This window comes from Spirillospora sp. NPDC049024 (genome assembly GCF_040649235.1).
Lineage (GTDB): Bacteria > Actinomycetota > Actinomycetes > Streptosporangiales > Streptosporangiaceae > Spirillospora.
Genome location: NZ_JBEZFD010000018.1, coordinates 1 through 208,350 on the forward strand (window position 1 = coordinate 1; position 208,350 = coordinate 208,350).

A 208,350-nucleotide genomic window follows, 5' to 3' on the forward strand; every position below is an offset into this window, starting at 1 on the left:
ACACCCGGTCCCATCCCGAACCCGGAAGTTAAGCCCTTCAGCGCCGATGGTACTGCATGGGAGACCGTGTGGGAGAGTAGGACGCCGCCGGACACTTATTAGGAAAGGCCCCGCCGATCACGGCGGGGCCTTTCTCATTTCCGAGCGTTCTGCTTCCACTGCGGCAGGAAGCCGGCTTCGTCCCCACCCTCAGATTGGTGGCATAGGGTCGGTGCATGCCGTCGCTTTCGCCGCGTCTCGCCGAGATCGTGGACGCTCTGCCGCTCGCGCCCGGGATGCGGGTCCTGGAGATCGGGTGCGGGCCGGGGGCGGCCGCGCGTGCCGTCGCCGCCCGGCTCGACGGCGGGCACATCGTCGCGATCGACCGGTCGGCCAAGGCGGTCGCGCAGGCGGAGGCGGCCTCGGCCGAGGAGATCGCGGCGGGACGGATGAGCGTCCGCCGCGCCGCCATCGAGGACTTCACGCTCGACGCGGGTGAGGCGCCCTTCGACCTCGTCTTCGCCGTCCGGGTGGGCGCGCTCGACGGCCGCCATCCGGAGGCCGGCCGGCACGCTCTGCGGCGCATCGCCGCGGTGCTGGCTCCCGGCGGCCGGCTCTTCATCGACGGAGGCGACCCCCTGCGGGAGATCACCCTCTGATCGCCGGGCTGGGCGCGGTCAGCGGCCGAGCGCCCGGTCGAGCGTGGCGGCCCACTGGTGGAGCAGGCGGGTGCGGCGGGCCGAGTCGTCGGTGAGGAGATCCGCCAGGCCGAGGCCGCGGACCAGGTCGAGGGTCGCCTGGACCGTCTCCCGGACGCCGGGGACCGACTCGTCCGCGCCGAGGGCTTCGACGGTGAGGCGGTGCGCCTCCCGTCCGACCCGCGCCTCCAGGGGAACGACCTGGGCGCGCAGCTGCTCGTCGGAACTGGCCGCGACCCATAGCTGGAGCGCGGCGCGGAAGAGCGGGGAGGTGTACATCTCGCCGAGGAGCGCGACGACGTCGAGCGTGGAAGGCCGCCGGTCGGCGAGCACGTCCAGGCGCTCGCGCATCTGCGCGATCCGCACGTCCGAGCCGTACTCGACCGCCGCCGTCACCAGCTCCTCGCGAGTGCGGAAGTGGTGCTGGGCGGCGCCCCGGGAGACCCCCGCGCGCTCGGCGACGACCGCCACCGTCGTGCCCGCCCAGCCCACGGAGGCGAGGCAGTCGACGGCGGCCTCCAGGAGGCGCCGCCGGGTGGCGCGGCTGCGGTCCTGCTGCGGTTCGCGGGGGAGTGCCTGGGCGGTCATGGAGTCCTCGGGTCGGTGGGCCCTCCAGTGAACCAAACGATCAGGCGAAGAAACAATCATGCGCGATTGATTTTTTAGTGGCGGGCTGGCAGGGTTCAGCCCATGAGCCAACCGTTGCGGGTCGGTAACGCCTCGGGCTTCTACGGCGACCGCTTCTCCGCGGTGCGGGAGATGCTGGAGGGCGGGCCGCTGGACGTCCTCACCGGCGACTACCTCGCCGAGCTGACGATGCTGATCCTCGGGCGCGGGAAGATGAAGGACCCGGACGCCGGATACGCCTCGACGTTCCTGCGGCAGATGGAGGAGTCCCTCGGGCTCGCGGCGGAGCGCGGCACGACGATCGTCACGAACGCCGGCGGGCTCAACCCGCGGGGGCTCGCGGACCGGCTGCGCGAGCTGGCCTCCCGGCTGGGCATCGACGTGCGGATCGCCCATGTGGAGGGCGACGACCTGCTGCCGCGGGCCAAGGAGCTCGGACTGGCGGACGCCCGCTACGGGCAGCCGCTCACCGCCAACGCCTACCTGGGCGCCTGGGGGATCGTCGAGTGCCTCAAGGCCGGCGCGGACGTGGTGGTGACCGGACGCGTCACCGACGCGTCCCTGGTCGTGGGCCCGGCCGCGGCCCGCTTCGGCTGGGCGCGGGACGACTGGGACGCGCTCGCGGGCGCGACGGTCGCCGGGCACGTGCTGGAGTGCGGCGCGCAGGCGACCGGCGGCAACTACGCCTTCTTCCAAGAAATCTACAATGTAAAGGCGCCGGGCTTCCCGATCGCCGAGATCCACCCCGACGGCTCCAGCGTGATCACCAAGCACGACGGGACGGGCGGCGCAGTGACGGTCGAGACCGTCACGGCCCAGCTCCTGTACGAGATCGGCGGGCCCTCCTACGCGGGCCCGGACGTGACGACGCGGTTCGACTCGATCGCGCTGGCGCAGGACGGGCCCGACCGCGTGCGCATCAGCGGCGTCCAGGGCGTCCCGCCGCCGCCGTCCACCAAGGTGTGCCTGAACCACCTGGGCGGCCACCGCAACGAGATGACCTTCGTCCTCACCGGCCTGGACGTCGACGCCAAGGCCGAGCTCGCGAAGTCCCAGCTGGAGGACGCCTTCGCGGAGGCGCGGCCGGCCCGCGTCGAATGGACGCTCATCGGCGCCCCCGCGCCGGACCCGGCCACGCAGGGGGAGGCCACCGCCCTGCTCCGCTGCGCGGTCCTGGACCCGGATCCGGAGAGGGTCGGCCGCGCGTTCAGCGGCGCCGTCGTGGAACTCGCGCTCGCCGGCTACCCGGGCTTCACGATGACCTCCCCGCCCGGCAAGGGCGCCCCCTACGGCGTCTACACCCCCGCGTACGTCCCGAACGACGCGGTCGAACACGTCGCGGTGACGCACGAGGGCGACCGCGTCGCCGTCCCCGCCGCACCCGTCGTGCGCGAACTCGAGGCCCCCGCCGAGCCGCCGCCCCTCGGCGACGTCCCGCCGGGCGACACCGTTCGCGCACCGCTCGGCCGTGTCGCCGGGGCGCGGAGCGGGGACAAGGGCGGTGACGCCAACATCGGCGTGTGGGCCCGTACCGACGCGCAGTGGCGCTGGCTGGAGCCGTTCCTGACCACCGAACGGTTCCGTGCGCTGCTGCCGGAGACCCGGGAGCACGCCGTCCACCGGCACGTGCTGCCCAACCTCCGCGCGGTGAACTTCGTCGTCGAGGGGCTGCTGCAGGAGGGCGTGTCCGCCTCGACCCGGTTCGACCCGCAGGGCAAGGCCCTGGGGGAGTGGCTGCGGTCCCGCCTCGTCGACATCCCGGAGGCAGTCCTGTGACCTTCAAGAGCACCCTGGACGCGCGGAGCCCGGAGTACCGGGCGCGCCGCGCGGCCATGCTGGAGAAGCTGGCGGCCCTCGACGCCGAGCACGCCAAGGCACTGGAAGGCGGCGGCGAGAAGTACGTCGCCCGCCACCGCAAGCGGGGCAAGCTGCTGGCGCGCGAGCGCATCGAGCTGCTCCTCGACCCCGACTCGCCGTTCCTCGAACTGAGCCCCCTGGCCGCGTGGGGCAGCGATTTCCCGGTGGGGGCGAGCGTCGTCACCGGCATCGGCGTCGTCGAGGGCGTCGAGTGCATGATCGTGGCGAACGACCCGACGGTGCGGGGCGGGTCCAGCAACCCGTGGACGGTGAAGAAGAGCTTCCGGGCGTCCGACATCGCGCTGGAGAACCGGCTGCCCGTCATCAACCTGGTCGAGTCGGGCGGTGCGGACCTGCCGACCCAGAAGGAGATCTTCATCCCGGGCGGCCGCATGTTCCGCGACCTCACCCGGCTCTCGGCCGCGGGGATCCCCACGATCGCGCTCGTGTTCGGCAACTCCACGGCGGGCGGCGCCTACATCCCGGGCATGTGCGACTACGTCGTCATGGTCAAGGAGCGCGCGAAGGTGTTCCTCGGCGGCCCGCCGCTGGTGAAGATGGCGACCGGCGAGGAGGCCGACGACGAGGAGCTCGGCGGCGCCGAGATGCACGCCCGCACCTCCGGCCTCGCCGACTACATGGCGGCGGACGAGGCGGACGCGCTGCGCCTCGGGCGCCAGATCGTCCGGAACCTCAACCACCGCAAGCTCGGCCCCGCGCCGGGCCCGGTCGAGGAGCCGTTGTACGACGCCGAGGAGCTCGCCGGGATCGTCCCGGAGGACCTGAAGGTCCCCTTCGACCCGCGCGAGGTCATCGCGCGCGTCGCCGACGGGTCGCGGTTCGAGGAGTTCAAGCCGCTGTACGGGACGAGCCTGGTCACCGGCTGGACGCGCGTCCACGGCTACCCGATCGGGGTCCTCGCCAACGCGCAGGGCGTCCTGTTCGGGGACGAGGCGCAGAAGGCGGCGCAGTTCATCCAGCTCGCGAACCAGAGCGACACCCCGCTGCTGTTCCTGCACAACACGACCGGCTACATGGTCGGCAAGGAGTACGAGCAGGCCGGGATCATCAAGCACGGCGCCCTGATGATCAACGCGGTGGCCAACAGCAGGGTCCCGCACATCACGATCGTGATGGGCGCCTCGTACGGGGCGGGGAACTACGGCATGTGCGGCCGCGCGTACGACCCGAGGTTCCTGTTCGCCTGGCCGAGCGCCAAGTCGGCGGTGATGGGCCCGCAGCAGCTCGCGGGCGTCCTGTCGATCGTGGCGCGGCAGGCGGCGCAGGCGCGCGGGCAGGCCTACGACGAGGACCAGGACCGCGCGATGCGGGAGATGGTCGAGGCGCAGATCGAGGCCGAGTCGCTGCCGTTCTTCCTGTCCGGGCGGCTCTACGACGACGGGGTGATCGACCCGCGCGACACCCGGACCGTCCTCGGCCTGTGCCTGTCCGTCGTCCACAACGCGCCCGTGCGCGGAGCCGAGGGCTTCGGCGTCTTCCGGATGTGAGTGTCGAACAATGATCAACAGAGTGCTGGTCGCCAACCGCGGCGAGATCGCCCGCCGCGTCCTGCGCGCCTGCCGGGACCTCGGCATCGGGACGGTCGCCGTCCACTCCGACCCCGACGCCGGCGCGCCGCACGTCCGGGAGGCCGACGCGGCCGGGCGGCTGCCCGGGGCGTCCCCGGCGGAGACGTACCTGTCGGCGGAGCGGCTCCTCGACGTGGCGGGGCGCGCCGGGGCCGACGCCGTCCACCCGGGCTACGGCTTCCTGTCGGAGAACGCGGACTTCGCGCGGGCGGTCGTCGACGCCGGCCTGGTCTGGATCGGCCCGCCGCCCGAGGCGATCACCGCGATGGGGTCCAAGATCGAGGCCAAGAAGCTGATGGCCGCGGCGGACGTCCCCGTGCTGCCCGAGCTCGACCCCGCGCAGGTCGCCGAGTCGGACCTCCCGCTGCTGGTGAAGGCGTCCGCGGGCGGCGGCGGACGCGGCATGCGCGTCGTCCGCGCACTGGCGGAGCTGCCGGACGCCGTCGCCGGGGCGCGGCGCGAGGCCGAGTCGGCGTTCGGCGACCCGACCGTGTTCTGCGAGCCGCTGCTGGTGAACGCCCGCCACATCGAGGTGCAGGTCCTCGCCGACGCGCACGGGACCGTCTGGACGCTCGGCGAGCGCGAGTGCTCGGTCCAGCGCCGCCACCAGAAGATCATCGAGGAGGCGCCGTCCCCGGCGGTCGGGCCCGAGCTGCGCGCGCGGCTGTGCGAGGCCGCGGCGAACGCGGCCCGCGCCATCGGGTACGTCGGCGCCGGCACGGTCGAGTTCATGCTCGCGCGCGACGGCCGCTTCTACTTCCTGGAGGTCAACACCCGGCTCCAGGTCGAGCACCCGGTCACCGAATGCGTGTACGGGGTGGACCTCGTGCGGCTCCAGATCGAGGTCGCCGAGGGCGCCCGCCTGCCGGAGGCGCCGCCGGAACCGCGCGGCCACGCCATCGAGGTCCGCCTGTACGCCGAGGACCCCGCGCGGGACTGGCGGCCCGCCAGCGGCACGCTGCACACCTTCGAGGTGCCGGGCGTGGACGCCGAGTTCGCCGTGCCGGCGGGGCACGGGCTGCGGCTCGACAGCGGCGTGGAGAGCGGGTCCGAGGTCGGCGTCCACTACGACCCGATGCTCGCCAAGGTCATCGCGTGGGCGCCGTCCCGGGCCGCCGCCGCGCGCAGGCTGGCGGCCGCGCTGCGCGGCGCCCGCATCCACGGCCTGACCACCAACCGCGACCTGCTCGTCCGGGTCCTAGGGGAGCCGGCGTTCCTGGACGGCGACACCGACACCGGCTACCTCGACCGCATCGGCCTCGACACCCTGGCCGCGCCGCTCGCGGACGAGGCGGCGGTCCGCGTCAGCGCGCTGGCCGCGGCGCTCGCGCAGGCCGCCGCGAACCGTGCGGGCGCCTCCGTGCTCGGCGGGCTGCCGTCCGGCTGGCGCAACGTGCGGTCCCAGCCGCAGCGCAGGACGTTCGAGGGGCCCGGCGGCCCGGTGGACGTCGACTACCGGCTGGACAGGAACGGCCTGGCCTCCGAGCTGTGCCCCGGCACGTCGCTGGTGGCCGCGGCGCCGGAGCGCGTCGTCCTCGACCACGGCGGCCTCCGCGAGACCTTCACCGTCACCACCGCCGGGGACGCGGTGCACGTCGACTCCCGCCTCGGCCCGGTGACGCTCGCCGCCGTCCCGCGCTTCGCCGACCCGAGCGGCCAGATCGCCCCGGGCTCCCTGCTGGCCCCCATGCCCGGCACCGTCGTCCGCGTCGAGACCGAGCAGGGCGCGACCGTCGCCGAAGGGCAGACCCTGGTCGTCCTGGAGGCGATGAAGATGGAGCACCGCATCGCCGCGCCGTCCGCCGGGACGGTCGCCGAACTGAACGTCGCCGCGGGACGGCAGGTCGAGTCCGGCGCCGTGCTCGCCGTCATCGAAGGGACCCCCGAATGAGCTTCGTCGAGACCGAGGAGCGGAAGGCGCTGCGCGCGGCCGTCGCCGAACTGGGCGCCAAGTACGGCTCCTCCTACTACGTGGAGAAGGCCAAGGCCGGGCGGAAGACCGACGAGCTGTGGGCCGAGGCCGGGCGGCTCGGCTACCTCGGGGTCAACGTGCCGGAGGAGTACGGCGGCGGAGGGGGCGGCATCGGCGACCTCGCCGCCGTGTGCGAGGAGCTGGCCGCGGCGGGCTGCCCGCTGCTGCTGATGGTCGTGTCCCCGGCGATCTGCGCGACGATCATCGCCAGGTCCGGCACGGACGGCCAGAAGGCGCACTGGCTGCCGCGCTTCGCCGACGGCTCGGTGAAGATGGCGTTCGCGATCACCGAGCCGGACGCCGGCTCCAACTCGCACCGCATCACCACCACGGCGCGCCGCGACGGCGACGGATGGGTGCTGAACGGGCAGAAGACGTTCATCTCCGGCGTGGACGAGTCGGACGCGGTGCTGTTCGTCTCCCGCACGCAGGACCAGAAGGGCAACCTGCGGCCGTCGCTGTTCATCGTCCCGACCGGCACGCCCGGCTTCACCTTCACGCCCATCGACATGGAGATCGTGTCGCCGGAGAAGCAGTTCATCTGCCACCTCGACGACGTCCGGCTGCCCTACGACGCGCTCGTCGGAGACGAGGACGGCGGCCTGCTGCAGCTGTTCGCCGGCCTCAACCCCGAACGCATCATGGCCGCGGCGATGGGCGCCGGGATCGGGCGGCTCGCCCTCGGCAAGGCGACGGACTACGCGAAGACGCGGCAGGTGTTCAGGACGCCGATCGGCGCGCACCAGGGCCTCGCGCACCCGCTCGCCGCCGCCAAGATCGAGCTGGAGCTGGCCCGGCTGATGGGGCAGAAGGCCGCCTGGCTGTACGACGAGGGCGACGACATGGGCGCGGGCGAGGCGGCGAACATGGCCAAGTACGCCACCGCCGAAGCCGCGATCCACTGCGTCGACCAGGCCATCCAGACCCACGGCGGAAACGGCCTCACCACCGAGTACGGCGTCGGGATGCTGGCGGGGGTCGTCCGGCTCATGCGCATCGCTCCGGTCAGCCGCGAGATGATCCTCAACTTCGTCGCGCAGCACTCCCTGGGGCTCCCCAAGTCCTACTGACATTGCGGTGGCGGCGCCGGGAGCGGGCGGCCTAGACTCCTGGCGTTCCCCGCGCTTGATCAAACAGAAGACCGCCACCCGAGGGACTCACGTGTACGGTCCGCCGCCCGTTCCGCCGCCCGCCGCCGAGCCCGTGCCGCCCGCCCCGCCACCGGCGCCGCCCTCCGCCGCGGCCCCCCGCGGCCGCCGCCTGGCGGCCTGGGGCATCGACACCGGACTCCTCATCGGCGCCGCGGTCCTCCTCGGCATGATGACGTGGGGACGGCTGAACGGGCTGCTCGGCGACGGGCTCTGGGGCGACGTGCTGTCGTCGGCGGGCGGGCTCCTGCTGACGGGCGGCGACGTCCAGCAGGCCGCCGAGGACTTCGGCATGGGCCTCTGGAACACGGTCGTCAGCGCCATCGAGCAGGCGCTGCTGCTGCTCATCCTGATCGAGTTCCTCCACCAGTTCGCGGGGCAGGCCTTCGCGGGCCGGACCCTCGGCAAGGCCGTCCTCGACCTGCGCGTGGAGCACGCCGGGTCCGCCGGGTCCGTCAAGTCGGCCAAGTCCAGGGCGCTGCGCCGCTCGCTGGCGACGACGGCGGGCGGCACCGGCCTGTACTGCGCCGCGTGGATCCTCCTTCTGCACGGCCTCTTCTTCCTCTCCCTCGTGCTGTGGCTGGCGGCCGTCGCGGTCTTCCTGGCCAACAGCGCGCCGACGCTCCTCGGCGCCCGGCGCCGCGGCCTCGCCGACCTGCTGGCGGGGACGGTCCTGGTCCGCGCGGACGGCTACCGGCGCGCCGCCGCGGCCGCGCGGCAGGGCGCCGTCATCGCCTGGGACGGCACGCAGGCGGCGGGCCAGGTCGCGGGCCAGGCCGTGCGGGAGAACGCGGCCCGCCTCGCCCAGGCCGAAGCGATGCAGCGCGCGCTGCAGTCGGAGCGCGCCCGGCAGGTGCAGGACCTGGGCCGGCGCTCCGCCGCCCGCGTGCAGGGCGCGATGCAGGGCGAAAGGGCGCAGCAGGTGGGCGACGCGGGCAAGCGCGTCGGCGGCCGGCTCAGGAGCGCCTACCAGGAGCGCCGGGCGGCCCGGCGCCAGGCGCTGCCCCCGCAGCCGGAGCAGCCCGCCCTTCCGCCGCCCGCACCGTCCTACGACCCCTACGCCCAGCCCGACCCCTACGCCCAGCCCGGCCGGTTCGCCCAGTCCGCCCCGTACGAGCCTCCGGCGCAGCAGTATCCGCCGCCGCAGCAGTACATGCCCCCGCCTCCGCAGTACCCCTCCGAGCACTGAGGCGACGCCCAGGCCAGGAGGCCGGCGGGTCCGGGGCCGCCGGCGCCCCGCTGTGCGGCGCTTCCTGGACGCCCCAAGTCCCACTGAATCCCCCAACCGGCGCCTTTGCTCACTGTTAGTAGTCGTTACGTTACGGAACGAGAGGGGGCGGGAAGGATCGCGACGCAAGCACCGGATACCGGAGCGAAAGGGATGATCATGAAGAGGATTCTTGCGGTTGTGGTTCTCGCCTCCGGGGCGACCCTGGCCGGGATCGCCGGCCTGAGCGCCACGGCGTCGGCCTCCACCGGCCCGGACGCCATCGCGTCGGCCACGTCGTACGCCCAGGTGATGGGGGGCCATGGCGACCACCATGGCCACCACCACGGCCACCACCACGACTGCGACGAGAACACCAACACCAATATCAACATCAACATCAACGGCTGACGCGCGACGGCCTTGCCGGCCGGCGGTCCGTCCGGCGGGCGGCGGCCATCTGGCGGAGACCGCGGGGTCTCCGCCAGAGCGTCATCCGGCCAGCGCGTCCAGCTGCGCCTCCAGCGGCACGGGGGCGTCGAGCCGGTTGTCCACGGCCGTATGGGGCACCGGAGGCGGCGTCCCGGGCAGCATCCGGGCGACGAACGCGTCGAACGCCGCCAGCTTGCCGGTGTCGCGGGGCGACCCCCGCTCCTCCAGGCGCCGCCGGAGGGTCGCGGCGTCCGTCCTGATCCAGACCAGGTGCACCGGCGGTCCGCCCAGGGACGCGACCCACTCCGTCCAGCGCGCCGCGTCCCGGATCTGACCGGTGAACGGGCCGCTCAGCAGCACCGGGCAGCCGTGCGACCGGATCTCCCGCGCCGTGGCGGTCATCCCGGCGTACTCGTGCGGCTTGACGTGCGCGTCGTACCAGGCGCCCTCGCGCTCGCCGGGATCGCGGCCGGACGCCGCGAGCGTCGCCGCCACGAACGGCCCGAACATCGTGTCCTTGTCCAGCAGCGCCGGTACGGGCCGCAGCCTTCGCAGCAGCAGGTCCGAGACCGTGGTCTTCCCGGAGCCGGGCGGCCCCGCCACCACCCAGACCGGGGCGGACGTCACGTCGACAGGCGCATGCGTCGTGTGGCCAGCCGCTCGATGCGCGCCTCGTCGACCTCGTGGCCGAGCCCCGGCTGCGTGAGCGGGACCCCGACGACGCCGCCGGACGAACGCACCGGCGGCGTCACGAACACCGGCCCTCCGGCCGGGTCGGACACGTCGCTGGGCAGCGTGCACCCCGGCAGCGCCGCGAGCGCGACCGCGGCCGCCTGCCCGATGCCGAACGCGCCGCAGCCGCTGCACCACACGTCCCAGCCCGCCGCGTACGCGAGGTCGTGGGCGCTGCGGGCCGCGGTGAGCCCGCCGAGCCGGTCGAGCCGCAGGTGCAGGGCCCGGCCCGCCTCCAGCGCCAGGGCCGCGTCCAAAGTCTCCAGGTCTCCCACGTCCGGGGCCACGGCGCTGCCGACCCGCAACTGGAGCCGGGCGTGCGCGGCCAGGTCGCCCGCAGGGAACGGGCGCTCGATCGCCGCCAGGCCGTAGGCGTCCAGCGCCTCCAGGACGGCCAGGTGCTCGGGCGACTCGGTGTAGGCGTGGCCGGCGTCCGCGACGAGCGCCAGCGCCGGGTACGCCTGCCGGACGGCGCGGACGGGCTCGATGTCCCACCCGGGCCTGATGTCCAGCGTGACCCGGGTGTGGCCCGCTCCAACGGCCTTGTTGACGCGCGCGGTGACCGTGTCGAGCGCCGGCTCGGGGGAGATCCGCGCGCCCGTCACGATGGAGGTGCGGGTGCCGCCGAGCGCGTGCGCGAGCGGCAGGCCCCGCATCCGGCACCACAGGTCCCAGCAGGCCGTGTCGACGGCCGCCGCGGCCTCGCGCGCGCCGAGGTCGGCGGCGGCGGACACGTCCTCGGGACGGTCCCAGTCGAGCCCGATGAGGGCCGGCCCCATCCGCGTCTCGATGTCCGCCCACGCCGCGCCGGAGTCCGCGTCCCCGGCCGGGACGGCCATCTCGCCCCAGCCGACGGCGCCGCCGCCGGAGAGGCGGACGAGGACGCTCTCCGGCCGCCGCCCGCGCGGCATCCGCACGCGGAAGGCGTCGCAGCCGTGGATCCGAGGCACCGCACCAGTCCTTCGAAGTAGGGGTTCTTCCTCAATGATCCCCCCTCCCCGGACCAGGAAGGACAAACCACGCGGGTCAGGACCGCCGCCGTGGCGGCGCGGGCAGCGGGCCGGTCCGGCCGGTCAGGGGCAGCTGCTCTCCAGCGACACCGGCTTGGAGCTCGGCTTGGGCGACTCGCCGCCGTCCGGCTCGTCCGGCGACGCGCTGGGCGAGGCGGACGGCGAGCCGCTCGGCTTGGCGCCGACCTGCCGGGGGTCGCTGTTGACGGCGTCGGCCGCCAGCTCGCGGATCTTGTGGAAGTCCGGGTTGCCGGAGAAGATCAGCGGCGGGACGAACTGCAGGCTCCTGATCTGCGCGCCGTTCTTGACCCGGTTCGACAGCTTCATCAGCGCGGGCAGCAGCTCCTGCGGGATGTCGGTCGACAGCGTCCGCTTGGCCGCCGCGGCGAGCTTGTCGAAGCTGGTGAGCACCGTCTGCGGGTCGGCCTGCTCGGCGATCGCCCGCATCAGGCACTTCTGCCGGCTCATCCGGACGTAGTCGCTGCTGTTGGTGCGGGACCGCCCGTACCAGAGGGCCTCCTTGCCCTTCAGCGTCCGGTACCCGGGCTGCAGGACGCCGCCCTGCAGCCCGTACGGGATCGGCTCGGTGATCTTGAGCTTGACGCCGCCCATGGCGTCGACGATGTCGGCGAAGCCGAACATGTCGACGAGGATGTAGTAGTCGACGCGCAGGCCGAGGATGCCGGCCACGGTGGCCTTCAGCAGTTCGGGGCCGCGGCGGTTCTTGGCGACGCCGGGCACCACGTCGGGGTGGTTCTCGGCGTACTCGTAGACCTCGTTCAGCAGGCCCGGGTTCTGCGGGCCGTCGCCGGTGAAGCCGTAGGGGAACCGGTCGCGGGCCGGGCCGGGCGGCATCGGGAACTTCTCCAGGTTGCGCGGCAGGCTCAGCAGCACCGTGTCGCCCGTCTTGGTGTCGACGCTGGCGAGCGTCACGCTGTCGGTGCGCACGCCGGTGCGGTCGGCGGCGGAGTCGCCCCCGAGCAGCAGGATGTTGACGCGGGACTGCCCGTTGAAGGGGTCCTCGGTGTCGACGGGCTTGCCGTTCTCGCTGCCGGTGCGGAAGATGCTGGTCAGCGCGTCCCGGTACACGTAGGTGCTGTGCGCCGACCACGCCACCGGCACCGCGACGGCGAAGCACATCACCGCGACGGCCGCCGCGCCGAGCGTGCGGGCGCCCGCGGCGAGCCGCGCCGGGCGCAGCAGCAGGTAGGAGCGGACGACGACGAGGACCCAGACCAGGCCGAGCGCGACGATCGCGGCGGAGGCCCGCTGCAGCACCGCGGGCTGGACGGCGTAGTGGACCAGGTCGGAGCGGTACACGGTGGCGGCGCCCGCCAGCGCGGCGAGCATCGCCGCGTACAGGGCGAGCAGCAGCCCGCCGGCGATCCGGCGTCCCGTGACGAAGTGCGCGACACCCCAGACCAGGGCGGACGCGAGCGTCAGCGCCAGCGCGCGGGGAAGGCCCCCGGCTCCGCCGGAGGTACCCTCATCGTCCCTGTCCGGGGCACGCCCACTCGGCGACCGACCCATGTACGCTCCGATTCCCACCCACGGTGAATTAAGCCTCGGCTCACATTATTGACGCGTCGAACCGGGCAAAGGTTGCGTAAGAGTCGATCGCATGCGAGCGGATGTGGCCTTTGTTGCAGATCGACAGGATAGTGAATCCGCCGCCCTCCGGGGGGCCGGACGGATGATCAACGTGCGGCCGATGATCTCCGGGCGGGCGGCGGTCGCCGAGCGGGCAGGGCGCCACCGCGTGGGCGGCCGTCAGCGGCGGGACGATCACCAGCAGGCACAGGACCGACACCGTGGTGCCGCCCGCGAGCCGCCACAGCGGCGTCAGCCCGTCCGGGAGCAGGACGGCGTAGGAGTGGACGATCAGCCCCGCCCACAGCGCCGCGACGGCCACGCAGCCGGCCGTCAGCGCCATCAGCCACCCGGGCCGCGCCGCCGCCTGCGAGAGCAGCGGCCGGCCGTGCCCGGCGGCGACGGCCGCCGCCGTCAGCGCCACCGCCTGGAACGCCAGCAGCGCCGCCCCGGACCGGACGCGCCCGGCCCGCAGGTGCGCGATGCCCGGCAGCGCCGGGGACACCGCGGCGATCAGCAGCGCCTCGGCCAGCTCCCGCAGCGCCTCCTCCCGCGCCCGGCGCTCGCGCGCCGCGGGGCGCGGCGGGTCCTCCGGCAGCGGCCGCGCCCCGGCCCCGATCGGCCCGCCGTCGAACATGCTGCGCCCCCTCCAGGGACGGAGACCCCCACTCCGTTCCTGACGTAAGAGCGTGCAGGTCGGAGGCCTGAGCGGGGTGCGAAGGCGGCGGCGTGTCGCGAAATGCGGGGCCGCCCGGCGGCCCGGAGGAGGCGCCCTTTACCAGCTGCTGGACAGCGGCTTGCCCTCGGCGTAGCCGGACGGGCTCTGGATCCCGATCGTGGCGCGCTCGTGGAACTCCTCCAGGGTCCGGGCGCCCGCGTAGGTGCACGAGCTGCGCAGTCCCGCCACGATCGAGTCGATCAGGTCCTCCACGCCGGGCCGCTGCGGGTCCAGGAACATCCGGGAGGTGGAGATGCCCTCCTCGAACAGCGCCTTGCGGGCCCGGTCGAAGGGGGAGTCCTCGGCGGTGCGCAGCCGCACCGCACGGGCGGACGCCATCCCGAAGCTCTCCTTGTAGAGCCGCCCGTCCGCGGCCCGCTGCAGGTCGCCCGGCGACTCGTAGGTGCCGGCGAACCACGATCCGACCATCACGTTCGCCGCGCCCGCCGCGAGCGCCAGCGCGACGTCGCGCGGGTGCCGGACGCCGCCGTCCGCCCACACGTGGCGGCCGAGCCGGCGCGCCTCCGCGGCGCACTCCAGAACGGCGGAGAACTGAGGGCGGCCGACGCCGGTCATCATCCGGGTCGTGCACATCGCACCGGGGCCCACCCCGACCTTGACGATGTCGGCGCCCGCCTCGATCAGCTCGCGGGTGCCCTCGGCGGTCACCACGTTCCCCGCGGCGACCGGGACGGCGGGGTCCAGCGCCCGGACCGCGCCGAGCGCACTGATCATCTTGTCTTGGTGGCCGTGCGCGGTGTCGACGACGATCAGGTCGGCGCCGGCCTCCAGCAGCGCCGCGGCCTTGCCGGCCACGTCGCCGTTCACGCCCACCGCCGCCGCGACGCGCAGTCGGCCCCCGGCGTCCACGGCCGGCCGGTAGAGCGTGGCGCGCAGCGCGCCGGTGCGGGTGAGGACGCCGGCGAGGCGGCCGTCGGCGTCCACCACGGGGGCGAGGCGGTGGCCGCGCTCGTGCAGCCGGTTGAACGCCTCCCGCGGGTCGACGCCGGCGGGCAGCGTGACCAGGTCGCGGGACATGATGTCGCGGAGCTGGGCGAACCGGTCCACGCCCATGCAGTCGGCCTCGGTGACGACGCCCACCGGACGGTCGTCCTCGACGACGATCACGGCGTTGTGGGCGCGCTTCGGCAGCAGCGCCAGCGCGTCGCCGGCCGTGCTGGAGGGGTCCAGCCGGATCGCGGTGTCCACGACCAGGTCCCGCTTCTTCACCCAGGAGATGACCTCGGCGACCACCTCGACGGGGATGTCCTGCGGGAGCACCGCCATGCCGCCGCGCCGGGCGACGGTCTCGGCCATCCTGCGGCCGGACACGGCCGTCATGTTGGCCACCACGAGCGGGACGGTCGTCCCGCTGCCGTCCGAGGTGGACAGGTCGACGTCCAGGCGCGACCCGACCGAGGACCGGCGGGGGACCATGAAGACGTCGTTGTAGGTGAGGTCGTGAGCGGAACGCTCACCGTTCAGCAGGTGCACGGCTGTACTACACACCAATCGCGTTCGCAGTGGCTGGGCCACCGTACATTGTCAGCCATACCCGGCGATGCTCCCGCCAGGAACGTCCGGGCCGGGCGCCGCGGAGCGCCCGGGATGTCGCGGGCAATGCCGTGACCAGGGGTGATGACACTGTGTCCCCCGGGGGCGTCGAGTGTCGTCTCCGGCCCCTCTCCCGCCCTCTTCCAGGCATAACGGAAAGTGGGTCCGTGCGCCTGCTCGAAAACGGTGCAACGTGAGGCTTGGCTCTCTGTAAAGTTACCTCTTGACGTAACTGCGCCCCCGATGCACTTTTCTTACATGTGCCTCGCGCGGACGGCCGATCCGCCGTTGGGGGTGGGTCAGCAGAACACCGGGAGAAGCGCATGCAGGTCACGCACGTGGACCCGGTCGGCCATGCCCGCCCGCGCCGCGGGCCGCCCCGGCCGGGCGGCGAGCACCGGAGCGGGGACGGCCGTCCGGCGCGCCCGCCGCCCCCGTCTCCGCCGCGCCGTGCGCGGTGCGGTCCCGGCAGCGTTGCGCTTTTGAACCGGTTTGTGCGGCATCCGAAACGTCGCCGCCCGGAACCGCTCACCGACGCTTTGACGGCCGCCGGGGCGGGCGAACACGAGCAAGATCAATATTTGACGTCATACCGTCCTGAAATGGAATGATCTTGCAGTTGCTGGCGAAACGATTCATCACATGTCGAGGAGGAGAGCCGTGCTGGATGCGGTCGACGCCGTGCTCGTCCGCGAGCTCCAGCGGGATGGCCGGGCGACGTTCCAGGCGCTGGCCGATCGCGTCGGGCTTTCCCGCACGGCGGTGCGGGCACGGGTGCAGCACCTTCTCGAAACGCAGGTCGTCCGCGTCGTCGGCATCGTGCACGCCGCCGTCGTCGGTGCGGAGGCGATCGGGCACGTGTCGGTCACCGTGGACGGGTCGGCGAGGGAGGTGGCCGAGAGCGTCGCCGAGCGCACCGCCGTCAGCTTCACCGCGCTGACCGCGGGCCCGTACGACCTGGTCGCGCAGGTGCGCACCCGCGACGACGCCGCGCTCGCCGCCGAGGTGGACCACATCAGGTCCGTCGCCGGCGTGCGCGCGGCCGAGGTGTTCCGGTCGGTGGCCACCGTGCGCGACACGCACGCGGTGGTGCGCGAGCTCGGCGAGGTCACCCTCGACGACATCGACTGGCGGCTGCTGCACGAGCTGCAGCGCGACGGGCGCGCGCCCTACACCCGGCTCGCGCACGTGATCGGCCTCTCGCAGGCCGCCACCCGGGCCCGGGTGGTCAGGCTCATGCGCACGGGCGTCATCCAGGTGACCGGGCTGGCCGACCCGCTGGCGCTCGGAGCCGCCGAGCTCGGCGGGTTCGGGCTGGTGGTGACGGGCGGGCTGCGCAAGATCGCCGAGGCGGTCGCCGCCCAGGACGGCGTCCGCTACCTGGCGACCGGCTTCGGCCGCTACGACATCGTCGGGCAGGTCGAAGCGGCCTCCCGGGCCGAGCTGGTGGCCGTGTTCGACGCCATCCGGTCGGTGTCCGGGGTGACGGTGCGGGAGTCCTGGCACCACCTCGACGTGGTGAAGGAGTCCTACGCCGTCCAGCTGCCCGAGCAGCCCCTCAACGGGGCGGTCTGACCGGAACCGGCGCCTCGGCCACGGCGCGACCGTGGCCGGGGCAGCGTCCCGCTCCCGCTAGTCGCGGCTGAGCGCGACCTCCTCCAGGTCCAGCTCCCACATGACGCTGGCCAGCACCTCGTCGTCGATGCGGCGCTCGTCCCGCATCCGGACGAAGACCCGGCGCTCGGCCATCAGCATCTCGCGCCGCAGCCGCCGGTACGTGGCCGTCGGCACCTCCTCGCCCTCCGGCCCCGTCCCGCCCCCGAGCCGCTCCCAGGCGCGCAGCTGCCGGTGCTCGGCGAGCCGGCGGAGCCGCTCCACCACCGACGGGTCGAGCCGCTCCTCGGCGTCCAGCTCCTCCAGGCGCTCCAGGGCGGCCTGCGCGGCCGCGTGCTGGGCGCCCGCGAGGGCGACGGTGTCGGCGTAGCGCTCCCGGTCCCCGCCGATCCGGAGCGCGCGGATCAGCGCCGGGAACGTCAGCCCCTGCACCAGCAGCGTCCCGAGGACGGTCGTGAACGTCAGGAAGAGGATCAGATCGCGTCCGGGGAACGGCCTGCCGCCCGAGATCAGGAACGGGACGGCGAACGCGGCGGCGAGCGAGACCACCCCCCGCATCCCCGCCCACGAGATCACGACCAGGCCGCGCCAGCCCAGGTTCGGCAGCTCCCGCTCCCGCCGCGACAGCAGCCGCGGGAGCTGCGAGGCGGGGAACACCCACGCGAACCGGGCCGCGACCGTGACGGCGAACACCGCGATCGCCCACCAGGCCAGCTGCTGCCAGCTCCGCCCGGACAGCGCGTTGACGACCGGCGGGAGCTGGAGGCCGATCAGCAGGAAGACCACCGACTCCAGGACGAAGACCATGACCTTCCAGAACGAGTGCCCGATCAGCCTGGTCACCGCCGCGGACTGGGTCTCCCGGTTGCCGAGGTACAGCCCGCTGACCACCACGGCGATCACCCCGGAGGCGTGCACGCTCTCGGCGAGGAGGTAGCCGGCGAACGGCGCCACCAGCGCGACGCCGTTCTCCACCAGCGGGTCGTTCAGCCGGGTCCGCAGCCAGTGCAGCGGCGGACCGAGCAGCAGCCCGACCGCCGCGCCCACGACGGCGGCGAACAGGAAGCGCCCGACGCCCTCCGCGAGCGTGAACCCGGCGCCCGTCGCCGCGATCAGCGCCACCCGGAACGCGGTCAGCGCCGTCGCGTCGTTGAACAGGCTCTCGCCCACCAGGACGGTCACCGTCCGCCGGGGCAGGCCGAGGCGCTGCGCGATGCTCACCGCCGCGACCGCGTCCGGCGGCGCCACGATCGCGCCGAGCACGAACGCCGCCGCCAGCGGCAGGTCGGGGACGAGCAGCGACGCCGCGTACCCCACGGCGAACGTGGTGAACAGCACGAGGCCGACCGACAGCAGGCCGATGGACCAGACGTTCTCGCGCATGTTCGTGAACGAGCTGTTCCAGGCCGCCGAGAACAGCAGCGGCGGCAGGAACACGAACAGGACGAACTCCGGGTCGAGTTCGAACTCCGGAACGCCCGGGACGAAGGAGAGGCCGAGTCCGGCGATCACCAGGACCAGCGGTGCCGAGAGCCCGATCCGCCGGGCCCCCGCGGCCACCATCAGGGCGCTGACCGGTACGGCCAGCAGCCAGAGCGCGTGCGTCGTATCCACCCGCCGAATCATGGCATGTCCGGGCCGGTCCGGCGCCGGGCGGCGGGCTCCGGCCGGAGGGGCGGGGGGAGCGCTCGGGGGAGCGGTCAGCGGGCGGGGTGGTCGCGGGGCGCCTCCTTGGCGAAGGCGAGGAAGTCGCGGGCGGCGGGAGGCAGCCGGCGGTGCGCGTGCACGAGCCCGATCATGCGGGTGAGCGGCGGCATGAACGACCGGACCGTCACCCCTTCGGTGTCGTCGATCTGGTTCCGGTACCAGAGTAAGGAGCCCCGTCCGGCGCGGACCCAGCCGAGCCAGGCGCCGCGCTCGTCCGACTCCACCGCGGCGACCGGCCGCGCGCCGATCCGCCGCAGCATCGTGTCGATCTCGGCCCGGCGGGCTCCGCCGCGGGCGGGCAGCACGAGCCGCATGCCGTCCAGCGCGGCCGGCGGCACCGGTTCGCGGACCTTCAGCGCGGGCGGGGAGATCAGCACCACCTCGCGCTGCTCGAACGGGTGCGCGGTCATGTCGCCGGGGACGGGCAGGTCGGTCAGCGCCAGGTCGGCGCGGCCCGTCCGCAGCGCCGCCGCGATCTGGTCGCGGTCCGCGCAGCGGACCACCCGGACCCGCACGGCCGGCTGGTTCCGGGCGAAGCGCGGGATGAGGCCCCCGGTCAGCTCCGGCTCCAGCGACGCGGTGACCGCGATCCGCAGCTCCGCGCCGCGCCCGTCGGCCCGGTTGACCGCCAGCCCCTCGATCGCGTCGACGGCGCCCAGCGCGACCCTGGCCTGCCGGACGACCTGCTCGCCGGCGGGGGTGAGGACGACGCCCCGGCCGGACCGCGCGAACAGCTCCAGGCCGAGCTCGCGCTCCAGCTCGCGGACGGCCCGCGACAGCGCGGGCTGGGCCACGTAGAGGGCTTGGGCCGCCGACGTCATCGTGCCGTGGTCGGCGGTCGCCACGACATAGCGCAGCTGCCGCAGATTCATGCACCGACCGTATGCCAACGAACCGCTCCGGTCCTGGACATAGCCGGATCCGGACCGGGAATCAGCGGACCGGTGCGGCGGTCAGGTCCTGGTCTCGGGGGCCGCCCCGCCGGCGCGCTCGGCCGGGACGGTCTCCGGCTCGGGCTGCAGCTGCGGCGCGCCGACCCCGCACTGGCGCGGGCATTCCGGCTCGACCGGTTCGCCGGACGGCGTCCGCAGCGCGTCACTGCCGACCGTGAGGAAGGACAGCACCGCTCCGGCCGCCAGGAGCGCGGCGCACGTGATCATCGCCAGGCGGAACCCGTGCGAGAAGGTGACCGGGTTGGTGTAGGCGTCGCCCGTCAGCCCCGTCAGCGGCGGGATCGCCGCCACCGCGAGCAGCCCGGCGGCCCGCGCCACGGCGTTGTTGACGCCGCTGGCCACGCCCGCGTGGCGGACGTCGGCGGTGGCGAGGACGGTGGCGGTGAGCGGCGCGACCACCGCCGCGAGGCCCAGCCCGAACACCACCACGGCCGGCAGGACGTCCCGGACGTAGGAGGCGCCCGCGCCGATCCGGCCCACCAGGAGCATCCCGAGGGCCGCCACCAGCAGCCCCGCGGTCATCGGCAGCCGCGGGCCGATCTTCTGCGCGAGGGCGCCCGCGCGCGCGGACAGCAGCAGCATCAGCACCGTGACCGGCAGCAGCGCCGTCCCGGCCGCGATGGGCGAGAACCCGCCGACGACCTGGAGGTTCAGCACGAACAGGAAGAACAACACGCCCATCCCGCCGTACATGATGAACGTGACGACGTTGACGGCCGAGAACTGCCGCGAGGCGAACACGTCCAGCGGCAGCATCGGCTGGGGCGCCTCCCGGCGCGCCCGCCCGGCCGGCAGCCGCCGCCCGCCGCGCAGCCGTTCGACCAGCACGAACGCGACGGCCGCGGCCAGCCCCGCGATCGCGGCGGTGGCGATCACGGGCGGAGGCGCGCCCCCGCCCGGCGCCTCGGTCAGCGCGTACGTCGTCCCCGCCAGGGCCCCCGCCGCCAAGGCCGCGCCGAGCACGTCGAAGCGCCCGCGGGCCTCCGGGTCGACGCTCTCCGGGACGTGCCGGACCGCGACCAGCACCACGACCGCGGCGAGCGGCACGTTCAGCAGGAACACCCACCGCCATCCCGCCGCCTCGACCAGCCAGCCGCCCACGAACGGGCCGACCGCGCCCGCGACGCCGGCGAGGCCCGACCAGGCGCCGACCGCGCGCGGGCGGTCGTCGGCCGTGAACGACGCCTGGATGATCGCCAGCGACCCGGGGGTGAGCAGCGCCCCGCCCACGCCCTGCAGCGCCCGCGCCACGATCAGCGTCCCGATGTCCGGCGCCGCGCCGCACAGCACCGAGGCGACCGCGAACCACACCACGCCGACGAGGAAGACCCGGCGGCGCCCGAACCGGTCCCCGAGGGAGCCGCCGAGCAGGATGAACCCCGCGAGCGTGAGCGTGTAGGCGTTCACCGTCCACTGCAGGCCGGCCATGTCGGCGTTCAGGTCGCGGGCCAGCCTCGGCAGCGCCACGTTCACGACGGTGGCGTCGAGCATCGCCACGCTCGACCCGAGCACCGTCGCCAGCAGGATCCAGCGTCCGGGGCCGGTGCCCAGCCGGACGTCGGGCATCAGACGATCAGTTCGTCGACGAAGCACCACCGCCAGTCCTCGCCCGGCTCGAACGACCGGACGATGGGGTGCCCCTCCTTCTCGAAGTGCGCGGTGGCGTGCCGCCTGGGGGAGGAGTCGCAGCATCCGACGTGCCCGCAGCTCAGGCAGAGCCGGAGGTGGACCCAGCGTGTGCCCTCCCGGAGGCAGTCCTCGCACCCCTGCGGGGTGTTCGGGGAGGGGTCCTCCGCCGCGAGGGACTGCACGTGCTCACATGTGGCCATACCTGAATCGTGCCACGCCCGCGGTCACCGCATCACCAGTGGTCGGGGCTGAACGGCTCGTCCTCGGGACGCGCCGACCGCGACAGCAGCCTCAGGTCCGACTCGACCATCATGGTCACCAGCCCCTCGAAGGTCACCTCGGGCTCCCAGCCGAGCTGCTCGCGGGCCTTCTTCGGGTCGGCGCACAGCAGGTCGACCTCGGCCGGGCGCGTGTACCTGGCGTCCAGGACGACGTGGTCCTCCCAGTTCAGGCCCGCGGTGCGGAACGCGAACTCCACCAGCTCCCGCACCGACTGGGTATGGCCCGTCCCGATGACGTAGTCCTCGGGGGAGTCCTGGGCCAGCATCATGCGCATCGCGCGGGCGTAGTCGCCCGCGTAGCCCCAGTCGCGCCGGGCGTCGAGGTTGCCGAGGCGCAGCTCGGTGGCCAGCCCCAGCTTGATGCGGGCGGCGCCCAGCGACACCTTCCGCGTCACGAACTCGGCGCCCCGGCGCGGCGACTCGTGGTTGAACAGGATCCCGCTCACCGCGAACATCCCGTAGGACTCGCGGTAGTTCTGCGTGATGTAGTGCCCGTAGCTTTTCGCCACCCCGTACGGGCTGCGCGGGTGGAACGGGGTCTTCTCGTTCTGCGGCGTCTCGCGGACCATGCCGAACATCTCCGAGGACGACGCCTGGTAGAAGCGGATCTGCTCGCCGCCCGGCGTACGGGAGGTGCTGATCCCCGACACCACCCGGATCGCCTCCAGCATGCGGAGCACACCCATCCCGGTGACCTCGGCGGTCAGCTCGGCCTGCTGCCACGACATCGGCACGTAGGAGATCGCGCCGAGGTTGTAGACCTCGTCGGGCTGCACCCGCTCCACCGCCGAGATCAGGCTGCCCTGATCCAGCAGGTCCCCGGTGGTGATCTGCACGTCGCCGATGTGCTTGCGCAGCCGCGACACATGGGGGTTCGCCTGCCCCCGCACCAGGCCCCAGACCTCGTATCCCAGCTCAAGCAGATGCTCGGCCAGATACGAGCCGTCCTGTCCGGTGATGCCGGTGATGAGTGCTCGCCTGGACAGCGGATCCTCCATGGCTGAAATAGGTCCGACGCGGGCCCACCACGGGTGCAAACCCGCAACGAGCGTGACTTATGAGGTTACCGACCAGGCCGTGTCCATGACGAGGGAGGGCACGGTTTGAACCGAATTCCCTTCTGGTTCGCCCGCCGGGCCGCCGGTGTGCCACCGTGAGATCCATCATGAGGTCACCGGACGCACCGCCGCTGCGGCTGAACGGGCGCGACATCGGCCCCCACGCGATCATGGCCGTGGTGAACCGCACACCCGACTCGTTCTTCGACCGGGGCGCCACCTACGGTTTCGACGCTGCCCTCGCCGCCGTCGGCCGGGCCGTGGAGGCCGGCGCCGACATCGTCGACATCGGCGGCGTGAAGGCCGGCCCCGGCCAGGAGGTCGGCGTCGACGAGGAGCTGCGCCGCGTCGTCGGCCTGGTCGCGGCCGTCCGCGAGCGGTACCCCCGCGTCGTGATCAGCGTGGACACCTGGCGCGCCGAGGTCGGCGAGGAGGTGGCGCGGGCCGGCGCCGACCTGCTGAACGACACCTGGGGCGGGCCCGACCCCCGGCTCGCCGAGGTCGCCGCCGCGCACGGCATCGGGCTCGTCTGCTCCCACGCCGGCGCGCTCGCGCCCCGCACCCGCCCCCACCGGATCGGCTATGACGACGTCGTGGCGGACGTCATCGGGCACGTGACCGCCGAGGCCGAGCGCGCCGCGTCCCTCGGGGTGCGCCGCGACGCGATCCTCATCGACCCCGCCCACGACTTCGGCAAGAACACCCGCCAGTCACTGGAGATCACCCGCCGGCTCGGCGAGCTGAGCGCCACCGGCTGGCCGGTCCTGGTCGCGGTGTCCAACAAGGACTTCATCGGCGAGACGCTCGGCCGCCCCGTCGACAAGCGCGGCGTCGGCACCATGGCCGTCCTCGCGGTCTCCGCCCTCCTCGGCGCCCGCGTCTTCCGCGTCCACGACGTCCCCGCCGCCCGCCGCGCCCTGACCCAGGTCGCCCACCTCGCCGGCTGAGATCAACTCGGAGCGGCTTCGCGTTGGCGGGCTCGGTAGGCGGCCACGTGCATGCGGTTGCCGCAGGTGCGGCTGTCGCAGTAGCGGCGGCAGCGGTTGCGGGACAGGTCGACCAGGACCCGTGAGCAGTCCGGCGCCTCGCAGGTGCGGAGCCGGTCGAGCTCGCCGGCCGCCACCACGTAGGCCAGCGCCATGCCGCAGTCGGCGGCCAGGTGCTCGCCGAGGGGCGCGCCCGGCGCGAAGAAGTGCACGTGCCAGTCGTAGCCGTCGTGGTCGGTCAGGTGCGGGGTGGTGCGGACCTCGCCGACGATCTCGTTGATCCGCTGCACGGCGGACGGGACGTCCCCGGCGCGGAACACCGAGTGGAAGCGGGTGCGCAGCTCCAGCACGCGGTCGAGGTCGGCCGCGGTGAGCTCGCCCACGTCGCTGAACGCGTTGCGGTCCACGAACTCGCGCAGGCCGGGCAGCCCGCCGAGCTCCTCCGCGCCGGAGGCCGCCGCGCTCGTGTTGATGAGGTCGACGACGACGGCGAGCGCGTGCTCGGTGTCATGAGTGAAGATCACGATGACTCCAGTCTCGGGGGACCCGGGCGGTCGGGTGCCCGGCGGCGTCGCCGGGGCCGGAACGCGGCCCGTGGCCCCCACCATATGACGGAGACCGCGCACGTCGACGCCCACCCCGCCAGGACGCGCTGGCGTCCACGGGGCCCGTATCCAGGCGGAACGTTCCAACCGCGGCGGGCCGCCGCGACTACCCGGCGGCATTCCGGCAAGGAGCATGGCCGTGGAGGAGGACCGGCTGTTCATCGTCTTCTTGGCCGTCGCCGTCGTCGTGCTGCTCGCCCGCGGGCTGGCCGGCCGGCTGCGCGTGCCGGACGCGATCGTGCTCGTCCTGCTCGGCATGGCGGCCGGGTTCGTGCCGGCCCTGCCCGCGGTGGTCGTCCCGCCCGAGGTGGTGCTGCTCGGGTTCCTCCCGCCGCTGCTCTACCACGCGGCGTTCTTCACCGCCCCGCGCGAGGCCCGCGCCGACGCCGTGCCCATCGTCACCCTGGCGTTCGGCCTGACCACCGTCACGACGGTCGCGGTGGCCGCGACGCTGCACGCCCTGCTGCCGGACGTCGGCTGGGCCGCCGCGCTGGCGTTCGGCGCGGCCGTGTCGCCCACCGACCCGGTGGCGGCGACGGCGGTGATGCAGCGGCTCGGCGCGCCGCCCCGGATGGTCACGATCCTGGAGGGCGAGAGCCTGATCAACGACGGCGCCGCGCTGACGATCTTCGGCCTGGCGGTCGAGGCGCTCGGCACCGGTTTCACCGTCGCGCACGGCGCGGCCCGGGTGGCCCAGATCGTGCTCGGCGGCGTGGCCTACGGCCTGGTCGTCGGCATCGTCGTCCGCCGGATCCGGCGATGGATCAGCGACCCCGTCAGCCAGATCATCGTGTCCCTCATCACGCCCTACGTGGCGTTCATCCCCGCGGACCGCCTCGGCGCCTCCGGCGTGCTCGCGACCGTCGTCGCGGGGTTCTCCATCGGCACCCGCGGGGAGGGGTTCCTGCAGCCCGCCTCGCGGCTGGCCGGCTCGACGTTCTGGCGGATCCTCACGTTCTTGCTGGAGTCGGCGCTGTTCGTCCTGCTCGGCCTGGAGATCCGGGAGATCGTGCGCGAGCCGGGCGGCCGGACCTGGGGGACGGTGGCGGCGGTCGCGCTCGCGGTGTCGGTCGTGGCGATCGGCGCCCGGCTGCTGTGGCAGCTCGGCAACGCGCCGCTCGCCCGGCTCGTGCCCGGCGGCCGGCGCAGCCAGGCCGGCATCGGCATGCGGCAGCGGCTCGTCATCGGCCTCGCCGGCATGCGCGGCGCGATCTCGATGGCCATCGCGCTGTCGCTGCCCATCGGACTCGGGGCCGAGCGCGGGCTGCTGGTCCTGCTCGCCGCGCTCGTGGTGCTGGTCACACTGGTCGGGCAGGCGCCGCTTCTCCCGGTACTGCTGCGCCGCCTCGGGCTGGTCGAGCCGGAGCGGCGGCGGGCCGAGTCGATGCTCGCCCGCAAGGCGGGCCTCCAGGCGGCCCTGGCCCGGCTGGACGAGCTCGTCCAGGAGCAGGAGGTCGACGACCGGACGGCCGAGGCGTTCCGGCAGATGCTGGAACTGCGGCTCGAACGCGTGCGGTACTTCCTGGACCGGGAGGGCGGCGAGGAGCGGCGCCCGCCGGACAGTCGCCGCGTCCGCACCGAACTCGTCAGGGCGCAGCGCGCGAGGCTCCAGGCGCTCTACCGCAAGGGCAGGATCGGCGGCGAGACGCTCCGCGAGATCGGGCGGGAGCTCGACTTCGAGGACCCCTTGGCCGCGGACAAGCCGCCCTCCTGACCTGGCTCCCGCCGGTGTCAGCGCTCGTAGTGCGGGTCGGCGACGACCGGGTAGTAGGCGTCGGTGTGCTGGATGCGCATCGTGACCGCCGAGCCCTCCAGCGTGTAGTCGGCCTTCACCTGGCGGAACATCGAGTCGCTCGCCCACGGGTTGTAGAGCCGGCCCACCGTGGCGCCGTACCGCAGGTGCACGACGTCGTAGCCGCCGGACGGCATCGACTCCAGCGCGAGCCCGTCGGCCAGGGAGACGGCGAACCGGAACTCCGTGGGCGCGTCGGGGCCGTGGATCACCGTGAGCAGCCGCACGCCGCCCGCCGTCGTCTGCGCGACGATGTCGGTGTCGACGTCCACGCCGACGAACACCCGCAGGCTCGGGCGCAGCACCTGGGCGACCGTGTCGGCCGCCGCGACGTCGATGCCGAGGTGGATGCGCTGCCCGTCCCTGGTCGGGACCCACACCCCGTCACGGGCGCGCTGCCCCCAGGCGACGTCGGGATTCTCCATCTCCTGGGGCTCGTTCTTGCCCCGCGCGACCAGAATCCTGGAAGCGGCGCTCATCGCCGCGGCAGCCCCGTCCCGTGCATGCCTCATGGCGGGCCCCCTCGCCTTCTTCCATAACCGCGTGACTTCGCGCTCGTCCTGGGTTTACCACGGGCGGGAGCTGACAGGACTCCTGATGGCCTGTTGCTGGTCGATTCGCGACGTTCGCCCCGTGCGTCGTTGGACCTTACACCACGCTTATACGCGCCGGTCGGGCCGGACGCACATCCTTTGACCGGCTGGTTCCGGCCCCGTGACGGTGCGCTCTCGGAGGCTCACGCAGGGGGTCCGCGGACCGTCCCGTCACCGGGCGGCCCGCGGACCCCTGTCCCCCCTCAGGCGAGAGCCGGCGCCCCCGCCGGGACGCCCGCGGAGAGGTCGTCGAGCACCTCGCTGAGCCGGTCCAGAGCGCTCGCGATCCACGGCAGGGAGGCCGGGGAGGGCGAGGCCAGGGCGGCCAGGCGCTGCTCGTCGTCCTCCCCGTAAAGAAGGCTTGGTGCGACCCGCATGCGCAGCGCCGTCGGGGCGTCCCCGAAGGAGCTGCCCGGCAGGACGCCCACTCCGTAGCGCTCCAGGAGGAGGTGGGTGAGCTCGGCGCCCGTGCGGATGCCGTGGTCGGCCTCCAGCGCGTCGCGCATCGGGCCGAAGTCGGGGTAGACGTAGAAGGCCGCTTCCGGACGCGTGACCCGCGCTCCGGCCGCGGCGAACCGGTCGGCCACCGCGCCGGTGACCGCGGCGTGCAGGCGCCTGCTGCGGTCGACGTGCTCGACCAGTTCGGGAGGCTCGGCGAACGCGAACGCGGCGGCGTGCTGCATGGGGGCCGGGGCGCTGGACCAGATCTCGCTGGCCACCCCGAGCAGGCTGTCGCGCAGCGCCCGGCCGAACGGCCCGTCCGGCAGCCGCGCCACCCCGATCCGCCAGCCGCCGGCCGCCAGGCTCTTGCTCAGCGCCGTCGTCACGACGGTCCGCTCGGGCGCGTACCGCGCAGGGCTCGGCACCGCCGCACCAGGCGCGTGCACGAGGTCGCGGTAGATCTCGTCGGAGATGACGACCAGGTCCTGCTCGCGCGCGACCGCGCACAGCCGCCGGACGGTGGCCTCGGACGCGATGGTCCCCGTCGGGTTGTCCGGCAGCGTCACCACGACGGCGCGCACGTCGCGGCCCCGGGCGCGGGCCCGCACCACCGCGTCGGCCAGCAGGGCGGGGCTCGGGACGCCGCCCTCGCCCGGCGGGGTCGCGACGCGGATCGGGTCCAGGCCCGCCAGCGACGCCTGCGCCGCGTAGCTCACCCAGCTCGGGGCGGCCACGACGACGTCGCCGCCCAGCGCGGTCAGCAGGGCGAACAGCAGCGGCTTGCTGCCGGGGCCCGCGACGACCGCGCCCGGATCGGTGGGCAGCCCGTGCCGGGCCCAGTACCCGGCCGCGGCGGCGCGCAGCGCGGCGGTCCCGGCGACCGGCCCGTAGCCGCCCCGGCCGGCGGCCGCGCCGAGCTCGCGGGTCAGGGCGGGATGTATCGGGATCCCGGCCTCCCCGAAACCGAGGGGGAGCACGCGTTCGCCCCGTCTGCGCTTGCGGGCTATGGCCTCGTTGACCGCGAGCGTCGCCGAGAGAGGGACCGGGCGCGGCTCGAACGACAGCGGCCGGACGGCTGCGGACTGGTTATGGGCAGGCATGAAGGCTCCAAAAGGGCATGGCTGTTCCACGGTGGGTGACCGTGGAATCCCCGTCTGTGCGACCCGGCCGGGTTCGACTAACTCTTGCCCGCATTTAGCATCATTACAAGCGAGTCTCACCGATGGTGACCGTAAGATGGGCTGATGCTCGAACTGCGCCGCTTGCGGTTGCTCGCCGAATTCGCCCGCCGCGGCAGCATCGCGGCCACCGCCGCGGCCCTCGGGTACACGCCCTCGGCGGTGTCCCAGCAGCTGGCGGCCCTCGAGCGGGAGGCCCGCGTGCCGCTGCTGGACCGCACGGCCCGCAGCGCGGAGCTGACCGACGCCGGGCGCCGGCTCGCCGAGCGCGCCGAGGAGATCCTCGCCCTCGTGGAGACGGCCGAGGCCGAGCTGTCCGCCCAGGCCGGCGCGCCCACGGGACGGGTCGTGGTCACCGCGTTCCCGACCGCGGCCGTCGCGTTCGCCCCCGCGCTGGCGCACAGCCTCGGCGACCATCCCGGCCTCACGTTCGTGCTGCGGCAGACCGCGCCCGGCGCCGGGATCCGCCAGGTGCAGAACGGGGAGGTCGACATCGCCCTCATCGACGACTGGACGGGCAAGGTCCCCGACCAGTCGCCCGCCGCGCTGGAGTTCTTCCACCTGCGCCGCGACCCCCTCGTCCTGGTCGTCCCGGACACCCACCCCATGTCCCGGCCGGACCGGCCGGTCGACCTGCAGCAGCTGCGGGAGGAGCCCTGGATGGCGGCGCCGCCGGGGGAGCCGTCGCGGCAGGCCGTCGAGCGGCTCCTCGACACCGTCGGCGGCGCCCGGCCCGTACCGTGGGAGTTCGAAGGCCTCCACACGATCCTGAGCCTCGTGGCCCGCGGTATCGGCATCACCGCGGTGCCGGCGCTGGCGCTCGCGGCGGGCGACCAGGGCGTGGCGGTCCGGCGCATCCCCGAGTGCACGCTGGCCCGCGAGGTCTACGCCGTGACCCGCACCGCCAGCGTGCGCAGGCCCTCGGTGGCGGTCACGCTGCGGGCGATCTACGCGGCCGCCAGGGACGTGCAGCCGACCGCGCCCGAGTCCTGAGAAGCCTTTGGCGATACCCGTAAGAAATCCCTCGTGACGTCTCCGGAAACTCGGAAATAAGCCGGGTGGGACCTGGTCCGACGTGGCCGGATCCGGCCGTGATTCGCACCACAGGGGCCCCGGAGCCGAACTAAGGAGGAAGGGAAGCAAGGTACGAATCCGTTGAAACAGGACGGACGTGCCCGGATCTTCACGTACGGTGGGGCGAATCGTGAGCACATCCGAGTCCATGTACACCGACCGGGGAGCACAACGCTCGATGGAAGGACCGGCGACCATGACCGCGGAACCGCCAGGGCTGGTGCGGGCGCCCAAGCCGCAGGACGGCCAGGGGCACGCGGGCGGCCACCACATCTTCGAACTGCCGCGGGTGACCGCGCTGCTGATGCACGCGCTCCCGCGCTTCATCGAGGGCGTCATCGCCCCTGTCGCGGTCTTCTACGCCGCGCTCATGCTCCTCGGCCTCAACGGCGCGCTCATCGCCGCCGTCGCCTGGGTGTACGGAGGGATCGTCTACCGGTACGTGCGCGGGCACCCGGTGTCGGGGATGCTGATGCTCGCCGCGGTCGGCGTGACCGTGCGCGCGGGCCTCGCCGCCGCCACGCACAGTGCGGTCATCTACTTCCTCCAGCCGACCCTCGGCACGCTCGCGGTCAGCATGGCCTTCCTCGCCTCGGTGCCGCTCCGGCGGCCGCTCGCGATGAAACTCGCCAAGGACATGGCGCCGATCCCCGACGCCTTCTACAAGCACGAGCGGGTCCACCGGTTCTTCCTGCGCATCTCGCTGCTGTGGTCGGGCGTGCTGCTCACGAACGCGGCCGTCAGCCTCTGGATGCTCTTCAACGAGTCGATCGGCATGTACCTGTGGATCCGCACCGGCATCGTCGCGGGACTGGGCGCGATCGGCATCGCGGTCTCCGTCTGGGGCTTCAAGCGGCTGGTCCGCCGCCTCAACGGCGAGCCCCCGCCGGCGCCCCTCGCGATCGCCCCCGCGGTCGGCGCCTGACCGGTCCCCGCTCCCGGCTTGACCGGGCCCTAGGCCCCCGCACCCCCGCTTGACCCTCCTTCGACCCCCGCCGAACCCATCTGGCCAGCGAAACTTCGCTGATGTCCGAACCTGTGCCTGATTCAGGGCGTCTCCATCCTTAGATAGATTTCACCTGCACGGGGTGAACGCATGGGGTTGGGGGAGCCAGTGGTGGCAAAGGGTCGGTTTGGGCCTGTGGTCGCGGTCGGGACGGGAGCGGTGGCGCTGCTCGTGACCGGCTGCTCGATCGGCGGCGAGGGCAAGCTCGCCTCGGGCGGGTCGGACTCGACCGTGACGATCACGCCGGCGAACGGCACCGCCCAGGTCAAGCCGGACGGGACGATCGAGGTCAAGGCCTCCGGCGCGAAGCTGCGGAACGTCACCGTCCAGGGCGGGGGCGCCGCCATATCCGGCGGCTACGGGGACGGCCGCAAGACGTGGCGGTCCACCCGCACCCTGACGCCCGGGACCTCCTACACCGTCACGGCGCAGGCCGGCGAGGGCGGCAAGGCCCGGACGGCCACCAGCACGTTCACGACGCTGAAGCCCGCCGAGACCCTGTCGATCGCGGACGTCACCCCGAACGTCGGCGGGGAGAAGGTCGGCGTCGGCATGCCGATCTTCGTGCGGTTCGACCGGCCGGTCGCCGACAAGGCCGCCGTGGAGCGGACACTGCACGTCACGGCGGAGAAGCCCGTGGAGGGCGCGTGGCGGTGGGTCGGGTCCGACCAGGTCATCTACCGGACGAAGACGTACTGGCAGCCGCACCAGACGGTCCGCTTCCGCGCCGACCTGGCGGGGGTGAACGCGGGCGGCGGCGTCTACGGGGCGAAGGACGCCAAGGCGACCATCAGCATCGGCGCCGCGCAGATCACGACCGGCGACATCGGCGACCACCACATGACGGTGACGCGGGACGGCAAGAAGCTGCGCACCATCCCGTTCAGCGCCGGCAACGGAGAGACCCGGGAGTTCACCACCACCAGCGGCGTCCACCTGCTGATGGAGAAGGGCAACCCGGTCACGATGACGTCTCCCGGGCGCCAGGAGGGCGACCCCGGCTATTACAAGACGGTCGTCAACTACGCGGTCCGCTTCTCCAACAGCGGCGAGTACGTGCACTCGGCTCCCTGGTCGGTCGGCTCGCAGGGCTCGGCGAACGTCAGCCACGGCTGCCTGAACGTCAGCCCGGCCAACGCGAAGTGGTTCTACGACACCATGCAGCGCGGCGACGTCATCGACCTGACCGGAACCGACCGCGAGGTCGAGTGGGACAACGGCTGGAGCGTCTGGCAGCTGTCGTTCGACAAGTGGCGGCAGGGCAGCGCCCTGCGCTGAGACGGCCGCCGAGGCCAGGAGGGACCGGCGACCCCGCCTCCGTTGCAACGCTTTGATCTCGGGGGCCTGCAAAAACCCTGAGACATGGCATGATCGCCGAATTTTGTCGCTAATGTCGCTGTGGTAGACGGCGGGGTTCTGGAGGTCAGCGGTGCAGCGGAGGTTTTCCGCAGGGGTTCGGGCGGGTGCGGGAATGGCTGGGGCCGTGCTCCTCCTCACGACGGCCTGCAGCGGCGGCGGAGAGAAGGACTCCGGCGTCACCGTCGGAGAGAAGGGCGACGCGAGCGTCCCCCAGGTGACGATCAACCCGGGCAACGGCAACACCAAGGCCAAGCCGGAGGACGGAGTCGTCGTCACCGCAGCGGGCGGGACGCTGGAGCAGGTGACGGTCACGCTCAAGGGCAAGCCGGTCGACGGCGCGATGGCCGCCGACAAGACCAGCTGGAAGTCGCGCACGCTGCGTCCGGGCGCCAAGTACCAGGTCGTGGCGGTGGCCAAGAGCCCCAAGGGCAAGACGGCGACCGTCAACGCCGCGTTCGCCACGCAGAAGGCGGCGAACGAGCTGAGCATCGTCGACGTCACCCCGAGCAAGAACGAGAAGGTCGGCATCGGCATGCCGATCCAGGTCGTCTTCAACCGGCCGGTCGCCGACAAGAAGGCCGTCGAGAAGGCCCTGGAGGTCAAGTCGACGACGCCCGCCACCGGCGCCTGGTACTGGATGAACGACACCACGGTGATCTTCCGGACGAAGAACGGCACCTGGTGGGCGCCCAACCAGAAGGTGGTGCTGACCGCCAAGCTGGCCGGCGTGAGGTCGGGCAAGAAGACCTACGGCGTGTCGGACTTCGCCCGCCCGTTCCGCATCGGCGACTCGCACCTCGTCACCGTCAGCACCAAGACGCACAAGCTCGTGGTCAAGAAGAACGGCAAGAAGATCCGCAGCTGGGGGATCAGCGCCGGCCGCGGCGGCCGGGTCGTCAACGGCGTCGACACCTACCTCACCACCAGCGGCATCCACCTGACCATGGGCAAGGAGAATCCGGCGATCATGACGTCGGAGTGGATGGGCGTCGACCCGAAGGACAAGAAGAACGGCGGCTACAAGGAGGTCATCCCGCACGCGGTGCGGATCTCCAACAGCGGCGAGTACATCCACTCGATGGCCGCCACCACGTGGGCGCAGGGCCGCCAGAACGTCAGCCACGGCTGCGTCAACTCCCCGCCCTCCGACGCCCGCTGGTACTACCAGTGGTCCTACCGCGGCGACCCGGTGATCATCACCGGCAGCAAGCGGAGGCTCGAGCCGCTCAACGGCTGGAGCTACTACCAGATGTCCTGGGACCGGTGGGTGAAGGGCAGCGCCCTCAACCGAACCGTGACCACCGGATGACCATGACCGTGCCCCGCCCCGGGAACGGGCCGGGCACGGTCATCGGAGATCGGGGGCACGGTGGAGGAGTCGGCCCGCCCGCTGCGGCTGCGGCGCCGCGTCCGGCGCAGGGCGCAGCGCGGTCTGCGCCGCGCGGCGCTCTGGACGCTGCGGCCCCTGCTGAGGCGGCGGCGCGTCCCGCCGCCCGGTGACCGGCTCCGCGTGCGCGTCCTGCTGCAGAACGCGCACGGGACGGGCGGGACGATCCGCACGGTGCTGAACCTGTGCGGCCACCTGGCCCGCGACCACGACGTCGAGATCGTCAGCGTGCTGAAGCGGAGCAGGAGGCCGTTCTTCCCCGTCCCCGCCGGTGCGACGCTCACCTACGCCGACGACGGCTTCGCGCCCAAGGGGCGGGCGGCCCGCGTCCTGGCCAGGCTCCCGAGCCTGCTGACACCGGCGGACGAGGCGTCGTTCCGCCACATGAGCCTCTGGACGGACGTGTGCCTGCTGCGGTGCGCGCTGCCGCCGGCGGCGCCGCCCGACGTGCTCATCGGGACCAGGCCGTCCCTCAACCTGCTGGCGGCCGAGCTGGCGCCGGCCGGGACCGCGACGATCGGCCAGGACCACATGCACCTCGGTGCCTACCAGCCCGCCCTCCGGCGCCAGATCCTGCGCTCCTACCGGCGGCTGACCGTCGTCTCCACGCTCACCGAGGCGGCGTGCGCCGAGTACGAGGCCGCGCTCGCGGGGTCCGGCGTGCGCGTCGTGTGCATCCCCAACGCCGCGCCCGCCCTGCCGGACCGGCCGTCCCGGCGGGTCGGCAAGGTCGTCCTCGCCGCCGGGCGGCTCGTCCACACCAAGGGCTTCGACCTGCTCATCCGCGCCTACGCGCCGATCGCCGCCGACCATCCGGACTGGACCCTGCGCGTCTTCGGAGGCGGGCCGCGCCGCGACCGGCTCCAGGCGCTGATCGACGAGCTCGGCCTCGGCGGCAGGGTCGAGTTGCACCCCCGCACCCGCCACCTGTACGCGGAGATGGAGCGGGCGTCGGTCTACGCGCTGTCGTCGCGCCGCGAGGGCATGCCCATGGTCGTCATCGAGGCCATGGGCATGGGCCTGGCGGTCGTGGCGTTCGACTGCCCGGTCGGCCCCGCCGAGATGATCGGCCACGGGCGCGACGGGCTGCTCGTCCCCGCCGGGGACGTGGACGCCATGACCGGGGCGCTCCGCCGGGTGATCGCGGACCGCGGACTGCGGGACCGGCTGGGCGAGGCGGCCCTGCGCTCGGTGCGGTCCCACCACCTGGACCGCATCGGCCCCCGCTGGTCGCTCCTGATCTCCGAGCTCGTGCCGGCCGCCCCGGCTCCGGAGCGGCCCCGGCGGCCCGGAGGTCAGACGCCCCTGAGCAGTCCGCGGACGTAGGCGGCCTGGCCGGCGTGCTGGAGGTCGTCGGAGATCACGCTGACCAGCCGCACCGCCAGCGTGACCGGCGGATCCCACGCCCGGTCGACGATCCGGGGCAGGTCGGCGTCGGTCAGCCCGGCCACGTACTGGACGGTGCTGTCGTGCACGGCGTCGTGGTATCCCGTCAGCAGGTCCGCCGAGTCCACCCGGACGGCGGCCACCTCGTCCGGGCCGTGGCCGTACCCGGTGTCGGACGCGTCGAACGGCAGCCCGAACCGGTCGGCCCAGCCGTCGCGCGTCCAGACCTGGGCGGTGCCGGCGACCCCGGCGACATGGTCGTCCTGGATGCGGGTGAGATGCCAGACGAGCCACGCGATCGAGTTGGCGCCCTCGGCGGGGCGCTCGGCGAGCCGCGGCCCGCCGAGGCCCTCGACCGCCCCGTGGACGGCCTCCTGGATCCGGTCGAACGCGTCGGTGAGCAGTTCAGCACTGGTCATTGGTCCGACGCTACCTTGATCGGGCCGGGGTTTCAGGTCCGCGGGCCCCGCCGTCCGGACGCGTCGCCGGCTCCGGTGCCCGGACCGGCGTTCGCGCAGTTGGCGGGGGGCCGAATGGGTAGACGACCGGCATGAGCACTCGCGCGCCCGACCGGCGGCCGCCCGACCGCGGATTCGGGGCCGAACTCCGCGACGCGGTGACGCTGCGCGGCGTCGCCCTGGTCACCGGCGTCCTGCTGCTGCAGTTCGGGTTCATCCTGTCCTACGTCGGCGCGTTCCATTCGCCGACGCCGCACCGCATCCCCGTCGCGGTGGTCGCGCCGCCCGCGGTGGCGGGACAGGTCGTCGAGCAGGTGAACGCGCTGAGGGGCACGCCGCTGAAGGCCCGCACGGCGGCCGGGGCGGAGCAGGCCCGCCGAGAGATCCTGCGCCGCGAGGTCGACGCCGCGATCATCGTGGAGCCGCGGGGAGGCACCGACACGCTGCTCGTCGCGTCCGCCGCCGGACCGGCGCTCGCCGGCACGGCCGCCGACGTCGCGAACCGGTTCGAGACCGTCCGGCACCGGCAGGTGAGGGTCGTCGACATCCGGCCGCCCGACCCCGAGGACGGCCGCGGCCTGTCGTCGTTCTACCTGGTCATCGGCTGGGTCGTGGGCGGGTACCTGGCGGCGGCGATCCTCGGCTTCGCGGGCGGCGCCCGGCCGGCGAACGGGCGCCGCACCGTCATCCGGCTGGGGGCGCTCGCCCTGTACGCCGCCGTGTCGGGGCTCGGCGGCGCGGTCATCGCCGGTCCCGTCCTCGGCGCGCTGCCCGGCCACTTCTTCCAGGTGTGGGGCATCGGGGCGCTCGTGGTCTTCGCCGCGGCGGCCTCCACCGCCGCGTTGCAGACGCTGTTCGGGCTGCTCGGGATCGGCCTGGCGATCCTGCTGTTCGTCGTGTTCGGCAACCCCAGCGCGGGCGGCGCCTACCCGGTCGCGCTGCTGCCGCCGTTCTGGCGCGTCATCGGCGGCTGGCTGCCGACGGGCGCGGCGACGACGGCCGTCCGCAACACCGTCTACTTCGCCGGCAACGCCACGGCGTACCCGCTGTGGGTACTGGCCGGGTGGGCGCTCGGCGGGACGGCCGTCGCCCTGGCCGTGTCCGCGCTGCGGCCGGCGGCGGCCCCCGCCCAGGGGACCGCCTCAGCCCGGAGCGGATGAGGCGATCCCTCCGGCGGGGGCCGCGAGCGGCGGTCCGTCCACCCGGCCGGGCAGGCGGACGGTCACGACGAGGCCGCCCTCCGGGCGCGGCGCCGCGGTCACCGTGCCGCCGTGGGCCGTGGCGGTCGCTCGGACGATCGACAGCCCGAGCCCCGAGCCCCGGTCGGAGCGCACCCGGTCGTTGCCGAGCCGCCGGAACGGCTCGAAGATCGTCTCGACCTCGTAGGCGGGGACGACGGGACCGGTGTTGGCGACGGTGAGCTCCGCCCAGCCGTCCCGGCCCCGCGTGGCGACGTGCAGCTCGCCGCCGTCGCGGTTGTGCCGGATCGCGTTCTCGACCAGGTTCTGCACGAGCCGCTCCACCAGCACCGGGTCGCCCGAGGTGGGGGCCGGGCCGAGCAGGCGGTCGGCGGTCACCCCGCGGGCCCGCGCCTCGGGGGCGGCCTGCCGCAGGACGTGCCCGGCGACGTCGGCGAGGTCGAGCGGCCCGGCGTCGACCACGACGTTCTCCGTCCCGGCGAGGGTGAGCAGCCCGTCGATGAGCCGCTCGTGCCTGCCGTTGACGACCAGCAGCGACTCGCCGAGCCGCTTGACGTCGTCGGTGGCGTCCGGGCGGCGCACCGCCACGTCGACCAGCGTCCGGTTGATGGCGAGGGGGGTGCGCAGCTCGTGCGAGGCGTTCGCGACGAACCGGCGCTGCCCGTCGAAGGCCCGCGCCAGCCGGCCGAGCATGGTGTCGAAGGTGTCGGCCAGCTCCTTGACGTCGTCGCGCGGCCCCTCGTAGGCGATCCGCTCGGTGAGGTCGTGGCTGCGCGCCACCCGCCGCGCGGTCTCGGTGATCGCGTGCACGGGCCGCAGCGCCCGGTCGGCGAGCAGCCAGCCGAAGCCGAGCCCGGCCGCGCCCACCAGCCCGAGCGCGATCCCGCCCTGGGTGAGCAGCGCGTTGAGCGTCTCGCGCTGGTAGTCCTCGCGCCCCTTGATCAGCGCGCCCTGGACCTTCTGCACGGTGAGCTGCGAGGCCTCACCGGGCGGCGGTGCCGCGGCGGCCACTCCGGGGACCACCTCCTTGGGCGCCGCGCTGAAGACGCGGTCCGCCGCGGGTTCGCCCTGCCTCTGCAGGTTGTTCTGCACGAGGAGGTAGGTCAGCCCGAGCAGCACGATGCCCGCGCCGAGGAAGAGGCCCGTGTAGAGGATCGTCAGCCGCAGTCGGATCGTCGGCCGCAGCCGGTCCGTGAACGCTGCGGCACGCGTGGCTCTCATGGAATCCGGTACCCCACTCCCGGGACGGTCTCGATGACCGGGGGATCGCCGAGCTTGCGGCGCAGCTTCATCAGCGTCACCCGGACGGTGTTGGTGAACGGGTCGGTGTGCTCGTCCCAGACCTTCTCCAGCAGGCGCTCGGCGGACACGATCGTCCCGTCCGCGCGCAGCAGTTCGGCCAGCAGCCCGAACTCCTTGCGCGCCAGGTGCACGTACCGGCCGTCGCGGTACACCTCCTGGCGGGACGGGTCGAGCCGGATCCCGGCGCGCTCCAGCGCCGGCGGCGCCGCCGGGCGGGCCCGCCGGCCGAGCGCCAGGATCCGCGCCACCAGCTCCTCGAACGCGAACGGCTTGGTGAGGTAGTCGTCGGCGCCGAGGCGCAGCCCGTCGACGCGGGCCGGGACGGTGACGGCGGCGGTGAGCATCAGCACCCGGACGAGCGCGCCGGACTCCACCACCGCGCGGCACACGTCGTCGCCGTGCACGACCGGCAGGTCCCGGTCCAGGACGAGCACGTCGTATTCGTGCACGCCGAGCCGTTCGAGCGCGGCGTCCCCGTCGTAGACCACGTCCACGGCGAGGGCCTCCGCCCGGAGCCCCTCGGCGATCGAGTCGGCGAGCATCCGCTCGTCCTCGGCGACCAGTACCCGCACGTCTGCCGTCCCCTGCCGTCGACCGGCGCGCCCTCCGGCGCGTCCTGCCGCCCAAGTCTCGGGAAGGGGGCGTAACGCGGGCATAACGCGATCCGGTTACGCCGGGGTTACCGGCCCGGGGATGGACTTGCGGTCGCCGCCGGCGCTCCGCCCGGCGGAGTCGACAAGGAGACCGACCGATGCGACGACAGACGCTCGCGGTGCTGGCGCTGGTCCCGGCCCTCGCCCTCGGCGGGCAGGGCTGCGGGGTCCTGGGCAAGGACGCGAAGGCGACGGGCACCGCCAAGAAGGCCAGCGACCTGGAGAAGATGCGGAAGTTCGCCCAGTGCATGCGCGACAACGGGGTGGACATGCAGGACCCGACCGACGACGGCCGGGTGGAGATCCACGCGTCCGCCGAGCCCGGCGCGCCCGGCCCGGGCGGCCCGGGCAAGGCGCCGAAGACGAACGGCAAGGCCGAAGCGGCGCAGAAGAAGTGCGCACACCTCATGCCGAACGGAGGCAAGCCGCCGAAGGCCAGTCCCGAGGACCTCGCCAAGATGCGCGCGTTCGCCAAGTGCATGCGGGACAACGGCATCAGCAAGTTCCCCGATCCCGAACCCGATGGCGGCATCAAGATCCAGGCAGGCGGGGGCACCGGGCTCGACCCCCGCAGCCAGACGTTCAAGAAGGCGCAGAAGGCGTGCTCGAAGTACTCGCCGGACGGCGGCAAGGGCCCCTCCACGACCGTTGGCAGGGGCTAGTGGCCAGGACGCGCACCATCGCGCTCGGCGCGGCCGGGGTGGTCGTGGCGGGCGGCGCCGGGCTCGCCACGGTCGGGCTCGCCACGGTCGGCCTCGGCGGCGGCGAACCCGCCGCCGACCGCGGCGCGCCACCGCCCGCGACGGCGGCGATCGAGCGGACGACGCTGGTCGAGACCCAGAACGTGGACGGGACGCTCGGCTACGGCGGCGCCCGCACCATCGCGGGCACGGGGCACGGCACCCTCACCTGGCTGGCCGGGGCGGGCTCGGTCGTCTCCAGGGGCAGGTCGGTGTACCGGGTCGACAACAAGCCGGTCCCGCTGCTGTACGGGAAGCTGCCGCTGTACCGCACGCTCGCCGACGGGGCGGAAGGCGCCGACGTCCTGCAGTTCGAGCGGAACCTGCGAGCACTCGGCTACACCGGCTTCACCGTCGACAAGGCCTTCGACGGCTCCACCGCCGCGGCCGTGAAGCGCTGGCAGGACGACCTCGGTGTGACCGAGACCGGCCGGGTCGAGCCGGGCGCCGCCGTCGTCGCGCCGGGGCGGATCAGAGTCGACGAGCGCAAGGCGAGCGTCGGCGACCGCGTCGGCGGCCCCGTCCTCACCTACACCGGGACGAGCCGCGTCGTGACCGTCGACCTGGACGTGGAGTACCGGCGGCTCGCGAAGAAGGGCGGCGCGGTGGAGATCGAGCTGCCGTCCGGGGACACGGTCAAGGGGACGATCACCTCGGTCGGGAAGGTCGCCACGCAGGCGCAGGACGACCGGCCGGCGACCGTCGAGGTGCGGATCGCGGTCGCGGGCGGGAAGGAGATCGGGTCCTACGACAAGGCGCCCGTAGCGGTGCATCTCACCGCCAACCGCCACGCCGACGTCCTCGCCGTGCCGATCGCGGCGCTGCTCGCGCAGGGGGACGGCGGCTACGCGGTCCAGGTCGTGGAGGGCGGGCGGGTCCGGACGGTGCCGGTCGAGACCGGCGCCTTCACCGACGGCAAGGTGGAGATCTCCGGATCGGGCCTGTCCGAGGGGATGAAGGTCGGAGTGCCCTCGTGAGCCCGGTCGTCGAACTGCGCGAGGTCACCAAGACCTATCCGGGCGGCGTCACGGCGCTGGACGCGGTGTCGCTGACCGTCGAGGAGCGCGAGCTGGTCGCGATCGTCGGGCCGTCCGGGTCGGGGAAGTCGACGATGCTGCACCTGCTCGGCACGCTCGACCGGCCGAGCGCGGGCACCGTCCTGGTCGAGGGGACGGACGTGTCGCGGCTGCCGGACCGGCGGCTGTCGGCGCTGCGCGCCCGGCGGATCGGCTTCGTGTTCCAGCAGTTCCATCTCGCCGCGGGCGTGAGCGCGCTCGACAACGTCGCGGACGGGCTCCTGTACGGGGGCGTGCCGCTGCCGCAGCGGCGCCGCAGGGCCCGCCGCGCCCTGGAGCGCGTCGGGCTCGGGCACCGGCTCGACCACCGGCCGCACCAGCTGTCCGGCGGCGAGAAGCAGCGGGTCGCGATCGCCCGCGCCGTGGTGGGGGAGCCCGCGATGCTGCTGGCGGACGAGCCGACCGGCGCGCTGGACTCCGCTTCCGGCGCGGGCGTCCTGGACCTGCTGCGGGAGCTGTCCGACGCCGGCACGACGGTCGTGCTCATCACGCACGACCGGGACATCGCCGCCCTGCTCCCGCGGCAGGTGCGGATGCGCGACGGCAGGATCGTCCACGACGACGCACGGGTGGAGGCGGCACGGTGAAGGGCGGCTCGGTGAAGGGCGGCACGGTGAAGACGACTCCCCGCGGGGACGGGCCGGTGCGGCTCGGGCCGCGCGACGTGCTGCGCGTCGGCGCCGCCGGCCTGCGATCCCGGCCGATGCGGGTGTTCCTGTCGGCCCTCGGCATCGCGATCGGCATCGCCGCGATGGTCGGCGTGGTCGGCATCTCGACCTCCAGCCGCGCCCAGCTCGAGGCCACCCTCGACCGGCTCGGCACCAACCTGCTCACCGTGGCGCCCGGCCGGGACTTCTTCGGCGAGGACTCGAAGCTGCCGAAGGAGTCGGTCGGCATGGTGGGCCGGATGCCGGACGTGGAGTCGGCGTCCGCGACGGCGAAGCTGGCGGACACCCACGTCTACCGCAACGACCGCATCCCGGAGGGGGAGAGCGGCGGGATCAGCGTCCTGGCGGCCCGTCTCGACCTGCCGAAGACCGTCGGCCTGACGGTCTCGGCCGGCACGTGGCTCAACGCGGGCACGGCCAAGTACCCGGCGGTGGTGCTCGGCGCGGAGACGGCCGGCCGGCTCGGGGTGTCGACGCCGAACGTCCAGGTGTGGCTCGGCTCCCAGTGGTTCACGGTGGTCGGCATCCTGGAACCGAACCAGCTGGCGCCGGAGCTGGACTCGGCCGCGCTGGTCGGCTGGGAGTCGGCGGCGGCGCACCTCGGCTTCGACGGCCACCCGACCACCGTCTACACCCGGGCCCGCAAGGACGCGGTGGTGAAGGTGCGGAACCTGCTGGCGGCGACCGCGAACCCGCAGGCGCCGACCGAGGTGCAGGTGAGCCGTCCCTCGGACGCGCTGACCGCGCAGGACGCCGCGGACAGGACGTTCACCGGGCTGCTCCTCGGGCTCGGCGGCGTCGCGCTGCTGGTCGGCGGCGTCGGCGTCGCCAACACGATGGTGATCTCGGTTCTGGAGCGGCGCGCCGAGATCGGGCTGCGCCGCTCGCTCGGCGCGACCCGCGGCCAGATCAGGCTTCAGTTCCTCACCGAGTCGCAGCTGCTCGCCGCACTCGGCGGCGTAGGCGGCGTGGCCATGGGCGTGGTGGTCACCGCGGTCTTCGCGGTGACGCAGGGCTGGCCGACGGTCGTCCCGGTGTGGGCGATGGCCGGCGGCATCGTCGCCACCCTCCTCATAGGCGGCGCCGCGGGCCTCTACCCGGCCCTACGCGCAGCCCGCCTGGCCCCCACCGAGGCCCTGGCAACCCCGTAACCACCAAGGCAGGAAGCCCAGCCCCCAAGGCAGGAGCCCCGGCCACCAAAGCAGATAGCTCAGCCATCAAGGAAGGGAGCCCAGCCCCCAAGGCAGAAACCCAGCTCTCACGGGAGAAGGCTCGGCCCCCACAGAAGGAGGCTCGGTCCCACGGAAGGAAGCTGAGCCACGGCCGCGGGTCGGGCGGCCGGAAGGCGCTCTAAGCGCCTGGAGGTCGCCCGACCCGCCGAGCCGGGCGACCGCAGCGCCACGACGAAAACCCGCACGGGCACAACAAACCCGAACCGTGGCGTGAGGATCGCCCGGCTCGTAACGGGGGTTCCAGGGGGTCGCCCCCCTGGGCAAGCACAGCGTGAGGATCGCCCGGCTCGCAACGGGGGTTCCAGGGGGTCGCCCCCCTGGGAGAATCAGCGCACGCCGTACAGGTGCTCCAGGGCGAGCTGGTCGAGGAGTTCGAAGGCGGTGCGGCGGGCGCCGAGGGCGTCGGCGTCGGCGGTGGCGTCGCGGACCGAGCGCCAGTCCTCGCCGTCGGCCAGGGTGGGCTGGGCGAGCTCCTCCAGCTTGGCCTGGCGCAGCGCGTCCTGGACGTCGGGGTCGGCGCGGAAGGCGCGGGCCTTCTCGCGCAGGATCAGCCAGTTGCGCATGCACGCGGCCGCCGACTCCCACACGCCCTCGTCGTCCTCGGTGCGCGGCGGCTTGAAGTCGAAGTGGACCGGGCCGTCGTAGTCGCTGCGGTCGATGAGGTCGACGACCCAGAACGCGCCGCGCGCGTTGCCGGCGCCGAAGCGCAGGTCCTGGTCGTAGCGGGGGCCGTGCTGCCCGTTCAGGTCGATGTGGAACAGCTTGCCCTGCCACAGCGCCTGCGCGAGGCCGTGCGCGTAGTTCAGCCCGGCCATCTCCTCGTGCCCGACCTCGGGGTTCAGCCCGACGGTGTCGGGGCGCTCCAGGGTCTGGATGAACGCGAGCGCGTGGCCGATGGTGGGCAGCAGGATGTCGCCGCGCGGCTCGTTCGGCTTCGGCTCGATCGCGAAGCGCAGGTCGTAGCCCTGGTCGGCGACGTAGGCGCCGAGGACGTCGAACGCCTCCTTGTAGCGGTCCAGCGCCGCCTGGACGTCCTTGGCGGCCCCGGACTCGGCCCCCTCCCGCCCGCCCCAGCACACGTAGGTGCGGGCGCCGAGCTCGGCGGCCAGGTCCAGGTTGTCCATGACCTTGCGCAGCGCGAACCGGCGGACCTCGCGGTCGTTGGCGGTGAACGCGCCGTCCTTGAAGACCGGGTGGCCGAACAGGTTCGTGGTGGCGGTGGTGACCACGAGGCCCGTCTCGTCGAGGGCCTTCCTGAACGCGTCGATCGCGCCCTGCCGCTCGGCGGGCGTGGCGTCGAAGTCGAACACGTCGTTGTCGTGGAAGTTGACGCCGTAGGCGCCGATCTCGGCGAGCTTGCGGACGGCGCGGTCGGCGGGCATCGGCGGGCGGGTGCCGGGGCCGAACACGTCGACGCCCTGCCAGCCGACCGTCCAGACGCCGAACGAGAAGCGGTCCTCGGGGGTGGGGGTGTAGTCGCTCACGGGTTCCTCCTCAGATCTCCGGGGCGGCGTCGCGCAGCGCGGCGTAGCGTGCGCGGACCCCGGCATCGGTGCGGTCGGCGGTGTACTCGGTCGCGGGCGGCGCCGGCCAGGCGGGCGGTTCCGGCGTCCCGGCCAGCGCCCAGGCCGCCTGGCGGGCGGCGCCGAGCGCGACGTACTCGGCGGGCTCGGGGACCGTGACCGGCATCCCGAAGATCGCCGGGGCGAGGGTCCGGACGGCGGCGGCGCGGGCGCCGCCGCCGATCAGCAGGACGCGGCGCGGCCGGGCGCCGTGCGCGGCGAGATGGTCGACGGCGTCGGCGAGCGAGCACAGCAGCGCCTCCACGGCGGCCCGGGCGAGGTTCTCCCGCGTCGCGTTGGAGGTGGTGAGCCCCGCGAGCACGCCGGTGGCGTCCGGGCGGTCCGGGGTGCGCTCGCCGTCGAGGTAGGGGAGCAGCGTCAGGCCGCCCGCGCCCGGCTCGGCGGCGAGGGCCAGCGCGGACAGCTCGTCCAGCGCGGCCCCGGTCAGCGCGGCGGCGGCCGAGAGGATCCGCGCGGCGTTCAGCGTGCAGACGAGCGGAAGGAACCGGCCGGTCGCGTCGGCGAACCCCGCGACGAGCCCGGCCGGGTCGGCCGCGGGTTCGCCGGCGACCGCGAACGCCGTGCCGGACGTGCCGATCGAGACCACCACGTCGCCCGGTTCGAGGCCGAGGCCGAGCGCGGCGCCCATGTTGTCGCCGGTGCCGGGGCCGAGCACCGCGCCCCAGGGGGTCTCGCCGACGCGCTCGCCGGGCGCGGCGACGCGGGGCGTCGCGGCGTCGCGGCCGAGCGCGGCGCGCAGCAGGTCCGGCAGGTAGGCGCCGGTCGCGAGGGACCAGTAGCCGGTGCCGGACGCGTCGCCCCGGTCGGTCACCGGCTCGGACGCGCCGAGCCGCAGCGTCAGCCAGTCGTGCGGGAGCATGACCTGCTCGGTGCGGCGCGCGTGGTCCGGCTCGTGCTCGGCCATCCAGCGCAGCTTGGTCACGGTGAACGACGCGAGCGGCACGCTGCCGGTCCGCTCCGCCCAGGCCTTCGCGCCGCCGAACTCCTCGACGAGGGCGCGGGCCTGCGGCGCCGAGCGGGTGTCGTTCCACAGCAGCGCGGGCCGGACGACCTCGCCCGCGCCGTCGAGCGCGACCATGCCGTGCTGCTGCGCGGCGACGGCGACCGCGTCGGCGCGTTCGAGCAGCTCCCGGACCTGTGACAGCGCGCTCCACCAGTGGTCGGGGTGGCACTCGGTGCCGTCCGGATGGGGGGCGGAGGCGGTCGCGACCACGGCGCCGTCCTCGGCGCGGCACAGCACGGCCTTCGTCGACTGCGTCGAGGAGTCGACGCCCGCGACCAGGCTCTCGGGCATCGTCCCGCCTTTCGTAAAGAGCTTGGACTAATTAACCTAGCAGAGGGTCTCGGCCCTGCCTATACACGCGATTCATTTAGGGTTTGCCCATGACGAAGTCCGGCAACGCCCCCGTCCGGCACGCGACGATGCGCGAGCGGAACCTCGCCGTCGTCCTGGAGCACGTCGCCCGCCACCAGCCCGTGACGCGGGCGCGCCTGGCCGAGCTGACCGGCTTCACCAAGACGACGGTGTCCAACCTCGTCTCCCTGCTGGAGGGCGCGGGCCTCGTGCGGGACGGCGCGCCGGTGCACGAGGGGGAGCGCGGACGCCCCGGCGTGGGCGTGTCCGTCCACGGCGACGGCGCCGCCGGACTCGGCCTGGAGGTCAACGTCGACTACCTCTCCGCCTGCGTCCTCGACCTCGCCAAGCAGGTCCGCTACCGGCACGTCGTCAGCTCCGACAACCGCGGGCGCGAGCCCGGCGCCGTCCTCGCCGCGCTGTCCGCGCTCGCGGGCGAGGCGGTCGCCGCCGCCGCGGGGCAGGGCCTGACCGTCGCCGGCGCCGCGGTCGCCCTGCCCGGCCTGCTCGACCGCGAGAACGGGGTGGTGCGGCACGCCCCGAACCTCGGCTGGACGGACGTCCCCGTCACCGGCGTCCCGGGCCTGGCGACCGCGCTGCCCGCCGAGTACGACAACGAGGCCAACCTGGCGGCCCTCGGCGAGCTGTGGTTCGGCGGCGGTGCCCGGTTCGGCGACTTCGTGCACGTCTCGGGGGAGATCGGGATCGGCGCCGGGATCGTCGTGGACGGGCGGGTGTTCCGCGGCGCGCACGGCTTCGCCGGCGAGCTCGGGCATCTGGTGGCCGACCCGTCCGGTCCCGCCTGCTCCTGCGGCGGGCGCGGCTGCCTGGAGCAGGTCGCCGGGCAGGAGGCGATGCTGCGCGCGGCGGGCCTGCCGGCGACGCGGCCCGCGGCCGGGCCGGAGGGGTCGGTCGGCCGGCTGGTCGACCGCCTCGACGCGGGCGACGCGGCGGCGCTGGAGGCGGTGGCCCGGGCGGGGCGCGCGCTCGGCGGAGCCCTGGCCTCGGTCGTCAACCTGATCGACCCGGACACCGTCGTGCTCGGCGGGGTCTTCTCCCCGCTCGCCGCCTGGATCCGGCCCCCGCTGGAGGGCGTCCTCGCGGCGGGGCCGGGCTCGCTGCGGCGCGGCGCGCCGCCGGTCGAGGTCTCCGGCCTGGCCGAGGGCGCCGCGGTCCTCGGCGCCGCGGGCCTCGTCGTGCAGCGCGTGATCGCCGACCCCGCGCTGCTCCTCTAGAGCGGGCGGTACTCGAACCAGTCGAAGTCGGCGCGGCCGCCGCCCGCCCGGCCGTTGGACGTGGCGTAGAGGCCGATGTAGGCGCCGGTGAAGCCGCCCGCGACCTGGCTGCTGAGGATGTCGCCGTCCACCGGGCCGCCGAGCGGCGTCCACTCGCCCGGAGCGATGCCGTAGAACGCCTGGTACCAGCGTCCGTGCGCCTCGAAGCCCAGCCGGACGGCTCCTCGCACGGCGGGTCCCTCGGCGAGCACGGTCTCGACCCCTCGCTCGCGCTTGACCAGGCGAAGCCCCTGTTCCGTCGACACCAGCAGGACGTGGAAGTCGTTGTTCTGGACGAGGGCGAGCCCGGCCCACTCCTCGTCGGCGGGCACGAAGTCGAGCGAGGTGAAGGCGGCGAAGTCGGGGTGCTGCTGGCGCCGCCCGACGAACGACGGGTTGGCCACGTCCGCGAGGGTCTCCGGACGTGCGCGCAGCCGCAGATGCCCGGGGCGCTCGGTCAGGCTCCACCAGCGTTCGCGCGGCGTCCGCAGCATGTTCCAGGCCGCGCCGAGCTCGGGCCCGTCGAAGTGGTCGCATGCCGGGGCGGCGGGCCACGGGTGCGGCGGCAGCGACGGGACCGGGTGGCTCGGCTCGATCCGCCCGCCGGTCACCGGCCAGCCGTCCTCCCAGGTGACCGGGGTCAGGAAGGTCTCCCGGCCGAGGACGCACCGGTCGAGGTGGTGCGGGCGCATCGCGAGCAGGACCATCCACCATTCGCCGTCCGGCGTGTCCACGAGGTCGGCGTGCCCCGCCCCGACGACCGGATGCCCGGTGCCGAGGTTGCGGTGGGTCAGCACCGGATTGCGCGGGTTCCCCTCGTAGGGGCCGGTGACGGCGTCGGCGCGGGCGACCATCACCGCGTGGTCGAGCGCGGTGCCGCCCTCGGCCGTGAGCAGGACGTACCGGCCGCCGATCTTGTAGAGGTGGGAGCCCTCGGACCAGATCGCCCCCTTCACCGCACCGTCCCAGATGACGTGCTCCTCGCCGGTCAGCGCGAGGGCCGACGGGTCGAACTCGCGCAGCCAGATCTCGGTGTGCCCCTCGTACCGCCCCGTCGGCCGGGTGCCGGTGCACCACGCGCGGCCGTCGTCGTCGAAGAACAGGGACGGGTCGATGCCGTCGCCGTCCAGCCGGTGCGCCTCCGACCACGGACCGGCCGGGTCGGAGGCGGTCATCACGAAGTGCCCGGACCACCGCGTCCCGTCCACGAGCGTGCAGACCAGGTAGAAGGTCCCGTCGTGGTGGCGCAGGGTCGGCGCGTACAGCCCGCCGGACGCCGGGACGCCGTCCAGCGGCAGTTGGCCGGCCCGGTCGAGCGCGTGCCCCGCCTGGCGCCAGTGCACGAGGTCGCGGCTGTGGAACACCGGGAGTCCGGGGAACCACTCGAACGTCGAGGTCACGAGGTAGAAGTCGTCGCCCACGCGGCAGACCGTCGGGTCGGGGTGGCAGCCCGGCAGTACGGGGTTGCGGAACGCGGTCACAGCGGCGTCACCTCCACCGGGACGGTGAGGACCCGGTCGGGGCCGAGTTCGCGGACGGGCCCGTCGAGCGTGAACGAGCCGCGCAGCGGCAGGTCGGCGCTCGACCGGCCCACGGCGACCTCGATGACGCCGGGCTCGACGATGCGCCGCAGGCCGGCGCCGGTGAAGGAGGTCCGGTCGGCGTGCACCCGGAACTCGACCCGCGCCGCCTCTCCCGGCTCCAGCCGCACCCTGGCCCATCCGGCGAGCCAGCGCGCGGGCCGCACCACCGACGCGACCGGGTCGGACAGGTACAGCTGCGCGACCTCCGTCCCGGCCCGCTCCCCGGTGTTCCGGACGACCGCGCTGACCGTCACCGTCCCGTCGGTCGCCGCCCGCTCGTCCGCGCGCAGGTCCTCGTACTCGAACGACGTCCAGGTCAGCCCGTGGCCGAACGGGTAGAGCGGGAGGGGGTCGACCACGCTCCAGTCGTGCCCGCCGTCCATCAGCGACCGCAGGTAGGTGACCGGCGGGCCGGACGCGCGGCGCGGCACGCTGATCGGCATCCGCCCCGACGGCTCGACCCGGCCCGACAGGACCCCCGCGACGGCCCCGCCGCCCTCCTCGCCGGGGAAGAACGCCTGCACGACGGCGGCGGCCCGGTCGGCCAGGGACTCGATCGCGTACGGGCGCCCGGTCAGCATCACCAGGACCGTCGGCGTGCCGGTGTCCAGGACCGCCGCGGCCAGTTCGGCCTGCCGTCCGGGCAGCGCGAGCGTCTCGGCGTCGCAGCCCTCGCCGGACGTGCCGCGGCCGAAGAGCCCGGCCCGGTCGCCGAGGGCGAGGACGCACACCTCGGCGTCGCGCGCCGCCGCCACGGCCGCCTCGATGTCGGCGTCGGTGACGAACACGTCGCCCGAGGCGGCGACCCGCACGTCGGGCAGATCGGCGCGCAGGGCGTCCGCCAGCGTGGGGATCGGCACGCCGAGCGGCAGCTCCGGGTGCTCGCGGCCCACGTGGCTCGGGAACGTGTAGCAGCCCAGCATCGCGAACGGGTCGTCCGCGAGCGGCCCCGCCAGCACCACCCCGGAGCCGGAGCGCAGCGGCAGCACGCCGTCGTTCGCCAGCAGGACGACCGACTCCTCGGCCAGCCGCCGTGCCAGGTCCCTGTGCCCGGGGGGATCGAAGTCCGGGTCCGCGCCGTCGCCTTCGCCGGCGGGCCCGTCCAGCAGGCCGAGTTCGGCCTTGAGCGTCAGGACGCGGCCGGCCGCGCGGTCGAGCAGCTCCTCGGGCAGGGCGCCCCGCCGGATCGTCTCGATCAGCGGCTCGCCGTAGCAGCGGACGGTCGGCAGCTCCATGTCGATCCCGGCGCGCAGCGCGAGCGCGGCGGCCTCGCCGCGCGACCCCGCCACCCGGTGCCGGCTCTGCAGGAACGAGATGCCGAAGTAGTCGGCGACGACGACGCCCGTGAAGCCGAGCTCCTCGCGCAGCAGGCCGGTCATCAGGCGCTCGTCGGCCGCGGCGGGCATCCCGTCCACGTCGGTGTAGGAGTGCATGACCGAGCGGGCGCCGCCGTCGCGCAGCGCCATCACGAAAGGCTCCAGCACGACGTCGGTGAACTCGCGCGGGCCGATCGGCGTCGGCGCCATGTTCCGGCCGGCGCGGGACGCGGAGTACCCGGCGAAGTGCTTGAGCGTGGTGACGATGCCGGACCGTTCCAGGGCGCTCACGTAGGCCGTGCCGAGGACGCCGACGAGGTACGGGTCCTCGCCGATGCACTCCTCCGTCCGCCCCCAGCGGGCGTCGCGGACGACGTCCAGCACGGGCGCGAGGCCCTGGTGGACGCCGGCCGCCCGCATGCTCGCCCCGATCGCGGCGGCCATCTCGCCGACCAGCTCGGGGTCGAAGGTGGCGCCCCACGCGGGCGGGCTGGGGAACACCGTGGCGCCCCACGTCATGAAGCCGTTGAGGCATTCCTCGTGCGCGATCGCCCGGATGCCGAACCGGTTGCCCGCGGCGACGCGGGCCTGGAGCTCGCGGAGCCGGGCGGCGCCCTCGGCCGCCTCGACCGGCCCGGTGCCGAACACGCGGGTGAGCTGGCCGAGGCCGCGGTCGAGGATCTCCTCCAGGGGCGGGGCGTCCTCGTGGGAGTCGTCCTCCATCGGCGCCACGGGCTCGCCCGGTTCGGCGGGCATCGCCCAGAAGCCGGCGAGCTGGCCCGCCTTCTCCTCGGGAGTCATCCGGGCCAGCAGGTCGGCGACCCGCTCGGCGACCGGCAGGCCGCGGTCCTGCCAGGGGCCGCGGGTCGTGCTCGGGGCGGGGGCGGCTTCGGTCATCGTTCCTCCGGGTGGGACGACCAGGCGGGGAGGCAGGGGTGATGCGGTGGAGGCGCGGACGCGCAGGTCGGTGGCCGGCTTCACGCGGGCGGGCGGCGGCGCGGTGGAGGCGCGGACGCGCAGGTCGGTGGCCAGCTCCACGCGGGGGGCGAGCGGCGGCCGCCCGTCCAGGAGCTGGAGCAGGGTGCGGGCCGCGACGCGGCCCATCTCCTCCAGCGGCTGCCGGACCGTCGTCAGCGGCGGCGACAGCCACTCGCAGGTCGGCAGGTCGTCGAAGCCGACGACGCTGAGGTCCTCGGGGATGGACAGCCCGGCGAGCCGGGCCGCCTGGTAGGCGCCCATGGCCTGCTCGTCGCTGCCCGCGAAGACCGCGGTGGGCCGCCGGGGCAGCGCCAGCAGCTCGCGGGTGCGGGCGTAGCCGCCGCGGTGGTGGAAGTCGCCGTACCGGACGAGGTCCTTGTCGACCTCGATCCCGGCGCGCTCGAGCGCGGTCCGGTAGCCGTCCACGCGGGCCTTCGTGCAGAGGATGCCGGCCGGTCCGCCGATCATCGCGATGCGGCGGTGGCCGAGCCCGATGAGGTGCTCGGTGGCGGCGAGCCCGCCCGCCCAGTTGGTCGCCCCGACGCTGGCGATCCCGGTGTCCGGGATGTTCACCGGGTCCACCAGGACGAGGCCGACTCCGGCCCGCTCCAGCTGCTGGAGCTGGCGCGGGGTCATCCGGGACGTCACCAGGATGACCCCGTCGCTGTGGTGCAGCGCGGGCAGGTTCTGCCAGCTCGGGGGGCGGGCGTCGTCCGCGCGCACCAGCGAGACGACCACGCCGGCGCCGTGCTCGGCGCACTCGGCCTCCACCCCGCGCAGGATCTCCACCGCCCACGGGCTGTCCAGGCCGGCCAGGACCAGGTCGATCAGGCCGGACCTGCGGGCGCGCCGGGTGCCGCCGGGGCCCGGGTAGTTGTGGCGGCGCAGCAGCGCCTCCACGCGCTCGCGGGTGGCGGCGGCGACGTCGGTGCGGCCGTTCAGGACCTTGGAGACCGTGGCGGGGGAGACGCCCGCCTCGGACGCGATCAGTGCCAGCGTCGGCCGGGACGGCCGGTCCGGCATCTCGTCGGTGGTGCGCACGGGCACGCTTCACTCCTCCCCGGGGAAACGATTGCGAACAGTATCGCAATGTTTCGAACTCTCATAGCCCCCGTACCGAACCTTCCACCGGTTTCATTCCGGTCTTTCGCCGCGGAAGTCTTGACCCTGGAGAGCCGCTTTCTTAGAGTTCCACGGCAACGGCGAGCTTCGAAGCATTTCGAAAAGTTTCGAACGAGCGTCCTCGCCCCACCCGCTCCAGGCCGAGCCCACCCCCGATCCAGGAGGCCACCCATGGGCATTCCACCGCTGTCGCGCCGTTCCTTCCTCACCGCGGTCTCCGCGGGCGCCGTGCTGGCCACGGCCGCGCCCATGCTCGCCGCCTGCGGCGACGGCGACTCCGGGTCGGGAGGCGGCAAGGTGACCGTCGAGTGGATGGACATCGCGACCACCGAGCCGTCCAAGTCGCTCTATCCGCAGATCGCCAAGGCCTACGAGGCCGCGCACCCGAACGTCAAGATCAAGCTCACCAACCTGGAGAACGAGGCCTACAAGTCGAAGATGACGGCGCTCGTCGCCTCCGGGAAGCTGCCGGACGTCTACGTGACCTGGGGCGGCGGCGTGCTCAAGCAGCAGATCGACGCGGGGCTGGTCAAGAGCCTCGACAAGGACGGGTCGAGCCTGCTGGGCACCATCACCCCGGTCTCGCAGAAGCCGTACCAGTTCGACGGCAAGACCTACGCCGTCCCGTACGACATGGGCATGGTGGGCTTCTGGTACAACAAGCGGCACTTCGAGAAGGCCGGGATCAAGGAGCCCCCGAAGACCTGGGCGGAGTTCCTGGACGCCGTCCGCAAGCTCAAGGGCGCCGGGGTCACCCCCATCGCGCTGGCCGGCAAGGACAAGTGGCCCGGCCACTACTACTGGGCCTACCTGGCGATGCGCGTCGGCGGGATGGCCGCCATGGAGCAGGCCGCCAAGAGCAACGACTTCAACGCGCCGGCGTTCGTGCAGGCCGGGCAGCACCTCAAGGAACTGGTCGACCTGCAGCCCTTCCAGAGCGGATTCCAGAACGCCGGCTACGACACGCCAGGAGGCCAGGCCGCCACCATGGGCTCCGGCAAGGCCGGCATGGAGCTGATGGGGCAGTGGGCGCCCGCGGTGCAGAAGGACGCCTCGGGCAAGGGCATCGGCGACGACCTCGGCTGGTTCCCCTTCCCGACCGTCGACGGGGGACAGGGCTCGGTCACCGACGTGTTCGGCGGCGGCAACGGGCACGCGCTCAGCAAGAACGCCCCCAAGGAGGCGCTGGACTTCCTGGCGTTCCTCATGAACAACGAGAACGAGCGCAAGCTCGTCTCCTCCGGCGCCTTCATGCCGGTCGTCAAGGGCGCCGAGAGCGCGCTCGGCGACGAGAACCGCAAGCAGGTCGCCCAGGCGCTGAACGGCTCCAGCGGGTTCCAGCTCTACCTGGACCAGGCCTTCCCGCCCGCCGTCGGGCAGCAGGTCAACGACAGCGTCGCGGCCCTCGTCGGCGGCAAGAAGACGCCCGACGAGGTGGCGCAGCAGGTGACGAAGGCGGCCAAGAGCCAATGACGTTGTCCGCCACGACCGACGACCGGCCGCGGTTCGCCGCGCGGGCCCCGCGCAAGCGGGCCCGCGGGGCGCCGGCCGGGCGGCTGCGCGGCTGGATGTCCGCCACCTGGTTCCTCCTGCCGGCGCTGCTGCTGTTCTTCTTCTTCGTGCTGATCCCGATCTTCGTCGCGTTCTACACGAGCTTCTTCACCTGGGGCGGCTTCGGCCGGCCCGAGGACTTCGCCGGCCTCGGCAACTACCGGAAGCTGGCCGGCGACCCCGTCTTCCGCGGCGACCTGTGGCGCGGCCTGTTCCTGGTCGTCCTGTCGATCGTCGTCCAGCTGCCCATCGCGCTCGGCACCGCCGTCCTGCTGAACCAGCGGATGCGCGGCCGCGCGGTCTACCGGGCGGTCTTCTTCGCGCCCTACATCCTGTCCGAGGTGATCGCGGGCGTCCTGTTCGGCATCATCTTCCTCCCGGACACCGGTCTCGCCGACACGCTCGTCGGCGGCCTGCCGCTCGTCGGGGGCCTCGCGGGCACGTGGTTCTCCGACCCGGGCACCGCACTGCCCACCCTGTTCGCCGTCATGACCTGGAAGTACTTCGGCTTCCACATGATGATCTACCTCGCCGGGCTGCAGGGCATCCCCCGCGAGGTGCTGGAGGCCGCCTCGATCGACGGGGCCGGCCCGTGGCGGCGGTTCCGCAGCGTCACGCTGCCGCTTCTCGCGCCGACGCTGCGGATCAGCGTGTTCCTGTCCGTCATCGGCTCGATCCAGCTGTTCGACCTCGTGTGGGTCACCACGACCGGCGGGCCGACGAATTCCACGGAGACGATGGCCGTCACCATGTTCCAGTTCGGTTTCAAGCGGTACCAGATGGGCTACGCGAGCGCGATCAGCGTGGCCATGTTCCTCATCAGCATGGTCTTCTCCCTGCTCTACCAGCGCTACGCGCTGCGCCGCGACCTGCAGGGCGCCGTCACCTCCGCGGGAGGCCGCCGATGAGGGCGGGCATCGCGCGGAGCGCTTCCCGGCACACCCTGGTGTGGGTGCTCGGCTCCTTCATCGTCGTCCCGCTGCTGTACGCGGTCGTCTCCGGCTTCAAGACCACGGGCGACCTCACCACGGACCCGATCGGGCTGCCCTCGCCGTGGCGGGTGTCGAACTACACCGGCATCCTGTCGTCCGGCGACTTCTGGCGGCAGATCGCCAACAGCGTGATGATCGCCGTGGCCACCACGCTGCTCACCGTCGCGGCGGCGGCGCTGGCGGCGTTCGCGTTCGCCCGCTACGCCTTCCGGGGCCGGGAGTTCTTCTTCACGCTGTTCGCGGCGGGGCTGATGTTCCCGCCCGCCGTGGCGGTGCTCCCGCTGTTCGTCCTGCTGCGCTCGTTCGGCCTGCTGGACAACCCGCTCGGCATCATCCTGCCGCAGGCCGCGTTCGCGCTGCCCATCACGATCATCATCCTGCGCTCGTTCTTCCGGACAATCCCGGCGGAGCTGGAGGAGGCCGCCATCATGGACGGCTGCACCCGCTTCGGGTTCTTCTGGCGCATCCTGCTGCCGATGGCGAGGCCCGCCCTCGGCACCGTGTCGGTCCTCGCCATCGTGACGAGCTGGAACAACTTCTTCCTCCCGCTCCTGGTGCTGGCCGATCCGAAGTGGCAGACGATCCCGGTCGGCATCCAGCAGTTCCAGGGCCAGTACTCGACCAACTACGCGCTCGTCATCGCCTACATCGTGCTCGCGATGGTGCCCGCCATCGCCTTCTACGCCGTGGCCGAGCGCCAGCTGATCGGAGGGCTCACCGCGGGCGCGACGAAGGGCTGAACCCCCGCGGGCGCGCCCGCGGCGCACCCGGCCGGGTCCCGTCCCGGCGGCCGATGAAAGCCTGAAAGGCCCGTTCACGGGCCTTGCGGCGCGGAGTTAGCTTCCGCTGGAAAGCACTCTCTCCTCGGCCCGGTGACGGGAGGAACATGGGCAAGCGACGACGAAGGGCACTGGCCGCGGGGGCGGTGCTCGGCCCCGCGATGATCGCCGGTGCGCTGCTGACGGCCGCTCCGGCGTCCGCGCACGGCGCGATGATGGTGCCCGGCAGCCGCACCTACCTGTGCTGGAAGGACGGCCTGAGCCCGACCGGGCAGATCGTCCCGCACAACCCGGCCTGCGCGGCGGCGGTCGCGCAGAGCGGACCCAACTCGCTCTACAACTGGTTCGCCGTGCTGCGCTCGGACGGGGCCGGCCGCACCCGCGGCTTCATCCCGGACGGGAAGCTGTGCAGCGGCGGCGCGGTCGTCTACGACTTCAGCGGCTACGACCTCGCCCGCGACGACTGGCCGGTCACGCACCTGACCTCGGGGGGCGAGATCGAGTTCCGGTACAACAAGTGGGCGGCCCACCCGGGAACGTTCCGCACCTACGTCACGAAGGACAGCTGGAGCCCGACCCGGCCCCTCAGCTGGGACGACCTGGAGGACCAGCCGTTCTACAGCGTCACCGACCCGCCGAGCGTCGGCTCGCCCGGCAACGAGGACGCCTACTACCACTGGAACGCCAGGCTGCCGTCCGGCAAGAGCGGCCGCCACATCCTCTACACCGTGTGGCAGCGCTCGGACAGCAACGAGACGTTCTACGGCTGCTCCGACGTGGTCTTCGACGGCGGCAACGGCGAGGTGACCGGCGTCGGCGAGGACGGCGGCGGCCCGACCGACCCGCCCACGGACCCGCCCACCGACCCGCCGGGCGACCCCGGCAAGGTCTGCAAGGCCGGCTACCGCTCCACCGGCGGCTGGAACGGCGGCTACCAGGGAGAGATCACGGTCACCAACACCGGCACGCTCCCGCTCGCCGGCTGGACGGCCCACTTCACCTTCGCCAACGGCGAGACGGTCGACAGCCTGTGGAACGGAAGCTTCACGCAGTCCGGCCCCGACGTCACGGTCAAGAACGCGGCCTACAACGGCTCTCTCGCCGTGGGCGCGTCGACCACGTTCGGGTTCACGGTGAAGGCGCCGACCTCGCCGACCGCACTGGAACCGCACTGCATGACCTCCTGAGGCCCGAGCGGAACGTGGCCCGCGGCGCCGGACAGGGGGCGCCGCGGGCCGCTTCCATTCATGGGACACCCAGAGAGGGGAGCCGCCCTCCCGGACAAGGAGAGGCCCCGTGACAGGAGCGTGTCACGGGGCCGTTTCCCTTTTTGGCGGTTACTGGACGGGCGGGTTGGCGTTCTTGAGCAGCTCCTGGAACTGGGCGGAGAACCAGTGCCCGGACAGCGGGGCGTCAGGCAGCGCGCCGCTCATGTTGTTGTTGTTGCGCGGGTTGCCGGTGTACGTGGGGTCGCACATCCGGTCGAAGCCCTTGCCCTCGTCGTTCGGGATCTCCTGGCTGGCGCCGTCCGACTCGCCCGGGGGCTTCATCCACACGAAGGCGTCGATGCCGGCGGCCGGGGCCGCCTTGGGGCGCTCGCCGAGTCCCGCGCCGGCCTGGTTGCACCAGTTGCCGAGGTGGATGCGCCGGTCGGTCCGGCTGCCGTCCACGTAGGCGTCCACGCTGGTCTTCGGGCCGGGGCCGGTCGGGCGGTTCGCGCCGCCCCAGCCGTTGCGGCTCGTGTCGATGAGCATCCCGATGCCCGAGTCGAAGCCGTCCTTGATGAGCTCCTGCCGGAACGCCTGCGCGTAGGACAGCTCGTCGACGTAGCGGTTCCAGTCGACCCACTTGGACTGCCGGACGGACGTGCCGTTCACGGTGTCGTCGATGGTGAAGTACGGCTCCTGGAGGGGGCCGTAGTTGGCGGTGTTGGTGATGAACCCGGCGACGTTGCTCTTCGAGCCGGACGCCTGCGCGACGGTGGCGAGCAGCTGGGCGGTCGGGCCGAAGTTGTCGTCCCAGCCGATCCAGCCGTGGTGGCCGATGTCGAGGTAGTTGTAGACGTTGGAGATGGCGCCGAGCTTCTGCAGCGCGTAGGCGACGCCCTTCTCGTAGTTGCCGTTGGCCTTCATCACGTTGCAGTCCTCGGTGGCGGTCGGCCGGCTGCCCGCGTTGGTGATCAGGTTCGGCAGCGAGTCGATCTCCACGACCGTGACGATCCGCAGGCCGGCGTACTTGGCGTCGCCGAGGATCTGCGCGATCGGGTCGATGAACTGCGACTTGTACTTGTCGAGGTCGTCCGGTCCGAGCTCGCCGTTGGACGCCAGCGCGGAGCAGTCGCGTCCGGGCAGGTCGTAGATGACGAGCTGGATCACCCCGGCGCCCTGGTCGAGGGCCTTGTCGAGATGGGCGCGCAGGCCCATGGCGCCGCCCGTGCCCTCGATCGCGGCGATCCGGTCCAGCCACACGCCGGTCGGCTGGTTCGCGACCGCGCTGCCGCCGGGCTCGGCCGCGGCCTTGGACGACCAGTCGGGGTTCACGTAGGCCTTCACCCCGGCGTAAGGGTTCTCGACGCGGTCGCCCGGCGGCGGGTCGGTGGGCGGGTCGGTGGGCGGGTCCGTCGGGCCCGTCGACCCGTCGCAGACGGTCCCGTTCAGCTTGAACTGCGCGGGCGCCTGGTTGCTGCCGGAGTACGTGCCCTGGAAGCCGGGGTTGACGGACGCGTTGGTCGCCAGCGTCTGGGCCCAGCTCGGGTTCTTCACGGTGACGTGCTTGCCGGACTGCGTGAACGTCCCGTTCCAGCCCGAGGTCACCTGCTGGTTGCCGGCGAAGTCCCACTCCAGCGTCCAGCCGCTGGTGATCGGGTCGCCGAGGTTGGTGACCGTCACGGAGGCGGTGAACCCGCTGCCCCAGTCGTTGGTGGTGTATTCGACCTTGCAGCCGGCGGCCGCGCTGGCCTGGGCCTGGGCCAGCGCGACCGTGCCTGAGGCGAGCAGGACGGCCGCCGAGGCGGCCGCCAGGCCGCGTCTGGCGCCGCGGCCGCTGCGCGCGGAGGGGTGTTTCATTCGGATTCCTCCATCTGGTGGGGGTGGGGTTCTGCCAGTGGGGTCAGGGAGCGGACCGCAGGTGGTCGCGCAGTCCGGCGCCGTACGCGGTCGGGGTGCCGTCGTAGGAGCTGATCAGCGAGGGGCCGCTGGAGCAGTCCCAGGTGTTCCACGTCCAGCCGAGGTAGGAGGCTCCGTGCGCGTCCAGCCAGGCCATCAGCGTGTCGACGTAGGAGTGGCCGCAGGTGTTCTCGCCGATCTCGCCCGCGACGAGCGGGACCTGGGCGGCGACGGGGGCGATCTGCTGGTCCCAGCAGGACGCGTCCTTGCAGTAGTTGAAGTTGTAGGAGTGCCAGGCGGCCGCCAGGTTCCCGGTGGGATCGGACGGCTTCTGGGCGAGCCACTGGCCGAGGTCGTTGGAGTAGCTGCTGCCCGCGGCCATGACGACGTTCTGCGCGCCGGTGGAGCGGACGGCGTCGAGGAGGTCCTGCATCCCGGCCGCCTCGTAGGTCAGGCCCGTGCAGGCCGGGCCGCCGTCGCGCCAGCACTTCCACGACTGGGCGTAGTCCATGGTCTGGAGGTTGTTCGGATAGGGCTCGTTGAACAGGTCGAAAACGACGGCCGTGTCGCCCTTGTACGCGGTCGCGAGCCGCTTCCAGAATTCCGGCGCGTACTGGGCGTCCGGCATCGGCTTCTGGCATTCCGCGGCCGCGGTCTGGCAATGGCTGTCATAGCCGGTCCACGACCCGCGGCTCCAGTGCAGTTCGAGGATGGGCGTGATGCCGTTCTCCTCGAGCAGCGCGACGTAATTCCCGACGGCGTTCTGGTAGGCGGTGCCGCGATAGGCGGGATCGACGTTGTCCAGGCCGAGCCAGCAGTCGGAGTTGAGCGGCACCCGGACGGCGTTGACATTCCAGGTCTTCATCGCGGCGACGGAGGAGGCGTCCATCGGGCCGTCCCAGATCCCGTTGCCCTGGACGCAGGCGAACTCGCCGCCGGACCGGTTCACCCCGCGAAGGCGCACCGTGTTCCCTCCGGCGTCGACGAACCTGTTCCCGGAGACCTTCAGCTTGGGGGCGGGCCCGCCCGGTGGGGGAGTGGTGGGAGGCTCGGTGGTCGGCTCGCCGCCGCCGTCGCAGGCCGTTCCGTTGACCGCGAAGTCGGTCGGCGCGGCGTTCGTGCCGCTGTAGGTGAACTGCGCGCCGGCCTGGACGGACGCACCCGTCGCGATGGTCGCGTTCCAGCTCTCGTTGGCGACCGTGACGGATCCGCCCGACTGCGTCCACCGGCCGTTCCAGCCGTTCGTGAGGCGCTGGTTCCCGGTGTAGGAGTACGTCAGCGTCCAGCCGTCCACCGCCGGTCCCCGGTTGGTGATCGTGACGGCGGCGGTGAAGCCGGTGCCCCAGTCGTCGACGGTGTAGCCGACCTCGCAGGCGACGGCGGCGCGGGCCGGTGCCGCGCCGAGCGCCGACCCGGCGCCCGCGACGAGCGAGCCCGCCGCGCAGAGCGCGCCGGCCAGCGCGGCCGCCGCGGCGGTGCGGGGGGAAAGCGATCTCATGGGATCTCCGCCTTCACGTCGGACGTCGTACCTTGGGAGCGCTCCCACTCCTTGGACTGCGGTGAACGTAGAACGCCTCGGACGCGGCGGGGAAGCCTTGTTCCATTCCTTTCACGAAGTTTCACGGTGCTTTGCGTGCGCGGTGAAGGGCGGGTGCGGGCGGCCCGTAATCCGTTCTTCACTCGCCTCTTGACACGATCGGCATCCGATCGGATTCTTGGGAGCGCTCCCACTACTCCCCGACCCGGTCCACCCCCTTGAAAGGCCGGGAACCCCCGAAGGGAGTGCCATCAGCGTGACCGTCATCCACCCCCCGCACGACCCCGCCCTCCCCGACCGCCCGCCGACCCTCGCCCACGTCGCGCAGCTCGCCGGGGTGTCGCCGGCCACGGCGTCCCGCGTGCTGAACGGCTCGGCACGGGTCAGCAAGGCGGCCCGCCTCCAGGTCGAGGAGGCGGTCGAGCGGCTCGGCTACGTCCGGCGCCGGAGCGGCTCTCCCGACCGGGAGTCCTCCGGCACCATCGCCGCCGTCGTCTGCGAGGACGGCTGCCGCGTCCTCGGCGACCCGTTCTTCGCACGCCTGCTGTGGGGCGTGCGCCGCGAGCTCGGGGGCCGCGCCCCGCTCGTCGTCCTCATGGCCGGGCGGGCGGAGGAGTGGCGGGCGACCACCGGCTACCTGCGCGGCGGCCGGGCCGAGGGCGTGCTCCTCGTCGGCGCCCGCCGCGACCAGGTCGCCCCGCTCGTGCAGGCCGCCGCCGGCGCTCCCGTGGTGCTCGCCGGCCGCCCCCTCGACGAGGTGGCGCTGCCGTACGTCGACGTGGACAACCGGGGCGGCGCGCACGCCGCCGTCCGGCACCTGCTCGCCTCGGGCCGCCGCCGGATCGGCACCATCGCCGGGCCCGCCGACATGGGCGCCGCCGTCGACCGGCTCGCCGGCTACCGCCTCGCGGCGCGCGAGGCCGGGATGGGCGTCAACGGGCTGGTCTGCCAGGGCGACTTCGGCCGGCTGTCCGGCGAGCGGGCGATGCGCCGCTTGCTGGAACGCCGGCCGGACGTCGACGCGGTGCTCGCCGCGTCCGACCAGATGGCGGTCGGCGCGCTCAGTGCGCTGCGCCGGGCGGGCCGCCGCGTCCCCGACGACGTCGCGCTCGTCGGGTTTGACGACGCTCCGGTCGCCCAGCAGGTCCGCCCCCGGCTGACGACCGTCCGGCAGCCGGCCGAGGACCTCGGCGCCCGCCTGGCACGCGAGCTGCGCGCCTGCACCGGCGGCAGGCCGAACACCGAGCGCGGCGTCGTGCTGCGCACCAAGTTGATCATCAGGGAGTCCGGCTGACGGCTCCGGGCTGACGCCGCACCGTCCTCCACGCCACCGCCGCCTCCGCGCTCCGCCGGTGGTGCGGCACGCCATGCCCGGGCACCGGGCGCGACAGGAAGGAACACCAGGTGAGAAGACGTCAACGATGGCGCGCGTTCACGGCCGTGGGCGCGACGCTGGCGCTGCTTTGCGGCGGCCTGGGCGTCATGGCCCCGGCGCACGCCGCCGCCGCATCGTGCAAGGTGGTCTACAAGAAGAACGACTGGGGCAACGGGTTCACGGCCAGCATCGACATCACCAACCAGGGCGACGCTATAGACGGCTGGAAGCTGACGTACTCCTACTCGGGGAACCAGAAGCTCTCGAACGGCTGGTCGGCGAAGTGGTCGCAGTCGGGCCAGCAGGTCACCGTCGAGAACGAGAGCTGGAACCGGACGCTCGCGTCCGGCGCCTCGCTGAACGTCGGCGCGCAGTTCACCTACAGCGGGACGAACACCGACCCCACCGCGTTCAGCCTCAACGGCACCCCGTGCAACCAGAGCTCGTCCGCCCCGACGGTGGCGCTGACGAGTCCGTCCGCCGGCGCGACGTACTCGGTGGGCGCCGCGGTGCCGATCGCCGCCACCGCGGCGGCCGGGTCGGGCGCGACCGTCTCCAAGGTCGAGTTCTTCGACCAGGACGGGTCGCTCGGCGCGGCCGACACCACCGCGCCGTACGGCCTGACCTGGACCCCGACCGCGGCCGGCTCCTACTCGATCTACGCCAAGGTGACCGACAGCAACGGCGGGACGGCCGAGTCCGCGCCGGTGGGCGTCACGGTGACCGCCGCGGCGAGCGTCGTGGCGAGCCCCACCGCGCTGACCGTCGCGCAGGGCGCGAAGGCCACCTACGCGGTGAAGCTGTCCGAAGCCCCCTCCGGCACGGTCACCGTGACGACGACCCGGACGGCGGGCAACTCCGGCCTGTCGGTGACCGGCGGCGGGACGCTGACCTTCACGCCGCAGAACTGGTCCACCGCCCAGAACGTGACGATCAGCGCCGACGCCTCCGGGACGGGCCAGGCGACGTTCACCTCCGCCGCCTCCGGCTACACGGCGGCCAAGGTCACCGCGACCGAGGTGGCGACCTCCGGCGACGTCTACACCCAGCGGTTCCTCGACCAGTACAACAAGATCAAGGACCCGGCGAACGGCTACTTCAGCCCCGAGGGCATCCCGTACCACTCGGTCGAGACGTTCATGGTCGAGGCCCCCGACCACGGGCACGAGACGACGTCCGAGGCGTACAGCTACCTCATCTGGCTGGAGGCCATGTACGGCAAGGTCACGCAGAACTGGGCCCCCTTCAACGCCTCCTGGGCGCTGATGGAGAAGTACATGATCCCGACGCACGCGGACCAGCCGACGAACTCCTTCTACAACGCCTCCAAGCCCGCCACCTACGCCTCCGAGCACCCCGAGGTGAGCGACTACCCGTCGCAGATCGACGGGAGCGTCCCGGTCGGGCAGGACCCGATCGCGAGCGAGCTGAAGTCCGCCTACGGCACCGACGACATCTACGGGATGCACTGGCTGCAGGACGTGGACAACGTCTACGGGTACGGCAACACGCCCGGCGGCGGCTGCGAGAACGGCCCGAGCGCGGACGGCCCCTCCTACATCAACACCTACCAGCGCGGAGCACAGGAGTCGGTGTTCGAGACCGTCCCGCAGCCGACGTGCGACAAGTTCGCGTTCGGCGGCACCAACGGCTACCTCGACCTGTTCATCAAGGACTCCTCCTACGCCAAGCAGTGGAAGTTCACCGACGCGCCGGACGCCGACGCGCGCGCCATCCAGGCCGCGTACTGGGCGAACGCCTGGGCCAAGGAGCAGGGCAACTCCGGTGACGTCTCGGCCACCGTGGCCAAGGCCGGAAAGATGGGCGACTACCTGCGGTACTCGTTCTTCGACAAGTACTTCAAGAAGATCGGCGACTGCCATTCGCCCACGTCCTGCCCCGCCGGGTCGGGCAAGGACAGCGAGCACTACCTGCTGTCCTGGTACTACGCCTGGGGCGGCGCCACGGACACGAACGCCGGATGGTCGTGGCGCATCGGCGACGGCGCCTCGCACTTCGGCTACCAGAACCCCCTGGCCGCCTACGCCCTGGTGAACGACGCCGCGCTCGCGCCCAAGGGCGCGACGGCCAAGGCCGACTGGGACAAGAGCCTCACCCGGCAGCTCCAGCTCTACAAGTGGCTGCAGTCCGCCGAGGGCGCGATCGCCGGCGGCGTCACCAACAGCTGGGAGGGCAGCTACAGCACGCCCCCGACCGGCCTGACCGAGTTCTTCGGCATGGCCTACGACTGGCAGCCCGTCTACCACGACCCGCCGAGCAACCAGTGGTTCGGCTTCCAGGCGTGGTCGATGGAGCGCGTGGCCGAGTACTACCAGGTCACCGGCGACGCGTCCGCCAAGGCGATCCTCGACAAGTGGGTCTCCTGGGCGCTGTCGCAGACGACGGTCGACCCGTCCACGGGCGGCATCAAGATCCCGTCCACCCTCAAGTGGACGGGGCAGCCCGACGCGAACTGGTCGTCGGCCACCGGGATGCCGGCCGCGAACACCGGCCTGCACGTCTCGGTGCAGGACTACACCGACGACGTCGGCGTGGCCGCCGCGTACGCCAAGACCCTGGCGTACTACGCGGCCAAGTCCGGTGACGCCGACGCCAAGCAGACCGCCAAGGACCTGCTCGACGCCATCTGGAAGCACACCGACGCGAAGGGCGTCTCCGTCCAGGAGAGCAAGTCCGACTACAAGCGCATCGCCGACCCGGTCTACATCCCCTCCGGCTGGAGCGGCACGATGCCGAACGGCGACCCGATCAACTCCAGCTCGACGTTCATGTCCATCCGCTCCTTCTACAAGAGCGACCCCGACTACGCGCGCGTGTGGGCGTACGCCAGCGGCCAGAGTTCCACGGTGCCGGTGTTCACCTACCACCGCTTCTGGGCCCAGGCGGACATAGCCCTGGCCATGGCCGACTACGGCCGCCTCTTCAACGAGTGACACCCATCGCACGAGGGCCCGTCGCGACGCTTGCCGCGACGGGCCCTCTGCCCGTCCAAAGGGCCCCGCCACCAGGAGCGACGGCGGGATCTCCCGCCCACCCCGTCTCGCGTGCCGGCGGGCGGTCATGCGAACATATGTTCGTGTCCGGTGGTGCGACGATCCTGCATGCCGACCTGGACGCGTTCTACGCGTCGGTCGAGCAGCGCGACGACCCCGCGCTGCGGGGGCGGCCGGTGATCGTCGGAACGGGCGTGGTGCTGGCGGCGAGCTACGAGGCCAAGGCCTGCGGCGTGCGGACGGCGATGAGCGGCGGCCAGGCGCGCCGGCTGTGCCCGCGGGCCGTCGTCGTCCCGCCGCGCATGAGCGCCTACAGCGCGGCGAGCAAGGCGGTCTTCGCGGTGTTCCGGGCCACGACGCCGCTGGTGGAGGGCCTGTCGATCGACGAGGCGTTCCTCGACGCCGACGGGCTGCGCCGCCCGGCGGTGGACGTCGCGGTCCGGCTGCGGCGGGAGATCGCCGAGGAGGTCGGCCTGCCGATCACGGTGGGGGTCGCGCGCACCAAGTTCCTCGCCAAGGTCGCCAGCGGCGTCGCCAAGCCCGACGGGCTGCTGGTGGTGCCGCCGGACGGCGAGCTGGAGTTCCTGCGCCCGCTACCGGTGCGGCGGCTGTGGGGCGTCGGGCCCGCGACCGCCGCCAAGCTCGCCGGGTTCGGCGTGCGGACGGTCGGGGACGTGGCCGACATGCCGGAGTCCACGCTGGCCTCGATGCTCGGCCCGGGAGCGGGCCGCCACCTGTACGCGCTGGCGCACAACCGCGACCCCCGCCCGGTGCGGACGGGCGTGCGGCGCCGGTCGATCGGGGCGCAGCGGGCGCTCGGGCGGCGCCGGCGCACGGCGGCGGAGCTGGACGTGCTGCTCGTCGGGCTCGTCGACCGGCTCGGCGGACGGCTGCGCAAGGCCCGCCGCGTCTGCCGGACGGTCACCCTCCGGCTGCGCTTCGGCGACTTCGCCCGGGTCACGCGCTCGCACACGCTGGCCCAGGCGACCGCCGAGACGCCCATGGTCCTGGCGGCGGCGCGGGGCCTGCTCGCCGCCGCCATGCCGATGATCGAGGACCGCGGCCTGACGCTGATCGGCCTCTCGCTCGGCAACCTGCACGACGACCGCGCCGTCCAGCTCGCACTGCCGTTCGACCAGGCGAGGGCGGTGGACGAGGCGGTCGACGGCGTCCGGGACCGGTTCGGCTCGTCCGCCATCACCCGCGGCGTGCTGCTCGGCCGCGACCAGGGCGTCGCTGTGCCGCTGCCGCCCGACTGAACGAACGTGAAGTTCTTTCCGGTCTTGGCCGTCGGGGACAATGATGAGCCGACACGAGGAACCCGGACGACCCGCGCGCCCGCGGCGGGGCGGACGGGCGGGTCGCGGCGACCGGGCCGGCGGGCGCGTCCGGGAGCGCGGGCCGAGGACGAGGAGGACCGGGTTGGCTGCCGCGAAGAAGCAGGACCGGACCAGGGAGAGCAAGGTCGAGTTCTGCTACGGGCTGCTGCGGTCGCGCATCCTCGAAGGCACCTACGTTCCCGGATACCGGCTGGTCATCAACCAGCTCGCCCAGGAGGCCGGGGTCAGCACGATCCCGCTGCGCGAGGCGCTCCGCCGGCTCCAGTCCGACGGGCTGGTGGAGGTGGTGCGCAACGTCGGCGCCCGCGTCGCGGTCTTCGACGCCGAGCAGGTCGAGCACACGCTGCAGGTCCTCGCCCGGCTGGAGGGCTACGCCACGGCGATCTCCGCGCCGCGCATGACGGCCGGGCACGTCGCCGCCTCCCGCGAGATCAACGACAGGATGGCCGAGGCGCTGGAGCAGTTCGACCCGGCCGCGTTCACCGCGCTCAACCGCGAGTTCCACTTCTCGATCTACGAGCACTGCCCGGACCCGCACCTGCGCTCCCTGCTGGAGGCCGAGTGGACGCGGCTGGACCATATGCGCCGCTCGTCCTTCGGTTACCTCCCCGGCCGCGCCCGCCGCTCCGTCGTCGAGCACGGCCACCTCCTGGACCTCATCGCCGGAGGCGGCGACCCGGCCGAGACCGAGCGCGTCGCCCGCGCCCACAGGAACGCCGCCGTCGCCCTCCAAGGCGCGCACTCCGTGCCGCACGAGTGACCGGGGGCCGGCGCGCGCCGCGCGGCCGTGCCGGGTCCGGGAAAGCACGGACCGGCGCCCCGTGGGTTCGCGGTGGCAGGATGCGGACCGAGGCACCAGCATGGAAAGGATGGTCGTGGTGATTTCCGCGCCACGCAGGCGCAGGTCGCCGCCGTGGTTCGGGACGGAGACGAGGCGCGCGCTCGTCGCCGGTGCGGCGGTCGCGGGGCTGGCGCTCCTCGCGGGCTGGCCCTACTGGCGGGACCATCCGGCGGCCGCCGCGATCACGCTGGTGAGCTGCGCCGCCATCGCCGTGGTGGGCGTGCTGCTCGCGACCGGGCCGCGCACCCGCCGCACCGGGCTGCTGTTCGCGGCCGCGTCGGTGTTCTGGGCGGTCAACTGGGCCGCGAGCTGGGACGCGACCCTCGGGCCAATAATGTCGCCCTACGCGCAGGCCGACTTCTACCTCGCGCTCGCCGTCGGCGTCCTGCTCTACCCGGGCGGGCGGCTGGAGTACCTGGCCGACCGGATCTGGACGACCATGGCGTGCGTGATCCTGTGGGGCTGCCCCACGGCGATGTGGGTCACGTCCGAGCCGGAATGGGCCGCGTTCCGGGGCGAGTCGGTCTGGTGGCCCGCCCTCTACCCCGACCTGGAGACCTTCGAGACCGTGCTGCGGGTCTCCGCCGCGCTGTACCTCTTCCTCGCCCTCGCGTTCCTCGTCGTCCTCGCGCTGCGGCTGCCGCGGATGGGGCGGATGCGGCGCCTGCTCGCACTGCCCGTCACCGTCGCGATCGGGTTCGTCGGCGTCTCGGCGGCGCTCACCCAGAAGCCCACCATGGAGCCGTCGATCCCGCTGGACGACCTGCTGCACGTCTACGTGGTCCAGGGCGCGATCGTCGTCCTGGTCCCCCTGACCCTGCTGGCCTCGGGGCTGCGGCTGCGCATCGCCGAGCTGGCCGTCGCGGGGCGGATGCTCCGGCTGACCGCCCCGGTGTCGGTCGAACGGGTCCGCGACGCGCTGCGCGACGTCCTGCACGACCCGACGCTGGAGCTGTGGTTCTGGGCGCCGACGGAGCAGACCTACGTCGACACCGCGGGGCGTCCCGTCGACCTGGACCCGGAGGCCGACGGCGCGGAGCGCGTGGAGGACGGCGGTCCGGCGGGTGACGGCGGGCGCTGGCGGCACCGGGTGCGGGGCGCCGCCGGGGAGCCGCTCGCGGTCGTCGAGCTCGGCGGCGCGCTCCGCGACCACGGCTCGCTCGTGGAGGCCGCGCTCGTCGCGGGCGGCCGGGCACTGGAGACCGCGCGGCTGCAAGCCGGCGTGCAGGCGGGCCTGGAGCAGGTCAGGGCCGCCTACCGGCGCCTCGTCCGGGCCGAGGCCGCCGAGCGCGAACGCCTCGCCCGCGACCTGCACGACGGCGCGCAGCAGCGGCTGCTGGCGCTCGGCGCGATGCTCGGCACACTGGAGGCCGTCACCGGCGACCCGGCGGTGAAGGAGCACGCCCGCACGTGCCGCGCCGAGCTGAAGCAGGCCCTCGCCGAGCTGCGCACGCTCGCGCGCGAGGTGCAGCCGGCGCTGCTCGTCCAGGACGGCCTCGGCCCGGCGCTGGAGGTCGTCGCCGAGCGGCTCGGCACCCGGGTGGCGCTCGACGTCACGCCGCGGCGGTTCTCCCGCGAGGTCGAGTCCACGCTTTACACCGCGCTTTGCGAGACCCTGTCGTACGCTGTCGACCTCGCCCGTGCGACCCGGATCCTCGTGCGGGTCGGCGAGGAGGACGGACGCGTCGTCGCCGAGGTCGGACTCGACGGCGCCGGCTCCGCCGATCCCGCCGCCGCACTGGCCGGTCCGTCCGGCCGGATCAGGGCCCTGCGCGGTGAGGTGGAAGTCGGCGGCGGCCCCCGCGCGGGCATGACGGTAAGGATGGACCTCCCATGCGAGTAGCCGTGGCGGAGGACAGCGGGATCTTCCGGCAGGCCCTGGTCACCCTGCTCACCACGGTCGGGATCGAGGTCGTGGCGTCCGCCGGGTCCGGCGAGGAGCTGCTGGCCCGCGTCGCCGACGACCCGCCCGACGCCGCGATCCTCGACCTGCACATGCCGCCGACCTTCACCAACGAGGGCGTCGTCGCGGCGCGCCGGCTGCTGGAGCGCCACCCCGGCCTCGGGGTCCTCGTCCTGTCCGCCTTCAACGAGACCCCGCAGGCGATGGAGCTGTTCCGCGGCAGGCCGCGCGGCGTCGGGTACCTGCTGAAGGACCACGTCACGGACGTGGAGAACCTGCGCTCGGCGCTGGAGCGCGTCGTCGGCGGCGAGGTCGTCATCGACCCCGACGTGGTGACCAGGCTGGTCGAGGCGCGGCACCGCGAGCAGGAGCTGGCCCGGCTGTCTGGGCGCGAGCGGGAGGTCCTGGCGCTGATGGCGGAGGGGCACTCCAACGCCGGCATCGGCAGGCGGCTGCACTTGTCCGCCCGCACCGTCGAGGACCACGTGCGGGCCATCTTCGGCAAGCTCAAGATCACCTCGCCCGGCGGGCCGCCCGGCCCCCAGGACAGCAACAAGCGGGTGCTCGCCGTCCTGACCTGGCTGCGCGCCGCCGAGACCCGCTGACCGGTACCGGACACACCCGGCCCGCGTCACTCGCGTGCGCCCGCGTCCCGCGCATCGATCGAATAACGGACCCTCGCGTTTACGCGGCGGCGGTGGGGAAACTGTCCGTGCGAGTCCGGTCGCGTCAGGTGACCCCGGTGGTGGCCCCCGCACGCCACCGCGAGACGCCGCGGGCCCGTGCACGGGTCCTCGACGCGGCCGTCACGCCACGTGCCCATGCTCCCGGTGCCGCCCCGCGCGCACATCCGGGAAAACCCCCGTCCCGGACGGTGGTTTCCCGGGACGACACGGAAGGATCGCGGTGAGGCCCGTCCCCCGGTGGCCGCCGTGGCTCGGCGCGCGGGTCCGCCGCGCCCTCGCCGCGGGCGGGGCGGTCGCGGTCGCGGCGCTGGCCTGCGGCTGGCCGCACTGGCGCGCCCAGCCCGCCGCCGCCGCGGTCACCCTCCTGTGCTGCGGCGGGTTCGCCGTCGCGGGCGGGCTGTTCGCGGCGGGGCGGACGGCCCGCCGCACCGGCGCGGCGGTCGTCACCGCCGCCGCCGCGTGGGCCGTCACCTGGACGGCGGCCTGGAACACTGGTGCGGCCCCGCTGGTGTCGGTGTTCGCCCAGTCGGCGTTCTTCTTCGCGATCGGCGTCGGCGTCCTGCTGTACCCGGCCGGGCGGCTGGAGGGCGCCGCCGCGCGGCTGTGGACCGGCGCCGCCGTCCTGATCATGTTCGGCGGCCAGGCGCTGCTGTGCGCCGTCTCCCGGCCGGCGTGGAACGGCTTCGCGGCGTCGGCGGCGTGGCCGGCGCTGCGGCCCGAGCACGCGGTGTTCCACGACGTCCAGCGCGGCATGACCGCCGCGATGACGGTGCTGGCCGGCGCCCTGGTGGTGATCCTGGCGGCCCGCCTGCTCCGCGCGGGGCGGCTGGACCGCGCGCTCGCCGTCCCCGTCGCGGTCGCCGTGGCGTTCGGCGTCACCGGCGCTCTCGCGGTCCAGCACAGTCTCGTCGGCAGGGACGTGGACCTGGCGGAGGTACTGGAGGTCTACCTCTTCCAGGGCGTCTTCGCCACCGTGCTGCCGCTCGCGTTCCTCGGTACCGCGCTGCGCGCCCGGCTGGCCGAGCTGACCGTCGCCGAGCGGATGCAGCGGCTGCTCGTCGCCCCCCTCTCGGTGGCGCGCGTCCGCGACGCGCTCCGCACCGTCCTGGGCGACGACGCCCTCGACCTGTGGATGTGGGCGGACGGCGGCTACGTCGACGTGGACGGCCGCCGCATGCGCGACGCGCCCGGAGGCGCGGAGGGACGCTGGCGGCACGAGGTCCGCACGTCCGGCGGCGAGCCACTCGCCACCGTCGACCTCGCCGCCGCGCTCCGCGACCACGGGGCGCTCGTCGACGCGGCGCTGGTCGCGGGCGGCCGCGCGCTGGAGACCGTCCGGTTGCAGGCCGCCGCGCAGGCCAACCTGGAACGGGCGCGCGAGGCCCGCGAGCGCCTGGTGCGCGTGCAGGCGGCCGAGCGCGAGCGGCTCGCCGCCGACCTGAAGCACAGCGCCCAGCAGCGGCTGCACGCGCTGGAGGAGATGCTCGCCCGGCTGGAGGACGCGGCGGCCGACCCGCGGGCCCGGGAGCAGGCCCGCACCTGCCGCCGGGAGCTGGCCGAGGCGGTCGCCGAACTGGAGGCCCTGGCCCGCGGCATGCACCCGGCCATCCTCGCCGACGCCGGGCTGGGGCCGGCGATGGAGCTGGTCGCGGCCCGCACGCCCCTGCCCGTCCACCTCGACCTGCCCGCCGGCCGGTTCCCCCCGGAGGTCGAGTCGACCCTCTACTTCGCGCTCTGCGAGGCCCTCACCAACGCCGTCAAGCACGCCCGCGCCGACGCGATCCACCTGACCGTCCGCCCGGGACCGGACGGGATCGCCGCCGAGGTCCGCGACGACGGCGTCGGCGGCGCCGCCCCGCGCCCGCGCGGCGGCCTGGCGGGCCTCACCGACCGTGTCGGCGCCCTGCGCGGCCTGGTCACCGTCCAGAGCCCGCCCGGCGAGGGCACCACCGTCCGCATCGTCCTCCCGTCCCCCGAGCCCCCTTGACCCCGACCGCCGACCGCGGATGGTCACGGCATCGCGGAATGCGCGGGCCAGACTTCCGCCAGTGGCACGCCCACGTCCCGGAACAACCTGCGCAGTACCGGGAGCGACAGTCCCATCACGGTGCCCGCGTCTCCGTCGATCCCCTCGACGAACCAGGCGCCCAGGCCTTCGAGAGTGAACGCCCCGGCAACCTGCAGCGGCTCGCCGGTCGCGACGTAGGTGGCGATCTCCTCATCGGTCGGGGAGCCGAAGCGCACCTCGGTGCTCGCCGTCGCCGCGACCACCGCGCCCGTGGCGGTGTCGACGACGCAATGCCCGGTGTGGAGCGTGCCCTTCCCGCCGCGCCGGGCCTGCCACCAGCGCGCGGCCTCCTCCGCCGACGGCGGCTTGCCGAACGGCCTGCCGTCGATCTCCAGCAGTGAGTCGCACCCGACGACCAGGGCGTCCCCGGCCGTGTTCCCCGCCGTGCCCGCGACCGCGCACGCCTTGGCACGGGCCAGCCTGTCCACCAGCGCCGCGACCGAACCGGCCGCGATCCCCTCCTCGTCCACGCCGCTGACGACGACGTCGGGTTCGAGCCCCGCCCGGCGCAGAATCAACAGCCTCGCGGGCGAGGCGGACGCGAGCACGATCCTCCGCATCCGGCCAGCCTAGAGTGTGGCGTCCGCGGCCACAGCGCCGTCGACCGCGCCGGTCTAGGCTGGACGGATGCGCGACGGTTCCGAACTCGGCGATGCCGACCTCCACGCGGACGTGGCCCATCGGGCGGTGGCGGCGGCGCTCGAGGTGGCCCGCGCGCACTTCGGCAGGACACTGGACGTGGAGGTCAAGGGGCCGCGCGGCGACGTCGTGACGCGGGTCGACCGGGAAGCGGAGCGGCTCATCGTCACCGCGCTGCATGAGCGTTTCCCCGGGCACACCATCGAAGCCGAGGAGTCGGGCACGCTGTTCGCCGGATCCGACCACGTCTGGCTCGTGGACCCGCTCGACGGCACCAACAACTACGCCTACGGCCTGCCAGTCTACGGCGCGGCCGTGACCCTGTGCCACCGCGGGGAGCCGGTTGTGGCGGCGGTCGGGGAGGCGCACACCGGCGACATCGCCTGCGCGGTGAGGGGCCGCGGCGTGACCGTCAACGGCCGGCGCTTCGAGCGGACGAGCCCGCTGCCCACCGCCCTGCCCGCCACCGCCCTGTGGGTCGGCTACCACACCCAGGCCGACCGGCGGCTCGGCGCGCTCACCTCGGTTCTGCACGCGCGGAGCCGGCGCCTGTTCTCGACCTGGGCGCCGACGATCGACGTCTTCCTCTACCTGCGCGGCGGGCTCGACGCGATCACGATCTATCAGTGCACCGGCACCGAGCTGCTCGGTTCCCTGCTTGTCCTCAGGGAGGCAGGGGCCGAGGTCAGAGGGGCGGACGGGCTCCTCGTGCCCCGGCTCGCCGACCTGCCCGACCTCAGTTTCGCGGGGGCGCCGGCGGTCACCCTTCCCCTCCTGGACGCGCTGTCTCCGGTGACAGCGCCCTGAGCTCGGCGCGGAGCAGCATGCGCTGCCGCTCGTACTCGGGGCCGAGTCCGGGGTCGGAGGCACTGGTCAGCGACTCCAGCTCCCGCAACGCCTCGCCCTCGCGATCGAGGAGGTAGCGGCGGCGGTCGGGATTGCACAGCAGGGCGCGCACCGTGTACAGGTCCATGACCCTGATGCGGCGGTAGGCAGGTGACTTCACATGCCGGACGGTCGCCCGAAAGAAGCGCCCGCACTCGGGATGGTTGTCGTCCAGCCACAGCCCGTCGCCGAAGGCCTGGTCGCCGTAGTAGATGCGGTTGTAGCCCATGTGGAACGACTCGGCCTCATGATCGGTCTCCATGCGCTTGACGAACTCGTCGAGGAGTTCGTGCCGGTCGTGGTGGAGCGCGTCGGCCACGGCCACGGCGCGCTGGAGGAACGGGTGGTCGGGGAAGAGGCCGCCCGAACGCAGGAGGTCCATCGTGGAGGCGTCCGCGACGATCGGCAGCAGGTTGGCCGCCTGCTGTGCCGCCATCAGATAGCCGGTGCCCGCCCGGATGTCGACCCGGTTGAGCACGGCGAGGAACGTCGCCTCGGTCGCGGCGCGCTTGTCCGGATCGGCCGCCGTGGCGAGCAGCAGTTCGCGGACGAAGTCGATGACCTCGTCCGGCAGCGGGTGCAGGAGCAGTCCGGTCTTGTCCCCGCGGTGCTCCGCGCGCCGCTCGTCGAGGCATCTGACGACGTGGCGCGCGACGCAGAACTCGAAGAACGACTTGTGGACGAAGCGGTAGCGCCGCCTGTCGTTGGAGATGATGAGGAAGGACCGGTGGACGAGCTCGCGGCAGATCTCGTCGACCGTCCCGTCCACGAAGATGCACGTCTCCAGCCAGCGGTCAGCGATCCGACGCAGCTCGTCGGCCTCCACGAGCAGGTCCTTCAGCTCGAAGTGGCCCCAGCCGCGGCCCGACGCCAGTGACTTGGAGAAGATCTCCCAGGCCACGCACTCGATCAGCTCGCCCTTCTGCCACCAGGTGAGCTTGGCGGGCTCCTTGGCCTGCTCCCGCTGGAGCCATTTGTCGACGTACCGGCTGTAGATGGCCGAGGTCTCTCCGCCGTGCCCTATGGACAGAAAGCTGTCGGACTCGTGGTCCTGCAGGACCAGGTCGAGGAGGACCTCTGCCGTCATCCGCAGGATCAGCGGCCGGGCGACGGCCTCCCGCAGGGAGGGGTTGCCGCCGATGATCCTGATGAGCTCATCGGCCAGTGCCGGATGGCCCCGCGCGGTCGCGTACCACCGGAGGAACACGGCGCCCTGCTCCTCGAACCGCAGCGGCAGCAGGCGCCCCGTGCTCGTGAAGCCGGCCATGAGCTCGGTGGCGTCGACGTAAATGCTGTAGAACGCCGTCCGCGACGTCAGCAGGGACGGGAACCGGAACAGGCCGAACAGGCTCTCCGGCACGATGCTGGTCAGCAGGTGCGGGGAGCGCATCACCGGCGCCTCGTCCAGGCCGTCGCACACCAGGACGAACCGGCCGGCCTCCAGCAGGCCGGCGAGCTTGGGCGCGTCCGGGAGCGTGACTTCGGAGGCCAGCTGCTCCTTGAGCCAGAGCGCCTGCTCCTCGCCCCGGGTGAGGCCGGCGTCCGGTGACTGCGTCTGCGGCCGCAGCGCGTTCAGATGCAGGAACAGCGGGCAGGGCGCCCCGCGAGGGGAGGCGGCGAAAGCATCGGCGAGGCGGGCGAAGACGAGACCGGCGATGAGGGATTTGCCCGATCCCGGTTCGCCCATCAGCATCACTTTCTCCCCGCTCCGCAGGACGTCGGTAAGGTCGTCCACGATGGGGCGGCCGTCCATCAGCGCGCCGGAGCCGGAGAAGAACGGGTCGACGAAGCCGAACCCGGCCCGCAGCCGTTCCTCGTGCGTGCGGGGGGAGGCGCTGCCCTCCACGGGGAGTCGCGCCGCCAAGGCCTCGACCTCCTCGCGGTGGTAGGCGCGGAGCCTGCGTGTCTCCTGGAAGCCGAGCCGGTGGCGCGCCAGCACGAGCCGCAGGCCGGCGATTCCGGCCAGGAGGGCGACTCCGGCCGCCGCGAGCCAGTGGGAGGCAAGGAAGAGCCAGGCGACGGTCGCGACGGCGGCGAGGGTGCCGAGCCTTTCGACCCAGTCCAGCAGTTCTCTGGCGGCCTTCACTTGCCGCATCCCGGGCGCCCGGTGCGGGGACGGCCTGACCGGACGGTTCATGGAAGCGCTGACCCCCTGTCCGCGGTGTGGGGCGCCCGCCCGGCGGGCCTACGGCACCGGACCGATACCGATCCCCAGTTGAGCACCTCCCCGCTCCCGTTCCGGGGCGCACGGCGCCGGGATGACCGGGTGTGGCCGTCGCCGGATGCGGCCGACAGCGCGGGCGCGTTCAGGAGGGGGTGTTGCGGACGATCGGGAGGAGGTAGCGGCGGGCGAAGGCGCGGGCGCCGGTGTCGTCGAGGGGGATGTGGCCGTCGGGGGTGAGGACGAGCGAGTGCGTGAGGCGGACCAGGATCTCCGCGACGACCTCGGGGTCGACGTCCGCCGGTGCGTCGCCGAGGCGCTGCGCGGTGCGCAGCCGGCCGGCCAGGTAGCCGCGGGCCGCGGCGAGCAGCGGGCCCGCCTTGACCGTGGCGTGCGGCAGGAACAGCTCGGGCTCGACGACCATGAGGCGGGTCATGAGCCGCTGCTCGCGGCTGATCCGCAGGGTGACCGCGAACCCCTCGACGATGCGCTCCTCCAGGGTGGGGAGCGCCGCGACGGCCTCGTCCAGCTCGGCGAAGAAGCGCCGCGCCTCCCGCAGCAGGACGCCGGTGACGAGGTCGCCCTTGGTGGGGAAGCGGCGGTAGATCGTGGCGCGGCCGAGGCCGGACTCGCGCGCGACGTCGTCCATGGTGGTGCGGCGCGGGCCGTAGGTCTCGAAGGACCGCAGGGCGGCGTCCAGGATGCGGTCGGTCTGCGGCTCGCTCTCCGGACCGCCGGTGAGCAGGCTCCGCAGGAGTTCGTCGTCGCTCGTCATCGTGCGGCCGACTCTAGCCGCCGCGCGCCCGCCGGGCCGCGCGTACGGCGCGGGCGGCGGCGGGGGAGCCGCGCGGCGGGGCAGGCGTGGCGGCGTGGGCCAGGCGGACGCCCCGCGCGAAGAGGTCGAAGCGGCGCTGGTCGAACGCAGTCCAGCGCAGGCCGAAGCGTTCCCGCAGGACGGGCGGGAGCGCCGCGATGCCCGTCGTGCGCAGCAGCCGCGTCGGGGGGAGCGCGAGCCCCGTCCACACGGCCCTCGGGAGCGGCCAGGACGCGGGCGGTGGCAGGGGCACGCGGTCGAGCCGTTTTCGTATCACCGTATGGATCCAGCGGCAAGGGCCCGGCCCGGGGAGGGGGCGGGCTCAGCGGGCGGACAGTGCGGCGAGGGCCTCCTCGGGGGTCCGGTGGGCGATGAGGTGCCGGTCCAGGCCGCTGCGCTCGATGATCGTGCGGAACCGGCGCTCCGGGCGGGCCAGGACGAGTTCGCCCCCGGACCCGTGCGCGGCCTTCCACAGCGTGATCATCGCGTTCAGTCCCGAGGAGTCGCAGAAGCTCACCCGCCCGACGTCCAGCACCACCAGCGGCGGGCCGCCCATGGCCCGCATGTCGGCGAGGACGTGCTCGCGCAGCGTGTCGGACGTCAGGAGGGTGAGTTCCCCCTCCGCCTCGACCAGCAGGCAGGGGCCGCGGATGTCGCTGCGGATCCGCAACGGGTCGATGGGGGTTCCCTCCGGCGGGCCGCCGGGGCCAAGGGGCATGGTGATCACCTTCCGTAGTCGCAAGACTGCGGAGTACCCATGAAAGGGGAGGTCATGCGGGGTTCCCGGGCGGGCCTGCCGGGGCCCGCCCGGGAACCGCCGCCGACCGCCCGGATCAGGTGACGTCGCGGCGGCGGAAGGCGGCCAGTCCGGCCGCCGCCAGGGCGGCCGCCACCGCGGTGAGCCCGGCGAGGGGGAGCGGGTCGGCGTCGCCGCCGGGCAGCTTCGGGGTGTGGGTGAACGGGGACAGGTCCATGACCGCCTGCGGGAGGTCCAGCAGCGGCCCCACCTGCCCGAGGAGCAGGAAGACGGTGAGGACGCCCCAGGCGGCGGACGTCGCGCGGGGGAGCGCCCCGAACAGCAGCACCGCCGCGGCGGCGACGACCCAGACCGCGGGGAGCTGGGCGAGCGCCGCGCCGATCTGGCGCGGGAGCTGCCCCGCCAGGTCGCCCGACCGGGCTCCGTGGACCAGGCCCACGGCCAGGCCGGTGGCGGCGAGCATGACCACCGTCCCCGCGACGGTGTTGGCCAGCCCGGCGAGGGCCCAGCGGGTGCGGCCGACGGCGGTGGCGAGGACGGGCTCCAGGCGCCCGGCGCTCTCCTCCGCGCGCATCCGCAGGACGCTCTGCACCGCGAAGGCGGCGGCGTACAGCGCCATGAGGCCCATGGCCGTGGCGAGGAAGGCGTCCGCGAGGTCCTGCTGCCCGCCCATCTTGCGGATGTCGTTCAGGACGGTGTCGCTGCCGTTGACCAGGTCGCCGATGCCGTCCGCGACGCCGCCGATGGCCAGCCCGTACACGAGGACTCCGGCGGACCAGCCGAGCACCGACCCGCGCTGCAGCCGCCACCACAGGGCGAGCGGGCCGCGCAGGGACGGCGGGGCGTGCGCGGGGCCGAGGGAGGGGGCGAGGATCCCGGCGCCGAGGTCGCGCCGCTCGGTCAGCAGGTAGGCGGCGGCGACCAGCACCGCGAACGCCAGGAGGGGCAGCAGGAGCACGGCCCACTGCTCTCCCGCGCACGGGCGCAGGCGCTGCGCCCAGCCGATCGGCGACAGCCACGACAGCCAGTGCGCCGAGCCCGCGTCGGCCGCGCCGCGCAGCAGGTAGGCCGCGCCGAGGACGGCGAACGCCAGGCCGTTCGCCAGCCGGGACGTCTCGGCGAGCTGGGCGGTGAGCGCCGCGACCCCGGAGAACACCAGCCCGGCGCCGAACCAGGACAGGCCGAACGCGACCGCACCGGCCGCCGGAAGTCCGAACAGGACCATGACGAGCGCGACCGCGGCCGCCAGGGTGCCGGCGGCGGTCACGGCGGTCAGGAGCGCCGCCGTGAGCGGCGCGCGGCGCCCGACGGCGGCGGCGCCGACGAGCTCCAGCCGGCCGGCCTCCTCCTCGGCGCGCGTGTGCCGGACGACCAGCAGGACGCACATGACCGCGGTGAACGCGGCGCCGGTCGCGCCGACCCGCCACGCGCTGAGCCCCGCGACGCTGCCGTCGTTCAGGACCGGCCCGTAGAGGATCCGCGTGGAGGGGTTGTCGCCGATGCCGCGCGCGAAGGTCTCGCGCGCGGCCGCCGTGCCGTACTCGTGCTTGAAGCTGTAGACGGTGCTCGCGACGAGGGCGGTCAGCGCGTAGATCCAGGCCGGCATCATGACGCGGTCGCGGCGCAGCCAGATCTTCAGCAGCATGCCGGCGCCGGTGAGTCCGCCGCCGCCGGCGGCGGCGCGCGCGGGGGCGCGCAGGGTCGTGGCGGTCATGACGCGGCCCCCCGGGCGAGGTCGTCCTCGTAGTGGCGCAGGAACAGCTCCTCCAGCGTGGGCGGCCGGCTCGTGAGGGTCCGGACGCCGATCCGGGTGAGCTGCTTGAGCGCGGCGTCCAGCTCGGAGGTGTCGACCTGGAACTCGATGGTGGTGCCGTCGATGCGGACGTCGTGCGCCCCCGGCAGCGGGACGCCGTCCGGCGCGCCGGCGAGCTCGGCGTGGATGGACGTGCGGGTCAGGTGCCGCAGCTCGTCGAGCGTCCCGGTCTCGACCGTCTTGCCCTTGCGGATGATGGTGACGCGGTCGCAGAGCGCCTCCACCTCGCTGAGGATGTGGCTGGACAGCAGGACGGTGCGCCCGGCGCGCTTCTCGTCCCGCACGCACTCCTGGAAGACCTCCTCCATGAGCGGATCGAGACCGGAGGTCGGCTCGTCCAGGATGAGGAGTTCCGCGTCGGACGCGAACGCCGCGACGAGGGCGACCTTCTGCCGGTTGCCCTTGGAGTAGGCGCGGCCCTTCTTCTTCGGGTCGAGCTCGAAGCGGTCGAGCAGCTCGTCGCGCCGGCCCTCGTCGAGCCCGCCGCGCAGCCGCCCGAGCAGGTCGATGACCTCGCCGCCGGACAGGTTCGGCCACAGCGTGACGTCGCCCGGGACGTAGGCGATGCGGCGGTGCAGGGCGGTGGCGTCGCGCCAGGGGTCGCCGCCGAGCAGGCTCGCGGCGCCGGAGTCGGCGCGCATCAGGCCGAGCAGGACGCGGATGGTCGTGGACTTCCCGGCGCCGTTCGGGCCGAGGAACCCGTGCACCTCTCCGGGCGCCACGCGCAGGTCGAGGCCGTCGAGCGCGCGCGTCCGGCCGAACGTCTTGACCAGGCCATCGGCCCGGACCACGTCATTCATCGTCGTCTCCCTTGAGGCCGGCCTCGTACCGGTCCATCGCCGCGTGGGCGCGCGCGGCGAACTCCGGGTCGAGCAGCCGGTCGTCGAAGATCTCCAGGACCGCGCGGCGCAGCCGCACCGATCCCTCGGGGGTGAAGGTGTCGGCGCCGAGGACCCGGGTGAGGTGCTGGTGCAGCACCTCCATCCCGGTCGTCATCGCGACGACGGCGGCGGCATAGGCCTGCACGTCGCGGGTGGTGGGCGGTGCGACGCCCGGCGGCGGGTCCGCGAAGTACCGCTCGGTCGTGGCGACCAGGTCGTCGAACATCCGGGCCGCCGCCTCCGAGCCGTCGACGAGCGCGCGGGCCAGGTAGCGCCGCACGGGCAGGTCCGCCTGGACGGTCGCGGCCACGAACGCGGGGTCCGCCATCGCCTCGCCGCCGGACGTCGAGCTGAGCTCGCGGACCATGTCGAGCGCGTAGGCGTCGCATGCCTCGCGCAACTCCTCCTTCGATCCGAAGTGGTGCTGGACGAGCCCGACCGAGACGCCCGCGGCCTCGGCGATCCCGCGGAACGTCGCGCCCTTCATGCCGTGCTCGGCGAACTGCAGCAGCGCCGCGTCCCGGATCCGGGCCCGCGCCGTCAGGTCCTCCGGCGCCGGGCCGCCGTCCCGGCCGGTCCTCGCCATCCGCACACCTCCAATACAAGCGTTCAAGTTCCAATATTCGTGTATACCATACGCGCATATCGTGATTGACGTCGAGGGGGCATTGAGAGGCGAGTTAGCTTAGGCTAGCCTTACTTCATGCTGCCCTCCGCGCTGCGACGCCCGCCGAGAAGTCCGCAACGGCGGGGCCGGGCGCGCGGCGTGCGCCTGTGGTGGGCGGTCCTGCTCACGGCGGCGCTGCCGCTGACGGTCGGGGCGAGCCTCGCGATCGGCGCCGGACATGTCCCGCTCGCCGACGTGCTTCCCGGCGTGTTCTCCCCGGACGGCGGCTCCCGGGCGCAACTGATCGTGCATGAGCTGCGGCTGCCCCGCACCCTGCTCGGCGTCGCCGTCGGCATGGCGCTCGGGCTGGCGGGCGCGGTGATGCAGGCGCTCACCCGCAACCCGCTCGCCGAGCCGGGCCTGCTCGGCGTGAACGGCGGCGCGGCCCTCGCGGTCGTCCTCGTCATCGGCGCGTTCCGTGCCGACGACGTGCTCGTCCACGTGTGGGCGGCGTTCGCGGGCGCGGCCGGCGCGGCCGGCCTCGTCTACATGATCGGCGCCCGGGGGCGCGGCGGGGCGTCGCCCGCGCGGCTCGTGCTCGCCGGGGCCGCCGTCAACGCCGTCTTCAGCGCGCTGACGGCCGGGGTCATGCTCTTCACCCCGCACACCTTCGGCGGCTTCCGGTTCTGGCAGGTCGGCACGCTGGGCGGCCGCGACGTGCAGGTCCTCCTGCGCGTCCTGCCGTTCGTCCTGGCCGGGACAGTGCTCGCGCTGGCGCTCGCCCGTCCGCTGAACGCCCTCGGCCTGGGCGACGACGCGGGCCGCGCCCTCGGCTCCCGTCCCGGCGGGACCCGGGCGCTCGCGGCGCTCGCGGTGGTGCTGCTGTGCGGGGCCGCGACGGCGGCGGCCGGGCCGATCGCGTTCCTCGGGCTGGCCGTCCCGTTCGCCGTCCGGACGGCGGTCGGCCCGGACCAGCGGCTCGTCCTGCCCTGCTCGCTGCTGCTCGCGCCCGTCCTGCTGCTGGGCGCGGACATCATCGGCCGCGTCGTCGCGCCGGGAGAGCTGGAGACCGGCATCGTCACCGCGTTCCTAGGAGCGCCGCTGTTCGCGGTGATGGTACGGAGGGGAAGGACGCGCGAGCTGTGAGGGTCGTCCGTGCGGCCGGGATGTCGCTGCGCTGGGAGCCGCGGACGGCGGCGGTATGCGGGGTCGTGGCGGCGGTCGCGGTCTGCGCCGCCGTTCTCGTCGTCGGCTCGGGGGAGTTCCCCATCGCGCCGCCGGACGTGGTGCGCGTCCTCCTCGGCGAGGGCGACCGGGCCACCGCGTTCATCGTGACGACTTTGCGCCTGCCGCGCGCCGTCACCGGCCTGCTCGCCGGCCTCGCGCTCGGCCTCGCCGGAGCGGTCTTCCAGAGCATCTCCCGCAACCCGCTCGGCAGCCCCGACCTCATCGGCTTCACCACCGGCTCGGCCACTGGCGCGCTGCTGCAGATCCTGGTGTTCGGCGGCGGCGCCTTCGCGATCGCCGCCAGCTCGGTCGCGGGCGCGGTGCTGACCGCGCTGGCGGTGTACCTGGCCGCCTACCGCCGGGGGACCGGCGTGCACGGCATGCGGCTGGTGCTGATCGGCGTCGCGGCGGCGGCGATGCTGGAGGCGCTCAACTCCTACCTCATCACCCGCGCCGAACTGCGCGAGGCGTACGAGGCCGCGTTCTGGCTGACCGGCAGCCTGAACGGGCGCGACTGGGACCAGGCCGTCCCGCTCGCGCTCGCGCTGGCGGTGCTCGTCCCCGCGGCGCTCCTCCTGGCCCGCCCGCTCGGCATGGGGGAGCTCGGCGACGACGCCGCCCGGGCGCTCGGCGTGCCCGTCCAGCGGACCCGGGCACTGCTGACCGTCGCCGGGGTGGGCCTCGCCGCGGCGGCGACCGCGGCGGCCGGGCCCGTCCCGTTCGTGGCGCTCGCCGCGCCGCAGCTCGCCCGGCGGCTGACGCGGCGGCCCGGCGCGCAGCTGGTGCCCGCCGCGCTGACCGGGGCCGCGCTGCTCGCGAGCGCGGACCTGGTCGCGCTGCACCTGCCGGTCGCGGTGCCGGTCGGCGTCGTCACCGGCGTCCTCGGCGGGGTCTACCTGGCCTGGCTGCTGGCCTCCGCCGGCCGGCGTTGACGGAGAGATCCCACTTAATTAGGTTAGCCTTACCTAATTTGAAGGGATTTTCGTGCTGACCTGGGATGAGCTCCACGCCGCGCTGGCCGAGGTGCTGGGCGAGCGCGCGGAGCCGGACGACAACCTCATCGAGCTGGGCATGGACTCGATCCGGCTCATGCAGCTCACCGGCCGGCTCCGGCGCCGCGGCATCGAGATCCGCTTCGCCGAGCTGGCCGAACGTCCGACGCTCGCCGGGTGGTGGGACCTGCTCGCCGGGAAGGGCCAGGTCGAGGCGGCGGCGAGGCCCCTCCCGGCCGCCGGCGCGGACGCCGTCGAACCGGACGGCCCCTTCCCGCTCGGGCTCATGCAGCACGCGTACTGGATCGGCCGCGACTCCGGCCAGGAGCTCGGCTCCGTCGCCGCCCACCTGTACGTCGAGCTGGACGGGCGCCCGATCGACCCGTCCCGCTTCGAGTCGGCCGTGGGCGCGCTGGTGCGGCGGCACCCCATGCTGCGCGCCGCCGTCCGCGACGACGGCACGCAGCGGATCCTCCCCGAGCGTCCCGGGCCGCTCGTCACCGTCCACGACCTGCGCTCGTCGGACGAGCCCGGCGCCGAACTGGAGCGCGTCCGGGACGAGATGTCGCGGCAGCGGCTCCCCATCGAGGACGGCCGCGTCTTCGACGCCCGGCTGAGCCTCCTCCCCGGCGGCACCGCGCGCCTCCACCTGGACGTCGACATGGTCGCCGCCGACGCGATGAGCTACCGCGTCATGCTCGCCGACCTCGCGGCGCTGTACGAGGGCGAGGCGCTCGCGCCGATCCGCTACGGCTACGCCCGCTACCTCGCCGCCGACCCCCGCGCCGAGGCCCGCGCCGCGGACCGCCGCTGGTGGGCCGACCGGCTCGCCGGCCTGCCCGGGCCGCCGGAGCTGCCGGTCGTCCCGGAGCCGGGGGACCGCGTCGAGCGCCAGCACCACTGGCTGCCGCCGGCAGACAAGGACCGCTTCATCGCCCGCGCGCACGCCGAGGGGGTCACGCCCGCCATGGCGCTGGCCGCCCTGTTCGCCGAGGTGATCGGGGCCTGGTCGGCGGCGCCGCGGTTCCTGCTGAACCTGCCGCTGTTCCACCGCGAGCCCGTCCACCCCGACGTCGACAAGGTCGTCGGCGACTTCACCGGGTCCGTCCTGCTGGAGGCCGACCTCACCGAGGACCTCCCGTTCGTCGCCCGCGCCCGCGCACTGCAGGCGAACCTGCACACGGCGGGCGCGCACGGCGACTACTCGGGTCTGGAGGTGCTGCGCGACCTGTCGCGGCTCCGCGGCGAGCAGGTGCTGGCCCCGATCGTCTACACCAGCGCCCTGAATCTCGGGGAGCTGTTCGGCGACCGCGTCCGCGAGCTGTTCGGCGAACCCGCGTGGATCATCTCGCAGGGCCCGCAGGTGCTGCTGGACGCGCAGGTGACCGAGGTGTCCGGCGGCCTGCTGCTGAACTGGGACGTGCGCCTGCCCGCGTTCCCGGACGGCGTCGCCGAGGCGATGTTCGGCGCCTACACCGCCGCGATCACCCGCCTCGCCGCCCCCGGCGCCGACTGGGACGCGCCCCTCGGCATCGCCGCCCCGCCCGCCCAGCTCCGCGTCAGGCACAGGCTGAACGCCACGCCCGCGCCCCCGCGGCGCACGCTGACCGAGGGGTTCTTCGCGCACGCCGCCCGCCGTCCGGACGCGCCCGCCCTGCACTGGGGCGACGACGGGACGATGACCTACGGCGAGCTCGCCGACCGCGCTCTGCGGATCGCCTCGGCGCTGGCGGCCGAAGGCGTCCGCCCAGGCGACCGGGTCTCGATCGAGCTCCCGAAAGGACCGGACCAGGCCGCCGCCGTGCTCGGGGTGCTCGCGGCCGGCGCCGCCTACGTCCCGATCGGTCCCGAGCAGCCGGACGCGCGGCGCGCCCGGATCCGCGCGGGCGCCCGCGTCGCCGCCTCGCTCACTCCGGGCCGAGTCGCGAACTGCGAGCCGCTGGCGGCGCCGGTGGCCGTGCGCCCCGACCAGGTCGCCTACGTGCTGTTCACCTCCGGGTCGACGGGGGAGCCCAAGGGCGTGGAGGTCTCCCACGGCGCGGCGATGAACACCATCGGCGACCTGGGCGAGCGGTTCGCGATCGGGGAGGACGACGCCACGTTCGCGGTTTCGGCGCTCGACTTCGACCTGTCGGTGTTCGACCTGTTCGCCGCCTGGCACGCGGGCGGCGCGGTCGTCGTCCCGGACGAGGACGAGCGGCGCGACGCCGCCCGGTGGGGCGAACTGCTGCGGCGCTGGTCGGTGACCGTCCTGAACTGTGTCCCGTCCGTCCTGGAGATGCTGCTGTCCGCCGGCCCGGCGGAGAGCCTGCGGCTCGTCCTGCTCGGCGGCGACTGGGTGGGGACGCACCTGCCCGGGCTCCTGCGGGAGCGTGCGCCGGGCTGCCGCTTCGCGGCGCTCGGCGGCACCACCGAGACGGCGATCCACTCGACGGTGCAGGAGGTCGCGGGCGAGGTCCCGGCCGACTGGCACGCCGTCCCGTACGGGGTGCCGCTGCGCGGGGTCGCGTGCCGGGTGGTGGACGTGCTGGGCCGCGACCGCCCCGACCGGGTCGCCGGAGAGCTGTGGATCGGCGGCGCCGGTGTCGCGGACGGCTACGTCGGCGACCCCGACCGGACGGCCGACCGGTTCGTCGTCCACGAGGGGGTGCGCTGGTACCGGACCGGCGACCTGGCCCGCTACCGCCCGGACGGGACCATCGAGTTCCTCGGCCGCCGCGACCACCAGGTCAAGCTGCGCGGCTTCCGGATCGAACTCGGCGAGATCGAGGCCGCGCTGCGCGACCATCCCGCCGTGGAGCGCGCCGCCGCGCTCCTCGCCGGCGGCCGACTCGCCGCCGCAGTGGCGGCGCCCGCCGGGACCGACCGGGACGCGGTCCTCGCCCGCGTCCGCGACCTGCTGCCCCCGCACATGGTCCCGGAACTGCTCGTGCGCGTGGACGACCTGCCGCTCACCGCGAACGGCAAGGTCGACCGCAAGGCCCTCACGGCCCTCGCCTCCGCCGAGGCCGGCGAGGCGGCCGCGGACCACGCCGAGCCGGAGACGGCCCTGGAGAAGGTGCTGGCCCGGATCGTCGCCGAGGTGCTGGGGAGGGAACGCGTGGGCGCGGACGCCGACTTCTTCGCCCTCGGCGGCGACTCCGTCCTCGCCACCACCGTGCTCGCGCGGCTGCGCGAGGCGCTCGACACGACGGCGCTGCCGGTCCGCGTCCTGTTCGCCGAGCGGACGGTCGCGCGGATCTGCCGCCGGTTCACCGAGCTGGAGGAGACCCCGGGCCGCCTGGAGGCGGTCGCCGCCATCTGGCTGGAGGTCGAGGCCATGACCGAGGAGGAGCTCACCGCTCGCCTCGGGTGAGCCCGGTCAGCCGGGCTCGGGCTCCGGCCGCAGCGTCGCGGTCCGGAGCCCGGTGAGCGTCAGGGCCAGCGCCAGGGCGAGGACGGCGCTGACCGTCCCGTAGAGGACGATGGCGGCGCCCGGGGCGAGGTACCGGCCGAGCGCTCCCGCGCCGAGCGACCCGATCGCGCCGCCGCCCGTCTCCTGCGCCGACCACAGCGCGTTCACCCGTCCGAGATGCGAGTCCGGCGTATGGGACTGGATCAGCCCGTACCGGAGGATCTCCTCGACCGACTGGACGAACCCGTACACGAACAGGATCGCCACGGCGAGCGTCGGATGGCGGGCCAGACCGAGGCACGCGAGCGCGACGAAACCGGAGACGGAGGCGGCGAGCAGCGCCAGGCCCGGCGTCCGGGCCCGCCCGGCCCAGCCGCTGGTCAGGGAGGCCAGCACGGCGCCGCAGGCAGGCGCCGCGAACAGGAGCCCGACCGTGGCGGCGCCGCCGTCCAGGCTCCGGCTCGCGAACGCCGGCATCAGGACGGGGACGCCGCCCGCGACCATGAACAGCAGCCCGAGGAGCATCAGCGAGCCGACGACCCGATGCGAGGCGACGAAGCGGAACCCCTCCCAGACGGCCTTCAGCGGGTCGGCGTCCGTGTTCGCGGCCTCGGGCTTGAGGCGCGGCAGGCGGGTCAGCAGCCCGAGGGTGCCGAGCGTCCCGGCGGCCGCCGCCGCGTAGTTCCAGCCCACGCCGAACGCCGACACCACGAGCCCGCCGAGGGCGGGGGAGGCCATCGACCCGAGCCGGACGGTCAGCGCGTTGAGCGCCCCCGCCGCGACGAGCTTGTCCGGCGCGACCAGCGCCGGCGTCGCGGCCAGCAGCGCGGTGATGCCGACGCCGGTCATCAGCCCGTCCCACGCCGCCAGCGCGTACAGGGCCGCCAGCGAGGGGGAGGGCAGGAAGGCGTTGAGCGCCAGCAGGACGAAGCCGGTCCCGGCCGCCGCGCGCGCCCGCAGCATCAGCCGGCGCCGGTCGTGCCGGTCGGCCAGCACGCCGCCCCACAGGAACCCGGCGAGCAGCGCGAACCCCTCGGCGGCGGAGACTCCGCCCACGTGCGCGGTGGACCCGGTGAGGCCGTACACCTGCACCGGAAGGGCCACCGCCAGCATGCCGATCCCGAAGACCGAGACGGTGCGGGCGACGAACACGTTGCGGAACGGCCGGCTGTCGCGCAGCGGCCCGACGTCGATGACCAGTCGCCGGAGCATCCTCGGGGTTCTCCTCCGCCGATCGAATAGCTAAGGTAAGGCTAACCTTAGTTGATCGTGAGGAAGGGGAGCCGTGCAGCGGACGCTGATGAACGGGAAGATCCACCGGGCGACCGTCACCCAGGCGGACCCGCACTACGTGACGATCGACGCCGACCCCTCCGAGCCCGTCCCCGGCGCGCCCGCCCGGCTCGCGGGGCGGTGACCGTGGACGGCTTCACCCCCTGGCCGGCCGACCTCGAAGCCCGCTACAGGGCCGACGGCCACTGGACCGACCGCCTCCTCGGCGACGTTCTGCGCGGCGACCCGGCGGCGCCCGCCCTGGTGGCGGGCGCCGACCGCCTCACCTACGCCGACCTGGACGCCCGCGCCGCCCGCACCGCCGCCGGCCTCCTCGCCCTCGGCCTTCGCCGCGGAGACCGCGTCGTCGTCCAGCTTCCGAACACCGCGGGCTTCGTCGTCGCGTTCCTCGCCCTCGTCCGGATCGGCGCCGCCCCCGTCCTGGCGCTCCCCGCGCACCGCGAGAGCGAGATCCGCTACCTGTGCGAGCTGTCCGAGGCCCGCGCCTACATCTGCGCCGACCGCGACGGCGACTTCGACTACCGCGACCTGGCCCGCACGCTCCCTGTGGAAGTCGTGATCGTCGAAGGCGAGGCCGAGGAGTTGGTGCCGCTCGCCTCCGTCGACGCCGAACCGGTGTCGGCGCCCGCTCCCGCGCCGTCCGACGTGGGCGTCTTCCTCCTCTCCGGCGGCACCACCGGCCTGCCCAAGCTGATCCCCCGGACGCACCGCGACTACGTCTACAACCTGGAGGCAAGCGCGGAACTCTGCGGCTTCGGCCGCGACACCGTCTACCTGGTCGTCCTCCCGGCCGCGCACAACTTCGCCCTGGCCTGCCCCGGCATCCTCGGTGTCTTCGCCGCGGGCGGCACGGTCGTCCTCTCGCCCTCCGGCGCCCCGGACGAGGCGTTCCCGCTCATCGAACGCGAGCGCGCCACGGTCTGCGCGGTCGTCCCCCCGATCGCCCTCCTCTGGCTGGACGCGGTGACCTGGTCGGACGAGGACCTGTCGTCCCTCGAACTCCTCCAGGTGGGCGGCGCCAAGTTCGCCGCCGAACGCGCGGCCGAGGTGCCGGACGCGCTCGGCTGCCAGGTCCAGCAGGTCTTCGGCATGGCCGAGGGCCTCCTCAACTACACGCGCCTGGACGACCCCCGCGACCTGATCGAACGAACCCAGGGCCGCCCCCTCTCCCCGGCGGACGAGATCCGCATCGTCGACGCGGACGGCAAGCAGGTCGCCCCCGGCGAAGTGGGCGAGCTCCTGACCCGAGGCCCCTACACGCTCCGCGGCTACTACCGCGCCCCCGAGCACAACGCCCGCGCCTTCACCCCCGACGGCTTCTACCGCACGGGCGACCTCGTCAGGCGGCTGCCGTCCGGCCACCTCATCGTCGAGGGCCGGGAGAAGGACCAGATCAACCGGGGCGGCGACAAGATCTCCGCCGCGGAGCTGGAGAACCACCTCCTGGCCCACCCGGCGGTCCACGACGCCGCCGTGGTCGGCCTTCCCGATCCGGTCATGGGCGAGCGCACCTGCGCCTTCCTCATCGTCAGGGAGGGGGAGAAGGCCCCCGGGCTGCGCGAGGCCAAGGAGTTCCTGCGCGCCCGCGGCGTCGCCGCCTACAAGTTCCCCGACCGCCTGGAGACCGTCGCCGCGTTCCCCCGGACGCCGGTCGGCAAGATCAGCAAGAAGGCGCTCGCCGCCCGCCTCCGGTGAGACCGTCGCCGTTTCGTCGACGGCCGTTCACCGTTTCCCGCGAACGCGGCCGCCCGGGGCGGCATCCTAATAGACGATCATGTTTATTAGGATGAGGAGACGTCTGTGGCCCCCGAACCACTGGGACCCGGTGATCCGACCAGGCTCGGCGACTACCTTCTCGTGGGGCGGCTCGGCGCCGGCGGGCAGGGCGTCGTCTACGAGGGGTACGGGCCGGACGGCGCCCGGGTCGCGGTCAAGACGCTGCACGGCGACCACTCCGGCGTGCAGCGCGACCTGTTCGTCCGCGAGATCGAGGCGGTGCGGCGCGTCTCGCAGTTCTGCACGGCGCGGGTCCTCGCCGTCGACCTGGACCATGCGCCCCCGTACGTCGTCAGCGAGTACGTCGCGGGCCCGACCCTCCAGCAGGCGGTCGAGGAGGCCGGCCCCTACAAGCCGGACGACCTGTACCGGCTGGCGGTCGGGATCGCGACCGCGCTGACCACCGTCCACCGGGCGGGCGTCGTCCACCGCGACCTGAAGCCCGCGAACGTGCTGCTGGGACCCGACGGCCCCCGCGTCATCGACTTCGGCATCGCCCGCACCGAGGACATGTCGCAGAGCGCGACCGGGATGAAGGGCACGCCCCGGTACATGCCCCCCGAGGTGTTCCGGGGGAAGAGCCCCGGGCCCGCCGTGGACATCTGGGCCTGGGGCGCCACGGTCCTGTTCGCCGCGTCCGGCCGCGCGCCCTTCGGCGGCGAGACCCTCCCCAAGCTCATGCACTCCGTCCTGAACACCGAACCGGACACCTCCGCGATCCCCGAGCGGCTGCGCTCCATGGTCGAGGCCGCGCTGGCCAAGGACCCCGACCGGCGCCCGGACGCGCCGGGCCTGCTCCTCGGCCTGCTCGGCGGGCGGCCCGACGCCGACCTCCTGGAACAGGGCGAACGGGAGGCCCGGGCCGTCCGCATGCCCAAGGCCGCGCCCCCTGCCCTGGGCGAGCGCGCCGAGGCGGTGATGCGGAGCCTCGATCCGGCGGCGCAGCAGGCCGTCCCGCAGATCCTGCTGCGGATGGCGGCGGCCGTGGACGACCTCGTCCGCCCGGCGGCGCGCGCCGAGTTCAGCGACGGCCGCACGCCGGAGCCCGTGATCGACGCCGTCCTGTCCGCCTTCACGGGGGCGGGACTGCTCACCTGGGACGGGCAGCGCTTCACCCTCGCCTCCCCGGCCCTGCTGCGCGCCTGGCCGCGGCTGCGCGACTGGGCCGCCGCCGAACGGCCGGGCCTGGACGTCCACCAGGAGCTCGCCGAGGGCGCGCGGCTGTGGGACGAGCACGGCCGCAAGGCCGGCGACCTCCTCCAGGGGACCCGGCTCGAACGGGCGATGACCTGGGCCGTGGGCGGCGGCCGCGCGCTGCGGCCGAACACCCTGGAGCAGGCGTTCCTGGACGCCGGGCGCGCTGCGGTCCGCCGCCGGTCCACCGCGCGGACGGCGGTCTCCGGGGTCCTCGCCGTCCTGCTGCTGGTGACGCTCGTCGCGGGCGTGCTCGTCTTCCAGCAGGGCCGCACCGTGGCGCGGCAGCGCGACGACGCGGAGGCGCGGCGCCTCGCGGCCGTGGCGATGGCCGTCCGCAAGTCCGACCCGAGGACGGCCCGCAGGCTGGCCATCGCCGCGGGCTCCCTCTCCGACACGAAGGAGACGAGGGAGGCGCTGGTCGCGCTGCGGTACCAGTGGGAGAGCGACGTCTTCATGCCGCCCGGCGTGAGCGCGACGACCCGGCGCCAGCCGTCCCCGAACGGGCGCGTCCTCGCCGTCGTGGACGCCGGAAAGGCCAGTCTCTGGAACATCGACACCCACGCCAGACTGCACCAGTTCACTCTGAGCGGCGTCGAGACCGAGGACCTCGTCGTCACCGACGACGCGCGCACCGTGGTCACCTGGGCCGACGACGGGACGGCCCGCGTCTGGGACACTGCGTCAGGCAAGGAACGCGGCAGGCTGCCCATCGGCAGGATCGGCGCGAACGCGACGGTCTTCGACGGGATCGACCTGAGCCCGTCCGGGCACCTCCTCCTCGCCGGCAACCGCGACGCCCGCACCGTCTGGGACCTGCGCACCCTCCGCCAGGTCCCGCTGAGCTGGACGCGCCCGAAGGGCGGCGCCGAGATCCTCGCGGCCGACGCGGGCGACCAACTCGTCGCGGGCGTCACGCCACAGGGCATGGTGCACGTCGACCAGCTGGCGGCCAGGACGACGATCGCGCTGCCTCGCCTCAACCAGGCGCTCAAGGGCAAGTACGTCGGCGCGGCGAAGCTGAGCCCGGACGGATCGCTGATCGCTGTGGCGTACAGCTCTGCCGCGAGCAAGAAAGCCGAGATCCTGGTCTGGAGGCTGGGGGCGGACGAGGGATTCGCCAAGCTCGGACCCGCGAACTCGTCCTTGGGACTCGCTTTCAGCCAGGACGGCCGCTACCTGGCGCAGGCGAGGACCATGTGGCGGCTCCAGTACGGCGGCGCCGACCACTCCGCGCCCGCGCAGCCCGTCGTCCGCTACGCGCCGTCCGCCGACTGCGCCCTGGTCCGCTTCGTCGAGAACCGCGCGCTGCGCTGCATCGAGCCGGCGACCGGCCAGGTCTCGTCCCTCGACATCAGCACCTTCGTGAGCACCCAGGTCGTCCAGGGCAGCGGCCTGTTCCAGCAGGTGGCGATGTCCGCGGACGCCTCCACGATGGCGTACCGCAGCGGAGCCAAGGTCCCCCTCTGGGACGTGCGGCGGAAGCGCGCCGCCAACGGCGGGTTCAACCTCGCGTCCGACTACGAGTACTCCGGCAACGGCAACGACCTGGCCATCAGCGCGGACGGCGCCCGGCTGGCCATCTACAAGAACGCCCGCACGGTCACGGTCACGGTCACGGACGCCAGGAAGTACACGAAGCTCGGCGACGTGATGCTGCCGCAGGCCACCGACGCGATCCAGGCCATGGCGCTCTCCCCGGACGGCCGGGGCCTGGCGCTCCTGGTCCGCCGCGGCACCGCCAGAGAACTCCAGTTCTGGGATCTGAAGACATTCCGGCAGATCCGCGTGCTGCCGTCGTCCGCCGACAGCTTCGTCAAACGGATCGTGTTCCGCCCGGACGGAAAGGCCGTGATGACGGACGGCAAGTCCGGCCTGATCGAGTACCCGTCCGGCCGGGTCCTCGCCCGGACCGACGACACCTCCCTCCTCACCGTCCTCGCCATGAGCCGCGACGGACGCACGATCGTGAGCGCCGAGGGAGCCGAGACGGACCAGAAGGTCCTCCTCACCGACGGCAGGACGCTCCGCTCGCGCGGCCTGATCCTGCGCGGCCACAAGAGCTACGTCAGGGCCGCCGCGCTCTCCCCGGACGGCACCCTGCTCGCCACCGGCGACGAGCTGGGCCAGATCCGCCTTTGGGAGGTCGAATCCGGCCGCCCGTACGCGCTCCCCCTGACCGGCCACCAGACCGCCATCGGCGCCCTGGCGTTCTCCGAAGACGGAAGAACCCTCACCAGCGCCGCCGAAGCCGGCACCGTCCTGACCCACGACCTGGCCCCGGCCCTGACAAAGGCGGCCCTGTGCCGGAACACCACCGGCGGCCTGACAGAAAAGGAATGGCACCAAGCCCTCCCCACATTGGACTACCGCCCCACCTGCCCCCGATGAGCCCGCCCACGGTTCCAGGACGCGGACCGCGCGGGAATCGCGCAGACTGACGCCATGGAGGCGACTAGGGAGTGGGTGCCGGGGGAGGTCGTGCTCGGCCTTTACGAGGTGCTCGGCGTGGTGCACAGCGGCGGGATGGGGGTGGTGCATCGGGTGCGTCATCGCGGCTGGCGGGTGGACATGGCCGTGAAGACGCCGCGACCCGAGCTGGTCCGGACCCCGGAGGACCGTGCCTACTTCGAGGCCGAGGCCGGCACGTGGATCGGGCTCGGGCTGCACCCGCACACGGTCGCCTGCGCGTACGTCCGCACGATCGAGGGCGTGCCCCGGGTGTTCGCGGAATGGGCCGACGGCGGCAACCTGGCTCAGGCCGTGAGCAATGGAGAGCTGTACGCGGGCGGCCCGCAGGCGGCGCTGGCCCGCATCCTCGACATAGCCGTGCAGACGGCGTGGGGGCTCCAGCACGCACACGAGGCGGGGCTCATCCACCAGGACGTCAAGTCCGCGAACGTGATGCTGGAAGCGGACGGCACGGCGAAGGTGACCGACTTCGGCCTGGCCAAGGCCCGAGCGGGGAGCGGCGAGGCGGCGCGGCCTGGAGGCCGTCCGGAGACGGTCACCTTCGGCGGGATGACGCCCGCGTACTGCTCCCCGGAGCAGGCGGCCGCGGCCGCGGCCGCGGGGGACCGGGACGTCCGGCTGACCGCGGCGACCGACGTGTGGTCGTGGGCGGTGACCGTGCTGGAGATGTTCGCCGGACGGCTGCCGGCGCGCCGCGGCCAGGACGCCCGGGAGGCGCTGGAAGCCGTACTGGACGACGACACGCCGGTACCGGTCCCGCCGGCGGTGGTGACCGTGCTGCGCCGGTGCCTCACCAAGGACCCGGCGGCGCGTCCGGCCGATTTCGGGGTACTGGCGGCGACGCTCGCCGAGGCGTACCGCGAGGTCCTCGGCGCCGACTACGAGCGGCCCGCGCCCAAGGCGGCGCGGCTGCTGTCGGACGGCCTGTCGAACCAGGCCCTCTCGCTCCTGGACCTCGGCCGGACCGACGAGGCCGAGGAGCTGTGGCGGCGGGCGATCGGCACCGACCCGTACCACCTGCCGTCGGTCTACAACTTCGGCCTGCACAGATGGCGGGCGGGCCAGGAGACCGGCGAGGAGGTCGTCTCCAACATCGAGGCCGCGCTGGCCGCGTCCGGAGCCGGCCGGGCGGGACACGGCGCCCTTCTCCTGGGTGCGGTGCAACTGGAGCGGCACGAGGACGAACTGGCCGGTGAGCTGCTGCGGGAGGCGGTCGCCGCCGATCCCGCCTCCCCGGACGCCGCCGAGGCACTGGCCGAGTGGGAGCGCCGCCCGCCGCAGATCCGCGCCGACCTCGACCCGCGGGCCCGGAAAGGCCCCGGTCGCGTGGAGGACGACGTCTCCGCGGTCGCGATCAGTGCGGACGGCGGCCTCGTCCTGTCCGGCGATCGGACGGGCAGGCTGCTGCTGTGGGCGACGGATTCCGGCCGGCGACAGCGCACACTGGCGAGGCGCGGGCAGCCGGTCGCCGCCCTCGCCATGGACACGGTCGGCGCGCTCGGGGCGGTCGTCCTGGAGGACGGCACCGTCGACCTGTGGGATCTCAAGCGAGGCCGCCGGCTGCGGAGGTTGCCGGCGGTGAACGACGTCCGGACCGTGGCCGTGAGCGGCGACGGCCGATACGTCGCGACAGGGTCCGCGCAGGGCACGATCCAGGTTTGGGAGGCCGGCGAGGGGCGCTGCGTCGCCACTCTGCGCGGACATGCCGGACCCGTCACATCTCTGGCGCTGAGCCAGGACGGCGGCAGAGCCCTGTCCGCGTCGTTCGGCTCGGACCATGACTGCACGGTCCGCTCGTGGGACGTGGGAGGCGAACAATGCGTCGGCATGCTGGCCGGGCCCGTCCGAGGGACGTTGTACGGCCGTCCCGTCCACACCAGCGCGATGGACATCGGCGGCGTGTCCGCCGATGCGCGATACGCCGTGGCCGCCTGGTGGCAGGGGCCGCTCACCCTGTGGGACGCGCAGCGGTCGGCCGTGGTCAGCGAGGTGCCGCAGGCGTGGCGGCACGTGGAGGACGTCGCGGTCGCCGTGGCAGGGCCGACCGTGGTGACCTCGGCGGACGGCGGCTCGCAGGTGCAGGTGTGGGAGGCCTCGACCGGCCGCTGCCTGCGCACGATCGACCGGGAACTGCCGTCCGACGCCCGCTGGGCGTGCTCCCTCGACGTCAGCGCGGACGGCCGGGCGGCGGTGGTCGGCCTGCCCTGGGGGCGCATCGCGGTGCGTTCGCTTCCCACCGGCGGCTATCAGGCCCCCTGGTACTGCGCGCGGCCGCGGTCGGCCGGCGAACTCACCCGCGCGGACGACGTGTTCCGCGATCTCATGGACCGCGCCGACGAGCTGGCGAGCCGGGGCCGGTACCCGGCCGCGGCGGAGGCGCTGAGGTCCGCCCAGCGGATGCCCGGCTTCGGCCTTCACCCGGACCTGCGGGGGGCGTGGGCGCGGGTGGGCGAGCACGGCCGCAGGTCCACCCTGCTCAGCGCGTCGCCGCTGTACTCCTACGACGGGCACAGCGAGTTCACGCAGCCCCCGACGCTGGCCCTGCGCGAGGACGGTCTCATCGCGGCGACCGGCCGGTGGACCGGTGAGGTGGACGTCTGGGACGTCGCCGCGGGGGAGCGGCTGCACACCTTCGACCGAGGCGAGGGCGGAACCGCCAGGGACATCCGGTTCGGCGTGGACGGGATGCTGCTCCTGGTCCTGACATCCTCGGGCACGATCCGCCAGTTGAGCCTCGAAACCGGCGTCAAGCGCCTGTTCACCGACGAGTTCGGCGCCATCAGCGCGTTCGCGGTGAATCCGGTGGGCGACCGCATCCTGATCGGCGACCGGACCGGCGGCCTCCGCCTCCGCGACCTGCCCGCGGGAAGCATCCTGCACGCGTGGCGGGCGCACGGCGGCGGCGTCCACGCGGCGGCGCTCAGCCCGGACGGCCGGTTCGCGGCCACGCACGGAGGCACGCACCCGGAGGCGAACCGCTTCGGCGGCCCGCTCGACGAGAACGAGATCCATCTGTGGCCGCTGGGGGAGGACCGCCCCGCGTGGACGCTGCGGTCGCGTCCGCGCGACGAGCGCCTGGACTTCAGCGCGGACGGCCGGACCCTGTTCGTCTCCCACGGCCTGTTCGTCGGCGCATGGGACGTGGGCACCGGCGAACTCCGGTACTCCTTCCTCAGCCAGGGGGTGAGCGGTGGGCTGGACACCCCCGTCGCCTTCAGCGCCGACGGCAGGCTGGGCGCGTCCCCCGACCAGAACGCGCTGCACGTGTGGCGGACCGACAACGGCGAGATCGTCACCACCCTGCCGATCCCGAACTTCCTCAGCGCGTTCGCCCTCAGTGCCGACGGGACCTTCGCCGTCACCGGCGAGGACCGGCAGGTCCGGGTGTGGGAGATCGGCTCCGGGCGCTGCCTGCGCACGCTGGAAGGCCATGGCGCGACGCTCTACAGCGCGGCGCTGAGCCGGGACGGCACCCTGCTGGCCACCACCGACCTCGGGTCGGGCATGTGGGTGTGGGAGATGGCGTGGGACTTCGACTTCCCGCCCGCCGCAGGTGACTGAACAGCGCCCATCGAGGTCTGCGCCCCAGCGCGCCTGACGGAGAGCAGCACAGGGAAGTGACCGATCGCCGTGTATTCTAGTACTAGAGTAAGTGGGTGGCCGCAGACCTGACGCCAGCTGAGTTGACCTTGCTTGGCCTGCTCGTAGAGAAGCCGAGGCACGGCTACGAGCTGGACGAAGTCATCACCGCCCGGGGCATGCGCGAGTGGACCGAGATCGGCTTCAGTTCGATCTACTACCTGCTGACCCGGCTCCGCGACCGCGGGCTGATCACCGAGGTCGACGCGCCGCGTCCCGTCCGGGGAAGGGCGCGCCGGGTGTACGAGCCCACAGCCGAGGGCCGCGAGGCGTGCGCGAGGGCGGCCGAGGCCGCGGTGGCCGAACTCCGGCCGGTGTTCCCGCCCCTCCTGGTCGGGCTCGCCAACCAGCCGGTCGTTCCGCCCGAGCGCCTGCGGGACGCGCTCGACCGGCGCGCCGCCGCCCTGGCGGAGCGGATGGCCGCCATCCGAGCCGCCCGTGACGCGCAACCTGACGTGCCCGGCTTCGTCCGCGCCATCTTCGACTACTCGCTGGGCCAGCTGGCCGCCGAACAGCGGTGGCTGGCCGATTACCGGGCGGCCGAACCCGACGACCGATCCACCGACGAGCCCCCAGCCAGGAAGGCAGACGGCCATGACGACCCGCTATGACATCAAACGAGAACTCAAGCAGTGCTACGCGCCGAAGAACACCGACTGGGCACTGGTCGACGTGCCCGCGCAGCGGTTCATCGCCGCCGACGGAAGCGGCGACCCCAACACCAGCGCCGGCTACGCCCGCGCCGTCGAGGCGCTCTACGCCGTCGCCTACACGATCAAGTTCGCCAGCAAGGCCGACCTCGGCCGGGACTTCGTCGTCGGGCCGCTCGAAGGGCTGTGGTGGTCCGACGACCCGGAGGTGTTCATCACCCGTGAGAAGGACGCCTGGCAATGGCGCATGCTCATCAGCCAGCCCGACTGGATCACCGACGACTTCATCGAGGAGGCCAAGCGGGCCGCGCTGGCGAAGAAGGGCCTGCCGGCGATCGCCGAGGTCCGCCGCGAAAGCCTGCAGGAGGGCACCTGCGCCCAACTCCTGCACGTCGGACCCTACGACGATGAGGGCCCTGCACTCGCCAGGCTCCACCACGAGTACCTCGCCGCCAACAACCTGCGGATGTCCGGCCACCATCACGAGGTCTACCTCGGCGACCACCGCCGGACCGAGCCCGCCAAGTTCAAGACCGTCCTCCGGCAGCCCGTTCAGGCGGCGGACTGATGCGGCCTCCGGGGCAGATCGTCATCTGCCCCGGAACCTCAACGGAAGTAGCCGTTCACCAACATCGGCAGCGACGCGTCCAGCCCCGCCACGTTCAGCACGCCCTCGTCGCGGGGGTCGCCGATGGTGTGCCCGCTCGCGGCCATCGCCGCGAGCACGACCCGCACGTCGCCGTTCACGGCCCTGCGGTAGGCGGCGAGCGCCTGCGACGGGTGCCGCCGGCCCGCCCACGTCTCGTTGTCGGTGAAGACCACGACCCCGTCGACGTCGAGGCGCTGCTGCTGCGCCCACTGGAACGGCAGCGACAGGTCGGTGCCGCCGCCGCTGGGCCGCCACGAGCCGATCTCGCGCAGGTTGGTGCGCGCGGTCACCCTGGAGGCGTGCACGGCGGTGTCGACGTCGATGACGTGGCAGTTGCCGCCCTCGATGCGGTGGAGGATGACCGCCATGGCGTTGCCGACCTCGTAGCAGGACCCCAGCGGGGTCCCGCCGTGGCGCACGCCGCCCCACGACATCGACCCGGACGAGTCGACCGCGATCAGCAGCCGCCGGCCGGACTGCTCCATGTGCCCGAACGACAGCTCGTACGCCTCGTCGAGCGCGTCGACGATCGCGGGCACCGGCGACCAGCGCTGGATGTCGGCGCGCGGGTTCGGCTGCGCGTGACCGGCCCCGTACACGCGCAGAGCGAGGAACAGGTCCATCGGGTGGATCCGGGCCTTCGCGAGCGCGCCGGCGTCCGTGAGCCGGGCCGCGGCGCGGCGGGTCGCGTCACCCATCGGGGTCAGCGTCCCGATCCGCGTCATCCGGGACAGGTTCCGGATCAGCGCGGTCATCCCGATCGTGTCGACGAGCTCGTCCCACACGCCCGGGTCGGTGAGAACCGCGTCGGGGAGGAACTCCCACGGCACGCCCCGGTCCTGCACGACGTCGATCGCCTCGACCGGGCCGGTGACGGCCTGCGCCGTGAGGAACGCGTCCACCGAGGGCACCTGCGTCCGAACGTCCTCGTCGGAGACGTTCCCGGCGATCCACCCGAACAGGGCACGCCGCGCCGGGGAGTCGGCCTTGGGGTGCGCGATGCGGAGCGCGTCCCGCAGCGCGAACGCCTCCCCGGACGGGGTCTTGCGCTGCCGCGCCTTGCACACCCGCCACGCGACCTGGTCGACGTCGCCGTTGAGGAACCACGACGCGAGCGCGGTCCGCATCGCGCGTCCGATCACCGGCGCGGTCCCGCCGACGGTGGCCTTGCCGCCGAGGTTCTTCCAGTACCCGAAGAACGTCGCGAAGTGGTCCGTCGTCCGCGCGACCTGCGCCAGCGACGCCTTCACGGCCTGCCGGGCGTCGGCGTCCCCGCGCGCCGCCGCGGCGGCCAGGACGAACAGCGCGGGACGGTTCTTCGGCGCCCGAGGCGGACGCGCAGTAGAGATCTCCGTAGCGAGGTCGACGACCCGGACACCGTCCGCGGCGATCGCGTCGAACACGACCCGCGCGTTGTCGGCGGTGAGCCTGTCCTCACCGACGTAGTAGGTGCCGCCGGTGGTGCCGAGAATGAGGAAGTCCTCCAGGCGGGTCCACAGGTCCTTGGCGAACCCGTAGCCGCCGGCGTTGTTGCGGACCTGCTCGGTCTCGCGGCCGGGGATCGGCCGGCTCTGCGGCGTCTCGACGGTGGACACCGAAGCGAGAGGGTCACGGGCCATTAGGGGCCTCCAGGAGTTTCGACCCGCCGGTGGGGCGGATGTGGGGGAGCGGTCGGCCTGCATAGGGGAGGGCGGATGTGGTTGCGCCCGCCGGGTTTTTGCCCAATGCGCTGCCTGACTGCGCCACCAGCCGACTTCGTCGGCTGGGCAGGATTCGAACCTGCGACCCTTGGATTACGATAACCGGCGGACTTCGACCCGCCCTCCCATATGCGTACAGCCCGACCCGTAGGGCCGGGTGCCGGCACGGATGTGGAAACGACCACCGGATTGCATCTGTTGGAAAGAGATAACCGATGGCCTTCGACCCGTGCGGGCACCGGACCCGACGCGCTGATCAAAAGGTAGCCCGCCCCGGATCCGTTCGCATTCGAATATCGGCAGGCCCGCTCATCCCGTCGCTGACGCGCCGGCGGCATCCGCGTCGCCTTCTCGTGGCCAGCGCCCCTCTATGTGCAGTTGGATGAGCGCGGCGTGGGAGAGCGGGCTGGCGGGATCGGTGACGTCGCCGTTGGGTGGTGTAGTCGAGGAGCACGACGTCCTTCTTCTCGCGGAGCCGCTCCATCAGATCGGCGACGCGGTGTTCGAGAACCCACCGGTAAGCCGGCAGGTAGATCCGGCGCCGGGCCGACTCGTAGGACAGCAGCCGGTCGCCGTGCAGACCGGAGCGGTGGCCTGGCCTGCCAGACCCCTTCCACAGCGTGGGGGAGGGCGGATGTGGTTGCGCCCACCGGGTCTAAGGGCTCTTCCGATTGAGCTACCGGGCTGACACCCGGACGGGGCTCGAACCCGCAACCTCTCCATTTGCAGTGGTGGTAACCGACGGGACTTCGACCCGCCCTCCGGCACGTCCGGTTCGACCCGTAGGGTCAGGTGCTCGCACGGATGTGGGAACGACCACCGGATGGGTTCTATGCGAAAGAGATAACCGATGGCCTTCGACCCGTGCGGGCACCGGACCCGACGCGCTGATCAAAAGGTAACCCGCCCCGGATCCGTTGGCATCTGAATATCAGTGGCCTATTCGTACGCGGTTCCACAGGGCCGCGACCGAACGAGGGCCGTTTCGGACCGATCGCCGGACCACCTCGCCGACCTCACCCGCCCCCACCGCCGCCAGCGGCGCCCCCGCTGCCGCCGACTCGATCCCGCGCCGGCAGACCCCGGTGATGAGTTCTCGCGGCCGCACCCGTCACACCTATGACGGAACACGGCGAGAGGGAAGGATGACGTGATGAGTGCGGACACGCGGCCGGCGGAGGTGGGCGTGAGCGGGCTGGGCGAGGTCGACGAGCCGGCGTTCTCGGGGCTGGCGGAGCGGCACCGGCGGGAGTTGCACGTGCACTGCTACCGGATGCTCGGATCGTTCGAGGACGCCGAGGACACCGTGCAGGAGACGTTCCTGCGCGCCTGGCGGCGGCGGGAGACCTTCCAGGGGCGGTCGACGTTCCGGGCCTGGCTGTACCGGATCGCCACCAACGCCTGCCTGGACCTGCTCGCCAAGCGCCGCCCGGAGCCGGCGACCGGCGGCGAGGTGCCGTGGCTGCAGCCCTACCCGGACCGGTTGCTCGACGAGCTCCCCGCGGGCGACGCGGACGAGCCGGAGGCCGTCGCCGTCGCGCGGGAGACGATCGAGCTGGCGTACCTGGTCGCCGTCCAGCACCTCGCGCCGCGCCCGCGGGCCGTGCTGATCCTGAGGGACGTGCTCGGCTGGCCGGCCAAGGACGTCGCGGAGCTCCTCGGGGACTCCGTCAACTCCGTCAACAGCGCGCTGCAGCGGGCCCGCGCCGGGATGCGGGAGCACCTGCCCGCCGAGCGGCAGGACTGGACCGGCGGGGAGGAGGACGCCGGGACGCGCGAGCTGGTGCGCCGCTTCACCGACGCCAGTGTGGCCACGGACGTCGACGGGCTCGCCGCGTTGCTGCGGGACGACGTGCGCTTCTCCATGCCGCCCACGCCGGGCCTGCTCGTCGGCCGCGACAAGGTGGTGAACGACTGGGTCGAGGACGGCTTCGAGCGCCTGGAGGGCCTGCGCGCCGTCCAGACCTCCGTGAACCGGCAGCCCGCCGTCGCCTTCTACCTCTGGCAGGAGCGGGAGGGCGCGTACCTGCCGCTGACGCTCGACGTGCTGCGCATCACCGGCGGGGCGATCAGCGAGCTCGTCACGTTCCACGGTGACCGGTTCGCGCGGCTCGAGCTGCCCGAGCGCCTGCCGGCGGACGGCACGGAGTAGTCCCGGTGCGGACGCTCACGCTGCGCGGCGGCGCACGTGTCGCGGTGACCGCGGCGGACTGGGGCCACGCGTTCGGCGTCGTCACCCAAGGGCGGGTGCAGCTGGAACTGCGCGGCGGTGAGCCCGGACCGGTACTCGGACGCGACGCCGGGTTCTGGCTCCGGGGCACCGGCGTCCGCGCTCTGCGGAACCCCGGCCGCCGCACGGCGAGGGTACGCATCGTCACCCCTAAGGCCGGGACCGTCACACGCCAGTCAACCCACCCCTGCACCAGCCACCGAATGACGGAGAACGACATGAACACCATGGACGACCCCGGGGCCGTCGCAGACCCGGCACCGGGTCAGACCGGCCACACCCGCGGACTCCGCAGGCTCGCCGTCACCGGCCTCGTCGCCACGCTCGCGGCGATGGTGGCCACCACCCTCGCCGCCGCGCTTGCCCAGGCCGCCGGCGTCGACTTCGAGTTCCCCGCCGGCGGCGAATCGATCCCGTTGCCCGGGTTCGCCGTGGTGACCGGCTTCTTCTCGGTCGTGGGCATCGTCATCGCCGCCGGTCTTCTTCGCTGGAGCGCCCGCCCGGCCGAGCGGTTCGTGTGGACGGCGGTGCCGCTGACCGCGATCTCGCTGGTCCCGCCCTTCCTCTCCGGGGCGGACACGACCACCATCACCGCACTCCTGGGGCTGCACCTCGTCGCTGCGACGGTGATGATCCCCACCCTGGCGCGGAGCCTCCGTTCAGCAGGGGCAGCCGAGCGGCCGCGCGACGTTCGCACTCGGCCATGACATGACACCGCCCGACTGCGGGCCCAGAACACCAACGGACTGCGGACTACGGGTGCCGCCGCCGGTTCGCGCCGTCGGCGGGCACTGATCCGATCATGGTGAGCACCTCGGACGTCGGGCGGACGTCGCCGAAGGAGCGGTAGACGGTGTGCAGGGTGGCGTTGTGGTCCTGGTCGCGGCGTGCCGCGTTCGCGTCGGCGACCATGATGACCCGGAGTCCGAGGGTGCTCGCGTCGCGTGCGGAGGACTCGCAGCACACGTTGGTGACGGTGCCGGTGATGAGCACGGTGTCGATCGCGCGCTGCTCCAGCAGGTCGGGCAGGGGACAGCAAGGCGGCCGATGTTGGGCACGATCCCCCGGCAGTAGGGGTTGCCGGAGACGAAGAACGGCACCATGTCGATCACCACCAACGCCGTCCGAGCCGGAACGAGCCGCGTGAACGCGAAACGACGCCCACGGCGGCGCTCATGCCGGGCGTACTCCCGGGCCTCGATCCGCCACTCGTGCCGCCGCACCCCGACCTCCGACAGCACGGCCTCCTCGATCTCCAGCACGCCCGCGCCGAGGAGACGGGCGGGTCCGTCGCCGGCCTCAGCGCTCTCCCGCATTCTCCCGGAGGGGGCCAGGTTCCCGTCACTCCGCAAGGTCCTTGCCTTGCCGACGCGGGTGCCCGGCCCAGCGGACCAGATTGTGAAAGAGCTCGGCCTGCTCCATAGCGTCGTCCAGCGCATTATGCGTGTGAGGGCGGTCCGGCAGCAGCTCACCGGGCATCTGGCGTTTGGTCGAGCGAATGATCGGACTGCGGGCCTTGGTGGCGTAAGCGGTCTTGAGATCGAGGTGCCGGGAGTGCCCGAAAGGGGATCCGGCCTCAGCGAACCGCGTCCAATACCAGTACAGGAACATCCAGTCGAAGCCGAGTGGATACGCCACCAATACCGGCGGCCCGCCCGCCGAGGCCGCCACCGCGGTCACCCAGGCAGCGGCCGCGTTCATCGCCTCGTCCGGATCGCGCCCTTCGACGGCCAGGCGGCCGCGATCCAGGCCACTGACCGCCAATGCCTCCGGGACGTAGGCGTCGCTGATCGGTTTCAGCTCCGCGTAGAACGTGGTCTCGGCCGGATCCACCGGCCTGAACTCGTCCCCGTCAAAGCTTCCACATGCGCTCATGCCGAAGCTCAACATGGAATACGGCCCCGGAATCGGCCCATCGGCCTCCACATCAACCGAAAAATAAACCTCATACCTGCTCATCGGCGTTCCCCGTCCCGTTCCAGAACTGACTTCTTACCATGTCGGGCAGCGATCCACTCCTTAGGCGGGACGCGGAGCCGGGCCGCCCAAGCCGGACGAGCGGGGCCCCTATGGCATGTCGTAGACGGTGACGGAGATGCCGGGTTCGGTGAGCTGGTTGATGATGAGGGGTTCGATGCGGTCCCACCGTCCGCCGGCCAGGCCGCAGCCGATGCGGGGCATGTGGACGGTCGCTTCGAGGTCGATGGCTCGTGCGGCCAGCCGGTGGAGGCATCGCTCCACTGCCTGGTAGCGGATCGGCGGTCCGGAGCTTCGGCCGGTCTTGACGCCGTGTTGGCCGATCATGTTGGCGACCCAGATGTCGGGTCGGACCTGGACGAGCTGGATCGCGCCCAGCTCGAAGTCGTTGGTGGCGCGGTCGCGGTGCCAGCGCCGGTAGGCCGCTTCGGGCTCCGGCCAGCGTCTGGATATCGCCAGCACGAAGCCCTTGCCCCACCCGCCCCGGTTGTTGCAGATGTGCGCGATGACCTTGGGGCCCTTGGCCTGCGGGGAGGTCGCGTCGCCCTGGAGGTAGCGGATCTGCGCCATGATCGCCACGATATCCGGCATTCCGACGAACCGGCTGGTCAAGCCGCCTGGGCGGCCCGCTCGTCAGGACTCGATGGGTTGGCAGGTGGGGCACCAGGTCGTTCTGCGGCCGGATAGGCGGCGGGCTTCCAAGAGGGTGCCGCAGCGTGGGCAGACGGGGGGCTTGGCGTCTCGGGCGCCGGTCAGCCAGGTTTTTCGGGGTGGGACGCGTTCCGCCTTGATGGAGTCGCGGAGGACTCGGCGCATTGCTCGGTGGAGAGCGGTGACCTCGGGGGTGGTCAGGGCGCGGGCGGGGCTCAGGGGGTTGATGCGGGCTCGCCAGCAGATCTCGTCGGCCAGGAGGTTGCCGAGACCGGCGATGACCGATTGGTCGGTGAGGGTCGTCTTGAGACGGCCGCGGTGGTGGGAGAGGGTGTCGGCCAGGGCGTTGCGGGAGACGTCCAGGGCGTCGGGGCCCAGGTTCTCAAGGGTCTCGTCCGCCTCTCTGGCGCTGGCGGCCAGGTGGACGCCCTGCAGTTTGCGCATGTCGCGGAAGCGCAGTTCGCCGTCGGGGAGCCTCCAGATGACGCGGTCGTGGCGGTGGCGGGGCTCGTCCGGGTGGTGCCAGGTGAGCGAGCCCGTCATGCCGAAGTGGAGCAGCAGCACCGGGCCGTGGGCCGGGGCCAGCAGCCACTTGCCGTGGCGGTGCGGTTGTTCGAAGCGGTGGCCGCGCAGCGCCGTGTCCAGGCGCCGGGCGGTGACTCCGCGCAGGACTCCGGAGTCGAGCACCGATACCGAGGCGATCCGCTTGCCGGTGTGCTCGGCGAGCACCCGGCGGAAGCCTTCGACGTCTGGGAGTTCCGGCATGGCGGGTCCCTACCCGCCGCCGGCTCAGGTCTGCGCGACGACGTGGGGCGCGATGCTGGAGAGCTTCTCGCAGGTCTCCTCGTACTCGCGGTCGGGGGTCGAGGCGCCGACGATCCCGGCGCCCGCGCGCAGCCACGCGCGGCCGTTCTCGGTGTAGAGGGCGCGCAGGACGAGGGCGGAGTCCAGCGCGCCGTCATGGGAGACGGTGACGACGGCGCCCGAGTACAGGCCGCGGCGCTCCTCCAGGCGGGTGACGGCCTCGATCGCCTCCGGCTTCGGGATGCCGGACGCGGTGACGCCGGGGAAGAGGGCGTCCAGGGCGTCCCATGCGGTGCGGCCGGGGGAGAGGGTGCCGCTGACGCTGGAGCCCAGGTGCTGGACGCTCCCGCGCTCCTTCACCGTCATGAAGCCCGTGACGCGGACGCTCTCCCGTTCGCACACCCGATACAGCTCCTCTTGGGAGGTGCGGACGGACACGGCGTGCTCGTAGATCTCCTTGGGGTCGGTCTCCAGGTCGCGGCGGGTGCGCGCGTCGGTGTCGGCGCCGAGGCCGAAGGCGCGGGTGCCGGCGAGGGGCTGGGTCATGACGCGCCCCGCCGAGTCGACGCTAGCGAGCACCTCGGGGCTGAACCCGGTGGCCTGGAAGCCGCCCATGTCGAGCAGGAACGAGCGGGCCGGGGTGTTGGCCTCGCGGCCCCGGACGTAGGTCGAGACGACGTCGACCGGGTGGGGGACGTCCAGGCGGCGCGACACGATGACCTTCTGGTAGCGGCCCGCGTGGATGTCGGCCACGGCCTCGGCGACGCGCGCGCGGTAGGGGGCGCCGCCGACCCGGACGTCGACGGGGGAGGGCTCGCCGACGGGGTGGCCGTCCGGCTTGGCCAGGAGCTTGGTCACGTGCTCGATGTCGGTCCGGTCGACGCCGGTGACGGTGACGCGGCCGTGCTCGGCCCGTACCTCGGTGCGGGGGACGATCAGGTGCGCGAGCCGGCCGGTGGGGCGAGGGGCGGCGGACTCGAACGCGATCCAGCCGTAGGCGTTCCACGCGGGCAGCGGCGCGTCGGCGAAGGTGTCGCGGAGCGCGTCGGCGGGACGGCCCGTCCAGGGGCGGCTGGTGAGGGCCCGGTCCGGCCAGTGGGCGTGGACGGCGCCGGCGTCGAGGACGACCTCGGCGAGCATGCCCCCAGCGAACGTCCACGAGCCGGGCCGCTCGTAGACGACGTAGTCGCTGAACAGGCCCGATCCGGCCAGGCGGGCCATGAGGGCGAGCGGCGCCGAGGAGTGCTCGACGACCGGCTCGGCGGGGTTCGGCAGAGCAGTGGACAAGGCGGCTCCCTCTCGCGGCCGGAAGGTCGAACTTAGGTAAGGCTAACCTTGCAAGATTTTCTTAGGCAAGGCTAACCTAATTCGCTGTGGCGGAGCCGACGACGGAAGAGTTGAGCGTGCAGGAGCAGACGACGACGGCGCGGCGACGCGAACTGATGCGGCGGATGATGGCCGAGGCCGGCCTGGGGGCGGACACCGCCCGGCTCGCCCCTCGCGGGGCGGACGGACCGGCTCCCCTGTCCCACGCGCAGCAGAGCATGTGGCTGCACCACCGCGCCTTCCCGGACAGCCCCGCCTACAACGTCTGCCTGCTCATCCGCATGTCCGGGCCGCTCGACGCAACGGCTCTCCGCGAGGCGCTGCGGGGGCTGATCCGGCGGCACGCCGTCCTCCGCACCGTCTACGCGGACGCGCCCGGCGAGGGCGCCGTGCAGGTCGTCACCGAGGACGACTCGCTCGACCTGCCGCCCGTCGCCTGCGCGGACGCCGAGGAGCGGGCGGCGGAACTGGCCGCGGTCCCGTTCGACCTGCGGGCCGGACGGCCGATCCGGCTGGAGCTGCTCAGGCTCGGCGAGGACGAGCACGCGCTGGTCCTCGTCGTGCATCACATCGCCTGGGACGGCATGACCTGGGGTTCTCTCTCACGCGACCTCTCCGCGCTCTACCGCGCCGCCCTCACCGGTGAGCCCGACGGGCTGCCCTCGCTGGACGTCCAGTACGCCGACTACGCCGAGTGGGAGCAACGGCGGCCCCTTGCCGAGGACGACCTCGCGTACTGGCGCGAGCGCCTCGATCCGCCGCCCGCTCCGCTCGACCTGCCCGCCGACAGGCCGCGCGGCGCGGCCCTGTCCGAGCGCGGGGGACGGCGGGCGCGCCGCTTCGACGACGCCGTGACCGAGGGGATGCGGAGGCTCGCCGCCGAGGAGAACCTCACCCCGTACATGGTGATGACCGCCGGTTACGCGGTCCTGCTGCACCGCTACACCGGCGCCGAGGACGTGGCGGTCGGTTCGTCGGTGATGAACCGCGAGCACGCCGAGGTGGAGCGGCTCGTCGGAAACTTCGGCAACACGCTCGTGCTGCGCGCCGACCTCTCCGGGGCGCCGACGTTCCGGGAGGCGCTGCGCCGGGTCGGCCGCACGGTCACCGAGGCGTTCGCGCACCAGGCGCTGCCGTACGACCGGCTCGTCCGGGAACTGCGGCCCGCGCGCGGACGGGGCCGCTCGGCGTTCTTCGACACGATGCTCCTCTTCCTCGCCCAGGAGATCGGCGAGCTTGACCTGCCCGGCATCACGTCGAGCTGGACGCACGTCCACAACGGCACCACGCACTTCGACCTGTCGCTGGAGGCGTTCGTCCGGCCGCAGGGGATGACGGTCGAAGCGACGTTCCGGCGCGAGTTGTTCGAGGACGAGCGCATCGACGCGCTGCTCGCCCACCTGGAGACGCTCCTCCGCGACGCGCTGGCCGACCCCGACCGGCCGATCGGCGCGCTGGAGGTCATGAGCGCGGGGGAGCGCGCCCTGATCGCTGAGGCCAACGCCACCGACCGCGCCCTGCCCGCGACCGACGCCGTCGCTCTGTTCGAGGAGCAGGCGGCACGGACACCGGACGCCACGGCGGTCGAGGCGGGCGGAACCGCCCTCACCTACGCCGACCTGGACGAACGGGCGTCCGCGCTCGCCGCGGAGTTGCGCGCCCGAGGCGCCGGGCCGGAGACGGTCGTCGCGCTGGCGTTGCCGCGCACGCCCGACCTCGTCGCAGCCCTGCTCGGCGTCCTGAAGGCGGGCGCCGCCTACCTGCCGCTTGACCTCGACCACCTCGCCGGCCGGCTCGCCTACATGCTGGACGACGCCGGGCCGCTCTGCGCGATCGTCACCGGCGAGACCGCGCCGCTGCTCCCGGACGGGACGGACCTCCTCGTCCTCGACGGCTCCCGGCGCAACGCCGGAAACACGCGCACGCCGATCCGGCGCCCGGACGACCTCGCGTACGTCATCTACACCTCCGGCTCCACCGGCCGCCCCAAGGGTGTGGCGATCCCGCACCGCGCGCTCGCGAACTTCCTGCTCACGACCCGCGACCGGCTGAACCTCGGCACCGGCGACCGGCTGGTCGCGGTCACGACCATCGCGTTCGACATCGCCGCCCTGGAGCTCCTCGTTCCCCTGATCAGCGGGGCGACGGTCGTCCTGGCCGCCCGCGACACCGTCCGCGACCCGGCCGCGCTCGCGAGGCTCCTGGCGGGCGCGACGATCGTCCAGGGCACCCCGTCGCTGCTCGGCACGCTCGACCCGGCCGCGTTCACGGGCCTCCGGGTCCTGGTCGGCGGCGAGGCGCTGCCGCCCGCGCTCGCCGCCTCGCTGGCCGGGTCCGCGTCGCTCGCCACCAACATGTACGGGCCGACCGAGGCGACGATCTGGGCGACCTCCGCGGACCTGCCTGCGGAAGGCATCGGCACCCCCTTCTGGAACACCCGCGCCCACGTCCTGGACGCCCGCCTGCGCCCTGTCCCGCCGGGCGTCCCGGGCGAGCTCTACCTGGCGGGCGCGCAGCTCGCCCGCGGCTATGCCGGACGCCCCGACCTCACCGCCGAGCGCTTCGTGGCCGACCCGTTCGGACCGCCCGGATCCCGCATGTACCGGACGGGCGACCTCGCGCGCCGCGCCCGCGACGGGTCCGTGGAGTACCTCGGCCGCACCGACGACCAGGTGAAGATCCGCGGCTTCCGGATCGAGCCCGCCGAGGCGCAGGCAGTGCTCGCCGCGCAGCCCGGCGTCGCGCAGGCCGCGGTCGCCGTCCGGGAGGACCGCCCGGGCGGCCCCCGGCTGGTGGGCTACTACGTCCCCGCCGAGAGCCTGGACGAGGCCGGACTGCGCGACGCGCTCGCCAAGGCGCTGCCCGAGTACCTGGTGCCCTCCGCCCTCATCGCGCTGGACGGACTGCCCCGGACGGCCAACGGCAAGCTCGACCGCGCCGCGCTGCCCGCCCCCGAGGCCGAGGTGTCGGGACGGGCGCCGCGCGACGCCCGCGAGGCCGCCCTCTGCGCGATCTTCGCCGAGCTGCTCGGGGTCGAGGGGGTCGGCATCGACGACGACTTCTTCGCCCTCGGCGGGCACTCGCTGCTGGCGGCGCGCCTCGCGGCCAGGGCCCGGGCCGTGCTCGGCGCGGAGCCGACCATCGCGGACGTGTTCGAGGCGCCGACCGTCGCCGCGCTCGCGCCCCGCCTGGTCGCGACCGGCGCCGTCCGCGTCCGCGACGTGGCGCGCCCCGAGGTCGTCCCGGCATCGGCGGCGCAGCGCGGCCTCTGGCTGGAGGAGCGGCTCCGCGGCCCCTCCGCGTCCTACTCGCTGCCGCTCGGCATCCGCCTGCACGGCGCGGTCGACGAGGACGCCCTCGACCAGGCGTTCACCGATGTCGTCGCCCGCCACGAAGCGCTGCGCACCCTCCTGGTGGAGGGGCCGGACGGCCTGCCGGTGCAACGCGTCCTCGATCCGGACGTCCCCGTGCGCCTCGCCGTCCTCGACGCGCGGGGCGAGACGCCGGAAGGGCGCGCGGCCATCGAGAAGGCCGCCACCGCCCACGTCTTCGACATCGGACGCGACCTCCCCGTCCGCGGCACCCTCGTCAGGACGGGCGACGCCGAATGGTCGCTGATCCTGCTCCTGCACCACGCCGCCGCAGACGAGTGGTCGTTCACCCCGCTGCTGGCCGACCTCGCCCGCGCCTACGAGGCCCGCCGCGACGGACGGGACCCCGGCTGGGAGCCCCTGCCCGTCCAGTACTCCGACTACGCGGCCTGGCAGCGCGAAGCCGCCCCCGCCACGGCGCCGCAGCTCGACTTCTGGGCGGAGGCGCTCGCCGGGCTGCCCGAGGAGACGGTCCTGCCGCTCGACCGGCCGCGCCCGGCCGAGGCGAGCCGGCGCGGCGGGCTGGTGCCGTTCCGGCTCCCGGCGGCGGGGGCGCGGCGCGTGGCCCGCGAGACCGGCGCCACCGTGTTCATGGTGCTGCACGCCGCCGTCGCCGCGCTGCTCCAGCGGTCCGGCGCGGGCGACGACATCGCCCTCGGCTCCCCGATCGCGGGACGCGCGGACGAGGACCTCGCCGGCCTCGTCGGGGTCTTCGTCAACCCGCTCGTGCTGCGCACCGACCTGTCCGGCGACCCGACGTTCGCCGAGCTGCTCCACCGGGTCCGGGCCGCCGACCTCGCCGCGTTCGCCCACGCCGGCGTCCCGTTCGAGCGGGTCGTGGACCGGCTCGCCCCCGAACGCTCCCTCGCCCGCAGCCCGCTGTTCCAGGTCATGATCGTCCACCGGCGGCTGGACGACGTCCGGCTCGCGCTGCCCGGCGTGCGCGCGGAGCCGTTCCTGCCGGAGACCGGCGGCGTGAAGTTCGACCTCGACCTGTACTTCGCGGAGGGCGAGGACGAGGTCGAGGGCTTCGCCGCGTTCGCCGCCGACCTGTTCGACGCCTCGACCGTCGAGCGGCTGATGGACGACCTGGGCGCGCTGCTCGACCGGGTCACCGCCGATCCCGGCCTTCGGCTCTCCTCCCTCGGCGCGCCCGTCGAGCACCCGGACACCGCGCGCGACCTCCCCGCCCAGACGGCTGCAGGCCTTATCGAGGCGCAGGTGGCGCGGACCCCGCACAAGACCGCCGTGGTGTTCGGCGGCGCCGCTCTCACCTACGCCGAACTCGACCGCCGCGCCGAGGCGCTCGCCGACCGGCTGGCCGCCGCCGGGGCCCGCCCCGAGCAGGTCGTCGCGCTCGCGCTGCCCCGCTCGGACGAGTTCGCCGTCGCGCTCTACGCCGTGCTCAAGACGGGCGCCGCCTACCTGCCGATCGACCTGGCGTACCCGCCCGCCCGCGTCGCCGCGATGCTCGGCGCCGTCCGGCCGCTGCTGGTCCTCGGACGCGACGAGCCGCCGGCGGACGCCCCCCGCCGCGCACGTCCGGACGTCCACCCCGGCCACACCTCCTACGTCGTGTTCACCTCCGGCTCGACAGGCAGGCCGAAGGCCGTCGCCGGAACGCAGCGCGCCCTCGCCAACCGGCTCGCCTGGGGCGCGGGCCTCGCCGCGCCCGGCATCCGCGCCGCCAAGAGTTCGCCCGCCTTCATCGACGGGACGACCGAACTGCTCGGCGGCCTCGTCGCGGGCGACACCGTCGTCATCGCCGACGAGGAGACCGCCGCCGACGCCGTCGCGCTCGCCGGCTTCATCGACCGCCACGGCATCGGCCTCGTCACGCTCGTCCCGAGCTTGCTGGCCGCCCTCGTCGACAACGGCCTGCCGACCTCGGTGACCACGTGGATCAGCAGCGGCGAGGCGCTGCCCGCCGCGCTCGCGGACCAGGTTCCGGCGCGGCTGGTCGACCTGTACGGGTGCTCGGAGGCCGCCGGGGACAGCCTCGTCGCCGAGGCGGGCGGGCTGCGTCCCATCGACAACACCCGCGCCCACGTCCTGGACGCGGCGCTCCGCGAGGTCCCCGTCGGTGAGCTGTACCTCGCGGGCGACGGGCTGGCGCGCGGCTACCTCGGCGACCCCGCCCGCACCGCCGAGCGCTTCGTCGCCGACCCGTTCGGCCCGCCCGGCTCCCGCCTCTACCGCACCGGTGACCGCGTCCGGCGCCGCCCGGACGGCGGGCTGGACTTCCTCGGCCGCGCCGACGACCAGATCGCGATCCGCGGCTTCCGGATCGAGCCGGGGGAGGTGGAGGCCGTGCTCGCCGCGCTGCCGGGGGTGCGGCGGGCCGCCGTCGCCGCGCACGGACACCGCCTGGTCGGCTACGTCACGGGCGATGTCGACGCAGAGGCGCTCGACGCCCGGCTGCGCGCCCTGCTCCCCGACTACCTCGTCCCCGCCGAGCTGGTCGTCCTGGACGAGCTCCCCCTCAACCCGAACGGCAAGGTCGACCGGCGAGCCCTCCCCGAGCCCGGCCGCCCGCCCGGCGGACGCGCCCCCGCCACCGAGCCCGAACGCGTCCTCGCCCGGCTCGCCGCGAACGTCCTTGGCCGCGACGCCGTGGGCGCCGACGACGACTTCTTCCGCACCGGAGGCGACAGCATCAGCGCGGCGCTCCTCGTCGCCCGAGCACGCCGCGCCGGCCTGTCGTTCACCGTGCGGGACGTCTTCCGGCTGCGGACCGTCGAAGCCCTCGCCCGGGCCGCCGCGCCCTCCGAAGAGAAGGAGACGGCGCAGGCTGCGGGCCCGGCGGATGAGCTTCCGCTCTCGCCACTCCAGGAAGGCCTGCTCTACCACCTGATGCTGGCGGGCGAGGGCCGTGACATCTACGTGCAGCAGGCCGTGGTGACGCTGTCCGGCCCGGTCGACCCCGAGAGGATGGCGCGGGCGGCGCGCGCCACGCTGGAGAAGTTCCCCAACCTCCGCGCCGGGTTCCGCACGGACGGCGACCGCGCGGTCCAGTTCGTCCCGGACGACTTCGAGACCCCGTGGACGCACGCCGACGTGGCCCCGCGGGACCTGGAGGCGTTCGTCGACGCGCAGCGCGCCGAGCCGTTCGACCCCGCCGCGCCGCCGCTGATCCGGTTCGCCCTCGCCCGCCTCGCCGAGGACGACCACCGGCTGGTCCTCACCTCCGAGCTGATCCTGCTGGACGGCTGGTCCGGCGGCCTGCTCGTCACCTCGCTGCTCGACGCCTACACCGACGCCGCCGCCGAGGCCCGCCGGCCCGTCGCGCCCTTCCGCGCGTTCCTCGACTGGGTGAACGGCCGCGACGGGGACGCCGCGACCGGTGCCTGGCGCCGCGCGCTCGACGGCTTCGACGAGCCCGCCCTCGTCCGGCCGGGCCTGGCCGGCGCGCCCGCCGACCTCGCGGGCGCCGGCGAGGTGCGCCGCGAGCTGCCCGCCGGGCTCGCCGAACGGCTGGACGAGGTCGCCCGGGACAGGGGCGTCACCCCCGGCACCGTCTTCCAGACCGCCTGGGGCCTCGTCCTGATGGGCCTCACCGGACGCGACGACGTCGTGTTCGGCGCCTCGGTGTCCGGACGCCACCCCGACGTGGACGGCGTCGAGTCGATGGTCGGCCTGCTGTTCAACACCGTCCCCGTCCGCGTGCAGGCGGGCCCGGCGGACGCCCTCGCCGCGGTCCTCGACCGGGTCCAGGCGGCGCAGTCCGACCTGTTCGACCACTCCTTCGTCGCGCTCGCCGACGTCCAGCGCGCCACCGGGCTCGGCACCCTCTTCGACACGCTGTTCGTCTTCCAGAACTTCCCGGGCATGCCGACCGACCGCGCCTTCGGCCCGGACGGCGGCCTGCGGGTCCTCGGACGCGAGGTCCGCGACGCCACCCACTACCCGATCACCATGGTCGTGGAGCCGGACGCCGGGCTGCGCGTCATGTACCGGGGCGACGCGTTCACCGAGGCCGAGGCCGAGCGCGTCACCGACCGCTACGTCCAGGTGTTGCGGCGGCTCGCCGAGGCGCCCGGATCCCCGTGCCACCGCCTCGACCTGCTCGTCCCGCAGGAGCACGACCGGCTCCGGCGCGACTGGGACGACGCGCGCCATCCCGTCCCCGAGCTGACGGTCGCGGAACTGCTCGCCCAGCGCGCGGCCGAGCGGCCCGGCGACCCCGCGCTCGTCTCCCTTCCGGACGTCCGCCTCACCTACGGCGAGCTGAACGCCGAGGTGAACCGGCTCGCCAGGCTCCTGCTCGCCCACGGCGCGGGCCCTGAGAAGGTCGTCGCGCTGGCCATGCCGCGCTCGGCGCAGATGGTCGTCGCCCTGTTCGCCGTCCTGCGCACGGGCGCCGCCTACCTGCCGCTGGAGCTCGACTACCCGGCCGGCCGGCTCGACTACATGCTCCAGGACGCGGCACCGGTCTGCCTGGTCTCGCACCGCGACATCGCCGCGGGCCTCACCCACTCCGGCGCCACCGTCGCGCTGGACGACCCCGCGACCGCGCAGGCCCTCGCCGCGCAGCCCGGCCACGACCTGGCGCCCGACGAGGTCCCCGGGTTCGTGCCCGGCACGCCCGGCAGGCTCGACCACCCCGCCTACGTCATCTACACCTCGGGCTCCACCGGGCGGCCCAAGGGCGTGGTGACGCCCTACCGCGGCCTCACCAACATGCAGTTCAACCACCGCGCCAACATCTTCGACCCGGTGGTCGCGTCGGCGGGGCGCCGCCTCCGCATCGCCCACACCGTCTCCTTCTCCTTCGACATGTCGTGGGAGGAGCTCCTCTGGCTCATCGAAGGCCACGAGGTCCACGTCTGCGACGAGGACCTCCGCCGCGACGCCCAGGCCCTCACCGCCTACCTGCGGCAGCACGGGATCGACGTCATCAACGTGACGCCGACCTACGCCCAGCAGCTCCTGGAGGAGGGCCTCCTGGACGGCGGGCACCGGCCGCCCCTCGTTCTCCTCGGCGGGGAGGCCGTCCCGGCGGCGGTGTGGGAGCGCCTCGCCCGCGCCGAGGGCGTCCTCGGCTACAACCTCTACGGCCCGACCGAGTACACGATCAACACGCTCGGCGGCGGCACCGGGGACAGCGCCACCCCGACCGTCGGCAGGCCGATCTGGAACACCCGCGGGTACGTCCTGGACGCCTGGCTGCGGCACGTGCCGCCAGGCGCCCCCGGCGAGCTGTACATCGCGGGCGCCGGACTGGCGCGCGGCTACCTCGGCCGCGCCGACCTCACCGCCGAGCGCTTCGTCGCCGACCCGTTCGGCCCGCCCGGATCCCGCATGTACCGGACGGGCGACCTCGTGCGCGTCCGCGACGGCGGCGACATCGACTTCCTCGGCCGCACCGACGACCAGGTGAAGATCCGCGGCTACCGGGTCGAACCGGGAGAGATCGAGACCGCGCTCGCCGCCGAGCCCGGCGTCGGGCAGGCCGCCGTCGTCGCGGCCGGGACCGGTGTCCCCGGCGTGAAGCGCCTCGTCGGCTACATCGTCCCCGACGGCTCCCGCGAAGGCGCCGTTGAAGAGCAGCTCGCCGAGTGGCGCCAGATCTACGACACCGAGTACACCGAGGTCGGCACGGTCGTCCACGCCGAGGAGTTCGCGGGCTGGGACAGCAGCTACGACGGCGCACCCATCCCACTGGACGACATGCGCGAGTGGCGGGAGACCACCGTCGAGCGGGTCCGCGCGCTCGGTCCCCGCCGCGTCCTGGAGATCGGCGTCGGCGCGGGCCTCCTCCTCACCCGCCTGGCCCCCGGGAGCGAGGAGTACTGGGGCACCGACTTCTCCGAACCGGTCATCGCCAAGCTCCACGCCGACCTCGGCGGAGGCACCCGAGGGCCGGCGTCCCGCGACTGGCAGGACGTGGCTCCGGGCTCGCCGGTCCGCCTCAGCTGCCGGCCCGCCCACGACACCGGCGGCCTGCCGGAGGGGTACTTCGACACCATCGTGATCAACTCGGTGGTGCAGTACTTCCCCGGCGCCGCCTACCTGGAGGACGTCGTCGCCAAGGCGATGCGCCTGCTCGCCCCGGGCGGCGCGCTGTTCGTCGGAGACGTCCGCGACCTGCGCACGGTCCGCTGCCTGCATGCCGCAGTTCAACTCGGGCGCGGCGGAGGCGACCTGGACTCGATCGAACGCGCAGTCCGCCTGGAGAAGGAACTCCTCCTCGACCCCGCGTTCTTCGCAGCGCTCGACGTCCCGGCCCGGGTGGACGTCCTCATCAAGCGCGGCACCCGCCACAACGAACTGACCCGCCACCGCTACGACGTCGTCCTGCGCAAGGACGCGGCCCCCGCCCCGCCGACCCCGGCCGTCGACTGGACCACCCTCGCCGACCTCCGGAACAGGCCCGCCGGGCCGCTGCGGGTGAGAGGGATCCCCGACCCGAGGTCGTCGGGCGAGGCCGCGGCGCTGCGGGCGCTGCGGGAGGGGGCCTCCGCGGACGAGGCGCGCGCGGCGCTGGCCTCGGCGCCCGAAGGGATCGAGCCCGAGGCGCTGCACGGACTGTTCCCGGACGCCGTCCTCACGCCGTCCGACGAGCCCGGCCGCTACGACGCCGTGTTCGGCGGGGGAGCGGCGTGCCCGCCGGCCGAGCCCGGCCGCGCGCCCGCCTCGTACGCGAACGACCCGGTCGCCGCGCGCGACCACGGCGTGCTGGCCGCGCGGGTCCGCGGGAGCCTCCGGGCGCGCCTGCCCGGACACATGGTCCCGAGCGCGATCATGACGCTGGACGCGCTGCCGCTCACGGTGAACGGCAAGCTCGACCGGCGCGCCCTCCCCGACCCCGGGCAGGACGCCCCGCGCCGCGCGGGAACGGCCCCGCGCACCCCCGTCGAGCGCCTGCTGTGCACGCTGTTCGCCGAGGTCCTGGACGCGCCCGGCGCCGGGATCGACGACGACTTCTTCGACCTCGGCGGCCACTCGCTGCTCGCGACGAGGCTCGTCGGCAGGGCGCGGGCGGTGCTCGGCGCCGAACTGGCCGTCCGCGACCTGTTCGAGGCGCCGACCGTGGCGGAACTGGCCGGGCGCCTGCACCGCGGCGCCGAGGCGCGGGTCCGGCCCGTCCTGGAACCGCGGGAGCGGCCCGAGCGGGTGCCGCTGTCGTCCGCCCAGCGGCGGCTGTGGATGCTCGACCAGCTGCTCCGCGAGGACGACGGGCCCCGTGACGCCTACCACCTGCCCCTCGCGGTCCGCCTGCGGGGCGGCCTCGACGTCGCGGCCCTGGAGGCGGCGATCGGGGACGTCACCGCCCGGCACGAGAGCCTCCGGACGGTCTTCGCCGAACACGACGGCGTGCCGTACCAGCGGATCCTCGCCCCCGACGAGGCGAAACCCGTCCTGGAGGTGACGACCTGCGCGCCAGAGGACGTCATCGCCAGGCCGTTCGACCTCGCCGAGGAGATCCCCTTGCGGGTCGCGGTGTTCCCGGAGGGCGAGCGGGAGCACCTGCTGCTCGCCGTCTTCCACCACATCGCGTTCGACGAATGGTCGTTCGGGCCGTTCGCGCGCGACGTGGCCGAGGCCTACGCGGCCCGGCTGGACGGCAAGGAGCCCGCCTGGGCGCCGCCGCCCGTCCAGTACGCCGACCACGCCCTCTGGCAGCGCGAGCTCCTCGGCGACCCGGCCGACCCCGGCAGCGTCCATGCCCGGCAGCTCGACCACTGGGCGCGGACCCTCGCCGACCTGCCCGAGGAGATCCCGCTGCCGGTGGACCGGGCGCGCCCCGCCACCGCCGGGCAGCGCGGCGGCACCCTCACCGCCGACCTGCCGCCCGGCCTCGCCGGCCGGCTCGGGCGCGTCGCGCGGGAGGCGAACGCCAGCGTGTTCATGGTCTGCCAGGCCGCCGTCGCCGCGCTGCTGCACCGCATGGGCGCGGGAGACGACATCCCCCTCGGCAGCCCCGTCGCCGGGCGCACGGAGGAGGCCGCGCGGGACCTCGTCGGCTTCTTCGTGAACACGCTCGTCCTGCGCGCCGACGTGTCCGGCGACCCGACGTTCGCGGAGCTGCTCGCCCGCGTCCGGGAGGCCGGTCTCGCCGGCCTCGCCCACCAGGACCTGCCGTTCGAGGCGGTCGTGGAGGCGCTGCGCCCGCGCCGCGTGCCCGGACGCAACCCCCTGTTCCAGGTGATGGTCGGGTACGAGAACCAGGGCGCCGGCGACGTGCGGTTCCCCGGACTGGAGCAGCGGGAGGCGCTGTTCGGGCCGGGCGCGGCGAAGTTCGACCTCGACTTCATCTTCCGGGAGGGACCGGACGGACTCCGGCTCGTCCTCGACCACTCCGCCGACCTGTTCGACCGCGCCACGGCCGCCGCGCTGGCGGACGGCCTGATCGCGCTGCTCGGGGCCGTCGCCGACGATCCCGGCGTCAGGGTCGGATCGCTGCCGGCCGTCCTGACCGCCCGCACCGTGACCGCCCGGGCGGCCCCGGAGGCGGCGCGCCGGGACGACGGACGGGAGGCGGTCCTGTGCCGGATCTTCGCCGAAGAACTCGGCGTTCCCGAGGTCGCCCCGGACGACGACTTCTTCGACCTCGGCGGGCACTCGCTGCTCGCGATGAAGCTGGTGCGGCGCATCAGGCGCGAGCCCGGCTGCGCGGACCTGAGGATCGCGGACCTGATGGCCGCCCCGACCGCGGCGGGGCTGCTCGCCCGGCTCGGACCCGCCGGAAGTGAGGCGGGTCATACCGGCCCGGGCATTGTCTAGTTAGGTAAGGCTAACCTAATGTTTCTGATCAACGCCCTCCCGCCTCCCCTCGAACATGGAAGGTCCGCTATGCGCACCCTGATGCGGCGCCTGACCGTCGCCGCCGCGCTCGTCCTGGGTCTCGCCACGGTCGCCGCCTGCGGCGACGACGAGCCCGCCGGCGGCCCCGGCGGCTCCGGCGGCGCGGCCGGGGCGTTCCCGGTCACCGTCACCCACAGGCTCGGCTCCGCGGAGGTCGAGTCCGCGCCGAAGCGGATCGTCGCGCTCGGCGAGGTCGACCAGGACGCGCTGCTCGCCCTCGGCGTCACGCCCGTCGGCATGGCCGAGCTGACCGGCGTCCAGCCCGACGGACTCGCCCCCTGGAGCGCGCCCAGGCTGACCGGTGAGAAGCCCAGGCTGCTCAAGGCCGGTGAGGCGGGCTTCAACCTGGAGGAGATCGCCGCGCTGCGGCCCGACCTGATCCTCGCCGCCGGCGACTTCGCCATCGACAAGGAGTACGGCAAGCTCTCCGAGCTCGCGCCGACGCTCGCCTACCAGACCGGCCCCGCCGAGGACTCCTGGCAGCAGATCACCCGGCAGGTCGCCGCCGCGATCGGCCGCCCCCAGGACGGAACGAAGCTCGTCGCCGACGTGGAGGCGAAGATCGCCGAGGTGAAGACGAGGCACCCCGAGCTGAAGGGCAAGGAGTTCGCGTTCACCAGCGTCTTCCCCAACGGCAACATCGGCGTGATGAAGTCCGGCGACGACACGAGCGTGAAACTGCTCCAGCAGTTCGGCATGACGCTCCCGGAGTCGCTGAGGAGGCTGCCCGGCGACGGGTTCGCCGCCGAGCTGAGCATGGAGAAGGTCTCCGTCCTGGACGTGGACGTCCTGATCAGCCACTACAACGACGATCCCGCCACCCAGAAGAAGATCGAGGGCAATCGGCTGTTCGCCGGCCTCGGCGCCGTCGAGCGCGGCTCCTACGTGCCGCTCGACCTGAGGTCGTTCTGGCCGCTGCGCACCCCCACCCCGCTCGCCGTCCCCTACATGGTCGACCAGGTCGTCCCGAAGATCGCCAAGGCCGCGAGCGCGGCGAAGCCCGCCTGATGCCGGAGGAGCGCATGCACACCCCCGTCCGCGACGTGGCCGGCATCGGGTTCGGCCCGTCCAACCTGGCGCTCGCCGCCGCGCTGGAGGAGGAGCACGGCGGCGCCGACGCGGTGTTCTTCGAGAAGCAGCCCGCGTTCGGCTGGCACCGCGGGATGCTGATCGACGGCGCCACGATGCAGGTCCACTTCCTCAAGGACCTGGTGTCGCTGCGCAACCCCGCCAGCCCCTACTCGTTCCTGGCCTACCTGCACGCCCGGGGCCGGCTCGTCGACTTCGTCAACCACAAGACGATGTTCCCGACGCGGCTGGAGTTCCACGACTACCTCGAATGGGCCGCCGCCGCGTTCGAGGACCGCGTCCGCTACGGGGCCGAGGTCGTCTCCCTGCGCCCCCACGACGACGAGGCCCTGGAGGTCGTCGTGCGGCAGGGCGACGAGCTGGAGACGCACCTCGCCCGCGACGTCGTCATCGGCGCGGGGCTCGAACCCGTCCTGCCGGAGGGCGTCCGGCCGGGGGAGCGGATCTGGCACACCGAGGACCTGCTCACCCGGCTCGGCGAGCGCGGGGACTGGGAGCCCCGCCGGATCGTCGTGGTCGGCGCCGGGCAGAGCGCCGCCGAGGCCGTCGAGTACCTGCACCGCACGTTCGCCGGGGCCGAGGTGTGCGCGGTCTTCGCGCGGTACGGGTACTCGCCCGCCGACGACAGCCCGTTCGCCAACCGCGTCTTCGATCCCGAGGCCGTCGACCACTACTACGCGGCGCCCGGCGACGTGAAGCGGATGCTGTTCGAGTACTCGCGCAACACCAACTACTCCGTGGTGGACCTCGACCTCATCGACGAGCTGTACCGGCGCGCCTACGCCGAGAAGGTCGCGGGCGCCGAGCGGCTGCGCATCCTCAACGCCTCCCGCGTCCTGGACGTCGCCGACGGCCCCGCCGGACTGCGGGTCCGGGTCGCGTTCCTGCCCACCGGCGAGGTCACGGCCCTGGACGCCGACGCCGTCGTCTACGCCACCGGCTACCGCGAACGCGACCCGTTCGACCTGCTCGGCGAGGCGGGCGCGCACTGCCGCACCGGCCCGGACGGGCGCCCGGTCGTCGGGCGCGACTACCGCGTCGCCACCGAGCCCGGCCCCGCATGGGGCGTCTACCTGCAGGGGGCCACCGAGCACAGCCACGGGATCGCCTCCTCGCTGCTGTCCATGACCGCCGTCCGCACCGGGGAGATCGTCCGGTCCATGGCGCGGCGCTCCGCCCGCGTCGCCCCCGGCGTCTAGAGAAAGGGAAGCCAGATGACGAACCCGTTCGACGACCCCGACGGGGCGTTCCTCGTCCTCGCCAACGCCGAGGGCCAGCACTCCCTGTGGCCGGCGTTCGCCGACGTCCCCGCCGGCTGGACGCCGGTCCACGGCCCCGAGTCGCGGTCCGACTGCATCGGGTACGTCGTGGACAACTGGAAGGACATCCGCCCGCGGAGCCTGGCGGCCGAAACACCGTGACCTCCCCACAGGTCACGGTGTCTCGGCCCCGGGCTCTGGAGCGGGACGCCCGCGTTCAGCCCGAGCTCACGGCTTTCGGCAGGGACGGCCGGTCCGCGAAGAACCCGGCCATGAGCTCGCTGGCGTAGTCCGGCCACTCGTGCCCTCCGCGCTGCCTGGTGCAGAGCGCGACGACGACCGGGCCGGGGCCCGTGCCGACGCAGTCGTCCGGCCCGTCCGGCACCGGCTGCGACAGCGCGGGCAGCTTGTCCACCCACCTCCAGTACTCCATGAGGAGCCGGACGGGGATGAACGGGAAATGGACGTCCGCGTCCATGTTTCCGCCGCCGTCATAGGGGACGGACGGGTCCCACGTCCCGTGGAACGCCAGCACCGACACCGGTTTCTTCGGCGTGCAGCCGATGGCCAGGGCTCCCGACACCACGGCGATGCCGGCGACCTTCTCCGCGCGCTCGCACGCGTACCGGTACGCCATGCCGCCGCCGTTGGAGAAGCCGGTGACGAAGACGCGGCGGGGGTCGGCGACGCCCTGCCGCACCAGCGTGTCGATGAGCTTGTCGAGGAACGCGACGTCGTCGACGCCGGTCCACCGGGCGAACCAGCAGCAGGCGCCCGCGTTCCAGGTGCCGAGGAGCCCGTCGGGATAGGCGACGGCGTAGCCGTGCCGGTCGGCGACCTCGTCGAGCCCGCTCTGCTTGCGGACGTACTCGGAGTCGTTCAGGCCGCCGTGCAGGGCCACGATGAGCGGCAGCGGCGTGCGGGCCTCGGGGCCCGGCGGGACGTGCAGCAGGTAGGGGCGGTTCCAGTCGCCCATGGGAATGGTGTGCCTCGATGTTCCCGGGGCGTCCTCGAACGCTCCGGCGGGCAGGGGGTGGGCGATGAGCGCCGCGAGAACCGCCACGATCATCGCCGCCCGCGCGGCGATCTTCATAGCGTGATCCAACCCCGCCGCGCCCCGCCCGGCTACGCACCTCCGCGCAGAAAAGACCGGCGTTTTTTGGCGTCGGCCGCGCAGGTCGTCGCCCGGCGCCGGATGGGACGCGCCGCCGCGCCCGCGACGCCGGCTCCGCCCCTTGCGACTCCGATCCCGAGCCGGCCTCCGCCGCCTCGGCGACCCCCGGCCTCCGGCTCGCCCCGGGCGGCGCGCGCGTCCAGCTCGGCTCGCCGGCGCTCGGCGCCGGCGAGCTCGCGGTGGCCCGCCGCCAGGATCACGATGCCGAGCACGATCGGGCCCGCGCCGACCGCGAACGGGCCGTCCCCGGCCGGGTCGTTGACGGCGGGGCGGTGGCGAAAATATGGTGAACCGACCGGTCGGTATGTGCGGAAATTCGTGCGGTCCGGCCGTTCCTCTCGCCGTCGCGAGCCCTCTCGGAGAATTGCCATGATGCTCAGCACGATGCAGGACTTTCCGCTGTCCGTCGCCGCGATACTGCGGCACGGAGCGCGCGTCTACGGCCGCAGCGAGTGCGTGACGTGGACGGGCGGCGGCCCGCCCCGGCGGGCGACCTTCGCCGAGGTCGCCCGCAACGCCGAGCGGCTCGCCTCCGCCCTGGCCAGGCTGGGCGTCCGTCCCGGCGACCGGGTGGCGACGTTCTGCTGGAACAACCAGGAGCACCTGGAGGCCTACTTCGCGGTGCCCGCCATGGGGGCGGTGCTGCACACGCTGAACATCCGGCTCTTCCCCGAGCAGCTCTCGCACATCATCAACCACGCCGACGACCAGGTCGTCATCGTCGACGACAGCCTCGTCCCGCTCCTGGCGCGCGTCGTGGGCGAGCTCCCCGCCGTCGAGGCGTTCGTGGTCGTCGGGGACGGCGACGCCTCGCCCCTGGAGGCCAACGGCAACGGCGCGCCCGTCCTGCGCTACCACGAGCTGCTCGCCGCGGAGGAGCCCGGCTACGCCTGGCCCGAGGTGGACGAGCGGTCCGCCGCGTCCATGTGCTACACCAGCGGCACCACGGGCGACCCCAAGGGCGTGGTGTACTCGCACCGCTCCACGTTCCTGCACGCGATGGCCGTCCAGTCGGCGTCGATGGTGGGCATCACCGAGGCCGACCGCGTCCTCACCATCGTCCCGATGTTCCACGTCAACGCCTGGGGACTGCCGTACGGGGCGTTCCTGTCCGGGGCGACGCTGCACATGCCGGGCCCGTTCATGCAGCCGGAGCACCTCACGCGGTTCATCGCCGCGGAGCGCAGCACGCTGGCGTCCGCCGTCCCGACGATCTGGAACGCGATCCTGGCCCTCGGGGAGCGTGAGGAGATCGACCTGTCGTCGCTGCGGGCGGGCACCTCCGGCGGGGCCGCCGCGCCCCGGGTCCTGCTGGAGCGCTTCGAGCAGCGGTACGGGCTGCGCATCATCCAGGGCTGGGGCATGACGGAGACGAGCCCCCTCGGCGGCATGGCGTTCCCGCCGCCCGGCGTCGAGCCCGGGACCGAGGAGGACATGGCCTGGCGGCTGAAGTCCGGCCGCGTCGCCGCCGGCGTCGAGATGCGCATCGTGGACGACGCCGGCGCCGAACTGCCCTGGGACGGCGAGTCCGTCGGCGAGATCGAGGTGCGCGGGCCGTGGATCACCGGCGCCTACCACCGCGACCCGGCGCCCGCGAAGTTCGACGACGGCTGGCTGCGCACCGGCGACATCGGCACCATCGACGACCGCGGCTTCTTCCAGATCACCGACCGCGCCAAGGACGTCATCAAGTCGGGCGGGGAGTGGATCTCCTCGGTGGAGCTGGAGAACCACCTGATGGCCCATCCCGCCGTGGCGGAGGCCGCCGTCATCGGCATCCCCGACGCCCGCTGGGACGAGCGCCCCCTCGCCTGCGTCGTCCTGCGCGAGGGCGCCGACGCCGACGCCGGGGAGCTGGCGTCGTTCCTCGCGGACAAGGTCGCCCGATGGCAGGTCCCGGAGTACTGGACGTTCCTGGAGGAGATCCCGAAGACCACGGTCGGCAAGTTCGACAAGAAGCCCCTGCGCGCCCGGCACCGGGACGCGGCGCTCAAGATCCACCACGTGGACCGCTGACGCCCGCGGGCCGCCCGCCGGTCCCGCGGCTACTTCTCCAGGCCGTGCAGGAACAGGTCGACGTAGTGCTCGCTGATGGCGGCCGTCTTGAGGCGGCCGCCCGGGCGGTACCAGGCGCCGATCTGGTGGACGGTGCCGAAGAAGAAGTGGACGGCGATGTCGGCGGGCGTCTCGGTGCGGAACGTGCCCTCGCGCTGGCCCTCCTCGACCAGGGCGCGGAACCGCTCGTGGTAGCGGCGCCGTTCGGCGCGGACGGCCTCGCGGCGGTCGCGGGACAGCAGGTGCGTCGAGCGGAAGAAGACCGTGAAGTCGTCCAGGTAGAGGAACGAGGTGTTGAGGACGTCGACGGCGGCGGCGCGGAGCCTCTCGGCGGCCGTGCCGGGACCGTCCGCGATCTGCTCCAGCCGGGACATCTGCAGGCCGAGGAGCCGGTGGTAGATCTCGTAGAGGAGGTCGTCCTTGGAGCCGAAGTAGTGGTACATCGCGCCCTTGGTCACGCCGGCGGCGTTCACGATCTCCTGGACCGAGGTGCTCTCGAAGCCCTTCTCGGCGAACATCCGGACCGCCACGGCCAGCAGCCGGTCGGGAAGCGGCAGGGTGCCGGAGATCCGGCCCGCGGGCGCCTGCGTCATCACTCCACCTCCGCCGTCCGGGAGTCCCCCGGGGTCTCGTGCCGCCCCGGCGCGGCCGCCCGCAGAACGCCGATCAGCCTACCGCCGGGCGGGGACTCGCCGCGGCGGGCCTCGGACGAGTGCGAATCGCCTGTTGACCGGAGCGCCCGGTGATTCTATCTTCATGGAACCGACCAGTCGGTATGTGCATTTCGGCCTCGGGGGATTCGCGCTGATTCATCGGCGAGGTGAGGCGACATGTCCGGCTCTTCTACGATCCTGGAACTGCGAGAGGTGACCGTCCGCTTCGCCGGGCTGGTCGCATTGGACGGCGTGTCGCTCACGGCGACCGAGGGCCGCGTCACCGGCGTGATCGGCCCGAACGGCGCCGGCAAGACGACGCTCTTCAACGTCGTGTGCGGTTTCGTCCGCCCGGACGCGGGCGAGGTGCGCTGGCGGGGCCGCGCGCTCCGCCGGCACCGCCCCCACGACCTGACCCGGCTCGGCATCGCGCGCACCCTGCAGGGGCTCGGCCTGTTCCCGGGGCTGACCGTGCTGGAGAACGTGATGGTCGGCGCGGAACCGCACGCGCGGGCCGGGTTCTGGTCCGGCCTGTTCGCGCTGCCGCGCGCCGACCGCGACGAGGCGGCCCTGCGTGAGCGGGCCATGGCCCGGCTGGCGGAGCTGGGCGTGGCGGGCGAGGCCGCGCGGCCGCCGGGGGAGCTGCCCTACGGCGTGCAGAAGCGGGTCGCGCTGGCCCGCGCGCTCGTGGCCGAGCCCGACCTGCTGCTGCTGGACGAGCCCGCCGCCGGGCTGTCCGCCGCCGAGATGGACGAGCTGGCCGAGCTGATCCGCGGGCTGCGCGGCGGGCCCGCCGTCGTCCTCGTCGAGCACCACATGGACCTCGTGATGAGCGTGTGCGACCAGGTGGTCGTGCTCGACTTCGGCAAGGTCATCGCCAGCGGGCCGCCCGACCGGGTCCGCGACGACCCGGCCGTCCTCGACGCCTACCTCGGCGAGGAGGTCGCCGGTGCTTGAGGTGAAGGACCTCACCGTCTCCTACGGCGCCGTCCGCGCGCTCGGCGGCGTGGACCTGTCGGTCGCGGAGGGCTCGGTCACCGCCGTGCTCGGCGCCAACGGCGCGGGGAAGACCACGCTGCTGCGCGCCGTCTCCGGGCTGCTGCGGCCCCGCTCGGGGCGGGTCGAGCTGGACGGCGCGGACATCACCGGGCTGCCGGTCGAGGAGGTCGTCCGGCTCGGCGTCGCGCACGTCCCGCAGAACGGCGGCGTCATCACCGAGCTGACCGTGCAGGAGAACCTGCGGCTCGGCGGGCTGTGGCGGCGCGACCGGGCGGCGCTCGCGCGGCGGGTCGCCGACATGTACGAGCTGTTCCCGCCGCTCGCGCAGCGGCGGTCCCGCACCGCCGCCACCCTGTCCGGCGGCGAGCGGCAGATGCTCGCGCTCGCCCGGGCGCTGACCGGCGCGCCGCGCCTGCTGCTGGTGGACGAGCCGTCCCTCGGCCTCGCGCCGCGGGTGGTCGCCCAGCTGATGGCCGTGCTGCGGAGGCTGTGCGACGAGGACGGCCGGACCGTGCTGCTCGTGGAGCAGAACGCGCGCAGCGCGCTGTCGGTCGCCGACCGCGCCGTCGTCCTCGACCTCGGCTCCGTGGTGGCGGACGAGGCCGCCGCCGTCCTCGCCGCCGACGACCGTCTCCGCCACGCCTACCTGGGGTTCTGATGGTGCGCTTCATCAATCTCACGCTCGTCGGCATCACCTCCGGGGCGGTGTTCGCGGCCGTCGCGCTCGCGCTGGTGCTGATCTGGCGCTCCACCCGCGTCGTGAACTTCGCGCAGGGCGGCATGCTGATGTTCACGACGTTCCTCGCCTGGAGCGTCATCGACGCCGGCGGCTCCTACTGGCTCGCGCTCGGCGCCGCCCTCGGGTCGGGGCTGGTGCTGGGCGCGGTCGTCGAGCGGGTCGTGGTCCGCCCCGTCGAGAACAAGCCGCCGCTGAACGCCGTCATCGTCACGCTCGGCCTGCTCGTGCTGCTGCAGGCGGCCGCGGGCATGATCTGGGGCGACACGCCGCACTCCTACCCGCCCGCCCTCACCATCAAGGGCCTGTCCGTCGGCGGGACGCGGCTGCAGCTGTCGCCGTTCGACCTGTTCGTCATCGGCGCCGTGGCCGCGGTCATGGTGCTGCTGACGCTGCTGTTCGTCCGCACCGACCTCGGGCTGCGGCTGCGCGCGTCGGCGTTCGCGCCCGAGATCGCCCGCCTGCAGGGCGTGCGCGTCGGCCGGATGCTGACCCTCGGATGGGCGCTGGCCGCGCTCGTCGGCTCGCTCGCCGGGGTGCTGATCGCCCCGTCGGTGTTCGTCGGGCCCTCCCAGTTCGACGCGATGCTCGTCTTCGGGTTCACCGCCGCCGTGATCGGCGGGCTGGACAGCCCCGCGGGCGCCGTCACCGGCGGGCTGCTGCTCGGCTGCGCGCTCAGCTACGTGTCCGGCTACCTCAGCTCCGACCTGGTGGCCTTCGGGGCGCTCGCCGCCCTCATCACCGTCCTGATGATCAGACCGAACGGCCTGTTCGCCGCGAGCACCGGACGGAGGGTGTGATCCCATGACCGCGCCTGTGCGCGGCGTCCTGCGCCGCTCGACCCTGGCCCGGCACACGTCCGGCGCCCTCCTCGCGATCGCCGCCCTGTACCTGCTGACCACCGTCGCCGGCCCCTACCGGGACCTGCAGATCGCGCAGGCCGCCTACCTCACCTGCGCGGTCGCCGGCCTGACGGTGCTGACCGGGCTCGGCGGCCAGATCTCCCTCGGGCACGGCGCGTTCATGGCGGTCGGCGCCTACACCGCCGCGCTGGTCATCGGGCACTGGGGCTGGCCGCTCGCGGCGGTCCTCGCGGCGGCGGCCGGCGTCACCGCGGTCGCGGGCACGTTGGTCGGCGCCGTCGCCGCGCGGCTGCACGGCCCCTACCTGGCCGGCGCCACCCTCGCCTTCGCCGTCGGGCTGCCCGGCCTCGCCAACTACAAGCCGCTCACCGGCGCGCTCGGCGGCCAGAACGGGCTGACGATCGCCCCGCCGGTCCCGCCCGCCGCGCTCGGCGCCGCGTTCCCGCTGGAGCGCTGGCAGGCGTGGATCTGCTGCCTCGGCGCCGTCGCCACCCTGTTCCTGCTCGCCAACCTGACCCGCGGCCGGTTCGGGCGGACGCTGCGCGCCGGCCGCGACGACGAGATCGCCGCCGCGCTGAGCGGGGTCCGCGTCGCCCGGGTGCGGATCGCCGCGACCGTCGTCTCGGCGGCCTGCGCCGGGCTCGCCGGCGGGCTGCTCGCCCTGGTCGCCACGCTGGCGGCGCCGGGCGCGTTCCCGCTCACGCTGTCCCTCCAGCTCATCGCCGCGATCATCATCGGCGGGCTCGGCACCCTGCCGGGCGCCGTGTGGGGCGCGCTGATCCTGGTCTACGTGCCGACCTGGGCGGCGGACCTGTCGTCCTCGTCCGGCCTTTCGCACAACATCGCGTCGAATCTGCCCCTCGCCATCTACGGCCTCGTCCTCATCGCGGTGACGCTGGCCTTCCCGCGCGGCGTCCAGGGAGGGCTCCGCGACATCGGCGGCGCCGTCCGGCGCCGTGCACGCGCGAGGCGCGACCTGGCTCCCGGGTCGCACGGTCCCGCGACAAGGGACACATCGGGGCCCACCACAACGCACTCAGGAGGAGCAGATGAAGCGACCCCGGACCAGGCGGGCGCTCGCCCTGATGACCGCGGCGACGCTGGCGGTCGCGGCGAGCGGCTGCGGCGGTGACGGAGGCGGCGGCGGGTCGGCGCCAGGCGTGACCGCCACCACCGTCACGATCGGCAGCCACCAGCCGCTGACCGGGCCGGCCGCGCCCGGCTACAGCGCCAACTCCGCGGCGTCCAAGGCGTTCTTCGACTACGTCAACGCGAACGGCGGCGTGCACGGGCGCAAGATCGTCTACAAGTACGTGGACGACGGCTACAACCCGACGCAGACCGTCAGCGTGACGCAGAAGCTCGTCCTCCAGGACAAGGTCTTCGCGATCTTCAACGGGCTGGGCACGCCCACGCACTCCAAGGTCGTCGACTACCTGAACGCCCAGCGCGTCCCGGACCTGTTCGTCGCGTCCGGCTGCGGCTGCTGGGACCAGCCGGACAAGCACCCGCAGACGTTCGGCTGGCAGGTCGACTACATCCGCGAGGGCAAGATCCTCGGCGACCACGTCAAGAAGACCTTCGCGGGGAAGAAGGTCGCCTACTTCTTCCAGAACGACGACTTCGGCCAGGACGGGGTGAAGGGCCTCGACAAGTACATCCCGAAGGACCAGGTCGTGTCCCGGCAGTCCTACCAGCCGGGCGGCACCGACATCGGCGCGCAGGCGCAGGCGATCGCCCAGTCCAAGGCGGACGTCGTCGTGCTGTTCAGCATCCCCACCTACACGGCGCTGTTCCGGCTCGCCGCGCTGAAGCTGAACTACAAGCCGACGTTCGTCGTCAGCAACGTCGGGTCCGACCCGATCACCCTCACCGGGCTGCTGGAGAGCTTCGCCAAGAAGGGCGGCAGCGAGGTCGAGGGCAGCCCGCTCATCCAGGGCATGGTCACCGACGGCTACCTGGCGGCGCCCGGCGACACCGCCAACAGCTGGACGGCGCTGTTCAAGAAGATCCACGACCAGTACATCCCGAAGCTGCCGTTCAACGGCAACATCGTCTACGGCATGTCGGTCGCCTACACCTTCGTGCAGGCGCTCCAGGCGGCCGGCGAGAACCCGACCCGCAAGGGCCTCGTCGAGGCGCTGGAGAAGTCGCACTTCACCGGGCCGGGCGTCGTCCCGTTCGCCTACAGCGCGCAGTCGCACGCCGGGTACACCGGGGCGGTGATCGGCACGATCAAGGGCCAGAACGTCGTGCCGCAGGGGCAGCCGCTCACGACCGACGACGGTGACGGGCCGATCCAGCCCTACACGGCCCCGCAGCCGCAGGCGCCCGCGAACGGCGTCCCCGCCGCGGGCTGACGCGCCCCCGCCGCCGTCCCGCGCCCCCTCCCGCGCGGGACGGCGGCCGGACGCCGGCGAGGGGTCCGGCCCGTTCAGGCGCGGACGACCTCCGGCCCGGCGGCGGCGAGGTCGGCGGCGAGGTCGGTGTCCAGCCCGGTGTCGGTGATCAGCACGTCGATGTCGGCGAGGCCGCCGAACCGCACGAGGTGGTCATGGCCGATCTTGGTGCGGTCGGCGAGCAGCACCCGCCGCCGCGACGAGGCGATCATCGCCCGCTTCACCGCGGCCTCGGCCTGGTCGGAGGTCGTCAGCCCGCGCTCGACCGAGCAGCCGTTCGTGGCCATGAACGCCACGTCCACCCACAGGTCGGCGAGCGGGCGCAGCACCCAGTCGTCCACCGTGGCGAGCGTGCGGCCGCGCACCCGCCCGCCGAGGATGATCACGGTGAGGTTGGGGCGGGTCGCCAGCACCGCGGCGTGCGGCGGCGAGTTCACGATCACGGTCAGCTCGCGGTCGGTCGGCAGCAGCTGGACGAACCGGGCGGTGGTCGTGCCGGCGTCCACGATGATCGACCCGTCGGCGGGCAGCTCCTCCAGCGCCGCCTTGGCGATGCGCTGCTTCTCCTCGGTCATCACCGCGTCCCGCGCCGCCAGCTCCGGCTCGAACCCGAGCCGCTCGACGGGCATCGCGCCGCCGTGCACGCGCCTGACCGTCCCGGCCCGCTCCAGCACCGTCAGGTCGCGGCGGATCGTCTCGGTCGTGACCGAGAACTCCTCGGCGAGCGCGACGACGTCCACCCGGCCCTTCGAGCGCGCCAGCGCAAGGATCGCCTGCTGCCGTTCCTCGGCGTACATGACCGTCGTCCCACCCGTTCCGTCCGCGTTCCGGTGCGCGTTCATTCTGCCGGGTCCGCGGGACGGTCAAGCGGGCTGTTCGGCATCCAGGTCGCGGGCGAGCAGGCCGGCGAGCTCGTCGAGCGCGGTTCCCGCCCCGTCGCCCTCGGCGGACAGGATCACCTCGGTGCCGTGGCGCGCGCCGAGCGAAAGCACGCCGAGGATGCTGTTCGCCGGGACGGGCGCGCCGTTCCCGACCCGGATGGACACCGGCACCGGCTGCCGCGCCGCCGCCTGGACGAAGAGCTGCGCCGGGCGGGCGTGCAGTCCCTGCGCCGCGGCGATGACGACGTTCCGTTCGGCCATGGCCGTCTCCCTCACGGTTCGATGGTGACCTTGATCGCGGCGCCCCGGACGACCAGGTCCAGGGCGTCGTGCAGAGCGTCCAGCGGAAGCCGGTGGGTGATCAGGTCCTCCACGGGCACCCGGCCGGACCCGATCAGCTCCAGCGCGCGGGCGTTGTGCGCGGGACTCGACCCGTTCGCGCCCACCAGGGACAGTTCCCGGTAGTGGACGCGGTTGGCGTCGACGGAGATGACCGGGGCGTCCTTGGGCAGCCCGCCGAACAGGCTCACCCGGCCGCCGGGCGCCACCAGCCGCTGCGCCTGCTCCTGCGCGGCGCCGGACGCGGCGGCGGTGATCGCGACGTCCGCGCCGCGCCCGCCGGTCCGTTCGAGGATCTCCTCGACGGCGTCGGCGGCGCTCCCGTCGATCGCCGCGTCCGGCTTCACGATCGCGGCGGCCTGGTGCAGCCGCTCGGCGTTGACCTCCACGAGGAACACCCGGGCGGCGCCGCGGGCCCGGGCGACCCGCACGTGCAGGCAGCCGACCGGGCCGGAGCCGAACACGACCACGTCGTCGCCCTCGCCGACCCGCGCCAGCTCCTGGCCGTTGAGGACGCAGGCGAGCGGCTCGGCCACCGACGCCTCGGCGAACGACACGCCGTCCGGGATCCGGTTCACCCCGTCCACCGCGAGCACCTTCGCCGGGACGACCATGTACTCGGCGAACGCGCCGTCGTAGTGGTACCCCATCGACTCCTGCGCGGTGCAGACCGTCATCCGGCCGCGGCGGCACTCCGAGCACGTCCCGTCCGGGATCGCGGCGATGACCTGGACGCGGTCGCCCGCCGCCCAGCCCTTCACGCCCGGCCCGGTCTCGGTGACCTCGCCGGCGATCTCGTGGCCCATCACCCGCGGCGGGACGATGTGGTGGTGGCCGAACCGGGAGATCTTGACGTCGGTCCCGCAGGTGGAGCAGTTGCGGACGCGGATCTTCAGCTCGCCGGGCCCGGGCGCCGGTTCGGGCGCGTCCTCTAGGCGGATGTCGCCGGGAGCGTAGAAACGGGCGACCTTCATGCGGGATGTTCCTGTTCTGTCGGTTGCGGTACTTGCGGTTCTTGCGTTTCCTGCGGTGCGAGCAGGGCGAGGACCTGCCCGGGCTCGGTGGCCTCGCGGAGCGTCCGTGCCCGGGCCGGGTCCATGAGCACCTGGGCCAGCTCGGCGAGGATCTCCATGTGCCCGTCGCCGCGCGCGGCGATCGCGATGCAGACGGTGACGGGGTGGCCGTCCCAGTCCGTCCCGTCCGGGAACCTCACCACGGCGAGCGCGTCGCGGTGGATGAGGTCGCGGCCCGCGGACGTGCCGTGCGGGATCGCGACCCCTTCGCCGAGATAGGTGGAGATCGAGCGTTCTCTCTCCAGCATCGCGTCGATGTAGGCGGGTTCGACGGCGCCGGTGTCGACGAGTACCTGCCCGCAGACGCGGATGGCGTGGTCGCGGCCGCGGGCCCGCGCGTCCAGCCGGATCGCCTCGGGAGCGAGCAGGCCGGCGGCGCCGTCAGACACCGATCTCGCCGCCGTCCTTGATCGCCTTGACCAGCCGGTCGACGGCGGGGTCGCCGAGATAGACATCGAACGCGACCACCGGGGTGCCGCCGGCGCCGCGGCGGGCGCGGGCGGCGAGGCCGGTGTGGCAGACGACCACGTCGGCGTCGGCGGGGATCTTGTCGACGGGCGTGTGCTCGACCGTCACGTCGTTCTTCTTCAGCGCCTTGCGCAGCTGCCCGGCCAGCATGACGCTGCTGCCCATCCCGGCGTCGCAGGCGATGACGAGCTTGCGGATGTCCTTGCCGTTCATCGTGGGTGTGCCTTCCATCAGTGGGCGGTCGTTTCCCTGGCGTCCGCGGCCTCCTCGCCGGCCTCCGCGTCCGGGGCGGTCTCCGCATCCTCGCCGTCCGCGCCCTCGGTGCGCGGCTCGGCGAGCTTTCCGAAGCCGAGCAGTGCGGCGCCGACGCCGAAGGAGACGGCGGCGGAGGCGAACAGGCCGGTGTAGACGCCGATCCACGTTCCGACGCCGCGGGGCGTCTCCGCGAGGTAGGCGAAGATGCTGCCGGGCGACGGCACCGCGACCAGCCCGGCGCCGGTCGCGACGAAGATCGACACACCGGTGACACCGCCCGCCATCGCGGCGAGGATCATCCGCGGCTTCATCAGGATGTAGGGGAAGTAGATCTCGTGGATGCCGCCGAAGAAGTGGATGATGATGGCCGCCGGGGCGGAGGGGCGCAGCCGCCGCGGCCCGAAGAACCAGTAGGCGAGCAGCACGCCGAGGCCGGGGCCTGGGTTGGACTCCAGCATGAACAGCACGGACTTGCCGTGCTCGGCGGCCTGCTGCACACCGAGGGGGCTGAGCACGCCGTGGTTGATGGCGTTGTTCAGGAACAGCACCTTCGCGGGCTCGATGACCAGCGAGGTGAGGGGGAGCACGTCGTGGTCGACCAGCCAGCTGACGCCGTCGCCCGCCCACTCGGTGAAGGTGTTCATCACCGGGCCGATGACCCGGTTGCCCGCGACCGCCATGGCGCCGCCGATGATCCCGGCGGAGAAGTTGTCGACCAGCATCTCGAACCCGGCCCGGACCCGGTCCTGGACGAGGCCGTCGAAAAGCCTGAGCAGGTACGCGGCGAGCGGGCCGATGATCATCGCGCCGAGGAACATCGGCACGTCGGCGCCGACGATGATGCCGACGGTGGCGACCGCGCCGACGACGGCGCCGCGCTGGCCGTGCACCATCCGGCCGCCGGTGTAGCCGATCAGCAGCGGCAGCAAAAACTTGATCATCGGGTCGACCAGCTCGCCGAGATCCTTGTTCGGCAGCCAGCCGGTGGGGATGAACAGGGCGGTGATCAGGCCCCAGGCGATGAACGCGCCGATGTTCGGCATCACCATCCCGGCCATCTTGCCGCCGAGCCGCTGGACGTGCGCTCGGAGCCCGCTTCCGGCGGGCTCGGGGGTGTAGGTGGTGGCCATCTCGGCCTCCTGTCGATCGAGGGTGGGGTGGGTCCTGCTCGTAGGGGGCGGGGGAGGAGGCGTCAGGTGAGGAGGGGCCGGGCGAGGTCGGGGCGCGCGTGGATGCGGACGATGTCGCGCCGCACGTCGTCCGCGCCGGGCATCCGGCTCGCCGGCATCCGCACCGCGGCCGCGCCCCAGGCGAGGCCTTCGGCGAGGGCGCGGGGGCCCCGGGCTCCGGCGGCGAGGAACCCGGCGAGCAGGGCGTCGCCCGCGCCGACGGTGCTGCGCGGGCGGGCGACGGGCGCCTCGCCGGTGAGCACGCCGTCGCCGTCGACGAGCACCGCGCCCTGCGGGCCCAGGCTGACCAGGACGGCGCGGGCCCCCCACGCCCGCAGCTGCTCCGCCGCCTCGACCGCGTCGGCCACGGTGTCGACCGGGCCGCCCGCGGCCTCCGCGAGCTCCTCCCGGTTCGGTTTGACCAGGTCGGGCGCGGCGGCGACGGCGGCGCGCAGCGCCGGGCCGCTGGTGTCGACTGCGACGCGGACGCCGCCCGCCGCGAACCGGCGGCACATCCGCGCGTAGGTGCCGTCCGGCACGCCCGGCGGCAGGCTGCCGCAGCCGACGATCCAGCTGGCGGAGCCGGCCGCGGCCGCCACCGCGGCGCCGACCTCGTCCAGCTCCCCGGGCGACAGGGGGCCGCCGGGCTCGTTCAGCTTGGTGACGACGCCGCCGGGCTCGACGATCGTGACGTTGGACCGGGTCCGCCCGCCGACGCGGACGGCGTGCACCCGCAGGCCCTCGGTCTCCAGCAGCCGGCGCAGCTGGTCGCCGTCCGCGCCGCCCACCGCGACCACGGCGGCGGACCCGACGCCGTTGGCCAGCAGCGCGCGGGACACGTTGACGCCCTTGCCGCCCGGATCCAGCCGTGCGGACCGGGCCCGGATGACCGCGCCGCGGGTCAGCACGTCCACCTCGATCGTGCGGTCGAGGCTGGGGTTGAGCGTCACCGTCACGATCATGCGTCGCCCGCTCCCGGCTCCATGTGGGTTCCCTTCTGTTTGGGTTTGATTTTCTTTGTTTTAGTTCTGTTTGCCGCCGGGGTCAAGAGGGGGCGGGGCCCGAAATCCGCCGAGCGGGGACGAGGGCGGGGGCGGTCGCGGGAAGAACCGGCCGGGTCATGGTCGTCTTGTCCGTCGGTGGGCAGGATGATCTGTGGTGGGCGGTGCGATGCGCGAGGCGGGAGGGGCGTCGTGGTCCGGAGCGAGGCGGTCGCGTCCGGGACGGGGGACGAGCGGGACGGGGGACGGGCCGCGTCGGCCGCGCGGGAGATCGCCGCCGCGCTGGCCGTCCTGGTGGTGTACCTGGTGTTCACGCACGCGTTCAGCGGGGACCGCGCCGCCAGCGACGCGCACGGGCGCGCGCTGCTCGACTTCGAGCGCTGGGCGCGCCTGGACGCCGAGCGCGCGCCCAACGACCTGCTCGCCCGGCACGGGTGGCTCGGGGCCGTCGCCGCGTGGGAGTACGCCACGACATACGTGATCGGCACCTTCGGATTCCTCGCCTACCTGTGGTGGAGGCGGGACCCGGCGTACGCGTGGGCGCGCAACACGCTGATCTGGGTGACGCTGATCGCGATCTGCTGCTTCGCGCTGTGGCCCACGACCCCGCCGCGGCTGCTGCCGGGCGAGGGCTACGCCGACGTCATCGCGACGCACCACCCGCCCGCCACCTGGGGCACCGAGATGGTGTCCGCGGGGGCGAACCCCTACGCGGCGATGCCGAGCCTGCACATCGGCTGGGTCGCCTGGATCGGGGCCGCCGCGCTGCGGGCCCGGTGCGGCGCCGTCCTCACCTGGCTCTGCGCGCTGCACCTGGTCGTGACCGGACTGGTGATCGTCTCCACCGCCGCGCACTACGTCGTGGACATCCCCGGCGGGCTCCTGCTCATCCCGGCCGCCGCCGGCGCGGAGCGGCTGCGCGCCGGCCTCGCGGGCGCGCGCCGCCCGCCGGACGCCGGCACCGGGCGGGCCCCCGGGACGCGGCAGCGGATCGCCGCCGCCGACTCCTTCTTCCTGTACGTCGAGAGCGAGAACGTCCCGCAGGTCGTGGGCGGCGTCGCCGAGTTCGACGGCCCGGGCCCCTCGGCCGAGCGGGTGCGCGCGCTGATGCGCGAGCGGCTGCCCCATCTGCCGCGTCTCACCCAGCGGGTGCGGTACGGCGGCGTCCTGCGGGGTCCGCGCTGGGTGGAGGCCGGCGCCGTCGACCTGGGCCGGCACGTCCAGGAGGTGGACCTCCCGCCGCCCGGCGGGCGCGCCGCCCTGAACGGCCTCGTCGCCCGGCTGATCGCCGAGCCCCTCGACCGCGACCTGCCGCTGTGGCGGTTCTGGCTCGTCCGCGGCGGACCCGGCGGCCGGGAGGCCGTCGTGGTGCTGTTCCACCACGCCGTCGCGGACGGGATCGGCGTCGTCGACATCCTGCGCGGCATCCTCGAACCCCGCCTCCCGGAGGCGGTGCCGGAGCGCGGCCCCCGGGGGCTCGCGCGCGCCGCCGCCGTCCTGCCGGGGCTGGTCCTGCTCGGCCTCGACGGGGCCGCCCCGACCGTGTCCGTCACCGGCGCCCTCGGCCCCGAGCGCGTCTTCGGCACCGCCTCGCTGCCGCTCGACCGCGTCCGGGACGTCGCCCGCTCGGCCGGCGTCCGGGTCACCGACGTGCTCCTCGCGCTCGTCGGCGAGACCTTCGCGGACGTGCTGGACGGGCGCGGCGAGCGGCCCGGCGTCCGCCCCCTGCGCGCCGCCGTGCCGATGACCCTGCGCGCGCCCGCGCCGCCCGGCCGGGGCCGCACGGCCGTGCCCGGCAACCTGACCGCCGCGCTGCGGCTGGACGTCCCCGTCGGGCCGATGCCCGCCCGCGACCGCCTCGCGGCCGTGCACGCGGCGGCCGAACGGCGCCGCAGGTCCGGCCGGGCGCCGGCGAGCACCGCCGCGATGCGCCTGATGGGCGCGCTGCCGCCGCCGCTGCACGCCCGCGCGGCCCGCCGGACCTACCGCGCCCGCTTCTTCGGCGGCATCGTGTCCAACATGCCGGGACCGCCGCTGCCGATGTCGCTGGCGGGCGCGCCGCTCGGGCACGTCCACCCGATCCTGCCGCTCGCCGACGGGGTGCCGTTCGCCGTGGGCGCGCTGAGCTGGAACGGGGCGCTGCACGTCTCGGTCACCGGCGAGCCCGGGGTCCTGCCCGAGTCGGCGCGGCTGCCGGACGGACTGGAGCGGGCGTTCGCGCGGCTGGCCGCGGCCGTGGAGGCGGCGGGCGCCGGCAGCGGCGCGCAGAGCGGGACGGCCTGATGGCCTGGGCGATCGGCTTCAGCCTGCTCGCGGCGCTCCTGTTCGCCGCCGCGGCGGCGCTGCAGTACCGCGCCGCGAGGCGGGCGGTGCACGGCGGATCGGACGCGTCCGCCGCCCACGGGCTGATCCGCCGGCTGGTCCGCGACCCGGTGTGGCTGACCGGGTGGGGGGTCAACCTCGCCGGATTCTGCGCGCAGGCCGCCGCGCTGCACTTCGGGTCGACCGCCGTCGTCCAGCCGCTGCTGGTCACCCAGCTGGTCTTCACGATCGCGCTCGGCACGATCGGCACGGGGCGCCGCCCCGCGCGGCTGGACCTGCTCGGCGGCATCGCGGTGTCCGCGGGCCTCGCCGTCCTGTTCACCGTGCCGGGCGCGATCCCGCCCGAGGGCGAGCCGTCCCGGCCGCGGATCCTCCTCGCCGGGCTCGTCGCCGCGCCCGTCGTGCTCCTGCTGTCCCGGGCGGCGTGGCTGCGCGAGGGCCCGGTGCGGGCCGCGCTGCTCGGAGTCTGCGCCGGCCTGTGCTTCGCGGCGACCGCCGTGCTGATCAAGCTCACCACCGCCGACCTGGTCGAGCGCGGCGTCGCGGCCACCGCGGTGGACTGGCCCGGCTACGCGCTGGCGGGCAGCACGCTGCTCGGCCTGGTCCTCGAGCAGCGGGCGTTCGCGGCCGGGTCGCTGCCCGCCGCGATGACCGCGATGACGATGACGAACCCCATCGCCTCCTACCTGGTGGCCGCCTTCGCCTTCCAGACGCTGCCGCCGCGGACGGCCGCCGCGTTCACGGCCCTGTCGTTCAGCGTGCTCCTGCTCACCGGAGGCGTCGCGCTGCTGTCGCGGTCCGCGCACGCGGCGCGGGAGGGCGATACGGTGCCCGAACCCTCCTGAAAGGACACCCCTTGATCACCCGACGCGCCCTCGTCCTCGGCGGGCTCGGCGGCATCGGCGCCGTCGCGGCCACGGGCGGCACCGCCTACGCGCTGGTGGAGAACGAGGTCCTCCCCGGAAAGGTCCGGCTCGACCGCGCGCTCGGCAGGTGCGGCGACGCGCCCGCGCCGCCCGCCGCGTCCGTCGAGGTCGAACCGGTGACGTGGCGCTCCGCCCGCCGCGGCACGACCGTCACCGCGACCATCGTCCCGCCCGCCGCGAACCGGCCGCTGCGCGGCCTGCCGGTGGTCGTCGCGCTGCACGGCACCGGCGAGACCGGCTCGTCCCTCGTACGGAACCTGGCCCTGGACCACTACCTGCCCGACGCCGTCGCGCGCGGCGGGGTCCCTCCGTTCGCCCTGGTGAGCGTCGACGGCGGGCGCGACACCTACTGGCACCCCCGCGCCGGCGGCGACGACCCCCTCGGCATGGTCGTGGACGAGCTGCTGCCGCGGCTGCGCGAGCGCGGCGCCCGGACCGACCGCGTCGGCGCCATCGGCTGGTCGATGGGCGGCTACGGCGCCCTTCTGCTGGCCCGCCGCCTCGGCCCCGCGCGCACGGCCGCCGTGGTCGCCGCGTCCCCGGCCCTGTTCGGCTCCTACGAGGACGCGATCGCCGCCAACCGCCGCTCGTTCGACGGAGCCGCCGACTACGACCGCAACGACGTCTTCCGCGCGCTGGACGAGCTGAAGGGCGTTCCGCTGCGCGTCGACTGCGGGACGAGCGACCCGTTCGCCGACCGGGTGCGCGAGTTCCGCGAGCGGGTCCGGCCCGAGGGCGGGCTGGAGGGCGGCTGCCACGACGCGGCGTACTGGCGGCGGCAGCTCCGCCGCCAGCTGGCGTTCCTCGGGCACCGCCTGGCCGCCCGCTGACCGCCGGTCACGCCGTCCGCTCGGCGCGGCCCGTCCGCACCAGCCAGCTCAGCAGCAGCATGAGGTCGAGGCGGCCGTCCGGCTCGGTGAACCGGCCGCCGGTCAGCTCGGTGATGCGGCGCAGCCGGTACCGGACGGTCTGCTCGTGGATGTGCAGCCGCTCGGCGGCGATCACCGCGTTGTCGCCGCACTGCAGGTAGGTCAGCAGCGTCTCGGCGAGCGGCTGCCGGCGCGCGGGCGGCAGCTCCAGCAGCGGCCCGAGCACGGCTCCGGCGGTCGCGCCGACGAGCTCGTCCGCCGTGAGGGTGGCCAGCGACGCGATGTGGTCCACGCACCGGACGGGGCCGTCGGCCGGCAGCAGGCCCCGCTCCGCCAGCGTCAGGGCGTGCCGGGCCCAGCGCAGCGAGACCGCGCCCTGCCCGACCGGGACGGTCGGGCCGACCGCCGCCGTGCCGAGCCTGCGCAGCGCCGGCCACAGCCGGTCCTGGCCGGGGCCCTCCGGGTCGGGCACCACGAGGAAGGGGACGGGCGCCTCCCAGTCGGCGAGGACGGCGGGCGGCAGGATCCGGGCCCCGGCGGGCGCCCCCGAGGGCAGCGCCACGAGCGCGATGCTCTTCGGCAGCTCCCACCGGGCCGCGACCGCCAGGTCGGCGATCGCCTCGTGCCCGGGCGGCGGCTCGGCGACCAGCAGGTCGCGGAGCCGGTCGCGGCGGCGCTCCCGCTCGGTCGCCAGCTGCCCCTGCTCGCGGGCGTAGCCCTGCGCGGCGGCGTCGGCGACCCGCGCCAGCAGCATGAACAGCGAGTCGGTCAGTCGGCCCAGCGTCTCGCGCGACCAGCCGAGCCGGTAGGCGTCCTTGATGAACCGGCGGCAGGCGACCTGGCTGCTGACGCGCATCGCGTTCTGCAGCGCCGCCAGGCTCCGGCCCTGCCGCGCCTCCTCCTCGCCGAGCCGCATGTACATTTCGGTGATCTTCCGCGCGTCCGCGGTCGGGTGGTCGACGGAGTCCACGAAGAACGCGACGGTGTCGCTGACCGTCCGCTCCACCCTCCGGGCGTACTCGCCCCCGTCGGCGCCGGCGTACTCGGGGACCTGGTCGCGGATCTCCCGCTCCATCTCGTCCACGGCGGCCTGGAGGTGCTGCCGCAGTACGTCGGGCAGCTCGGCGGGCATCGGCCCTTCTGTCATCCGTTGTCCGTTCGGCGGGGTGGGCTCGGGCGAATCACCCTAGGCAAGAAAGCGCACCCTGTCATCACCCGTGCCGCCCCCGACCGGGCGGTCAGGGCAGGCGGTCAGGACGTGGCCGGCTGCGGCGCCGGGGCGGGCGCGGGGGAGCGCCGCCGTGCCGTCAGGCGGCGTCCGAGGTCCTGGGCGGGGCGCTCGACGTAGCGGTGGGCCAGCGCCGCCGAGGTGAGGACGGTCGCCAGCAGCACCACGCCCCACGCGGCCCGGACCGGCGCCGACAGGCCCCAGGTCTCGCGTCCGGCGGCGTGCCAGACCGCCTGGATGACCAGCGGGTGCAGCAGGTAGACCGAGTAGCTGACGAGGCCGAGCCATACGAGGACCCGCGGCATGGCGAGGTTCCGCAGGGCGAGGCCGGCCAGGAACGTCAGCCACGCGGCGCCCACGGCGATGGACCAGTCCAGGCCGAGGGGGTTCGGGTTGGCGTGCAGGGCCCAGCTGGTCGGGGCGCGCATGCCCGCCGCGAGCGTCAGGGCGGGGACGACCGCCACCATCGCGGCGGCGCGGCCGGGCCGGAGCCGCCCGTCCTGGATGCCGCGAATGGCGGTCCCGGCGAACATGGTGGCGATGATGCACAGGCTCTCGATGGCGCCGATGCGGCTGTTCAGCACCAGCAGGACGAGGGCCAGCGCGGCCACCACGGCCACGCCCGCCCGGCGCAGCCCGCGGTTCGGGCCGACCATGGCGGCCAGCCCGCCGGCGAGCAGCAGCGCGGCGGCGAGGACCGTCCCGCCCGGCCACCGGGCGGCCAGCAGCCCGGACGGCAGCGCGACCCCCAGGATCGCCGCGCCCACCCCGAAGCCGAGGGCCACCCGGGCGCTGGCGCGGTGCACGCCGGCGACGAACATCGCCGTCACGAGGAGGTAGAAGACCATCTCGTAGGACAGCGTCCAGAAGACGTTGACGATGTTCGGGACGCCCAGCAGGTCCTGCAGCATCGTCAGGTGCGCCAGCGCGGACGCCCAGGGCCGGTCGCCGATCGGCGCGGGCAGCCCGTAGGAGACGCCGGCCGCCCCGAGCACCAGTGCGAGCGCCACCGCGACGCCCCACGCCGGATACAGCCGGAAGAACCGCCCGGCCCAGAACTGCCGGACGCTGCCGCGCCGCTCCAGAGAGAACGGCACCACGTAGCCGCTGACGAGGAAGAACACGAACACCCCGTACCGGCCGAAGTCGAACCACGGCCCGGTGGCCCGGCGGACCTCGGGCAGCAGCACGTCCAGGGAATGCTCGAACACCACCACCAGGGCGGCGAGGCCGCGCAGCGCGTCCAGCCAGCCCATGCGGGGCGCCCGCGCCGGGGGGGCGCCGATCGTCTTGTCCGGAGGGGTGAGGGTGTTCGTCGGCATCCGGGCCACGATAGGGGCCGAACCGTTACCGTTTCTAACGGGCAAATGAGATTTCTCTGAATCGCCGTACCTGTCGCTGACGCAGCGTCACGGCGTCCGGACGCACCGGAGGAGCGTCGGGAGCAGGGCGGCCGCCGCGAACCGGAGGCGGCCGCCGGGCCGGACGGCGGACCGAATGGGTGTGAGCAACCCCACAACCGCGCTCAGCGGATGCCGACGGCGCCGTACATGACCGGTTCGCTCGCGGGCCCGTCGGCGGCGAGCGGCGTCACTCCGGGCGGCAGCGGGCGGAACGGCCCGAGCAGCCGCGCGACCTCGGCGCCGCCCCGCGGACGCACCGGGAGGGAGGTCGCCTCGCGGTAGAGCCGCGCGGCCTCGCCGACCGCGCCGGGGGCGAAGTCGGCCGTGGCGTGCGAGACGACCAGCGCGCTGCCGGGCGCGGTCGCCGCCGCGAGCCCGGCGACGATGTCCTCCGCGCCGGGGACGAAGTGCAGGACGCTGGAGAACACCAGCGCGACCGGCTCGGCGGGGTCGATCAGCCGCCGGACCTCGGGGCTGTCCATGATCGCGTCGGGGTCGCGGATGTCGGCCGGCAGCGCCGCGAGGTTCCCGCCGTCGATGAGCAGGGCGCGGGCGTGCGCGATGACGAGCGGGTCGTGGTCGACGTAGACGACGCGGGTGCCGCCGGTGCGGCGCGCCGCCATCTGGTGCACGTTGTCGGCCTTCGGCAGGCCGCAGCCCAGGTCGACGAACTGCCGCACGCCGCGTCCGGCGAGCAGCGCCACGGAGTCCGCGAGGAAGGCGCGGGCGGCGCGGGCGGCGCCCGCGGCCTGCGGCAGGACCCGCAGGATCCGCTGCGCGAGGTCCCGGTCGGACGCGTAGTTGTCCTTGCCGCCGAGGAGGTAGTCGTGCACGCGCGCCGGACCCGGCCTGTGCAGGGCGAGCGGCGTCTCCGGCGCCCTCGCGCGGACCATGGGCATGGTGCTTCACCTGTCGCCTTCACCAGAGGGGGTCGGTGCAATGGCTCACTTGCGACGGTAGGCCCGCGGGCCGGGCCCGGGGCCGCCGCGTCCGGTGGTCGGGCCGAAACCCGCCGCGCGCGTGGCCGCATCGGGCCAACCGGGTTTGGCGCGCGCCCGCCCGGGGTCTGCGGCGGACCGCCGCGGGCGGGCCTTTCTCGCCGCCCGGACATTCCTGACAATTGGCCTTTTCTGGCCATGACAACCACTTAACCGGAGATGCCGGGCTGCGGTGGAGAGCCCCCGGGGTCAGCGCTCGGGGTCGCGCCACATGAGCCAGACCGGCGGGCACCCCTTGCCCGGCAGCGGCAGCTCGCGCGTCACCCGGAAGCCGAACCGCTCGTAGTAGGGGACGTTCAGCTCCTTCGAGGACTCCAGGTAGGCGGGCAGGCCCTCGGCGTCGCAGCGGTCGAGCCGTGAGCGCAGCAGGGCGGCGCCGAGGCCGTTGCCCTGCGCCGGGGGATCGGTGCCGAGCACCGCCAGGTACCAGTGCGGCTCGGGCGGGTGGTGCTTCTCGATGGCGCCGAGCGTGCGGAGGGTGGCGGGCGTCCGCGCGCCCAGGATGCGCAGCAGCGGCACCGCGTGGGCCGCCTGCAGCCGCAGGGGCACGCTCCACCGGCCGGGCGGGTCCCACAGCGCGGCGGCCTCCGGCGCGTCCCCGCGCCCGGCGGCCTCGGTGGCGCCGTGGGGGAGGTGCACCCGGCGCAGCAGGATCCCGAACAGCGCGGTCATCCGCCGCACGCGGGTGGCGTCGTCCGGCAGGAGCCAGCGCCAGACCGGGTCGTCGTCGAAGGCGCGTCCGAGGACGGCCGCGAGCGTGTCGGCATCGGCGCCGGCCGCCGTGCGGACGGCGGGTGACGGGCGGGGCTCGGACGTCATGCGCGGCCTCCTCGGGGACGCGCTGATCCTCACCGGCGCGGGGCCCCGCGTCAAGGAGGCGTCACGAGCGGGCGCAGTGCTCCGCCCGCGCCGCCGCGAGGTCGTCCAGGACGAGCGAGACGCCGATCCCGACGAGCCACGTGTCCTTCGCGAGCGGGATGCCCTGCGGGGAGGGGCGCAGCCCGCGCCCCTGCCGCATGCCGGGCAGCCGCAGGTACAGGCCGGCCAGCCCGGAGGAGAAAGCGGTGAGCGCGGCCCCCGCGAGCAGGGAGGGCACGAGCGGGACCAGCAGCGCGGTGCCGAGGGCGACCTCCGCCCTGCCGAGCATGCGGGTGAAGTCCTTCGGGTCCTTCGACTCAAGGAACGGGTAGGCGGTCTTCGCCGTACCGTGGGTCTGTTCGGCGGCCCCCTCCAGGTCCTGGAGCTTCGACAGGCCGGAGTTCAGGACGAACGCGCCGACGGCCAGCCGGACGGGCATCTGGTGAGCGCGGGCTAGAAGACGCATCGTTCCCCATTAGCGATCGGAAGACCGGGCGCAGGGCATCATTCCCGGCGGCCGTCCCCTCCACCTGATGGCCGGGTCAAGTCTCGGCCTGCCTTCGCGCGGAGGCGAGCCGCCGTGCGGGGGGCGGGCTACCACGCGGGGAGCAGGCGCCCGGCCCGCGGATGCTCCGGGCGGGGCAGCGGGGAAGCCTCCGGGCGGCCGACGACGGCGCCGGTGCCGCCGTCGCACGATCGGTGCGTCGTCGAGAGAGCCGGGAGCGTTCAATGTCCACCGTCCAGTCGCGGCCGGCGGCCGCGGGGCAGCTGTGGCGGCCGGGGCCGCCGGTCCGCAAGACCATCACCGTCGTGCACGTGGTCGCCTCCGTCGCGCTGCTGGGGGAGGTGTGGGGCCTCGTGCTGCTGAACCTGACCGCGACGCTGACCTCGGACGGGACGCTCGCCCATTCCGCCTACCGCCTGATGAGCGTGCTGGTGTTCGGGGGAGGGATCCCGCTCAGCCTCACCTCCCTCGCCACCGGCGTCGCGCTCGCCACCGGCAGCGCCTGGGGCCTGGCACGGCACTACTGGGTGCTGGCCAAGCTGGTGCTGCTGATCGCGGTGATCCTCGCCGGGATGCTGCTGTTCACGCCCGAGGCCATGGCGGACGCCACCGCGGGCGGGGCGGACCCGTCCGCCGGACGGCAGTGGTGGCAGGTGGCGGTCGTCTCCTGCCAGGTCGTCATGCTGCTCACCGCCACCGCCCTCTCGGTGTTCAAGCCCCGCGGCCGGGTCGGCGGGCGGCGCGCCCGCTCATGAGGCCGCCCGCCCGTCCGGCAGCCGCTCGGCGACCGCCCGCAGCGCCTCCACGCACGCCCGGACCGCCGGGCGGTCCGACCCGGTCCGCCACGCCGCGAGGACCTTGCGGCGGACGGCGGGCCGGGTCGCGACGATGCGGACCCCGTCCGGGACCGGGGCGCGGCCGAGCCGGGGGACGAGCGCGGCGGCGAGGCCGGCGGCGACGACGCGCTCGGCGTGCCCGGGCGGGGCCCGGCGCAGGGCCGGCGTCGACGTGCTCGCGGGCGTGCTGCTCGGCGCCGACGTCGCCGGGACCCTCCTGCTGCTCCAGCCGGTGCTGGCGGTCGCCCTCGGCGCGGTGGTCCTGGGCGAGCGGCCCGGCGCCGCGCAGATCGCGGGCTGCGCCCTCGTCGTCGCCGCCGTCCGGCTGGCCGGCAGGGGTAGCGTTGCTCCGCGTGACGACTCCGGAATGGGCTCCCGAGCGCGAGGTCACGGCCGGACTGGCGGGCGCCCTGATCGGGCGGAGGTTCCCTGAGCTCCGCGGCGCCCCGGTGGAGGGCCTCGCCGCCGGGTCGTCCTCGCCGCCGAGGCCGGGGCCTTCCTGCGGACCCTGCACGACCCGGCGCTGGCCCGCGAGGCGGGGGAGGGGCTGCCCTTCGACCCGATGCGGCGCGCCGACCCCGCCGAGCGCGCGTCGCGGACGTACGGCCGCCTCGACGCCCTCGCCGCCCGCGGGCTGTGGAAGCGCGACCCGGCCGCCGGGGAGCTCCTGGCCGCGGCCGAGGGCCGGGGCGCCCCGGGCGGCGACCCGGTGGTCGTCCACGGCGACCTGCACGTCCGGCATCTCCTGCTCACCCCGGACGGGCACGCGGCAGGAGTGATCGACTGGGGTGACGTCTGCCTCGCCGCCCCGGCCGTGGACCTGTCGCTGGCCTACGCGGGGTTCGCGGGCGCCGCACGGGAGGCGCTCCTGGCGGAGTACGGGCCGGTCCCGGCGGAGCAGGAGGCCGCCGCGCGCATCCTGGCGCTGAACCTCGCCGCGACGCTGGCCGAGTACGCGGCGTCCACCGGGCGGCAGGCGCTGCTGGCCGAGGCGCTGGCCGGGATCGGCCGGGCCGTCGGCTGAGCCGGGCTCAGGTGCGCATGTAGACGCGGATCGCGGTGCCGTCCGGCCCGGTGTGGACGCGGACGAGGTCGGCGAGGTGGTTGACCATGAGGATGCCCCGGCCGCCGTGCGGGCTCATGTCCGCCGGGCGGCGCCCGGCGAGCGGATCCCTGATGTTCCCGGCGTCCCGGACCTCGCAGACGACGTGCCCGTCCTCCGTCCAGAGCCGCGCGGTGCCCCCGCCGCCGCCGTGCAGGCACGAGTTGGCGGCCAGCTCGTTCACCGCGAGCTCGAGGTCGCCGACGGCGGCGGCGCCGAGGCCGAACCGCTCGCCCCAGTAGCAGGCGAACTCGCGGACCACGGGGAGCGCGTCGAGGTCGAAGCTCATCGCGACCGCCTCGGCCGGCTCGGGCAGCGGGAGGTTGTAGTCGCTGATGACGCGGTGCGGCGCGTAGTCGCCGCTCGGGTGCTCGCCGTGCCGGTCGATCACGACCGGGTGGGTGGCGCGGGCGTCGGCGACCGCCACCGGGGCCAGCCGCGCCGTGTCGTAAAGGCACAGGATGCTCGCCTCGCGCCCCGCGAAGGCCAGGTTGATCAGGGCCTCGTGCTGCGCGCAGGCGGGGTACTCGGTCGCCGAGCGGCCGGGCCAGACCGGCTCGCCGATGATCCGCGCCCGGCCTCCGGCGTGCCGGTCGGCGAAGCGCCGCAGCACCCCGGGGATGATGCGGCCGGGGTTGCGGCCCGCCGTCGCCATGTCGAGCCAGGTCACCTTCGCGGCGGCCGGGCCGAGGGAGCCGCGGAGCAGGGCCAGGCGGTCGCCCGGCACCGCCACGGCCACCGGCTCGCCCGCTCCGAGCCCGGCGCGGATGAGCGGCAGGGCGCCCGCGAGGTACTCCTCGTCGCCGTGGTAGAAGAGCGCCTGGTGGACGAAGGCGTCCGCGCGGGGCGCGCCCGTCCTGCCGGGCCCGAGCCTCATCGCGGGGTCGCTCCGTATGGTCCTGCCGTCGCGTGCATCCGATCGAGGGTACGCGCTGGCGGGAAGCCGTGCGAGCAGGGTCATGCGGACGTCCCCCGAGGTCAGCCGAATCCTTGGTCCGAATCGGCGGTACCCGCGAAGTGGACCTTGAAAACAGACGATTCCCGGACCAAGCGCGTTCGGGGCCGTCATCGCCCGCTCCGCCGCCGGGACGGGGTCAGCGGTCGCGCAGCAGGACGGCGTCGACCACGTCGGTCAGCCGGCCGCGCCTGCGGTACGCGCAGCGCTGCCGTTCCGCGCCGGTCCCGTCCGCGGCGAGGCGCCGGAGGCCGCGGGCGACGGCGTCGAGGTCCCCGGCGGAGCGCAGCGCGGGCAGCACGTGCGCCAGCAGGTCGCCGGCCAGCGCGCCGAAGTCCGCGGGGCGGCCCGTGCGCACGTCCACGCCCCGCCCGGCGAGCCCGTGCCGCGCCGCCAGCCAGTAGGCCGCGCGCAGCATCTCCTGGGGCGGGTCGGGGGCCCGCTCGCCGGCGTCCACCGCGTCGGACGACACCTGGACCAGCGCCCGGACCAGCGCGGCGAACACCGCCGCCTCGTCGGCGGTCGAGGCGACGTCCGCGAGCCGCACCTCGAGCGTGGGCAGCCGCGCCGACGGCCGGACGTCCCAGAAGATGGTCCCGGTGTCCATCAGGGCGCCGCACTCCAGCAGCGTCCCGACGAGGTCGTCGTAGTGGCCGGCGGACGCAAGGTAGGGCGGCGGTCCCGCCACCGGCCACCGCGCCCAGGCCAGCGCCCGCCAGCAGGCGTGGCCGGTGTCGCGCCCGGCCCAGTAGGGGGAGTTCGCCGTGAGGGCCAGCAGCGTCGGCAGCCAGGGGCGCAGGTGGTTGCTGACCTGGACGGCGCGCTCGCGGTCCGGCATCTCGACGTGGACGTGGCACGAGCAGATGCTCTGCTCGTCGTCCAGGCCACGGTAGACGGCGAGGCTCTCGGCGTAGCGGGCGCCGCGGCCGATGGGGGCGGGCACGAGGTCGCCCAGCACGGGCGTCCCGGTCGCGGCGAGCCGGACGCCCTCGGCCGCCGCGGCGGCGGCCATCACCGCCCGCATCGAGCGGATCTGCTCGTCCAGCTTGTCCAGGTCGTCGCACGGCGAGGTCTTGGCCTCGGCGAGATAGGCGACGAGTTCCGTGGAGGTGCGCTCGCCGAGCGCCGGCTTCGCCCGGCGCACCACCGCCGGGGCGCGCGGGGCGACCTCACGGGAGACGGGATCGACGACGAAGTACTCTTCCTCGATTCCGAATCGCAGGGCCATCCCACCACCTCGGGCTCGGGGGCGACGCAGGCGGCCACGGTCCCCTCGAAAGTACGTCGCCGCCGCGGCGTCCGCACCTGCCGGACGGTCCGGAATAGGGGGAAAAGGGACTCTTGGCCCTATTTTGACCCGGCGCTGAGCGGGCATGGTGCGGTCAGGCGCAGCGAAGGAAGGGGAGGTGAGGTCCGGTGTACGGGTCGACTCCGATCGGCGTGCTCGTCATCCTGGTCGCCGTCGCGGTGTTCCTCATGGTCGGGCTGTTCTACCTCGGCGACAAGCGGAAGGGCCCGCCCAACGGCTCGGATCGCGGCCGCTGAGACGGGCCCCGGCGCATGCCGCGCGGGCTCCCGGCGCCGTCAGGGGCCGGGGTCCACGAAGTACATCGACAGCGCGATCAGGTGCGTGACGACGACCACGCCGATGCCGAAGAAGAACAGCATCTTGGCGGGGCCGTGGGGGAAGACGGTCCCCGGCCTGAGCGGACCGCGTTCGCGCTGCCGCGCGGCGATCCGCTCCTCGATGGGCGGCCGGCCGAACACCGCTACTGCCGGGGCTCGTCGACGACGACGTCGGTCATGATGTCGACGGCCAGCGCGATGATGCCGCCGATCACGGTCACCGCGGCGCCGACCCCGAACACGACCCAGTCGGGGCCCAGGGTGATGCCGACGCCGCCGATGGCGAAACCGACGAAGATGATGGCCACGGCGACCCAGGACCTGGGGCGCCCGGCGTGGCTGCCAGTCGACATGCGTTCGTCTTCCCTCTGCATGGTTCGGGGGTTGGGGTCTACGACGCCGAACTCTAGCAACGCCCCTCGCCACAGGGCCTTTCGGGGTACCCGGAGATCGCCGGGGCGGGCGGCGGGCACCGCCGGCCCGGGCGCGCGGGGACTCCGGCCGCGCCCCGGTCCCGCGTACTGGTCAGCGGGACCCGGTTTCGAGCCGGATTCGGCCGCTCGCCTACGATCCAGGCATGACGGTGCCGCCTGAGGAACTCGAACTGGCCGCCGCCTTCCCCACGGCCGACCGCGACCGGTGGCGGGAGATGGTGAAGGGGGTGCTGCGCAAGTCCGGCGCGGCGGGCGAGGACACCCCCCTCGACGAGATCGAGGGTCTGCTGACCCGCGAGTCGTACGACGGAGTGCCGATCGCAGCGCTCTACACGCGCGACGACGCGCCGCCGGGACGTCCCGGACTGGCGCCCTACGTGCGCGAGGTGCGCCCCGACGGGGAGGGCATCGCGGGATGGGACGTCCGGCAGCTGCACGCCCACCCCGACCCGGCCGTCGTCCAGGAGGCGGTGCTCGCCGACCTGGAGAACGGCGCCACCTCGCTCTGGCTGCGGCTCGGCGAAGGCGGCATGCCCGTGTCCGCGCTCCCCGAGGCGCTGCGGGGCGTCCTGCTCGACCTGGCGCCCGTCGTGCTGGACGCGGGCGCGTCGGCGGGCGAGGCCGCGGAGGCGTTCCTGTCGCTGGTCACCGAGCGCGGGAACGCGGCCGACGCCGCCGGCAACCTCGGCGCCGACCCGCTCGGCCTCGCGGCGCGCACCGGGACGGCCGGATCGCTGGACGAGGCCGCCGCGCTCGCCGCGCGCTGCGTCCGCGACTTCCCGAAGCTGCGCGCGGTCGTCGCCGACGGGACCCCGTACCACGACGCGGGCGGCGGTGACGCCGAGGAGCTCGGCGCCGCCGTGGCGGCCGGCGTCGCGTACCTGCGCGCCCTGACCGCCGCCGGGCTGAGCGTGGACGAGGCGTTCGGGCAGATCGAGTTCCGCCTCGCCGTCAACGCCGACCAGTTCGCCTCGATCGCCAAGCTCCGCGCGGCGCGCCGCCTGTGGGCGCGGGTCGCGGAGGTCAGCGGCGCCGCCGAGGGCGCCGACGCGCGCGTCCACGCGGTCACGTCGTCGGCGATGATGACCCGGCGCGACCCGTGGGTGAACATGCTGCGCACCACCGTCGCGGCGTTCGCCGCCGGGGTCGGCGGCGCGGACGCGGTCACCGTCCAGCCGTTCGACGCCCGCCTCGGCCTGCCGGACGGCTTCGCCCGCCGCATCGCCCGCAACACCCAGACGCTGCTGCTGGAGGAGTCGAGCCTCGCCCGCGTCGTCGACCCGGCGGGCGGCTCCTGGTACGCCGAGAGCCTCACCGAGGGGATCGCCCAGGCGGCCTGGACCTGGTTCACCGAGATCGAGAAGGCCGGGGGACTGGCCGCCGCGCTCGACTCGGGCCTGGTCGCCCGCCGCCTCGCCGCCACCTGGGAGCGGCGCCGGAAGGACATCGCCCGGCGCAGGGCGCCGCTCACCGGCGTCAGCGAGTTCCCGAACCTGAGCGAGACCCTGCCCCCGCGCGACCCCGCGCCGCCGGCGCCCGGCGGCGGCCTCCCGGTCGTCGCCTACGCGCAGGACTTCGAGGCGCTGCGCGACCGCTCGGACGCCCACGCGCGGGCCACCGGCGCCCGCCCGAAGGTCTTCCTGGCGACGCTCGGGCCGATCGCCGTCCACACGGCGCGCGCGTCGTTCGCCGCGAACCTCTTCCAGGCGGGCGGGATCGAGACGGTCGCGGGCGCCCCCGAGGAGTTCGGGGCGTCCGGCGCCGCCGTCGCCTGCCTCTGCTCCAGCGACGCCCTGTACGGGGAGCGGGCCGCGGAGGCCGCGCGGATCCTGCGCGCCGCGGGCGCGGTGAAGGTCTGGCTGGCGGGTAAGGGAACCTACGAGGGGGTCGACGCCCGCGTGTACGCCGGGTGCGACGCGATCGAGGTGCTGGAGACCACCCTCCACGATCTGGGAGTGAACGAATGATCCCCGACTTCACCGAGGTCGAACTCGGGACGGCGCCCCCCGCCGACGAGGCCGCCAAGCGGTGGCGCGCCGCGGTCGAGGGCGCCACCGGCGCCGCCCCCGAGGCGCAGACCTGGGACACCCCGGAGGGCATCGGCGTCAGGCCCCTCTACACCGGCGACGACCTGGCCGGGCTCGACTTCCTCGGCACCTATCCGGGCATCGCGCCGTTCCTGCGCGGCCCCTACCCGGCGATGTACGCCACCCAGCCGTGGACGATCCGGCAGTACGCCGGCTTCTCCACCGCCGAGGAGTCCAACGCGTTCTACCGCCGCAACCTCGCGGCCGGGCAGAAGGGCCTGTCGGTGGCCTTCGACCTGGCCACGCACCGCGGCTACGACTCCGACCACCCGCGCGTGTCCGGCGACGTGGGCATGGCCGGGGTCGCGATCGACTCCATCTACGACATGCGGCAGCTCTTCGACGGCATCCCGCTGGACCGGATGAGCGTGTCGATGACCATGAACGGCGCCGTCCTGCCCGTCCTCGCGCTCTACATCGCCGCCGCGGAGGAGCAGGGGGTGAAGCCGGAGGCGCTGGCGGGGACCATTCAGAACGACATCCTCAAGGAGTTCATGGTCCGCAACACCTACATCTACCCGCCGCAGCCGTCCATGCGGATCATCTCCGACATCTTCGCGTTCACCTCGCAGCGGATGCCGAAGTACAACTCCATCTCGATCTCCGGCTACCACATCCAGGAGGCCGGGGCCACCGCCGACCTGGAGCTCGCCTACACGCTCGCCGACGGCGTCGAGTACATCCGCGCCGGACGCGAGGCGGGCCTCGACATCGACGCGTTCGCGCCCCGCCTGTCGTTCTTCTGGGCGATCGGGATGAACTTCTTCATGGAGGTCGCCAAGCTCCGCGCCGCGCGGCTGCTCTGGGCGCGGCTGGTGAAGACGTTCGAGCCGCGGAACCCGAAGTCGCTGTCGCTGCGGACCCACTCGCAGACGTCCGGCTGGTCGCTGACCGCGCAGGACGTGTTCAACAACGTCGCCCGCACCTGCATCGAGGCCATGGCCGCCACGCAGGGCCACACCCAGTCGCTGCACACCAACGCGCTGGACGAGGCGCTCGCGCTGCCGACCGACTTCTCGGCCCGCATCGCCCGCAACACCCAGCTGCTCCTCCAGCAGGAGTCCGGGACGACCCGCACGATCGACCCGTGGGGCGGCAGCGCCTACGTCGAGCGGCTCACCTACGACCTCGCCCGCCGCGCCTGGGGCCACATCACCGAGGTCGAGCAGGCCGGCGGCATGGCGAAGGCGATCGACGAGGGGCTGCCCAAGCTGCGCATCGAGGAGGCCGCCGCCCGCACCCAGGCCCGCATCGACTCGGGGCGGCAGCCGGTCATCGGCGTCAACAAGTACCGCCCCGACACCGAGCAGGAGATCGAGGTCCTCAAGGTCGACAACGCCTCCGTCCGCGCCCAGCAGATCGACAAGCTGCGCCGGCTGCGCGAGGAGCGCGACGAGACCGCGACGCGGGCCGCGCTGGACGCGCTCACCCGCGCCGCCGAGGCCGCCGAGAACGGCACCCGCCCGAACGACCTGGAGCACAACCTGCTCGCGCTCGCCATCGACGCAGCCCGGGCCATGGCGACCGTCGGTGAGATCTCCGACGCCCTGGAGAGGGCCTACGGGCGGCACGCGGCGCAGATCCGTACGATCTCCGGTGTGTACCGGGAGGAGGCGGGCCAGGTGACGGGCATCGAGCGGGCGCGGGCCGCGACCGCCGCGTTCGAGGAGGCCGAGGGCCGCCGGCCCCGCATCCTCGTGGCCAAGATGGGGCAGGACGGCCACGACCGCGGGCAGAAGGTGATCGCGACCGGGTTCGCCGACCTCGGCTTCGACGTCGACGTGGGCCCGCTGTTCCAGACGCCCGCCGAGGTGGCCCTGCAGGCCGTCGAGGCCGACGTGCACATCGTCGGCGTCAACTCGCTCGCCGCCGGCCACCTGACGCTGGTCCCCGCGCTGCGCGAGGAGCTGGCCGCGCTGGGGCGCGACGACATCATGATCGTCGTCGGCGGGGTCATCCCGCCCGGGGACTTCGACGAGCTGCGCGCGGCCGGCGCCTCGGCGATCTTCCCGCCCGGCACCGTCCTCGCGGACGCGGCGGTCGGCCTGCTGGAGGAGCTCACCGAGCGGCTCGGCCACGCCGCGCCAGAGAGCGCCTGAGGAGTGCCGGGCGGAGACGGCGTCGTGGGGCACCAGGCGGAATCGGAAGGAGCACGGTGAGCGCGCCGGGCGTCGACGACTACGCGGCCGGGGTGCGGGACGGCTCGCGGGCGTGGATCGCGCGGGCGATCACGCTCGTGGAGTCGGCCCGCCCGGACCACCGGGAGCTGGCGCAGAAGCTGCTGGTCGAGCTGACCCCGCACGCCGGGAGCGCCCGCCGCGTCGGGATCACCGGCGTGCCCGGGGTCGGCAAGTCCACGTTCATCGACGCGCTCGGCACCCGGCTGACGGGGGAGGGGCACAAGGTCGCGGTCCTCGCGGTGGACCCGTCCTCCACGCGGACGGGCGGCAGCATCCTCGGCGACAAGACCCGCATGCAGCGCCTCGCCACCGACCCGGGCGCGTTCATCCGGCCCTCGCCCACCGCGGGGACGCTCGGCGGCGTCGCGAAGGCCACCCGCGAGGCGATGGTGGTCATGGAGGCCGCCGGGTACGACGTCGTCCTGGTCGAGACGGTCGGCGTCGGGCAGTCCGAGACGGCCGTCGCCGAGATGGTCGACTCCTTCCTGTTCCTCACCCTCGCCCGCACCGGCGACCAGCTTCAGGGGATCAAGAAGGGCGTGCTGGAGCTGGCCGACGTCATCGCCGTGAACAAGGCCGACGGCGAGCACCGGAGGGAGGCCGAGCGCGCCGCCCGCGAGCTGGCGGGCGCGCTGCGGCTGCTGCGCAGCGACGAGCGCGTCCGGAGCACGCGGGTCCTGACGTGCAGCGCCAAGGAGGGCACCGGGCTGGAGGAGGTGTGGGGCGCGCTCGTCGAGCACCAGGACCGGCTCCGCGAGTCCGGCGAGCTCGAGGCCCGGCGCCGCCGCCAGCAGGTCGGCTGGACGTGGGAGCTGGTCCGCGACCGCCTGCTGTCCGACCTGCGCGGGCATCCCGGGGTCCGGGAGCTGGCGCCCGGCCTGGAACGGGAGGTCGCGGACGGCGCGCTGACGCCCGCGCTCGCCGCCGAGCGGATCCTGGAGGCGTTCTCGCGAGACCGCTGAGCCCGGTTCCCGTACGTCCGAAACCATGGGTTGTGCCAGGTCCCGGTCGCGGCGGGCGGGGATCAGGTACAAAAGTCGGATGGACGTCATCGCGCTCGAGGATCCGACGGACGCGCAGATCCGGGAGTGGCACTCGGTGCTCGCCGCCGTCCACGCGGCCGAGCCGGCCGGCGACCCCGCGCCCGACCCGGAGCGGACGGCGCGGCTGCTGCTCGGGGCGGAGGCCGGCTCGCGGCAGCGGCTGTGGGCGGCGGCCGCCGGCGGCCCCGGGGCGGGCGGTGCCCTGGTGGCGGTGGCGGCGCTGCGGCTGCCCGGTGAGCCGGGCGCCGAGCGGCCCGGCGAGATCGACATCCAGGTCCGCCCCGAGCACCGGCGGCGCGGGCTCGGCGGCCGCCTGCTCGCCGCGGCCGCGGCCGGCCTGCGCGCCGACGGCCGCTCCAGCGTGATCGCCCAGGTCCTCGCGGGCACCCCGGCCGTGCCGTTCCTGGAGTCGCACGGCTTCGAGTGCGTCCTGACCCTGCGCGGCATGCTGCTGCGGCTGGACGAGGTCCCCGCCGATCGCGTGGCGCGGCTGCTGGCGGAGGCGCCCGCCGGGTACCGGCTCGTGCGCTGGAAGGGCGCGGTGCCGGACGAGCACGCCGACGCCCTCGCCCGCGCCAAGCACGCCATGGCGGACTTCGCCGAGTACGAGGGGTCGCCGTGGGACGCGCACCGCGTCCGCGAGATGGCCGAGATCGTCGCCAAGCGCGGCGACGACCTGTACACGGTCGCGGCGCTGGCCGGCGGCGTCATCGCCGGGTTCACCGAGGTCGTGGTGCCGGCGGGGTGCGCCGGGCGCGCGGCGCAGTACGACACGGCGGTGCTGCCCGAGCACCGCGGCCGGCGGCTCGGCATCTGGGTGAAGGCCGCGATGCTGCGCTGGCTCGGGGAGGAGTGCCCGGGGGTGCGGGAAATCGAAACAGACAATTCCGGCGACAACGCCCACATGCTCGCCGTGAACGAGGAGCTCGGCTTCCGCCTGGAGCGCGAGTCCCTGGAGTACCAGGCCGCGGTGTCCGCCCTCCCCGCCACCGGGTCCTGACCGGAAAACACGTTGCCTCCGGGCCCCGCCGATGGGCATTCTCAAGGAGGTCTTCCGGGAAATGCCCGGAAGGCGGAGAATTGCCGAAGCATTCCCCTGTAGTTCAACGGCAGAACGCCGCACTGTTAATGCGGATATCCAGGTTCGAATCCTGACGGGGGAGCGGCACGGGCCAGGGAGGTGACACGGTGAACGTGCTCGTCCTCAACGCGTCGTACGAGCCCATGCAGCGGGTGGATCTGCGGCACGCCATCCGCATGCTGGTGCGCGAGGTGGCCGTCGTGGAGGAGGCCGAGGAGGGCCGCACCTTCGGCCGCTTCCCGGTGCCGCGGGTCCTGCGGCTCGTCCGCTACGTCGCGATGCGCTGGAGGCACGGCAGGCGGCCGCCCTGGAGCAAGCGGGGCGTCTACCTGCGCGACGGCGGCCGCTGCTGCTACTGCGGGAAGCGCGGCAACACGATCGACCACGTCCACCCGCAGTCCCGCGGCGGCGGCGACACCTGGGAGAACACCGTCCTGGCGTGCGGGAGGTGCAACAACCGCAAGGGCGACCGGACGCTCGCCGAGGCCGGCCTGCGGCTGCTGTCGCAGCCGCGGGTGCCGCGCTGGGAGGAGCTCGTCGGGCCGTGACGGGGGGCGCCGGATCCGTCCGGTGCCACCGGGGGAGGGGGCCGGACCGCGCCACGCGGTCCGGCCCCTGGGCCGTCCGGGGGCGGGGCCGCCGGTAGCCCGCGCGTGACGCTATGTGTTTTGTGAACCTTGTGAGGCAATTCGGGCGATTGTGGTAGCGTGCCGCCAATCTTGAGCTTTGTTATCTAGGAGAGATCTGTGGCGGCCCTCGATCCCCCCGGCAGGACGCCCCGCCCCCCGCGCGGGCGCAGGACGGCGAAGCGCCTCGCGGCGCTGGCCCTCGCGGCGGGCGTCTCGGCGGCCCTGCCGCCGGTGTCCGGGAGCACGGCGAGCCTCCCGCAGGAGCCGAAGGACCTGAAGAAGGAGTACGCCAAGCTCAAGGCGCGCTCGGAGAAGCTCTCCAAGGAGTACCGGGGCGAGCTCGTCTCCCTCGAGGAGGCGAAGAAGGCCGCCGAGCGCGCCGGCGCGGACGCGACGAAGGCCGGCCGCGAGTACGACGCCGCCCGCGTCGACGTGGCCCGCATCGCCTCCACGACCTACATGACCGGGCGCCTCGACGTGATCCCGATGATCTCCTCGGCCGAGCCGGGCGCCGCCGTCCGCGACGCCGCCGTGATCGAGCACATCACCCGCAACAACGGCCGCCGCATCCAGAGCCTGGAGGCGCTGAACGCGAAGGCGGTCCAGTCGCGGGCGACGGCCAGGCAGAAGCTGGCCGCCGTCAAGAAGGAGATCGACGACCTGGAGGGCCAGCGCGCCCGCGTCAAGAAGCTGCTCGCCAAGTACAAGCCCGAGGTGACCCGCACCAGCGTCCCCAGCGGCGGCGGCCGCCCGGACGGGGCGAGCGGCACGAAGTCCCCGATCGTCGGCAACTCGATGACGGCGCGGATGCGCACCGCGCTGCAGGAGATCGACGGCAGGTTCGGCGCCTTCCCCACCATCGGCTGCTCGCGCCCGGGCGACCCGCAGGACCACGGTTCGGGCCGGGCCTGCGACTTCATGGAGAGCACCGGCGGCAAGATGCCGAGCGCCTCCGCCCAGGCGCACGGCGACCGCGTCGCCCAGTACGTCATCGACAACGCGTCCCGCCTCGGCATCAAGTACGTCATCTGGAAGCAGCGCATCTACGACATGCGCGGCAGCGGCGGCTGGCGGCAGATGGAGGACCGCGGCAGCGTCACCCAGAACCACTTCGACCACGTCCACGTCTCCGTCCTCTGACGGCGGCGTGCACTGACCGGGGCGCTCCGACCGGCCCGGTCGCCGAGGTGCGCTACTGGTCGCCGAGGTCGACGACGGCGGACTCGCGGGCGGAGCGGGCGGCGGCCTCGATGACCTCCAGCCCGGTGATCGCGTCGGCGAGGGTGACAGGGGGCGGCGCGCCGTCCCGGAGCGTCCGCAGGACGCGCGCGTAGAAGTCGTGGTAGGCGCCCGCGGCGGTGGGCTCCGGGGCCTCCTCTCCCGGCGTGCCGAGCAGGCCGCCGGACCCGGTCGGGGGGATGCCGTAGCCGGGGTCCCTGGGGGTGAGGCCCGCGCGGAGCTGCTCCTCCTGGACGTCCATGCCCGAGACCGTGTACGCCGCCTTGCCGCCGATGACGCGGAAGCGCGGGCCCAGGTGCGAGGCGGTGGCGCTCATCCACAGGTGCGACCGGGTGCCGCCGGGGTGGGTCAGGGCCACGAACACGTCGTCGGGCGCCGTCGCCCCGGCACGGCGGGTGTCGATCTCGGCGTAGACCTTCTCCGGGCGGCCGAACAGGGCGATCGCCTGGTCGATGAGGTGGGAGCCGAGGTCGAACAGGATGCCGCCCGCGTCGCGGGGGTCGGCGCTCTCCTTCCAGCTCTCCCTGACCTCCGGCCGCCAGCGCTCGAAGCGGGACTCGAAGCGCCGGACGTCGCCGAGGGCGCCCTCGGCGACGAGCCGCCGCGCCGTCTGGAAGTCGCCGTCCCAGCGCCGGTTGTGGAAGGGGAACACCGGCAGCCCGCGGACGGCGCTCAGCGCGGCGAGGGAGCGGGCGTCGGCCGCCGCGGCCGCGACGGGCTTGTCCACGACGACGGGGACGCCCGAGGTCAGCGCGGTCCGGGCCAGCGGCACGTGCTGCCGGTTCGGGGCCGTGACCACCACCAGGTCGCAGGCGCCCGACGCGCCCCACAGCCGGTCGACGGTGTCGAGGACCTCCGCCTCCGGGTACCGCTCCCGCACGGCCCGCTGCCGCTCCGGGGCGCCGGTCACGACCGCGGCCAGCCGCATCCCCGGCACCGACGAGATCAGCGGCGCGTGGAAGACCGAGCCGCCGGTGCCGTATCCGATCAGCGCAACACGCAGGTCCATGCCCCCGATCATGGCCGATGGCGCGGCGGCGTCCGGGCGGCGGGGCCCCGGTCGGCGGATCCGGTCCGGCGCACGGGCGCCGGATCCACGTAGGCTTTTGCTCGCGGATGTGCTGAAACGAGGGGGACGCGTTGTCCAAACCAGTGCTGCTGACCGTCGACGACGACCCGGGCGTGTCCCGGGCCGTGGCACGGGACCTGCGCCGCCGGTACGCCGAGTCGTACCGGATCGTGCGCGCCGAGTCGGGCGGGCAGGCCCTGGAGGCGCTGAGCGAGCTGCGGCTGCGCGGCGACGACACGGCCGTGCTGCTCGCCGACTACCGGATGCCCGGCATGGACGGCGTGGAGTTCCTGGAGCGCGCCATGGACCTGTTCCCGTTCGCGCGCCGGGTCCTGCTCACCGCCTACGCCGACACCGACGCGGCGATCCGCGCGATCAACGACGTCGACCTCGACCACTACATGCTGAAGCCGTGGAACCCGCCGGAGGAGAAGTTCTACCCGGTGATCGACGAGCAGCTGGACGCCTGGGCGCGGGTCGAGCGGCGCCCGCCGGGCGAGCTGCGGGTGGTGGGGCACCGCTGGTCGTCCCGCTGCTACGAGGTCCGCGACTTCCTCGCCCGCCACCAGGTGCCCTACACCTGGCTGATGGACGGCGACCCGGAGGGCGCCCAGCTGGTCACCGCGGCCGACTGCCCCGAGCTGCCGCTGATCGTGACCGCGGACGGGACGGTGCTGTCGGCCCCCTCCGATGCCGAGCTGGCCGCCGCCGTCGGGCTGCCGAGCATCCCGTCCACCGACTTCTACGACCTGATCGTCGTCGGCGGCGGCCCGTCCGGGCTCGGCGCCGCCGTGTACGGCGCGTCCGAGGGCCTGAAGACGGTGGTGGTGGAGCGGCGCGCCCTCGGCGGCCAGGCCGGGCAGAGCTCCCGCATCGAGAACTACCTCGGGTTCCCCGACGGGGTGAGCGGCGCGCAGCTCGCCGACCGGGCCCGCCGCCAGGCCGACCGGTTCGGCGCCGAGCTGCTGCAGGCCGGCGAGGTCACCGCGCTGGAGTCGCGGGGCACGGCCCGGGTGGCACGGCTGGCGGACGGCACGGAGATCGCCGCGCACGCCGTCATCCTCGCCACCGGCGTCTCCTACCGGCGCCTCAACGCGCAGGGCGTGGACGACTTCGCCGGGCGCGGCGTCTACTACGGCGCCGCGCTCACCGAGGCGCCGTCGTGCGCGGGCGAGGAGGTCGCCGTCGTGGGCGGCGCCAACTCCGCGGGCCAGGCGGCCGTGCACCTGGCGAAGTACGCCAAGCGGGTGCACATCGTCGTCCGGGCCGACAGCCTGGCGAAGTCGATGTCGCACTACCTGGTCGAGCAGATCGCGGCGACGCCGAACATCGAGGTGCACACCGGCAAGACGGTGTGCGCCGCGGAGGGCGCCGACCGGCTGGAGCGGCTCACGTTCGCCTGGCCTGGCGGCAAGAAGACCATCGACGCGAACTGGCTGTTCGTGTTCATCGGCGCCGAACCCGGCACGCAGTGGCTGGACGGCTTCGTCGAGCGCGACGCGCGCGGCTACGTCCTGACCGGGCCCGACCTCGTCGGCGGGGGACGCCGCCCCGCCGGCTGGCCGCTCACCCGCCAGCCCTACCACCTGGAGACCAGCGTCCCCGGGGTGTTCGCGGCGGGCGACGTGCGCTCGGAGTCGATGAAGCGGGTGGCGTCCGCGGTCGGCGACGGCGCGATGGCCGTCGCGTTGGTCCACCGTTACCTGGAGCAGGCATGAACACCGCGTCACCGGAGCAGCTCCGGGAGCTGTTCCTCTTCGAGGACCTCGACGACGAGAAGCTGGGATGGCTGTCGGCCTGCGGGACGGTCGCCGACTATCCGCAGGACGGGATCATCTGCGCCCAGGGCGACGCCGCCGAGTTCCTGTACGTGCTGCTCGACGGCGAGATGGTCATGACCCAGAACGTCCGGGGCCACGTGGCGCAGGTCAGCCGGACCGACCGGCCCGGCACCTACGGCGGGGCCGTGCAGGCGTACCTGGGCGACAAGATCGAGCAGCGGTACCAGCACTCGCTGCGCGCGACGCGCCCCTCGCGGCTCTTCGTGCTGCCGGCGTACAAGTTCGGCAAGATGGTCCGCAAGTGGTTCCCGATGGCCACGCACCTGCTGGAGGGCGTCTTCTTCGGGATGACCAACGCGCGGCGGGCCATCGACCAGCGCGAGCGCCTCACCGCGCTCGGCACGATCACCGCGGGCCTCACCCACGAGCTGAACAACCCGGCCGCCGCCGCGGCGCGGGCCAGCGCCGAGCTCGGCGACCGGCTGATCGGGGCGCAGAAGAGCCTGGCCGACCTCGCCGCGCAGGGCGTCGACTGCACCCATCTGAGCGCGCTCGTGGCGCTGCGCCCGGCGCTGCCCGCCGCGCCGGGCGGCCGCCGGAGCCCGCTGGAGGTCAGCGACGCCGAGGACGAGCTGGGCGACTGGCTGGAGGAGCACGGTGTCGAGGGCGCCTGGGAGCTCGCGCCCGGCCTGGTGGCCGCCGGGATCGGCATCGAGCAGGCCGAGGAGGTCGAGCGCGCGGCGCGCGGGCACCTGCCGGCCGCGATGCGCTGGCTGGCCGAGGTGATGGAGGTGACCCAGCTCCAGGCGGAGATCTCCGAGGCGATGGGCCGCATCACCGCGCTGCTGGACTCCGCCCGCCAGTACTCCCAGCTCGACCGCGCCCCCTACCAGCGCACCGACCTGCGCGAGCTGCTGGACAGCACGCTCACCATGCTGAAGCGCAAGTTCGGCGACGGCGTGACGGTGAAGACCGTCTACGACGAGACGCTCCCGCCCGTCCCGGTCTACGCGGCCGAGCTGAACCAGGTGTGGACGAACCTGATCGTGAACGCGCTGCAGGCCATGCAGGGCAGCGGCACGCTGACGATCCGCACCGCCCGCGAGGACGACTGTGCGCTGGTGGAGATCGCCGACACCGGGGTCGGCATCCCCGAGGAGGACCTCGGCCGGATCTTCACGCCGTTCTTCACCACCAAGCCGGTGGGGCAGGGCACCGGCCTCGGCCTCGACATCTCCTGGCGCATCGTCGCGGGCCGGCACGGCGGCGACATCCGGGTGGAGTCGCTTCCCGGCGACACACGCTTCCAGGTCCTGCTCCCGCTCACCGAGCCCGCCGGGGAGCCGGGCGAGGAGACCGCTCAGTAGGACTGGAGCTCCAGCAGGTTGCCGCCGGGGTCGCGCAGGTGGGCGGTGCGCAGCCCGGGCCCCCACTCGGGGCGGTCCCGCGGCCCGGCGACCTGCGCGGCGCCGAGCCCGCGGAGCGTCCCGGCCGCCGCGTCCACGTCGGCCACGCGCAGGACCAGCATCGCGCCGTCCTGCCCGGACGGCGCGGGCAGGTCCGCGGTACCGACCGCCTTGGCCATCCGGGCGCGTCCCATCACGACCAGCACGGCCTCACCCCGCAGGTCCCAGTTCGCGTATTCGGCCTCCGGGAGCAGCTTGACCGGCTCGATCCCGAGCAGTGCCCGCATCGCCGCCTCGTAGAAGCGGGCGCAGGCGGGAAAGTCGTCCACCAGAAGGCGCGGATACAGCGCGTCCATACCGTCTCCCATTCGTGGGTGCTCACCAATGATTGGGGCAACCCTACAATAGGGGGATGGAGGAGACCGCCGGGCCGCTGCCGCCCCGCCTGCTCGGGATCACCACGTTCGTGCTCGCCCAGGTCGGGCGGGCCGGGCGCGTGCGGATGGGCCGCATGATGGACGAGCACGGGCTCGGCCTCTGGCACTTCGCCGTGCTGTCCGCGCTCGACGACGCCGCGCCCGCCTCCCAGCGCGACCTGGGCGTCCGGCTGCGCATCGACCCGAGCGACCTCGTCGAGGTCGTGGGGCGGCTGGAGGGGGCCGGGCTCGTCCGCCGGGAGCGCGACCCGGCCGACCGCCGCCGCTACGTGGTCGAGCTGACCGCCGAGGGCCGCGCGGAGCTGGACGAGGTCACCCGCCGCGCGGCCGAGCTGGACGCCGAGCTGCTGGAGCCGCTGACCCCCGAGGACCGGGCGGCACTGGAGCGCATCGCCCGCGTCCTGCTCGCCCACCACGATCCGCGGGCGCGCCCGGGGCGCGCGAAGGCCCCGGCGCCGCCGAGGGCGCCGGGGCCGGGGGAGGGGCCGCCTACTCGAACAGGTCGGGCTGCTCGCGGGTGATCTGGTCGTAGAGGGGCTGGTAGTTGATCCAGCCGACCAGGTCGTTGCCGATCTGCTCGTGGGTGAGGACGGCGTTGTCGTGCTCGATCGGCACGACCTGCCCCGCGGCCTTCGCCAGGAGCTGGACCTGGCAGGAGCGCTCCATCGTGATGAACCACCACGCGGCGGCGTCCACGGTGTCGCCGACGGTGAGCAGGCCGTGGTTGCGCAGGATGACGGCCTTGTGGCCGCCGAGGGCCGCGGCGATGCGCTTGCCCTCCTCGAGGTCGGTGACGACGCCGGTGTAGTCGTCGAACAGCCCGTGGTCCTGGTAGAACGCGCACACGTCCTGCGTGATCGGCTCGAGCTTCTGGCCGAGCGCCGAGATCGCCCGCCCGTGGGTGGAGTGGCTGTGCGCGGCGGCCACCACGTCCGGGCGCGCCTGGTGCACCTGCGAGTGGATCGCGAACGCCGCCTCGTTGACCGGGTAGCGGCCCTCCACGACCTTGCCCTCGTGGTTCACCAGGATCAGGTCGCTGACCCGGATGTGCTTGAACGACATGCCGAACGGGTTGACCCAGAAGTGGTCGGTGCGCTCGGGGTCGCGGGCGGTGATGTGCCCGGCCACGCCCTCCTCGAAGCCGAACTTGCCGAAGATGCGCAGCGCGGCGGCGAGGCGCTCCTTGCGGTGCCGGCGCTCGTCCGCGACGTCGTCGAACGCGGGCGGCAGCCGGAAGATCAGGTCGGTCGGCAGCTTCTCCAGGAACTCTTCCTCGTCGGACATCGGGCACTCCTCGGGCTCGTCTCCCGACCACCGAACACCATGGTCCGGCCTCCCGGCTAGACCGGGGGCGCCCAACGCCCGCACGCCCGGTTGTCCGGAAGGGACAACGGCGGAGCACAATGGGGTGATGGACCCCGGCGCGGGCGACCGCTTCCTGCGGCTGCTGATCGAGCACACCGACGACCCGGTGCTGCTGGAGGCGACGGTCCGCGCCGCGCGCGGCCGGTCGGAGCTGGTGGCCGCGCTGCCGGAGGAGGAGACCAGGCGGCACACCCGCGCCCTCGTCCGCGGGGTGCTCGCCGCCCTGGAGGACGGCGAGCCGAGCGAGGAGGTCCTCGCGGCGGCCGAGCGGCTCGGCTCGGACCGGGCCCGGCAGGGCGTGCCGGTCGCGGCGTTCCTGGACGGCTTCCAGGCGGGCCGCGCCCACCTCGTCCGGGCCCTCGTCGCCGACGGGCGCCGGATGGGCGTCCCGGACGCGGCGCTGCTGGACGGCGTGACCCGCATCGACGAGATCACCACGGCGCTCGTGCAGCGGATGGTCCACGCGCACCGGGTCGCCGAGCTGGAGATGGCGCGGACCGCCCGCGAGGAGCGGCTCCAGATGCTCCGGCAGCTGCTGCACGGGGAGGCCGTCCCCGTGCTCGCCCCGCTCGACCCGCGGGCCGCCTACCACTGCGTGGTGTCCGACGTCAGCGACCCGGCCGTGGCGGGGCGGCTGGAGGCGGCGCTCACCGCCGCCGGGCCCGGCCTGTGCGGGCTGGTCGACGGCCGGCTCGCGGCGCTGGTCGCCCGGCTCCCCGGCCCGCGGGACCGGGTCACCGGGCCGTCGGGCCCGCTGCTGGTGGCCGCGCCGCCCGCCCGTCCCGGCGCCGTCGCCCCGATGTACGCGCTCGGACGGCGGGCGCTGCGGGCGGGCGCCGCGGCGGGGCTCACCGGGATGCGGGAGCTGGCCGACCTCGCGCTGCTCACCGCCACCGAGGCCGAGCCGGAGCTCGGCGGCCTGCTCGCCGCCGCGCTCCTGGCGGGCCTCGACCCGGGCGATCCCTTCCACCGGGAACTGGCGGGGACCGCGCTGGCCTACCTCGACCACGGCGGCCGGATCGAGCCGACGGCCGCGGCGCTGCACGTCCACGGCAACACCGTGAAGTACCGGATCCGGCGGTTCCAGGAGCTGACCGGGCGGCCGCTGCTCGACCCCGCCGGGGGCGCGGCGGTGTCGCGCACCGCGAACTGGTGGTGGGCCCTGCACCGGTGGCTCGCGGGGGCCGGCGCGTGAGCGGTCCCGGCGGCATGTATCTATTGGGGGGACGTTTCCGCGGTGGGGCGTCAGGGGCAGAACGGAGGAACCGGTGACGGCACCGAGGATCGGCACCGTGATGTGGCCCATGCGGTCCTGGCCGGAGGCCGGGGAGCTGTGGCGGCGCGCCGAGGAGCTCGGGTTCCGGCACGCGTGGGTGTACGACCACATCGCCTGGCGCGGCACCACGCCCTGGTACGACGCGTACACGACGCTCGCCGCGGCCGCGGCGGTCACCTCCCGGATCCGCATCGGCACGCTGGTGACCTCGCCCAACTTCCGGCACCCCGTGCCGGCCGCGCACGCGATCAAGACGATCGACCACGTGAGCGGCGGGCGGCTGACCATCGGCGTCGGGGCGGGCGGCACGCGCCGCGCGTCCGACGCCGGGGTCCTCGGCGGCGCCGACTGGAGCCCCGGCGAGCGCGCCTCCCGCTTCGCCGAGTGGGTCGCGCTGCTCGACCGCCTGCTGACCGATCCCGAGACGTCCTTCGAGGGGGAGTACTACACCGCGCGCGAGGTCGTGCAGGAGCCCGGCTGCGTCCAGCGGCCCCGCGTGCCGCTCGTCATCGCGGGGGACGGGCCGCGCGGGATGCGGGTCGCCGCCCGGCACGGCAGCGGCTGGGTGACCAGCGCCCACGGCGCGGGGGACGAGCCCTACGGCATCGTCCGCTCCCGGCTGGACGCCCTGCGCGCGGCGTGCGCGGCCGAGGGCCGCGACCTCGCCGACCTCGTCCTGCTGACCGGCTTCAACGAGGAGCCCTGGCTGGAGTCGCCCGGCGCGTTCGCCGACCTCGCCGGCCGCTACGGCGAGCTCGGCATCACCGAGATCGCGCTGCACTGGCCCCGCCCCGGCTCGCCGTTCGACGCGGACATGAAGGTCTTCGAGGCGGTCGCCGCCGAGTACGGCGAGGCCCGCTGATGCCGTTCGTGCTGCTCGGCCTGGCGATCGCCTTCGAGGTCACCGCGACGCTGGCGATGCGGGCCTCCGACGGGTTCACCCGGCTCGTGCCGTCGCTGATCGTCGTGGCCGGGTACCTGATCTCGTTCGTCTTCATGGCCAGGGCGCTGACGTCGCTGAACGTCGGGCCCGTGTACGCCATCTGGTCCGCGCTCGGCACGATCGGCGCGTTCGCGGGCGGCGTCCTGCTGTTCGACGAGCCGGTCAAGCCGGTGACCATCGCCGGCGCGGTGATCATCGTGCTCGGCGTCATCGTGATGAACCTGGGCGGCGGCGTGCACCAGAACTGACCGCGGCCCGGGTCAGGCGGGGACGTCGGCCGGCGCGGGGACGCGCTGCTGCCCGAGCCGGCCGCCGACCAGCTCGGTGGGCGTGCAGCCGGACAGGGCGCGGAACTCCCGGTTGAGGTGGGCCTGGTCGTAGTAGCCGCAGGCGAAGGCGGCCTCGGCGAGCCCGGCGCCGCCGAGGAGCAGCTCGACGGCGCGCTGGAAGCGCAGCACCCGCGCCATCACCTTGGGCGGCAGCCCCGCCTGCTCGCGGAACCGGTGGGTGAGGTGCTTGCGGCTCCAGCCGACGTCGGCGGCGATTCCGGCGACGGACACGGCGGGGTCGCCGGTGAGCAGCCGCCACGCCCGGACCACCTCCCGGTCGGGGACCGGGCCGGCGTCGAGGCGGCGCAGCAGGAAGGCGTCCAGGATGTCGAACCGCGCCTCCCAGGTCGGCGCGTCGCCGAGCCGCTCGACCAGCGTCCGCGCCTCCCGGCCGAGCAGGTCGGGCAGGTCGGCGGCGGCGTTGGTGAGCCGCGCCATCGGGACGCCGAGCAGCGTGTAGGCGCCGAGGGGCGTCACGTCGAGCTGGATGCCGCGCTGCCCGCCGGGGCTGAGGTACATGCCGTGGCCGTCGTGCATCCCCGCGACGAACGACCCGTACGCGCGGTCGCGCACCCCAGGGTCGGGGACCTCCAGGTGGAGCGGCGGGCCCAGGTTGAGGATCACCACGGTGGTGCGGGTGGGCAGGGTCCGCATCCGGGTGGGGACGGCCTCCGTCTCCCAGTAGCCGTCATAGGAGCGCAGGAACGGGCGCAGCGCCGGATGGGGGCGGCCCCGTGCCAGCCACCAGCCGCCCCGGTCGCCGAACTCGACCGGCCTGTCGCCCATGGAGCCAGTCCTACCACGCCGGGGTGCCAGGGCGGGGTGACAGGGCGGGCTACTCGTACATCTGCCCGCACACGGCGACGCGGGCCAGATCGGCCCAGCTCATCGCGGTGATCGCGCGGACGGGGGAGCGGGCCGGCGGCTCGCCGGGCCCGGTCGGCAGCGGCACGCGGGCGCCGTCGGCGGCGTCCCACCCGCCGAGGCTGCCCGCGACCGCGCACTCCAGGTACGTCGCCGGGTCGAAGTTGTACCAGCGGGACGGGGTGGCGCGGGCCCCCGCGCCGGGCGGCCGGGGCGCCTCCACGCCGAACCGGGCCTGCGGGCCGGGTGGAGCGGCCAGGAAGTCCTCCAGGTCGGCGATCTGGGAGAGCAGGACCCGCTCCCAGTCGGCGTACCCCTCCGGTTCGTCGCCGGGCAGCGACAGGTCCCTGCCGCTCCACGCGGGGTCGAAGGGGGCCGGCGACGTGGCGGCGGCCGCGGCGAACATCGCCGCCACGTCGTCCGGCTCGAGCCGCGCCTGGTCGGCGAGCACGGCGCCGACCTTCCACAGCGAGCGCAGGAACGCCGACAGGGACCACGACGCGGCCCTGGTGTCCTGGCCGAGGTGCAGGAACACCAGGTACAGGTCGCGGTTGGTGCGCACGGCGGGCCCCGGCGGGCCGTCCACCCAGTACATCTGCCTGTGCCGGACGCCGCTCTCCAGGACGATGGCCTGGGCCAGCGCGGAGATCCGGGAGTCGTGCGCCGCGACGCGGAAGACGTTGCCGAGGTCGTCCTGCCGCATGACGTCCCAGGTCTGCATCCTGTCGGGCTCCTCCGCGGTCGGTGGGACAAGTGGTACGTGCCGGGGACGGGGTGCGGTCCGGCGGCCGGCCGCCGGACCGCACCCGGTCAGGGCGGTCCGCTCAGCCCTTCGAGCGGTGGATCACCTGGAGCTCGGTGAACCCGTACAGGCCCCAGGGGCCGTTCTCGACGCCGACGCCGCTCCACTTGAAGCCGCCGAACGGCTGGTGGGGGGCGAGGGCGAGGTGGGTGTTCACCCAGGCGGTGCCGCACTCGAGCCGCCCGGCCACCTCCGCGGCCCGGTCGGCGTCGGCGCCCCACACCGAGCCGGACAGCCCGAAGTGGGTGCCGTTGGCGCGGGCGAGGGCCTCGTCCAGGTCGGTGTACTTGACGACCGGCAGGGCGGGGCCGAACTGCTCCTCGTCCACGATCCGGGTGCCGTCGGCGACGTCGGCGAGGATCGTCGGCTCGAAGAAGTAGCCGGGCCCGTCGATCGGCCTGCCGCCCGCCGCCGCGCGGGCGCCGCCGGCCAGCGCGTCGGCGACGAGTTCGCCGACCCGCTCGTACTGCGGCCGGTTGTTGATCGGCCCGTACTGGACACCCTCCTCCATCCCGTTGCCGACCCGGGCGGCCTTCGCCCGCTCGGCGAGCGCGTCCACCACGTCCCCGTAGAGCGCCTCCGGGACGTACACGCGCTTGATCGCCGAGCAGACCTGCCCGTTGTTCTGGAACGCGGCGCCGAACAGCCGGTCGGCGACCGCGGCCGGGTCGGCGTCGTCCAGCAGGATGGCGGGGTCGTTGCCGCCGAGCTCCAGCGTGACGCGCTTCAGGTCCGGCGCGGCCGCGGCGGCGACGCGCTTGCCGGTCGCGACGCTGCCGGTGAAGCTGATCTTGCGGGGGACCTCGTGCCCGGTCATCCAGGCGCCGAGCTCGTCGCCGCCGGTGACGACGTTCAGCACGCCGGGCGGCAGGACGTCGCGCAGCACCTCGCCGAGCTTCAGGCTGGACAGCGGGGTGAAGGGGGACGGCTTGAGGACCATCGTGTTGCCCGCGAGCAGCGCGGGGGCGAGCTTCCAGATCGCGAGGAGCAGCGGGTAGTTCCACGGGGTGATCGCGGCGACCACGCCCATCGGGCGGCGCACGACCTCGACCAGGGCGTTGGCGTCGTCCTGGATGACCTCGCGGGGCAGTTCGAGGTCGGCGAAGTACTTCAGCCACACGCCGGCGCCGACGACCTCCATGGTCGCGTCGGCCAGGGGCTTGCCCTGCTCCAGCGTGAGGATCCGGCCGATCTCCTCGGACTTGGCGAACATGACGTCGGCCGCCGCGAGCAGCGCCTTGCGGCGCGCGGACTCGTCGCGGCGCCACTCGGCGTAGGCGGCCTGCGCCGAGGCCATCGCGGCGTCGAGCTGCTCCCGGGACGCGTCGGGCGCCTGCTCGGCCACCTCGCCGGTCGCCGGATCGATCACGCCGAAGGTGCCGGGCGCGGTCACCGCCCGGCCGTCGATGGTCATCGAGAAGTTCTCGGACACCTTGGTCCTCCGCTCACGGGGTTACCGAACGGGATTCAGTATTCACCCTCACCGGCCTCCTGACGAGCGGTGGGGCGATCTCGGGAGGCGGCGGGGGCGGCCACGTGGGCGATCGCCGCCTCCGGACGGCGAAGGGCGCCCCCGCGGGGTGCGGGGGCGCCCGTGGGCGGGTCGGGTCAGGCGGCGAAGATGCGGTCCAGGAGGTCGCGGTAGCGGCGCAGCGTCAGGCGGAGCCGCTCGGTGTCGGGCTGCCCGCCGCCGTCCAGCTCCTCGGTGAGCGAGCGCCGCTGCGCGGCGAGCGAGCGCGCGAGGGCGTCGACCGCCTCGGACGCCAGGCCGTCGGCCTTGCGCACCGACTCGCCGGGGTCGTCGACGAACGCGGCCTGCACCTCGTGCCACCGCTCCCGGAGCCGCTCGGCCTCGGCGGCGTCGAACAGCTTCTCGGGGGCGCCGCCGGATGCGGCCCCCGGCGCCGCGCCCGGCCCGCGGGGAGCGGCGTGCTTCGGCTCCGCGCTCTGGACGGGCGTCCCGAACGGGTCGGTGTCCCGGGTGGTCGCCGTGGCCGGGTTCGTGTCCTTGACGGGGGTCCTGGCCTGGTTCGCCTCCTGGCTGGGGGTCTTGATCGCGCCCGCGTCCTTGACCGGGGTCTTGGCCGGGTTCGCGGCCCCGGCGGGTGTCTTGGCCGGGTTCGCGGTTCCGGCGGGGGTCCGGGCCGGGATCGGGTCCGGGACCGTGTCGGGCGCGGTCTCCGGGGCCTGAGTCCCGGGCGCGGCCGGTGCGGGACCGGCGACGTGCAGGTCGTCGGACACCCCCGGGTCCGCCGTTCCGGCGGCGCGTGCCCGCTCGCCGGCGAGCGGCCCGCCGGACGCCGGCGTACCGGTCTCGGGTCGCCTGTGCTCCATCGGGTCAGCTCCTCATGTCTCGGTCGTCGCCGCGGTGCCCGGCGGGCGCGGCGGCGTGCCTTCCGGCGTGTTCGCCGGCGCGCTCCTCGGCGCGCTCCTCGGTGCGCTCCTCGGCGTGCTCCGCGGGGTTCGCCGCGCGGTGCTCAGCGGTGTGCCGTCCGCCCTTCTCGTGACGGGCCTCGCCGTGCGGGGCGAGCAGCTCCTCGAAGAGGGCGCGGTAGTGCACCATGGCCTGGCGCAGGTCCTCGGTGGACGCCTCCTTGGTCGCGGCCCGCCCGCTGATCGTGTGGGCCCGCCGGTAGTGCTCCAGCGTCTGGCCGTGCTCCACCGACAGGTGGGCGACCTTCTCCTCGAAGCCGTGCGTCGGGTAGCCCCGCTCGCCCATCACCACCGTGACGAGCCGGTCGGCCTCCTCGACCGCCGCCTCGGGAGAGTCGACGAAGCGCTCCTGGACGCGGACCCACTGCTCGCGGTACTCCTCGCGGCGCCGGGGGTCGAGGTCGCGCAGCTCCAGCTCCTCGTGGCGCTGCTCGCGGGAGCGCAGCTCCCGCTCGGCGGCCGCGCGGCCGCCGTGGCGCTCCAGGACCCGGTCGTACTCCGGGCCGAACCGCCGCCTGAGCCGCGCCGTGCGGGACCGGGTCCAGGCGAGGTACCCGGCCGCGGCGAGAACGGCGACGACCACAAGGGCGACGATGACCCAAATAGCGGTCGACATTGTTTCCTCCAACGTGCTGCGGATCGAATGAGACCGCGATGCCCGTTCAATGGCGTTCAAAACAAACCGTCATAAAACGGCACGGATATCCTGCGCCGCCGCCGATGCGCGTGTTGTGATTGAGGCGCTACCGGAACCCGCGCCCTGCGGCGGGCGCGTTCGAATGGAAGTGATGCGCGGTGCGCCATGCTTTCGGCTTCGTCCTCGGCGTCCTGCTGACCCCCGCGCTGCTGTACGGCGCGGCCTGGGGGTACGTCCAGGCCGGCCAGTCCTTCGACGGGACCGGGCAGGAGATCACCGACCGCACGCGCATCTACGGCGCGTTCGCCCTGCTCGCCGCCGTGGGCCTGGTGATGGGCGTGGTCATCGTCGCGCGGTGGGCGTCGCCGCTGGTCTCGCTCGTGCCCGCGCTGGCGCTGCTCGGCGCGTCCGCCTACTTCCTGGCCGACCCCGGCCGCGCCCTCGACCTGCCCGGCAAGGTGCCGCCGGCCGGTGACATGGACTTCGGGCTGCGCATGCTGCTCGGCTCGGGGATCTACGGGATGATGGGGCTCGCGCTGCTGATGCCCACCTGGGCGCCGCGGCGCTGGGGCTCGGGCCACCGCGAGGACGACGGCGGCGTCGACTTCTACTCCACCCGGGGACGCTGACGGGCCGGGCCTCCGCGCGAGGCCCGGCCCGCGTCACCGCGTCCGGCGGGCTCCGCCGGGGCGTTCACCCCGGCACTGCGCTCAGCCCTGCTTGGCCTTGGTGACGAACTGCGTGGTGTAGGTCTTGCCCAGGTCGATCTCGTCCTTCTTCTCCGCGACCTCGGGGGAGAACTGCGCCAGCACCTTCAGGACGTTCTCGGCGGCGTCCGGCTTCATCACGCCGTCCCCGTTGAACATGCTGATCGAGTCGCCGACCGCCTTCTCGTACAGCGCCGGGTCCCCGCCCGCGTAGTCCTTCGGCATCTTCGCCGCGATCTCCGCCGGCTTGTGCTGCTTGATCCAGCCGAGCGTCCTGACGAAGGCGTTGGCGAGCTTCTGCACGGTCTCGCCGTGCGCCTTCACGTACGCGCAGTCCATGTAGAGCGAGCTGGACGGGTAGAGCCCGCCGAGCGCCCGGCGGGTGCCCTCCTCGGTGCGCATCTCGACCATGACCTTGGCCTTGCCGGTGCTCACGAGCTTGGCGATGGTCGGGTCGGTCGTCATGCCGGCGTCGATGCCGCCGTTCTCCATCGTGGAGATGAACGTCTGGCCCGCGCCTGCCTTCACCGTCGTGTAGTCGGACGTCTTGACGCCGTTGCGCACGGCCAGCGCGCGGGTGATGAAGTCGGTGGACGATCCCGGGCTGGTCACGCCGAGCTTCTTGCCCTTGAACCCGGCCGGGGAGGTCAGGGAGCCCGCCTTGGACGCCGAGACCATCTCCGCCTCGCCGGGCACGTCCGCCATCTGCACGACGCTCTGGACGCACTTGCCCTTGGTCTGGAGGTGGATGGCGTGGTCGTAGAAGCCGACGACGCCCTGGACGTCCCCGGAGATGAGCACGTTCTCGGCCTGCGCCCCGGCGGGCTCGGTGAGCAGCTGGACGTCCAGGCCCTGCTCCTTGAAGTAGCCGAGCTGCTCGGTCAGCTTGGCGGGCAGGTAGATGACCTTGTCGATGCCGCCGATCATGATCTTGACGGTGCCACCGGAGCCGCCGTCCCCGCCGGACCCGGCGCGGGAGTCGCGGCAGGCGGACAGGGCCGACAGGGCGGTGAGGGCGGCGAGCGCGGCGGCGCCGGCCCGGACGGAGGTACTGGGCATGACGGTTCTCCTGGTCGTGCGACAGGGGTGGGAAGGAGGAGGGGCGGGAAGGCGCGGCGTCAGATCTGGACGTCGTGCCCGGACGCGGCCGGGCGCCAGCGCAGCAGCCGGCCCTCCAGCAGCGTGAGCAGGTACTCGGCGAGCAGGGCCAGCACCGTGATGATGATCATTCCGGCGTAGATCCCGGCGGCGTCGAAGGTGCCCTGGGCGTGGTTGATGAGCAGGCCGAGGCCCTTGTCGGCGCCGGTGTACTCGCCGACGACCGCGCCGATGATCGCGAAGCCGAACGCCGAGTGCAGCGAGGCGAGGATCCACGAGGTGGCGCTCGGCACCACGATCGTCCACAGCACCTGCAGCCGCCCCGCGCCGAGGATCCGCGCGTTGTTGACCAGGTTCCGGTCGACCTCGCGGGCGCCCTGGAAGGCGTTGAAGAAGACCGCGAAGAACACCAGCACGAACGCCGTCGCGATCTTGGACTGCATGCCGAGCCCGAACCAGATGATGAACAGCGAGGCCAGGATGATGCGCGGGATCGCGTTGACGGCCTTGATGAACGGCGCGCAGACCTCCGCCAGGAACCGGCTCCGGCCGAGCACGATGCCGAGCACGACGCCGCCCGCCGCGCCGAGCGCGAAGCCCGCGACGGCCTCCTGGAGCGTGACCGAGATCTGCTCCCAGATCGACCCCTGCGAGGTGCCCTTGGTGAACCAGTCGACGAGCCGCTCCCAGATCTTCGACGGCATCGAGTAGTAGAACGGGTCGATCCAGCTCCGCGCGGCCAGCTCCCACGAGCCCAGCCAGGCCGCCACGAGCGCGACCCGGACGGCGGTGACGCCGAGGGTGCGGCGCAGCCCGGCGGTGCGCAGCCGCGCGATCGCCGCCCGGTCGCCCTGGTCGCCCGGCCCGGACGCGCCCGGCGCCGGCCCGGGCTCGCCGGCGGCCGCCGCCGGGGCGGTCTCCGCTCCGCGCGCGCTCGCCTCGCGCGTCTCCGTCCCATGTGTCCTCGTCTCATGTGTCCTCGTCTCACGCGGCATGGCCGGCCCCTCTCTCGCGGGTGATCTGGACCTCTTCGCGCAGCGAGTCCCACACCTCGCGGTAGATCTCGAGGAACCCGCCGGTGAGCCGGACCTCCTCGGCGTCCCGCGGCCGCTCCAGCGGCACGTCGAACACGCCCTTGATCGTCGCGGGGCCCGCGGTCATGACCACGACCCGGTCGGACAGCACGAGCGCCTCCTCCAGGTCGTGCGTGACGAACACGACGGCGGCGCCGGACCCCGACCACAGGCGCAGGAGCTCGTCCTGCATGAGGCCCCGGGTCTGCACGTCGAGCGCGGAGAACGGCTCGTCCATGAGCAGCACGGACGGCTCGTTGACGAGGGTCTGCGCGAGCGCGACGCGCTTGCGCATCCCGCCGGACAGCTGGTGGGGGTAGTAGCCCTCGAACCCGGCGAGGCCGACGCGCGCGACCCAGTCGCGGGCGCGGTCGCGGGCCTCGCGCTTGGACGCGCCCCGGTAGCGGGGGCCCGCCGCCACGTTGTCCAGGACGGAGCGCCACGGCAGGACGGCGTCGTTCTGGAACATGTAGCCGACGCCGTCGGGGATCCCGTCCACGGGCCGGCCGTGGACCAGGACGCGGCCCTCGGACGCCGGCTCCAGCCCGGAGACGAGGGACAGGGTGGTGGACTTGCCGCAGCCGGTCGGGCCGACCACGGCGACGAACTCGCCGGGCCCCACCGACATGTGGAGGTCCCTGACCGCCGTGTGGACGCCGGCCGCCGACCGGAAGCGCTTGGTGGCGCCGGCCAGTTCGATCACTGGTCCGGCGGCTCGCTCGGAGCCTTCTCGCTTGGGTGCTGCTGATGTGGACACGGCGGCACCGTACGAATGTGGCGCGCGTCACGGGAACCCTTGCCCGCGATGTGCTCGCAAGCCGCGAATCCCCACGTTAAGCGCGTTAGCCGGGGTTCTGTGCGTTCTGCTCACGCGGGGTCTGTGCGGCCGGGCCGGCATGGTCTACGGTGCACGTCATGTCCGTCCGGCCCCGCATCTCCTTCGCCCGCCAGGTGCTGATCCTGCAGGTGGGCGTGGTCGTCGTCGTGGCGGTCCTCGGGTACGGGCTGGTCGCCTGGATGCTCGACGGCCGGCTGCGCGACCAGTACGGCCAGCGGGCGCTCACCGTGGCGCGCAGCGTCGCCGCCGACCCGGAGATCGCGGCGGCGGTCGCGGTGGACGATCCCGGCGGGCTCGTCCAGGACCGCGCCGAGCGGGTGCGGGTCCGGACGGGTGCCCTGTTCGTCGTGGTGACCGACGGCCGCGGCCTCCGCCTGTCCCACCCGAACCCGCTGGAGCTCGGCCGGCACGTGAGCACCGACCCCTCCGACGCCCTCGCCGGGCGGGAGGTCGTCCGCGTCGAGCGCGGCACGCTCGGCCTTTCCGCGCGCGGCAAGGTGCCCCTGTACGGGCCGGGCGGGCGGATCCTGGGCGAGGTCAGCGTCGGGTTCGACGCCCGCGCCATCGACCGGGAGCTCGGCCGCCTGCTGCGCGAGATGTCGCTGTTCGTCGCCGGCGCCGTCCTGCTCGGCGTCGTCGCGTCCGCCGCGATCGGCCGCAGGCTGAAGCGCCAGACGCTCGGCCTCGAACCGTACGAGCTGGTGGAGCTGGTCCACGAGCGGGAGGCGGTGCTGCACGGCGTCGGCGAGGGGGTCGTGGCCGTCGACAGCGCGGGCAGGGTCGCGGTCTGCAACGACGAGGCGTCCCGGCTGCTCGGCGTCGCGCCGGAGCGCGGCGCGCCCGCCGGGGGCCTCGCCCCGGAGGGCGCGCTGCGGGACGTCCTGACGGGGCGGCGCGACGCCACCAACCTCTTCGTCACCGCCGGGGAGCGCGTCCTCGTCGTCAACCGGCGGGAGGTCCGCAGGCACCGCCGCGACCTCGGCGCCGTCGTCACCCTGCGCGACCGCACCGACCTGGAGACCCTCGCCCGCGAGCTGGACTCGGTCAGCACGCTCTTCGACGCGCTCCGCGCGCAGCGGCACGAGTACGCCAACCGGCTGCACACCCTGTCCGGCCTGCTCCAGCTCGGCCACAGCGAGGAGGCCGCCGACTACATCGGCACGCTGATGGAGGACGCCGCGCGCCGCGCCCCGGCGCCCGACAACCTGCCCGACCCCGTGTCGGACCCGTACCTGCGCGCCTTCCTGTCGGCGAAGTCGGCCGTCGCGGCCGAGAAGGGCGTCCGGCTCGACATCGGCGCCGGCAGCTACGTGCCGGGCCGCGTCGCCGACCCCCTGGACGTGACGACCGTCGTCGGCAACCTCGTCGACAACGCCGTCGAGGCCGCGCGGCTCGGGCGGCGCCGGCCCGCCCGCGTCGAGGTCGAGCTGCTCGGCGACGGCCCCGACCTGCACGCCACCGTCACCGACTCCGGCGACGGGCTGCCGGACGGGCTCCGCGAGGCCGTCTTCGACGACGGCGTCTCCACCCGCGACACCGCGGCGGGCCGCTCGCGCGGGCTCGGGCTGGGCCTCGCGCGCCGCACCGCCCGCGCCCGCGGCGGCGACGTGACCTTCGTGGACGCGGGAACGGGCGGGCCGGACGGGGGCGGGGCCGTGGCGGTCGCCCGGCTCCCCGGGGTGCTGGGCGCGGAGGCGGTGCGATGATCGACGTGCTGGTGGTGGACGACGACTTCCGCGTCGCGCAGGTCCACGCCGGATTCGTGGCGGCGCTGCGGGGCTTCGCGGTCGCCGGGCTCGCCCACAGCGCCGCGCAGGCCAGGGCCATGGCCGCCGAACTGCGGCCCGCCCTCGTCCTGCTGGACGTCTACCTGCCGGACGCCTCGGGCCTCAGCCTGCTGCCCGAACTCGACGCCGACGTCATCATGGCGACGGCGGCCGCCGACCCCCGCGCCGTGCGGGAGGCGTTCCGGCACGGCGCCCTGCACTACCTGGTCAAGCCGTTCACCGCCGCCGCCCTGAACGAGCGCCTCACCGCCTACGCCCGGTACCGGGAGGCGCTGGCCGGCGAGAACGAGCTGTCCCAGGCGGCTCTCGACGGCGCGGTCCGCGCCCTGTACGCGCCGCTGCACGCCCGCACGCCCGTGCCGAAGGGCCAGTCGCCGGTGACGACGCGGCTGGTCAGCGACGCGCTCCGGCGGGCCGACGAGCCGCGGTCCGCGGCCGAGATCGCCGACCAGGTCGGCATCTCCCGCGCCACGGCGCAGCGCTACCTCGCGGCCCTCGCCGAGGCCGGGCGGGTCGTCGTGACGCTCCGCTACGGCGCGACGGGCCGCCCCGAGCACCAGTACGCGTGGTCGCCGCGGTAGAGGCCGGCGAGGACCTCCTCGATGCCCGCCTCGCGCAGCGAGATGTCGCGGACCTCGTGGTCGCGCGCCAGCGCGGCCACGACGGCGGCCGCGTTCGCCGCGTTCGGCAGCCGGAGCCACTGCCGCGGCCCCTCCACCCGCTCGGCCTCGATCCCGTCCAAGGTGATCGGCGGGGCCGGCCGCGCCAGCTCCACGACCAGCGTCCGGTCGGCGTCCACGGTGCGGCGCAGCTCGTCCAGCCCCCCGTCGTAGGCGAGCCGGCCGTGGTCGATGATCATGACGCGGCGGCAGAGCCGCTCGATGTCGCCGAGGTCGTGCGTGGTCAGCAGGATCGTCGTGCCGCGCTCGGCGTTGACGCGTTCCAGGAAGTCGCGGACGGTCGCCTTGCTCACCACGTCCAGGCCGATCGTCGGCTCGTCCAAAACGAGCAGCTCCGGGTCGTGCAGCAGCGCCGCGGCGAGGTCGCCCCGCATCCGCTGGCCGAGGCTGAGCTGCCGGACCGGGGTGTCCAGGAACGGCTCCAGCTCCAGCAGCGCGGTCAGCTCCGCGAGCCGGGCCCGGTGCGCGGCCGCCTCGACGCGGTAGAGCCGCCGGACGAGCGCCAGGCTGGAGCGCAGCGGGAGGTCCCACCACAGCGTGGTCCGCTGCCCGAACACCACCCCGATGCGGCGCGCGAGCGTCGTGCGGCGCCGCGACGGGTCCAGCCCGCACACCCGCAGCGTGCCGGACGACGCGGTGAGGATGCCGGTCAGCATCTTGATCGTCGTCGACTTGCCCGCCCCGTTCGGGCCGAGATAGCCGACGAACTCGCCCCGCTCGACGGTGAAGGACACCCCGTCCACCGCGCGCACCCGCCGCCGCGTCCGGCGCAGGGCGCCCGAGCGCGCCCGCACGGTGAACGACTTGACGACGTCCTCGGCCTCGATCATCGGCACCGCCATCAGCTCCCTGTCGATCGGTAGTGCCGCAGGCCGGCCCGCCACGCCGTCGCCGCCGCCGCGCACAGGGCGGCGGCGACCGCCGGGGAGGCGAACCGCGCCGCGTCCGGCAGCCCGAGCGGATCGGGCCGGTCCAGGACGTACAGCGCGGGCTGCCAGTTGACGAACGCCAGCGGCACGGCGAACGTCACCCCGCGGACCAGGTCGCGGGCGAACATGGTCATCGGGTACTGGGTGAGGAACGCGCCGCCGTAGGTGACCGACTTGCTCGCCCCGTGGCTGTCGACCAGGACGAACTGCACCGCGGCCGTCAGCACCCACAGCCCGCCGAAGATCGCCGCCCCGGACAGCACCATCACCGGGACCATCGCGAGCCGGCCCGGCGTCCAGGCGACGTCCAGCCGGCCGAGCGCGTACCCGAGCACCAGCACCGCCGGGACGAGCTTGCCGAGCCGCCGGGGCGTGAACCCCTCCGTCGCGATCTGCACCAGCGGGCTCACCGGGCGCACCAGCATCGCGTCGAGCGTCCCCTCCCGCACGTGGGCCCCGAGCCGCTCGGTCGTCCCGAGGACGATGTCGGACAGCGCGAACGACAGGGCCGACGTGCCGTACAGGAACAGGACCTCGTACACGCCGAACCCGGCGATGCGCGGCGCCCGCGAGAACAGCACCATGATCGCGGCGGCGTCCAGCACGGAGACCACCGCCGTGGCCAGGCCGAGCAGCACCATCGACACCGGGTACTGCGCCGCCGCCCGGATCCACGTCCAGGCGAGCAGCCCGTACACGCGCAGCGCGCCGGTCACCGCGGGATCAGCCACCGTGCACCACCAGCCTCCGCCGGGCCGCCCGCGTGGCCAGCGCGCCCGCCCCGAGCAGCAGGGCCGCCCACCCCGCCTGGAACGCCAGCGCGCCCGCCAGCCCGGCGCCGTCGTACCGGCCGAGGAACACGTCGGCCGGCACCTGGATCTGCGCGGACCACGGCAGCGCCTCGGCGATCTCACCGAGGCGGCCGGGGAACACGACGAGCGGCAGGATCATCCCGGAGAAGAACAGCGACATGACGAGGGTGACGGCGCTCAGGCCGCGGTCGTCGTGCAGCCAGAACATCCCCATCGCCACCAGGTAGCGCAGCCCGAAGCTGACGACCGTCGCGAGGACCAGCGCCACCGCGAACGCCGCCAGGTCCGCCGGGGCGGGCCACCGGAACGGGAACGCCAGGGCGCCGGCCACCAGCGGCGGCCCGGCGCGCAGCACCAGCGAGCTCGCCGCGCGGCCGAGGTCGTGCGCCAGCCACCAGCCCTGCAGCCCGGCCGGCCGGTGCAGGTCGATCGCGACGTCCCCGTTGCGGATGCGCTCGGTCAGCTCCATCCCGCCGAAGACCTGCACCGGCCCGATCAGCGCCTGGGTGACGAAGCAGAACGTCACGGCGTCGGCGGCCGCGTACCCGCCGAGGGACGGCCGGACCTCCCAGAGCGCCAGCAGGACGTAGGCGCGCATGAAGCCGAACATCGTGTTGGTGAGCGACTCGGTGAGGGATCCGAGCGGATAGGCGGTGTGGCGGCGGAACCCGTACCACCACACCCACGGAAGAACACCCACTTGCCGGAAGCCTAGACAGGCGGCGCGGCTCCGACCACGTACTTTCGCACAGAACCGGGCCCCCGGCCTGGCGCGCCGGGGGCCCGGTCCACGGGCGGGGGAGGGTCAGCCCTGCGTGATGTCGGGCTTGATCGGGGAGTAGAGCCAGTCCTTGAAGAACCCGCTCAGGTCCTGCCCGGCGACCTGCTGGGCCAGCGCCGTGAACTGCTCGGTCCTGGCGTTGCCGTACTTGTGCTGGGCGTACCACGTGCGGAGCAGCGTGAAGAACTTCTCCTCGCCGATCTTCTCGCGGAGGAACTGCAGCATCATGCCGCCGCCGCTGTAGACGCGGTCGTTGAACATGGTGTCGCGCTGCGGGTCGGCGGTGAGCACCGACCAGTACGGGCGGCCTTCGCGGTCGGGGAAGGGGCGGGCGGCGTAGGTGGCGCGGGCCGCATCGTGCACGGACCGGCCGCCGTGCACCTCGGTGTAGTACCACGCGGACCAGGTGGCGAAGCTCTCGTTCAGCCACACGTCCTTCCAGCGCGCGGGCGAGACCGCGTCGCCGTACCACTGGTGCGCCAGCTCGTGCGCGATCGTGCCGGTGCTGCGCACGGCCGAGTACACCGGCTTGCTCTGCGTCTCCAGGGAGAACCCGAGCGGCTGGCCGTTGAAGCGGGCGTCGTCGGCGATCGCGCCGGTGCTGGAGAACGCGTACTGCCCGAACGTCTTCGACCAGAGGTCGGTGACCTCGCTGGTGGTGTCGTAGAAGAAGTTCACCGCGTCCGGCTGGCTCGCCAGCAGTTCGGGGTCGACGGCCGTGTAGTTGGGGACGCCGCCGGGCGTGCGGCCCTGCTTCACGTTCCACTTGCCGATGTCGATCGTGGTGAGGTAGCTCGCCATCGGGCTGTCCTCGCGCCAGGTGAAGACCTCGGCGCGGGTCTTGGCCGCGCGGCGGCTGAAGGCGGCGACGGCGGAGCGGTGCCCCGTCGGGCGCCCGTTGGCGACGGCCGTCAGGCCCTCCGGCACCCTGATCGTGTAGTCGTAGGTGGCCTTGTCGCTCGGGTGGTCGTTCACGGGGAACCAGGTGCTGGCGCCGTTCGGCTCGCCGCCGACGAACGCGCCGTCGGGGGTGTGCAGGAAGCCGTAGGGGGAGCCGAACACGATCGGCGAGCCCACGATGGTCTGCGGCACGCCGCCGTACCTGATGACGGCGGTGAAGGTCCGCCCCTTCCGCAGGCCCTGGCGCGGTGTGATGACCAGCTCCTGGCCGTGCCGCTCGTAGCGGGCCCGGCGCCGGTCGACCCAGACCTTGTCGACGTCCATACCGGACAGGTCGAGGTCGAACCGCGACAGGTTCTGGGTGGCCCGCGCGGTGACGGTCACGGTTCCGTCGAGCTGGTCGAAGTCGGGGTCGTAGCTCAGGTCCAGCGAGTAGTGCCGGACGTCGTAGCCGCCGTTGCCCTCCAGCGGGAAGTAGGAGTCGCCGACACCGGGTGCGCCGGGGGTGAAGCGTCCTTGGTGTGCGGGCCCGTCCGCGGCGGCGGCGGGCGCGAGCGCGACGACGCTCACCGCGGCGACGGCGAGCGGCAGCATCCTTCCGGGGATCGCCCGGGATCGGATGGACCGGGGGTGACGCGCCATCAGGGGTCCTCTCTCAGAGAGATCGACTGGCGGGGCTCACGATGCGCCCCTCCGGCGGCGCCTGTCGAGGTCCATTGCCGAATGTGGCCGGAACGTGAGGAGGGACCACGGAGGCGGGAAGGGAGGCGCGAGGCGTCCCGGGACACCGGAAGGCCCCCGCGGGTGTAGGGACGCGGGGGCCTTCGGGGTCCTGGGGATCAGGCCGGAGAGCGGGGCCGGCGGCGCCGGCCGGCGAGGGTCAGTGGAACTGGCCCTCCTCCGTCGAGCCCTTCAGGGCCGTCGTGGAGGACTCGGGGTTGATCGCGGTGCTGACCATGTCGAAGTAGCCGGTGCCGGCCTCGCGCTGGTGCTTGACCGCGGTGAAGCCCTTCTCGGCCGCCGCGAACTCGCGCTCCTGCAGGTCGACGTAGGCCGTCATGCCCTCGCGGGCGTAGCCGTGCGCCAGGTCGAACATGCCGTAGTTGAGCGCGTGGAACCCGGCCAGGGTGATGAACTGGAACTTGAAGCCCATGTGGCCGAGCTCGCGCTGGAACTTCGCGATGGTCGCGTCGTCCAGGTGCGCCTTCCAGTTGAAGGACGGCGAGCAGTTGTAGGCCAGCATCTGGTCCGGGTACTCGGCCTTCACGGCCTCGGCGAACTTGCGGGCCTGCTCCAGGTCCGGGGTGCCGGTCTCCATCCAGATGAGGTCGGAGTACGGCGCGTAGGCCTTGGCGCGGGCGATGCAGGGCTCGATGCCGTTGCGGACGCGGTAGAAGCCCTCGGCGGTGCGCTCACCGGTGATGAACTCGCGGTCGCGCTCGTCCACGTCCGTCGTGATCAGGGTCGCGGCCTCGGCGTCGGTCCGCGCGATGATCAGAGACGGCACGCCCGAGATGTCCGCGGCGAGGCGGGCCGTGTTGAGGGTCTTGATGTGCTGCGAGGTCGGGATGAGGACCTTGCCGCCGAGGTGGCCGCACTTCTTCTCGGAGGCCAGCTGGTCCTCCCAGTGCACGCCCGCGGCGCCCGCGGCGATCATGCCCTTCATCAGCTCGAAGGCGTTCAGCACGCCGCCGAAGCCGGCCTCGGCGTCGGCCACGATCGGGGCGAGGAAGTGCGTGTCGCCCTCACCCTCGGCCCACTGGACCTGGTCGGCGCGCAGCAGCGCGTTGTTGATCCGGCGCACGACGGCCGGGACCGAGTTCGCCGGGTAGATGCTCTGGTCCGGGTAGGTCTGGCCCGCCAGGTTGGCGTCCGCCGCGACCTGCCAGCCGGACAGGTAGATGGCCTTCAGGCCCGCCTTGACCTGCTGGACGGCCTGGAGACCCGTCAGCGCGCCGAGGCTGTGGACGTAGTCCTCCTCTTGGAGGAGCTTCCACAGCCGCTCCGCGCCGAGGCGCGCGAGGGTGTGCTCCTCCTGGACCGAACCGCGGATGCGGACGACGTCCTCGGCCGTGTAGGTCCGCTCGACGCTCTTCCACCGCGGGTCGGTCTCCCACTGTCGCTGCAGCTCTTCGGCTGCGCCCTTGAGGCGACTTGCGCTCATCGTCTTGCCCTTCCGTGTCGTCCCCTGGGTGCTCGTTCACGACTATGCCCGGACCGCAACCCCGTTATGAACTGGCGAGTAACAGAAGAAGTGCGAAATTTCCGCTATGATGAAGCGGTGACGACCTTGCGGACAGAAGAACCCCTCAACTTGACGAGTGACGTGGATCTCGTCACGTTCGGGCAGCGCCTCCGCCACCTGCGGCGCGCCCGCGGCCTGACCCTGTCGGAACTCGGCGAGCGCGTCGGCCGCGCCCCGTCCCAGCTGTCCCTGCTGGAGAACGGGCGGCGCGAGCCCAAGCTCTCGCTGCTGCAGGCCCTCGCCACCGCGCTGGAGTGCCCGGTCGAGGAGCTGCTGCGCCGCCAGCCCCCGAGCCGGCGCGCCCAGCTGGAGATCCAGCTGGAGGAGGCCCAGCGCGACCCGCTGTACCGGACGCTCGGCCTGTCGCACCTCAAGGTCGGCAAGCGGATGCCCAACGAGGTCATCGAGCACATCCTCGCCCTCTACGGGGAGCTCAAACGCAGCCGCACCAAGCCCACCGCGAGCCCCGAGGAGGCGCGCAAGGCCAACGCCGAGCTGCGCCGCCAGATGCACGAGCGCGGCAACCACTTCGCCGACATCGAGCGCGTCGCGTCCCAGACGCTCGACGCGGTCGGGTACCGGCGCGGCGCGGTGTCGCAGGGGCTGCTGATGACGCTGGTCGGGCACTTCGGGTTCAGCCTGCAGTACGTCCAGGACCTGCCCCGCTCGGTCCGGTCGGTCACCGACCTGCGCAACCGGCGGATCTACCTGGAGCGCGAGCAGCTCGGCATGCACACGCCGCGCACGATCCTGCTGCAGACCCTCGGGCACATCGCGCTCGACCACGACCAGCCGCGCGACTTCGCCGACTTCCTGCGCCAGCGCGTCGAGGCCAACTACTTCGGCGCCGCGATCCTGATGCCCGAGCGCACCGTCGTGCCGTTCCTGCAGGAGGCCAAGGCCGCGCGGGAGCTGTCGGTGGAGGACCTGGCGGACGTGTTCTCCGTCTCCTACGAGATGGCCGCGCACCGCTTCACCAACGTCGCGACCCACCACCTCGACCTCCAACTGCACTTCACCAAGAACGACGAGAACGGCACGATCTACAAGGCGTACGCCAACGACGGCCTGGCCTTCCCGCAGGACGAGGACGGCGCGATCGAGGGCCAGCGGATGTGCCGGGAATGGGCCGGGCGGCACGTGTTCGGCGCCGCGGACCGCTACTCCGTCTACTACCAGTACACCGACACCCCGAACGGGACGTACTGGTGCCTGTCGCACATCGACCCCAGCCACGAGCGCGACTTCGCGATCACGCTGGGCGTCCGGTTCGAGGACTCCCGCTGGTTCCGCGGCCGGGAGACGACCCGGCGGGTCAGGTCGGCCTGCCCGGACGGCGACTGCTGCCAGCGGCCCCCGAAGGCCCTGTCCGACCGGTGGGAGGGGATGGCGTGGCCGTCGGCGCGCGCGCACTCGCACGTCCTGTCGGTCCTGCCGCCGGGAGCGTTCCCCGGCGTCGACGAGGCGGACGTCTACGAGTTCCTGGACCGGCACGCCGCCGAGTGACGGGCGTGTTGTGGCGCCGTTAAACCTTCGGGTCGGTTCGCCGATCGCGGCGCGAACGGTGAATGATCTGGGGGGATCCGGCGTTTCCTGGTAGGGGAGGGGACACCGGCCGCAGGACGCCCGGTCCCGGTCGCCCCGCACGGAAGGGAGAGCGCGTGCTGCCCGAGGTCGCGTCGTGGTTGGCCCGCCGTACGAGCGCGGCGGAGGACTGGCCGCCGCGCCTCCTGCTCGCCGCCAAGGGCGCGACGAGGATCAGCGTCGTGCTGCCCGCGCGCGACGAGGAGGCGACCGTCGGCGCGATCGTCGCGGCCGTCCGCACCGACCTGGTCGAGCGGATCCCGCTGGTGGACGAGATCGTGGTCGTCGACTCCCGCTCCGCCGACCGGACCGCCGCCGTGGCCGCCGCGGCCGGCGCCGAGGTGGTGGCGCAGGACGCCGTCCTGCCGGAGCAGGGCCTCATGTCCGGCAAGGGCGAGGCCCTGTGGAAGTCCCTCGCCGTGACGTCCGGCGACCTGATCGTGTTCGTGGACGCCGACCTGCGCGAGTTCACCTCCTCCTACGTGACCGGGCTGCTCGGCCCGCTCTTGACCGACCCGTCCGTCGGCTACGTCAAGGGCTGCTACGACCGGCCGCTGGTCGAGGGGGAGCGGCGCGTCGAGGGCGGCGGGGGCCGGGTGACCGAGCTGGTCGCGCGCCCCCTGATCAACCTCCACTGGCCCCTGCTGGCCGGCGTCATGCAGCCGCTCGGCGGCGAGTACGCGGGGCGCCGCGCGCTGCTGGAGCGGCTGCCGTTCGTGACCGGCTACGGCGTGGAACTCGGCCTGCTGCTGGACGTCTACCAGGACTCCGGGCTCGACGCGATCGCGCAGGTCGACCTCGGCCGCCGGATCCACGCGCACCAGTCCACCGAGGCGCTCGGCGCGATGGCCGGCCAGATCATGCTGACCGCCTGGTCGCGGCTGGAGCGGCACGGCCGGATGATCCCCCTCGCGGCCCCCTCCACCGGGCTGACCAGGTTCCGGCGCGCCGCGGACGGGCACGACGCCCGCACGGCCGATGTGGCCGTGGGGGAGCGTCCGCCGATGATCGAGGTCCCCGGCTACAGCGCCGCTCGATCCATCTCGCCGGGCTGCGGTTAGCGGCCTCCGCCGCTCCCGCGCGGCGCCTCCGCCCGATGTGTTACCCGTGGTAACTCCAGATGGTGCTACCGTTGGTAACAGGCGATATTGGAGAGAGGGTCAATTAATCATGACGAGTGCGGAGCAGACGCCGTTCTCGCTGGAGCCCAGCGAGGACGTTCGCGAGGTCAGGGACTGGGTGCACGAGTTCGCCAAGGACGTCATCCGCCCCGCCGCCGAGGAGTGGGACGAGCGCGAGGAGACCCCCTGGCCGCTCATCCAGGAGGCGTCCAAGGTCGGCATCTACTCCCTCGACTTCTTCGCCACCCAGTGGCTGGAGCCGACCGGCCTCGGCATTCCGGTGGCGTTCGAGGAGCTGTTCTGGGGCGACGCGGGCATCGCCCTGTCGATCGTCGGCACCGGCCTCGCCGCCGCGTCCGTCGCCGCCGTGGGCACGCCCGAGCAGGTCAGCGAGTGGGTGCCGCAGATGTTCGGCACCACCGACGACATCAAGCTCGGCGCCTTCTGCGCCTCCGAGCCCGACGCCGGCAGCGACGTGGGCTCGATCCGCACCCGCGCCGTGTTCGACGAGGCCAAGGACGAGTGGGTGCTGAACGGCACCAAGACCTGGGCGACCAACGGCGGCATCGCCGACGTCCACGTCGTCGTCGCCTCGGTCTACCCCGAGCTCGGCAGCCGCGGCCAGGCCAGCTTCATCGTCCCGCCGGGCACCCCGGGCCTGCGGCAGGGCCAGAAGTTCAAGAAGCACGGCATCCGCGCCTCCCACACCGCCGAGGTGATCCTGGACGACGTCCGGATCCCCTCCCATCTGATCGTCGGCGGCAAGGACAGGTTCGACGAGCGCATCGCGCGCACCCGCGAGGGCAAGAGCTCCAAGGGCCAGGCCGCGCTGAAGACGTTCGAGACCACCCGCCCGTCGGTCGGCGCGATGGCCCTCGGCGTCGGCCGCGCCGCCTACGAGTACGCCCTCCAGTACGCGCAGGAGCGCGAGCAGTTCGGCAAGAAGATCGGCGACTTCCAGGCCATCGCCTTCAAGCTGGCCGACATGAAGTGCCGCCTCGACGCCGCCCGCCTGATGGTGTGGCGGGCCGCGTGGATGGCGCGCACCGGCAAGGACTTCCAGAACGCCGAGGGCTCGATGGCCAAGCTGATGGCCAGCGAGATGTCGGTCCACGTCACCGAGGAGGCCATCCAGATCCTCGGCGGCAACGGCTACACCCGCGAGTACCCCGTCGAGCGCATGCACCGCGACTCCAAGATCTTCACGATCTTCGAGGGCACCTCGGAGATCCAGCGCCTGGTCATCGGCCGCACCGTCACGGGACTGCCCGTGCGCTAGGCGCCTCTCCGCGTCGGAGCGGGAACGTCCGGGGCCCGGCATCGGTGATCAGTGACTTCGCGATCGCCGGCGCCGGGCCCTTCGCTGGCCGGATCGTGCCGCGGGAGAAGTGATCGCTTCGAGGGGTTGACGGTGGAATTGTTCACGCTCACAATCGACCTACGCAACGCCCCCGGGCGCCGGCGCGATCGCAGAGGAGGAGACGTTGTCGCAACAGGGACCGTCGAATCCGCCGATCATGGCCGATGTCGCCCAGCTCGCCGGGGTGTCGCACCAGACGGTGTCGCGGGTGGTCAACAACCATCCGAACGTCTCGGCGCGCACCCGCGCCCGCGTGCAGGCGGCGATCGCCGAGCTCGGCTACCGGCCGAACCCGGCGGCCCGGACCCTGGTGACCCGGCGCTCCAGGACGCTCGGCGTGATCAGCTTCGAATCCACGCTCTACGGGCCGGCGTCGATGCTGCACGGCATCGAGCAGGCCGCCCGCAACGCCGACTTCTTCGTCAGCATCGTCAGCCTGCGTGCGATCACGCGGCGGGCCCTGCTGGACGCGGTCGGGCGGCTGGCGGAGCAGGCCGTCGAGGGCGTCGTGGTGATCGCCCCGCACACCTCGACGAACGACGTGCTGGCGCAGGCCGGCCGGCTCGTGCCGCTGGTGGGGGCCGGGTGCGGGCTGACCGCGCGGGTCCCGATGGCGGCCATCGACCAGCGGGCCGGCGCGGTGGCGGCGACCCGCCACCTGCTCGACCTCGGCCACCGCACGGTCCACCACCTCGCGGGACCCGGATCCTGGCTCGACGCGGTGGGCCGGGCCGAGGGGTGGCGGGCCACGCTGGCCGAGGCCGGCGCGCCGGTGCCGGAGATGCTGTCCGGTGACTGGAGTGCCCGCTCGGGCTACGAGGCCGGCCGGCGGCTCGCGGAGGACCCCGAGGTCACGGCGGTGTTCTGCGCCAACGACCACATGGCCCTGGGCGTGCTCCGCGCGCTGCACGAGGCCGGCCGCCGGGTCCCCGAGGACGTCAGCCTGGTCGGCTTCGACGACATCCCGGAGGCCGCCTACTTCATCCCGCCGCTGTCCACGGTGCGCCAGGACTTCGGCGAGCTGGGCCGCCGCTCGCTGGAGCTGCTGGTGCAGCGCCTGAACGAGCCCTCGGGGCCGCCGGGAAATGTGCTGATCCCGCCGGAGCTGGTGGTCAGGTCCAGCGCCCGGCCGACCCCGCGGCCCTGACCCGACCGATGCCCTCCCCGACTCTGCTGACGAGGAAATTGTGAGCGCTAACATCCCGCCGGACGCCTGCGTCGTCGGCGTCGACTTCGGCACGCTGTCCGGGCGGGCCGTCGTCGTCCGGGTCGCCGACGGCGCCGAACTGGGCGGCGCCGTCCACGACTACGCCGACGCGGTGATCGAGCGGGAGCTGCCCGGCACGGGGGAGCGGCTCCCGCCCGACTGGGCGCTGCAGAACCCCGAGGACTGGCGGGCCGTGCTGCGCACCGCCGTGCCCGCCGCGATCGCGGAGGCCGGGGTGGACCCGGCCAAGGTGATCGGGATCGCCACCGGCTTCACGGCCTGCACGGTGCTCCCCGTCCGGTCGGACGGCACCCCGTTGTGCGAGCTCCCGGACCTGGCCGGCAGGCCGCACGCCTGGCCCAAGCTCTGGAAGCACCACGCGGCCCAGCCGCAGGCCGACCGCATCACCGCGCTGGCGCACGAGCGCGGGGAGAAGTGGATCAAGCGGTACGGCGGCCGGATCTCCTCGGAGTGGCAGTTCGCCAAGGCGCTGCAGGTACTGGAGGAGGATCCGGACACCTACCGGCGGACGGAACGCTGGATCGAGGCCGCGGACTGGATCGTCTGGCAGCTGTGCGGCCGCGAGACGCGCAACGCCTGCACGGCCGGCTACAAGGGCGTCTACCAGGACGGGGCCTACCCCTCCGCCGACTACCTGGCCGCCCTCCACCCCGGTTTCGCCGACTTCGCGGCCACCCGGCTGGCCCATCCGCTCTCCCCGCTGGGGTCGCGGGTGGGCTCGCTGACCGCCGAGGCGGCCCGCCTGACCGGGCTGCCGGAGGGCGTCGCGGTGGCCGCCGGCAACGTCGACGCCCATGTCACCGCCCCGGCCGCCCGCGCGGTCGAGGACGGGAGGCTGCTGGCGATCATGGGGACGTCGACCTGCCACGTGGTCAACAGCGCCGTCCTCGCGGACGTGCCGGGGATCTGCGGTGTCGTGGACGGCGGCATCACCGCCGGGGCCTACGGCTACGAGGCCGGGCAGAGCGCGGTGGGCGACGTCTTCGCCTGGTGGACCCGCATGACCGGACAAGACCACGACGACCTGGCGGCCGCGTCCGCCTCCGCGCCCGTCGGCTCGCACGGGCTGGTCGCGCTGGACTGGATGGGCGGCAACCGGTCGGTCCTGGTCGACCACCACCTGTCCGGCGTGGTCGTGGGCATGACCCTGGCCACCCGGCCGGAGGAGGTCTACCGCGCGCTCATGGAGGCGACGGCCTACGGGACCCGCGTCATCGTCGAGGCCTTCGAGGCGGCCGGGATCCCGATCGGCGAGTTCGTCGTCGCCGGCGGGCTGAAACGCAACGCGGCGCTGATGCAGATCTACGCCGACGTCCTGCGCCGGCCGGTCTCGATCGCCGCCTCCGACCAGGCGCCCGCGCTCGGCGCCGCCATCCACGCCGCGGTCGCGGCGGGCGCCTACCGCGACGTGCCGGAGGCCTCGGCGGCGATGGGCCGGGTGGTCACCGCGGCCTACGCGCCGGACCCGGCCAGGGCCGGGGCCTATGACCTCCTCTACGCGGAGTACCGCGAACTGCACGACCACTTCGCCGCCCGGGGCGAGGCGAGCAGCGCGGTCCTGCACCGGCTGCGCCGGCTGCGCGACGACGCGCTCGGCTCGAAGGGAGACCTCTGATGCCCGGTACGCCCGCCGAGCAGGTCCGCGCGCTGCGGCGGACCGTCAGCGACCTGCACGCGGAGCTCGTCAGGTACGGGCTGGTCGTGTGGACGGCCGGCAACGTCTCCGCCCGGGTCCCCGGGCACGACCTGATGGTCATCAAACCCAGCGGCGTCTCCTACGACGACCTGTCCCCGGACGCGATGGTGGTCTGCGACCTGGACGGCGCGGTCGTCGAGGGCGACCTGCGGCCATCGAGCGACACCGCCGCCCACGCCTACGTCTACCGGCACATGCCCGAGGTCGGCGGGGTGGTGCACACCCACTCCGCGTACGCCTGCGCCTGGGCCGCCCGCGGCGAGCCGGTGCCCTGCGTCCTGACCGCCATGGCCGACGAGTTCGGCGCGGAGATCCCGCTCGGCCCGTTCGCGCCCATCGGCGACGACTCGATCGGACGCGGCATCGTCGGCACGCTGCGCGGCCACCGCTCCCCGGCGGTGATCATGCGCAACCACGGCGTGTTCACCATCGGCGCGGACGCGCGGGCCGCGGTCAAGGCCGCGGTGATGTGCGAGGACGCGGCGCGGGCGGTGCACCTCGCCCGCCAGCTCGGCGATCCCGTCCCGCTGCGGCCCGAGGACATCGACCGCCTCCACGACCGCTACCGGAACGCCTACGGACAGCGTCCATGACGAGCGAGTCCATGACGAACGAAGGGAGCGGCCACGCGATGGCACCGACCGTCTGGTTCCTCACCGGAAGCCAGTCCTTGTACGGCGAGGACACCCTCCGCCAGGTCGCCGAGCAGTCACGGCGGATCGCCCAGGCGCTGGACGAGGATCCGGGCATCCCGGCGGCGGTGCGGTGGCGCCCGGTCCTGACCGAGCCGGAGGCCATCCGGCGGACGATGCTCGAGGCGGGCGCGGACGACGACTGCGTCGGGGTCATCACGTGGATGCACACGTTCTCGCCCGCGAAGATGTGGATCGCCGGGCTGAACGCGCTGCTCCGGCCCCTGCTGCACCTGCACACGCAGGCGAACGCGGCGCTGCCGTGGGCGAGCATCGACATGGACTTCATGAACCTCAACCAGGCCGCGCACGGCGACCGGGAGCACGCCCACGTCCAGACCCGGCTCGGCATGGCGCGCACCACGGTGGCCGGGCACACCGACGACCCCGCGGTCCGCGCGCGGATCGGGTCCTGGGTCAGGGCCGCACGCGGCGCCGCCGACCTGCGGACGCTGCGGCTCGCCCGCTTCGGCGACAACATGCGGGACGTCGCCGTCACCGAGGGCGACAAGGTCGAGGCGCAGATCCGGTTCGGCGCCTCGGTCAACGCGTTCGGCGTCAACGACCTCGTCGCGGCCGTCGACGCGGTACCGGACCACCGGGTCGGCGACCTCGCGGCCGAGTACGAGGAGTCCTACGCCGTCGCCCCCGAGCTGCGGTCCGGCGGCGAGCGCCACACGGCGCTGCGCGACGCCGCGCGGATCGAGCTCGGGCTGCGCGACTTCCTCGCCGCCGGGTCCTACCAGGCGTTCACCACCAACTTCGAGGACCTCGGCGGCCTCAGGCAGCTGCCGGGCATCGCCGTGCAGCGCCTGATGGCCGACGGCCTCGGCTTCGGCGCGGAGGGCGACTGGAAGACGGCCCTGCTGCTGCGGGCCCTCAAGAGCGCCGCCGCGGGACTGCCCGGCGGCACCTCCTTCATGGAGGACTACACCTACCACCTCGTCCCGGGCCAGGAGCTCATCCTGGGCGCCCACATGCTGGAGGTCTGCCCCTCCATCGCCGCGGGCGTGCCGAGCTGCGAGGTGCATCCGCTGGCCATCGGGGGCCGGCAGGACCCGGTCCGGCTCGTGTTCGACGCGGCGCCCGGACCGGGTCTCGTCGTCGGGCTGACCGACCTCGGCGACCGGTTCCGGCTGGTCGCCAACGAGATCGACCTGGTGGGGCCGCCGGAGCCGCTGCCGCGGCTTCCGGTGGCCCGGGCCGTGTGGGCGCCCCGCCCGGACTTCCGCACCTCCACCGAGGCCTGGCTGTCGGCCGGGGGACCGCACCACACGGTGCTGTCCCAGGCGGTCACCACCGAGATCCTGGCCGATCTCGCCGAGATGACGGGTGTGGAGCTGCTCGTCGTCGACCGCGACACCGATGTCGCCCGGTTCCGCCGCGAGATGCGCTGGAACCAGGCGTACCACCGCCTGGCGCAGGGCTTCTAGCCGCCAGGACACCCCCCACCCCACGAGATCTGTGAGGAAACCCGTCCCATGACCAGATCACGCTTCGCAGTACGGCTGGCCGCGCTGGCAGCGCTCGCCGGCGCCGCCATCGGCGGATTCGCCCCCTCCTCCACGGCGTCCGACCGGCACCTGAAGGCCGGGATCGCCAAGGACCTGTTCGGCACGATGCCCGACGGCACCAAGATCTGGCGCTACACGATGACCAACGGGTCGACGCGCATCCGCGTCATCACCTACGGCGGCATCATCCAGACCATCGAGACGCCCGACCGGCACGGCAGGCTCGCCAACATCACGCTGGGCTTCCCGACCCTGTCGGACTACCTCACCAAGAACAGCACGTACTTCGGCGCGCTCATCGGCCGGTACGGCAACCGCATCGCCAAGGGCCGGTTCACGCTCGACGGGCAGACGTACCAGCTGACGACCAACAACAACGGGAACACGCTGCACGGCGGCACGACCGGCTTCGACCAGCGCGTCTGGTCCGCGACCCCGTACACCGCCGGCGGCAACGTCGCGCTCCGGCTGTCCCACACCAGCCCGGACGGCGACCAGGGCTTCCCCGGCACCCTCAAGACCGACGTGACCATCTCCGTCACGCGCGGCGACGCCATCCGGTTCGACTACCGCGCCACCACCGACAAGGCGACCGTCGTCAACCTCACCAACCACTCCTACTTCAACCTGTCCGGCGAGGGCAGCGGCACGGTCTACGACCACCGGCTCCAGATCAACGGCTCGCGGTACACCCCCGTCGGCTCGTCGGAGCTCATCCCGACCGGAAAGATCGCCCCGGTGCGCGGCACCCCGCTGGACTTCACCAGGTCCACCGCGATCGGCGCCCGCATCCGCACCGGCTTCGACCAGCTCCTCTACGGCCAGGGCTACGACCACAACTTCGTCCTCGACGGGTCCGGCTGGAAGACCGCCGCGCGCGTCAAGGACCCGGCGAGCGGCCGGACCCTGTCCATCTCCACCGACCAGCCCGGGCTCCAGTTCTACTCGGGCAACTTCCTCGACGGCACGCTGGTCGGCACCGGCGGCCGCGTCTACCGGCAGGGCGACGGGTTCGCGCTGGAGACCCAGCACTTCCCCGACTCGCCGAACCAGCCGGGCTTCCCCTCGACGGAGCTGAAGCCCGGACAGGTCTACCGATCCTCGACCGTCTACCAGTTCGGAGCCTGACATGACGCGCATCGATCCCGCGGTCGAAGAGGCCGTCGACACCCTCGGCCTGCCCGAGCCCACCCGGCGCCGGCTGCTGAGCGGCGCCGGCCTGGTCAGCGCGACGGCGGCGGCGTCGGCGCTGCTGGCCGCCTGCTCCTCGGACAACAAGAGCTCGGGCTCGGGCAGTGGCGGGCCCGGGCAGTTCCCGAAGACGCCGAAGTGGAAGTTCGTGTTCATCAACCACGTCACGACGAACCCGTTCTTCACGCCGACGCAGTACGGCGCGCAGGACGCCTGCGCCCTGCTGGGCGCCTCGTTCCAGTGGACGGGCTCGCAGAACTCGGCGGTCCCCGAGATGGTCAGCGCCACCAACGCGGCCATCTCCGGCAAGGCCGACGGGATCGCGGTCGCCGTGGTGGACAAGACCGCGTTCCGGCAGCCGGTGGACAACGCGCTGAAGGCCGGGATCCCGGTGGTCTCCTACAACGCCGACGGCGCCAAGGACGATCCCGGCACCAGCCGGCTCTCCTACATCGGCCAGGACCTCTACACCTCCGGCTACCAGCTCGGCGCCAAGATCGCGGGGCTGATGTCCGGGGGAGACGCGGTCGGCTTCATCGCCACCCCGGGCTCGCTCAACATCCAGCCGCGCATCGACGGCGCGCAGGACGCCATCAAGGCCTCCGGCAAGCCGATCAAGTTCACCTCGGTGGCCACCGGCGCCGAAGTGCCCAAGGAGCTCTCGACGGTCGACGCGTACGCCCAGGGCCACAAGGACATCAAGGGCATGTTCGCGGTGGACGCCGGCTCGACCGAGGCCATCGGCAAGGTCATGCAGAAGTACGGCCTGAAGAGCAAGGGCGTGGTCTCGGGCGGGTTCGACCTCACCCCGGGCACGCTGAGCGCCGTCAAGTCCGGGGACCTGGACTTCACCATCGACCAGCAGCCCTACCTGCAGGGGTTCCTGCCCGTGATGGCCCTGTGGTTCTACAAGCTGTCCGGCGGCCTGGTCTTCCCCCCGATGACCAACACCGGCCTGACCTTCGTCAGCAAGGAGAACGTCGGCCCGTACCTCACCACCAAGACCCGGTACGAGGGCTCCAGCACGGCCCAGCAGCTGGTGTCGCGGTCGGGTCCCATCGCTCACGTCTGACGAGAAGGAGCACGGAGTGAGCGAAAGCACCGTACGGGACAAGGCGGCGACCCCGGGCACGCCACCGCGGCGTGCCCGGGGGCTGCCCGCCCTCGCCACCGACGCGTTCCTCCGCCGCCGGGAGGCGACCATCCTCCTGGTGGCGCTCGGACTGCTGATCTACTTCCAGACCGCCAAGTCGGTCTTCCTGAGCCACGACAACCTGGTCAACGTGTCCCAGGGCACCGCGCCCTACGCCATCATCGCGGTCGGCGAGGTGTTCCTGCTCGTCAGCGGCGAGATCGACCTGTCGGTCGGGATGGTCTTCGCGCTGGCGCCCTTCCTCGTGCACTACATGGTCGACTTCTCCGGCGTCTACCCGATCATCGCGATCGTGCTGGCGATCCTGGCCGGCGCGCTCATCGGACTGGGCAACGGGCTGGTGACGGTCGTCTTGAGGGTCCCGTCGTTCGTCGCCACACTGGGCTCGATGTTCCTGGTCCAGGGCATCATGCTCACCACCTCGCACGCCTACCCGGCGCAGATACCCGAAGCGGCGGAGGGCCTGGCGGGCTGGTTCGGGCGCGCCCCCTGGGCCGAGCTGACCTGGTGCCTGCTGATCGTCGTCTTCTTCCACCTGGTGCTCACCCGCACGCGGTGGGGCCTGCACACGGTCGCGACCGGCGGGAACCCGCTCGGCGCCGCCGAGGCGGGCATCCGGACCGGCCGGGTCAAGATCGGCAACTTCATGCTCACCGGGGCGCTCGGCGCCTTCGCCGGCATCCTGGAGGCCTTCCGGGTCGGGTCCATCGACCCGAGCTCGGGCGGGGCGAACGCGATGTTCATCGCGGTGTCGGCCGCGGTCATCGGCGGCACCGCCCTGGCCGGCGGCTCGGGCACCGTCATCGGCGCGCTGCTCGGCGCGCTGGTGCTGGCCGAGATGCAGAACGGCTTCAACCTCATCGGGATCAGCGCGAACCCGTTCAACATCATCCTCGGGTCGGCGATCATCATCTCGATGGTGCTGAACGTCCACCTGGCCCGGCTGCGAAGGGCGGGGCGCTCATGAGCGACGCGCTGCGGGTGGAGAACATCGGCAAACGCTTCGGCGGCGTGGAGGCCCTCGCCGACGTCACGCTGCGCCTGGGCAAGGGCGAGGTGCTCGGCCTCATCGGCGACAACGGCGCCGGCAAGTCCACCCTGATCAAGATCATCAGTGGGTTCCAGCGTCCGGACACCGGCCGCATCCTCATCGACGGCACCGAGGTGAGCCTGCGCTCGGTGGACCACGCCCGCTCGCTCGGCGTCGACACCGTCTACCAGGACCTCGCCCTGGTCAACGAGCTCAGCGTCTACCACAACATGTTCCTCAACCGGGAGCTGGTGCGCTGGCCGCTGCTCAGCAACCGCGCGATGCGCCGGCGCGCCGCCGAGCACCTCGCGGACATGGGGGTGCGGATCCCGTCGGTGGACGTCGAGGTCGCCAAGCTGTCCGGCGGCCAGCGGCAGGCCATCGCGGTCGCCCGCTCGGTGTACTCCGACGCCCGGATCCTGCTGCTCGACGAGCCGCTGGCCGCGATGGGCGCCAAGGAGGGCACGATGATCCTCGACCTGGTCCGCGACCTCAAGGAGCGCGGCGAGGTCTCGATCATCATCATCGCGCACAACTACGCCCAGGTCCTGGACGTCTGCGACCGGGTCAACCTCCTGCAGCACGGCCGGATCGCCTTCGACAAGCCCACGTCGGAGACGTCCCTCCAGGAGCTGACCGACCTGGTCGTGGCCGACTACCGCCGCAGCCGGGGGCTGTAGGCGCCTTCGGGCCGGGCCGCCGGGTCCGGCCCGAAGGCGTCCGCGCCGCATGTTCCGGCCGGCGAGCGCGAGGGTCCGGTGCGGGGCGGTGGCCAGCCGTGGTCACCTGGGCGGACGGTCGCGCGGCGGCCGCCCGGAGATGCGCGGGGCGTCCCACGTGGGGCTCAAGGGGAACCGGCGGTGTCAAGGGCGAAGAACGCTGCGCGGTGGCAGTTGGTAAATGTCGTGATTCGCCATAGTTGAGTGGCGTAGGCGCTGCTTGTCTCTAGATCGGCCGGGCGACCCCTCCGGCCGATCCCCCCGAGACCGGGCCCTCCGGCCCGCCTCCAGGAGGCAATGGTGCCCAGGAAACGCTGGACCGCGGCGACCGCGCTGGCGGCCACCGGAACACTCCTCACAGTCGGCCTCGCGGTCCCCGGACGAGCCGAACCGCCGCCTCCCCGCCCGAAGGCGCCGGGGGAGCACACCGAACTCCCCGACAAGGACGCGCGGCCCGGGCGCCTCGCCCCGACGGGCCGCCAGGTGGACGCGGCCCGCGGCGTGACCGTGCGGTGGAACAGGCTCGGCACCCCCGCCTCGGTGACCGGCGCGGGACCGCTGGCCGGCGGCCTGCCCGGCGACCCGGAGAAGGCCGCCCGCGCGTACCTGGCGGGCCACCGGGACCTGTTCGGCCTCGACGCCGCCGCCGTCGGCGCGCTGGAGAAGGTCGCCGTCAACCCGATCGGCGAGGGCGCGGCCGTGCTGCTGCGCCAGCGGTTCGGCGGACTGCCCGCCGGCTACGACGGCCTGGTGGCGGTCGGCGTGTCGGGCGGCGAGGTCGTCTCGGTCACCTCGACCCTCTCCCGGGACGGCGCCGCCCCGGCGCCCGCCACGCTCTCCCAGAAGGACGCGGTGGCCGCCGCCGGGCGGGACGCGGGCATCAGGGCGTCGGCCGGCGACCCGCGCAAGGCGCGGCTCGTCGCGGTGCCCACCGCCGAGGGCGTCCGCAGCGCCTACCAGGTCACCCTCATCGACGGCTCCGGCGCCGAGCCGAAGGCCGTCACCTCCTACGTCGACGCCCGGACCGGCTCGGTGCTCGTGCGGGAGAACCTCGTCGACCACGACAGCGACAACCCGCGCTGGGCGGTGTTCCCGGCGACCCCGTCCGGCGACTACTCGTCCCGCGACACCAGGCAGACCTGGTGCTTCGCTCCCGCGGCGGGATGCACCCCCGTCGGGGGCGACCCCTCCAGCGGACGTCCCTGGGACGTCGACCCCGCGACCGGCGCGTCCAGCACGACCAGCGTCGGCAACTCGGCGAGGACGTACGAGAACCGCGCGAGCAGCGACCCCTTCACGGTCGGGACCCGCACCAGCGCCCCCAGGTCCGACCGGAACTACACCTATCCGTGGACCAACCAGTGGCACACGAGCAAGTGCGACCCGGCGACGCTGGACAGCCCGCAGGAAGCGGACCTGGAAGCGGCCATCTCGAACCTGTTCGTCCAGCACAACCGCATGCACGACTGGTCCTACCGGCTCGGCTTCACCGAGTCGGCCTGGAACATGCAGGCCGACAACGGTGAGCGCGGCGGGCGGGGCGGCGACCCCGAGCAGGGCAACGCGCAGGCCGGGGCGCGGTTCCCGACCGTCCGCGACAACGCGAACCAGATCACGCCGCCGGACGGGACCCCGGCGATCACCAACATGTACCTGTGGCAGCCGGTCGCGGGCTCGTTCTACCCGCCCTGCACCGACGGCGACTTCGACATGAGCGTCATCGGGCACGAGTACACCCACGCCATCTCCGGGCGCATGATCGCCGGGCCGGACGCCGGGTGGAGCGGGCCGCAGGCGGGCGCGATGAACGAGAGCACCTCCGACCTGTTCGCCATGGAGTACCTCAACGAGTACGGGCTGCGCCAGCCCGGCGAGACCCCGTACGTCGTCGGCGGGTACGTCACCGGCGACCGGCGCGCCGGGATCCGCAACTACGACATGAGCCGGAGCCCGCTGAACTACGCCGACCTCGGCTACGACCTGGTCGGCACCCAGGTCCACGCCGACGGCGAGATCTGGACCGCGACCCAGTTCGACCTGCGCCAGGCGTTCGTCCGCCGGTACGGCGCCGGGAGCGCCGCGCTCCAGCGCAAGTGCGCCGACGGGGCCGTGCCGGTCGCGAAGTGCCCCGGCAACCGGCGGTGGGCACAGGTGTCGTTCGACGCGCTGCTGCTCATGGCCAGCGGCGCCGTCAGCTACGTCGACCACCGCAACGCCCTGCTGGCCGCCGACACCATGCGCTTCGGCGGCAAGGACCACGAGATGATGTGGAAGGTCTTCGCCGAGCACGGCCTCGGCAAGGACGCCGCCAGCAACGGCCCCGCCGACGCCGACGCGACGCCGAGCTTCGCCTCGCCCCTGTCGCGCAACGCCCAGGTGCGGCTCACGCCGCTCGGGGACGCCAAGGGAGGCAAGGTCCGACTGTACGTGGGCGACTACGAGGCCCGCGCGGTCCCCGTCGCCGACACCGACCCGGCGACCCCGCTCGGCGACACCGTCGCGCTCACCCCGGGCCGGTACTCCTTCGTCGCGGTGGGCGCGGGCTTCGGGCACCGCAGGTTCACCGCCTCGATCGGCGCGTCCCAGCGGACCCTGCCGGTCGTGATGTCCCGCAATGAGGCCGCGGGCGCCAACGGCGCGACGGCGACCGGTGACGGCGCGTCCCAGGCCGCGCTGCTGGACGAGACCGAGGCGACCAACTGGCAGTCGGTGACGGCCCCCGTCGCCGGGCGCCAGGTCACCGTCGACCTTGCCGGCGACCGTCCGGTCAGGGTCGGCCGGGTGCAGGTCAGCGCGATGCTGCGGCCGTCGGTGGCGGGCGACCCGGAGGGCGCGGGCGGCACGCAGAACCGGTTCACGGCGCTGCGCGCCTTCCGGCTGCTGGCCTGCGACGCCTCCAAGGCCGACTGCGCTCAGGCGGCCTCGTACCGCACCGTCTACACCAGCCCGTCCGACGCCTTCCCGGCCGACCGGCCGCGGCCCACGGCGCCCGACCTGATCATGCGCTCGTTCGACCTGCGGGACGTCACCGCGACGCACCTGCGGTTCGAGGTGGTCTCCAGCCAGTGCACCGGCGCGCCGGCCTACGCGGGTGAGCAGGACAACGACCCGCGCTCCGGCACCGACTGCGCCACCGCGAGCCCGAGTGCGGGGATCGTCCGGACCGCCGAGCTCCAGGCGTTCGCCCGGTAGGCGGACCGCGCGGGCGGGGGGCGGAGGACATCCGCCCCCCGCTTCGCCCTGCCCCCGGCGGGCGCGCCTCACCGCCCAGGCCAGCCGGTGTTGTCACCGGGTAACACCCCCGGATACCGTGCTGTCCATGACGAGTACGGCGGGCCGGCCGGGGCCCGGATCACGGCGTGATCCCGGTCGCCGCCGCGCCCTGCTGGAGGCCGCCGACCGGGTCATCCAGCGGGAGGGGCCCGAGGCGTCCATGGCCGCGATCGCCGCGGAGGCCGGGATCAGCAAGCCGATCCTGTACCGCCACTTCGGCGACAAGAGCGGCCTCTACCAGGCGCTGGCCGAGCGGCACACGCGCAAGCTGATCGAGGGGATCCGGGACGAGTTCTCCCGCGGCGACCCGATCCGCGACCGCACCCGCTCCACCATCGACACCTACCTGGCGACGATCTCCAAGAACCTCAACCTCTACCGGTTCCTCATGCACCGGGCGAGCGCCGAGGACACGGCCACGCACAGCGCGATGAGCACCATGATCCGGGACGTGAGCCGGGAGCTGGCCGAGGTGATGATCGCCGAGGGCGAGATGGCGGACCGCACCCGCGCCTACGTGTGGGGGCACGCGATCGTCGGCATGGTGCAGACGGCCGGCGACTGGTGGCTCGACCACTCCGACGACGTGCCGCGCGAGGCCGTCGTGGACGGCCTCGTCGACCTCGTCCTCGGCGGGCTGCCCGCCGCCGCGTCCGAGGCCCGCGGCCCCCAGTTGTCCGACGACCCACGATTCCCGAGGTGACCGTGCAGACCGACGTGCAGACCCAGGCGCAGAGCGAGGCGCGGCCCGAGCCGGACGTGCGGACCGAGCGGCGCCCCTGGGGGCGCTTCGAGCGCTTCACGCTCAACGAGCCGTCCACCGTGAAGATCATTCACGTGGAGCCGGGGCAGCGGCTCAGCCTGCAGCGGCACCGGGACCGCGACGAGATGTGGGTCGCGCTCGACCCCGGCGCGGTCTTCGAGGTGGCCGGGCGCCGCATCCTGCCGGAGGTGGGGGAGCGGGTTCTGATCCGCGCCGGGGACACCCACCGGCTCGGCTCGGACGGCCCGGCCGTGCGCGTCATGGAGATCGCCTTCGGCCGGTTCGACGAGGACGACATCGAGCGCCTCGAGGACGCCTACGGCCGCGCCTGATCCTCCCGGGCCGGCCCGTCCGGCGCCGCGCCCTCCCGGGGCGGCGCCGTGGTGCCGGCGCCGTCGGCGAAATGGCAGGCGACCGCCTGGGGCGGCCCGCCCCGGGGGACGAGCGCCGGCGTCTCCCGCTCGCAGACGTCGGCGGCCATGTAGCAGCGGGTGCGGAACCGGCACCCGCTCGGCGGCTCGGCCGGGGACGGCACCTCCCCGCGCAGCACGATCTCCCCTGCGTCGCCGTCCGGCCGGTCGCGGACGGACGGCGCCGCCGACAGCAGCGCCCGCGTGTAGGGGTGCTGCGGGTCGCCGAACACCTCGGCGGCCGGGCCCTGCTCCACGACCGTCCCGAGGTACATGACGGCGACGTCGTGGGCGATGTGCCGGACCACGTCCAGGTCGTGGGAGATGAACAGGTACGCCACGCCCAGCTCGGCCTGCAGGTCGGCCATCAGGTTGAGGATCTGCGCGCGGACCGACACGTCCAGCGCGGACACGGCCTCGTCGCACACCAGGAGCTTCGGCCGCAGCGCGAGGGCGCGGGCGATCGCCACCCGCTGGCACTGGCCGCCCGACAGCTGGTGCAGGTGCCGCGGCCCGTGCTCGGGGCTCAGGCCGACGAGGTCGAGCAGCCGCGCGACCTCGGCGTCCTCCCGGTCGCGCGGCACGATCCCGGGATGGACGCGCCAGCCCTCGGCGATCACGGCGGCGACGGTCATCCGCGGGTTCAGCGACGTGTAGGGGTCCTGGAACACCATCTGCAGGTCGCGGCTCATCCTGCGCCGCCGCCGGGCGGGCACCGACGCCAGGTCCGCGCCCGCGAACTCGATCGACCCGGCGAACGCGGGGCGCAGCCCGACCACGGCCCGCGCCAGCGTCGACTTGCCGCACCCGGACTCGCCGACGACGCCGAGCGTCCGCCCGGCCCGGACGGCCAGGTCGATCCCGGCGACGACGGGCACCCGCCGCCGCCCGAACCCGTGCCGGCCGGGGCGCTCGTACCCCGCCTCCAGGCCGCTGACCTTAAGCACGACCTCGGTGTCCTGGGCGGTGGCCGTCATCGGGGCTCCTCGCTGGGCTGGGAGGCGACGACCTCCGCGGAGTGGTGGCAGGCGACGGCGCGGTCGCCGTCCTCGGCGAGCGGCGGGTCCTCGGTGCGGCACCTCTCGGTCGCGAACGGGCAGCGCGGGTGGAACGCGCAGCCGCCGGGCCGGTGCCGCGGGTCCGGCGGGACGCCCTCGATCGGCTTGAGGCGCCCGCCCGACCCGGCGTCGGGCACGGCCTCCAGCAGCCCGAGCGTGTACGGGTGGGCGGGACGCGTGTAGACGGCGTCCAGCGGGCCGCGCTCCACGATCCGCCCCGCGTACATGACCGCGACGTCCTGCGCGACCCGCGCCACGACGCCGAGGTCGTGCGAGACCAGCAGGGTCGCGAGGTCGGCCTCCCGCTGCCGCCGCGCGAGCAGCCGCAGGATCTGCGCCTGCACGGTGACGTCGAGCGCGGTGGTCGGCTCGTCGGCGAGCAGGACCGACGGGCCGAGCGCGAGCGCCATCGCGATCACCGCGCGCTGCCGCATGCCGCCGGAGAACTCGTGCGGGTGGTCGCCGTAGCGGCTCTCGGCGTCGGCGATCCCGACCTCGCGCATCAGCGCGACCGCACGCTCCCGGGCCTCCCGCCGGCCGAGGCCGAGGCGCCGCCGGAAGGGCTCGGCGATCTGGGCGCCGACGGCGAAGCCGGGGTTCAGCGCCGCCATCGGATCCTGGAAGATCATCGCGACGCGGCCGCCGCGCGTCTCGCGCCAGCGCCGGGCGGAGAACCCGGCCGTGTCCTCGCCGTCCAGGACGACGGCGCCGGACGTGACCTCCGCGCCGGGCGGCAGCAGCCCGATGAGCGCGAGCGACGTCAGGCTCTTGCCGCTGCCCGACTCGCCGACCAGGGCGAGGACGCGGCCGCGCCGCAGCCGCAGGCCGACGCCCCGCACGACCGGCGTGACCTGCCGCCCGGAGCGGAAGCCGATGTGGACGTCGCGCAGCTCCGCGGCCACCTCCCCGGCGGCCGGAGCGTGCGCGTGATCGACGGCTGGAACGGTCATGTGCGCCTCCATGGGATGTGCGCCATCAGAGCTGGGAGCGCGGGTCGGTGAGGTCGCGGAAGGCGTCGCCGACGAGGCCGACGCCGGTGACGACGGCGGCCAGCGCGAGCGCCGGCATCGTGGAGATCCACCACGCCGAGCCGAGGTAGTCGCGGCCCGCCGAGACGGTCGCGCCCCACGACGCCTGGTCCGGCGGGATGCCGAGGCCGAGGAAGCTCAGCGACGCCTCCGCCACCATGACCAGGCCGATCTGCACGGTCGCCGCGACCAGCAGCGGCTGCCAGCACGACGGCAGCACGTGCCGGAACAGGATCCGCGCGTGCCCCGCGCCGAGGACCCGCGCCGAGTCGACGAACTCCAGGTCCCGGGTGGCGAGCGCGGACGCCCGCACCACCCGGGCCAATATCACCCAGCGGGTCACCGCCAGCGTGATCACGATGTTGGTGACGCTCGGGCCGAGGACCCCGGCGATGAGGATGGCGAGCAGGATGGACGGGAACGCCAGCTGCACGTCCCCGAACCGGGACAGGACGGCGTCGGTCCAGCCGCCGAAGTAGCCGGACACCAGCCCCGCCACCAGGCCCACCGCGCCGCCGATGAGCACGGTGGCGGCGCCGACCAGCAGCGACACGCGGCTGCCGGCGAGCAGCGTCGTCAGCAGGTCCCGCCCGAGCTGGTCGGTGCCGAGCCAGGCGACCGACCCGTCCCCGAGCCGGGACCCCGGCGCCAGCAGCCGGTGCGGCAGGTCCGTCGCGACCGGGTCGTAGGGCATCAGCACCGGCCCGAACACGGCCGCCAGGACGAACAGCCCGACGATCGCGAGGCCCGCCCACGCCCGCGCGGGCAGCCTTCTCCGCCGCCGGGCCGCGGGGACCGGGATCACGGCGGGAGCGATGGCGCTCATGCGTCCTCCGTGTGGGGGACGATCCCCCACGCCCCCTGGTTCGTTGCACTCATGCGTTCTCCGGAGTGAGTCGTGGATCAAGGGCGACGCACAGGACGTCCACGAGGAGGTTCAGCGCGATGTAGGAGACCGTGATCGTGACGATCGCGGCCTCGACGACGGCGTAGTCGCGGTTGGTGATCGCGTCCACCATGAGCGAGCCGATGCCCGGCCAGGAGAACACGACCTCGATGATGACCGCATTGGCGATGAAGTTGCCCATCAGCAGCCCGAGGACGGTGACGACGGGCAGCGCGATGTTGCGCGCCACGTGCACGTACATCACCGCGCCCTCGCCGGTGCCCTTGGCGCGGGCGGTGCGGACGTAGTCCTTGCCGCTCTCCTCCAGCGCGCCGTTGCGGACGAGCCGGGCGAGCCAGCCGACGAACGGCAGCGCCAGCGTCACCGAGGGCAGGATCACCGCCTCGGGGCCCCCGCCCGCCGTGCTCGGCAGCCAGTTCAGCTGCCGGGCGAACAGCAGGATCAGCACGATGCCGAGCCAGAAGGACGGCACCGCCTGCCCGACCAGCGAGCCCGTGGAGACCAGCAGGTCGAGGATCCGGCCGGGCCGCCGCGCGCACAGCATGCCGAGCGGGTAGCCGGCGGCGAGGGTGATGACCAGCGCGAGCGCGGCCAGCGTCAGGGTGGCGGGGAACCGGTCGAGGACGGCGCCCATCGCGCCGCCGCCGAGCCGCCAGGAATCGCCGAAGTCGCCGCGCAGGATCTCGCCCATGTGCGCGAGGTACTGCCGCCAGAGCGGGTCGTCCAGCCCGAAGTCGGCGCGGACGGAGGCGAGCTGGGCGGGACTGGCGTCCGGCCCGAGGATCAGCGTCGCGGGGTCGCCGGGGACGACGCGGACAACGAGGAACACGACCGTGATGGCGCCCCACGCCACGATGAGGGCCTGCCCGGCGCGCCTCAGCAGGAACCGTCCCATCAGCCGCCTCCGTTCGCGGGCCGCGACGAGTCGCGGACGACCAGTTCCGCCGGCAGCAGGGTCTGCCGCGGCGAGCCCGCGGCGGACTCGCCCGACATCCGTTCGAGGAGCCGGTCCACCGCGGTGGCGCCGACGTCCGCGGCCGGCAGCCGGACGGTGGTGAGCGGCGGGGCGAGGTAGGCGGCGAACGGGTGGTCGCCGTGCCCGGCGACGCGGACGTCGCCGGGGATGCTCAGCCCGTGCTCGGTGAGCGCCCGGTACACCCCGAGCGCGAAGTAGTCGTTGCCGGCCAGGACCGCGGCGCCCGGCTCGATGCGGGCGGCGAGGTCCCGCCCGATCTCGTAGGAGTCGACCGGGTCCCACGGCTGGGAACTGGCCTCGCGGCGCCGGGTCGGCACCTTCACCATGTGGTCGTCGCGGAGCGCGATGCCGTGCTCGTCCAGCACGGCCCGGAACCCCCGGACGCGTTCCGCCACGGGAGAGATGTCCAGGTCCTCCTCGACCAGGTACAGGTCGCGGGCGCCGCCGGCCACCAGGTGCTCGGTGGCCCGCCGGGCGCTGTCGTAGTAGTCGACGCCGACGAGGTCGGTGTCGAGCCCCGGCAGGTCGCGGTTGAGCAGGACCACGGGCGTCCCGGACTTGCGGAGCCGGTCCCAGTGGTCGATGCCGTGCTGGACGGGCACGGCGAGGACGCCGTCCACGCCCCAGCGCATCAGCTCGTCGACGACGCGGCGCTCGTTGTCGACGCTGTCCTCGGTGACCATCAGCATCAGCGAGTAGCCGCGGACCCGGCCGCGCTCCTCGATCGAGCTGATCAGGCGCGTGTAGAAGGGGTTGGACGGGTTGGTGATGACCAGCCCGAGGGTCATCGCGTTGCCCTGCACCAGGGACCGCGCCATCGTGTTCGGCACGTATCCGAGGCGCTCGGCCTCGGCCCGGACCCGCTCGCGGGTCTCGGGGCTGACCGCGTCCTTGCCGGCCAGGGCGCGGGACACGGTGTTGACCGACAGGTCGAGGGCGGCCGCGATGTCCCGCAGGGTGGCCCTGCGGCGGGGTGTCATGGGGTCCTCCTGACCGCGGACAGGTCCGGCTGGTTGTTGGCGGCCGGGGTGAAGCCGGTGAGCCCGGTCCGCACCCCGTAGGCGGTGGTGAGCGCGGCCGGGAAGATTCCGACCGCGTCGTTCCAGATCGTCTCGCAGGCCCGCCCGTACAGCTCCTCGCGCCGCTTCGGGTCGGCGGCCTGGCCTGCCTCGGCGAGCACCGCGTCCAGCCCGGGGTTCTTGTAGCCCATCCGGTCGGCCTTGGAGGTGTAGAGCCGGCCGAGGGTGAACGCGGCGTCGCCGGTCGTCACGGTGTTGGTCTGCAGCTCCATGTCCCAGTCGAGGGAGTTGAGGCGCTGGAGCCACTGGGCCTTCTCGATGCTCTGCGGCCTGACCTCGACCCCGATCCGCGCCCACGCCGAGATCATCGACTGGGCCAGCTCCCGGGCGAGCGGGCCGGTGGCGTCGAACCACATCATCGTGGTCTCGAAGCCGCCGGCCAGCCCGGCGTCGCGCAGCGCCGCCCGGGCCGCGCCCGGATCGTGCCGGTACGGCGCCTGCTCGGCGTACCCGAAGACGGTCGAGGGGATCGGCGCGCGCATCTGCTCGGCGCCCGCGCCGAACAGCCTCCCGACGATCTCCTCCATGTCGAGCGCCTGCCACATCGCCCGCCTGACCCGCGGGTCGGTGAAGGGCTTGCGCTTGCAGTTGAACCACGTGAGGTAGTAGGTCCAGCTCGGCACCGTCTCGACCCTGACCCCGCGCCGCCCCCGCACCTCGCCGAGCTGGTCGGACGGGACGGGCCACAGCAGGTCGACGTCCCCGTTGCGCAGCGCCGTGATCGCGCTGGAGGTCTCGGCGATGAACGGCATCGAGATGCCGGGCGTCCCGGCCCGGCCGCCCCAGTACCCGTCGAACCGGGCCAGTTCCACGCTGGTCGACGGGGTGAAGCCCGTGACGCGGAACGGCCCCGAGCCCACCGGGCGGCGCTTCTGCGCCGGGTCGGCCACGCGCCGGGCGGGCACGATGAACAGCAGCGTCAGGTTCACCGGAAGGGTGCCCATCGGGCCGTCCGTCACGAACACGACCCGGTGGTCGCCGTCGGCCCGCGCGGACTTCACCGTGGCCCACAGCGCGGACTGCGCCGACTTCACGGCCTTGGTGCGCTCCACGCAGGCGACGACGTCCCGCGCGGTCAGCGCGCCCCCGTCGTGGAAGCGGACACCGGGCCGCAGGTCGAACACCCATGTCGTGTCGTCGGTCCGCCGCCACGACGTCGCGAGGCCCGGCGCGAGCCGCCCGCCCTCGTACCGGACGAGCGTGTCGAAGACCAGCCGCTTGACGATCAGCGACGCCTCGTCGACCGCCGTCCCCGCGTTGTAGGGGTCGAGGTCGGTGACCGGCTGCCCGAACGCGGCGCGCAGCGAGCCGTCCGGCGCGGCCGCCGCCCCCGGCGCCGCGCAGCCGCCGAGGGCCACGGCGGAGGCGGCGAGGCCGGTCAGGGCGAGGAACTCGCGCCTGCGCACGTCCATGACGGCTCCTCTCAGCTCTTCAGCGCGAGGTAGATCATGACCTTCGCCGACGCCTCGCCGCCGCCGTCGCCCTCGACGGCGCCCTTCAGCCGCAGCCAGCCGCCGAAGCCGGACGACTCCCAGGTGACGAGGTCGTCGGCCACCTCCCGCTCGGGCTCCAGGTCGCACCAGTGCAGGCCGTCGGGGGAGACCTGCGTGGTGACCCGCATCAGCGCGCCGGTCCCGGTCCGCTCCAGCGTCCGGACGAACCAGCGGGCCTCCGCGGCCCACGCCGCCTCGTAGGGCTCGGTCGTGAAGGCGCCCGCGAGGGTGCGGCTGCGCTCCAGGACCGCCGTGAACGACTCGCGCATGCTCAGGGGGCTCCTCACCAGTCGACCGAGATCAGGACGGAGTCCAGGTACAGGAAGTTGCGCACGTCGGTGTGCGTCCTGACCGAGACGTAGAAGTTCAGCAGGTTCTGCAGGGAGCCGTACTCCTCCTCGTACGGCGGCACCGGCACGTCGCGCATGTCGTAGACGGTGTCGTTGACCTGCAGTTCGATGTTCGAGCGCGTGTTCGTGTCGATGAGCCAGCGCACGTAGTGCCAGTTCACCTTGGTCGGCACCTCGTTGTAGCAGAGCTCCTGCGGGCCGCCGAACGGCTTCCAGTGGTCCGGGTCCGGGGCGGTGAAGTCCGCGGTCGGCGGCAGCTTGATCTTGCCTTCGAAGTGCTCGCGCGGGGTCGGCTCGGGCACCGTGGGGTACACCCACTCGCGCCGCAGCCGGTTCTCCAGGTCGGTGTTCAGATAGCGGGCGACGCAGTGGTAGCGGACGCCGTCGCAGATGTCGGTCGCGATGGTGAACGCGCCGAACTGCTGCTCGGACGGGTGCAGGTTCGCGTCCCACTCCCCGGCGCCCGCCTTGTGCGCCGCCTGGTTCTCCTCCGACGCCGCCTCGGTCTTGAACGTCAGGTACGCCTCGAACTGCACGCGCCCCCGCCCGGCCATCGTGAGCCGCCGGATCGCGACGCCGGTGTGCCCGGCGAGCGGGCGCGTCGCGACCTTCAGCGCGTACGTCCCGGACATCGCGCCGTGCGTGCCGACGTCGAAGAAGTTGCAGGAGCTGAGCTGCGGCGGCCGGAAGTCGCGCATGTGGTCGTCGACGGTGTCGAGGTTCCCGTGCCCGTCGTAGTTGCCGAGCAGCTCGATCCAGCCGTGGGTGCCGGAGTTGAAGTCGTCGTGGACGAGGATCCGGTCCAGCGGGTTGAAGCGCGACAGGGCGGGGTCGGCCCGGCGCAGGTGGTCGGCCGGCGACCGCTCGCTCGCGGGGGTGGTCATCGGGTGGGCTCCTGAATCCTCACGGTGGCGTGCACCATGTTGTGGTCGGACCGCAGCAGGTCGCGGGGCTCGCCGGCCTGGGCGGTGGTCTGCGGGACGAGCGTCCACTGCAGGACGCGCGTGCCGTTCCGGACGAAGATGTGGTCGATCTTGTCCGCGGACCTCGGCAGCGGGATCTTCCCGCCGTTGAACGAGGCGTACTCGGCGCCGGTGCGGCGGTTCGCGGGCGCGGCCTCGAACGAGTCGGCGTAGCCGGCGTCGGAGAACGCGTCGTAGGCGCTGTGGCCGTCCTCCTTCGAGGCGGAGTTCATGTCCCCGGCGAACACGATCGGCAGCCGCCGGGTGTAGGCGTTGTCGCGGGTGAGGTACTCGGCCGTGCGGCGCGCGTCGAGGTAGCGGACCTCGTCCCAGTTCTTGGTCCAGCCGTTGGGGTCGGTGGCGCCGTTCTTGCGGTACTCCAGGTGCATGTCGACGACCACGAACCGCATCCCGTTGCGCAGGTCGCGCAGGGTGTTCCAGGTCATCGTCTTGCCGTAGATCTCGGTGGAGTCCGGCAGCCACAGCAGGTCGTGGGGGAGCGGCCGGCCGCGCTCGTCCAGGTGGGAGAACCGGCGGGCGTCGTAGTAGGTGAAGCGCCCGGCGCCGGACTTCAGCGGGTAGCCCTCCTGCGGATGCCTCGTGCCCGCGTAGTCGGCGGGCGCCTCGGCGTAGCCGCGGGCGCGCATCGCCTCCGTCAGCGGCGCGCGGAACGACTCCACGTCCACCCCGGGCTGCGTCGGGGTGGCGTTGTTGCCGATCTCCTGGGTGACGACGACCCCGGCGCGCGCCCGGACGATGTCGTCGGCGACCCGCGCGGCGCGCCCGTCGGCCCAGGGTTCGAGCTTGGTGGCGCAGTCGCGGCCGATGGTGTCGACGCAGGCCTGCTCGGTCGGCAGGCATCCGTGCCCGCACGTGTTGTAGGTCGCGATCCGCAGGTCGAGCTTGCGGTGCGCCCGGGGGCCCTCGGCGGCCTGCGCGCTCGTGGCGGGGACGAGCAGGGCCGCGGCGACGAGGGCGGAGGTCAGGGCGGCGAGGGGACGGGCGGGGGGACGCGGGGTCCGCATGCGAGGGGCCCTTCCATTGTCGGGGGCGTCACATTAACGTTAACGTGATCGTTCACACACCATGATTGTTCATCCCTCCTGCTGTCAAGAGCCGAAAAGAAAACGACCCGGCCGTCCGCGTGAGCGGACGACCGGGCCGTCGCCGTGCTTAGCCCGTCGCCGGGCGGGATCAGGTGCTGGAGCTGAGCTCCAGGTCCTTGACCCTCGGGTCGCCCTCGTCGGCGAGGTAGTCCGCCGCGCGCGTGGCGTCCTCGCCGTCCGCGAGCTTGGCCGCCCTGCAGACCAGGGTGCCGGCGACCGCGACCACCACGTTGACGGCGAGCGCCAGCATGCCGACGTACACCGTCGTCTTGGTGTCCAGGCCGAGGTCGCTCAGCGGGTAGGCCGAGCCGCCGAAGTGCTCCTTGCCCTTCACCGGGTTCGGGATCTGGTACAGCATCCACAGGCCCGCCGCCATGCCGGCGGCCCAGCCGGCGATGAGGGCGCCGCGGTGGAACCAGCGGGTGAGCAGGCCGAGCCCGACGGCCGGGAGGGTCTGCAGGATGATGACGCCGCCGATGAGCTGCAGGTCGATGGAGAACTGCGGGTCGAGCGCGAGGATGCACACGACCGCGCCCGCCTTGACGATCAGCGAGACCAGCTTGCTGACCGTGGCCTCCTGCTTGGCGGTGGCGTCCCGGTTGATGTACTCCTTGTAGATGTTGCGGGTGAACAGGTTCGCCGCGGCGATCGACATGATCGCGGCCGGGACCAGGGCGCCGATGCCGACGGCGGCGAACGCCACGCCGGCGAACCAGTCGGGGAACATGTGGTCGAACAGCAGCGGGACCACGGTGTTGGTGTCGGGCTTGCCGTTGGTGCTGATCGGCTTCACGCCCGCCGCGATGGCCATGTAGCCGAGCAGGGCGATCAGGCCGAGGACGAAGCTGTAGGCGGGCAGCGCCGCCATGTTGCGCTTGATCACGTTGCGGCTGCGGCTGGCCAGCACGCCGGTGATGCTGTGGGGGTAGAGGAACAGCGCCATCGCCGAGCCGAGCGCCAGCATCGCGTAATTGAGCTGGCCGCTGCCGGCAATGGTGATGCCGTCGCCGGGCGCGGGGGTCTTGTCGAACTTGGCCTTGGCGGCGTCGAAGATGTCGCCCCAGCCGCCGAGTTTGGCCGGGATGTACAGCACCGCGACGATGATGACCAGGTAGATCAGCACGTCCTTGA

General features: G+C 73.8%; 172 protein-coding genes, 1 tRNA gene, 1 rRNA gene and 2 pseudogenes. 92 read left to right on the forward strand and 84 right to left on the reverse strand.

All coding sequences use genetic code 11. The features are described from left to right. A 5S ribosomal RNA gene (gene rrf, locus AB0C21_RS29315) occupies window positions 1-93 on the forward strand; the annotation flags it as partial. A 122-nt stretch (window positions 94-215) separates the two neighbouring features. Beyond that, on the forward strand, window positions 216-638 hold the full coding sequence (locus tag AB0C21_RS29320; RefSeq protein ID WP_500208537.1) for an SAM-dependent methyltransferase: 423 nt from the start codon (window positions 216-218) through the stop codon (window positions 636-638). A gap of 18 nt (window positions 639-656) precedes the next feature. Here the strand turns inward: AB0C21_RS29320 and AB0C21_RS29325 are convergent, their stop codons facing one another. Beyond that, window positions 657-1,265: a TetR/AcrR family transcriptional regulator gene (locus AB0C21_RS29325; RefSeq protein ID WP_500208538.1), complete on the reverse strand. Its 609-nt coding sequence runs from the start codon at window positions 1,263-1,265 to the stop codon at window positions 657-659. Window positions 1,266-1,367: 102 nt separating this feature from the next. Between AB0C21_RS29325 and AB0C21_RS29330 the strand changes: the two genes are divergently transcribed. The 6 genes from AB0C21_RS29330 to AB0C21_RS29355 all read left to right on the forward strand — a co-directional run bounded on the left by AB0C21_RS29330 (window position 1,368) and on the right by AB0C21_RS29355 (window position 9,488). Continuing rightward, window positions 1,368-3,080, forward strand: a complete 1,713-nt coding sequence (locus AB0C21_RS29330; RefSeq protein ID WP_500208539.1) for an acyclic terpene utilization AtuA family protein — start codon at window positions 1,368-1,370, stop codon at window positions 3,078-3,080. Window positions 3,081-3,136: 56 nt separating this feature from the next. Further along, window positions 3,137-4,669 (forward strand): acyl-CoA carboxylase subunit beta, encoded by a 1,533-nt coding sequence (locus AB0C21_RS29335; RefSeq protein ID WP_500208763.1) that lies wholly within the window; start codon window positions 3,137-3,139, stop codon window positions 4,667-4,669. 10 nt (window positions 4,670-4,679) lie between these two features. Then, window positions 4,680-6,641, forward strand: coding sequence for an acetyl/propionyl/methylcrotonyl-CoA carboxylase subunit alpha (locus tag AB0C21_RS29340; RefSeq protein ID WP_500208540.1), 1,962 nt, complete (start codon window positions 4,680-4,682; stop codon window positions 6,639-6,641). Beyond that, window positions 6,638-7,792 carry an acyl-CoA dehydrogenase family protein gene (locus tag AB0C21_RS29345; RefSeq protein ID WP_500208541.1) on the forward strand — a complete coding sequence of 385 codons (1,155 nt, stop codon included), beginning with the start codon at window positions 6,638-6,640 and terminating at the stop codon, window positions 7,790-7,792. The genes AB0C21_RS29340 and AB0C21_RS29345 overlap by 4 nt, the downstream gene beginning before the upstream one ends. Before the next feature lie 91 nt (window positions 7,793-7,883). Beyond that, the gene (locus AB0C21_RS29350) at window positions 7,884-9,059 is read left to right on the forward strand and encodes an RDD family protein (protein WP_500208543.1); all 1,176 of its coding nucleotides are present in this window, start codon (window positions 7,884-7,886) and stop codon (window positions 9,057-9,059) included. A gap of 192 nt (window positions 9,060-9,251) precedes the next feature. After that, window positions 9,252-9,488, forward strand: a complete 237-nt coding sequence (locus AB0C21_RS29355) for a hypothetical protein (RefSeq protein WP_500208544.1) — start codon at window positions 9,252-9,254, stop codon at window positions 9,486-9,488. A gap of 81 nt (window positions 9,489-9,569) precedes the next feature. Here AB0C21_RS29355 and AB0C21_RS29360 read toward each other — a convergent pair whose 3' ends face one another. The 5 genes from AB0C21_RS29360 to AB0C21_RS29380 form a co-directional block, all read right to left on the reverse strand. Next, window positions 9,570-10,136, reverse strand: a complete 567-nt coding sequence (locus tag AB0C21_RS29360) for a P-loop nucleotide/nucleoside kinase family protein (protein ID WP_500208545.1) — start codon at window positions 10,134-10,136, stop codon at window positions 9,570-9,572. After that, entirely contained in the window at window positions 10,133-11,191 is a 1,059-nt protein-coding gene (locus AB0C21_RS29365) for an enolase C-terminal domain-like protein (protein WP_149258780.1), read from the reverse strand. The genes AB0C21_RS29360 and AB0C21_RS29365 overlap by 4 nt, the downstream gene beginning before the upstream one ends. Window positions 11,192-11,314: 123 nt before the next feature. Then, window positions 11,315-12,781 carry an LCP family protein gene (locus tag AB0C21_RS29370; protein ID WP_500208547.1) on the reverse strand — a complete coding sequence of 489 codons (1,467 nt, stop codon included), beginning with the start codon at window positions 12,779-12,781 and terminating at the stop codon, window positions 11,315-11,317. 40 nt (window positions 12,782-12,821) lie between these two features. Further along, on the reverse strand, window positions 12,822-13,478 hold the full coding sequence (locus AB0C21_RS29375) for a hypothetical protein (protein ID WP_500208549.1): 657 nt from the start codon (window positions 13,476-13,478) through the stop codon (window positions 12,822-12,824). A gap of 138 nt (window positions 13,479-13,616) precedes the next feature. Then, entirely contained in the window at window positions 13,617-15,053 is a 1,437-nt protein-coding gene (locus tag AB0C21_RS29380) for a GuaB1 family IMP dehydrogenase-related protein (protein WP_500208551.1), read from the reverse strand. A 720-nt stretch (window positions 15,054-15,773) separates the two neighbouring features. Here AB0C21_RS29380 and AB0C21_RS29385 point away from each other — a divergent pair. Beyond that, on the forward strand, window positions 15,774-16,688 hold the full coding sequence (locus AB0C21_RS29385) for an Lrp/AsnC family transcriptional regulator (protein ID WP_500208552.1): 915 nt from the start codon (window positions 15,774-15,776) through the stop codon (window positions 16,686-16,688). Window positions 16,689-16,745: 57 nt separating this feature from the next. Here the strand turns inward: AB0C21_RS29385 and AB0C21_RS29390 are convergent, their stop codons facing one another. The 5 genes from AB0C21_RS29390 to AB0C21_RS29410 form a co-directional block, all read right to left on the reverse strand. Beyond that, a complete protein-coding gene (locus tag AB0C21_RS29390) occupies window positions 16,746-18,341 on the reverse strand; it encodes a Na+/H+ antiporter (protein WP_500208553.1) in 1,596 nt (531 codons plus the stop codon). An 86-nt stretch (window positions 18,342-18,427) separates the two neighbouring features. Then, a complete protein-coding gene (locus tag AB0C21_RS29395; protein WP_149258774.1) occupies window positions 18,428-19,306 on the reverse strand; it encodes a LysR family transcriptional regulator in 879 nt (292 codons plus the stop codon). 81 nt (window positions 19,307-19,387) lie between these two features. Continuing rightward, window positions 19,388-20,953 (reverse strand): MFS transporter, encoded by a 1,566-nt coding sequence (locus AB0C21_RS29400; protein ID WP_500208555.1) that lies wholly within the window; start codon window positions 20,951-20,953, stop codon window positions 19,388-19,390. Next, window positions 20,953-21,216 (reverse strand): ubiquitin carboxyl-terminal hydrolase 14, encoded by a 264-nt coding sequence (locus AB0C21_RS29405; RefSeq protein ID WP_149258772.1) that lies wholly within the window; start codon window positions 21,214-21,216, stop codon window positions 20,953-20,955. The genes AB0C21_RS29400 and AB0C21_RS29405 overlap by 1 nt, the downstream gene beginning before the upstream one ends. A gap of 32 nt (window positions 21,217-21,248) precedes the next feature. Next, entirely contained in the window at window positions 21,249-22,283 is a 1,035-nt protein-coding gene (locus AB0C21_RS29410) for a GDP-mannose 4,6-dehydratase (RefSeq protein ID WP_500208764.1), read from the reverse strand. A gap of 179 nt (window positions 22,284-22,462) precedes the next feature. Between AB0C21_RS29410 and folP the strand changes: the two genes are divergently transcribed. Further along, a complete protein-coding gene (gene folP, locus AB0C21_RS29415) occupies window positions 22,463-23,302 on the forward strand; it encodes a dihydropteroate synthase (protein ID WP_500208557.1) in 840 nt (279 codons plus the stop codon). 2 nt (window positions 23,303-23,304) lie between these two features. Here folP and AB0C21_RS29420 read toward each other — a convergent pair whose 3' ends face one another. Beyond that, complete coding sequence (locus AB0C21_RS29420; RefSeq protein WP_149258770.1) at window positions 23,305-23,865, reverse strand: CGNR zinc finger domain-containing protein; 561 nt, start codon at window positions 23,863-23,865, stop codon at window positions 23,305-23,307. 214 nt (window positions 23,866-24,079) lie between these two features. Here AB0C21_RS29420 and AB0C21_RS29425 point away from each other — a divergent pair, with 214 nt between their 5' ends. Next, entirely contained in the window at window positions 24,080-25,660 is a 1,581-nt protein-coding gene (locus AB0C21_RS29425; protein ID WP_500208558.1) for a Na+/H+ antiporter, read from the forward strand. Window positions 25,661-25,677: 17 nt separating this feature from the next. Here AB0C21_RS29425 and AB0C21_RS29430 read toward each other — a convergent pair whose 3' ends face one another. After that, a complete protein-coding gene (locus AB0C21_RS29430) occupies window positions 25,678-26,250 on the reverse strand; it encodes a hypothetical protein (protein ID WP_149258769.1) in 573 nt (190 codons plus the stop codon). Window positions 26,251-26,534: 284 nt separating this feature from the next. Continuing rightward, window positions 26,535-27,872, reverse strand: coding sequence for a pyridoxal phosphate-dependent aminotransferase (locus AB0C21_RS29435; RefSeq protein WP_500208559.1), 1,338 nt, complete (start codon window positions 27,870-27,872; stop codon window positions 26,535-26,537). A gap of 144 nt (window positions 27,873-28,016) precedes the next feature. Between AB0C21_RS29435 and AB0C21_RS29440 the strand changes: the two genes are divergently transcribed. The 5 genes from AB0C21_RS29440 to AB0C21_RS29460 all read left to right on the forward strand — a co-directional run bounded on the left by AB0C21_RS29440 (window position 28,017) and on the right by AB0C21_RS29460 (window position 34,102). Further along, on the forward strand, window positions 28,017-28,943 hold the full coding sequence (locus AB0C21_RS29440) for a LysR family transcriptional regulator (RefSeq protein ID WP_500208560.1): 927 nt from the start codon (window positions 28,017-28,019) through the stop codon (window positions 28,941-28,943). 277 nt (window positions 28,944-29,220) lie between these two features. Then, window positions 29,221-29,949 (forward strand): VC0807 family protein, encoded by a 729-nt coding sequence (locus AB0C21_RS29445; protein WP_149258766.1) that lies wholly within the window; start codon window positions 29,221-29,223, stop codon window positions 29,947-29,949. A 240-nt stretch (window positions 29,950-30,189) separates the two neighbouring features. Further along, window positions 30,190-31,308, forward strand: a complete 1,119-nt coding sequence (locus AB0C21_RS29450) for a L,D-transpeptidase (RefSeq protein ID WP_500208561.1) — start codon at window positions 30,190-30,192, stop codon at window positions 31,306-31,308. A gap of 193 nt (window positions 31,309-31,501) precedes the next feature. Beyond that, entirely contained in the window at window positions 31,502-32,698 is a 1,197-nt protein-coding gene (locus AB0C21_RS29455; RefSeq protein ID WP_500208562.1) for a L,D-transpeptidase, read from the forward strand. A 60-nt stretch (window positions 32,699-32,758) separates the two neighbouring features. Beyond that, the gene (locus AB0C21_RS29460) at window positions 32,759-34,102 is read left to right on the forward strand and encodes a glycosyltransferase family 4 protein (protein WP_500208564.1); all 1,344 of its coding nucleotides are present in this window, start codon (window positions 32,759-32,761) and stop codon (window positions 34,100-34,102) included. Here AB0C21_RS29460 and AB0C21_RS29465 read toward each other — a convergent pair. After that, window positions 34,072-34,581, reverse strand: a complete 510-nt coding sequence (locus tag AB0C21_RS29465; RefSeq protein ID WP_500208566.1) for a mycothiol transferase — start codon at window positions 34,579-34,581, stop codon at window positions 34,072-34,074. The genes AB0C21_RS29460 and AB0C21_RS29465 overlap by 31 nt on opposite strands. A gap of 131 nt (window positions 34,582-34,712) precedes the next feature. Here AB0C21_RS29465 and AB0C21_RS29470 point away from each other — a divergent pair, with 131 nt between their 5' ends. Then, window positions 34,713-35,780, forward strand: a complete 1,068-nt coding sequence (locus AB0C21_RS29470) for an ABC-2 transporter permease (RefSeq protein ID WP_500208568.1) — start codon at window positions 34,713-34,715, stop codon at window positions 35,778-35,780. Here the strand turns inward: AB0C21_RS29470 and AB0C21_RS29475 are convergent. After that, window positions 35,763-37,040 (reverse strand): sensor histidine kinase, encoded by a 1,278-nt coding sequence (locus AB0C21_RS29475; RefSeq protein ID WP_500208569.1) that lies wholly within the window; start codon window positions 37,038-37,040, stop codon window positions 35,763-35,765. The two genes, AB0C21_RS29470 and AB0C21_RS29475, sit on opposite strands and share 18 nt — an antisense overlap. Then, a complete protein-coding gene (locus tag AB0C21_RS29480) occupies window positions 37,037-37,693 on the reverse strand; it encodes a response regulator transcription factor (protein WP_200841801.1) in 657 nt (218 codons plus the stop codon). Before AB0C21_RS29480 ends, AB0C21_RS29475 begins: the two co-directional genes overlap by 4 nt. Window positions 37,694-37,872: 179 nt before the next feature. On the opposite strand from AB0C21_RS29480, the gene AB0C21_RS29485 reads away from it, so the two are divergent. Genes AB0C21_RS29485 through AB0C21_RS29500 form a run of 4 tightly spaced genes read left to right on the forward strand, consistent with a single transcriptional unit; the run spans window position 37,873 to window position 41,409 of the window. After that, window positions 37,873-38,436 (forward strand): hypothetical protein, encoded by a 564-nt coding sequence (locus AB0C21_RS29485; RefSeq protein ID WP_500208570.1) that lies wholly within the window; start codon window positions 37,873-37,875, stop codon window positions 38,434-38,436. Beyond that, window positions 38,436-39,491 carry a peptidoglycan-binding protein gene (locus tag AB0C21_RS29490; protein WP_500208572.1) on the forward strand — a complete coding sequence of 352 codons (1,056 nt, stop codon included), beginning with the start codon at window positions 38,436-38,438 and terminating at the stop codon, window positions 39,489-39,491. The genes AB0C21_RS29485 and AB0C21_RS29490 overlap by 1 nt, the downstream gene beginning before the upstream one ends. Beyond that, window positions 39,488-40,177 (forward strand): ABC transporter ATP-binding protein, encoded by a 690-nt coding sequence (locus AB0C21_RS29495; protein ID WP_500208573.1) that lies wholly within the window; start codon window positions 39,488-39,490, stop codon window positions 40,175-40,177. The genes AB0C21_RS29490 and AB0C21_RS29495 overlap by 4 nt, the downstream gene beginning before the upstream one ends. Further along, the gene (locus AB0C21_RS29500; protein ID WP_500208575.1) at window positions 40,174-41,409 is read left to right on the forward strand and encodes an ABC transporter permease; all 1,236 of its coding nucleotides are present in this window, start codon (window positions 40,174-40,176) and stop codon (window positions 41,407-41,409) included. The genes AB0C21_RS29495 and AB0C21_RS29500 overlap by 4 nt, the downstream gene beginning before the upstream one ends. Window positions 41,410-41,816: 407 nt before the next feature. On the opposite strand, the gene xylA is transcribed toward AB0C21_RS29500, so the two are convergent. Next, window positions 41,817-42,974, reverse strand: coding sequence for a xylose isomerase (xylA, locus tag AB0C21_RS29505; RefSeq protein ID WP_500208576.1), 1,158 nt, complete (start codon window positions 42,972-42,974; stop codon window positions 41,817-41,819). A gap of 10 nt (window positions 42,975-42,984) precedes the next feature. After that, window positions 42,985-44,367, reverse strand: coding sequence for a xylulokinase (xylB, locus tag AB0C21_RS29510; protein ID WP_500208577.1), 1,383 nt, complete (start codon window positions 44,365-44,367; stop codon window positions 42,985-42,987). An 89-nt stretch (window positions 44,368-44,456) separates the two neighbouring features. Between xylB and AB0C21_RS29515 the strand changes: the two genes are divergently transcribed. Further along, on the forward strand, window positions 44,457-45,662 hold the full coding sequence (locus AB0C21_RS29515) for an ROK family protein (protein WP_500208578.1): 1,206 nt from the start codon (window positions 44,457-44,459) through the stop codon (window positions 45,660-45,662). Here AB0C21_RS29515 and AB0C21_RS29520 read toward each other — a convergent pair. Continuing rightward, a complete protein-coding gene (locus AB0C21_RS29520) occupies window positions 45,659-47,182 on the reverse strand; it encodes a glycoside hydrolase family 43 protein (RefSeq protein WP_500208579.1) in 1,524 nt (507 codons plus the stop codon). The two genes, AB0C21_RS29515 and AB0C21_RS29520, sit on opposite strands and share 4 nt — an antisense overlap. Continuing rightward, window positions 47,179-50,625, reverse strand: coding sequence for a glycoside hydrolase family 3 N-terminal domain-containing protein (locus AB0C21_RS29525; protein ID WP_500208580.1), 3,447 nt, complete (start codon window positions 50,623-50,625; stop codon window positions 47,179-47,181). The genes AB0C21_RS29520 and AB0C21_RS29525 overlap by 4 nt, the downstream gene beginning before the upstream one ends. A 246-nt stretch (window positions 50,626-50,871) precedes the next feature. Between AB0C21_RS29525 and AB0C21_RS29530 the strand changes: the two genes are divergently transcribed. The 4 genes from AB0C21_RS29530 (at window position 50,872) to AB0C21_RS29545 (ending at window position 55,209) form a co-directional block, all read left to right on the forward strand. Further along, the gene (locus AB0C21_RS29530) at window positions 50,872-52,173 is read left to right on the forward strand and encodes an extracellular solute-binding protein (RefSeq protein ID WP_500208582.1); all 1,302 of its coding nucleotides are present in this window, start codon (window positions 50,872-50,874) and stop codon (window positions 52,171-52,173) included. Continuing rightward, window positions 52,170-53,159 (forward strand): carbohydrate ABC transporter permease, encoded by a 990-nt coding sequence (locus AB0C21_RS29535; protein WP_500208584.1) that lies wholly within the window; start codon window positions 52,170-52,172, stop codon window positions 53,157-53,159. The genes AB0C21_RS29530 and AB0C21_RS29535 overlap by 4 nt, the downstream gene beginning before the upstream one ends. Continuing rightward, window positions 53,156-53,983: a carbohydrate ABC transporter permease gene (locus AB0C21_RS29540; RefSeq protein WP_149258748.1), complete on the forward strand. Its 828-nt coding sequence runs from the start codon at window positions 53,156-53,158 to the stop codon at window positions 53,981-53,983. The genes AB0C21_RS29535 and AB0C21_RS29540 overlap by 4 nt, the downstream gene beginning before the upstream one ends. A 146-nt stretch (window positions 53,984-54,129) precedes the next feature. Continuing rightward, on the forward strand, window positions 54,130-55,209 hold the full coding sequence (locus AB0C21_RS29545) for a lytic polysaccharide monooxygenase (RefSeq protein ID WP_500208586.1): 1,080 nt from the start codon (window positions 54,130-54,132) through the stop codon (window positions 55,207-55,209). Between the two features lie 150 nt (window positions 55,210-55,359). On the opposite strand, the gene AB0C21_RS29550 is transcribed toward AB0C21_RS29545, so the two are convergent. Next, complete coding sequence (locus AB0C21_RS29550) at window positions 55,360-57,087, reverse strand: glycoside hydrolase family 6 protein (RefSeq protein ID WP_500208587.1); 1,728 nt, start codon at window positions 57,085-57,087, stop codon at window positions 55,360-55,362. A gap of 43 nt (window positions 57,088-57,130) precedes the next feature. Next, on the reverse strand, window positions 57,131-58,624 hold the full coding sequence (locus AB0C21_RS29555; protein ID WP_500208589.1) for a cellulase family glycosylhydrolase: 1,494 nt from the start codon (window positions 58,622-58,624) through the stop codon (window positions 57,131-57,133). 295 nt (window positions 58,625-58,919) lie between these two features. On the opposite strand from AB0C21_RS29555, the gene AB0C21_RS29560 reads away from it, so the two are divergent. The 7 genes from AB0C21_RS29560 (at window position 58,920) to AB0C21_RS29590 (ending at window position 69,809) form a co-directional block, all read left to right on the forward strand. Further along, the gene (locus tag AB0C21_RS29560; RefSeq protein WP_500208591.1) at window positions 58,920-59,957 is read left to right on the forward strand and encodes a LacI family DNA-binding transcriptional regulator; all 1,038 of its coding nucleotides are present in this window, start codon (window positions 58,920-58,922) and stop codon (window positions 59,955-59,957) included. A 110-nt stretch (window positions 59,958-60,067) separates the two neighbouring features. Beyond that, the gene (locus tag AB0C21_RS29565) at window positions 60,068-62,992 is read left to right on the forward strand and encodes a glycoside hydrolase family 48 protein (RefSeq protein WP_500208593.1); all 2,925 of its coding nucleotides are present in this window, start codon (window positions 60,068-60,070) and stop codon (window positions 62,990-62,992) included. Between the two features lie 143 nt (window positions 62,993-63,135). Continuing rightward, the gene (gene dinB, locus AB0C21_RS29570) at window positions 63,136-64,311 is read left to right on the forward strand and encodes a DNA polymerase IV (protein WP_500208595.1); all 1,176 of its coding nucleotides are present in this window, start codon (window positions 63,136-63,138) and stop codon (window positions 64,309-64,311) included. A gap of 163 nt (window positions 64,312-64,474) precedes the next feature. Further along, window positions 64,475-65,152, forward strand: coding sequence for a GntR family transcriptional regulator (locus AB0C21_RS29575; RefSeq protein ID WP_500208596.1), 678 nt, complete (start codon window positions 64,475-64,477; stop codon window positions 65,150-65,152). 118 nt (window positions 65,153-65,270) lie between these two features. Further along, window positions 65,271-67,076, forward strand: a complete 1,806-nt coding sequence (locus AB0C21_RS29580) for a sensor histidine kinase (protein ID WP_500208597.1) — start codon at window positions 65,271-65,273, stop codon at window positions 67,074-67,076. Beyond that, the gene (locus AB0C21_RS29585; RefSeq protein ID WP_149258741.1) at window positions 67,067-67,741 is read left to right on the forward strand and encodes a response regulator transcription factor; all 675 of its coding nucleotides are present in this window, start codon (window positions 67,067-67,069) and stop codon (window positions 67,739-67,741) included. Before AB0C21_RS29580 ends, AB0C21_RS29585 begins: the two co-directional genes overlap by 10 nt. Before the next feature lie 301 nt (window positions 67,742-68,042). Continuing rightward, the gene (locus tag AB0C21_RS29590) at window positions 68,043-69,809 is read left to right on the forward strand and encodes a sensor histidine kinase (RefSeq protein ID WP_500208598.1); all 1,767 of its coding nucleotides are present in this window, start codon (window positions 68,043-68,045) and stop codon (window positions 69,807-69,809) included. A gap of 23 nt (window positions 69,810-69,832) precedes the next feature. Here the strand turns inward: AB0C21_RS29590 and AB0C21_RS29595 are convergent, their stop codons facing one another. Continuing rightward, entirely contained in the window at window positions 69,833-70,450 is a 618-nt protein-coding gene (locus tag AB0C21_RS29595) for a Maf family protein (RefSeq protein WP_500208600.1), read from the reverse strand. A gap of 67 nt (window positions 70,451-70,517) precedes the next feature. Here AB0C21_RS29595 and AB0C21_RS29600 point away from each other — a divergent pair, with 67 nt between their 5' ends. Beyond that, on the forward strand, window positions 70,518-71,336 hold the full coding sequence (locus AB0C21_RS29600; RefSeq protein ID WP_500208601.1) for an inositol monophosphatase family protein: 819 nt from the start codon (window positions 70,518-70,520) through the stop codon (window positions 71,334-71,336). Here the strand turns inward: AB0C21_RS29600 and AB0C21_RS29605 are convergent. From AB0C21_RS29605 to AB0C21_RS29635, 7 genes are all read right to left on the reverse strand, one after another. Continuing rightward, window positions 71,290-73,509 (reverse strand): NACHT domain-containing protein, encoded by a 2,220-nt coding sequence (locus AB0C21_RS29605; RefSeq protein WP_500208603.1) that lies wholly within the window; start codon window positions 73,507-73,509, stop codon window positions 71,290-71,292. The two genes, AB0C21_RS29600 and AB0C21_RS29605, sit on opposite strands and share 47 nt — an antisense overlap. A 211-nt stretch (window positions 73,510-73,720) precedes the next feature. Further along, on the reverse strand, window positions 73,721-74,350 hold the full coding sequence (locus AB0C21_RS29610; RefSeq protein WP_149258739.1) for a TetR/AcrR family transcriptional regulator: 630 nt from the start codon (window positions 74,348-74,350) through the stop codon (window positions 73,721-73,723). Window positions 74,351-74,363: 13 nt separating this feature from the next. Further along, window positions 74,364-74,642, reverse strand: coding sequence for an oxygenase MpaB family protein (locus AB0C21_RS29615; protein ID WP_500208605.1), 279 nt, complete (start codon window positions 74,640-74,642; stop codon window positions 74,364-74,366). Between the two features lie 69 nt (window positions 74,643-74,711). Beyond that, window positions 74,712-75,107, reverse strand: a complete 396-nt coding sequence (locus AB0C21_RS29620; protein WP_500208606.1) for an STAS domain-containing protein — start codon at window positions 75,105-75,107, stop codon at window positions 74,712-74,714. A gap of 115 nt (window positions 75,108-75,222) precedes the next feature. Next, window positions 75,223-76,860, reverse strand: a complete 1,638-nt coding sequence (locus AB0C21_RS29625) for an ABC transporter permease (protein WP_500208608.1) — start codon at window positions 76,858-76,860, stop codon at window positions 75,223-75,225. Continuing rightward, on the reverse strand, window positions 76,857-77,759 hold the full coding sequence (locus tag AB0C21_RS29630; protein WP_500208609.1) for an ABC transporter ATP-binding protein: 903 nt from the start codon (window positions 77,757-77,759) through the stop codon (window positions 76,857-76,859). The genes AB0C21_RS29625 and AB0C21_RS29630 overlap by 4 nt, the downstream gene beginning before the upstream one ends. Beyond that, window positions 77,752-78,426, reverse strand: a complete 675-nt coding sequence (locus tag AB0C21_RS29635; RefSeq protein WP_500208610.1) for a TetR/AcrR family transcriptional regulator — start codon at window positions 78,424-78,426, stop codon at window positions 77,752-77,754. Before AB0C21_RS29635 ends, AB0C21_RS29630 begins: the two co-directional genes overlap by 8 nt. Window positions 78,427-78,543: 117 nt before the next feature. On the opposite strand from AB0C21_RS29635, the gene AB0C21_RS29640 reads away from it, so the two are divergent. From AB0C21_RS29640 to AB0C21_RS29650, 3 genes are read left to right on the forward strand one after another with little or no spacing between them, the layout of a single operon-like run. Beyond that, window positions 78,544-79,593, forward strand: a complete 1,050-nt coding sequence (locus AB0C21_RS29640; RefSeq protein WP_500208612.1) for a FecCD family ABC transporter permease — start codon at window positions 78,544-78,546, stop codon at window positions 79,591-79,593. Then, a complete protein-coding gene (locus tag AB0C21_RS29645) occupies window positions 79,590-80,606 on the forward strand; it encodes a FecCD family ABC transporter permease (RefSeq protein ID WP_500208613.1) in 1,017 nt (338 codons plus the stop codon). Before AB0C21_RS29640 ends, AB0C21_RS29645 begins: the two co-directional genes overlap by 4 nt. A 52-nt stretch (window positions 80,607-80,658) precedes the next feature. Continuing rightward, a complete protein-coding gene (locus AB0C21_RS29650; RefSeq protein ID WP_500208615.1) occupies window positions 80,659-84,021 on the forward strand; it encodes a non-ribosomal peptide synthetase in 3,363 nt (1,120 codons plus the stop codon). A 6-nt stretch (window positions 84,022-84,027) separates the two neighbouring features. On the opposite strand, the gene entS is transcribed toward AB0C21_RS29650, so the two are convergent. Beyond that, window positions 84,028-85,272, reverse strand: coding sequence for an enterobactin transporter EntS (entS, locus tag AB0C21_RS29655; protein ID WP_500208616.1), 1,245 nt, complete (start codon window positions 85,270-85,272; stop codon window positions 84,028-84,030). A 73-nt stretch (window positions 85,273-85,345) separates the two neighbouring features. Here entS and AB0C21_RS29660 point away from each other — a divergent pair. The 6 genes and pseudogenes from AB0C21_RS29660 to AB0C21_RS29685 form a co-directional block, all read left to right on the forward strand. Continuing rightward, a pseudogene (locus AB0C21_RS29660) lies at window positions 85,346-85,429 on the forward strand (aspartate 1-decarboxylase); the annotation flags it as partial. A gap of 50 nt (window positions 85,430-85,479) precedes the next feature. Continuing rightward, on the forward strand, window positions 85,480-87,048 hold the full coding sequence (locus AB0C21_RS29665; RefSeq protein ID WP_500208617.1) for a (2,3-dihydroxybenzoyl)adenylate synthase: 1,569 nt from the start codon (window positions 85,480-85,482) through the stop codon (window positions 87,046-87,048). A gap of 105 nt (window positions 87,049-87,153) precedes the next feature. Beyond that, the gene (locus AB0C21_RS29670) at window positions 87,154-90,714 is read left to right on the forward strand and encodes a WD40 repeat domain-containing serine/threonine protein kinase (protein ID WP_500208618.1); all 3,561 of its coding nucleotides are present in this window, start codon (window positions 87,154-87,156) and stop codon (window positions 90,712-90,714) included. 54 nt (window positions 90,715-90,768) lie between these two features. Then, window positions 90,769-94,356, forward strand: coding sequence for a protein kinase domain-containing protein (locus AB0C21_RS29675; RefSeq protein WP_500208620.1), 3,588 nt, complete (start codon window positions 90,769-90,771; stop codon window positions 94,354-94,356). 95 nt (window positions 94,357-94,451) lie between these two features. Further along, complete coding sequence (locus AB0C21_RS29680) at window positions 94,452-95,045, forward strand: PadR family transcriptional regulator (protein WP_500208621.1); 594 nt, start codon at window positions 94,452-94,454, stop codon at window positions 95,043-95,045. After that, a complete protein-coding gene (locus AB0C21_RS29685; RefSeq protein WP_500208623.1) occupies window positions 95,029-95,652 on the forward strand; it encodes a GyrI-like domain-containing protein in 624 nt (207 codons plus the stop codon). Before AB0C21_RS29680 ends, AB0C21_RS29685 begins: the two co-directional genes overlap by 17 nt. Window positions 95,653-95,690: 38 nt before the next feature. Here AB0C21_RS29685 and AB0C21_RS29690 read toward each other — a convergent pair whose 3' ends face one another. Both AB0C21_RS29690 and AB0C21_RS29695 read right to left on the reverse strand, forming a co-directional pair. After that, window positions 95,691-97,352 carry a TROVE domain-containing protein gene (locus AB0C21_RS29690; protein ID WP_500208625.1) on the reverse strand — a complete coding sequence of 554 codons (1,662 nt, stop codon included), beginning with the start codon at window positions 97,350-97,352 and terminating at the stop codon, window positions 95,691-95,693. Between the two features lie 337 nt (window positions 97,353-97,689). Then, a complete protein-coding gene (locus AB0C21_RS29695) occupies window positions 97,690-98,052 on the reverse strand; it encodes a DUF6939 family protein (protein ID WP_500208765.1) in 363 nt (120 codons plus the stop codon). A 534-nt stretch (window positions 98,053-98,586) separates the two neighbouring features. Between AB0C21_RS29695 and AB0C21_RS29700 the strand changes: the two genes are divergently transcribed. Both AB0C21_RS29700 and AB0C21_RS29705 read left to right on the forward strand, forming a co-directional pair. After that, window positions 98,587-99,585: an RNA polymerase subunit sigma-70 gene (locus AB0C21_RS29700; RefSeq protein ID WP_500208626.1), complete on the forward strand. Its 999-nt coding sequence runs from the start codon at window positions 98,587-98,589 to the stop codon at window positions 99,583-99,585. 5 nt (window positions 99,586-99,590) lie between these two features. Next, window positions 99,591-100,370: a DUF6069 family protein gene (locus AB0C21_RS29705; protein WP_500208627.1), complete on the forward strand. Its 780-nt coding sequence runs from the start codon at window positions 99,591-99,593 to the stop codon at window positions 100,368-100,370. 46 nt (window positions 100,371-100,416) lie between these two features. Here AB0C21_RS29705 and AB0C21_RS29710 read toward each other — a convergent pair whose 3' ends face one another. The 5 genes from AB0C21_RS29710 to AB0C21_RS29730 form a co-directional block, all read right to left on the reverse strand. Further along, window positions 100,417-100,734: an isochorismatase family protein gene (locus AB0C21_RS29710; protein WP_500208766.1), complete on the reverse strand. Its 318-nt coding sequence runs from the start codon at window positions 100,732-100,734 to the stop codon at window positions 100,417-100,419. 270 nt (window positions 100,735-101,004) lie between these two features. Continuing rightward, entirely contained in the window at window positions 101,005-101,622 is a 618-nt protein-coding gene (locus tag AB0C21_RS29715) for a 3'-5' exonuclease family protein (protein ID WP_500208629.1), read from the reverse strand. Window positions 101,623-101,730: 108 nt separating this feature from the next. Beyond that, a complete protein-coding gene (locus AB0C21_RS29720; RefSeq protein WP_500208630.1) occupies window positions 101,731-102,210 on the reverse strand; it encodes a macro domain-containing protein in 480 nt (159 codons plus the stop codon). 63 nt (window positions 102,211-102,273) lie between these two features. Continuing rightward, window positions 102,274-103,056: an Fpg/Nei family DNA glycosylase gene (locus AB0C21_RS29725; protein ID WP_500208631.1), complete on the reverse strand. Its 783-nt coding sequence runs from the start codon at window positions 103,054-103,056 to the stop codon at window positions 102,274-102,276. A 24-nt stretch (window positions 103,057-103,080) separates the two neighbouring features. Then, window positions 103,081-104,382 (reverse strand): salicylate synthase, encoded by a 1,302-nt coding sequence (locus AB0C21_RS29730; protein WP_500208632.1) that lies wholly within the window; start codon window positions 104,380-104,382, stop codon window positions 103,081-103,083. Window positions 104,383-104,468: 86 nt separating this feature from the next. Here AB0C21_RS29730 and AB0C21_RS29735 point away from each other — a divergent pair, with 86 nt between their 5' ends. The 4 genes from AB0C21_RS29735 (at window position 104,469) to AB0C21_RS29750 (ending at window position 119,110) form a co-directional block, all read left to right on the forward strand. Further along, window positions 104,469-116,519 carry an amino acid adenylation domain-containing protein gene (locus AB0C21_RS29735; protein ID WP_500208633.1) on the forward strand — a complete coding sequence of 4,017 codons (12,051 nt, stop codon included), beginning with the start codon at window positions 104,469-104,471 and terminating at the stop codon, window positions 116,517-116,519. Between the two features lie 69 nt (window positions 116,520-116,588). Next, complete coding sequence (locus AB0C21_RS29740) at window positions 116,589-117,608, forward strand: iron-siderophore ABC transporter substrate-binding protein (RefSeq protein WP_500208635.1); 1,020 nt, start codon at window positions 116,589-116,591, stop codon at window positions 117,606-117,608. Window positions 117,609-117,622: 14 nt separating this feature from the next. Beyond that, a complete protein-coding gene (locus AB0C21_RS29745) occupies window positions 117,623-118,888 on the forward strand; it encodes a lysine N(6)-hydroxylase/L-ornithine N(5)-oxygenase family protein (RefSeq protein ID WP_500208637.1) in 1,266 nt (421 codons plus the stop codon). A gap of 15 nt (window positions 118,889-118,903) precedes the next feature. After that, a complete protein-coding gene (locus AB0C21_RS29750; RefSeq protein ID WP_500208639.1) occupies window positions 118,904-119,110 on the forward strand; it encodes an MbtH family protein in 207 nt (68 codons plus the stop codon). Between the two features lie 55 nt (window positions 119,111-119,165). Here AB0C21_RS29750 and AB0C21_RS29755 read toward each other — a convergent pair whose 3' ends face one another. After that, window positions 119,166-120,041 (reverse strand): CE1 family esterase, encoded by an 876-nt coding sequence (locus AB0C21_RS29755; protein ID WP_500208641.1) that lies wholly within the window; start codon window positions 120,039-120,041, stop codon window positions 119,166-119,168. Window positions 120,042-120,073: 32 nt separating this feature from the next. Continuing rightward, on the reverse strand, window positions 120,074-120,505 hold the full coding sequence (locus AB0C21_RS29760; RefSeq protein WP_500208642.1) for a hypothetical protein: 432 nt from the start codon (window positions 120,503-120,505) through the stop codon (window positions 120,074-120,076). Window position 120,506: 1 nt separating this feature from the next. On the opposite strand from AB0C21_RS29760, the gene AB0C21_RS29765 reads away from it, so the two are divergent. Beyond that, complete coding sequence (locus AB0C21_RS29765; RefSeq protein WP_500208644.1) at window positions 120,507-122,138, forward strand: long-chain fatty acid--CoA ligase; 1,632 nt, start codon at window positions 120,507-120,509, stop codon at window positions 122,136-122,138. Between the two features lie 29 nt (window positions 122,139-122,167). On the opposite strand, the gene AB0C21_RS29770 is transcribed toward AB0C21_RS29765, so the two are convergent. Then, window positions 122,168-122,770, reverse strand: coding sequence for a TetR/AcrR family transcriptional regulator (locus AB0C21_RS29770; RefSeq protein ID WP_500208645.1), 603 nt, complete (start codon window positions 122,768-122,770; stop codon window positions 122,168-122,170). Window positions 122,771-123,007: 237 nt separating this feature from the next. Between AB0C21_RS29770 and AB0C21_RS29775 the strand changes: the two genes are divergently transcribed. The 5 genes from AB0C21_RS29775 to AB0C21_RS29795 are packed head-to-tail and all read left to right on the forward strand — an operon-like array spanning window position 123,008 to window position 127,788. Next, window positions 123,008-123,787 carry an ABC transporter ATP-binding protein gene (locus tag AB0C21_RS29775; protein WP_149258714.1) on the forward strand — a complete coding sequence of 260 codons (780 nt, stop codon included), beginning with the start codon at window positions 123,008-123,010 and terminating at the stop codon, window positions 123,785-123,787. Beyond that, on the forward strand, window positions 123,780-124,487 hold the full coding sequence (locus AB0C21_RS29780) for an ABC transporter ATP-binding protein (RefSeq protein ID WP_500208648.1): 708 nt from the start codon (window positions 123,780-123,782) through the stop codon (window positions 124,485-124,487). Before AB0C21_RS29775 ends, AB0C21_RS29780 begins: the two co-directional genes overlap by 8 nt. Further along, on the forward strand, window positions 124,487-125,365 hold the full coding sequence (locus AB0C21_RS29785) for a branched-chain amino acid ABC transporter permease (protein ID WP_500208649.1): 879 nt from the start codon (window positions 124,487-124,489) through the stop codon (window positions 125,363-125,365). Before AB0C21_RS29780 ends, AB0C21_RS29785 begins: the two co-directional genes overlap by 1 nt. 4 nt (window positions 125,366-125,369) lie before the next feature. After that, complete coding sequence (locus AB0C21_RS29790; RefSeq protein WP_500208651.1) at window positions 125,370-126,560, forward strand: branched-chain amino acid ABC transporter permease; 1,191 nt, start codon at window positions 125,370-125,372, stop codon at window positions 126,558-126,560. After that, the gene (locus AB0C21_RS29795) at window positions 126,478-127,788 is read left to right on the forward strand and encodes an ABC transporter substrate-binding protein (protein WP_500208652.1); all 1,311 of its coding nucleotides are present in this window, start codon (window positions 126,478-126,480) and stop codon (window positions 127,786-127,788) included. Before AB0C21_RS29790 ends, AB0C21_RS29795 begins: the two co-directional genes overlap by 83 nt. A 74-nt stretch (window positions 127,789-127,862) precedes the next feature. Here the strand turns inward: AB0C21_RS29795 and AB0C21_RS29800 are convergent, their stop codons facing one another. The 7 genes from AB0C21_RS29800 to pfkB form a co-directional block, all read right to left on the reverse strand. After that, window positions 127,863-128,624 (reverse strand): DeoR/GlpR family DNA-binding transcription regulator, encoded by a 762-nt coding sequence (locus AB0C21_RS29800; RefSeq protein ID WP_149258709.1) that lies wholly within the window; start codon window positions 128,622-128,624, stop codon window positions 127,863-127,865. 66 nt (window positions 128,625-128,690) lie between these two features. Next, on the reverse strand, window positions 128,691-128,969 hold the full coding sequence (locus tag AB0C21_RS29805; protein WP_500208654.1) for an HPr family phosphocarrier protein: 279 nt from the start codon (window positions 128,967-128,969) through the stop codon (window positions 128,691-128,693). A gap of 11 nt (window positions 128,970-128,980) precedes the next feature. Continuing rightward, the gene (locus AB0C21_RS29810; protein WP_500208656.1) at window positions 128,981-130,021 is read right to left on the reverse strand and encodes a zinc-dependent dehydrogenase; all 1,041 of its coding nucleotides are present in this window, start codon (window positions 130,019-130,021) and stop codon (window positions 128,981-128,983) included. Beyond that, window positions 130,018-130,509, reverse strand: coding sequence for a PTS mannitol transporter subunit IIA (locus AB0C21_RS29815; RefSeq protein WP_500208658.1), 492 nt, complete (start codon window positions 130,507-130,509; stop codon window positions 130,018-130,020). The genes AB0C21_RS29810 and AB0C21_RS29815 overlap by 4 nt, the downstream gene beginning before the upstream one ends. After that, window positions 130,502-130,819 (reverse strand): PTS sugar transporter subunit IIBC family protein, encoded by a 318-nt coding sequence (locus AB0C21_RS29820; RefSeq protein WP_149258705.1) that lies wholly within the window; start codon window positions 130,817-130,819, stop codon window positions 130,502-130,504. The genes AB0C21_RS29815 and AB0C21_RS29820 overlap by 8 nt, the downstream gene beginning before the upstream one ends. Beyond that, window positions 130,819-131,973, reverse strand: a complete 1,155-nt coding sequence (gene mtlA / locus AB0C21_RS29825; protein WP_500208660.1) for a mannitol-specific PTS transporter subunit IIC — start codon at window positions 131,971-131,973, stop codon at window positions 130,819-130,821. Before mtlA ends, AB0C21_RS29820 begins: the two co-directional genes overlap by 1 nt. A gap of 62 nt (window positions 131,974-132,035) precedes the next feature. Beyond that, window positions 132,036-132,974 carry a 1-phosphofructokinase gene (pfkB, locus tag AB0C21_RS29830; RefSeq protein WP_149258703.1) on the reverse strand — a complete coding sequence of 313 codons (939 nt, stop codon included), beginning with the start codon at window positions 132,972-132,974 and terminating at the stop codon, window positions 132,036-132,038. Window positions 132,975-133,205: 231 nt separating this feature from the next. On the opposite strand from pfkB, the gene AB0C21_RS29835 reads away from it, so the two are divergent. Genes AB0C21_RS29835 through AB0C21_RS29845 form a run of 3 tightly spaced genes read left to right on the forward strand, consistent with a single transcriptional unit; the run spans window position 133,206 to window position 137,091 of the window. Beyond that, window positions 133,206-135,296 (forward strand): bifunctional phosphatase PAP2/O-acyltransferase family protein, encoded by a 2,091-nt coding sequence (locus tag AB0C21_RS29835; RefSeq protein WP_500208662.1) that lies wholly within the window; start codon window positions 133,206-133,208, stop codon window positions 135,294-135,296. Then, window positions 135,296-136,180: a DMT family transporter gene (locus AB0C21_RS29840; RefSeq protein ID WP_500208664.1), complete on the forward strand. Its 885-nt coding sequence runs from the start codon at window positions 135,296-135,298 to the stop codon at window positions 136,178-136,180. Before AB0C21_RS29835 ends, AB0C21_RS29840 begins: the two co-directional genes overlap by 1 nt. An 11-nt stretch (window positions 136,181-136,191) precedes the next feature. Beyond that, a complete protein-coding gene (locus tag AB0C21_RS29845) occupies window positions 136,192-137,091 on the forward strand; it encodes an alpha/beta hydrolase (RefSeq protein WP_500208666.1) in 900 nt (299 codons plus the stop codon). 7 nt (window positions 137,092-137,098) lie between these two features. On the opposite strand, the gene AB0C21_RS29850 is transcribed toward AB0C21_RS29845, so the two are convergent. From AB0C21_RS29850 to AB0C21_RS29870, 5 genes are all read right to left on the reverse strand, one after another. After that, a complete protein-coding gene (locus tag AB0C21_RS29850; RefSeq protein ID WP_500208668.1) occupies window positions 137,099-138,277 on the reverse strand; it encodes a PucR-like N-terminal domain-containing protein in 1,179 nt (392 codons plus the stop codon). 104 nt (window positions 138,278-138,381) lie between these two features. Continuing rightward, complete coding sequence (locus AB0C21_RS29855; RefSeq protein WP_500208669.1) at window positions 138,382-139,680, reverse strand: acyltransferase family protein; 1,299 nt, start codon at window positions 139,678-139,680, stop codon at window positions 138,382-138,384. Window positions 139,681-139,883: 203 nt separating this feature from the next. Then, the gene (locus AB0C21_RS29860) at window positions 139,884-140,660 is read right to left on the reverse strand and encodes an SAM-dependent methyltransferase (protein WP_500208671.1); all 777 of its coding nucleotides are present in this window, start codon (window positions 140,658-140,660) and stop codon (window positions 139,884-139,886) included. Between the two features lie 288 nt (window positions 140,661-140,948). After that, window positions 140,949-141,578 carry a GNAT family N-acetyltransferase gene (locus AB0C21_RS29865; protein ID WP_500208673.1) on the reverse strand — a complete coding sequence of 210 codons (630 nt, stop codon included), beginning with the start codon at window positions 141,576-141,578 and terminating at the stop codon, window positions 140,949-140,951. 61 nt (window positions 141,579-141,639) lie between these two features. Continuing rightward, window positions 141,640-142,083 (reverse strand): hypothetical protein, encoded by a 444-nt coding sequence (locus AB0C21_RS29870; RefSeq protein ID WP_500208675.1) that lies wholly within the window; start codon window positions 142,081-142,083, stop codon window positions 141,640-141,642. Window positions 142,084-142,346: 263 nt separating this feature from the next. Here AB0C21_RS29870 and AB0C21_RS29875 point away from each other — a divergent pair, with 263 nt between their 5' ends. From AB0C21_RS29875 to AB0C21_RS29885, 3 genes and pseudogenes are all read left to right on the forward strand, one after another. After that, window positions 142,347-142,877: a hypothetical protein gene (locus AB0C21_RS29875; protein ID WP_500208677.1), complete on the forward strand. Its 531-nt coding sequence runs from the start codon at window positions 142,347-142,349 to the stop codon at window positions 142,875-142,877. 133 nt (window positions 142,878-143,010) lie between these two features. After that, a complete protein-coding gene (locus AB0C21_RS29880; RefSeq protein WP_500208679.1) occupies window positions 143,011-143,391 on the forward strand; it encodes an EamA family transporter in 381 nt (126 codons plus the stop codon). A 36-nt stretch (window positions 143,392-143,427) separates the two neighbouring features. Next, a pseudogene (locus tag AB0C21_RS29885) lies at window positions 143,428-143,982 on the forward strand (phosphotransferase); the annotation flags it as partial. A 7-nt stretch (window positions 143,983-143,989) separates the two neighbouring features. Here AB0C21_RS29885 and AB0C21_RS29890 read toward each other — a convergent pair. Beyond that, a complete protein-coding gene (locus AB0C21_RS29890; RefSeq protein WP_500208680.1) occupies window positions 143,990-144,937 on the reverse strand; it encodes an anti-sigma factor RsbA family regulatory protein in 948 nt (315 codons plus the stop codon). A gap of 217 nt (window positions 144,938-145,154) precedes the next feature. After that, window positions 145,155-146,243 carry a carboxylate-amine ligase gene (locus AB0C21_RS29895; protein WP_500208682.1) on the reverse strand — a complete coding sequence of 363 codons (1,089 nt, stop codon included), beginning with the start codon at window positions 146,241-146,243 and terminating at the stop codon, window positions 145,155-145,157. Between the two features lie 188 nt (window positions 146,244-146,431). On the opposite strand from AB0C21_RS29895, the gene AB0C21_RS29900 reads away from it, so the two are divergent. Continuing rightward, window positions 146,432-146,560: a hypothetical protein gene (locus tag AB0C21_RS29900; RefSeq protein ID WP_500208683.1), complete on the forward strand. Its 129-nt coding sequence runs from the start codon at window positions 146,432-146,434 to the stop codon at window positions 146,558-146,560. 39 nt (window positions 146,561-146,599) lie between these two features. On the opposite strand, the gene AB0C21_RS29905 is transcribed toward AB0C21_RS29900, so the two are convergent. Both AB0C21_RS29905 and AB0C21_RS29910 read right to left on the reverse strand, forming a co-directional pair. After that, window positions 146,600-146,782 (reverse strand): hypothetical protein, encoded by a 183-nt coding sequence (locus AB0C21_RS29905; RefSeq protein WP_500208685.1) that lies wholly within the window; start codon window positions 146,780-146,782, stop codon window positions 146,600-146,602. Window positions 146,783-146,784: 2 nt separating this feature from the next. Continuing rightward, window positions 146,785-146,994, reverse strand: a complete 210-nt coding sequence (locus AB0C21_RS29910; protein ID WP_149258690.1) for an HGxxPAAW family protein — start codon at window positions 146,992-146,994, stop codon at window positions 146,785-146,787. A gap of 224 nt (window positions 146,995-147,218) precedes the next feature. On the opposite strand from AB0C21_RS29910, the gene AB0C21_RS29915 reads away from it, so the two are divergent. The 7 genes from AB0C21_RS29915 (at window position 147,219) to AB0C21_RS29945 (ending at window position 155,235) form a co-directional block, all read left to right on the forward strand. After that, window positions 147,219-149,042, forward strand: a complete 1,824-nt coding sequence (locus AB0C21_RS29915; RefSeq protein ID WP_500208687.1) for a methylmalonyl-CoA mutase family protein — start codon at window positions 147,219-147,221, stop codon at window positions 149,040-149,042. Further along, window positions 149,039-151,261, forward strand: a complete 2,223-nt coding sequence (scpA, locus tag AB0C21_RS29920; RefSeq protein WP_500208689.1) for a methylmalonyl-CoA mutase — start codon at window positions 149,039-149,041, stop codon at window positions 151,259-151,261. The genes AB0C21_RS29915 and scpA overlap by 4 nt, the downstream gene beginning before the upstream one ends. A gap of 56 nt (window positions 151,262-151,317) precedes the next feature. Further along, on the forward strand, window positions 151,318-152,304 hold the full coding sequence (meaB, locus tag AB0C21_RS29925; protein ID WP_149258687.1) for a methylmalonyl Co-A mutase-associated GTPase MeaB: 987 nt from the start codon (window positions 151,318-151,320) through the stop codon (window positions 152,302-152,304). Between the two features lie 79 nt (window positions 152,305-152,383). Beyond that, window positions 152,384-153,385, forward strand: a complete 1,002-nt coding sequence (locus tag AB0C21_RS29930; protein WP_500208691.1) for a GNAT family N-acetyltransferase — start codon at window positions 152,384-152,386, stop codon at window positions 153,383-153,385. A gap of 92 nt (window positions 153,386-153,477) precedes the next feature. After that, window positions 153,478-153,548: transfer RNA gene (locus AB0C21_RS29935), tRNA-Asn, on the forward strand. Between the two features lie 25 nt (window positions 153,549-153,573). After that, window positions 153,574-154,014, forward strand: coding sequence for an HNH endonuclease (locus AB0C21_RS29940; protein WP_149258685.1), 441 nt, complete (start codon window positions 153,574-153,576; stop codon window positions 154,012-154,014). 198 nt (window positions 154,015-154,212) lie between these two features. Next, complete coding sequence (locus AB0C21_RS29945) at window positions 154,213-155,235, forward strand: coiled-coil domain-containing protein (RefSeq protein WP_500208693.1); 1,023 nt, start codon at window positions 154,213-154,215, stop codon at window positions 155,233-155,235. Between the two features lie 52 nt (window positions 155,236-155,287). On the opposite strand, the gene AB0C21_RS29950 is transcribed toward AB0C21_RS29945, so the two are convergent. Further along, window positions 155,288-156,343: a Gfo/Idh/MocA family oxidoreductase gene (locus tag AB0C21_RS29950; protein ID WP_500208695.1), complete on the reverse strand. Its 1,056-nt coding sequence runs from the start codon at window positions 156,341-156,343 to the stop codon at window positions 155,288-155,290. 131 nt (window positions 156,344-156,474) lie between these two features. On the opposite strand from AB0C21_RS29950, the gene AB0C21_RS29955 reads away from it, so the two are divergent. Next, entirely contained in the window at window positions 156,475-158,121 is a 1,647-nt protein-coding gene (locus tag AB0C21_RS29955) for an NAD(P)/FAD-dependent oxidoreductase (RefSeq protein ID WP_500208697.1), read from the forward strand. Then, window positions 158,118-159,551: an ATP-binding protein gene (locus tag AB0C21_RS29960; RefSeq protein WP_500208699.1), complete on the forward strand. Its 1,434-nt coding sequence runs from the start codon at window positions 158,118-158,120 to the stop codon at window positions 159,549-159,551. Before AB0C21_RS29955 ends, AB0C21_RS29960 begins: the two co-directional genes overlap by 4 nt. On the opposite strand, the gene AB0C21_RS29965 is transcribed toward AB0C21_RS29960, so the two are convergent. Further along, window positions 159,545-159,946, reverse strand: a complete 402-nt coding sequence (locus AB0C21_RS29965) for a VOC family protein (RefSeq protein WP_149258680.1) — start codon at window positions 159,944-159,946, stop codon at window positions 159,545-159,547. The two genes, AB0C21_RS29960 and AB0C21_RS29965, sit on opposite strands and share 7 nt — an antisense overlap. A 56-nt stretch (window positions 159,947-160,002) precedes the next feature. On the opposite strand from AB0C21_RS29965, the gene AB0C21_RS29970 reads away from it, so the two are divergent. Next, window positions 160,003-160,548, forward strand: coding sequence for a MarR family winged helix-turn-helix transcriptional regulator (locus AB0C21_RS29970; RefSeq protein ID WP_500208701.1), 546 nt, complete (start codon window positions 160,003-160,005; stop codon window positions 160,546-160,548). On the opposite strand, the gene AB0C21_RS29975 is transcribed toward AB0C21_RS29970, so the two are convergent. Continuing rightward, the gene (locus AB0C21_RS29975; RefSeq protein ID WP_500208703.1) at window positions 160,517-161,311 is read right to left on the reverse strand and encodes a class II aldolase/adducin family protein; all 795 of its coding nucleotides are present in this window, start codon (window positions 161,309-161,311) and stop codon (window positions 160,517-160,519) included. The two genes, AB0C21_RS29970 and AB0C21_RS29975, sit on opposite strands and share 32 nt — an antisense overlap. 127 nt (window positions 161,312-161,438) lie before the next feature. Between AB0C21_RS29975 and AB0C21_RS29980 the strand changes: the two genes are divergently transcribed. From AB0C21_RS29980 to AB0C21_RS29990, 3 genes are all read left to right on the forward strand, one after another. Continuing rightward, window positions 161,439-162,587 (forward strand): RsbRD N-terminal domain-containing protein, encoded by a 1,149-nt coding sequence (locus tag AB0C21_RS29980; RefSeq protein ID WP_500208705.1) that lies wholly within the window; start codon window positions 161,439-161,441, stop codon window positions 162,585-162,587. A gap of 73 nt (window positions 162,588-162,660) precedes the next feature. Further along, window positions 162,661-163,530 (forward strand): LLM class flavin-dependent oxidoreductase, encoded by an 870-nt coding sequence (locus AB0C21_RS29985; RefSeq protein WP_500208707.1) that lies wholly within the window; start codon window positions 162,661-162,663, stop codon window positions 163,528-163,530. Then, a complete protein-coding gene (locus AB0C21_RS29990) occupies window positions 163,530-163,859 on the forward strand; it encodes a DMT family transporter (protein ID WP_500208709.1) in 330 nt (109 codons plus the stop codon). Before AB0C21_RS29985 ends, AB0C21_RS29990 begins: the two co-directional genes overlap by 1 nt. Before the next feature lie 12 nt (window positions 163,860-163,871). On the opposite strand, the gene AB0C21_RS29995 is transcribed toward AB0C21_RS29990, so the two are convergent. The 5 genes from AB0C21_RS29995 to AB0C21_RS30015 all read right to left on the reverse strand — a co-directional run bounded on the left by AB0C21_RS29995 (window position 163,872) and on the right by AB0C21_RS30015 (window position 168,655). Further along, complete coding sequence (locus AB0C21_RS29995) at window positions 163,872-164,726, reverse strand: helix-turn-helix domain-containing protein (RefSeq protein WP_500208711.1); 855 nt, start codon at window positions 164,724-164,726, stop codon at window positions 163,872-163,874. Between the two features lie 49 nt (window positions 164,727-164,775). Further along, window positions 164,776-165,525 (reverse strand): hypothetical protein, encoded by a 750-nt coding sequence (locus tag AB0C21_RS30000; protein ID WP_500208712.1) that lies wholly within the window; start codon window positions 165,523-165,525, stop codon window positions 164,776-164,778. A gap of 103 nt (window positions 165,526-165,628) precedes the next feature. Further along, window positions 165,629-167,038, reverse strand: coding sequence for an aldehyde dehydrogenase family protein (locus AB0C21_RS30005; RefSeq protein WP_500208713.1), 1,410 nt, complete (start codon window positions 167,036-167,038; stop codon window positions 165,629-165,631). Between the two features lie 176 nt (window positions 167,039-167,214). Then, a complete protein-coding gene (locus AB0C21_RS30010) occupies window positions 167,215-167,940 on the reverse strand; it encodes a hypothetical protein (RefSeq protein WP_500208715.1) in 726 nt (241 codons plus the stop codon). A gap of 4 nt (window positions 167,941-167,944) precedes the next feature. Further along, entirely contained in the window at window positions 167,945-168,655 is a 711-nt protein-coding gene (locus AB0C21_RS30015) for a hypothetical protein (protein WP_500208716.1), read from the reverse strand. 179 nt (window positions 168,656-168,834) lie between these two features. Between AB0C21_RS30015 and AB0C21_RS30020 the strand changes: the two genes are divergently transcribed. Continuing rightward, complete coding sequence (locus tag AB0C21_RS30020) at window positions 168,835-169,305, forward strand: hypothetical protein (RefSeq protein WP_500208718.1); 471 nt, start codon at window positions 168,835-168,837, stop codon at window positions 169,303-169,305. An 81-nt stretch (window positions 169,306-169,386) separates the two neighbouring features. Here AB0C21_RS30020 and AB0C21_RS30025 read toward each other — a convergent pair whose 3' ends face one another. The 3 genes from AB0C21_RS30025 to AB0C21_RS30035 are packed head-to-tail and all read right to left on the reverse strand — an operon-like array spanning window position 169,387 to window position 172,311. Next, window positions 169,387-170,442 carry an ABC transporter substrate-binding protein gene (locus tag AB0C21_RS30025; RefSeq protein WP_500208720.1) on the reverse strand — a complete coding sequence of 352 codons (1,056 nt, stop codon included), beginning with the start codon at window positions 170,440-170,442 and terminating at the stop codon, window positions 169,387-169,389. A 59-nt stretch (window positions 170,443-170,501) separates the two neighbouring features. After that, complete coding sequence (locus tag AB0C21_RS30030) at window positions 170,502-171,476, reverse strand: ABC transporter permease (protein WP_500208721.1); 975 nt, start codon at window positions 171,474-171,476, stop codon at window positions 170,502-170,504. Continuing rightward, the gene (locus AB0C21_RS30035; protein WP_500208723.1) at window positions 171,466-172,311 is read right to left on the reverse strand and encodes an ABC transporter ATP-binding protein; all 846 of its coding nucleotides are present in this window, start codon (window positions 172,309-172,311) and stop codon (window positions 171,466-171,468) included. Before AB0C21_RS30035 ends, AB0C21_RS30030 begins: the two co-directional genes overlap by 11 nt. A gap of 158 nt (window positions 172,312-172,469) precedes the next feature. Between AB0C21_RS30035 and AB0C21_RS30040 the strand changes: the two genes are divergently transcribed. After that, complete coding sequence (locus AB0C21_RS30040) at window positions 172,470-174,098, forward strand: sensor histidine kinase (RefSeq protein WP_500208725.1); 1,629 nt, start codon at window positions 172,470-172,472, stop codon at window positions 174,096-174,098. Continuing rightward, complete coding sequence (locus AB0C21_RS30045) at window positions 174,095-174,760, forward strand: response regulator (protein WP_500208726.1); 666 nt, start codon at window positions 174,095-174,097, stop codon at window positions 174,758-174,760. The genes AB0C21_RS30040 and AB0C21_RS30045 overlap by 4 nt, the downstream gene beginning before the upstream one ends. On the opposite strand, the gene AB0C21_RS30050 is transcribed toward AB0C21_RS30045, so the two are convergent. The 5 genes from AB0C21_RS30050 to aceA form a co-directional block, all read right to left on the reverse strand. After that, window positions 174,709-175,701, reverse strand: a complete 993-nt coding sequence (locus AB0C21_RS30050) for an ABC transporter ATP-binding protein (RefSeq protein ID WP_235036699.1) — start codon at window positions 175,699-175,701, stop codon at window positions 174,709-174,711. The genes AB0C21_RS30045 and AB0C21_RS30050 overlap by 52 nt on opposite strands. After that, window positions 175,701-176,519: an ABC transporter permease gene (locus tag AB0C21_RS30055; RefSeq protein WP_500208727.1), complete on the reverse strand. Its 819-nt coding sequence runs from the start codon at window positions 176,517-176,519 to the stop codon at window positions 175,701-175,703. Before AB0C21_RS30055 ends, AB0C21_RS30050 begins: the two co-directional genes overlap by 1 nt. Then, window positions 176,512-177,300, reverse strand: a complete 789-nt coding sequence (locus tag AB0C21_RS30060) for an ABC transporter permease (RefSeq protein WP_500208729.1) — start codon at window positions 177,298-177,300, stop codon at window positions 176,512-176,514. Before AB0C21_RS30060 ends, AB0C21_RS30055 begins: the two co-directional genes overlap by 8 nt. A gap of 105 nt (window positions 177,301-177,405) precedes the next feature. Beyond that, the gene (locus tag AB0C21_RS30065) at window positions 177,406-178,875 is read right to left on the reverse strand and encodes a M1 family metallopeptidase (protein ID WP_500208731.1); all 1,470 of its coding nucleotides are present in this window, start codon (window positions 178,873-178,875) and stop codon (window positions 177,406-177,408) included. Window positions 178,876-179,161: 286 nt separating this feature from the next. Next, the gene (gene aceA / locus AB0C21_RS30070; RefSeq protein WP_500208733.1) at window positions 179,162-180,445 is read right to left on the reverse strand and encodes an isocitrate lyase; all 1,284 of its coding nucleotides are present in this window, start codon (window positions 180,443-180,445) and stop codon (window positions 179,162-179,164) included. A gap of 150 nt (window positions 180,446-180,595) precedes the next feature. On the opposite strand from aceA, the gene AB0C21_RS30075 reads away from it, so the two are divergent. The 14 genes from AB0C21_RS30075 (at window position 180,596) to AB0C21_RS30140 (ending at window position 198,182) form a co-directional block, all read left to right on the forward strand. Next, on the forward strand, window positions 180,596-182,032 hold the full coding sequence (locus tag AB0C21_RS30075; RefSeq protein ID WP_149258664.1) for a helix-turn-helix domain-containing protein: 1,437 nt from the start codon (window positions 180,596-180,598) through the stop codon (window positions 182,030-182,032). 155 nt (window positions 182,033-182,187) lie between these two features. Continuing rightward, window positions 182,188-183,171, forward strand: coding sequence for a glucosyl-3-phosphoglycerate synthase (locus AB0C21_RS30080; protein ID WP_500208735.1), 984 nt, complete (start codon window positions 182,188-182,190; stop codon window positions 183,169-183,171). Between the two features lie 109 nt (window positions 183,172-183,280). Next, window positions 183,281-184,510, forward strand: a complete 1,230-nt coding sequence (locus tag AB0C21_RS30085) for an acyl-CoA dehydrogenase family protein (RefSeq protein ID WP_500208736.1) — start codon at window positions 183,281-183,283, stop codon at window positions 184,508-184,510. 238 nt (window positions 184,511-184,748) lie between these two features. After that, a complete protein-coding gene (locus AB0C21_RS30090) occupies window positions 184,749-185,738 on the forward strand; it encodes a LacI family DNA-binding transcriptional regulator (RefSeq protein WP_500208737.1) in 990 nt (329 codons plus the stop codon). A gap of 40 nt (window positions 185,739-185,778) precedes the next feature. Beyond that, window positions 185,779-187,434: a ribulokinase gene (gene araB / locus AB0C21_RS30095; RefSeq protein WP_500208738.1), complete on the forward strand. Its 1,656-nt coding sequence runs from the start codon at window positions 185,779-185,781 to the stop codon at window positions 187,432-187,434. Further along, window positions 187,434-188,108 carry an L-ribulose-5-phosphate 4-epimerase gene (locus AB0C21_RS30100; protein WP_149258660.1) on the forward strand — a complete coding sequence of 225 codons (675 nt, stop codon included), beginning with the start codon at window positions 187,434-187,436 and terminating at the stop codon, window positions 188,106-188,108. Before araB ends, AB0C21_RS30100 begins: the two co-directional genes overlap by 1 nt. 11 nt (window positions 188,109-188,119) lie before the next feature. Further along, a complete protein-coding gene (gene araA / locus AB0C21_RS30105; RefSeq protein WP_500208740.1) occupies window positions 188,120-189,640 on the forward strand; it encodes an L-arabinose isomerase in 1,521 nt (506 codons plus the stop codon). Window positions 189,641-189,688: 48 nt separating this feature from the next. Further along, on the forward strand, window positions 189,689-190,849 hold the full coding sequence (locus tag AB0C21_RS30110) for an aldose epimerase family protein (RefSeq protein WP_500208741.1): 1,161 nt from the start codon (window positions 189,689-189,691) through the stop codon (window positions 190,847-190,849). Window position 190,850: 1 nt separating this feature from the next. After that, window positions 190,851-191,984, forward strand: a complete 1,134-nt coding sequence (locus AB0C21_RS30115; protein ID WP_500208743.1) for a sugar ABC transporter substrate-binding protein — start codon at window positions 190,851-190,853, stop codon at window positions 191,982-191,984. Window positions 191,985-192,000: 16 nt separating this feature from the next. Then, window positions 192,001-193,032 (forward strand): ABC transporter permease, encoded by a 1,032-nt coding sequence (locus AB0C21_RS30120; RefSeq protein WP_500208744.1) that lies wholly within the window; start codon window positions 192,001-192,003, stop codon window positions 193,030-193,032. Next, window positions 193,029-193,775 (forward strand): ATP-binding cassette domain-containing protein, encoded by a 747-nt coding sequence (locus AB0C21_RS30125; protein ID WP_149258656.1) that lies wholly within the window; start codon window positions 193,029-193,031, stop codon window positions 193,773-193,775. The genes AB0C21_RS30120 and AB0C21_RS30125 overlap by 4 nt, the downstream gene beginning before the upstream one ends. A 339-nt stretch (window positions 193,776-194,114) precedes the next feature. Then, complete coding sequence (locus AB0C21_RS30130; RefSeq protein WP_500208745.1) at window positions 194,115-197,006, forward strand: M36 family metallopeptidase; 2,892 nt, start codon at window positions 194,115-194,117, stop codon at window positions 197,004-197,006. A gap of 127 nt (window positions 197,007-197,133) precedes the next feature. Beyond that, a complete protein-coding gene (locus AB0C21_RS30135; protein ID WP_353819510.1) occupies window positions 197,134-197,790 on the forward strand; it encodes a TetR family transcriptional regulator in 657 nt (218 codons plus the stop codon). After that, window positions 197,787-198,182 carry a phosphomannose isomerase type II C-terminal cupin domain gene (locus tag AB0C21_RS30140; protein ID WP_500208746.1) on the forward strand — a complete coding sequence of 132 codons (396 nt, stop codon included), beginning with the start codon at window positions 197,787-197,789 and terminating at the stop codon, window positions 198,180-198,182. Before AB0C21_RS30135 ends, AB0C21_RS30140 begins: the two co-directional genes overlap by 4 nt. Here AB0C21_RS30140 and AB0C21_RS30145 read toward each other — a convergent pair. From AB0C21_RS30145 to AB0C21_RS30190, 10 genes are all read right to left on the reverse strand, one after another. Next, window positions 198,167-199,237: an ABC transporter ATP-binding protein gene (locus tag AB0C21_RS30145; protein WP_500208748.1), complete on the reverse strand. Its 1,071-nt coding sequence runs from the start codon at window positions 199,235-199,237 to the stop codon at window positions 198,167-198,169. The two genes, AB0C21_RS30140 and AB0C21_RS30145, sit on opposite strands and share 16 nt — an antisense overlap. Beyond that, window positions 199,234-200,268 (reverse strand): ABC transporter ATP-binding protein, encoded by a 1,035-nt coding sequence (locus tag AB0C21_RS30150; RefSeq protein ID WP_500208749.1) that lies wholly within the window; start codon window positions 200,266-200,268, stop codon window positions 199,234-199,236. The genes AB0C21_RS30145 and AB0C21_RS30150 overlap by 4 nt, the downstream gene beginning before the upstream one ends. Window positions 200,269-200,293: 25 nt before the next feature. Then, the gene (locus AB0C21_RS30155) at window positions 200,294-201,172 is read right to left on the reverse strand and encodes an ABC transporter permease (protein WP_500208750.1); all 879 of its coding nucleotides are present in this window, start codon (window positions 201,170-201,172) and stop codon (window positions 200,294-200,296) included. 49 nt (window positions 201,173-201,221) lie between these two features. Then, entirely contained in the window at window positions 201,222-202,148 is a 927-nt protein-coding gene (locus tag AB0C21_RS30160) for an ABC transporter permease (protein WP_500208751.1), read from the reverse strand. Then, on the reverse strand, window positions 202,148-203,209 hold the full coding sequence (locus AB0C21_RS30165) for a LacI family DNA-binding transcriptional regulator (RefSeq protein ID WP_500208753.1): 1,062 nt from the start codon (window positions 203,207-203,209) through the stop codon (window positions 202,148-202,150). The genes AB0C21_RS30160 and AB0C21_RS30165 overlap by 1 nt, the downstream gene beginning before the upstream one ends. Further along, window positions 203,206-204,720 (reverse strand): ABC transporter substrate-binding protein, encoded by a 1,515-nt coding sequence (locus AB0C21_RS30170; RefSeq protein WP_500208755.1) that lies wholly within the window; start codon window positions 204,718-204,720, stop codon window positions 203,206-203,208. Before AB0C21_RS30170 ends, AB0C21_RS30165 begins: the two co-directional genes overlap by 4 nt. 11 nt (window positions 204,721-204,731) lie before the next feature. Further along, window positions 204,732-205,070: a hypothetical protein gene (locus AB0C21_RS30175; protein ID WP_500208757.1), complete on the reverse strand. Its 339-nt coding sequence runs from the start codon at window positions 205,068-205,070 to the stop codon at window positions 204,732-204,734. Between the two features lie 14 nt (window positions 205,071-205,084). Continuing rightward, a complete protein-coding gene (locus AB0C21_RS30180) occupies window positions 205,085-206,035 on the reverse strand; it encodes a DUF6772 family protein (protein WP_500208759.1) in 951 nt (316 codons plus the stop codon). Beyond that, complete coding sequence (locus tag AB0C21_RS30185) at window positions 206,032-207,138, reverse strand: exonuclease/endonuclease/phosphatase family protein (protein WP_500208761.1); 1,107 nt, start codon at window positions 207,136-207,138, stop codon at window positions 206,032-206,034. Before AB0C21_RS30185 ends, AB0C21_RS30180 begins: the two co-directional genes overlap by 4 nt. Window positions 207,139-207,307: 169 nt before the next feature. Next, window positions 207,308-208,350: sodium:solute symporter family protein (locus tag AB0C21_RS30190; protein ID WP_500208762.1), on the reverse strand; the 1,043-nt coding region annotated here is incomplete at its 5' end.

Coding starts and splice junctions, on each gene's coding strand:
- AB0C21_RS29320 (WP_500208537.1), top strand. CDS start 216: ATGCCGTCGCTTTCGCCGCGTCTCGCCGAGATCGTGGACGCTCTGCCG.
- AB0C21_RS29325 (WP_500208538.1), bottom strand. CDS start 1,265: ATGACCGCCCAGGCACTCCCCCGCGAACCGCAGCAGGACCGCAGCCGC.
- AB0C21_RS29330 (WP_500208539.1), top strand. CDS start 1,368: ATGAGCCAACCGTTGCGGGTCGGTAACGCCTCGGGCTTCTACGGCGAC.
- AB0C21_RS29335 (WP_500208763.1), top strand. CDS start 3,137: ATGCTGGAGAAGCTGGCGGCCCTCGACGCCGAGCACGCCAAGGCACTG.
- AB0C21_RS29340 (WP_500208540.1), top strand. CDS start 4,680: ATGATCAACAGAGTGCTGGTCGCCAACCGCGGCGAGATCGCCCGCCGC.
- AB0C21_RS29345 (WP_500208541.1), top strand. CDS start 6,638: ATGAGCTTCGTCGAGACCGAGGAGCGGAAGGCGCTGCGCGCGGCCGTC.
- AB0C21_RS29355 (WP_500208544.1), top strand. CDS start 9,252: ATGATCATGAAGAGGATTCTTGCGGTTGTGGTTCTCGCCTCCGGGGCG.
- AB0C21_RS29370 (WP_500208547.1), bottom strand. CDS start 12,781: ATGGGTCGGTCGCCGAGTGGGCGTGCCCCGGACAGGGACGATGAGGGT.
- AB0C21_RS29375 (WP_500208549.1), bottom strand. CDS start 13,478: ATGTTCGACGGCGGGCCGATCGGGGCCGGGGCGCGGCCGCTGCCGGAG.
- AB0C21_RS29395 (WP_149258774.1), bottom strand. CDS start 19,306: ATGAATCTGCGGCAGCTGCGCTATGTCGTGGCGACCGCCGACCACGGC.
- AB0C21_RS29400 (WP_500208555.1), bottom strand. CDS start 20,953: ATGCCCGACGTCCGGCTGGGCACCGGCCCCGGACGCTGGATCCTGCTG.
- AB0C21_RS29405 (WP_149258772.1), bottom strand. CDS start 21,216: ATGGCCACATGTGAGCACGTGCAGTCCCTCGCGGCGGAGGACCCCTCC.
- folP (WP_500208557.1), top strand. CDS start 22,463: ATGAGGTCACCGGACGCACCGCCGCTGCGGCTGAACGGGCGCGACATC.
- AB0C21_RS29425 (WP_500208558.1), top strand. CDS start 24,080: ATGGCCGTGGAGGAGGACCGGCTGTTCATCGTCTTCTTGGCCGTCGCC.
- AB0C21_RS29430 (WP_149258769.1), bottom strand. CDS start 26,250: ATGAGGCATGCACGGGACGGGGCTGCCGCGGCGATGAGCGCCGCTTCC.
- AB0C21_RS29435 (WP_500208559.1), bottom strand. CDS start 27,872: ATGCCTGCCCATAACCAGTCCGCAGCCGTCCGGCCGCTGTCGTTCGAG.
- AB0C21_RS29440 (WP_500208560.1), top strand. CDS start 28,017: ATGCTCGAACTGCGCCGCTTGCGGTTGCTCGCCGAATTCGCCCGCCGC.
- AB0C21_RS29445 (WP_149258766.1), top strand. CDS start 29,221: ATGACCGCGGAACCGCCAGGGCTGGTGCGGGCGCCCAAGCCGCAGGAC.
- AB0C21_RS29455 (WP_500208562.1), top strand. CDS start 31,502: ATGGCTGGGGCCGTGCTCCTCCTCACGACGGCCTGCAGCGGCGGCGGA.
- AB0C21_RS29465 (WP_500208566.1), bottom strand. CDS start 34,581: ATGACCAGTGCTGAACTGCTCACCGACGCGTTCGACCGGATCCAGGAG.
- AB0C21_RS29470 (WP_500208568.1), top strand. CDS start 34,713: ATGAGCACTCGCGCGCCCGACCGGCGGCCGCCCGACCGCGGATTCGGG.
- AB0C21_RS29475 (WP_500208569.1), bottom strand. CDS start 37,040: ATGAGAGCCACGCGTGCCGCAGCGTTCACGGACCGGCTGCGGCCGACG.
- AB0C21_RS29485 (WP_500208570.1), top strand. CDS start 37,873: ATGCGACGACAGACGCTCGCGGTGCTGGCGCTGGTCCCGGCCCTCGCC.
- xylB (WP_500208577.1), bottom strand. CDS start 44,367: ATGCCCGAGAGCCTGGTCGCGGGCGTCGACTCCTCGACGCAGTCGACG.
- AB0C21_RS29515 (WP_500208578.1), top strand. CDS start 44,457: ATGACGAAGTCCGGCAACGCCCCCGTCCGGCACGCGACGATGCGCGAG.
- AB0C21_RS29530 (WP_500208582.1), top strand. CDS start 50,872: ATGGGCATTCCACCGCTGTCGCGCCGTTCCTTCCTCACCGCGGTCTCC.
- AB0C21_RS29535 (WP_500208584.1), top strand. CDS start 52,170: ATGACGTTGTCCGCCACGACCGACGACCGGCCGCGGTTCGCCGCGCGG.
- AB0C21_RS29540 (WP_149258748.1), top strand. CDS start 53,156: ATGAGGGCGGGCATCGCGCGGAGCGCTTCCCGGCACACCCTGGTGTGG.
- AB0C21_RS29545 (WP_500208586.1), top strand. CDS start 54,130: ATGGGCAAGCGACGACGAAGGGCACTGGCCGCGGGGGCGGTGCTCGGC.
- AB0C21_RS29550 (WP_500208587.1), bottom strand. CDS start 57,087: ATGAAACACCCCTCCGCGCGCAGCGGCCGCGGCGCCAGACGCGGCCTG.
- AB0C21_RS29555 (WP_500208589.1), bottom strand. CDS start 58,624: ATGAGATCGCTTTCCCCCCGCACCGCCGCGGCGGCCGCGCTGGCCGGC.
- AB0C21_RS29585 (WP_149258741.1), top strand. CDS start 67,067: ATGCGAGTAGCCGTGGCGGAGGACAGCGGGATCTTCCGGCAGGCCCTG.
- AB0C21_RS29595 (WP_500208600.1), bottom strand. CDS start 70,450: ATGCGGAGGATCGTGCTCGCGTCCGCCTCGCCCGCGAGGCTGTTGATT.
- AB0C21_RS29600 (WP_500208601.1), top strand. CDS start 70,518: ATGCGCGACGGTTCCGAACTCGGCGATGCCGACCTCCACGCGGACGTG.
- AB0C21_RS29605 (WP_500208603.1), bottom strand. CDS start 73,509: ATGCGGCAAGTGAAGGCCGCCAGAGAACTGCTGGACTGGGTCGAAAGG.
- AB0C21_RS29610 (WP_149258739.1), bottom strand. CDS start 74,350: ATGACGAGCGACGACGAACTCCTGCGGAGCCTGCTCACCGGCGGTCCG.
- AB0C21_RS29620 (WP_500208606.1), bottom strand. CDS start 75,107: ATGCCCCTTGGCCCCGGCGGCCCGCCGGAGGGAACCCCCATCGACCCG.
- AB0C21_RS29625 (WP_500208608.1), bottom strand. CDS start 76,860: ATGACCGCCACGACCCTGCGCGCCCCCGCGCGCGCCGCCGCCGGCGGC.
- AB0C21_RS29630 (WP_500208609.1), bottom strand. CDS start 77,759: ATGAATGACGTGGTCCGGGCCGATGGCCTGGTCAAGACGTTCGGCCGG.
- AB0C21_RS29635 (WP_500208610.1), bottom strand. CDS start 78,426: ATGGCGAGGACCGGCCGGGACGGCGGCCCGGCGCCGGAGGACCTGACG.
- AB0C21_RS29640 (WP_500208612.1), top strand. CDS start 78,544: ATGCTGCCCTCCGCGCTGCGACGCCCGCCGAGAAGTCCGCAACGGCGG.
- entS (WP_500208616.1), bottom strand. CDS start 85,272: ATGCTCCGGCGACTGGTCATCGACGTCGGGCCGCTGCGCGACAGCCGG.
- AB0C21_RS29675 (WP_500208620.1), top strand. CDS start 90,769: ATGGAGGCGACTAGGGAGTGGGTGCCGGGGGAGGTCGTGCTCGGCCTT.
- AB0C21_RS29685 (WP_500208623.1), top strand. CDS start 95,029: ATGACGACCCGCTATGACATCAAACGAGAACTCAAGCAGTGCTACGCG.
- AB0C21_RS29690 (WP_500208625.1), bottom strand. CDS start 97,352: ATGGCCCGTGACCCTCTCGCTTCGGTGTCCACCGTCGAGACGCCGCAG.
- AB0C21_RS29700 (WP_500208626.1), top strand. CDS start 98,587: ATGAGTGCGGACACGCGGCCGGCGGAGGTGGGCGTGAGCGGGCTGGGC.
- AB0C21_RS29715 (WP_500208629.1), bottom strand. CDS start 101,622: ATGAGCAGGTATGAGGTTTATTTTTCGGTTGATGTGGAGGCCGATGGG.
- AB0C21_RS29720 (WP_500208630.1), bottom strand. CDS start 102,210: ATGGCGCAGATCCGCTACCTCCAGGGCGACGCGACCTCCCCGCAGGCC.
- AB0C21_RS29725 (WP_500208631.1), bottom strand. CDS start 103,056: ATGCCGGAACTCCCAGACGTCGAAGGCTTCCGCCGGGTGCTCGCCGAG.
- AB0C21_RS29740 (WP_500208635.1), top strand. CDS start 116,589: ATGCGCACCCTGATGCGGCGCCTGACCGTCGCCGCCGCGCTCGTCCTG.
- AB0C21_RS29745 (WP_500208637.1), top strand. CDS start 117,623: ATGCACACCCCCGTCCGCGACGTGGCCGGCATCGGGTTCGGCCCGTCC.
- AB0C21_RS29750 (WP_500208639.1), top strand. CDS start 118,904: ATGACGAACCCGTTCGACGACCCCGACGGGGCGTTCCTCGTCCTCGCC.
- AB0C21_RS29755 (WP_500208641.1), bottom strand. CDS start 120,041: ATGAAGATCGCCGCGCGGGCGGCGATGATCGTGGCGGTTCTCGCGGCG.
- AB0C21_RS29765 (WP_500208644.1), top strand. CDS start 120,507: ATGCAGGACTTTCCGCTGTCCGTCGCCGCGATACTGCGGCACGGAGCG.
- AB0C21_RS29770 (WP_500208645.1), bottom strand. CDS start 122,770: ATGACGCAGGCGCCCGCGGGCCGGATCTCCGGCACCCTGCCGCTTCCC.
- AB0C21_RS29775 (WP_149258714.1), top strand. CDS start 123,008: ATGTCCGGCTCTTCTACGATCCTGGAACTGCGAGAGGTGACCGTCCGC.
- AB0C21_RS29785 (WP_500208649.1), top strand. CDS start 124,487: ATGGTGCGCTTCATCAATCTCACGCTCGTCGGCATCACCTCCGGGGCG.
- AB0C21_RS29790 (WP_500208651.1), top strand. CDS start 125,370: ATGACCGCGCCTGTGCGCGGCGTCCTGCGCCGCTCGACCCTGGCCCGG.
- AB0C21_RS29795 (WP_500208652.1), top strand. CDS start 126,478: ATGAAGCGACCCCGGACCAGGCGGGCGCTCGCCCTGATGACCGCGGCG.
- AB0C21_RS29800 (WP_149258709.1), bottom strand. CDS start 128,624: ATGTACGCCGAGGAACGGCAGCAGGCGATCCTTGCGCTGGCGCGCTCG.
- AB0C21_RS29805 (WP_500208654.1), bottom strand. CDS start 128,969: ATGGCCGAACGGAACGTCGTCATCGCCGCGGCGCAGGGACTGCACGCC.
- AB0C21_RS29810 (WP_500208656.1), bottom strand. CDS start 130,021: ATGAAGGTCGCCCGTTTCTACGCTCCCGGCGACATCCGCCTAGAGGAC.
- AB0C21_RS29820 (WP_149258705.1), bottom strand. CDS start 130,819: ATGGAAGGCACACCCACGATGAACGGCAAGGACATCCGCAAGCTCGTC.
- mtlA (WP_500208660.1), bottom strand. CDS start 131,973: ATGGCCACCACCTACACCCCCGAGCCCGCCGGAAGCGGGCTCCGAGCG.
- pfkB (WP_149258703.1), bottom strand. CDS start 132,974: ATGATCGTGACGGTGACGCTCAACCCCAGCCTCGACCGCACGATCGAG.
- AB0C21_RS29840 (WP_500208664.1), top strand. CDS start 135,296: ATGGCCTGGGCGATCGGCTTCAGCCTGCTCGCGGCGCTCCTGTTCGCC.
- AB0C21_RS29850 (WP_500208668.1), bottom strand. CDS start 138,277: ATGACAGAAGGGCCGATGCCCGCCGAGCTGCCCGACGTACTGCGGCAG.
- AB0C21_RS29855 (WP_500208669.1), bottom strand. CDS start 139,680: ATGCCGACGAACACCCTCACCCCTCCGGACAAGACGATCGGCGCCCCC.
- AB0C21_RS29860 (WP_500208671.1), bottom strand. CDS start 140,660: ATGCCCATGGTCCGCGCGAGGGCGCCGGAGACGCCGCTCGCCCTGCAC.
- AB0C21_RS29865 (WP_500208673.1), bottom strand. CDS start 141,578: ATGACGTCCGAGCCCCGCCCGTCACCCGCCGTCCGCACGGCGGCCGGC.
- AB0C21_RS29870 (WP_500208675.1), bottom strand. CDS start 142,083: ATGCGTCTTCTAGCCCGCGCTCACCAGATGCCCGTCCGGCTGGCCGTC.
- AB0C21_RS29875 (WP_500208677.1), top strand. CDS start 142,347: ATGTCCACCGTCCAGTCGCGGCCGGCGGCCGCGGGGCAGCTGTGGCGG.
- AB0C21_RS29880 (WP_500208679.1), top strand. CDS start 143,011: ATGCGGACCCCGTCCGGGACCGGGGCGCGGCCGAGCCGGGGGACGAGC.
- AB0C21_RS29890 (WP_500208680.1), bottom strand. CDS start 144,937: ATGAGGCTCGGGCCCGGCAGGACGGGCGCGCCCCGCGCGGACGCCTTC.
- AB0C21_RS29895 (WP_500208682.1), bottom strand. CDS start 146,243: ATGGCCCTGCGATTCGGAATCGAGGAAGAGTACTTCGTCGTCGATCCC.
- AB0C21_RS29910 (WP_149258690.1), bottom strand. CDS start 146,994: ATGTCGACTGGCAGCCACGCCGGGCGCCCCAGGTCCTGGGTCGCCGTG.
- AB0C21_RS29915 (WP_500208687.1), top strand. CDS start 147,219: ATGACGGTGCCGCCTGAGGAACTCGAACTGGCCGCCGCCTTCCCCACG.
- scpA (WP_500208689.1), top strand. CDS start 149,039: ATGATCCCCGACTTCACCGAGGTCGAACTCGGGACGGCGCCCCCCGCC.
- AB0C21_RS29930 (WP_500208691.1), top strand. CDS start 152,384: ATGGACGTCATCGCGCTCGAGGATCCGACGGACGCGCAGATCCGGGAG.
- AB0C21_RS29950 (WP_500208695.1), bottom strand. CDS start 156,343: ATGGACCTGCGTGTTGCGCTGATCGGATACGGCACCGGCGGCTCGGTC.
- AB0C21_RS29960 (WP_500208699.1), top strand. CDS start 158,118: ATGAACACCGCGTCACCGGAGCAGCTCCGGGAGCTGTTCCTCTTCGAG.
- AB0C21_RS29965 (WP_149258680.1), bottom strand. CDS start 159,946: ATGGACGCGCTGTATCCGCGCCTTCTGGTGGACGACTTTCCCGCCTGC.
- AB0C21_RS29970 (WP_500208701.1), top strand. CDS start 160,003: ATGGAGGAGACCGCCGGGCCGCTGCCGCCCCGCCTGCTCGGGATCACC.
- AB0C21_RS29975 (WP_500208703.1), bottom strand. CDS start 161,311: ATGTCCGACGAGGAAGAGTTCCTGGAGAAGCTGCCGACCGACCTGATC.
- AB0C21_RS29980 (WP_500208705.1), top strand. CDS start 161,439: ATGGACCCCGGCGCGGGCGACCGCTTCCTGCGGCTGCTGATCGAGCAC.
- AB0C21_RS29990 (WP_500208709.1), top strand. CDS start 163,530: ATGCCGTTCGTGCTGCTCGGCCTGGCGATCGCCTTCGAGGTCACCGCG.
- AB0C21_RS29995 (WP_500208711.1), bottom strand. CDS start 164,726: ATGGGCGACAGGCCGGTCGAGTTCGGCGACCGGGGCGGCTGGTGGCTG.
- AB0C21_RS30000 (WP_500208712.1), bottom strand. CDS start 165,525: ATGCAGACCTGGGACGTCATGCGGCAGGACGACCTCGGCAACGTCTTC.
- AB0C21_RS30010 (WP_500208715.1), bottom strand. CDS start 167,940: ATGGAGCACAGGCGACCCGAGACCGGTACGCCGGCGTCCGGCGGGCCG.
- AB0C21_RS30015 (WP_500208716.1), bottom strand. CDS start 168,655: ATGTCGACCGCTATTTGGGTCATCGTCGCCCTTGTGGTCGTCGCCGTT.
- AB0C21_RS30025 (WP_500208720.1), bottom strand. CDS start 170,442: ATGCCCAGTACCTCCGTCCGGGCCGGCGCCGCCGCGCTCGCCGCCCTC.
- AB0C21_RS30030 (WP_500208721.1), bottom strand. CDS start 171,476: ATGCCGCGTGAGACGAGGACACATGAGACGAGGACACATGGGACGGAG.
- AB0C21_RS30040 (WP_500208725.1), top strand. CDS start 172,470: ATGTCCGTCCGGCCCCGCATCTCCTTCGCCCGCCAGGTGCTGATCCTG.
- AB0C21_RS30045 (WP_500208726.1), top strand. CDS start 174,095: ATGATCGACGTGCTGGTGGTGGACGACGACTTCCGCGTCGCGCAGGTC.
- AB0C21_RS30050 (WP_235036699.1), bottom strand. CDS start 175,701: ATGGCGGTGCCGATGATCGAGGCCGAGGACGTCGTCAAGTCGTTCACC.
- AB0C21_RS30065 (WP_500208731.1), bottom strand. CDS start 178,875: ATGCTGCCGCTCGCCGTCGCCGCGGTGAGCGTCGTCGCGCTCGCGCCC.
- aceA (WP_500208733.1), bottom strand. CDS start 180,445: ATGAGCGCAAGTCGCCTCAAGGGCGCAGCCGAAGAGCTGCAGCGACAG.
- AB0C21_RS30085 (WP_500208736.1), top strand. CDS start 183,281: ATGACGAGTGCGGAGCAGACGCCGTTCTCGCTGGAGCCCAGCGAGGAC.
- AB0C21_RS30090 (WP_500208737.1), top strand. CDS start 184,749: ATGGCCGATGTCGCCCAGCTCGCCGGGGTGTCGCACCAGACGGTGTCG.
- AB0C21_RS30100 (WP_149258660.1), top strand. CDS start 187,434: ATGCCCGGTACGCCCGCCGAGCAGGTCCGCGCGCTGCGGCGGACCGTC.
- araA (WP_500208740.1), top strand. CDS start 188,120: ATGACGAACGAAGGGAGCGGCCACGCGATGGCACCGACCGTCTGGTTC.
- AB0C21_RS30110 (WP_500208741.1), top strand. CDS start 189,689: ATGACCAGATCACGCTTCGCAGTACGGCTGGCCGCGCTGGCAGCGCTC.
- AB0C21_RS30115 (WP_500208743.1), top strand. CDS start 190,851: ATGACGCGCATCGATCCCGCGGTCGAAGAGGCCGTCGACACCCTCGGC.
- AB0C21_RS30125 (WP_149258656.1), top strand. CDS start 193,029: ATGAGCGACGCGCTGCGGGTGGAGAACATCGGCAAACGCTTCGGCGGC.
- AB0C21_RS30135 (WP_353819510.1), top strand. CDS start 197,134: ATGACGAGTACGGCGGGCCGGCCGGGGCCCGGATCACGGCGTGATCCC.
- AB0C21_RS30145 (WP_500208748.1), bottom strand. CDS start 199,237: ATGACGGCCACCGCCCAGGACACCGAGGTCGTGCTTAAGGTCAGCGGC.
- AB0C21_RS30150 (WP_500208749.1), bottom strand. CDS start 200,268: ATGACCGTTCCAGCCGTCGATCACGCGCACGCTCCGGCCGCCGGGGAG.
- AB0C21_RS30155 (WP_500208750.1), bottom strand. CDS start 201,172: ATGAGCGCCATCGCTCCCGCCGTGATCCCGGTCCCCGCGGCCCGGCGG.
- AB0C21_RS30160 (WP_500208751.1), bottom strand. CDS start 202,148: ATGGGACGGTTCCTGCTGAGGCGCGCCGGGCAGGCCCTCATCGTGGCG.
- AB0C21_RS30165 (WP_500208753.1), bottom strand. CDS start 203,209: ATGACACCCCGCCGCAGGGCCACCCTGCGGGACATCGCGGCCGCCCTC.
- AB0C21_RS30170 (WP_500208755.1), bottom strand. CDS start 204,720: ATGGACGTGCGCAGGCGCGAGTTCCTCGCCCTGACCGGCCTCGCCGCC.
- AB0C21_RS30175 (WP_500208757.1), bottom strand. CDS start 205,070: ATGCGCGAGTCGTTCACGGCGGTCCTGGAGCGCAGCCGCACCCTCGCG.
- AB0C21_RS30180 (WP_500208759.1), bottom strand. CDS start 206,035: ATGACCACCCCCGCGAGCGAGCGGTCGCCGGCCGACCACCTGCGCCGG.
- AB0C21_RS30185 (WP_500208761.1), bottom strand. CDS start 207,138: ATGCGGACCCCGCGTCCCCCCGCCCGTCCCCTCGCCGCCCTGACCTCC.